This is a genomic window from Niallia sp. RD1, from assembly GCF_024219955.1.
In the GTDB taxonomy this organism is placed as follows: domain Bacteria; phylum Bacillota; class Bacilli; order Bacillales; family Cytobacillaceae; genus Niallia; species Niallia alba.
In genome coordinates this window covers 3,673,843-3,904,528 of the sequence record NZ_CP100420.1, presented here as the reverse complement: position 1 = coordinate 3,904,528, position 230,686 = coordinate 3,673,843, and the positions used below count along the sequence as shown (strand labels likewise).

Here is a 230,686-nt window from a genome sequence, read left to right as displayed (position 1 = left end):
AAATTGATCAAAATACTGGCCGAATGCTGATTTATCAGAGCCAGCAAACCATAGTGGAGTCACTTCTCCCTTTCCTTTTTTCTTAATTGTTTCAAGCGCTGTCATAAATTCAGCAAAGGTTCTTGGAGGTTCTATTCCATATTCTTCTAGAAGTGTTGCATTATATGTAAGTCCATCCTTTGCCTGATTAAGAGGATAAGCATAAACTTTCCCGGTATCATCCATTAAAATTTGATTTAGGGCCGGGTCAAGATCTTGCACCCAATTCATGTCTTTCAAATCTTCTACATATTCTCCGTAACGATGGATTGCCCAGCCGTGGGTATCAAATAAGTCTGGCATATCATTCGCAGCCATCTTAACACGAAGCATTCCTTCATAACCGTCAGCAGGATAATTTTCTTTAATATCGATATCAGGATTTTCTTTTTCGAATTTTTCAACAACATTTTGCATTGTAATTTTATCTGCTTCATTTGTCACTGTCGAATACATCGTAACGACAGTCTTACCACCATTTGCTTCATTACCACCTGAAGATTTACTACATCCAGTTGCAATCGTTGTTAAAGCAATAGCAATCGCCATAGTTTTTAAAAGCCTTTTCATTAAAAAACGCCCCCTAAAATTTCGTATTTTGAAAACACTAGGTACTTTCACCTAATTTTCGAGTTCGTTCTCTTGCTGGTTTTTGGGAGCATCTATATAATAGAATTAAGCTCCCTTTCGTTGGTGGAGTTTACCCGCCCGCAAAAAAGTGACTGCCATCACTTTGAACCTGGCACCAAGAACTTGGTGCTGGGAGGGCTATACACATATGAATACTTTTTACACTAATTCGTTCATCACCCCCTTAAAAAGAGTTATTTTATTTCCCTCCGCAGCTTTCCCTAATAACCAATTCTGTTGGGAGCGTAACAGTCAACGGAAGTTCCCTGCCATTTAGGCGGTCTAACAAAAGTTTTACCCCAATTTGACCCATTTCTTTCGTAGGAACTCTAATTGTTGTTAATGGTGTACTCGCGAATTTCGCTGCCTCAATATCATCAAAACTAATAATGGCCACATCTTCGGGTACATGAAGATTTGCTTCTTGTATAGCTCTTAAAGCTCCAATCGCCATCGGATCACTACCAATAAAAAATGCTTCAGGTAACTTTGATGTTTGAATGGCTTTTTTCATCAATTGATAGCCCTGTGCCATTGTATACTCACCAATAAAAATAGACTCTTGATTATATAAGTTTTTTTCTTTCATGTAACGTTCAAAAGTGGTGAGACGTTTATCTTCTGAAAGAAGCTTTTGATTTTTTAAGTGTTCCATTTCCTTCCCACCAATGTAGCCAATTCGTTTGTATCCAGTAACTAATAAGTGGTGCAACGCTTTTTCTGTAGCACGTTCAAAATTGATAACAACAGAATCATAGAGGTCTTCGTTAGGAGAATGATTTATGTAAACCACATTATCCACCCTGCTGATTGCTTTTAAGGTAGACTCTTTCACTCTACCGACGACAATTAACCCATCAAGTTCTTCAATCATTTGATTTCCTTCTGTTTCATGTAAGCGAAATGTAGCCGTTTTGATTCCATTATGGGCAAGTTCCATTTCAATCCCTTGACGAATCGATAGAAAATAAGGATCACTTATTTCTTCATCCAATGATTGAGTTAGCATAATACCAACATGTTTTGTATCCTGCTGTTTTTGCTTTAACCGTCTTTCTAAGATCGTTTCATAACCGAGCTCTTTGGCAACTCGAAGAATACGTTCTCTTGTTTTTGCCTGAACGGTAAGCGTATGATCATTATTTAGCACTCGTGAAACAGTTGATGCTGATACATTCGACTTATCCGCAATTTCTTTAATCGTTGCCATGTTTAAAACCCTCTTCTTGTTTCTTTTAAAACCAGTAAACTTTTCTTTAAAATCACTAATATAATTACCTGGCATATACGAATAATAACACCTTTTGAAAAGGCTTTCAAGATAAATAATATATTTTTTCAAAAAATTTTGTGATTTTTATTCTATAAATGCCTATTAACACAGGAATTTTCATAAGAAATTGTTTTTTTATCGGTAAATATTTCAGTAAATTTATATTGCTAGATTAGTTTTCAACACCTCCGTCATAACAAAAAGGAACTGTTGCTCACAACAAGTTCCTTTTTTCACTTATAAGGTTGGCAAATTTATGGCCGTATTTATATTTTGCAAATTAAGATTTATTTGTTCCTTCGGTTCCCACGCATTGTACCACCCTTTTTCAGTCATATATGTTGAAAGTATTTCATGCATATCTAGGGCTTCATCCAAATGGCGAGCGAGTATTGCTTTAATTTCCGGATGACCTGTTTCAGTTATGGCCATTGCATAATTTCTTATTCCGCTTTTTGCCGAAATCAATAGGTCTGTCGCTATCATTTGATCTGTTAATACATCCAGCCCTGTTAAATATTCAATAATGGAATTCATACACGCTTCACTCCTAATCCTTCCAGCTCTGTTGCTTTTGCTAAAATAGTTGAAAATTCTTGTAGCTGTCTAGTTGAAATATCCACATCTCTTAACATCATCTCTTTTAACTGAGGGTCTGTAACGAGAGCGCGCATTGTTTTTGATTTAGTTAAACAAATCGTCTTAAAAGCTGCCAATTCTTGAACTTCTAATACTTCATGTAATACATAATCCATTTTGCTCTCCTGCCTTCCTTATGGTTTTAAAACAACTTTTATACAATTATCTGTTTTCGTATCAAAAATTTCGTATCCTCGTTTTGCTTCACTAAGTGGCAAAACATGACTTACTACATCGCCTGGATCAATTTTCCCAGTAGAAACTAATTCAAACATGTATGGCATATAATGAATAACTGGAGCTTGTCCAGAGCGGATGTTGACATTACGTTGTGTAATATCTCCTAACGGAAAACTATTATATCTTCCACCATATACGCCAGTGATTTGGATCGTTCCACATTTCCGAACGGCTTGAGCAGCCATCACAAGAGCATTTATCGTACCACCTTGCAGCTTCAATCCACTTGCAAGAAATTCTAAATCAGTCATCTTCCCATCCATTCCAACTGCATCAATAACAACATCGGCTCCACCTTTTGTTATTTCTTTTAAATAAGCACCAACATTTTCTATATGTTCAAAATTAATGATTTCTACATTATTGGTACGCTTCGCATGCTGTAATCGATAATCAACATAATCTACTGCAATGACACGCTTTGCACCTTTAAGCCAAGCGAATTTCTGGGAGAAAAGTCCAACTGGTCCACAACCAAAGACAATTACTGTATCCCCTTCTTTCACTCCCGCATTCTCTACACTCCAAAAACCAGTCGTCATGGCATCAGCAATAACAGTTAGTTTTTCATCCGGTTCTTCACATGTTTCTGGAATCTTAAAGTGAGTGAAGTTCGCAAAAGGCACTCTTAAATATTCCGCTTGTCCACCAGGATAGCCACCAGCACTTCCTGAATAGCCAAAATAAGCTCCAATATCTCCATTATCATTTGAGTTATCACATTGGCTTTCCAAATTACTTTTACAATATTGACACTCACCACAAGCAATATTGAAGGGGATTATAACACGATCACCTTTCTTAAGCTTCGTTACTCCCGGGCCAACTTCTTCAACAATCCCCATTGGCTCATGTCCAATAATATAGTTTTCTTGTAAATTCGGCATCATTCCGTGAATCAAATGCAAATCAGATCCGCAAATGGCTGTACTCGTGACCTTGATAATCATATCATCTGGCTTTAAAATCTTTGGATCCTCTACTTCCTTTACTTCCACATTTTTAATACCTTGATATGTTACTGCTTTCATCTACATATAACCTCCATGTCTAATGTTGATCCGGCGTGCGATCAAACATGCCTTTTCGATTTGTTTCAACAGGAAATAAATTCATATTGCCAATCATGATCGTATTCTTTGCAGAAAGCTGATCTAATTGATACTGCTCGCTTAAATCATGAGGGTGAAACCATTTTTTCTCGATCATTAATTCGGTTATTTCTTGATGCATGCTTATTGCTTGTTTAAGCTGTTTTCTTAAAAGAACTCTTAATTCTGGCGATGCAGTTTCTGTTAAAACTGTCGCGATATTTCTGACACTCTCTTTTGCTCGAACAAGAAAATCCATCGCAAATGTCATGTCTGCAATCTCTGGCATGTTTAAAGCATTAATCGGATCTAAATGATCATGATTCAATGAGTAACACCTTCCTCTCCATTTATAATTGGTGTTGGACGACTTTGCGGAACATCTGTTTCAAATGGCACCTGCTTGTATATTTCTCTTAGTTCAGAAAGGGCTTGAATCGATTGATTTACATCTTTTTTCATTAAGTCTTTCAACTCTTGATCAAAAACAAGCCCTTGCATTAATTTTGATTTCGCAAGACATAGTGTTTTGAAATTAATTACTTCATGTAAGTCCAGTGATTCATGTAGTGCTAGTTTTTTTGATTCCATGCATCTATATCCTCCATACTAATATGAATTACCTTGATATTTTCCCCATATAAAGTACTCTATCCCCTAGCAATTTTTAACGTTTTGCGTAAGGGTATAAAATTAAAATCGTTGTCATTTATTTTAAAAAATGATATGTACATATTTCCTTTAATGTTCTTAATCGTTTTGCTCATACTAATAAAGCAAACGAATTCTCGAAAGGATTAGGTTCTTATGCTAAATAAACAAGAAATGTCCCATTTTCAAAAAATATTGGATGAACAAAAAAGAGATCTAGAAGTAAGATTTGAACAAAATGACAACTTGGATTTGAAACATGGACATTACCATGAATCTGTTGGGGAACTATCTAGTTATGATAATCATCCAGGAGATGAAGGAACAGAGTTATTTGAAAGAGAAAAAGATATCGCTCTGTCGGAACATTATCACCATGAGTATATGGGGGTATTACGTGCATTAAAAGCAATAGAAGAAGGAACATACGGAAAGTGTACAGAGTGTTCTCAAGATATCCCGATTGAGAGGCTGGAAGTTATACCTACTACTCTTTACTGCAAGGAGCATTCTCCTGATCAGAAAATTTCGGATAATCGTCCTGTAGAAGAGGAAATATTAACGCCTCCTTTTGGCAAATTTGATATGGATAATAAAGATGAATCAGTCGGATTCGATGCCGAAGATTCGTGGCAAGAGGTTGCCAGTTGGGGTACTTCAGAAACACCATCTGATTTTGCCAATCTAGTGTATGACGATTATAATGACGTATACACAGAGAGCAATGAAAATATTGGCTATGTTGAAGACTATGAAAACTTTGTCGGAGTAGATATAGAAGGAAAAAATATAACCATTTATCCTAATGAACAGCATAAACGCTATGAACAAAGTTTGGATGAAGAAGGTATTATGACGACATTCGGTGACTTGCCTGCTTATGAACATGAACCATATGTAGAAAATAATGACTAAGAAAAAAGGTTGTCTAAGTAGGACTTTCCCTACCTTTAGACAACCTTTTTTTTGGAATCATCATCACCTTTTCCCCTCTTTAGAATAAGCTAAATATACTAAGGAGGACTATATATGACTGATGATAACTGGATTCATTTAATGGATGAATGGTTGAAAAATCATTTTCTTGATCCACTGACTTCCATTTTAGATGAAACAGAATTTCGGATTGACGTGTACGAAACAGAAAAGGAATATATTGTTGAAGCATTATTACCAAACTGTCTAGAAAACAGTATCCACCTTTCTGTAAGAAAGAATTTGCTTACTATTAAAGCAAACATCCAAGATTCTGGTCGTTGGGAACAAAAACAAAGAACGATTGATTTTCCAATCCCGATTACACAAAATCCAATTTGCGCCATATACGCAAATCAAATTCTTGAAATTTTCATTCGGAAAGAAAAACAGCTAAACAAGATACAGTCCACTACTATTCCAATTCAATTTCTATAACTCAAATTCTCTTTCATACCCTTTTTTCAACACATAATATTGAATACCTTTCGTATGCTTTAAAGCACTTTTAGCATGCTTTTTCGCTACTTCATCTTCCCCCTTTTTTAAAGCGATTTCTGCTAACAGTGCTTCTTTCATCCATTTCTTTGTTATGGTTGTTATTATTTTCTTCGCTTCTTTAAACTGACTTTCTTCTATATTTATTAACGCCAAGTAGTAGGACTTTATTTCCAATTGTTTTATTTTCTCCGCTTCTTCTCTCAGACCTAACGTTTTTCCAAAATAAAGAGAAAATAAAATCGTGAATAGAGCAAATTGGGATTGATATTTTTTCCGTTTGATTAGTTTTCGATAACTTGTAATTACCCTTTTATCATCTTTATTACTTAATGCATGGACAAAACTATAATATGGATGCTTTCTATTCTTTCTAAATAACTTCTCCAACATCATCATGTTTCTCGTTGTATGAATGCTAAACAAGGATGCGATATACATTGTAATAAATACGAGGATATAACAAATAAATATATTCAAAAATATGGGATAAGAAAAATAGTTATCCAAAACAAAGAAAGCAGAAAATGCAACGATTATTCCAATTAAAAATGTTCGTACTGATACCAAAAATATTCCTCCTTATGTAAACCAAACTTGTGCTAAATGTTGAATTCCTTCTTCCACTTCCTTTTCTTTCAATCCCCCAAAACCTAATAATAGAGGATAATCCTCTCTTTCCTGAGAATAATATGGTTTCGTAGAATATACTTTTATTCCTACCTTTTTTGCTTCTGTGATAAATACATCTTCCTTTTTAGGAGGAACACGAATCAACAAATGCATACCAGCTTTTTCACCAATAATTTCAACCTTATCACCCATATACTTTGTGATGCATTGAACTAAAAAAGTATATTTTCTTTCATAGACCTTACGGATTCGTTTAATATGACGCTCAAATTCTCCCTTTTGTATAAATAGACCCAATGCTAACTGCAATAGCGGGGAGCTTGATTGCGACTCTGTTCTACTCTTTTTTATCCACTTTTCAAGCAGCAGATTTGGCAAAATCATATAGCTTATTCTTAAGGAAGGTAAAAATGCTTTCGAAAAAGTCCCCATATATATAACTCGATCTTGCTGATCTATTGCTTTCATACTCGGTATAGGTGAACCTTGAAACCGGAACTCACTGTCATAATCATCTTCTAGAATATACCCGTCCACTTTTTCAGCCCACTCTAATAACTCAATCCTTTTTGAAATTGGCATAATCTTGCCGATTGGAAACTGATGTGATGGAGTAACATAAATGAGATTACACAAACTATTTAGCGCAGAAAAGTCGTGCCCAGCCTCTTCCTTCACTGGGATAGGATAAATAGGAAGTTCTCTCTCCTTAAATACATTTCGGACGCCATCGTATCCTGGTTCTTCCATTCCGATACATAATGAATTTTTCTCCAATAGCGAGAGGACTAGATGAATTAAGTGTTCCGTCCCTGCGGTAATAATAAGTTGATTGGCTGTCGTCTGAATCCCTCTTGATCTATATAAATAGCCAACCAGCTCTTCTCTAAGTAATATTTCACCTTGTTTGTTTCCATACATCATCCAGTTAAATTGCTTGTCCTCCATTACCTCTTTTACTGTCTTCTTCCAAGCGTTAATTGGAAAATTAGTCATATCAATATCTCCATACTGAAAATCTATCAAATAGTTTTCCTCTACCTTTTGGCTTTGTTTATGTCCTACTTGTGTTTGTGTCGCTGTATATTCATAGCTAGGTAAAGCAACCACAACATATCCACTTTTCTCTTTACTTTCCACATACCCTTCCATCCACAACTGTTGGTAGGCAGCAATGACTGTATTTTTACTAATTTGCAAAAAGCTTGCTACATAGCGAATCGATGGCAGCTTTGTTCCTGCTTCTATCTTCCCGGTTAAAATTTCTGTTTTAAAATAGTAATACAATTGCATGTATACAGGCTCCTTACTGTCTGTATGCAAATGAATAGCGATATTCACTTACTCCTCCTCCTTTTCCATTTAAATCTATTTGTACCTAAAAACTTTTCTTAAACTGTTCCTATGGAATTCACTTATTTCATTTTAAAATGAAGGAACAATAAATGGAAGGAAAGGAAGAAAAAAATGAGTGTAATGCGACAATCAATGATGGAAGTTACCGATAAAGAGAAAATTAATCAATTTTTACATCATACGCATATTGGACATCTCGGCTTAGTAGATGCAGATGCACCTTATGTCATTCCACTTAATTATGTTTGGTTCGGAAATCACCTATATTTTCACGGTGCAAGTGAAGGAAGAAAAACACGCATCATCAGCAAAAATAACCAAGTATGCTTTACTGTCAGCGAAGAACGAGGCATCATGAGCAATCCCATTCCCGCTAAAGTTGACACTGCATATATGTGTGTGATGATATTCGGAAACGTGACGCTATTAGAAGATATCGATAAATCCCGTGATGTCATGCAAGCAATGTTACATAAATATGTTCCCGGTTACTATGAAAAACCACTAGCTAAATCTCATTTAGAAAGATACGTGTCTACTCTAGGGAGTAAAACAGCGATTTATAAAATCACTCCTACAGCTATTACGGCAAAAGAAAATAAGTTGGATGAAAATGTGAGGTTTACACCGGGGAGAACGATTAGGATGGACATGTAAGGATTTAGAAAGTTAATTATTGAAATGCTAGTTATTTGTTTTGAACTTCTTCTCTTCCATCAGTGGGGATTTTACTTCATCCTTCACTGATGGTTAGTTGAACCAATCGATAATAAATATTATTACTGGCCAGCTTATCCATAGTACTGGTAAAGTAGAATGACTTCCGTCTGTTCTATATGGTTACTTAGAACAGCATACGGTTTTAACAGCTGTTAAAACAATCAGAAATGTGATGAGAGATGCTTTTCTTCTACTATTTAAGGAAGAAGAAAAGCTAAATGAAGTAATGGGAGTTTTTCAAGATAAATTAGATGTTGGCGGATTTTTGGCTGATACCCTCTTTCCTTTGGCTGATTTATTTCGTTTTTGGCTGATATTCTCTTTCCTTTGGCTGATTTATTTCATGTTTGGCTAATATCCTCTTTCCTTTGGCTGATTTATTTCATTTTTGGCTGATATTCTCTTTCCTTTGGCTGATTTATTTCATTTTTGGCTGATATTCTCTTTCCTTTGGCTGATTTATTTCGTTTTTGGCTGATATCCTCTTTCCTTTGGCTGATTTATTTCGTTTTTGGCTGATATTCTCTTTCCTTTGGCTGATTTATTTCGTTTTTGGCTGATATCCTCTTTCCTTTGGCTGATTTATTTCGTTTTTGGCTGATATCCTCTCTACTTTGGCTGATTTATTTCATTTTTGGCTGATATCCTCTTTCCTTCGGCTGATTTATTTCATGTTTGGCTGATATCCTCTTTCCTTTGGCTGATTTACTTCCATTTCTGCTGATTTCCACAGCACTTTAGCAGATCTATCTCATTTTTTGTGTTAAACAAATGAATAATTTCAACTTAGGTTTTGCATAAAGCAAAGACCTTTTTAGTTTCACTTCTCTCACTTCCCCTTTCTCCAAAAATATCTTTGCTTATTCACGTATTTTTTTCATTAAATGACAAACACTACCAATAAGTACTGTGGAGGAGGTTTGTCTAATGAAAAAACTTCTTTATTCTTTACTTCTTTTCTTTGGTGTATGTATGCAAGTATCACCTGTGTTCGCTTCTCCAAGTGAAAAAGAAGTAGAGATGTTAGCTAATAAACTAGGCTGGACGACAAATGACTTAGAAGAATATTTAACTTTTAAAGGATTAAAAACGAGTGATTTTGATACTATTCAACTTTTAGAAAAGCAACTTGGTACACCAATCACTCCAACTAATCTAGATCAACTCCTTGTCCAAAATTCAATGACGCGAGAGGAATTGGATATACTATTAGCAGGCTTTCATGAAGGTGTCGAAGATTTTTGGTTTTTAGAAGATTTAGAGGTTGCCATTGACTTTTATAAAAATCATGAAGATAAAATGCTTAAGTTGGAAAAATTCCTTGAAAATATCGGATTTGACGATACGGAAAAACAACAATTTTACGGGCATTTAAATAGACAAAATCCTGCCCTTTTAGCTGCAAAAGTTGAGGAATGGAAAGAACAATTAAATGATTTCCAAGCTACAGATCAAGAAAGCGGGGTAAATGAAGTAACGAATCCTGCATTAAGTGCTTTTTGGAAAGACTTTTTTAACACAACATCCTTAAGACCAGTATTAATTGGTATTGGTATTGATGATAATGGAAAAAGAACGGAACTTGCACTAACTGACCTCTTTCTTAAGGAAATGGATACAACTGTTGCCATCGAATTATATGATAACCAAAATACTTTAATTGGAGATGCAGTCGTGACACCAGATATGGTTTCTTCAGTCGAAGCCATCGATAAAATGGTGGCTTTAACCGAAGTGACGCAAGAATTAGCTAATTTATATGCAGCACAACTTCCCAATACAGCTTCCCCGCTCCCTGTCTTCTTATGTATAGGGTATATGTTAGCATTGGTCGGTGCTTTTTTAGTATTTAGGAAAGCAAGCTATGAAAAATAGAACGAAGCTTGGACTCTTCCTTATTTTGGTAGGGGTGTTGATGATTCTGTATGTTTCTACCAGTTATACGAAGGTAGAAAGCATCACAAGGCAGCCGTCTTTCCACCAAGGCAAACAAAGGGTGTTATCGAAATTACATAAGGCACAACCAGGCGAAAAAATTGCAGCGATCATTATACCAAATCAGAATAAGCGTATTCCTGTCTATGAAGGAACTAGTGCCGAGATTTTAAAAAAAGGTGCTGGTCATTATCAAAAAAGTGCTTTACCAGGCGAAAACAATAATGTCATCCTATCAGGACATCGCGATACCTTCTTTCGCTTTCTTAAAGATCTAGAAAAAAATGATTCCTTGATTCTCGAAACAACGGAAAAAGAATATGAATACAAAATCACGAAATTTTCTGTGGTGTCTTCCAAAGACAAAACCATTCTTACCCCTAAACCTAGACCAGTTCTCACCTTGACGACCTGCTATCCTTTTTCCTTTATCGGAAATGCACCAAAAAGATACATTGTAACAGCGGAATTAACCCAAACAATTGATATTATGAAAAATTAGGGTCTGAACAATCGTACGTTCAGACCCTAATTTTTATTTCCATGTTTTTAAAAATAAGATCAACCTATTTTTCCAATCAGTTAGCTTTGTAACAGCTTTCGGCTGTTTTCCCTGCTTCTGCATTTCATAAACACTAGCAATTGTAATTAAGATAGACCCTGCCATTAGTAAATACACCCACCAAGGGAAATTGCCCCAATATGGCCTTGTTTGTAGCAATACATTAAGTACTAATACACCAATCCCTACAAAGAAATAGGATTTATAACGGAAATAAAAACCTGATAAGATAGATAAAACTGCAAGCCCTCCCAAAATAATAGCATCGTATATGGTGTGGGAAAGATATCCATCTATTGCCAATATCAGAGCTATCGTACCTACTACACCCCATTCTATATAGGCTAACATTTGCTTTCCATTCCTTAAGATTTTCTTTGTACCAATCATAATCACTAACCACGGTAATACAACTAGCTCTGAAGTGATATAAGAAGGAATCGAAATTAACGTAAGGTAGGAATAATACGGTAATAACAATAAAAACAAGCTTATTAGCTTAGGAATCCACTGCATTTCTTTGTCTACCCTGTTTCTTTGGATATATGCTACGACTACAAGAAGCACTCCAGGTAAGACAATATCCCAGTTAAACGTTGTTTCAATTACGTATAAAGATAAGATCGAAAGAATGCTTCCTATGAGATAAAAATCAACCCACTTCTCTCCTTTTTCCCGCAATCTTACCATAGCTGTATAAACACTCGTACTCATGAACAGAAATAAGATTCCCCAAATAAGCGATAATAGATAGCGATCAAATGGAAGAAAATCTTTCGCATACATCAGTATTTCATTGTTAATAAGTAACAAGACTACTCCACTAAGTGATAATAGGTGTATTTTTTCTCGATGAATCACCAATAAGATAAGTGCCACATAAACAAGGATTACAAAATAAGTAATCATTGTAAACGGTGTGGCAAACAACCAAAAAATAATCCCGATTATGCTGAATGGTAAGAAAAAGTAAAGAATCTCTACCTTTTCCTTTGCTACGAAATACATACTAAATAAAACAAGTGACAGTACAATAAACGCGAAACTATAGGAATTTCCTCCAGCAAAATCAAACGAAATTATCCTTGCCAAAAAGAAATAAATGGATAGATAGCTTCCATAACGGAATGTCCTAACCAAATATTTATTTCCAACCAAATGAATACTTATTCTGTATACAATATACGCATAGATAAACGGAAGAAAGGAATCATTCCCTGCAAATATTTGATCAATAATCATATTTATTAATAAGTACGAATGCGAAATCGTTAAAAACGGCAGCCTAAAAGATGTATTTTTTAATGTAAAGGCTAAAATAAACAATCCTATCCATCCGTATTTCATTAGCGTTTCAAATACGAGCGTATCGCTGTTCCAAACAGAACTGACAAAAGTAAAATAACTAATTAAACTAACCATAGCGATTAACCAAGCAATCAGGATATGTTTCAATCTACGATAAAGATCATAAAATACAAGAATAGCTAATACATACAATCCAGTTGTGATCCATTTATTCATATCGAAATATTCAAAAACCAAAAGCAAACCAAAACCATACATTATTTGCCCGACGAAATAGCTAATTCTCCCCATCTCTTTATCTATTTTCTCATACGTACTTCCTGTTAAAATCATGAATATACTAGCTATTCCCATAGAGAAAGGAAGTCCTTGCTCTTGTAAAATATTTATCGCTTGTGCTGAGGTAAAATAAACACCAAAAACAGCAATTGGAATAATATAGGAAAGAATTTGCTTATACTTTTTATTTGTTATCAAGTTATTTCCGACAAATAGACTTATTGTTAATCCACCGATCATAAAAGGGATATACCATTTACCGATAAAAATCACCGTTGAAATGAAAGATATAAACGCCATCCAAGAAACAGAATAAATAGCGGAAGGTTTTCTAATAATTTGCCAAAAGCTCCCCTTATTAAAAATTCCAAGCAGAAATAATAAGCCAATATGAATACAGTAAAGTACGAGTAAAATACTGTCTGCATCATTTATTAACTGAAGTAAGGCAGCCATATTCCATAAAGCTAAGCTTAAAAATACTACTGGTAAATAACGAATAAAGCTATAGTCCAGTCTTTTTGATAAAAGCAAAAATTCTATTGCTAATAGGAGGTAGGCTAGTACTAGATATATACTGCCTTCAAGAAATAGTTCTCCATAATAAACAATTGTAAACAAGAATGTAGATAGTGCAATAATAAAGCTAGTAATTTCCCAAACTCTTCCCCATTCCATCTTCCCTCTTAAAATGAAAACAAAAGATAGAAGAATAATACTAAAGCAACCAAAGGCAAGTGGCAGAAAGTCGGCAATTAATGGATATGTGAAAATACGATAAAGACCCATTGCAATCGCAATCGTAATGAAAAAATGATCATGTTTTCTTTTCGTTAAGGCGATAGTCATCATAAAGAGACTGCTAATTAACAAGTAATAGAAACCATTCATTATCGTATTCTCATAAATAAATGTCATAAATAAAGCAGTTAAGATTAGCTGTACTTGAACAATCGTCGTAAGTTCCTTTCGGAAGTAAAGAAGCCATTTCAGCTGTTGATGCTTTAACAGTACATAGATTGAAATAAACTGGTAGGCAATCATAAAGAAGAAAAAGCCATCCTTGGATAGCGGCAGAAATGCAAGAAAAAATGCCACCGTTCCAGTCATTGTTGCAATCGTAAGTACTTTGTATAAACGGGAATTCAAATAAATTGCTAATCCAAGATAAATTGGGAAAAGCACAAAACCAGCAATTACTCCAAGTAAGTATTTACCTTCACCATGAATCGAGAGATAATCACCTGCTAATTGAAAAAAACTAACGGAAACAAATCCAATTGGCAAGAACAGACTTCCTAGGAGAAAGAAAGCAAATGCAGTATGATCAATTTTAATAATTTTTTTCGATAATAATGCAAACCCAAAAAATAAAATCGAAACAAAGAAGATAGATGTTGCTTTCAGCCAACCTGGCATTGAGTCCCAATTACTTGTCGCAACGACTAATCCACCTATTAGTAAAAGAAATACTCCTAAGTAAAGCATCACACCTATATTTCGTTCCCGCAATTGTTCTGGAGAATATTGTTTCTTTTGTTTGGTTGGCTCCGTCTTTTTGATAACTTTTTTTCCAACTACCTTCTCTTGTGCTTCTCTTTCCTGTAGCTCTTTTTTCTCTTCTTCTTCTAAATAGCGTTGAAAGCCAGAAGTAATATCTGTATAACTCTCTTCTGATATGTATTGCTTCGAATATAATAACTCTATAATTGGATTAAAAATAGCAATCGTATTTTTTTGCATTTTATGCATCCTTTCTCCCTAATCATATCAATTTCTTACCTTTTCAACTAATAGTGTAATTTTACATTAGCAATAATTATTTTTCAATATATTTTATTTTCTAAAAAAAAGGATATTCCCAGAAATAAGCGAATTTATTTTCAATATCGAAATAAATGGAGGATGATAGGATGAATATTATTCAAAATTATTTGAAAGAAAAAAAGGAAAATCATTTGAACGAATTATTCTCTTTTTTATCATTGCCAAGTATCAGCGCTCTCCCAGAACACAAAGAGGATATAAACAAAACAGCAGAATGGTTAGTACATTCACTCACTCAAGCAGGTCTAGAAAATGCGTCTATCTATCAGACTAATGGGAATCCCGTCGTTTATGCAGATTGGCTTCACGCAGAAGGCAAGCCGACTGTATTAGTATATGGGCATTATGATGTCCAGCCTGTCGATCCCCTAGAATTATGGGACTCCCCTCCTTTCTCACCAGAAATACGGGACGAGAAGCTGTATGCTAGAGGAGCAAGTGATGATAAAGGGCAAGTTTTTATGCATATCAAAGCAATTGAAGCGATACTGCAAACAACAGGTTCTCTTCCCGTGAATATTAAATTTTGTATGGAGGGAGAAGAGGAAATTGGCAGTCCTGCCTTACCGATCTTTGTAGAAGAAAATAAAGAACAATTAAGTGCTGATGTAATTGTGATTTCAGATACAGGTATGATTGAAGAAGGGAAACCAACGATTTGCTATGGCTTACGTGGTTTATGCGGAATGGAAATTCATGTGAAAGGTCCCAAAAGCGACCTTCATTCTGGTTTATTTGGCGGTGCCATTCAAAATCCAATTACAGCATTAAGCGAGTTATTAGCTAGCTTCCATGATAAAAACGGAGTTATTACGGTTGATGGGTTTTATAATCAGGTGACTCCTTTAACCAAAGAGGAAAAAGAGACATTTGAAGCACTCCAAATTGCAGATGAATCTTTTATTGAACAAACGGGCTCTCCTACTCTCTTCGGTGAGGAAGGATATTCCACACTAGAAAGACTATGGGTTCGACCAACACTTGAAATTAATGGAATAAAAGGGGGATTTCAAGGAACAGGGGTTAAAACCGTTATTCCTTCAGAAGCAAGTGCAAAAATTACATGTCGTCTTGTCCCCGCTCAGGATCCTGAAGAAATAGTAGCTTTATTACAGAAACATATAGATACACATAAACCAAAGGGTGTTGAAGTTACATTACAGTTATTTGATAAAGGCACTCCTTTTGTAACACCTTTTGATCATAAAGCGATTCAAGCAGCTGGAAAAGCCTATGAAAAAGTGTACAAAGTGCCGACTTCCTATACAAGAGGTGGCGGTTCTATTCCAATTGTTGCAGCATTTGACCAAATTTTAAACTTACCTATTGTATTAATGGGATTCGGTTTACCAGATGAAAATTTCCATGCACCAAATGAACATTTTCACCTTGAAAACTATGATAAAGGTTTAGAAACCATCTGTCATTACTGGTTTGAACTTGCCGAAGTATGGTAAAAAAATAAGTAAGATAGTAAAACCATTTAATAAAGAAAACGAACCAACAGTGAGGGTTTTTCATCCCCCACTGTTGGTTCGTTACACTTATCGGACCAATACGATAGAGAGTTCCATCCTCGTATCCTAATTTTTGGCAGCTTGCGGTTAGGTCTTACTGCCAGCAACAGTGAGATAAATTCACATTTCCTTCTATTAAAGACATAGTTAGTTAACCTCTATCGTCTTATACGTATCTTGGTTTATCTGATCGAAATATGGATTTAATTTACCATCATCCATATACATCGTTAATGCGTGCATTGCTCTTGTACAAGCAGTATAAAATAATTCTTTTTCCAAGTCTCCATGATAACTGGAAGCATTATAAAGAACTACACCATCAAACTCAATCCCTTTCGCCAAATAGGCAGGAATTACGGAAATGCCCTTTTCATAAGATGTCGTTCCTTTTTGAATGAAGCGTACGTCTATTTTCTTTTTTAGCAATTCATAAACTTCACTGCTTTCCTTAATTGTTTTGCAAATGATTGCAATTGTTTTATACCCGTTCTCCTGCCAATCCTTTATTCGAATTAATAGATCGTCTATCTTCTTAGTCGAATCCTGAGCATGTATAACTTTTGGTTTTTCTCCATGACGATTAAAGGGCTCAATCAAGTCTCCATTTACAGCAAGTCCTCTTGTAAATTCAACAATTTCTTTTGTTGATCGATAGCTTTTCATTAACACAATTCGTTCTACTTCTTCATTGACTTCCTTGCTAACTATTTCGTTATGCTGATGGGCATAAATCGCCTGGTTAATATCTCCAAGAAGCGTCATCTTGCTATACGGAAACAGCTCTTTTAAATAATTCATCTGAAAATCAGAATAATCCTGTGCTTCATCGATAAATACCTGACGAATACCGGATGTCGATTTTCTTCCCTCTATTTTATCCTTTAAATAGGCAAAAGGCGTACCATCTTCATACGATAGGAAACTTTGTTCAAGATTGGCGATTGTTTGCTCTGCTATTTTTCGCCAAACCTCTTCTGTTACCGATTCTGGACAACTTAATAGGAAAATCTCTCGATACATAGCAGGAATATCAATAAATCTCCTTTTCTTAATAGAGACATATATCGATTTAAAATGCCTATTCACAATCACCTTTCGCAAAAACCTTTCCTCTTGATCAAAATAGTCGAATTCATCTTCTTTGCCATTTTTCTTTTGGGCTGCATGAAAGGCTTCTAAGTACTCCTCTTTATCCAATAGTTCTATTTCATCATCGACCCATTGCTGTTTTCTTTCCGCTTTTGCATGCTTTTTCATTTCTTTTTGAGCCCATTCAATTAGTAACTGAATTCGATTTGGAATGGAGATGTGACTTTCCATCTCGTAAAATTTTCTCGTCAGTTCTTCCCTTGAAATAAACACTTTGTTACGAAAAACGATATCCTTAAATGCCATGCCGTCTTTATGTAACGCACGAAAATAATTGTCTATTAGGTCTTTAAATGCAACACTGCTTTTAAATTGAATACTCTTTAATCTGCTTTCTTTTTGAAGTGTATTTGTTTCCGTTAATAAATATTCTAATTGCGAAAAAGAATCTTCCACTTGGTGCGCTTTTCCTATCCGTGTCTGTAAATACTCAAAAAAAGTAGACTGGCGCATATTTTCTTCCCCAAGTTCTGGTAGTACGGTGGATACATAGCTATTAAAAAGTGGATTAGGAGAAAAAAGCATGATATTATCTGATTTCAATGTATCTCGGTGCTTGTATAATAAGTAGGCTACCCGTTGCAATGCTGCAGATGTTTTTCCGCTTCCTGCCACTCCTTGTACTAGCAAATACCTACTTTTTTCGTTACGAATTATTTGATTTTGTTCCTTTTGAATTGTTGCAACGATCGATTTCATCATCGAATTTGCGTTATTGCCAAGAACTTCAAGCAATAACTCATCCCCAATCGTCACACCTGTATCAAATAAGCTAATTAACTTTCCATTCCGGATGATAAATTGTCTTTTTAGCAATAATTCACCGTCAATTTTCCCACCAGGTGTTTGATAAGACGCAGGTCCTGGCGAATAATCGTAGTAAACGCTAGAAATCGGTGCTCTCCAATCATAGATATAGAATGTTTCATTTTTTTTATCCATAAAAGAAGCAATTCCAATATAGACTTGTTCTGTTCCTTCACCAGCTTCATCAAAATCAATTCTTCCAAAGTATGGAGTATCTTTCAGTTTATGAAGAATCTTCTGCTGTCTATGAATCTGTCCATATGTTCGCTCTCTCTCTCCAAGCAGCTCTGCTTGCTGTTTTATACTTGTAAATGTTTCGATAACGTCATCTGGTTCATCTAAGTTAACTGTAACATCTTCCCAAAAGTTAGAACGAATTTGACTCACATCGCCGCCAATATTGTGAATGTCTTGTTCCATTAGTTTCAACTTATCGTCCATTTCGTTCCGCACAAAATCAATTCTCTTTTGTTCGGTGACTTTTTCTAGTGCTTCCTTATTATTACTCATAGTGCCCCCACCCCTAATCAATTAGCTTGACAAGCAGAATCATTATGTGATATCATTATTATAGAAAAACTATACATATTTTAATCAAAATGATATCACTAAAAGATTCATTTATTTTATCATATTTACAATTTAATTTCCACTTTAATAAGAATAAGCATCCCATATCTTTTACAGATATGGGATTTATTATGTGTATTTACCCCCACTCTTAACGGAGAGTAAGACTCCCCCTCAAGTTTATAAGTATACGAGGAAGATAGGTGGGATATCAACTGTCCGTTAAGGTCCAATTGGTTCAACTAACCAGCAGTGGGAGAGGAAGGAAGCCTCCCACTGACGGAAGTTTCCCTTTATATTTTTGCCATTTTTCGCTTGAACGTAACTCCTTCTCTTCTTTTTAAATATAAATAAAGAAAAAAGAAGAATACACCGCTAAAAGCTCTTAAAAAACCTGAAATATTCATTGCAGTATATATATTCGTTGTTTCTAAGAGATAAACACCAAATTGAGGTGCGATAAACGCAATGAAAGCAAGTAGTATATTATAGTTGGAAATACAGATGCTGCGGTTATCTTCTGTCGTCACATCCAACAGCTGATTAAACAGTAACAAGACCGTTCCAGATACAAATAAACCAGCAAATATATTTGTAATTACAAGAAAAACAAGATTTGTGGAAACCAGTGTCATCCATGGAGCAACAGCCATTCCGATAGACACTAAAATAAGCATTTTTGCATTTGAATGCTTATCCGCCATTCTTGCCCACCATTTAAAACTTACGATTTGACCAATCGAATTAGCAACTGCAAATAAACTGATCCATAGCCCTGTTGCTCCAGCAAATTTTATTTGATAGATACTAAACAATATCCAGCACATTTGCCATGCAAAATTAAAAAACAGCGCACTTATGATGAAGTATAAAAATGGTTTATTTTTAAAAACAGCTATTCCAAATAACGATGTCTTTTCTTTTATAACTACTTTCTTTTTTGGCTCCGCATGCTGTTTTAAATAATGTAATTCTAACAAGCCAAACGCAAAAGCTAATAAGTATAAAACGAAATAAGGTGTCGGATTAGATTTGTCAAAAAATTGCAGAAATATACCAATAAAGAAAGTCGAAACCATGCCAATTATGGTCATCATTTTATTTCTCGTGCTAAAAAATCCACTTCTTCTATCTTCTTGAATAATATCTCCAATGAATGCCTGCCAACTTAAATTTGCAAAGGAAAAAGGAAAATTCATAAGTCCGACCAAAACAATAAAAACGATTGCTTGATATTTATCAGGTATAAATACGACTAAAGCAATACCAACTAAAAAAAGCCTTGCAACGAAAAAAGAATACACGGTAAACATCTTTTTCTCCTGAAGCCGATTAATGATAATAGAACCAATGATCATTGCGAACATTCCAATAAACTGTGGAAGTGAACTAATTAATCCTACTTGATAATTGGTTGCCCCTAAAACACTTATCGCAAAAAGGGGAAAATAGTTATTAGAGATATTTAATATAAGCGTTGTGTAAATTCCATTCTTGATGCTAAGCCTCTCATTTTCTGAATTTGTCTGTTCTGACTCCATCATCCCTGTATCATCCTTTTTCTAATCAAAATTATTTCAATTTCTGAAATATTCATTGTTATCATACTCTCATCCCTACAAACCTGCAAGCCTTTTTGTTGAAGATTTATTGAATTATTTTTGAACGTTTACACACAAAAATCCCTTTCCAAACGGAAAGGGATTTTTTTATTATTCTTCTACTGATTCTTCTGTATTACTTGTTGTTGTTGAACCTTTTAAATAGTGATAATCATCGCGATTGATCGGAGTGAATCCATTTGGTTTATGGAATCTCAGTAAATCTTTCATCACAATACTATCAGAAGCTTGTAATTCCGCAGCGGCTGCTTCTGCTTGTTCTTTGCCTTGTTCAGCATCGACTAACTCACCATCTGCATTATAATAGTTATCACCAATTTTTGTGAGTGTTGGAGAAACGAAGTCTCCATTTCTAAATGGAACTGTTTCACGGTGTTGCTCAGACAGCAAATCAGAACCAACTTGTAAATAATCTTTTGTATCAATACCTAGAAGGTGCATTAATGTTGGCATTACATCTACTTCGCCACCAAATTCGCTTACTACATTTCCTTCTACACCTGGCACATGAATAAACAATGGAACACGTTGAAGCTGTGTATTCATAAATGGTGTTATTTCATCGACACCAAGTACTTGTGCCATAGCTTTATTATGGTTTTCAGAAATACCATAATGGTCCCCATACATAACGATCACTGTATTATCATATAATCCAGATTCTTTTAACTCTTCAAAGAATAAACGGATTGATTCGTCTAAATAATTAGCAGATTGGAAATAGTGGTTTACCGCATTATCGCCAAAGTCACCTGCTGGGAAGTCTGTATCGCCTTCATCCATTTCGAATGGATGGTGGTTAGATAAAGTAATGAATTTTGTATAGAATGGTTGCTTTAACCCTTCTAATAAAGGCATGCTTTGCTCAAAGAAAGGAATATCTTTCATTCCATAGTTTTTCGTATTTTCTTCGGACATATCATAATACTCTGCATCAAAGAAATAATCGTATCCAATCGTTTTATACATTTCATTACGATTCCAGAAGGTTTTATAATTACCATGGAACGCAGCAGAAGTATAGCCTTTTCCTTTTAGGATGGCTGGTGCTGATTGTAATGTATTTTGTGCTTTATTTACAAAAACAGCTCCTTGAGACATTCCATATAAAGAATTTTCCATCATAAATTCTGCATCAGATGTTTTCCCTTGTCCTGTTTGGTGAAAGAAATTATCAAAATAGAATGTGTTTTCATCTTTAAGTAAAGAGTTTAAAAACGGTGTAACTTCTTGCCCATCTAACTTGTAATTAATAATGAAGCTTTGCAATGATTCAAGGGATACATAGATAACGTTCTTGCCTTCTGCAACGCCAAAGTATTTATCATTTGGCTCAGCATAATTGGCACTAATAAAATTTTGCACCTCGGTAATATCACTGCTGTCTGCCAACGCTCTCTGACTTTCAGATCTAGCGTTTTGCACAATATCATATACAGTAAAGTTATAAGCACCTAAATATTTCACTAAATAGTTTCTATCGAAAGATCTACTTAATAACTGAGGACGATCTGCCTCTGCTAATCCTAAATTAATAACAAATGTTAAAATAGCTAATGCAAAAACAGATTTTGCTGCTCTTCTATTTTTTTGTATAGTAGGTTTATATGCTTTTGTAGCTAATAAAACAATCAAAATAATAACATCTAGGAAATAAAGAATATCATATGGTTTTAGAAGTGATAAAATACTGTCACTCAATTGTCCACCATTTACTTTTACCTGCATCATTACTGGAACTGTTATAAAGTCAGTAAAGAATCGATAGTATACGATGTTTGCATAAAGCAATGCTGACATCAACGCTGTGTTTATCGTAATATAAACAGGTTGTAATTTTCCTTTAACAAATAGAGCAAGTCCGATAAAGAGCAGTGCGGAGCTCAATGGATTAATAAATAATAGAAATTCCTGCATTGGTCCTTGTACTCCAATGCTAAACTCTACCTTATATCCAATATACGTTTTCATCCAAAATAAAAATATGGCGATTAAAAAGAAAGAAGAATGTTTTGTTAAAAATTTACGAAATAATTCCACTGTACCTTTCAATCCCGTTCACCTCAATTCAAATAATTAACAATTTTTAATATGCTGTTGATTTTCCCTTAAATAGTGCTACCTTATCTACATATGTTACTGCCCTTCCATTTGTTCATCCTATCAAGAAGTAGCAGTTGAAGAAATGACGTAATCCATTATAACACATGATTTTCAAAATGGTCATTCCTTTTACTTCCTGTTAATGTAAATTTACATTAAGAGAGATTTCAAATTAACCACATCTTACATTAAATTAATGAATATTTCCAGCAATATCTATATTTATACGAAAAAAAGGGAGAAAAGAACATGTTTTGCGTATTTTCGACAAGAATGAATAATAGCAGATTTTATTAAAAATGAAAATGGTAAATACTCACAACCATCTCTTTCTACCCTGCAAATAAGTAAGCTAAACTGCGAACAAGCATATTTAATATTCATTTTTTTAATAGTATAATGGAATGGATTTAAAAAGGAGGAAATTCAGTTGATACATATTGATCAAAAAGAGTATATCGCTTTATTAGAGCAGTTATTAAATGTTACAAGTCCATCAGGAAATACAGAATCAATCATTCAATTATTGGAGAAATATTTACAGGAAGCCAATATTTCAACCTATCGAAATAATAAAGGAGGATTGATTGCAACTATCCCTGGCAAAACAACAGACAAACAGCGTATGCTTACTGCTCACGTTGATACACTTGGTGCCATGGTCAAAGAAGTCAAATCGAACGGAAGACTTCGCTTAGATTTAATTGGCGGTTTTACATATAACAGTATTGAAGGAGAAAATTGTATCATTGAAACGACTTCTGGAAAGACGTATACCGGAACCATTCTCCTTCATCAAACTTCTGTACATGTCTATAAAGATGCTAGAACAGCAGAGCGTAATCAAGCCAATATGGAAGTCAGAATTGATGAAATCGTTAAAACCAAAGAAGATGTGAAAAATTTAGGTATTTCAGTTGGTGACTTTGTTTCTTTTTACCCACGGGTAGAAATAACTCCGTCTGGATTTATTAAATCCAGGCATTTAGATGATAAAGCAAGTGCAGCCATTCTTTTATTATTGATGAAAACAATAAAAGAAAGTAACGTCGAACTACCATATACAACTAACTTCCTCTTTTCTAATAATGAGGAGATTGGTTATGGTGGAAATTCAAATATTCCAGTAGAAACAGTGGAGTATTTGGCTGTAGATATGGGGGCAATGGGAGATGGCCAATCAACTGACGAGTATACAGTGTCCATCTGTGTAAAGGATTCGAGCGGTCCTTATCACTATGCTTTAAGAAAACACCTTGTTCAATTAGCAGATAAGCATGAGGTTCCCTACCAGCTAGATATCTACCCGTACTATGGATCTGATGCCTCTGCTGCAATCCGGTCTGGTCATGATATTAAACATGCGTTAATCGGACCTGGAATTGATTCTTCTCATGCCTATGAACGCACTCATTTTACTTCTATTGAGGCAACAGGGAAATTAATTTATCATTATTTATTAAGTCAATTGGTTTAATCTTTACAAATTTAAAGAGGATGACACCGATTATTATGAGTCATCCTCTTTTTTGTTATTCAAGGTCTTTTGCCTCTTTGTAAGTCTTCAATGGACAAGCCAAAATCCATTTGAAAGTGTGGGTAATCTTTAAAGTTAGTCCAGTCTCCTCCCCATTGAAAGCCTAGCTCTTTTGCTATTTCTACTACTTCAGACCAATCAGTTTTGCCATTTCCATTCCCATCATATTTCATATCCCAAATAACTGCTCCGTTAATATCCAAAAGGGCAAAATCAATAGCAAGTCCATAATTATGATACGATTCCCCACCCTTTGCATTGGTAACAACAGAACCTTCTCTCGTTCTACCTTGTTCATATAGACGGTCTTGTTCTTCTACACTTCTGAAGTCCTCGGTAATTACTACCCGAATTCCAATATCTCCTGCTTTTTTGACAAGAATATCTTTATTCTCCTCTACAACTGGATTTAAGCCTGTAGGCATAGGCACCTTACTATAGTCAGGTTGATTTAATTTCCAATATAATAGAAGAATGAAGAAAAAAATCAATATAATAAATATCGTTCTTCCACGTTTCTTTCTTTTTTTTCTCAAAATAATGCTCCTGGTTTCTGTTGTTGTTTATTAATGTAAATATTCAAATCGAGTAGTACTTCCTGTTTGTCCAGCGATCACCTCTAGTCTTACTTCCATTCTATCTTTCAATTCAGGTACATGGGAAATAACGCCGACCAGTCTTCCTGAGCTTTGAATATCCATAAGTGTTTCAATTGCTTGATCCAATGATTCCGGATCTAGTGTGCCAAATCCTTCATCGATAAACATTGTTTCAAGTGAAATTCCCCCGGCAAAATTTTGCACGACATCACAAAGTCCTAAAGCCAACGATAATGCTGCCTTAAAACTTTCCCCACCTGACAAAGTTTTAACATGTCTTTCTTGGCCTGTGTACTGATCAAATACAAGTAATTCTAAGCCACTTTGGACATTTCCTTTTGAGCGATCACTCTTTCGGACAAGCTGATAGCGGCCACTTGTCATTTTATTAAGTCTACTGTTCGCCTGCAGCAATATTTCATCTAAGAAAGATGCCAATACATAACGTTCAAATGTAATTCGCTGCGCATTTTGACCTCTTGCTATATCGGATAAATGGCCAACTAGATTATATTGATTTTCTAGTTCTTTTACCTGTTGATTTATTTGTACAACTTGATTATATATCGCTTTATTGTCTTTTTGTTTTATTAGCATATTCGTATGTTCTTGCTGAAATTTATTTACTTCTTCCACTATTATGGTTAACTTGTTTTGTAACTCATCCATATTTGGTACGGTTATATCTTTAAGCGCCTCTTCCAAATCTTTTAATCGATCAGAAACGGAACGACACTCTTCGCGATAAGACTGTACCGCTGCTTTCAGCTGTTCCACTTCTTTATCAGGTACTTTACTTTCCGCATAAGAGCGATACGTTGCAAAACCTTGTTGTGTCATTCTGTTTAAGAAAATCTCTCTTTCCGCCTGTAAATTTTCGGATAACTGTATTATCTGTTTTTCAATACTTTCTAATCGAACCGACTCTTTTTGCCAGTCTTCTTTTGTGCGCTGAACCTTTTCCTGCGCTTTTACAAATTGTGCCTCCAATTTCTCTAATTGTAACGAGGTGTCCTTACACATTTTTTTATACTGAGATATTTCCCGTAAATCGGTAGGAATTGTATTTTTCATATTTTTTAGCATTGTGTTTTGCTCTGTATATTGAATGGTAGTTTCTTGGATTTCTCCTGCTATTTTCTCAAGCTGTGCTTGTACATCTTGATGTTGATCTTCCACCTCTAATAAAGATTGCTTCATTTTTTCCATTTCCGCTGTTTGTTCCACTAATTTCCTTTGTTCAAGGCTGATATCCTGGAGCTCGTTTTGGATTGTATTGGCTACTATTTCTCCATCCTCCACTATAAAGGAAGGATAAATATCTACAACTTTTTGCAGCTTCATTTGCGCATCTTCATTTAGCAATTTCCATTGGGTATTTGCTTCTACCCAAGCCGTTTCAGTTTTCATTTTTTCCTTTTCTATTGCTGACAAATCATTTTTCGCGCTTTTTCGGTCTTCTTCAGAGATATCTTGATGCTGTGTAATAGTTGTTGCAGGGTTAGGGTGATGTACGCTCCCACATACTGGACAAGCTTCATCCACCTTTAAATTCCTTGCTAAAATATATGATTGATTAGTAAGCCATTTATTCTCTAGCTCTTCTACTAATGCTTTTGCATCTTCAAATCTTCTTACGATAATTTCTAGCTGTTTTTCCTTCGAATCTGCATCAGCCTTACGTTTTATTACACGCTGGGACACTTCTAAATAGTCATTAATACGTTCTAATATAGATTGCAGATTGCGAATTTTATCTTTATTACTAACCAGCAATTCTTTCATGCTGTCTAATTGTTTGATCCGTTCTTTATATCTTTGAATCGTAGACTCTTTCTCTTTTCGCTGTACTTGGAGTATTCCTTGTTTAGAAGCAAGGTTTTCCATGTCTCTTTTTAATTTTAAAAGTTGCCCTTCGACTTCTGCGTATTGCAGGACATCCTTTTCCATATTTTTTAAATCAGCAAGATAATTAGCCAAATGTTTGCGTTCCTCATCCCTCGCTAATTCCTGGGTATATAGCTGTTCTGCTTTGACAAGTTTTGCCTGAATATTTTCTAACGAGGATCGAATGGTCTTTTCTTCTACCTGCTTACCATCGATTTGTTTTTTTAAATGGTGGCAAATTTCTTCTTGCTGGGCTAGAAGAGCTGCTTTTTGAGCCAACTCTATTTTCTTTTCTATTTTGGAATAATCCTTTTTTTGTTCATCCAATTCTTTTAAACGTATGGAAAGCTCTTCTTTTAGCTTCATTTGTTTTATAATTAATTCAGCTTCATATAAATGCTGTCTAATAACATCTCGTTCTTTATTTTTTTGATCAAGCATCGTTTGTAATTTATTTACTTCTTCTCCCATTAGTCCTATTTCTTGTTCTAATAGAGGAAGAATTGCCACATCGTTGTCACTTCCTGCTTCCATCAAAGCTATTAAGTCATCTTGGAAAACAGCATCTATTTTAGATAAGGCATTATTGCGCAGCAAAACCTTTTGCTCAACATCTTTTTTTAGCCCCTGTGCTTGGTCCCTTAATTTATCTTCTATGCGCTTATACATTTCGGTATGAAATAACCGCTGCAAGATATTTTCTTTTTCTTTGCTATCTGAAGTCAGTAATTTGCGAAATTCCCCTTGTGGAATCATCAGTATTTGCCGAAACTGATTACTGTCAATCTGCATTATTTCTTTTACTTTTTCGTCCACATCACGAATGGAAGAGGCAACTAGTAACTCCTCTCCATCTTCATTAAACGTAAATAGCTCGGCTTTTGCTCCAATTGTAGTAAACCCTTCTCCCCTCGCCTTCTTCTTCTCTTGCTGAGGAGAGCGTGTGATTAAAAATCGTTTTTCTTTTAGTTTAAATTCAAAACTAACTTCTGTTAGCAAAGAATCATCAGCAAACTGACTGCGTAATTCTGGCCCATTTCGGTCTTCTCCGCTTGCTTTCCCATAAATGGCATAGCTTATCCCGTCAAAAATAGTTGTTTTCCCGGAACCAGTTTTCCCTGAAATGACAAACATCGTTCGATTTCCTAAAACAGTAAAATCAATTACTTCCTTATGAGCATAAGGGCCAAATGCCTGCATCGTAAGTTTTAAAGGTCTCATTTAGCACCCTCCGCTCTTAGAACTTTGTTAATAACACTTTCCATCCAGTCTTTTTTCTCCTCCGTAAAAGAAGCTGTTGTCATTTCTTCATAGAATGATGCAAATAACTCCAGTTCATTTTTCTGAGCATCTTTTTGTACCTGTAGCAGCGACTTTTCTTTACGATCTCTATTTTCTATTTTTCGTTCTAAGTGCAGAACATTAGGATACACTTGACGCAATTTTTGAATGGGATCTAAAATCGCCCCTTCATCAAGCAATGTAATTTTTAAATAATCATCCACTTTTTGATGCTGATAATAAGCAACATCTAATAATTCTTCTAAATGTCCCTCTAGCTCTCGCATATCTTTTTGCGGAGTAAGTGCATGATACTTTTGCGTGAAACTTCCTTTTTCATCTATTTCTATAATAGATACAGATTTATTTTGTTTTGCTTCCGAAAAAGAATATTTCATTAACGAGCCAGAATACTTTACAGTTTCATGATGAATAGCATTTGGACTATGCAAATGCCCAAGCGCAGTATAAGAGAATGGAGCAAATAGTTCCGCACCAACACAACCTGATCCCCCTACAGATAAACTTCTCTCGGAATCTGTTGTTTTACCACCAAGTACAAAACTATGACCAATCAGCACATTCGGTTCATTTGTAGTTAAATTATCTTCAATCTTTCCAATTATCGCTTTCATTGCTTCATGATGATTAAGTATCGTATCATCCGCTAATAATTTTCGTACTACAACTGGTTCGCAGTACGGTACTAAGTAAAAATTCACTCCACCCAATGAAACGGGAGTAAAACTGTTTTCGATTTTTCCATTTAAATAAAAGCGATTTTTCTGATACCATGAGCTACCAAAAGATAACCGCTCTGCGCTATCGTGATTTCCTGAGATAGCAAGAATCGGTGTATTTAATTCCACATTGATAAAATATAAAACATCATCAAGTAAATTAACTGCATCAGTTGGCGGAATGGAGCGATCGTATAAGTCACCTGCTATAATGACAGCATCAGGCTTTTCCTTTTCTACTAGCTCCATAAATTGTTGAAGCATAAATCGTTGATCCTCTGTCATGTATAATCCATGAACTAATTTTCCTAAATGCCAATCTGCTGTATGAATAAATTTCACTATTTTCACCTCTATGTTTATGAAAAAAAGAATGATATTCGTATAATAATTTTTTCCAATTAAATAATATATTCTACTATTATAGCAAACAATTTAAAAGAGGAGGAATAGGAGGGGAAGTTAGCCAATTATTTCTATTAAGGAAGGAAATGCATATTTTCAGATAACGAATGTGGTAATCTGTGGATCAAATAGAAAAAGGTCAGACCCTTTTTGGGCCTGACCTTTTTTATATAAGGAATTGTTATTATTATATTTTAGTAACGTTAGCAGCTTGTGGGCCACGTGCACCTTCTACTACTTCAAATGAAACGCCTTGGCCTTCTTCTAAAGATTTAAAGCCTTCCACTTGAATCGCTGAATAGTGTACAAATACATCATTTCCATCTTCAGCTTCAATAAATCCAAAACCTTTTTCTGCGTTAAACCATTTTACTTTACCGTTTTTCATGTAAAAAAATCCTCCTAAAAAAGCTTTGCTAGCTTCATCTTTAAATTACCATTTTCACGCATAAGCATTGGGCTATTAATCTCTCATTTGCAGTAACAAATCGAATAAATAAAATACTAGATACGTTAATAACGGTTAATGTAAATTTAACATTTTTAACTATTATTGTCAATAGAAAACCCTTTCATTTTTTTGATAATTTTAATTACTAGTCTTAATAAAAGAGATTTCTATTTTTTGATTAATTCAGGTAAACTTTGAATCGAGCTAATCATTATGTCCAATTTAGTTTCAATCCGGTTCAGCAAGTAGAAGCTGATAACGATAGGAAAACCAACTTGGCTGATAAATGAAATTAATTCCTCCATTCTACACGCCTCCTATGGAAACTCTCTACCCTATTACTTGGGACTAATAGTATTACTTTGTTATTAGCCCCATAGTAATAATCCTCCATTATTTCTTAGATTTCATAATCAGTGACATTTCTTTCAACCAAACGTATCCCTTTGACGGCTGCTAATTCTCCATTATTGGACGTAAAAACATTAGCGGCTATAATACTTTGCATAACTGTTAATACTTGTTCTGAATTAACTGGTTCTATAGGACTTTCAAGGGATAGCTTTGACGACTTCCCATTATTTGTTTCAAAAGTTAATTCTAATGTTTTTGCCATTCAAAATTCTCCTTTCTTCTATTTTAATAGTGAAACAATAGTAATCTCCCTTGCTGTGGTACTAATTAACCTTCGATAATTTCTGATGTGTCATTTCTTTCAACAGAATACAAAGAATAGGTTACTAATGATGCTAGTCCCTGAGCTACAGCTAAGATTTGTTCTGGAGTTGCCGTTTCATTTACATTTCGAAACGTTTTTGTAACAAGATTTGGATCTCCGTTTTCTTTAATACCATTCAGAAACATCAGCTTCAAACTAGATTCATTCCAATGAACTTGTGCCATCTGCCTCACCTCCTATCACCTTTTAAATAGGCCAAACAAAGAAAAAAGGACAGTTTTCGTCGAAAGAAAGTCGGGGATTTTTTATTATAATGGTTCAAGGAATTTTTAGGGGGCAATGGTTATAAAAACAATCATATTTCCTGCTTTCACATATGCTAGCAATATAGCATTAAAGGAGGGAAAGATGCTTTGGAATGGTTACAATCTTTTTTACTTGGTCATTATTATATATTGGTACCCGTTCTCTGGGTTATTGGCTATGCGCTGAAACAAACGCCAATTATCCCTGATTGGTCCATCATTTGGATTCTTCTCCTAGCTTCTAGTGTATTAGCAACTTTTGCCTATGGATTCACATTTGAAGCTATAACAAATGGAATCATTGCAGCAGGTGTATCTGTCTTTGGACACCAACTTGCAAAACAAACTATTCAAAAAGATAAATCGAAATAATTTCCCATATAATAGGAGTAGGATAAGTGTATGTTATGGCAAATACGAGGTGAAAAAGAGTCACCATTCATTTTGTACGTAAAATGAATGGTGACTCTTTTAGTTATGTCTAATTATAGTTTAAAATGGGATACTGTCTTTTGTAAACTAGAAGCAATATCCGAAAGCTTTTTAGCAGAATCTGTCATTTCTGTCATCGATGCAAGTTGTTCTTCGGTTGCAGCAGATGTTTCTTGTGTATAAGAAATACTCTCCGAAGATATTTTATAAACACTTTCCATAATTTTTTTCATTTCTTTACTATTCGTTGATAAGTCTTCTATTTTCTTCGTTACTTCTTCAACATTATCCGATACATTAGAAATAGACTGCAAAATCTCTGTAAAAGCAATATTCGTTTTTTCCGTTCCTTCTAAGCCTTCATTTACAATTGTACTTGTTTTATTCATACCATCAACAGCAAGGCCTATTTCCTTCTGAATGCTATCTGTAACATTTTGAATTAAGTTTGCAGAATTACTGCTCTCTTCCGCCAATTTCCTAACCTCATCGGCAACTACAGAAAATCCTTTTCCATGTTCTCCTGCTCTTGCAGCTTCAATTGCCGCATTTAATGCCAAAAGATTTGTCTGCTCTGCCACTGTTGTTATTAATTCTGCAATTTGCCTAATTTCTGCAGATTTATGTTCCAGCAATTTTATAATTTCTGATGAATCCACAACAGAATGACTAATGTCCTTCATTTTATCTACAACATCATCAATAGAACGATTGCCATCTTGAGCTTTTCGCATTGCCTCTGACATTTTTGTTTTCATGGCAATACTGCGCTCTGTGATTTCCTCCATGCTTTTATTCATAAGATCATAATTTTGAACAGCAACTTGGAATTGGTTCATTTGGCTCTCCACCTGTACAACCGATTTCTCGGAAATACTTGAAACTTGTTCCGCAACTACAGCTGTTTGTTTTGCACTGTTTTCCATTTCCTCACTGCTTAAACTTACCGTATTGGCTGTCTCTCTTACTTCTTGAATGATATCCGCCAGTTCATCATTCATCTTAGCCAGTGAACTTACCATTTCTCCAAATTCATCTTTTCTTTTCCCTTTTACTTCTTGTTTTGTTAAGTCACCTGCACTTACTTTTTTTATGATAGAAGAAGATTCCTTCATCCCTCTTGCGATTGTTTTACTAATCCAAACAGCAATAAGAATCGCCGATAATATAGCGAATGCACTTAATCCAATCACAATATTAATATAAACCTTTGTTTCACTAGCTACTTTGTCTCTTATTTCACTCATTTTAGTTTCTTCGTATTTAATTAATTGATCTGTTTCATTACTAAACTCTGTCCGAATGTCATTAGACTGAGTAATCAAATCGAGATAATTTTCTTCATTTTCTAAAATCTTTTCCTGCACTGCCTTATCACCAAGAACTAAAAAATCTGCTTGAAGCTTTTGGATACTCTCAATAAGTTCTTTGCTTGTAGTATCATTATCCATATTACTTAGTGTATTAAAATCATTTACTAGTCGTTTAGAACTACCATCATAATTTGTTAGATAAGAAGTTTCTCCTGTAAGCAAATAACCATTTATTCCATCTGATTGAAGAAGCATGTTTATTTTCATGTTTTTCAAGATGATAACCTTATTTACCTGTTGATCAATGACACTTGAATAGTTTTTATCGACCTTAGCAATTTGTGTATTGGAGAGAGTAGTAATTAGTAAAATACATATAATAACTAAAAGAAATCCTAACCCCAACTTTTTCGTAATCGTAAATCTCATTTCAATCTCCCTTCTCCCATCCATTTAACACTTATAGAAGTTACATCCATTTTATAGATTCTTCTATTATACAAGTAAATAAGACTTTATGACTAGTGAATTTTCTGTAAAAAATCTTTTCTCTCCTTAAATATTACCAATATGTTGGATACTATATAGGAAATAATTTTATGCTTTCAAAACAAAAACTAGCTAGATTTCTTTCTAAACCAGCTAGTTTGATTAAATATATTATTAATTTGTCGGACTTAAATTCTTTGCTAATTTCTTGTAATTGATATACATGGCAATTCGCCATGGAACAATCATACAGAAAGCTAGCATCCAGAACATGCCACCTAATGGGCCAACATCGATTGAACTGCTTAATATAAATTTAGCAACAATTCTAATTGCTAACAGTCCAAATAATATATAGATAAAAACTTTTGAATTAATTAAATAGATATCATTTTCTTTGATTTCAAATTTTGTTGTTTTAATTAACAAAAATGAAAATATGATACCAGCAATAGCCGCTTCTAGTATTTCCTGTCCGGTAATTCGAAAATAAGGAAAGACAAACATTAAAGCACCAGTACTCATAAAAAATGGTGGGAGAATAATTTTTTTAAGTGAGACGGGCTTCGTAGCCGCTTTCATTCTCATAACCGTAAAAAAGACACCCATAAACACTGCAATAACTGTTGAAATTATGACAGAAGTCATAGAAAAACCCCTTTACTTACCTTTTATCAATTCCATTACAATACATTTAATCTTACCATCAAGATTACTAACCTGTCTATTTTTTATCTATCTTTATCAACTAGTTAAACATAGGGATTAGAGATAAAAAAAACGGATACGACTCGAATCATATCCTTTTTGCATTTCGTTAGTTATCTTAACACCCGATTTATTGCATCTAAAACTCTTGTATCATCAAAAGGCTTCACAATAAAATCCTTAGCACCAGCTTCAATTGCTTCGACTACCATTTTTTGTTGCCCCATTGCAGAACACATGATAATTTTCGCCTGCGGGAATTCCTTCTTTATTTCTTTGACAGCGTCTAATCCGCTCATCTCTGGCATTGTAATATCCATTGTGACCAAATCCGGATCCAATTCACGATACAATCTTACTGCTTCCTTGCCATTTTCACCCTCACCAACTACTTCATGATTTGATCTAGTTAATATATTTGAGAGTGTCATTCTCATAAATTTTGCATCATCCACAATCAATATTCGAGCCATCGTACTTCCTCCTCAACACCAAAAAACAATCTCTAATAGTAATATATATTTCATAATACTTATCCAATATAGCGAATCTTTTTGATAATTTCAATCTATTTTGTCACATAAGTTGACAAATCATGGTATGTAGGTAACTTAAATCACTCTATTTCAAAAAATCCTCCTTACCCTCTTAATTCCTATTATACAGCAAGCTGAATGGATTAAAAACCTTGAAAATCACCAAAAATTGGCGAAATGACTCGTGTGAACCATTTCATCCCATCTATATATAACAGGAATCCCATGGCAATCATACAGTAGCCCCCAAATTTCATAAAATGAACACTATACTTCTTTAACTTGTTCAGATGAGAGATAAAGAAAGATAGAAGGATAAATGGCAATGCGAACCCCAGAATGTAACCTCCTAAATAGAGCAAGCTCGTTTCTGGGTGAAGACTTGCTAAAGAGAGGACTGTTGCTAGAATTGGTCCATTGCATGGTGTCCATCCTGCTGCAAAGCTTAAGCCAATTAGCAAAGAGCCTAAATAACCAGTAGGTCTAGATTTAAATGAAAATCGGTATTCTTTCATGAGCCATTTAGGTTTTAAAACACCACTAATGATAAGACCAAAAAAGACAATCGTGATTGAACCTATCTTTCTAATTTCCTCATGATAAGATTTAAAATAGGTTCCAATATAAGTAGAACCAAATCCAAGTGCAATAAAAATAATAGAAAATCCTAACAGGAATAATATCGTATGTATAAAACTATTATTTTTAAATAATCTATCCTCTTCTAGCTGCCCTATAGACATTCCAGTAATATAAGATAAATAGGCTGGATATAATGGCAAACAGCATGGAGAAATAAAGCTTAAAAAACCGGCACCCAAAGCAATAAATAAGTTTATATCAACCACTTTTTATCTCTCCTTTTCCCCATTTCCTATATCTATATGCTTGTTCCATCTGTTTATGTATTTCTACGATATTTTTGCATTTACTTCCAAAAATAGATATAATTAAGTAAATTAATTTTCACACTAAAATATCACGTTACCTAAATATTCCTTTCATCCTTATTAGGAACAGGTAATCAATTAGAAGTAGAAATAATAGACGGAAAGGAAAATTACCATGCTAAAAAAGCAATTACTTACTCAAATCGAATTAAAGCGCACAGAGCTTATTGAAATTGCTATGAAACATGGTTTTTCATCTTCTTCAGCCATTATATGCAGTCAAGAATTGGATGTATTACTAAATAAATATAATGAAATAAGTCTAAAAAAAGACTATCCTAACTTTCAAACATCAAAAGAACAATGGAATATTTAAAAGAATAAGTAGGAAAAAGAGGCTGGGAAATAAGTATTCCAGTCATAGATAAACCCGAACAACTATCAAATAATCCTAAATGATTGTTCGGGATTTATTAGTTTTATAAAAGGCTGTTTCAGTACAGTTAGTGTTAATATCCGCAGCCTGAATACACTTCGCTTTCCATGGGGCGAGCGCCGAGCCGCTTCGGCCTATGGCCTGCAGGGTCTCGGACTTTCTCGCAGCTCCCATAGGAGTCTACGTGTATTCAGGCTGCTCCATATTTCCTACTAATTCATTTTTTCTAAAAAAACAATATTTTTTAGGGAATTGCCTTTAAAAACAGAGTGGAATGGAGCGGAAGACACTCGACTCCTGCGGGAAGTAGAGCAAAACCTAAGACCCCACAGGCTTTAGCCGAGGAGGCTTAGGTTGCTCCCCGCGGAAAGCGAGTTTCTGTAGCGCAATGGAACGAATTAGTTTTTACACTTGACTATATTTAAAAACATAAATAACCATTGTATAAAAGGAACCTTTATTTAAGTGATAAATTAGAGATTGTTCGTCTTTACAGATTGGCTATCTAGTTTTGTCCCAGCCTCTTTTTCTGAAATGAGACTTACTATATTGATTGTTTTTTTAAGTGAGTTCTACTTTATGCTCCACTGTTTCTTCAATAGAATCTGCTGCACCATTTTGCAGAAGATACATTTTATAATATAATCCTCTTTGTTGAAGCAACTGTTGATGATTCCCTCTTTCCACAATATTCCCTTTATGAAGAACAAGAATTAAGTCTGCATCTTGAATAGTAGAAAGACGATGGGCAATCGCTATCGTTGTTCTGCCTTTGCGCATTTTCGATAGAGCGAATTGAATAGCTTCTTCTGTTTCTGTATCAATATTTGCTGTCGCTTCATCCAAAATTAAGACTTTCGGATTCGTTAATATTGTTCTGGCAAATGCGATGAGCTGACGCTGACCACTTGAAAAAGCAGAACCTCTTTCCACCACTTTATGGTTATATTGATCTTCTAGTTTTTCAATGAATTGATTTGCTTGCACAAATTTAGCTGCTTCGATTACCTCTTCATCAGTTGTTTCCATATTATATAGACGGATATTATCTTTTACTGTCCCGTAGAATAGAAATGGATCTTGAAGAACCAAGCCCATTCTTTCCCGTAATTCAGACTTGTTAAAAGACTTTAATGATTTTCCATCAATAAGAATGTCACCTTTTCCAAAATCATAAAACCTCATAAGTAAATTTACAATCGAACTTTTACCACTTCCTGTATGCCCTACTAAAGCAACCGTTTCCCCTTCTCTAGCAGTAAAGGAAATGTTTTTCAGAACATCTTGTTTACCATCATATGAAAAAGTAACATTTTTAAATTCAATAACACCATTTTTGATTTTATTTTCCCTATTAAGAGCAAGGCTTGGTTCTACGTCCTCTTCATCTAAAACAGTAAATACGCGAAACGCAGATACGATAGCTTGCTGATAAAGGGATAAACGCATCATCATATTATTGACAGGTTCAAAAAAACGGTCCAAATAACTTACAAATGCATATAACACACCAATTTCAATAGGATTCGCAAACGAAGATATACCAAAATAACTTAAAACGAAAATAAGCCCAAGAACGTAAACAAGATCGATAGCTGGTCTAAGCAATAGCCCTTCAAGCTTTATATTACGCATTCCCGCATTATAGTGCTTTGTATTGATATCATCAAATTCAGTTTTTAATCGCTTTTCTTGTCTAAAGACTTGGATTATGTTCATCCCTTGTAAAGATTCACTAAGCTTTGCATTCAATTGGCTTAATCGTTCTCTTATATCTTGATAGAAGTTCGCACTGTATTTTCGATACGTATAGATGATAAATCCAAGAATTGGAAGTAAAATTAAACAGATAGCACCTAGCTTAACATTTAAAACAAACATAGCGATAATAATTCCAAAAATCATGAATCCACTTTGGATAAATGTTGCCAGGACACTGACAAACATATCTTTAATCGCTTCTGTATCATTTGTTACTCTGGAGACGATACTTCCTGCCGGTATTTTGTCAAAATAGCGGAGTCCAAGTGTATGAATCTTGGTAAACACATCGACTCGAAGCTGTTGAATAATATATAAAGCAATTTCTTGAAACTTAAATAATTGAAAATACATGATTACAACATTCATTATCTGAATTAGAATATAGGTTATTCCTAATACCATTAATGGCTGCACTTCTAAATTTCTTGGTGTTAAATAATCATCAATAAAGATTTTAATTAAATATGGTCCTGCCAATTCTCCTAATGTCGATAATAATAACAGACCAAAAGCGATCATTACCGCTTTTTTATGTGGTTTAATATAACCCAATAAGCGAAATAATACTTTTCTTTGCTGTTCACTCGTCAGTTTAATTGTCTTATCCATTTGTATCCCCCATGCTGACCATTACTTCTAAAGCTTGGCGGTGGTACATTTCTTTATACCATCCAGTTTCCTTTACCAGCTTTTGATGGTCCCCACTTTGAATAATTTGCCCTTCATCTAATACAATGATAAGGTCTGCATGTTCAATAGCACTTAATCGATGCGATGTGATAATAGTTGTTTTCCCTTCTCTATTTGCTCTTAAAGCTTCCAGAATGCTTTCTTCTGTTTTTGCATCAACTGCTGATAAGGAGTCATCTAATATTAGTATTTCTGGATTCATAAGGAGTGCACGTGCAATTGAAATACGCTGCTTCTGACCGCCAGATAGCGAAACTCCTCTTTCACCTACTACCGTATCATATCCATCAGTAAACCCGAGGATATCCTCATGAATATTTGCCAAGACTGCCGCTTGATGGATTTCTTCCTCTGAAACATTTGGATTAGTGAAAGCAATATTTTCTCTAACACTAGCGGAAAAAAGAAAATGTTCCTGTGGCACATACCCAATCGAAACTCTTAATGCATCCAAGTCTATTTCTTTTATTTCCGTTCCATTAATCATAATCTTTCCATTATAATGATCGTATTCTCTAAATAACAATTTTAAGAGCGTTGTTTTCCCTGCTCCTGTTTTCCCAACGATCCCAAGTGTTTGCCCTCGTTTCAAACAAAAGTGAATACTTTTTAGAACATCTACTTTATTGTTATAGGAGAAAGATTTCAAATCATAGACAATATCCCCTGCTGGAGGCGTTTTGATAGCACTTGCCTGATTGATAATATCAACCTTTGTTTCTAGCAAAGCCGTGACACGATCATACGAAGCTCTCCCTCTCTCCATAATATTAAAGAGCCATCCAAATGCCAGCATCGGCCAGATAAGCAGACCAAGATAAGTGGTAAAAGAAACGAGTTGCCCCAAACTAAGCTCTCCATTAATAACGTAACGTGAACCAAAAACGATTGCTAAAAAGAAAGAAATACTGACAATAATGGAGATTGTAGGATCATAAAGTGCATCCACACGAGCTACTTTAATATTTTTATCCACTACATCAAGAGAAGATTTACGAAAGTCTTCTACATCTTCTTTTTCTTGACCGAAAGTTTTTAATACCTTTATGCCAGAAATACTTTCCTGTGTCTTATCATTCAAGGAAGAAAAAGCAGCCTGCGCTTGATGAAAATATTTATGTATTAAAGAACCATAATAACTAGTTAAGATAGCCATTAACGGCATTGGTAATAAACAAATAAGCGTAAGCTTCCAGCTAATTGTAGTTGCCATTGCAATAATAACAAATCCGCCAGTTGCTAATGAATCTACTAAAGTAAGAACTCCCTGTCCTGCCGTTTGTTGAATCGCCTGAATATCATTTGTTGCATGGGCCATTAAGTCTCCTGTTCGATTTCGTTGATAAAAGGACTGAGACATCTTCGTAAAGTGACTATATAGTTGATTTCTCATTAATTTCCCTAGCTTTACAGCAGAGCCGAATATCATTACCCGCCAATAATAGCGAAGCACATACATTGCTAATGCGGAAGCAACTAAAACTCCTAACCACTGTAATAAATTGGACCAATTCAGTGTTCTTCCCTGAATATGATCAACAACAATACCAACAATTCTTGGGGGAATTAGCTGCAGTACAGCAACTAAAATCAATAGGGAAATTCCTCCTAGATATGCTTTCTTCTCCTGCATAAAATACCATTTTAAATTTAAAAAAACCTTCAACCATATACACCTCTTATCTGTTAGCAACTAAATATGTAAAAATACCCTTCATTAGTTTAGCAAAAGATTTAGGAACTGGAAAGAAATTTTATTATATTTTCAAAATATTTAATGGAGTGAAAATATTGTTTCTTTTTGTTTTTGATTTTCATTAAAATTTTTTCTCTATTAAGTAAGCTTAACTGCTGACTCCACTATCATGTTCTTTAACCCCCTTCTTATTGATAAGTTCTCCCTGTACCCGAATATACGTTCTGTTCAAATCTAGTTTATTATTGTCTTAGTTACCTGTCAACAAAAAACAGAACTTTTGTTCGAATAATTTATTATCATGTTTTTGCTAGTTAAGCTCTTAATTTTCAGAAAAAATGATATAATAGTAACTGTTATCGCTTAAGATTCTACAGACCAATTTTTTTAGGGGAGGCGTTCATTATGATAAGCAAAAGATTTAATTTGATCGTAAAATTCCATGGGGATATGCCTAGCTAATAAACTTTAGAAATCCCCATATTTCGAGAGGGGAAAAATGAATGAATAATACGGAAGTGAAACTAATAAGTTTGAATGAAAACAATTGGTATACATGTTGTGAATTAAAAGTATCAGATGAACAAGCAAAATTTATCGAACCTAACGCCATTTCCATTGCTCAATCCAAATTTGAACCAACATTAAAACCTTATGCCATCTACTTTGGAGAGAAAATCGTTGGTTTCTTAATGTTTAACGCTGAAGAGGAAGAACTTGGTGGACATTGGATATACAGAATAATGGTTGACAAGGATTTTCAAGGAAAAGGAATTGGAAAAGCAGCCACTGTATTAATGATGGAGGAAATGACTAAAATAGCCAATGTTAAAAAAATCGTGGTTGGGTATCACCCTGAAAATAAATCAGCACATCACCTATATTCCAGTTTAGGTTTTATCGATCATGGAGACAGATTCGGTAAGGAAATGGCAGTTATAAAATATATAAATGATTAAATAAAGAAGGTAAAAAAGTTCAGAGTTTAAGAGGATGGGACATAACTAAATAGATACTCTGTAAAGACGAACAATTTCTAATATAGCTAGTAAATAGCGGCTGCTTTCGCATACTTTTTACAAGAGGAAATATAATTAGTTGGAAAAACAGAGCAGCCGGAATACACGAAGACTCCTATGGGATTAGCGAGACAGTCTGAGACCCTGCAGGCCACAGGCCGAAGCGGCTCAGCGCGAGCCCCATGGAAAGCGAAGTGTATTCCGGCTGCGGGGAATCGCACCAAACTTCATGGAAACATCCTTTGAAAAACAAATAAAAGCCCGAACAATTATACGGAACATTCATTAGCATCTTCGTATAATTGTTCGGAATTATCCTTGGCTGGAATACTTATGTCCCAGCCTCTTTTTTGTTTTTCCTTTATTAAGACGTCTTTTCATCGTCAAAAAAATATATATAGAGCAATTTGTCATTTATTGCGGTTTCCGGGGAAATGATGCTTATATTTCCAACCATGTATTATATAGAATAATTAAGACACTAGTGTTGCGTAAATAGTGTCATAATTTTCAGTTTAATTGTTTACTCTACTTAGAGCCAAAAAAGTAATTACCTTTCTAAAGGCGGCTCCTGTCCATTTGGAAATTTATTTACAATTAGACCTGTGCAACGACAACAATTTGTTGATTAAGGGATGGCTTTTCCTTCAATTTTGCGAAGCCAGACATGTGCTGGTTTCCACAATGCTGCCCTTAAATAACGGCTAATTTGCAAGGTTTTCCGCTTACTTTTTGTTTCGAGTTGTACCAGAACATGAAGACAAAAAACAATAAGTGCGATAAACACTTGATTTTGAATCGCCCATTCACTTTGACCGTAGAATTTCTTGATATTGAGATGTTGTTTAATCCATTTAAAAAACAGCTCAATTGCCCATCGTGATTTATACATTTCCGATATTTCTTCGGCGCTTAAGTCAAAACGATTTGTGATTAAATGAAGTTCATTACCTTTTGAATCTATTATTTTTAGAAGTCGAAAATAGTTTTCAGCTCGGTTTTGAGTTGTACCAATCAACACCATTTGATCCGACAAAACAGATGAATCCTTGGGTAGTTTAAAATCATAAACCTCCCGTACGACTGCGTTTTTTCGTAGCCTAGAAAGAAAAAAGTAGCCTTCATCGGTCATGCGATCAAAACGCTCGTAGTCTAGATAACCTCGGTCAAACACATACATGCATTCTTTATCGTCAACCATAATCTCAAGTTGACCACGATCGTGTTCGCTTGCCGTTGTCATCACGGCTTTTTCGGGATAGGATTCTCCCTTTTCCATAAATACAAGGCGTAAGTGTAACTTTACGCCTGCCTTAGTTTTGCGGAACTTCGCCCATTTATGATTGGTCAAATTTAGTGGCAAAGTACTTGAATCAATAATTTTTAACGGCATGACAAGTTTTGTGTAGTGTGTTTTGGCGTGAATTTGTCCGACTAAATCAAGGAAAAGTCTTTGAAACAAATCTGGATTTAGACCATTTAAACGGCGCGAGAGCTGAGAAATGCTTATAGAATCAAGGTCGATTTCCTTTTGAAGATGATCATCAAAAAGGCAATCACTTAACGCATGAAGACTTTCAACTTCTTCTAATTGTGCAAAAAGTAATAGTTTTAGGAATGATTCTGTCGTTAACTTTTTCGTATAGCAATCTAATTTCAATGTTTTCACCTGTTCTTCAAATAATTGAAGATTAATTGGCGAAAACCATTGTCCAAATGAAGTTTTTCGTGTAATCTTGTCCATGAGATTGGTCCTTTTTTAGTGGATTTGGACGGGTTACCACCTGACTTATCCATTATAAAGGACTTTTTCTATGCATAAAATAATAAAAGTGAACATTTCGAGTATTTTTAATAGTGAAATTAAATTAATGCAACACTAGTGTAATTAAGAATAAAAAAAATTCTACATCAATCACTTTTCTTCATTCATACGATACAACAATCGATCTACGTCTTCTTTAGATAAAAGGAGTTTTTTGCTGTTTTTTCTCTCCTCCACTTGATTAAGATATTCTTCATAACTAATAGGAACTTTCTTTTCTTCCGCATCTTCTAAACTATTTATTGACTGAACCAAAGATGAATGTTTATTCTCAACATTCTCATAACGAAGAATTAAACGACTAAAATCGCTAAATTCCATATAATCACCTTGTGCGATGAGAATGAAGTACTTAAAACATATACTTATTAATTTCAAATCATCCCCACTGTAAATTGGGTTTTTACTGTATTCTATTTTTCTTAATGAGAAAATATATTCCAAATCTTCTTCTATCAATCCTTCTTTTAACATTTCATTTCCATATTGCATCACTGGGACTAATTTTAGATCAGTGTATGACTCCACTTCGTCATCTAGATTACTTCGTCCTACTTGCCTCGATTTATAAAGGATGTATGCCATTTTAGTGTATAGGCTTTCTAGTCTAATCTGGTATGTTAACATACTAAATCTCCTTTTCTTTTATTTCCTTTCATCCTTCACTTCTGTTAGTATATAAAATTCTGTAAAAACAAATAAAAACCATATTTTCCTGCTGTGTATTCACAGAAAAATATGGTTTAAGAAGTTTTGATGAGATTACCATTTATTTATAAATAATGACTGAATACTCTCCTATCAAATCAGAAAAATAGGCTTTGCTACTAGCTTGTCCTATTATTTTCCTTGTTGTTTGTTCATCGCTGTCATCATTTGATTGATTTTCTTTTGAGAAGGTTTCATTCCCATTTGCATCATCATCATTTTTAACATTTGCTCGTTAATTGGTGGGTTTTTCTTTAAGTAGTTCATCATGTATTTACGCGCAATAAAAAATCCGATAACAATACCGGCGATCAATGCTACGACAATACTCAACCAAGCGTACCAAGGCATATCTTTTTTCCTCCTTCATGTTGTCTATACTTTAGTGTACTAGACCAGATAATATTATACAATATCTGTTACAGAATTTCTCCATTTTACACAAAATTTCTTTCTTTTATCGGTTTTAACCAGCCAAATCGATCATTTTCTATATCTATTGCTAAAAAGGAAGGCTCGTGCTTTCGAATAATTTCAAAGAAAATGGATTCCGCGTCATAATAACCATCTGCTTCTATATATAAATAATCGTCCTTCATCATTAATGATGCGCTGCTTAAATTTCCATTTTCTATATAAAACACACCATCTTTATATTGGAAGCTCTTATTTCTCTGCAAAGCGGTATATAATTGATTCTCGATCATCCATTTGGAAATAGGCAGTGTAATAAAATCAACCTGTTTTTGAAGAATTTCCTTTAATGGTCCATCGTCTGTTTTAGTATGGTCCGAAAATAAATTGTAAAACAAGCGTTCTCTACCGTTATAATGAATGGCGATTTTTTCTTTAATTAAATACAATTGATATCTTCTCATACTGCTCTTCACCAACCTGTCCACTTCTTTTCCTTCTATTATAAAGAAGGTTTGTTTCAAGATGTGTCTCAAGGTGTAAAAAAAACAGACTTATTTTGTCGAATCAAAGAAAGTAGAATGAACGAAGAAGTGATTTTCCGTCATTCTTGAAAATCACATCCCAGTCATTCTTACTAGTTTAACTTTCTAGCAATGCTTTTAAGCGTTTTACAACGTTGGACACGGTAAATCCATATTCCTCTAATATTTTATTTCCAGGTGCAGATGCTCCAAATGTATCAATTGAAAGAACATCTCCTTCATCCCCTACATATTTATGCCAACCAAGAGAGCTCCCCATTTCTATTGCTAATCTTTTCTTTACTGATTTAGGAAGAACTGTCTCTTTATACTCGTTTGATTGCTGTTCAAACCGATCCCATGCAGGTAAGCTTACAACAGAGATATTAATTCCGTCTTTTTCTAATTCTTGCTGCGCTTCTACTGCTAGACCAACTTCGGATCCTGCTGCGATTAACAATGCATCTGGTGTTCCTGCTTCTGTAGGAGAAATAACATATCCACCTTTAGATACACCATCATATGCATTATCCTTTGTTCCTTTAATGGTTGGCAAGTTTTGTCTAGTTAAAACTAATGCTGTTGGCTTATCCGTAGATTCTAACGCAATTTTCCATGCCGCTGCTGTCTCATTTCCGTCGGCTGGACGAATGACAGAAAGATTTGGCATTGCTCTTAAGGAAGCTAATTGCTCTACAGGCTCATGGGTTGGACCATCTTCACCTACTGCAATACTATCATGGGTGAATACATATGTTACCGGCAGTCCCATCAATGCAGCAAGACGAATAGCCGGTCTTAAATAATCTGAAAAAACGAAGAAGGTACCGCCAAAAATTTTCAATCCACCATGGAGGACAATTCCATTAAGTGCTGCTCCCATCGCAAATTCTCTAACTCCAAACCAAATATTTCTTCCTTCAGGTGTTTCTGGAGTAAAATCGTCTCCTCCTTTTATCATTGTATTATTACTTCCCGCTAAATCGGCAGAACCACCAATTAAAAATGGTAGATTGTTTGAAATACTATTGATAACTTCACCTGATGAGGCACGGCTTGCTAAGCTGCTACCTTCTTCATAAACTGGTAAGTCATTATCCCAGCCTTGCGGTAATGTATCAGATAAAGCAGACTTTAACTGTTCAGCTAGTTCTGGAAATTCTTTTTCGTAATTTGAAAAAAGATCATTCCATTCTTTTTCCTTTTTATCCCCATGGATTGCAACCTTTTCTTTAAAATGATTATACACTTCATCTGGTACATAGAAATCTTCCTCAAAAGTCCATTTATACGCTTCTTTTGTTAACTTCAACTCATCAGCACCAAGGGGAGCTCCATGAACAAGTGATTTCCCAGCTTTATTTGGTGCACCAAATCCTATAATTGTTTTTACTTCAATTAATGTTGGTTTAGATTGATCCTTTTTTGCTTCTTCTAAAGCCTTAGCTATTTGATCTGTGTCATTTCCGTCTTCTACTCGGATATATTGCCAACCATAAGCCTTAAAACGTTGCTCCACACTTTCGGAGAAGGATTTATCTAGATCACCATCTAAAGAAATATCATTAGAATCATACATCACTACTAATTTTCCTAATTGTAAATGTCCTGCAAGGGAAGCAGCCTCAGCTGATACTCCTTCCATTAAATCACCGTCACCACAAATGCTGTATGTAAAATGATCAACGATTGGATAGTTATTTTTATTATAAACACCTGCTAAATGCTTTTCTGCAAGAGCCATTCCGACAGCCATCGCAATCCCTTGGCCAAGAGGACCTGTGGTTGCATCAACTCCTACAGTATGTCCATATTCAGGGTGACCTGGTGTCTTGCTTCCCCATTGTCGAAATTGCTTTAGATCATCAAGTGATAAGTCATAGCCGGATAAATGCAATAAGCTATATAGTAATGCAGAGCCATGTCCTGCAGATAAAACAAAGCGATCACGATTAAACCAATCTGGATTTTTGGGATTATGATTCATATAAGATGTCCACAATGTATACGCCATTGGTGCAGCCCCCATTGGCATTCCGGGGTGACCTGATTTTGCTTTTTCAATTGTATCAATGGATAGTGTTCTAATTGAAGCAATCGATAAATGATCTAATTTTGTATTCAACTTTCAACATCCTCTCTTTTCCATATTTATGTTTCCTATATGATTCTTTTCTATTTATGTAATTTAGAAAGAAGCACCACTATATAATTTCGACATTTATTTGGTATTTTACCCATTAATTCCTTAAGAAAACATAAAAAAACCTTAACATTTTTTCATGCTAAGGTTTTTTTCTACTAAAAGAGTTGATCCTATCTTGCTTGGTATATTCTTGTAGACTTCTTTATTTGTAAAAAAAATCTTTGATAGAATTAATGCATCTTCTTTTTGTTTTGAATATCTTTAACTTTTTGCGGGGTAACATCGTTTCCTTCTGGATCAATAATCTTTACATTTTCGATTGTATTTACCATCGTAGAACGGAAATTTTTTAAATATTCAGCGCGTAATTTCGTTTGTTCTTTTGCTTCTTCTGGTGTTAAACCAATTTCCTTTTTCTTTTTTGCAAGTTCATTTATACGATTAAGTTTATTTTTAGGGAACATTTTATTCTCCTTCTATTAAAGTTTACTTTAAATATAGATTATTCCTGCCTATACGCCTTTAACTTTTGGTACTATTATGGAATGGCTATAAGGTAGGCTACACAAAACATAAAAAAGCCCAGTTTACAATGCAACTGGCTTGTTGAAAATTAATTATAGCATAAATAAGTACACTTTCCTATTTTTACGATTAGCTTAAGTTTCGTTTAATTGTTCCATATATTCTTGGTATCTTCGATGAATAGTAGCTTTTGAAAAAGAATAGCCTAGTCCCTTTAAAGTAGACGTTATTTCTGCAAAGGTTAACCCATTTTGCTTTAATTTTACTACTTCTTCAATTGGAACTTCCAGCTTCTGTCTTCCAGAATGATCTCCTAAGTTTTTTAAATTTTTATCAGGACGATAACCATTCTCTACTGCTCGTTTCATTCCTCTTTTTATCTTTAAATTATGTATCTTCCGCTGATATTCTTCTACTATGCTGACAATTTTCAATACCATTTCATCTGCCTCTGAAAGAGTAAGCTCTCCAGATGACGATATGCTATAAACCTTTATATTTTCCTTTAAAATGCAATGTAATATGGCAATTCTAGCATTTCCTCTTCCCAATCTCGTTTCATCTTGTATTAAGATCGACGATATGTCTTCCTCTTTTATCAGCGTTAATAGCTCGAGCAGTCCTTCTCTATCTAAATCGTAGCCACTTGCTCTTTCCGAGATTATTTGTTTTACTTGAAAGTCCATTTTACTTGCCAATTCTAATAATTCCTCTTCCTGTCTTGCTAAGGATGTAGTCTGTTCTTCTTTATCTGTACTTACACGACAATAAATTATTGCATTTTTTTCAATCTTCATTACTATCTCGTTTCCTTTTCTCTTATTCAGAAGCTAACATTAGTTGATGATCCTCTTCACGCACTGGGATAAGCAATTCTTTTCCAACTGTAATATTACTAGCAGAAATATTATTATTTTCTTCTACCCATTTGATAAATTGCTTTTTCGTCATATTATAGGAACCTGCATATTCATTTGATAGTTCCCATACCGTTTCTCCATTCTTCACCCTAACCGACATATAATCGCTTGAATCTGATTCTCCAGTATTAACTACAATCATTATACACGCTGCTAACCCACAAATTAAAAGAATAATAGTATATGAATATTTTTCCCACAGTTTTGCCATCTATAATTCCACCTTTTTAGAATGTATGTTCGTTTATAAATCTAGTTTAATACGAACAAACGTTTCCTGTCAATAACAAAATAGAACTTATGTTTGTATCCTTTTATTTATCGTGTTATAATTAGTACAAGAATAATATAACGAGGTGCGTATAATGCAGAAGCTTTCAAAGAGGCAATTAGACATACTAGAATACATAAAAGAAGAAGTAAAGCTAAAAGGATATCCACCTTCTGTTCGTGAAATTGCAGAAGCAGTTGGTCTTGCATCAAGTTCAACAGTTCACGGTCATTTAGCAAGATTAGAAAGTAAAGGACTAATCCGTCGAGATCCAACTAAACCAAGAGCTATTGAAATACTGGATTTAGAAGAAAGCAATATACCAAAATATAATATTATTAATGTTCCTGTAGTCGGAAAAGTTACAGCCGGTATGCCTATCACTGCTATTGAAAATGTAGAAGAATATTTTCCATTACCCGAAAGGCTTGCACCGAGCGATGAACAAATTTTCATGCTTGAGATAATGGGAGAAAGTATGATTGAAGCTGGTATATTAGATGGTGACTATGTAATCGTCAGACAACAGCATTCAGCTAATAACGGGGATATTGTTGTCGCAATGACCGAGGAAGATGAAGCAACAGTTAAACGATTCTTTAAAGAACGCGACTTTATTCGCCTTCAACCAGAGAATAGCACAATGGAGCCGATCATTCTTCATAATGTGAGCATTCTTGGTAAAGTAATTGGTGTATACCGTCAAATTCAATAAGTACTTTTCTAATTGAAAAGAGGATGGGACATAACTAAATAGATACTCTGTAAAGACGAACAATTTCTAATATAGCTAGTAAATAGCGGCTGCTTTCGCATACTTTTTACAAGAGGAAATATAATTAGTTGGAAAAACAGAGCAGCCGGAATACACGAAGACTCCTATGGGATTAGCGAGACAGTCTGAGACCCTGCAGGCCACAGGCCGAAGCGGCTCAGCGCGAGCCCCATGGAAAGCGAAGTGTATTCCGGCTGCGGGGAATCGCACCAAACTTCATGGAAACATCCTTTGAAAAACAAATAAAAGCCCGAACAATTATACGGAACATTCATTAGCATCTTCGTATAATTGTTCGGAATTATCCTTGGCTGGAATACTTATGTCCCAGCCTCTTAGACTGTAGACAAACTCCTTGAAATTTGAGGTTTTGCCTATGGTCTTTTTTTGTGGCCCCTTCTAATAGGGATGTTAATTTCCGCTACAGGGGTTCGCTTTCCATGGGGCGAGCGCCGAGCCGCTTCGTCGCTACGCTCCTGCAGGGTCTCGGACTTTCTCGCATCTCCCATAGGAGTCTCACCCCTTCCGCTCCAATCAACATGGTTTCATCAAGTTAGTCTAGAATTTTAACCGCTCGGGTTTTAAAATATAGGTAGATAATTTTTTTGAGATGAAATCATGCTTACCAATTATATTCAAAACTGGTAATCGAAGTAATCACATTAATAACTATAGAAGTAATAGTCATGCTTAAAAAGATTACAATGTATTTTTGCACTAACTCCAACTCCCACGAATATATTTATAGTGTTATTGTTTTACTCCCAACCTTTACATACATTCACCCATTCGACTACATTACCGTATATGTATAGCTCTTCATTGGTCAATTCTATGGCTGAATTACTACTTCCGCAAGCTGGAAAAACGGTGGTGAATCGCTTCAAGGATTCATCCATATAGACAGGTAAATCTTCCGTCAAACCAAAAGGACAAACGCCGCCAACTGCGTGACCCGTTTTCTCCAATACTTCTTCTGGAGATAGCATCCTTGGTTTTTCTGTAAAGGTTTGCTTGAATTTTTTATTGTCAATTTTGGCATCACCCGCTGCTACGATTAAGATTGCATCATCTTCCTTTCGAAAAGATAACGTTTTAGCGATTCTTTTCGGCTCTACTCCTAATGTGTTTGCAGCTTCTAAAACGGTGGCACTAGAGGTTTCAAAAATTTGAATATCTTTCTCTCTATTCCATTTACTTAAATATGTTTGTACATTTTCTAAAGACAACGTAAGACACTCCCTAAGTTTTCATAATATTTTAAAATATACCACTAATTAACCAAGACCTCAAATGCTTATTTCTTAAAATTCTCCAAAATTTCTACACAAAAAAGATGTCCTCCAAAATACAGACACCTTTTTAATAAGTAATAGAAAAAATCTTCAAGATTAGAATGTGTTATAAACATTTTCGCATTCTTCTGCAGTTGGTTCATAAAAACAATGCAGCTTATATCTCCCTACATGTGGCTGATTATACCAAGTAGGAGGACAATCGCCTGGAGGACGAAAATACCATAAGCTATATTTTGCTGGCCAAAAGGATTCACCATTCACTACCCTTCTCGCCAACCGTCTTTCACTTTCTCTTGGTCTTTGATAAAAATAACCTTTCGTTGTTGCTTCAAACGCATGGGGTTGATAAACCATATCGGAAACAGTACGTAGTCCCCTGAAATCAGAACAATCTGCTCTTATCCGATTAATTCCAACGTTCCCAACTAATAACATCCCTAATTCCCCTTCTCCCTCTGCTTCAGCACGGATAAGTCTTGCTAATAAATCAATATCCGCATCTGTTGTTCGTACTACTGCCAATGTATCACCTCCTACACTTTCATCCTATTTCTCCATACCTTATCCTATTCCTTAAAGGAAAAATACACTGAAAGTATTTTAAGTAATCATACATAGACTATTTTTTTAAAAGTTAATAAGTTTTTTAAATTCCTTAAAACCTATAATATAGCTTGCAGCAATGAGTCCATTAATAAAAATAATATAGAACAAACCAACAATATAGACTTTATATTTTTTCCACTTTTTTTTCATTACATATCCCACCTTTAATAACTTTTATTCTCTCCCATCATTGGTAAATTTATGTATACTAAAAATATCTAATAAAAAATCCAATCTTCATTCATACTAATACCATAAAATTCTTTTTTATTGTTGAAAAATAAAAGTGGTGACCTATATGTATAGCTTAATATTGCATCTTCCTACTAACATGGAAATTAATAAAGCAAAGGAGAAATTATACCATCTGACCATCGATCATTGGTTTCAGCATGATTTATTTTCGCCAAATTGGTGGATTCTTTTCTTAGCAACGATAATCCCCTATTTTATTTGGTGGAGGTTAGTAGATAAAAATCGTTTTTTTGAAATATTCTCTTATGGCATGGTATGTGCCACTATATCTATGCTCCTAGACATTATTGGCACAGAATTAATGCTATGGAGCTATCCGGATAAACTTATCCCCATCATCACTCCGTTAATTCCTGCTAATTTAGTCATTATTCCTATAACAGCAATGCTTGTCTATCAATACTTTAGCAATTGGCACAAATTTTTAGTAGCTACTTTAGGTTGGTCTATATTATTTTCATATATTATCGAACCATTATTTATGCTAAGAAAAATGTTTATATTAGGAGAACATTGGTCCCATACGAAATCTTTTGTTGGTTTTATTATCTTAGGTATTATGTTAAAGGCTCTTTTTGAAAAAATTAAGAAGCATCTTCCTAGCTAAGCATGTTCTCTTTCTCACATATAATTTTTATTTTTCGACAGACTATTAAAGAATAGACCATGAAAGGAGCAAAAAACATGAAAGATCAAAAGAAGAATGAAATAAACAAACAAAACAATTTAGGCTTAGATACGGATGAACAAGAAATGAACGGCTTATATGGTATGGCAGAAACAAAGGAAGAGAATGCCATAAACAAAACAAATAATCAGCAAAAGTATTAAAACGAAAAATTACTCCTGCATACTTCTTGCAGGAGTAATGATAAGAGCTCATTCTTTTTTATGCACAATTGCTTTCAACACCGCTGCTTCTATTTCCTCATAACTCGTACAACGACATATATTGGATTCCAGCCACTCTTTTATCTTTTCTCTACTAGGATTGTGCTCATTAAGGAGGAGGGCATGCCCATTCATAATGAACCCAGGTGTACAGTAACCGCACTGAAAGGCAAATTCTTCAATAAAAGCTTGTTGGAATGGGCTATCTTTTAGTCCTTCTATTGTAATGATTTCCTTTCCTTGCGCTTCTACGGCAAGCATTAAACATGATTTCATCGCCACTTGATCAATGATAATCGTGCAAGCGCCACAGTCACCATTAAAGCACCCTGGCTTCGTGCCTGTCAAAAATAGATTTTCACGCAATGTGGCCAGCAATGTTTTTGATGGAGGAATGGTTACAAAGTGATTTTCACCATTTACACGCAGTTTTACTATTACTAAATTTGGTCCACTTTCTGGCAATTATATTCCCTCCAATCGATCCAAAACTTTTTCTAAAAGGTCAGACAGCACAAACAAGCGATATTCATCCGATCCTTCTACATCATTTAAGATTGGAGAAGGTAGATGGTTTATTACTTCTGCAATGCGCTCTTCTCTTCGCAATGTTTTATTATTAATAAGATTTTCGAGTTCAAGTGATCGAAATGGAAAGGGGCATAAACCACTGATTGCTACTCTCATTTGTCCGTCGAACTTTAATCCAGCAATCGTAATTAGTGGGTAGCCAGTTTCCCACTGCTGTCTCACCTTTATTGCTATATATTCTTTAGATAAGTATTTTTTATCGATAAATGCTTGCACCAATAATTCTCCGTTTTCAAGCAATAATTGTTCTTCAAACACATCGTGAATATATTCTGTTCGAATTCCATTTTCACTAACGAGAACTAACACACTATCTGTAAGTAGGAAGGGTATTACCGCTTCTCGATAAAAGATATTGCCACAAATATTCCCGCCAATTGTTATCTTATTTCTTGCTGTTCGATCAGCAATTTCTTTACAGACATCTGTTAATAACGGAAAATAATTAAGCTCTTCTATATCCGTCAATGTAATACAGGAACCGATCACGAAATACTCTTTATCAACCTGATGAATATTACATGCGGCTATTTGTTTTACATCAATAGAGACATCTACATTTAATTGATCAATTCTCCTTAATGTAATAATCTCCGTCCCGCCAGCATAATACGCCGGATATCTGTTTTGTCCTTCAACTTCAGCATATTTTTTTGTTGCTTGTTCTATTGTGGAAGCAAATATATAATCAAATGCCATTATGTGCCTCCTTCACGTGTCTCCAAATTGCTTCTGGCGTAAGTGGTAGACTTTTTAACTCGGTGTTTATCGCCAAGGAAAGTGCATTTCCTAATGCGGCTGGAATACCTACTAATCCATGCTCTCCCGCTCCCCTTGCCCCAAATGGAGCTTCTATATGTGGTGTTTTAATAATGTCAACTTCATATTCTGGATGTTCTCCAAACCTTAATGGTCGATATGTGCGTAATTGTGGATTTAGTACTCTTCCGTTTTCATCAAAATAAAAGGCTTCCCTGCATGCCCAAGCAATCCCCATACTCATTGCCCCTTTGATTTGACCAAGCGCTGCTTTATGATTAAGCACTTCTCCTAAATCCACCACCGTTATTGCTTTTAAAATCTTGTATCTCCATGTTTTCATATCCATTTCTATTTCTACTCCTTGGGCGGCTACTGCCCATTCTGGACCTGGGTTACCAGCACCTGTTTCTGGGTCTAAATTCGTTAAGCCAGTAAGTGAATAACTACCACTGGCTATGATTTGACCGCCAATAGAATTTCCATTGGGATACGTATACCCATAGACAATGTCTTCAAATGGAATCGAATTCTTTGGATTATCTCTTAAAAAGATCATCTCATTTGCTACTTCTAAATCATCTTCAGGCACTCTTAACACGATTGCACCCATTTTCTTCAGTTTTCGAATTGCATCATCTGCTGCAGCCATGACGGCTCTCCCTGCCATTAATGTCCCTCTACTTGCAACTGTCTTCCAATGCTCTGGCTCTGTTTGTGTATCAACGGCCATTCTCACATGAATTCGATCCACATTCATTTTCATTTTTTCTGCTAAGATTTGCGCTAGTACTGTTTTCGTTCCGGTACCAATTTCGACTATTCCAGACATTAGATTTATGCTGCCATCTGAATTAAAGGTGAGAACGACTCCAGAGCTAACCGCAGGACCAATAGTTGAATTCTTCCAACTACAGGAGATCCCTTTTACTCGTACTTTATTCGAGGCGATAGCATGGATTTGCCCCTTATCCCATTCCATTATTTCCCTTAAACGATTAATACATTTTTCAACATTTCCTACTTTACTGCTCGTTAACACCACTTGTGTAGGTGTTGTATCACCTGGATGAATGGCATTAATTTTTCTAAAATGAAGCGGATCTATTTTTGCTTTTTTTGCAAGCATATCAATGGCTCTTTCAAAAGCAAAATGGACCTCTCCGTGGCTGAATCCTCTAAAGGGTGCTGCATATGGATGATTAGTATATACACATAAAGCATCACACCAAACATTGTCAATTTTATATGGTCCAGTACAATCAACTGCTCCAGCTGTACTTAAATGTGGAGACTTATCCGCATAAGCTCCACCATCAAATACATACTTTAATTTTGCAGCAGTCAGTTTACCTTCTTGGGTACAAGAGAGCTGAACAGTTGCCTCTAAACCAATATGAACTGGGGAAACGGTTAAATCTTCTTCTCTCGTATTAAAAACTCGTACCTTCCGTCCACCGACTGCTCTAGATGCGATAAATGCAAAAATTTCTAAATGGACCGATGCCTTTCCACCATAACCACCACCTACAAATGGTGTTTCGACGACTACTTTGCCTGTTTCCACTTTAAAATCTCTACTGATGATTTTTTTTACCATATAAGGTGCCTGCGAGCTTGTTACAATACGAACAATTCCACTTTCCCTAATCTCACAAAGAGCAGCTCTTGTCTCGATAGCGGCATGATCAGAAATCGGAATCGAAAAATGTGACTCAATCGATACTTTCCCTTCCTCCATTCCAAGGTTAATATCCCCTTTTCTAATCTTTGTGTGATTAATCATATTTGTACCTTCCACAGGATAAATGCCTTCATCCTTTGTGTAATCGAGCAAATTATCATGGAGAAGCGGCGCATCGCTTTCAAGTGCTTGTAAGGCAGAATTCACCACTGGAAGCGGTTCATATTCGATGTTAATGAGCTGAGCAGCTCTTCTCGCAACAGGGATTGTTTCAGCAACAACTAATGCAATTACTTCTCCGTAATAACGTACTTTTTTAACAGCAAGAGGTGGGCGATCAATTACCTCTTCTCCGATTAAAGGTAAATTATCTCCAAGAATAATTGCTCTTACGCCTTCCAACTTTTCCGCCTCTTCTATATCAATCGAAGAAATATATGCATGGGCGTACGAACTTTTGACCATTTCTACATGCAAGGCATCTGTCGCCAAGTAATCACCTGTATACCTTGCGGTGCCCGAAACTTTTTCCAAGGATTCCTTTCGAAAAACACTTTTGCCGATATATGTCACACTTTCCCTCCTCTTTTTCATTGGATAGAAGTTTTCTCTAAGTAATAAAAGTTACTGGAAAAAGAATGGTTACGTACTTTCTATTCGAAAAACTTGCGTAAGTTTTCCTGCAAATCTTTATATATATGAGTAATTCACCTGAAATATATGGAAAGAGACTAATAAATTTACGGAGAAATATCAAACAATGGGTTATTCGAGTACAATCACGTGGATTTTTGTGCAGAAAAAAAGGAGGAAATAAGATAACTCTCTCTCATTCCCTCCCATACTTTATCTTGAAAAAGCAAGTATCATTTCACCAGCCAGCCCTTTTTCTCACACAGATTCGTAATATGTGCCAGGTGGTGACGTCCATGCCAAGCATAGTTTCCGACTAATAAACGAACCGTTTGCGTTCCGCTAACTGGATGATGCAGTTCTTTTTCTAATTCATCTGTTAGAATTAGGGATTTTATTAAATGTACCCATCTTGTATGAATGGTAGTAAGCATTTGGAGCGACACATTAACAGGCAATGAGTAATCTGCAAGCTCTGCCCATAATGCTTCTTCATATGGTTTAATAGTTGGCGTTTTTTCCGTTAAAGCAAGCTTTGTCCGTATATATGCATTCATATGACTATCTGCAACATGATGCACAACCTGTCGAACCGTCCATCCGCCTTCCCTATAGGGCGTATCTAACTGTTCTTCTCTTAATGAAGCAACTGTTTTCGCTAGTTTTTCTGGATATCGCTCTATTTCGCTGATCCAGCTATGCAGAACTTCTTCCGAGATTTCTCCTTCATGCGCGAATACTCCAATAGGATACCTTTCATCCACTCTATATTCCCCCATTATTTATCACAGTTTTTTTTAATTAAGAATCTAGCTTCTATTTCTCTAAAAATAACAAAATAGAATCTATCATTGGTTGATAACCAATTTCCATATATATTTTATTCGAGGTTGGGTTAGTAATATCTGTATAAAGACTAGTAGAAGAAAAATCGCTCTCCAAAAGCCTCTCTGAGAGTTCCGCAACACAATTTGTTGCATAACCTTTGTTTCTAAACTCTTTCGGTGTGTACACAAAATTAATCGTTATATTGTTTTTCGTCGGTCTACTTGCATTTGCCATACTAACTAGCTGATGATCTACTTCCCAACCCGCAAGTTTGCCTCCTTGAATGAGCTCCTCGACTCTCTTACTTGCCTGTTCCATTTCTAATGGTTGGTTTATTGATGCAGCGAAATCATAAACCCATTGTTGAATGGTAGATTGATCATTTTTGGTTATCCACCTAAAATTCCCTAGATTAGATGGTTTCTTTTTGACTTCGTTCAATTGATAGATTCGTTGATCCATTCCAAGAATAACTTTTAATTGACGTAACGATGCAATATGTTGGGCCATTTCTCTTACAATCGTCTTTTCGCCAATAAAACCAGGGATTTCAGTAATACTTTCATGAATTAGTTTACTGATCAAAGAGAGTTCCAAAGGAATAATTTTCTGAAAAACAGAAACGATTATTTGTTTAGGATGTGTCTGTAACAACATAAGAATAGGTTGTTCATCTTTATATACTCCAGCCATTACCGTAGGCTTAATCTTCTCGTCTATATTCATTAAGATTCCTAGAGGTAAGCCATTAACTGCTTCTTCCTTTTCTAAATATGGAATCATAACTCGCTTGAAATCTTCAACATCATAAAATTTTTGCACAAGAAACATCGCTGTCCTACTCCTATCGTCAAGTATTTACATAGTATGAAAAGAGATTAAGTCTGACTGACTTGAATAAATGATTTTATCCCAGGGGGAGTATAAGTTGCAAATTTATCAAGCAACTGTTTTGGATCAGAATCAACAATTGTTATGGTTCGATATTGGTCTTGTAAAAATTCTGCATCAGCCATATGATTAATTAATCCAACAAGGGGGTCGTAATAATGGTTGATGTTAAGAATCCCAAGTGGTTTTTTATGCAGACCAAGTTGTGCCCAAGTAAAGATCTCAAAAAACTCCTCCATCGTTCCAGCACCACCTGGAAGCGTAATAAATCCATCAGCTAGCTCGGTCATTTTTGCTTTTCTTTCATGCATAGATTTTACAACAATTAATTCACTTAAAGCAGGATGGGCTATTTCTTTTTCTTGCAGAAAATCAGGCAGCACACCTATTACCTTTCCTCCTGATTCCACCATGCTATCAGCAATTGCACCCATTAAACCAATACAAGAACCACCATATACAAGCTCCATTTCACGTCTAGTCAATTCTTTCCCTAATGCGACTGCTTCCTCCGTATAAACGGGAGAAGCTCCTGCACTCGACCCACAGAATACAGCAATTCTTTTCATTATTGATCCCTCCATTTTACAAAGTTAAGAGAACATTTCATACTTTCAATTTAGTACTTTACTAATTTGCTTCGTTTACGAAATTAGATCTTGATTGGAAAAATTTTCTCCTCCTTCTATTTTAACTCGAATAAGGAACGAAAAGAAGGAACATTTTTCCAATCTCCCTTTGAAATGAAATAATTTTTTAAAAATATGTTTAAGAAGTTTGGAAACTGGGTATGAGATAGTTAAAACAATATAAGTACACCTAATATCAAGGAGGTTAAAATGACAAAAGGGAATGTATTATATAAAGGCAGAGTGTTTAAAATTTTATTTTGCTATGATACAGGTTATTGTGAAATTAGGGATATTTATAATGTGTTTAAGGTAGAACTCGTACATAATTCTCAACTCACAATGATAGAAGACGTCTGCACTAATTAGGATATTTTTCTTTTTTTGTCATGGATCATGACAATTTATTTTCAAAATGATTGTAAGCGTTCTTCTATCGCTTAATTTCTAATGGTTATCATAGCTTGCTTAAGCTAATTGTACCATTTTACATACCTATTTCTGAATTTAGACCATTTTCCGAAAAAAATTTAATGAACTTGTCCACACCATATTCGGCTACCTTCATACAATATAGTAAATCTAAAGGTGGAGGTGACTAGTATGTCTGGATATGGAGGCGGATTTGGAAGTAACTTTGCATTAATCGTAGTATTATTTATTTTATTAGTTATTATCGGTGCATCTTATGTAAGTTAATAGTAATACTTCTATCGTTAGGAACTAATCGTGTTTCAAAAGAGGGAAATCATAGGTCTACCTATAATTTCCCTCTTTTTGTTTTTCCTTCAAATTATAAATACACACTCCCTAACCTCAATAGACTAGAACAACTAGCCTCTAATCAAAAAGCCTTTTATTCCCCATAATAGATTCTTGTCCACTCACTTTAAATTATTCCTACATAAGATATGATGTAGCTTGGAGAAGGAGGTGGCATACATGTCAGATTGTTATGGCGGTGGCGGTTACAATAGTAACTTCGCTTTATTAGTTGTGTTGTTCATCTTGTTAATTATCATTGGCGCTTCCTATTGGGGCGGTTATTAATTTGCTAAAAAAGAAGGCACTTTTGTGCTTTCTTTTTTTTATCCTAATTTACTTATTCTTCTTTCCAACCTTTACAAAACAGAAATGGTACCCTGTTCCATAAGGGTACCATTTCTCCTATGCTGCAATTAAAAGAATCTTCTTGGTCTGCAATTATTTGGGTTATTTACATTGGAACCACAATCGAAATCTTCTACTACTGTTTCGTTTACTTGTCTTTCCGTTACTGGATAATAGTTCTCGTTCCGAATAACAGTTCTATTCACATTGATTATTTCAGTTGGATGAATATTACGAATTCTGCGTTTGTTTGTTGTAGTTCTCACGACTGTTTCAGTTGGATGAACAATATCTTGGACAGGGGAAACACGATTTCCACATTTTCTCCCACAATTATTATTACCTGTACCTAAAACATCATCATTATTATAGCGACCCATTTCTTTTGCTCCTTTCCTTTTTTAAATTTCCTTACGTTATATACTATGTAAGGAAAAGGAGCTTGTCCGAGCGTTTATACTATTCTTTGTCAAAATATGCTGAAGAACTAAGAGAAATGTCTATTCGGGAAAAAGAAAGGCCTTATCAAGCATACTTTTTATATGGATTTGACTTAAAGGAAGCGGCTAAGATGGCATCCATTTTAAAAATACGTGGCTGCTTCTTTTTTAAACAATAGGCCTTGATGTATGTATCTGTGAGACCATTCACAAGAATCGATCGCTGGGATACAGTACTATCTTTTTTAACATAGATAATTTCTATCGGTCTTTTTTCTTTCCACGCTTTTTGTAATTGTTTTATCATCTTAGCTCCTCCTTTTGACAATATTATATACGAACATTAGTTCTTAATCAAGAAAAATAGAACAAATGTTCCTAAATGTATTTTATTACTATACAGTAATCGAATTTTATAAAATTATTTTATGTTTGCTTTGAGTAAAATGCTGTAATTCTCACCTGGACTAACTCAGAGAAATATTGATTTAAAGAAAGCTTTGAATTTTAACTAGACAACCATCATCCTTAGGAAAAATGGCATAGGATAACTCAAAAACGAAGGAGTTATATTATGCGTTCATCTATAACTACAGTAATGGATGGGGTAATTCCATCTCTTTATCATAGTCCTTGGAATCCATTATTACATTGTCCTCATGCAAGTAATCATGTTCATTTTGGTTATCCATCCTACCCTAGTAAACAAATATCCTCAAACCAACATGCTTATCATTATCTTGATCCAAATTCACCAATACACGTTAGGCAACACGAGATACTTTCTCAAATGATGAAAGCAATTAACGGAGAATATGCTGCTATAGCCTGTTATCAAAAGCTTAAGAACCTAGCTCCGACAAAAAATGAAAAAACAATCATAAATGAAATAAGAAAAGATGAAATCAGGCATTTCAACACCTTTTCTAATTTATATACACAGTTAACTGGAAAGAAACATACACCTATCATTACAGAAAAATGCCCCAGTGACTATAAGAAAGGCATTGATTATGCTTTTAACGATGAGCAAGAAACCGTGGATTTGTATTTAGATATTGCTTACCATACAGATAACAAAAAAGTAAAAGAAGAATTTCTAAGAGCCGCACATGATGAACAAAATCATGCCGTTTGGTTTTTGTATTTTCTGAGGTAAATAATTGGTAAAAGAAAAAGTGCAGACAAAAAATTCCCCTATGGTATTTTCCATTAGGGGATTACACTAGAGGACGTTAAAACTGTCACTTGCTTTATAACACGTCAACATATTGTAATATTGTAGGAATACTGAATGAAAAAAGGACAATTAATCCTATAAGCGTTCCTATAAGTACATAACTATTAAAAAACCATCCTGACAAAGTAAACCCTTTCAGCTTTGAAAACAATACCACAATAAAAAAGATTAATATAGGTAAAAAAAAAAAAAAACGAAAAAATAACTGCTACTAATATTCCAACGACTAATTGTATAAATATTAAGCCACTCATATTAGTACTAAGACACCTCCTCTTCTCCCATAATAACGCTTTAATCTTTTAATTTTGTTTATTTTCTTCCAAATAAACAAATCTGCTATGTATACTAACTGATTATTCTTTCTATATTATATCACTTAAAAGGATGAATAAATTGCTATTTAATTTCAATTTTACAATAATTATCCTGAATTATTCATAGAAAATCATTAATTGGTTACAATCGTTATTCCAATAAGCTTTTTTGTTAAATGTTAATTCACTTGATAAATGAAAAAAGAATCCATTTCTGATAAGGTTAAAACACCAACGAAATAACCACAGAAAGGATTCTTATAATGGCTACTTTACCGCAAATTACCCTTGATTTCAATCGCAAAATTAAATTGTCAAATGATGGAGGGGATCTGTCCTCCGATACTGGTGAATTTCTTTTTAGGGAATTCGATGAGAAAATTGGATTTTCAAAAACACTAGAAAATCATTTGAGGTTAAACGATTCTAGGGCCTATTACCTCCATTCAAACGAGAACTTATTACGTCAAAAGATTTATCAAATGATTGCGGGCTATTCCGAGGATGATGCAGCTGATCATTTAACGAAAGATCCAGTTTTCACCCAAATCATAGGAACGCCAGCGCTCGCTTCACAACCGAGTTTATCTCGTTTTTACACACGTTTTGATAAAGAGTCTATTGATCATTTAAATCAAGCAAACCAAGAATTACTTGATAAAATCCATTCATTTCGGGGGTCCGAAGCTTTATTTATCGATTTGGATTCAACCCATTCTGATACTTATGGAAATCAAGAGGATTCTTCCTACAATACGCATTATGGAACAATGGGTTTTCATCCATTGGTTGCTTTTGATGGTGCTACAGGTGACTTTCTTAAAGCGAAGCTTCGTCCCGGAAATGTATATACTTCAAATGGTATTGTTGAGTTTATTCAGCCATTAATTGAACACTACAACCAAAAGTTCCCTGAAACGAATTTATTCCTTCGTGGAGACAGTGGGTTTGCCGTCCCCGCCTTGTACGAATTGTGTGAAAAGGAATCCGTTTTATATGTGATCCGATTAAAATCTAACCTACAATTACAAAGTCTTGCTAAAGAATACCATCCTTCTTCTGCACCACGAGATGTTTCAGAAACAGAGCGCTATTTTGAAGAAGCCACTTATCAAGCCAAGTCATGGTCGAAACCAAGAAAAGTGATTATCCAATCGGTACGACCAGCTGGTGAATTACTTTTTGCCCATTCCTTTTTTGTTACAAATTTTGAAATAGCTTCTCCAAAAGACATCGTACGAGCTTATCAAAAAAGAGGAACGATGGAGAACTATATCAAGGAATCAAAGAATGGCTTTTATTTGGATCACATGAATAGTCATTCTTTTCAAGTCAACACGGTAAAAATGATGCTAAGCCTGCTTGCTTATAATTTAACGAATTGGTTACGAACCATTTGCTTTCCACAAGGTCAAAAGATGATGCAAATTGATACCATACGTACAAGGCTTATTAAAGTTGCCAGTAAACTAGTGAAATCAGGTAGATCTTATTACTTTAAATTGTCATCAAGTTTTGTCTATCAGAAATTCTTTTGGAACGTATTGGGTCAAATACAAAAACTCCAGATTGAGTAGCTTAACTTGGTTTTACCAACTGAAAAAAATTTAAATTTCAGTTAAGGGGAGAAGTCTGCCTAAAAATAGGACATTTCCAATGGGAAATAAATTAATTAGATTTTAAAGGTTAGAAAATGTTCAATCTTATAAAAAGATAGAAAACTCTCACCTGCATTTTAGAAAAACGTGCATCTTTTAAAGTGCTATGAATATTTCAGGATTATATATATTCTAAAATGTATCATTTATTCAAAGTCTGTTCAAAAAAAGACACTAACGTCGCATAAATATTGACTGAATTTTCTGTTTTATTATTTTTCCGTTTGAGAAGAAAAACGAAGACACGCGAACAGAGGTAGTAATCATCCATTTTTTTACTATAACCTTTGGCGAGGGCGACAGAGACGGTTAAACCTTTACGGGACAGCTCTTCCTGCTATTTTTCGAATCCAAATGTGTGCGGATTTCCACGGTGCTGCTTTTAACAACCGACTAATTTGTAAGTACGTCCGTGAACTGTTTGTACCCAACTGAGCCAGTACGTTTAAACAGTAGACAATCATCGCGATGTACACTTGATTATGGACAGCTTGTTCGCTTTGTCCGTAGAACTTTTTGATGTTCAAGTGTTGTTTCATCCACTTGAAAAACAGCTCGATTGCCCAGCGTGATTTGTACAGTTCAGCGAGTTCATCCGCATTTAAGTCGAAACGATTCGTGATGAGGTGCAGCTCATTCCCTTTTGAATCCATCACTTTCAGTAGTCGAAACTCATTACCAGCCCGACTTTGTGCTGTGCCCAAAGAAATCATTTCATCTGATAAAACAGTTGAATTTTTTGGAAGGTGAAATTTCTCGATTTGATGTGTAACGGCGTTTTTTCGTAAGCGTGAGACAAAGAAATACCCGTCGTCTGTCATACGGTCAAATTGCTTGTAATCCAAGTAACCACGGTCAAAAACATACATGCACTCTTTGTCGTCAACAAGTACTTCTAGCTGACCTCGATCATGTTCAATCGCATTCGTTAACACCGCTTTATCCGGGTATGAACAGCCCTTTTCTAAGTAAACAAGACGTAAATGGAGCTTAATGCCTGATTTTGTTTTGCGGAATTCAGCCCATTTATGATTGTTCAGGTTCAATGGTAACGTACTTGAGTCGATGATTTTCAGTGGTGTTGTCATTTTCCGTCGCTTTTCAAAATGCGTTTTCTTATGAATTTGCGCGACTAAATCTAGAAACACCTGCTGGAACACCTTTGTCGGCACTTGATTTAGCCGGCGTCCCAGTTGCGAAAAGCTAATTGATTCTAGTTCGGTTGCTTTTTGTAGGTCATCCGAGAATAACGTATCACTAACCGCACGTAGACTTTCGGTTTCGTTGAGTTGTGCGAATACGAGTAATTTCAAGAATGAAGCAATGTACAGCTTCTTTGTATAGTAATTTAATTGATAGGCTTCCACAAGTTCCTCTAGTTTTGTGGAGGAAATCGGTAAAAGCCATTGTTCAAATGATGTTTTTCGTGTAAACTTATCCATGCGTATTTCCTTTATTTTGGATTTGGATGGTTTACTACCACCCAACCATTATAAAGGATTTTTTTGTGCATGAATAATATTGCAGAAAATTCAGATTTATAAAGGGCTTTGAATTATTTTAATGCGACGCTAGTGCTCCTTTTTGAATATTATATATTTGAATAGTAACACCTATATTTAATTTACTGCCGATTTGCAGGGCATTAGGATTAATACCAGCGTTCCATGTTTTTAGCTGATCAACTGTAACTCCTTGCGTTTGCGCGATACTCCATAGCGTGTCTCCTTGCGCAACGGTATAAGATCCACTCTGCGCCTTCCCTACTTCTATTACTTTCTTCTTTAATCCAAGCGCTTTTGCCAATCCTTCAACATGCCCTCTTGCAATTGCATCCAAGACATCATTCCGTTTCAATAAATTGGCATCAACTTTAGTGTCGATGAATAAGTTTTCTGATAAAAGTGCTGGACTATTCGTTTCGCGTAATACATGAAAATTAGCCGACTTTGCTCCTCTATCTATCACATTGAATGCTTTTAATTCTGCCATAACCGCAGAATGAATTGTAGATTGTACTTTGCCTGTCGCACTAGTAGCAGTTAAGGTGTTATAACGGTAATCCTCATACCCTGTTCCTCCACCTGCATTGATGTGGACAGATAGGAAGAAATCAGAGCCCCAAGCATTAGCAGCATCCGTGCGCTGTGACAAAGATAAAGTAGTATCGCTCGTTCTGCTCATTTTCACACTAACATTTTCATAGTTTTTTAATAAGCTTTCAATTTTTTTCGCAATTGTAAGCGTTAATACTTTTTCTTGCAAGCCGTTGCCAACTGCTCCCGGATCAGTACCACCATGCCCTGCATCTATAAAAATTTTTGCCATGTACCTTCACTCTCCATTCTGTTTTTTATTTATACTATGAACAGATGGTAAAATACGTGTAGATACTATTATTTCCGTTTTGTTACAAATTAGGATACATATAGATTATGCTAATTAATTTAATAATAGCTAATTTCTTAAAATGATTAAGAAAATTAATTGTAATTAGACTACCTTTATTCAAATAGCATTAATTAGGAGGTGTTTCCATTGATTAAGTTATTTAAAAAACGATGGATGCTCTTTGATCAAGTCGTGAAACCATATAAGCCTTATGTAACGGTTGATTATGGTATTATGCCTGTTTCTCCAAGTGATATTGTAGGACTTTCTTTACCAGTTAGCAAAGTTAGAAACGGCGATAAACTCAAAGAGCTCCGGAATTCTGTCGAACAAAAAGGTTGGAAAGATGATTGTCCAGCCGATTTACATTTATACCGACTTCCTAACGGAAAATATACAGTAGCTTCTGACGGAAATCACCGCACTTTTCTATCTAATCAATTAGATGTCCCTAAAATTAAAGCAATGGTTAGCCTTTTAATACCAGAAAACTATATTCCAGAAAATATTAAAGCAAAAGTGGAAGAATACGAAAGTAAAGAACAAACTTACCGATCAGAGGCAGAGAAACTCCATGAAACATTACAAAATCTCGCTATAAAGCAAAAAAACACTAAAGAAGAATTTGCATTTAAAAATTATTGTAAATTAACAGAGGATATGTACCATAAACGACAACATACACTTATAGGATTGGCTAGATTTTTAAATTTATTACCTAATGAAGCAGCGGAGTAATCCGCTGCTTATTCCTTATATCCCAATCATTTTTAATTACTATCTCTTTTTTATACCGTTCAACTCTCCCAAAGTCTTAAAGGATTACAACTCAGTAGCCTCTCATTTCTTAATCTATTTCCATATAATTTAATAAATACATTATTAATCGTTTTCGCGATAAATGCTACAGTTATATACATTTATGTTTTACAATAGAATTCAAAAGTTGTATATAGTGAATAATCTAGCCACTTTTATTGATGTATTATTGCTAATTTTTGAATTTTCATTCTCTGTTTACCCGCTATTCAATCGGACTCACTGCTTATGAGCCTATTAAAAAAGGACTCCTCCTTTTGGAAGAATCCTAATAAATATTATGGTTTTCTGTACTTTTGAAATTTTATTGCATTATCACCTGAATTACTTAATTTTCTTTTTAAAAATGAAGTGTCATTATAAACTCTTAGACAAAAGAAAAGCATAAATGCACTAAAAACACTCGATAAAATCGTGCTCCCAATTAGTAACCAAATTATTTTCTTCGTACCATTCCACATTATTCCCACCCCCTAATTAGAGGTATTGTCTGTAAAAACAATGATTATTATTCGAGTTAATTATTGGCTTACCTTAAAAAGCACCCACTTATAAGACCTGCTCTTAATATCTCAACAGACGTCCCTCCTCATGATATAATTTGTATTAGGATGTCTTCCCCCCTCTGTTAGGATAGATGTCGTAGGGAACTTTAGTGTATAGTTTAAATCATACACGGAGGTTGATCGACATGAAAAGTAATAATGGTAAACGTTATACAAAGGAAGAGAAAGCATCAATTATTAAGAGAATGATGCCCCCCACTAATGAATCGGTTGGCCAATTAAGTGAAGAGTTGGGCATTACTGAACCCACGCTTTACAAGTGGAGAAAAGAGGCTAGATCATCTGGAAACCCCACACCCGGAGATGGACAAAGTTCTGAACACTGGAGCAGTGAAGATAAGTTTCTCATAGTTATGGAAACATACTCAATGAATGGTGCGGAGCTAGCGGAGTATTGTCGAAAAAAGGGACTTTATAAAGAACAGATTGACGCATGGCGAGATTCATGCCTTAATGCAAATGGGCGAGAATCTAGTCAAACAAAGCAGTTAAATCAAGAATTAAAAGAGGAGAAAAAGCGAGGAAAGGCATTAGAGAAAGATTTGCGTAAAAAAGAAAAAGCATTGGCAGAAGCTGCAGCCTTATTACTATTAAGAAAAAAGGCCCAAGCGATCTGGGGGGACCAAGAGGACGAATGATCAGCCCGTCAGATCGCGCACTAGCAGTAGAACTCATCCAAGAAGCAAACCAAAATGGTGCGCGATTAGCCCCGGCGTGTAAAGAATTGAACATTAGCGTTCGCACCTATGAACGCTGGATTTCAGAAGGTGGAATCAAGGAGGATCAACGCCCTATTGCGTTACGTCCAGAGCCAAAAAATAAATTAACGATAGAGGAAAAACAAGAGATACTGGAGGTTGTTAAAAAAGAGGAATTTGTAGACCTACCGCCTACTCAAATCGTGCCAAAATTAGCAGATCAATGCATTTATATCGCCTCCGAATCTAGCTTTTATAGAGTTCTTCGTGAGCATAAAATGCAAAATCATCGGGGAAGAAGCAAAAAGCCCGAGGGTAGATTACCAGAAAGTCATTTAGCAGTAGCCCCAAACCAGGTATGGACATGGGATATAACGTGGTTAAAAGGGCCGGTGAAAGGCTTGTTTTATCGACTCTACTTAATTATCGATATTTTTAGTAGAAAAATCGTAGGTTGGGAGATTTGGGAGTCAGAGGAGGCAAAACACGCTGAAGATTTAATGAAGAAGACGATTATTAGTGAAAAAATCCAAGGTAAACCACTCGTTTTACATTCCGATAATGGCAGTCCCATGAAAGCCGCAACATTTCAGGTATTACTTGAAAAATTAGGGATCCAAAGCTCTTATTCAAGACCAAGAGTAAGTAATGACAATCCCTATTCTGAAGCAATGTTTCGGACTCTGAAATATCGACCTGAATTCCCGTACAGAGGCTTTGAAACACTTGAGGCTGCACGTGAATGGGCATTAAGATTTGTGAATTGGTATAACTGTATACATTTACACAGTGGTATAAATTTTGTGACGCCAGAACAATGCCACACAGGTGCGCATATTGGGATACTGAAAAAGCGCAAAGAAGTTTATGAACTAGCGAAACAAAAGCATCCAGAACGTTGGACGCGCTCAACTAGAGACTGGAGTGCACATGATTCAGTGGCTTTAAACCCAATAAAGGACAAGATAGAAAAGGATGGAACAAAATAGCCCCACTGCGACTGAGCTTGAACTACCCATTCCCTTCTCATCAAAGAACAGAATGAATTCTGTTCTTTGATGAGAAGGCCACCAAGCAAAGCGCGGTAGTTACCCTTACGTTCTTACACTAGTAAACAAGTTAAATGCGACAACTATCTTGACAAACACCGCTTCTGAAATGCTAAAAGAGTATTTATAGCTTTTTTTATTTTATTTTTTCAAGAGTTTAACGAGTTTCATTTTTCTTTAATTTGGGTAAATCTTCAAATAATTAATAATTTAAGCAGTTTATCACGTTGGATTCATTAAAAAAACTAAATAACGATAATTTAATTACTGCTTACATTTCTGCAATTAAATATAAATTATCGAATGACTTTGTTTTATTATTAAAAAAGGAATTAATAAAAAGAAATATTTCCATTCATTGATTTACAAAAGCCTCTCCATCAACTTATTTTCGAAAATGCTTCACAAAGATAGAATATTTTCAACTTTCATCACCATAATTAGTAAGTTTGATTAGTATTACACACTTTAAAGGAAGTGAACTTTGTGATTGGATCAAGAGTCTTATACCAAGAGAAAGAATATGTAGTCATCCATAAATATGAAACAGGCTATTGCGAAATAAGAACTTTAAATTCCTTTCAAGTTAAACTAATACATGAATCAGAATTAACATTTTTAGATTAGCAAGCCGCAACACCCATTTTTACCTAATCTGATAAACTAGAAATTATCCTCACCATTCTCTCCCTCCCAAAGGAAGGAGAGTAAATCATATTCTCCCCTTAACGGCAAAAGCAACATCCACAAGCTCTTAATAATCCACCTTAACTTTGTGACATTCTATTAAATCCACTGTTGCTATAATCGCACCTGTTGGCAATTTTTCATGCGATTTAATTCCGTATCTCAAAAGAGATGCTATGATTGTAACCTCGTCAAAGGCTGCCTTATCTATTTGCTTTCCCGCATGAATTGCTAATGCTCCACAATGTTTTGTTTGCCATGATGAGGTCTCAAATTCTTTTTCACCAAAGGTAATCAAATTTGCCCAAGGTTGTCTAATAGTTATAGCTTTCATTTCCCTTCACCCTTTCTTTCCAAGTCCAAAATTACGAACTTTTATTTGTATAAATATTTCTAATTTACAAAAGATAAATTTAGGAGGAGGTGTATCTTTATGTCAAAAAATGATTCTGTATTAGGATTGGATTATTAGCTGTCCTTCTAACAACAATATATACTGCCATATTAGCTTCCCAATTAATGGCTACAAAACACAAAGTTGATTACCTATACTTTAAAGACAAATTTAGTCATAAAGAAAAGACAACTAATTAATTGTTCCAAAAGCCTTCTTTATAAAAAGTAGGCTTTTTATGTTCTGTATCTGGATGATTAGCCTTATGCAAGACAATAGCAGCTGGATCATGATTTATAGCAATATCTACTGATAATCCAGTTGCTAATTATATTCCTGTGCTAGCTCCACCATCACCAGTAAAGTTATCAACTATAATTTCTCTAAATAAATCTAACTACAAAATCCTCCCTCCTTCACAATATTTTCTCTCTCACTAACATACGTGCATTCAACCTGTCCGTTAATTCTATAAACCACTCTTCTGGACCTAAATCTAAGGCTAAATCTATTAGGCTTCTAAGCTGATGCTCGTTTAATTTTGGTTCATTTTGAATTCTTATAAAGTCTTCCATCATTTTTTTAAATAAAGGGGTATAATTCCACATAAATATTCGCCACTTAGGAAAGGTTGGATTACCAAGAGATTTAAATATACGCTCATGCTGTATTACTTTTAGAATCAAAGGTGGAAATGAAACACATTCAAGAAGCATTAGGGCATAGATCTATGCAAATTCCATCTGATGTTTATTCTCATGTTAGTAAGAACATTGAGTCAGATTCTATCGTAAAGTTTGAAAATCACACAAAAAAAATTATTTTGGGGGCAGAAAAGGGGCACAAAACAAATTAGTGTCCTTCCCTTCTGCTTTTGCCCTGAAAGAAAAAAGCCTCGACGCTTAGAGCGCCAAGGCTTTTTCATTTTAATACATTTCCATATACTGGTCGCGCTCCCATGGGTGCACTTGGACTCTAAACATATCCCATTCAATTTCTTTTGCTTCCACAAAATGAACAAAGATATGCTCTCCTAGAGCGTCGATCATTGTTTCGTTTTGTTTTAACTCATCTAATGCTTGCGCTAATGTGGATGGTAAATCAACAATGCCTTCAGCAATTCTTTCTTCTTTGCTCATGATATAGATATTTCTATCTACTGGAGCTTGAGGAGTTAATTGGTTGGCAATTCCGTCTAATCCTGCTTTTAGTAAAGCTGCCATTGCTAAGTATGGGTTAGCTGCTGGATCCACGCTGCGCACTTCTACACGAGTGCTTAATCCACGTGAAGCTGGAATACGCATCAATGGTGAACGGTTTCTAGCTGACCATGCAACATAGCAAGGTGCTTCATAGCCAGGTACTAGACGTTTGTATGAATTTACAGTCGGGTTCGTAATAGCTGTAAAGCTAGTTGCATGTTTACCGATACCAGCAATAAACTGTAATGCTGTTTCGCTTAATTCTAATTCACCTTTTGGATCATAGAAAACATTTTCGCCATTTTTGAATAAGGAAAGGTTGCAGTGCATTCCTGATCCATTCACACCGAATAATGGTTTTGGCATAAATGTTGCATGTAAACCATGCTTACGTGCTATTGTTTTTACTACTAATTTAAAAGTTTGGATTTGGTCACATGCAGTAATCGCATCTGCATATTTGAAATCAATTTCATGCTGACCAGGTGCTACTTCATGGTGAGAAGCTTCAATTTCAAAGCCCATCTCTTCCAGTTCTAAAACAATATCACGACGACAGTTTTCCCCTAAATCTGTTGGTGCTAAATCGAAGTATCCACCGTTATCATTTAATTCTAATGAAGGTGTGCCTTTTTCATCCAATTTAAATAAGAAAAATTCTGGCTCTGGTCCAAGATTGAAATCAGTGAATCCTAGGGCTTCCATCTCTTTTAAGACTCTTTTTAAATTATTTCGAGGATCTCCTTCAAATGGTGTTCCATCTGGATTATAAATATCACAGATTAAACGTGCCACTTTTCCTTTTTCTGCAGTCCATGGGAAAACAACCCAAGTGTTTAGATCAGGATATAGATACATATCAGATTCTTCAATTCGAACAAAACCTTCGATAGAAGAACCATCAAACATCATTTTGTTATCCAATGCCTTATCCAGCTGACTGATTGGAATTTCCACGTTTTTGATTGTTCCTAGGATATCCGTAAATTGTAAGCGGATAAATTTCACGTTACTTTCACTTGCAAACCTTTTGATATCTTCCTTAGTGTAATTTTTAGCCACGACTATTCCTCCACTCCCAACTTTTCTGTTTTATCTATTTTTGAAAATAACGAGACATGTCTCCTTGTCTCATAGAGGGACGATGAGTATCATTAAAGCGTCCTGCATTTAATAACTCTTTGCGCAATAACTTGCGTAAATCCTCATCCGATAATTCTCTGCGTGCTTTTTCTGCTTCTTTCTTCACTTCATCTGTCAGCACTTGTTTTTCTTGAACAGAGAAAATTTGTTTAATTCCAGCAAGGTTTACTCCTTGATCAATTAGATCTTTAATCTCCAACAACTTATCAATATCCGATAAGGAAAAAAGTCTTCTATTGCCATCCGATCTTGCTGGAGCCACTAATTCGTGTTCTTCATAGTAACGAATTTGTCGAGCAGACAGCTCTGTTAATTGCATGACAATACTTATTGGAAAAAGAGGCATCGACCGACGAATTTGACTACCAGACATAGCATTCGGCTCCTTTAAAATGATTTAATCCACCTTCATTATATGATTGGGAAAAAAAGATGTCAACTCATGTTACACTTTCTTCCCAATCCATGTAACTGATTGCTATATTCAAATAGTAATCAGTTTTTGTTCTGCTAATCGATTAATTGCGATACAAATGGCGATTTTCACATGAGAATAAGTTAAGCCCCCTTGTACGTAAGCAACATACGGTGGACGAATTGGACCATCTGCAGTTAATTCGATGCTTGCACCTTGAATAAATGTACCAGCTGCCATAATAACGTCATCTTCATAACCTGGCATGTAATTTGGATAAGCTGTTACATGGGAATTAATTGGCGAAGCAAATTGAATGGCTTGGCAAAAAGCAATCATTTTGTCTTTATCATCAAACTGAACAGACTGAATTAAATCGGTTCTTTTCGTATTCCAGCTAGGCGAGGAATTCATTCCTAGTTTCTCTAACACCGCTGCTGTAAAAATGGCCCCTTTCAAGCTTTGACCAACTACATGTGGAGCAAGGAAAAAGCCTTGATACATCTCTTGTAAACTGTAGAGGGAAGCTCCTGCTTCTGCCCCAATTCCAGGAGATGTCATTCGATAGGAACATGCTTTAACAAGCTCTTCTTTCCCGATAATGTATCCACCTGTTTTCGCAATTCCTCCACCTGGATTTTTGATTAAAGAACCTGCCATTAAATCTGCACCAACATGACAAGGTTCCTTTTCTTCCACAAATTCGCCATAACAATTATCTACAAAAACAACGACGTCTTTTTTAATCTCTTTTACAAATGCAATCATCTTTTCCATTTCTGCAATTGTAAAAGAGGGTCTTGTTGCATACCCTTTTGAACGCTGGATGCCAATCATTTTTGTATTTGCATGAATGGATGCAGCAATTTTTTCATAATCTGGCTGTCCATCTGGAAGCAAATCTACACTGTTATAGCCAATATTAAACTCTCGGAGTGAGCCAATTCCTTCGCCTCTAATTCCAACAATTTCTTCTAACGTATCATATGGTTTACCTGTAATATACAGAAGTTCATCCCCTGGTCGAAGGATCCCAAACAACGCCGTGCTAATGGCATGTGTTCCAGAAATGATTTGTGGTCTCACTAAACCAGCTTCCCCACCGAATACTTCAGCATAAATACTTTCTAACGTATCACGGCCATTATCATCATATCCATACCCAGTTGATGGGATAAAGTGTGATTCACTCACTCGATGATTTTGAAAGCTTGATAAAACACGAAATTGATTGGTATCAATTCTTTTATCAATTGCTTGTTGTACTTCTTTAATTTGTTCTTCCACTTCATTTACTAACGCTTCTAGCTGTGTTCCATATGTTAACTGCTTATACATTTATTTCTCCCATTCCTCTACTTCTATTGGCTTTTTATATTTTAATATAGCATGTTCTTTTAGAGCATACCCTTTACATAAATAATTTTGCGTTTCTTCATCAAAAATTAAGCTACGCAAAACTGTCTCATTTTTTAGCTGAGACAATAATTTTCCGTTATTACTTTCAACCGTTGTCTCATAATATTCCATGTTTCCAATCATGATTTGTTCAATCGTTTGCTTAAGCTGTTCCCTATCTTCGTTATCAAAAGCGCTAATTAAAATGCTTTCCGTTTTCGATGTGGGCACAAATTTCGCATGCACTAAATCTTTTTTATTATAGACAGTTAATTGAGGGATTGCAGGTATTTCCAAATCTTCTAGTAATTTATGTACTGTTTCTTCATGCTGAAAATATTCCTCATTTGAGCTATCAACCACATGGAGCAATAAGTCTGCTTCTCGCACCTCTTCTAACGTTGAGCGAAATGCGGCAACTAACGTTGTTGGCAAATCTTGAATAAACCCTACAGTATCTGTAATAAGGGCCGAAAAGCCACTTGGCAAAATTATTTTTCTCGTCATTGGATCTAATGTTGCAAACAGGATATCCTCTTCAAATGAATCTGCTTCAGAGAGACGATTGAACAAAGTCGATTTCCCCGCATTCGTATAACCAACTAATGCGATTTGGAAGGCTCTATTTTTCTTTCGTCTTTCTCGGTAGCGATCTCGATGTTCGACAATAACGTTTAATTGGCTTTTAATATCATCAATTCTTCGTCTAATATGCCTTCTGTCTGATTCAAGCTTTGTTTCACCAGGCCCTCTCGTCCCAATACCTGCACCAAGTCTTGATAATTGGAGACCTTGTCCACCTAACCGTGGCAATAAGTATTGTAATTGGGCTAGCTCTACTTGAAGCTTTCCTTCTTTCGATCTTGCTCTTGAGGCAAATATATCTAGAATAAGCTGTGTTCGGTCAATGATTCTTGCATCCAAATTCTTTGACACATTCCGAACCTGACTTGGTGATAATTCATCATTAAAAATAATTAAGTCTGCTTCTAATTCCTCTGCAAGACTTTCTAATTCTTCAACCTTCCCTTTGCCGATATAGGTGGAGGGATGAATTCTTTCTCTCATTTGCGTTAAGGTGGCAACTACTTGTCCATTCGCTGTTTTCGTTAAATTTGCAAGTTCTTCCATTGAATATTCAAATCTGGCAGCATCATTCTGTGTTTCGCAACCAACCAGGATTACTTTTTCTTTCTCTACTTTGGTTTCCTTCAACTATGTAAACCTTCTTTCCATGCTGAACTTCATCTATTATAGCAAACAAATACCATTTCATCTATTTGCTCCTTATAAGGTTACCCAAATTTTAACGTAGTAAAAATGGTTTGTAAAAAAGCATATTAAAAAAGCTATTCCAAAAGAAATTCACTCTTTTAGAATAGCATTCTTATCCTTTATTTTTCTTTAGAGTCTAACACTATATCGTTGCTTCTTAATGTCATTAGTTCGTATTTATCATAATTGCTTTGCATAAGTAATCGCATTGCTTGAGCTCTTATTGATTTTTCAATAATATTGCGGATATATCGTCCGTTAGAAAAACTTTTGGGATGTTGCACATTTCGTACATAGGAAAGATGTTCTTTTAGCTTTTTTTCCGCCTCATGACTGAGCGCATACTCCCTTTCTTTTAACATCCGATCTGCTATCTCCATTAACTGATCGGTCGTATAATCAGGAAAATCAATGACAAGGGGAAACCTGGAATGTAGACCTGGATTTAAGGATAGAAAAAAATCCATCTCCCTAGAATAGCCTGCTAATATTAAAATGAAATCATGCTGTTTATCTTCCATATGCTTTACTAATGTATCAATTGCTTCTTTTCCGAAATCCTTTTCTCCTCCTCTTCCTAATGAATAAGCTTCATCAATGAAGAGAATCCCTCCCATCGCTTTTTTGACAAGATCTCTCGTTTTCTGTGCCGTATGACCAATATATTCACCAACTAAATCGGCACGCTCTGCTTCAATTAAATGACCTTTCGATAAAACATTCATCTTTTGAAAAAGCTTGCCAATTAACCTGGCAACAGTTGTCTTCCCTGTTCCTGGATTACCTTTAAACATCATATGCAATGCTTGTTTACCTGTTTTCAAGCCATTTTCTTCTCGCTTTTTATTTACATAAATCCATGCGTATATCTCTTTTATCATTTTTTTCATTTCGTCCATACCAACAAGGCTTCCTAATTCTGCTTCAATTTCCCTAAGTGCTTCATGTTCACTCGGAACAGTTCTGGGGATTGACTCAGCTTCTGGCTTTTCCTTTGGAAGAACCTTCTTCTTCTGTGAGTTGATTACTACGCTTATCTGTCCATTATTCTTCATCCGGATTGGATGCTCCAAAAGCCACACCTCCTCTAAAAACAAAACGCTCAAAATCTTGCTCATCAAAAGTTCCATTTATTGATGTTGACAGTATTTAAATGATTTCATACTGTTTGCTACTATTCCCCATTGTTAATGTATATTCAGAACCTCTTCTATTCATTAAACTATTTTCAGATTATTTTTTAATTCTGTTATCAAGATATTATAGAAGAGAATGTAACTATTTCATTCATTGAATTGTTATGTTTATTCAAGACAAACCAAAATTAATTAGAAATTTATAGTAAAATATAATTAATCTTTTTGATTATGATGTAGTTTCCTCATGCAAAAACAAAAAAATATAAAGGGAGATAGGGAAATGGCTAAAATATTTTTAACATCAAATGGCCTCTCTACAGAGATTATTAAACATGAATTTATAACAGCTCTAAAACAATTGACAAACCCGAAAGCAGTGATCATAACCACTGCGTCTCCACAAAAAGAAAAGAATAAATATGCCAGCAAAACGAAAAATGACTTGTTACAAATAGGGCTTAAACAAGTAGATTTTCTTGATGTAGAAGTGGAAGAAGCAAAGAAACTTAAACAGTATAATATCATTTATATTAACGGAGGCAATCCATTTCACTTACTTTATTACATAAAAAAAAGTGGAGCTGATACTGTCATAAGTAAGTTGTCCAAACAGAATGCTATCATTATGGGGACAAGTGCAGGTGCGCTAATTTTAGGACCTCATATCGAAGTGGTAAATCATTTTACTCCAGAGATGAACAAAATAGGAATGAATGATTTCACTGCATTAAACATAACTGATAAGGCTATATTTCCGCATTACGATAGAGAAGATGTTTTTCAAGACAACTCTGGACAAAGCATTGAGCATCGTATAAGAGAATTTGAAAGCAATAAACATGTTTCTATTGTTAGATTACAGGACAACCAATACATTCTTGTAAATAGATAAAACATTTTAGGGAATTATAGGACACAAAAAAACTTGAGGAGAATATCCTCAAGTTTTTTTGTATGCAATAATACCTTATAACATAAAATACTATTCCTCATCTCAAAAACAGAGCTAGGAATTATGCTAGAAGCAATGCTCAACGTCTTTTTCTTATTAAGCCTGCGTACCTTCTAAATCAATCTGTACATTCTTTTGCGGAGAAAACGTAGAAATGGCATGCTTATAAACTAATTGCTGCTTTCCTTCTGATTCAAATAATACAGTGAAATTATCGAAGCCTTTTATAAATCCACGTATTTGGAATCCGTTTAATAAGAATACCGTTACGTTTGTGCCGTCTTTACGTAATTGATTTAAAAATTGATCTTGAATGTTAACTGATTGCTTCATGAAAATCCTCCTCTTTTCTCTATACTATTATGTATTCGATTTAATTTTTAGCATTCCTTCTAAATAAGATGAAATTTCCTGTATTTTTTTTGTTATGTCATGTGTTTTTACACTTTCTGTCATATCAAACCACTGTACATTCATTTTATTACGAAACCAAGTCAATTGTCTTTTCGCATATCTCCTAGAATTCTGCTTTAATTCTTCAATAGACTCATCCAAGCTTTGCACACCATCGAAATACTTATAGATTTCTTTATAACCAATCGCTTGTATCGATTGGCAATCTCTTATACCTTCATCATAAAAACGCTGGACTTCTTCTAACAATCCGATTTCAAGCATTTGATTCACTCTTTTGTTAATTCGCTCATAAAGAACTTCTCTATCCATTGTTAAGCCAATTAATGCAGCATCATAGAGTGACTCTTGTCTCTGCTCTTTTTGAATGTCTGACATTTTTCTACCAGTTACATGAAAGACCTCTAACGCTCTAATAACACGGCGAATATTATGATGATGGATAGCTGCTGCAGATTCTGGATCCACTTCTTGAAGTCTGTCATGAATGGCTATGCTTCCTTCTATTTGTGCGATTTCTTCCAATTTTGTACGGAATTCGGGATCAGAAGCAGTTTCTTGAAACTGATAATCAAATAAGACCGATTGAATGTACAAACCTGTTCCACCAACAATAAACGGTAATTTGCCTCTTGACGTTATTTCCGTTATTTTCTTGCGGACAAGTTCCTGAAATTGTGCAACTGAAAAACTATCATCAGGATCTACAATATCAATTAAATGATGGGGAACCCCTTGCATTTCCTCTTTAGATATTTTTGCAGTCGCAATATCCATTCCTTTATAAATCTGCATGGAATCTCCACTAATAATTTCCCCGTCGAATTTTTTCGCCAGTTCAATACTAAGATTTGTCTTACCTACAGCAGTAGGTCCGATTAACACAACCACTTTTTCCTTTATTGTCAACTGATTCAACTGCCTTTTACTAACATTTAGCTAATGATTTTAAGCTATAATTATTATTTTATCACATTCCTCCGCACAGTTTAACCTGTAAGCATTATTACCCAAACTTCATGAAATATACAGAATTTAATAGTGGATCTTTATTTTTTTCTTTCCCGCCGAATAGATATTAATGGTATAAGCATCATTTTGGACGATTTGCTTTACTTCCTCACTTTGTAGAAATTGATCTATAGAACGTTTAACAGCCCGAGCAATCTCTTCCTTGTTAGAATCTTTCGTTAAAAAATATGTATATACATCAATAGAAACTTCTTTCGTATAGGCATTAATACTTATACTTTCAATATTATATTCTTTTCCTAATAAGAATCCTTCCTCAAAATAAGGAGTTAATTCTAACCATCTTTCTTGTCGGCCAACTCTGTCTTTATCATAATGGGATACAATCAGAGGTGCTTTATGGTTATATTTTTTTAAAATTCCTTGAGCCCTTGTTACTTCAGCATGCTCGGTTACCAGTTCAATAGCATCTGGAAGTGCTAAAACCCATTCCATCACTTTTTCTTGCTCTGAATAATCTCCTGGCCAAAGTTTGATTCCTTTCGCATTGGCTTCTATAATCACTTGATATGCTATTTCATCATCTCCAATTGTCTCTTCCATATAATCTAATTGGACAATGTATGGTATGTCTTTCTCTTTCAAAAACTGGTTTACAAAAGTAATGATTTCCGCTTTCTGACGATAAAGTACTTCGTCAAATATACCAATAGAAACTTCACTTTCTTCAAAATTGATTTTTATCGCAAATGGCTCTTTTTGAAAGGTTTCCTCTAAATCCTTCTTTAATTGTTGCTCAAAAGTTCCATCCCGGTATATTGTTAATAAATCTGGCCCTTGTTTTGCTTGTGTCTTTTCCACAATACCACTATTCATGGCGCCACCAACAATAAGAAAATGTAAAATTAGGAGCGAATATAAAGCAGTCTTTTTCCTATTAATTTTTATCCCCTTAGTAACTACTGGCGTTAAAGGCAAAGATATCGTCATTATTTCCGCATGTAGTATGTTATTAAATGTATGCACTGTAATCCCCTTTGTCGATAACACCTGTAAAAAAGAAAAGAGTCTTTTTCTAATCTCTCTTTTTGATTTCCTTACGATTCTTGCAATCTTCTTTATCTCTAGTTGAAAATAATAGTGTAAGAGAATAATAGCTTGATCAATTTCCTTTATTGACTTGAAGGAATATTCCGAAAGTAAAACTTTTGAAACTCTCCTCCTATTTTCCCCTTTCATTTGTTTTAGAATATATCGGAATCCTCTTTCCATTACATGATTTCTTTGAAATTTCGTGGAAGGTTTTATTAACCAAGCTTTGACGATTTCCTGTGACTTTTCCTTGTCTCCGATAAAGAACTGCGTAAATAACAACCAATCATTTACTTGTTTGCTATGAACAAAGGTTGACCCGTCCAATAAAGCCCCTACCCTTCTTTATTTATATTTCCTCTCTATTTTCTCCATGTATCTTTATTACATAAGGGACATTATTCATGAGATCTTGAATGTCTTCATGCTCGAGAAAAAATTGTAAAGATCTTCTCAGCTCTTTTATAATCTCTTCTGTTTCATCTGCATCTTTTTCTGTTGTAAGGGAAAGTTCTGTATATACATTAAATTCCATAACACCATTTATATATTCTGAATACACATCATATAGTTTGTATTTATTTTCTCCAAAGAAAAATGCCTCTATTATAGCAAGATAAATATCCCACTTTGCTCTTTCCATATCTACTACATCTGCCGAAACCTTTCCAAAAGAAAAATTCCATTCCAAATTGTGTTTATGTATAATATTTTCGATTTCCTCTTTTAAAATCTCTTCTTCTTCTACTGAAATTTCTTCAGATAAAAGAATTTCTGTTGATTCTCCAGATTGTTCGCTGGAACCTCTTTGCATATAATAATACGGGTTTTCAGAGACTAATTCGAATATCTCTTGTTCCATTTCCATTACTTTATTCGCATCTTTTTGTTCATCAGTTAGTTCTACTTCCAATTGGTCTAGTACTTGAAATTCAAGTTGATACTCAAGATCTCTATTTTCTAAATAGGACTCTATTAAAGCTGCTACTTCCTCCTTTTCACCTAATCTTTCTGGTGTGGGAAAATATACTTCAATCGTTTTTGTCTCTGAATCAGGTATGGTATAAATGTCCCCAAATCCTTTGTCTTTAATGTCTTGATTTATCTGTAACACTCCTCCTTCTTTAAAATATTTATAAATATCAGGTCCTAAACTAACTCTCGTCTTGCTAAGTGTCTCTTGATTAATAGATCCGCCAGCAACTAAAATTAATAATATTAATAATAAACCTGGTAGCTTATGCCTACCTTTTGTTCCCATAACTAGGACTTGATTTCTATTGTCTGGCGTTACATTTTCTATCCATTTACTTTTTATTAGTAATATCTCTTTTTTTAAAACCCCATCTATATTATTAACTGATACGAATTTACCATTATTTGTCCATATAGTAAGGCCATCATAAATAACTGTCTTCGCTTTTCTTTCTGAAATCCCTAAATGGTTGGCGATTTTTTATAGGAATAATCGTAATAATACTTTAGTAGAAAAGCAATACGGGCTTGTTCGTTAAGTAATCCAAGGCGATTTAATAGGGGGCTAGCATCGATAGGTTGATAGATAATGTCATGATTACGATAATATTTCTTATATTCCTTGATTAATGGTTTTAAGACAAAATGATCGAGTCTTATTGAGATAAACTTGTCCTTTACTTGATTAACTGTTCTAGTAATTAATCGGTCGGTCAATACTTTGTCTCCAGTTAATAAAAATCCCAATAAATACCATTCTTCTATATCTGCATTTAAATTATTTCGCTTTGACAAATGTTTACGGCGTATTTTCAAACACATTCCGCCTTTCTGGAAAGCCCTTTATATTACCTTTATTTTACATGATGGAAGAAAAGTTGTCAGTATCATCTGTTTGAAAATTCCTTCTTCATGCAATATTCTGTTTAAACGAATTACAAAATGCCCCATTAGCGTTAGACGAGACGTATCTAACACTTAATGCAGCATTCAAAAAATCTTAGAAGCAATTTCCAAACAATATTTAAGATAAAGCCAACATTCTATCCAATGCCAATTTCGCATTCGAGGCAATTGGCTCTTCTACGATAATACGATTACTTTCAAAGTCCTGTTCAATTGATTCTAAGCACCAGACAAAATGAGGCAAATCGATTCGATTCATGGTGAGACAAGCGCACATATACGGATTAAGAGAGATAATCTGTTTATCGGGATGATCTTTAATAATCCGGTTCACTAAGTTCATTTCCGTCCCAATCGCAAAGGCACTACCTGACTTCGCATTTTCAATAATATCGATAATATAGTTCGTCGAACCAGCTAAGTCAGATGCTGCCACTACTTCTCTACTGCATTCTGGATGGACAATGATTTTCATATGAGGATATTGCTTTCTAACTTGTTCCACATTTTGCACAGTAAAATTCTCATGTACAGAACAATGTCCTTTCCAAAGAATAACTTTAATTTCTTCTAGCGGACACTCATGAACAAGTTCATTTTTGATTGGATCCCAAATGGCCATTCTGTCTAAAGGTACTCCTAAATTGTAGGCTGTATTTCTTCCTAAGTGCTGATCTGGTAGAAATAACAATCTTTCCTTTTGCGTAAATGCCCAAGAAACCATTTTCTCTGCATTAGAGGACGTTACGGTTGCTCCTCCATTTTCACCCACAAAGGCCTTAATAGCTGCTGTTGAATTGACATAGGTTAAAGGAATAATGGTATCGCCAAATAATTCTTGCAGTTTCGTCCAAGCGCGATTTGTCTGATAAATATCGGCCATATCTGCCATAGAACAACCTGCACGCATGTCTGGCAAATAGACTTTTTGCTGCTTTGTCGTTAAAATGTCGGCAGTTTCTGCCATAAAATGAACACCGCAAAAAACAATGTATTCTGCTTCTGTGTTTTCTGCAGCTACTTGTGCAAGCTTCAAGCTATCTCCTGTAGCATCAGAAAATTGAATAACTTCATCCTTTTGATAATGATGACCTGGAATAAATAGTTTTTTGCCTAATCTCTGCTTTACACTTGCTACTCTTTCTTCTAATTCAGCAGTTGTCATTGCTAAGTACTTTTCTGGTATTGTATTGGATGCTTGTAACCCCTCTAATATATTCATTTCCTCTTCCCCTCAATCCCTTTTTAATGAATACTTACTTTTACACTAATATCTAATGCTTTAACAGAATGCGTTAAGAATCCTAATGAAATATAGTCCACTCCACACTCTCGGTACGAAGCAAGATTTTCTAAAGTAATTCCACCTGAAGCTTCTGTTGTAACTGTTTCTGGAACATGGGGAATCCACTCCACAATTTCCTCTGGCTTTCGATTATCAAACATAATGACATCTGCACCCGCTGCTAATGCTTCAAGCATTTGTTCCTTCGTCTCTGTTTCCACTTCCACCTTTACCATATGACCAATCGACTGTTTAACTGCCTTTACCGCATTGGCAATCGAACCGGCGAATGCAATATGGTTATCTTTAATCATTACCGCATCATACAGTCCAAAGCGATGATTATGTCCGCCACCAACAGTTACTGCATACTTTTCAAGCATTCGTAATCCTGGTGTTGTTTTTCGTGTATCACAAATTTTCGTATAGCCACTGTTTAACACATCGACCGCTTCACGGGTTCTCGTGGCTATCCCACTCATTCTTTGAACAAGGTTTAAAATCACTCGTTCCCCTTTTAATAGCTCTCTAATATTCCCTTTTGCCGTCGCTATTTGCTGGCTACTTTCTATTCGATCTCCATCCCGGACGAACATCGTTATCTCAATTGCTGGATTTAACACATGGAATCCTGCTTGAATAACCTCTTCTCCGCAAAAAATCCCATTGTCCTTTGCTAGAAACACAATCTCTCCTTGCTGCTCCTTTGGGAAAATGGCATCTGTTGTAACATCTCGTTCACCAATATCTTCAATAAAGAACGCTTCCAATTGTTTGTGCAATTTCAATTGATTCATTTGGCTTCTCCTTTGTTAGTTCTCGTTTAAAGCTAACCTTTTTCTTTACCCATTCATCGTTTTCCTCTGGATAATCAGAGCGGAAATGACCACCTCTGCTTTCTTTTCTTTCTAAAGCAGATCTTGTAATAAGCCAAGAGGTTACAAGCATAAAATATTTCTCAACCTCTTCAATCGATCTATTTTCTAGAGGAAGGTTAAAGCAATCTGATATTCCAAAACGCTCAAGCCATTGCAGCTGATTTTGTAAGTTTATTTCATTCCGAACAATTCCCACATTCGCCATCATGCGATGTTGTAACTCTTCTTTTTCTGGAAAAATTGGATGCAATGTATTATCCGATTCTTCCCTTTCTAATATGAAACCTTTCACTTTTGACTTTGGTATTTCCCGAAGGAGGTTTGCCAAGTTATTCCCCATATATAATCCTTCTAAAAGGGAATTGCTAGCTAGGCGATTCGCTCCGTGAAATCCAGTACAAGCTGCTTCTCCGATGGCATAAAGGTTATTAACAGATGTTCTTCCAAAAAGGTCTGTATCAATGCCTCCCATTAAGAAATGGCTGCCTGGAGCAACGGGAAGCAACCCTTTTTGCAAATCAATGCCATGCTCTATGCACATTTTTGTTATTGAAGGGAATCTTGTTTGAAAATTTGTAATCATTGATATATCTAAATAGACCGTTTCCCCATTTGATAAGTACTGATAGATTGTTTGCGATACAATATGGCGTGGCGCTAAATCTTCATATGAATGTACATTTTCCATAATGTACTTTCCAGATGCAGTTACTAGTCGTGCTCCATCTCCTCTTACCGCTTCTGAAATAAGACCGACCGTTTCTCCATTTACATATAGTAAGGTCGGATGAAATTGGACAAATTCCATATCGATAATAGATGCACCAGCTAAATATGCAAGTGCAATACCATCCCCTGTAATGGTGGAAGCACTACTTGTATAAGTATAAAGCGTTCCACATCCCCCAGTTGCAATGACAGTATGCGCGCTATAAAACTCTATTCGAGTGCCATCTGCGGTAATACCCTTTGCTCCAAAACATTGATTACTATTAGTATTTACCATTAATTCATAGACAAAAACATTTTCGATTAATTCTATATTGTTATTCTTATTTTCTGTAAGAAACTCCATTACCTTTTTTCCAGTAGTATCGCCGCCACTGTGGACAATTCTTTTTTCCGAATGAGCACCTTCCATGCCCAATGAAAGTTTCCCTGTTGAATCCTTATCAAATGTACATCCATCTTGCCATAATTCTTCAATTAAACGAGGTGCTGTCTTTGTAATTTCTGCCACTACCTCTGGATTATTATGAAAGCGTCCGGCTTCAAGTGTATCTAATGCATGTTTTCTATAATCATCTGAATCTCCAAGACTTGCAGCAATTCCTCCTTGTGCTAGGTAGGAATTACTTAATTCAGCTTTAGACTTTGTGAGAATAATCACATTAAATTCAGTTGAAAGTTTTTTGGCTAGTTGTAAACTAGCGATACCACTGCCGATTATCAGTACATCTGTATCCATTTTTCACCCTCCTATTTTACAGGTGTCTTGACACTTATATTTACATAGTTTTAAACTAATGACAAGTGTTTTTTTCATTTTCGTTAATTAAAGTAAGTCGATTTCCTTTCTAGACACAAGAATCCCTGGGAAGAAAGAAAGCCTGTGTGAAATCTTACTTCCCTTCTACCCATAGGAATCAAATACCTTTCACTATAAATAGCTCAAATTTGTTAAAAGATGTTTTCCATTTAAAAATAAACTTTACTATGATTCTTCTACTTTATAAAAATAATAATGGGAGGAAATTTATATGAAATATTTTGATTATGCTGCAACTACTCCTTTGGATAATGATGCAGCAAATGTTTATGTGGACGTTGCTTGTAAATACTTTGCTAATTCGAATAGTCTTCATGATATGGGCGATAAAGCTGGAAAAATTTTGGAGAATTGTCGCGAGGAATGGGGAAGACTATTAAACGCAGATAAAAATGGGGTTTATTTTACAAGTGGCGGCACGGAGAGTAATTTTCTTATCATACAAAATTTGGTACTCGCTACAAAAAAACAAGGAAAACATATTATTACATCTGTTGCAGAGCATGCTTCCATTCATAGTACGATGCAATTATTAGCAGTAAATGACTATGAAATTACTTATATCCCATTATTGGATAATGGAATAATCGATACACAACTTTTAGAGCAATCTATTCGACCAGATACCATTCTAGTTTCCATTCAGCACGTTAATTCTGAAATTGGTGCCATTCAGCCTATTAAAGAAATTGGGACTATTTGTAGAAAATACAATGTTCTTTTTCATAGTGACATGGTACAAAGTTTTGGAAAAATAGACGTTTCAGAAGTGACGAAATTTGTTGATGGGTTATCGATATCGGGACATAAATTTTATGGTCCTAAAGGAGTCGGCATTGCCTATATTAATCCTCAAACAGCTTGGATTCCCTTTTTGCCAAATGGCAGTCATGAAAAAGGCTTTCGATCCGGTACCGTAAATACAGCAGGGATTGCCAGTATGACAGTTGCTGCTCAAAAAACATGCTTGAAGATAGCAGATAATTTACAGGAACTTTCCCAACTTCGTGCATTATTTAAAGAAACCGTTAAAGCTGAATCTATTAAACTGTTTGAATGTATAGAACAATATCCTGGAATTATTGGATTACGAGTAAAGGGATTGGAGGGTCAATGGCTCATGCTTGAGTGCAATCGGCGAGGCTTTGCTATATCAACAGGAAGTGCTTGTCAGGTTGGAAAACATACTCCTTCTAAAACCATGAAGGCGCTTGGATTAGCAGATGGTGAAGCAAAGGAATTTATTCGGATATCATTGGGAAAAGATAACTCGAAAGAAGATATAATGGATTTAGCTAAGTTAATAAACGAATTAGCGAAAGAATATGCAAAGTATCGTTAAGATTCTAGAATGGTCAGTCAGTAGATAATGGCTGACCATCTTTATAACTATTATTCCACTATTTTCGTCATGATCAGATCAGTTTGTTCTTCATCTCCCATAAAAAAGGAGTGAGCCCCTGTTTGGATGAACCCCATTTTTTTATAAAAATTAATTGCATTTTCGTTCTTTTCCCAGACACCAAGCCAAACCATTTTTTTATTTTCCTTGTTTGCCATTTCCAGAGCTTTATTTAGCAATATTTTTCCCAGTCCATGTTTTTGAAATTTACTTTTCACATAAATCCTTTCTATTTCAAGGGAATCATCATCGATTTTTTCAGATTGCGCATCATCTATATTAATTTTTAAATATCCAGCTAATTCATTGTCAAAACAGGCAAAATAGAATTCTGAAGAAACATTGGATAATTCCTTTTCTACTTGTTCGAAATTGAATGCTTTTTCCAAATAAGCCTTCAAATTTTCCGATGAATTCTGATGTTTAAAAGTTTCATTAAATGTTTGATAACTTATTTCTTGAAGTTTATCGATATCCGCAAGTCTACACTTTTTTATCTTTATCGTCATTGAAATAGCTCCCTACTATATATTTAATCAATAATTCCTCTTGTTTCCTTTCTTTACTGTATCCCAATCTTTTTCGACATTTTTTCTTACTCTTTGAAGTAAAGTAAATATCACTTCTATCTCTGATTCAGAAAAACCCTCTAATGCAACATTATTTGAATACTCGTTTTCTCTTTTTATAAAAGGATAAACTTTTTTGCCTCTCTCTGTTGGAAAGAGTTTTTTAATTTTTTTATTGTGTTGATCATTTTTCTTCTCAATGAAACCATTAATCTCCAGTTTGCTTATCGCGCGTGCAGCGGTTGTTCGATCTACTTTTATCATTTCTGCTAATTTTTCTTGGATAATCCCTGGGTTTTCACATATTCTCACAACATACAAGTACTGCCCCTTTGTAAGATCAAATTCTTTAAATTCAATATTACTAATAGAATCTAAGGCCCGTGCGATCATTCCAATTTCGCGAAGAATTTCTTTCATGATTTGCTCCTTTTTATTATCGCATTTACAACAAAAATTACTTACGTTGAATATAACTTATTTTTGTTGCATTTGCAACATTAAAAACGGTGAGTAATGTAGAAGATGGTTGGTTGAAGCAACCATCTTAGCTCATGATTGAGATAAATTAGTTAGTAAGAAGTAATGTGGAGCTTATGAAAAAAGAAAAGTATTAGTTAAAACATATACTGGACTTTGCTTAAGTTTTAAATAAAAAATACCTAGCTTATTGGGAACAGTCTGCTAGACGATAAGTTGCTTAACCCCGTTCTGTTTCCTCCAAATTTTCATGCTACAGTTTCATCTTCATTCCTTCATGTGTTGCTTGAAAGCCTAATCGTTCATAAAAACGCAAGGCATCTGCTCTTTGTTTGTCAGTCGTAAGCTGAATTAAATGACACCCTCGTTCTTTGGCACGCTCGATTGCCCAATAGATCATTTTAGTACCTACTCCTTTTCCCCGAACAGATGAAGCAGTTCTAACCTCTTCAATCGTAGCTCGCCATCCACCTTGATGGGTGATGTATGGCGTGAATGTAATTTGTTGCACATTTCATTCTTTTTTCAAACATCATATGTGATTTTAGCCAAAAAAGAGAATGTCGGACAATTGAGTTAGCAGAAGCTAACCCTTGTCCGAAGCCGATTCATCTCATGACTGAGTCACGAGGGTTCTCGGCTAAAGCCTAAAAATCGACATAGCAATTAAATGATTCTTCATCCTACTCCCCTTCCTATTTTCACTCAAAAAGTTAAATCCACTCTGCAAACCAGGCTACATAATATGCTGCAGGTAAAAACAGAAATTGAGCTACTATCGTACCAATAAATTTGGAGCTAACCATTGTTAAAGAATAGCTCTTCAAATAAATGTAATCTGTTTGTTTTTTCATCACTCGATCAGCTAAAACGGATGCTTTCGGATCAATAAATAAGGTCAAGATGATTGTCGCAATCCCATTAATAACACCTGATGACATCGATGCAGCTTGCCGCATATCATCTGGAACTAAAATGGAAGCATACATTGAAGAAATAACGCCTGTTGTAAAAATAGCAGAAATAAGGATATTCATAATAAATAGTCGTTTGGGAATAGTCTCTAGCGTAATCCCCTTAAGATAGGATATTCTCGGCATTTTTATACAGCTTATAAGCTTTATAAAACCATTTTGTTTGAATAACTTTGAAAAAAGAGCTAGCATAGACCCTCGCTCGTTTGCCAGTTGAACAATTGCTCGTGAAAAAATATTAATAAACGTAGGGAACAGCAAGATTCCAAGCAGTACTCCAATAGATGTTACTCCAAGTAAAATCCTATATTGCCCAGCTATAAAAGCAAATTTATCTACCCCTTTCGGAACTTCTGCTATAAGTTTTGCTGTTAATGGCTGTTGAAACATAGTAGAAAACCGTGAAACAATAACCATTGTACTGAACAAAGAAATTGCAGTAGCAATTAGCCTCACTCTTGTACCAGATATTCTAGTAGAATAAGCCAATGTTTCTACCATTGTAATGATCAATAATAAAATAGATATGATTACTACCTTCGTCGTTATAAATTCCATATTAACTCCTTATATTTTTATTCTAGGTACATTATAACTCTTTTTTTGGAATTAACTAGAAAATTTTTCTAAAATTTATTTTTCCTTTGTTGGATGTTTTAAATACTACTTTATAAATTGAAAGGAAAAAGGATACCCAATGAGCATCCTTTTCGAATCGAATGATATGTACTTGTAAGACGCCTTTATCGCAATTTAAGATGGTTTTTACGCTTTCCATTACCACAGCTTTATAAGGTTTTAGTAAAAAACCTTTTTATTTCATTAACAACTGTCTCTCTATTATCCCAATGTAACATATGAGAGGTATCTTCATTTTTTTAATATTAATTTTTAAATTAATCATCACATCTTCCAATAATTTATTATTTATCATATTAAACTCTTCTGGCAGGGTAGCCACTAATAATAAAATATTATCGCCTAATTCCCTATATATGCAAAACTATCTTATTACGATACGCTTCCAATATTCCCATGCTTTTAAATATGCACCGATATCATCAGGGTGATGCTTAACACATGATCCAATTCTAAGAAATAAACCAATAAGCAATTGTTCATATAGATTAGAAATATTTCTATTAATAACAACTAATTGGCTTGCCGCTGTATCGAGTGTTGCTTTTGTTAAATCATCTGGTGATGAGCAAAAGGCATAGATTAGATCATAAATAGGGTCTCCAATAACAGGAGTGGGATCAATCACACCAGTCAACCTTCCATTGTTAAAAATAAAATTATGAACCCCACAATCACCGTGTAGTAAAAATGGGATATGGTCATTGCCATTCTTTTTAACTAAGTTTTGGATTAAGTTAAAATCATTCCTACTTAATTGAGAACCTATTATTTTATTCGCCTCTAAGATTTCTGTCATCAGAAAACTCCTCCAAGAAGCGGTTGGTTCGTCTGCCCATCCCCATCCTATATACTGACTAATAGGCCTATAATTATAAATAAGTTCATTAACAAGCACACAGAGCATGTCTTTTTTATTTTTTTTACTATAGTTAGTAGAACCATTTATAAATGAATAAACGAAATAGTTAAATGATTCTTCAACAAAGAGAAGTTGAGGCAAGAAGTTTAAATCCTTGTAAGTATCAAGAAAATTCGCCTCAGATTTAATTACTTGCGAATCATTTGATTTAACGACATATTTCTTTCCATTATTATGTAAAAGATACAACTCACTAACAGTACCACCATTCAATTGTTCATAGTTTATTTGTTTGGTAGAAAGAATATTATTCTGTTGAAGCTCTTTTATTATTTTCTCTATATTCACCCTATTCCCCCCAATCATTTAATTTAATTATATTAGCTACTCACCTATGCCGACCTTTCCGTGCTTGGATATATTAATACATACTTATGTCATTTTTTTAATATCTCTTACTTCAAACCATACTTTTTATAGAAACTGAAATTATTTGCCGATATATGTGCGGACCAATCTCCAAGTTTTTTTTGAAAACAGTAACTTTTGTTATCTTTTATTACAACAGTTGTACTCAACTATCATATATACTCGATATTGCCAAATAATTTAAACATATTGCTTATTCATCTTCATAAACTATTTTAAGATTTTTCACTTTATATCCTTCAGCCAAGGCCGGAAAAGTTCCGCTTGACTTTAGATTCGAAGTCTTAGCCAAGTATAGTGTTCCATTATTCCCATTAACCTCTATATAATTCACTAGATATCCTTTTTTAGGATAAATATATACCGAATCACCAAAAGGAAGTATTGTTGTTTCATTTGATGAATTTTTTGCTTCCTCCCATTGTTGTTTTAATTGTGCAGGAACCAGTTCATCAATATTGCCTGTTTTCATTCTTGGAAGATTTTGTTTAGATTCATCTTCATTTACATATCCAACTAAATTAGGGGTAAATTTCTCACTATCAATAGGAACATTTACCTCTAGTTTTTTAGGATGCAAATAATCCACTACTTCTTCTTTTTCATTGTAAGTTTCATATTTAACTAAGATGCCTGTATCTTTATCCACCCAAAAACGGAATGACTGAAAATCTGCTCTGCTTATTTCTCCCTTAATGACTAGAGTATTATGTCCTAGTAGTTCTTCATTTTGCTTTTCAATTTCCCATGTATCTAAGTCTCTTGTATAGTTAGATGCTATTTCATATGGAAATAATGTTTCATTTGCTAATCCAAATGGAATACTCTCCCGATAATTGGTAACATTAACCCCGTTGCTATCTTTTGAAAATGCATCTTCCAGTTTTAGTTCCTTACCTGTATTATCATTTTCTACATATCCCAATTCCCTATAAGTCTTCGTTTGTTCAGATACCAACCATAATGCATCCTTAGTAAAATATTCAGATGAAACAGTCTTTTCTCCATTTACTATATCGGTTCTTATACCAAATCCACCTCTGTGATTTTTTAAACTAACTGTATATTCTATCGTTGCATTACTTGGGATATTAGCATAATGTATGATATATTCTCCACGAGCAGTTTCAAAATTGTCTACTGTATTTAGCATTTTAGTAAGAATTTCTTCTTTCGTCATATCCTTATCGTTTTCTTCTTGCTTTGCTGGAATATATTTAGAGTCCTCATTCGGCAACTCATTCTTACTTTTCACTATATAATTCGCCTGTTTATTATGTATTCCATTAAATAAATTTAGTTCAATTCCTATAAAATACATAATTCCAGTAAATAACAAACAGATTACTGAACTTGAAAAAATGACATTCAACCGTTTTTTAAACGGGTAAAATTCCCTATTCTTTTTACTACTTGCTATCGAATTTAAAACTTTTTTATATTGATTATCATCAAAATACACATCATGAAAGAGTGTATTATCCAATTCCTTCTTTAAATTATCGAAGTTATTTTTCATTAATTACTCCCCCTCCTTCAAAGGATTCTTTTAGTTTTATACGGGCACGATGCAATCTAGTTTTTACTGTATTGGGTTTAACCTTTAATAAAGAAGATATTTCATCTATCGTTAAATCTTGATAATAAAATAAGATAATTACCTCTCTTAATTTAATTGGTAACTTAACGATACTTTGAGAAATTCCACTATCCTCCTTCTCTACATCATGTAATTGCAGCGAGGAATTGGCATAATTGGATATAGAATAGTCCATCATAAATAAATTTTTAAAATACCTACTCTTCCTAACATCTTTACACCGATTCACTGTAATTCTTATAAGCCACGTTTTATAGGAAGAGTCGTTTCGAAAGGTATCCATTTTCTCATAGCATTTGATAAACACTTCTTGTGCCACATCTTCCGCAAGCTGTTTTTGTTTTAAATAAGAAAAAGCAATTCTTACAACATCATTTCCATAGGTTTTCATTAACCATTTTAATTTTTCCTCCCGATTCATATCTGTTAATAATTCAGAATGAGAGTCATCTACCCTTTCAATCATAAAGCTCCTCACAATCAATTTTTTATAATTTAGACGATTTCTATTTTGAAAAAGTTCTATTTTTAAATTTTTTTACCATTATTAATAATCGGGATGATTTTAGATAAGTAGTATTTCTCATCAATTGCAAAATCCACTAATAAAATTTATATTAGGATTTTGCATCAAATTATAATTTTTTAGTAAATAGTGATTATAAAAAAGAGAGATTTATATATTCGTCTATATTCAATACTTTCATTTCGATTTGAAAAATTTTAATTGCAATCAGGAAAAATATTACAATATTTAAATTGATAGTAACATACTTTATACAATCTTTTTATTATATTTGAACTAAACATGTCCGAGCTGAAAATAAAATTAAACGTTTAAGCATCAATATAACAATTAATTAGTATTTTTTGCTAATAAATTGTATAAATTTGCCGAAATAATAGATATTGGGACCCTACAGATTCTAAAAGTTGATAGTTAAAAAGTTCTAGTTAGGCTATTCTTGTTGTTCTTTCAAAGAAATATCTAGACACAAAGGAATAAAAAGGAGTTAGGAAATGAAAAAGAAGAATTTGTATTTATTAGCTTTATGCTTAGGAATTATATTTATCCTTACTGGATGTGGATCAAAGGCAGAGTTAACTGACTACATTGAAGTAAATTTTGATGGTTATGATACAATGGGAAACGCTTCGTACTCTGTAAATGAGGATAAGCTAATTAATGATGTGTTTGAAATATCGGATGATTATTTAAACCTTAATATGGAAACACTCGCAGAGATTGATAAAATGCTTTCTTCCTTTACTATTACACTAGATAAAGAAAGTGACTTATCTAATGGGGATGAAATTGTTGTTCATATAAAATTAGATAAAGACAAAGCAGAAAAGATTAAATCTAAAGATGAAATGAAAGTTAAAGTGTCAGGACTTGAAGAACCAGGTAAATTGAGTGATGAAGAAATTGATAAAAATGTGGTTGTTAATTTCTCTGGTGTTAGTGGACGAGGAGAAATTCAAATTGATACAACCTTTGATGGAGATTTAAGTAGCTTGGGATTTGAATCTAAGCAAGATGGTGAAATAAAAAATGGGGATATGGTGGAAGTTGCTTTAGATGAAGACTCTAAAAATTCATTGGCTTCTTTAGGCTATATTTTAACAGGCAAAGGTAGCGCAAAATTTGAAGCTACGGGATTAGCAGAAGTTGCCGAAAAGCCAGAAGACATCGCTAATTTAGAAGATATAGAGCGCTTAATTAGCGAAGGTATTAATCGACAATATGCAGATTCCTCTTTTGGATACTATAAATATGAAATAAAAAAAGAAAATACATACTATAGACAATACGTGAGAGATAATGATTCTTCTAATTGGTCTAGCAGCGCACCAAGCAATGGTACGTTAGTAAATATCTATACAATTAAAGAATATGATATGGATGGTGCATTAAATGATACTTTCACCGCTGTATTCGGCTATACGGACATCATTCTTGATGAAAATAATCAAGCGAATGTAACGGAAATCAATGAATACTTCGATACATACGATAAAACCTATTCATTAGAATCTGTTAAGAAATTAATGGAAGGATATGGATACCAACAAATAAAATAAGAATAAATGCTGGCAATCTGTAAGGCCCCTTTATTGAAACCCAAAAGCAAACAGGCTCTTTTGGGTTTCTTTTTCTACGTTCCTCTTATGGATAGATCCAGCCATTTTTAATAATCTCGTCCCATTCCTAATTCATTTTACACGCCTTTCTCCTTCGCATAAATAACAAAACAAGTTCCTCTTTTTATAGTTCAAAATCTAAAAATATTTATTACTTAATCTAATGTATATCAACACTAAAGCTATGATAAAACCTGTAAAAAATAAACCTTTGCTCAGGTTAGTCCAATTTTTCATCCATCCCCATCTTTTTTTATTCACGTCTAATAAAAAGTAGTCAACAAGTACAGTTAACACAATAATGAGAAATACTCCAAAAAGACTCATCACTATCTCCTCCATTCGTCTTCTATCGATTATATGAAAGCGAGGATTAATTTAAACCACTCATGGACAAATCTTTAGTGCTTCTATGAACTATTAAATGAAAAAGTAAGGAGTAATTTATGAATAAATGGACTAGGAACTTGTTAGACACCTCTATTAGAAACTATCGTTGACTTAGAAGCGATACTGCGAAAAGTCGATTTACAATACCCACTTACCTATTCAGTCGAAATGAATGAGTTAATACCGAATTCAAAACTAATTATATTTAGTAGTAGCAATCATTATCCCTTTCTAGAAGAAGCTACTTCCCAAGTTTTCACTTGCTATTCAATTCACCTAACTTTTTAGAGATTACATTAACAATATCTAATATTGGTAAAGCCCCATCGACAATGAAATCTGAATTTGCTTTTATCGTTTTTAACATTTCTAGATAACCTCGTCTACCATAAGAGATATAATTTTTCATTTCCAAAATTATATCTTCACCAGTAGAATGCTTAAAATCTCTTGTAACTCTTCGTGCCATTGCAACATCCAAAGGAGTGTCGATAAAGAATGCACTATCAATATACTTGCTCATTTTCGTATGTTTATAGGCAAACGGATAATCTAGAACAATATAATCCAAAGATTCATTAAGTAGTCCTTCTAAATCTTTAATTAGGGGAGTCAAATTCCATTCATCATAATTAGCTCCTCTATCTACCCAATCTATTATGTCAACTGGTCCTTCAAAATCGTAATTATCAAAATATAGTATTTTTGAAGATTGTAAACTTTCGGTTAGCTGTGTAGATATTGTTGTTTTCCCTCCTCCTGATACCGACGCAATGGCTATGACATGTGTACACTTTTCTCTCTTCATACATTAACCCCTTATATCTTTTATCTTAGATCATTATCTGGCAATGTAGTACCTATTTCTATTAAATGCTTAGGCATTGTATTTAATACAGCAGCATACAAACAAGTACCGCTTCCTATTTTGCCCTTAAAGAGTATCGTTCTTCAAAACCATTACTAATTCTTAATTTTCCCCTCATCATAAGAAAGATTACGGAGGCTTGTTCAAACTTGAATTTTCACTCATATAAGGCAATTATTATCTCTTTCCTAGGAATATTTGTTTTTCTAATCTCATCAACATACGTATGAAATTCATAGGGAACGTACTGTTGCATAATGTTAATTCCCCTCTTATTAATATCTATAATTCCATATCTGGCAAAAGCTTCATTGAAACAACCTAAAGAGCCAGTATTATAAAACAATTTACCTTTAGAAACAAATTGATGACTATTGTGGTCATGTCCAAAACAGACCAAAGATATATTATCTAAACCATCTAATTCATAGAAATGTTCTGGAGAAGGAACACCAGTAAAATCAAATGGATCTTTACTTATATGAACTCCATATAATGATTGCTTCATCGGATAATGAATTAAATGTAAGTTTTGTTCACAAATAGTAGGATTCAATATGCGAGGTAGTTTTTTCAATTTAGGAATATATTCTTTATTCAATTTATTCGCAATCCATTTGTGATGCAGTATCACATTGATTCTACTTTCTGGATATGGTTCATTGTTTAACAGTGATAAAACAGCTTCGTCGTGATTACCTGTAATCATCTCAATATTATTCAATTCAAATAAAGAATTTAAAACCTCATTTGAAAAAGGCCCTATTCCAATCATATCACCGAGGCAATATATGTAATCAACTGATTTTTTTTTAATATCTTTTAATACAGAATTTAAAGCGTAAATATTTCCATGAATATCAGTTATTATAGCAATTCTATACATAATATCCCCCATTTATCTAACTAAGTAGAACAGCCTATCATTACTTACATTTAAATATCAGCATATGGAATATTAAAAACTAATAACAATTCCTGTTTTATCATCAGATTTTTTAAATCTTGGATATTTTAAACACTCTGGATCAGAATCTTCTAACTTAATTAATTCCAAAGCATATTGTTCCATACTTTTTTCAAGAATTAAATTAGTGATATACTCCCAATAATTTATTTGAGTGGGAACTATTTCTCTTGGCAATAATAATCCGTCTGTTACTAGTATTAAATGCTTTAATCTATTCCGGTTTATCTTCCCGTACTCTATGTAGTTAATGGCTTCTGGTTCGCCATTTAAAACACCATATCCATCTTTAGAATTACTTTTTTGCCTGTTTGAAAGGAGAATATCTTTAACTTTTGTTAATAAATCATCCCTTTTCGTTATTCCTTTATTTATATACTCCTTCCACTTTACGATTGCACCTTTCTCTAAATGGCTTACTTGGAGACGTGTTAATGGTCTAATCTCATTGTTATCTACATAAACCGCTAGAATCATACAGTCACCAGTCTGAACATATTCTATGCTATTCTCCGATACTTTTATAACTGCTAAAGCTGTTCCCCATAACTGTTCTTTCTCCAATATATTAATATTATTATTTAACATTTTCTTTTTTAGTGTATCATTTATCATTTTCACATCAGATAGAAGAGACTTACTATTTTTAATTGTTTCAAAATAACTTTTTACTTCATTAGAAGCTATGTAGCCACCAGTACGATTATTTTTATCTTTTGTTGGTACTAATGAAGAAACACCGTCAGCAACCCCAAACACTTGAGCATCGTTATTAATTATTAACGAATCTTCGTTTAACTCACTTACTCCTTTACATGTTATATGTGCTATTTTCAAAGATATCCCTCCATGAATTAATTGGCTTACAATACCTACAAAATCAATTTTTCCTTCTCGGAAACGTATTGGTAGGTTCATTATGAACTTTCATTTTATCACTAGTGTTGCGTTAATTTAATTTAACTATTAAAAATACTTGAAATGTTCAATTTTATCATTTTATGCAAAGAAAAAGTCCTTTATAATGGATAAGTTAGGTGGTAACCCGTCCAAATCCACTAAAAAGGACTATCGCATGGACAAGATTACACGAAAAACTTCATTTGGACAATGGTTTTCACCAATAAATCTTCAATTATTTGAAGAAAACGTGAAAACGTTGAAATTAGATTTCTATACGAAAAAACTAACGACAGAGTCATTTCTAAAATTATTACTTTTTGCGCAGCTAGAAGAAGTCGAAAGTCTGCATGCGCTGAGCGATTGTCTTTTCGATGATCAACTGCAAAAGGGCATTGATCTTGATTCTATCAGTATTTCCCAACTCTCACGCCGTTTAAATGGCATGAATCCAGACTTATTCCAAAAGCTTTTCCTTGATTTAGTTTCACAAATTCATGCCAAAACGCACAACACGAAACTTGTGATGCCATTAAAAATCATTGATTCAAGCACATTGCCTCTCAATTTGACTAATCATAAATGGGCAAAATTCCGCAAAACAAAAGCGGGTGTTAAATTGCACTTACGCCTTGTGTTTATGGAAAAAGGTATATCCTATCCCGAAAAGGCCATTATGACAACGGCCAAAGAACATGACCGCGGTCAGCTTGAAGTAATGGTTGATGACAAGGAATGTATGTATGTGTTTGACCGTGGTTACTTAGACTACGAACGCTTTGATCGGATGACAGATGACGGCTACTTTTTCCTTTCTAGGCTGCGAAAAAACGCAGTCATACGGGAGGTTTACGATTTTAAACTACCCGAGAATACATCTGTTTTGTCGGATCAAATGGTGTTGATTGGTACGACGCAAAACCGTGCCGAAAATTACTTTCGTCTTCTAAAAGTGATTGATTCAAAAGGAAATGAGCTTCATTTAATCACAAATCGTTTTGATTTAAGTGCTGAAGAAATCTCAAAGATGTATAAATCACGCTGGGCGATTGAGTTATTTTTCAAATGGATTAAACAACATCTCCATATCAAAAAGTTTTACGGCCAAAGCGAATGGGCAATTCAGAATCAAGTGTTTATCGCACTTATTGTTTTTTGCCTGCATGTTCTCGCACAAATCGAGACAAAAAGTAAACGAAAAACCCTACAAATTAGCCGATATTTACGGGCAGCTTTGTGGAAACCAGCACATATTTGGCTTCGAAAGATTGAAGGAAAAACCATTCCTTAATAAACAAATTGTCGTCGTCTCTTAAGTCTAATTGTAAAAAATTTCCAAATGGATGGATCCACCTTTAGTTGGGTATTTACTTTTTTGGCTCTTAACAGGGGACATATTTAAACTGAATATTCTAACAACATTTATGCAACACTAGTGTCATTTTATAAATAATTTATTTTTAATCGATTTTGCATCAGATATTGTATTCATTTATAAGTTCTGTAGCAAAGATCCTTATTCCTTCCTGAAAAAAAGTTAATAAGGAACTGGTTCGCTCTAAGGAAAATATCTCCAAATAACTTTAAATATGTTTATTGTTTAAATCATGATCTTTCTGTTATATACTTATAGTTCATTATGTATGATTTTTATCAAACTAAAAAGATAAAACTAACTATTGATAGATATGTAATCGCACAAGAAAATCGGAGATGATAGAATGGCTAAAGGTAAAGGTGGAACAGGCAGGGGAACTGGTAAGAAGGGATGGAATCGTTGGCAAGCTAGTGCAAACAAAGCCAAGAGTAATAAACCCTACAAAAGTAAAGGTGTTAAAAATCGCAAAAATACTGAGAACGCTAATAATGGTAATACATCTGAAAAATAGTTCTTATTAGTTAAATAACGATAAGTGAAAAAGACATGTATATAAAGTATTAATCGATTAAAATCAAAAAGGACACTTGCTAACTAAGTGTCCTTTTTGATCTACCATTTAAAATGTTTGTGTTAAACTATTGGACTCTCTCCTATAAAGTTTCCTTCCATTAAAGATAAAAACACATTAAGCAGCAACTCTACTTTCTCCGATTTACCTTTTTTAACTTTAAACCTTGTTAATTCAACGTTCATGTTTCTCCCCCTGTTTCGCCTATCCTATACAATGTCTACATACAAATTTCAGCAGAAAACAGTGCTATTTTAAAATTAAGGTAACAAGCATTACTCTGTCAAAGAAAAGATACCTAGAAGAAAATTATGTTCACCTAAGCATTTTATTTTACTGTTGTGTAGCCTGATTTTCTTCCCAATATAATTTACTGTAGACGTCCGCAAAAGCTTCTATGCTTCGCGTCAATTCTGCATTTGTATTATCTACTCCACCGACTTCTAAAAGAATAGCACGATCAGAAAAATTCTGATTATAAACCCCATTGCCTAGTTCATATCCTTTTGCATAAACACCTTTTGAAATTCCAGGATATTTTTTCTTTAGCGCATTATGCAATTTTGTTGCAAATTGCTCGTTCTGCTCGTAATTTTTATTTTCTTTTCCTATAATAAATAAGAGTTTAGCGTAGTTTTTTCCGTTAATATTTGCTGTTGTTTGTTTTTTTCTAGCTGAATCACGATGTATATCAATTAAGTATTTTAAATTACCATTATTATTAATTGCCGTTTCAACTACTTCTTTTGAAACTGTATAAGAATAAGTATAGTCCCATTTTCGGTCAAGGATAACCTGATTGATATTTGTCTTATCTAACTCAACGCCTAACCCTTCTTGTTGAAGCAATTCTGAAAGCTTGCTACTTACTCCTACTACATTTGCTCGTTCATCTGCACTGACTACATTATCATTATTTTTTGTGTTTTTTAGCAATGGGAGATAAGCTTCAAAATTATGCGAATTGTAAATAAATACAGTTTTATTTTTTGGTTTTGTTATAGCCCTATTACGATCCTCTTTAGTCGGCTGTTCTTCTTTTTGCTCTTGCTCAGCCTTTTCTTCATCTACCTCAACTGGATTTTCTAACATTTCCTTAGATGGAATGGATTCAAATGGTAAATCTGCAATAGTTGTCCCTTCCTCAGCGACGACTATTTCTGTATGAAAGAATGCTAAAGCTGGTAGCTCTCTCCCCAATAATGTTCTTATATCATCAAAATGGATATTTGATGATAATGGTAGAAAAAAATTAGAAAGAGAAAACTCTCTTGCTTCTGATGGGGGAAATAAATGATTCTCACTATGAATGAATTCCAAATACAATTCTGTAGAATTTATATCATTTAGTAGATTAGCAACATTATTGGAAGTCAATTTAAAAGAAAAAAAAGATGTAGTAATTAAAGCTATTAAAATAAAAACTAAGATAATACCTAGAATAGTTATATGTAAATACCTAATTAATGATCGACTTTTGGAATTATTCATACTTTTCCCCCTTTCTCTTCAAACGTATTGTCAAAACTTTTATAGTAAATAGGTTATTAAATCCTATCTGAGAGGGCTTTATAAGCAAAAAAATTGCCACCCCCTGAATTCTAAGGATAATTGAGGTTACGACACTCTCAACAACCTAGAAAAGGAAGTGACAATTTGTACCCTCAAATTATAACCTATTTATTAACTTTTATAAACTATCAAGAACAACTAACTCATAAGCCCCAAAATGAACTTGGACAATAAGAGTAATATTTATTATACTGCTTAATGTACCAAGGAGGCTGACATCATGAAACGAATAAAACATTCTAAAGAATTTAAATTACAAGTCATCAAGGAAGCCCAAGACACAGGGAAGAATACCCTTGTAGCTCGCCGGTATGATCTGAATCCCAATATGGTTAGTCGCTGGGTTCGTGAATACAAAGATGGTAAATTTGGTGAAGTAGATGTGGCTGTGCTGCCAGATATAGACTCCAAAGAATTATCCAAAGAAAATGAAAAACTTAAAATGTTATTAGGTGAAAAAGACCTTGAAATAGCGATCCTGAGGGATCTTATAAAAAAGAAAAACCCTCACTTGCTGAAAAGCATGAAGTAGCTAACAAATGGATTCAAAAAGGCTACTCGATTTCAAAGGTGCTTAAAATCATAGGTATTCCTCGATCCACATACTATTATCAAAAGAATTATCGTGTTGAGGAGAAAAAAGTAAGTGAGGGACGTCCAGCACCAGGTTATTCGATCCAAGAGGACGGTCAAAAGATATCAGACGAACAGATTAAAGAATTTCTACTAGAAGAGATTGCCGGTGATTGCTATAACTATGGTTATCGCAAACTCACTAAGGTCTTAAGGCGAAAATACAAACTTAAAATTAACAAGAAAAAAGTATACCGGATTTGTAAAGAATTGGACATCTTACGCCCACAGCGCCAAAAGAAAGTCTCATACCCTAGGAAACTAGCAAGAAATCGCATTATTACAAGATCTAATCAGCTATGGGAAGCTGACATTAAATATGGCTTTATCGAAGGTGAGGATCGCTTTTTCTTTGTCATGTCCATCATCGATGTTTATGACAGGGGCATCATTACCTATCATATGGGATTAAGTTGCACTGGAGATGATGTCAAACAGACACTGAAAAGGGCATTATTAAAACGCCAACAATATGATGAATTGGAAAAACCTGTAATCCGAACAGACAATGGACCGCAGTTTATTTCCCATACTTTTGAAAAGTTTTGTGAAGATTCCAAAATTGAGCACGAAAGAATTCCACCAAGAACACCAAATATGAATGCTCATATTGAGTCTTTCCATCGCATTTTTGAGGACGATTGCCTATCCAGATGGCAGTTTGAAACCTACACAGAAGCATATCAAGAAGTCATGAATTTTATGGAGTTCTACAACGAGAGACGTATGCATTCTAGTATACTAGATTTGTCACCAAAGGAATTCTATCAAAAACAAGATTCATTGGTGATCAAGGAGGTTCGGGTGTAATGGATGTATTCATTCAAAGCATCAGCTTGATTTGGAGTGGCGGGCATGATAGCCTCGTTCGGCGATGCCAATGTTGTAAAACAGCTGGCTTCTTGGCAGGAGAATCATGCCCGCAGAGGCTCCATGTCAAGCAACATGGCCTTTTTGAAGAATAATGAAAGAAATCTATAAAATAAAAAACTGAGGAAATGAAAGAATAAGAGAGTTATTGTCCAAAATTCGGGGGTTAATCCGCTAATTCGAACATTGCTTACTTTATTGATTGGTAAGAGTATGTTTGATAAGCCTACTGAACAGCCAGTAAATAAACCATATCGAAAACTTCAAGTGGACGACCTTCCGGTCATTGAAGTTCTGGAACAGCTTGATTATCGAGTTCTTCTTAGTGAATATCTAGAGAAGAACGGGAAACCACTTAAACCTGTTCAAAGGCGTAAGAATGCAAAAGTTTCCGTACCTAAATCCATGAACTGCCCAAAGTGTGGTGCTCCATCAGATTATCTTTATGCCAACAATGGAGATAAAGGCCAGTATCAATGCAAGGTGTGTACAGAGCTCTTCAGTGAAAAGAACCGTTATTCTAAGGAAGCCATCCTGAAGTGTCCTCATTGTTCCAAAACTCTCGAGAAAATAAAAGAAAGAAAAGATTTTCACGTGTTTAAGTGCAAGAACAATGACTGTTCTTATTATCAAAAGAAGCTCAATGGGATGACTTCAAAAGAAAAGAAAAGGTTCAAAAAGGACCCTCAAGCATTTAAATTAAGATACATTTTCCGTCAGTTTCATATCGATTTCCAGCCGTTATCCAAGGAATCACCAGAACTGCCGGCCGTTGACTTATCAAAGATTTATGCATCACCACATACATTAGGATTAATCCTAACCTATCATGTAAACTATGGCCTTTCGGCCCGTAAAACAGCTGCGATTATGCAGGACGTACACGGAGTGATGATTTCACATCAGACTGTATTGAACTACGAAAATAGCGTAGCTTTATTACTTAAACCTTATGTGGATCACTATCCCTATGAACTTTCAGACCAATTCTGCGGTGATGAAACGTATATCAGAGTAAACGGTCGATGGCATTATTTATTTTTCTTTTTTGACGCCGTGAAAAAGATTATTCTTTCGTATCCGGTGTCGCCTAATCGAGACACAGCAACAGCCATTCGAGCAATTGATGAGGTCTTAATCAAGATGAAAGAGATTCCAGAAAATCTGACCTTTGTGGTAGACGGGAATCCAATCTATCTTTTAGCCCAACATTTCTTCGCTCAACATGGGATTTCATTCGATGTGAAGCAGGTCATTGGATTAACCAATGAGGACCCTGTTTCGACCGAATATAGACCACTGAAACAAATAATTGAGAGACTTAACCGCACCTTTAAGGGCAATTATCGCTCCACTCATGGATTCGGCTCTGAACATGGTTCCATTTCATACGTCACCTTATTTACGGCCTACTTTAACTTTTTGCGTCCGCATGCCGCCTTAGAAGGAAAAGTGCCCGTAGTGAATCCAGAACTCAAGGGGCTTCCAACAATGCCAGCACGTTGGACAAAGCTCATTGGATTAGCACAACAATGGATAGTAGAACAAAGACAAGCCTAACTTTTTGTTTAGCTGAGCCCTTAAGCTAATTCAGCAATCGGCGGAGCGAACTCTTGACAAACCGAACTTGCCAATGGTTTAAAATGGAAACAACCAAGGGCTTATTTGGTATGCCTTCTTTTGTTCCCTTCGCCCTTGTTAAACAATCCTCAAACCATTGGCGTGTTTGTCAAGAGCGATTGCGGCGCATCTCCATCCAGTAAATAGGAGAGAAACTAACCCTTTAGGTAGTTTTCATAAATCTTTTGACACTACCTCTTCAAAAACATATGATGTATTACTATAAAATAGACTAGCGTTCTTCCAAACCCCCTCTGTTAGGATAGATGTCGTAGGGAACTTTAGTGTATAGTTTAAATCATACACGGAGGTTGATCGACATGAAAAGTAATAATGGTAAACGTTATACAAAGGAAGAGAAAGCATCAATTATTAAGAGAATGATGCCCCCCACTAATGAATCGGTTGGCCAATTAAGTGAAGAGTTGGGCATTACTGAACCCACGCTTTACAAGTGGAGAAAAGAGGCTAGATCATCTGGAAACCCCACACCCGGAGATGGACAAAGTTCTGAACACTGGAGCAGTGAAGATAAGTTTCTCATAGTTATGGAAACATACTCAATGAATGGTGCGGAGCTAGCGGAGTATTGTCGAAAAAAGGGACTTTATAAAGAACAGATTGACGCATGGCGAGATTCATGCCTTAATGCAAATGGGCGAGAATCTAGTCAAACAAAGCAGTTAAATCAAGAATTAAAAGAGGAGAAAAAGCGAGGAAAGGCATTAGAGAAAGATTTGCGTAAAAAAGAAAAAGCATTGGCAGAAGCTGCAGCCTTATTACTATTAAGAAAAAAGGCCCAAGCGATCTGGGGGGACCAAGAGGACGAATGATCAGCCCGTCAGATCGCGCACTAGCAGTAGAACTCATCCAAGAAGCAAACCAAAATGGTGCGCGATTAGCCCCGGCGTGTAAAGAATTGAACATTAGCGTTCGCACCTATGAACGCTGGATTTCAGAAGGTGGAATCAAGGAGGATCAACGCCCTATTGCGTTACGTCCAGAGCCAAAAAATAAATTAACGATAGAGGAAAAACAAGAGATACTGGAGGTTGTTAAAAAAGAGGAATTTGTAGACCTACCGCCTACTCAAATCGTGCCAAAATTAGCAGATCAATGCATTTATATCGCCTCCGAATCTAGCTTTTATAGAGTTCTTCGTGAGCATAAAATGCAAAATCATCGGGGAAGAAGCAAAAAGCCCGAGGGTAGATTACCAGAAAGTCATTTAGCAGTAGCCCCAAACCAGGTATGGACATGGAATATAACGTGGTTAAAAGGGCCGGTGAAAGGCTTGTTTTATCGACTCTACTTAATTATCGATATTTTTAGTAGAAAAATCGTAGGTTGGGAGATTTGGGAGTCAGAGGAGGCAAAACACGCTGAAGATTTAATGAAGAAGACGATTATTAGTGAAAAAATCCAAGGTAAACCACTCGTTTTACATTCCGATAATGGCAGTCCCATGAAAGCCGCAACATTTCAGGTATTACTTGAAAAATTAGGGATCCAAAGCTCTTATTCAAGACCAAGAGTAAGTAATGACAATCCCTATTCTGAAGCAATGTTTCGGACTCTGAAATATCGACCTGAATTCCCGTACAGAGGCTTTGAAACACTTGAGGCTGCACGTGAATGGGCATTAAGATTTGTGAATTGGTATAACTGTATACATTTACACAGTGGTATAAATTTTGTGACGCCAGAACAATGCCACACAGGTGCGCATATTGGGATACTGAAAAAGCGCAAAGAAGTTTATGAACTAGCGAAACAAAAGCATCCAGAACGTTGGACGCGCTCAACTAGAGACTGGAGTGCACATGATTCAGTGGCTTTAAACCCAATAAAGGACAAGATAGAAAAGGATGGAACAAAATAGCCCCACTGCGACTGAGCTTGAACTACCCATTCCCTTCTCATCAAAGAACAGAATGAATTCTGTTCTTTGATGAGAAGGCCACCAAGCAAAGCGCGGTAGTTACCCTTACGTTCTTACACTAGTAAACAAGTTAAATGCGACAACTATCTTGACAAACACCGCAAATAATTCAAAAGAACAGCTTAGAATCGTCAATCTATAGTTTTATTTTAAAATTTAAGATGGATGTATGAAGAAACCACCATTACCAGTTAATGTGAAACTACACAAAAAAACGCAATACCTTAAGTATCACGTTTACTTTGCATTGCATAAATATTTTAAATCACTAGTGTTGCATTAATTTAATTTCACTATTAAAAATACTCGAAATGTTCACTTTTATTATTTTATGCATAGAAAAAGTCCTTTATAATGGATAAGTCAGGTGGTAACCCGTCCAAATCCACTAAAAAAGGACAAATCTCATGGACAAGATTACACGAAAAACTTCATTTGGACAATGGTTTTCGCCAATTAATCTTCAATTATTTGAAGAACAGGTGAAAACATTGAAATTAGATTGCTATACGAAAAAGTTAACGACAGAATCATTCCTAAAACTATTACTTTTTGCACAATTAGAAGAAGTTGAAAGTCTTCATGCGTTAAGTGATTGCCTTTTTGATGATCATCTTCAAAAGGAAATCGACCTTGATTCTATAAGCATTTCTCAGCTCTCGCGCCGTTTAAATGGTCTAAATCCAGATTTGTTTCAAAGACTTTTCCTTGATTTAGTCGGACAAATTCACGCCAAAACACACTACACAAAACTTGTCATGCCGTTAAAAATTATTGATTCAAGTACTTTGCCACTAAATTTGACCAATCATAAATGGGCGAAGTTCCGCAAAACTAAGGCAGGCGTAAAGTTACACTTACGCCTTGTATTTATGGAAAAGGGAGAATCCTATCCCGAAAAAGCCGTGATGACAACGGCAAGCGAACACGATCGTGGTCAACTTGAGATTATGGTTGACGATAAAGAATGCATGTATGTGTTTGACCGAGGTTATCTAGACTACGAGCGTTTTGATCGCATGACCGATGAAGGCTACTTTTTTCTTTCTAGGCTACGAAAAAACGCAGTCGTACGGGAGGTTTATGATTTTAAACTACCCAAGGATTCATCTGTTTTGTCGGATCAAATGGTGTTGATTGGTACAACTCAAAACCGAGCTGAAAACTATTTTCGACTTCTAAAAATAATAGATTCAAAAGGTAATGAACTTCATTTAATCACAAATCGTTTTGACTTAAGCGCCGAAGAAATATCGGAAATGTATAAATCACGATGGGCAATTGAGCTGTTTTTTAAATGGATTAAACAACATCTCAATATCAAGAAATTCTACGGTCAAAGTGAATGGGCGATTCAAAATCAAGTGTTTATCGCACTTATTGTTTTTTGTCTTCATGTTCTGGTACAACTCGAAACAAAAAGTAAGCGGAAAACCTTGCAAATTAGCCGTTATTTAAGGGCAGCATTGTGGAAACCAGCACATGTCTGGCTTCGCAAAATTGAAGGAAAAGCCATCCCTTAATCAACAAATTGTTGTCGTTGCACAGGTCTAATTGTAAATAAATTTCCAAATGGACAGGAGCCGCCTTTAGAAAGGTAATTACTTTTTTGGCTCTAAGTAGAGTAAACAATTAAACTGAAAATTATGACACTATTTACGCAACACTAGTGATTTTAAATGTATAAATTAAAATATTCCCTCTAATTTATCTCTCTTCTTTTGAAATAAAGCCGTCATAAAGTCTAGTACACCAATAGTGTACTCTAATGGTTGAATTTTTTATTAATAATATATTCTCTTTGTTTTCAAGGTTCTTGCAAACAATCTTTTTCAGGAACGAGTTTTACCTGTTTCCAATCTTCATTGCTTTCCTTACGATACTGAATAATTTCTATATCCGTGCCATTCGTTAAAGTAAAGAAAATAATACAATAGTCAGCTTCATCGGTGCCTTGAAAGTAAATATACTTCACATAGTCTTTTTTTATTGTAGGATATCTTTTCTTAATCAGCTTGCACCATTCTCCATATTTTATATCAATAGCTGCTTCTGCATCATGCTCCCAAAGATGGTAGGGTGCACATAGAAAATCTTCGCGAATTTGTTGGTTTGTATTAATTCGGTAGCCCGAATGTTCATATATAATCTCCATAAATCCATACGAATACCCAAAATATTCAGCCGTGACATCTATGGAACCTACAATAGTTTCAATTTCATAAAAAAAACGTATTGCCTGTTTTTCAGTAGCTATTTTGGAAAGCTTGATTAAACTCGTATGTCCAACTCCAGCAAATGTTTGTACGTACTCCTTATAACTTACTTTCTCTTGATATTCTTTTGATAAGAAATTATAAGCAATTGGAAATGGCATATGTCCTTGACCAACCGAACCACAGCTTCTACCTAACAGATTTCCTGCTTCCAGTAATATACGAAAATAATTTAGAATAGTGTCTTCAGGTGTTTTAGTTAATTCAGCAGGTAACTGTATTTCATTATATGTTTTACCATAAAAAGGATTAAAAAACTCGGACGTTAATAGTCCAAGATTTAATGCTGGTAATCGAGATGGACGAAAGTATTTTTGATGATACTCAATATTTTTCATATTCATAACCCCCATTATACTTTATGGAGGTTATGAATATTGGTGAAAAGTTTCCTTATTACAACAGTTAGAAAGCACCAAATAAATTATTATAATCATGTAATATAACTTAATAAACGATCAAATGTATGAATTTCAGCATATGGTTTTATTTTCGTATGATTCTCCGTTCTATAAGGATTGAACCATATCCCCTTTATATTTGCCCTTTGACATCCGCCAATATCTTTTTCTAAGTCATCTCCTACGAATAATGTGTCTTTCGGCAATACATTAAGCTTATTTAATGTTAATTCAAATATTTTATTACACAGCTCGATCAAAACTAGTCTATAATCGTCTATTTAACTTCCATTATTAATCTTCTGCTATGCGCTTAATCCATTCTAACTTTCTATCCCAATCCGTAGCTAGATTTGCCATCCACTCTGCTGTTGAAGACAGTTGCTGTGGACAGTCTTTTGAAATATACTGACTTCAACTTCATTTAGTTTGTATATAATAATTTCCTAACCATCCGTTTTTACAATGGGAAAGGTCACTGTAACCTCTGTCCCTATTCCTTCCTCGCTCCAAAAGTTAATCGTTCCATTATATTTTTGGACAATGTTATAACAGATCATTAAGCCTAGTCCTGTTCCTTTGGCTTTTAATGAGTAGAAAGGGGTTCCTATCCTCTCTAGTTGTTCTCGGTTCATTCCTGAACCGCTATCGACTATCACAATTTTCACTATATCCTTTTCACTTGTTACTTTTACTCGAATTGTATCTCCATGATGTGAAGCTTCAATCGCATTTTTTAATAAATTCACAAATAACTGCTTAAACTCCAAGATATTACATTGGATTTTGTATTCATTTTCAATTTCTAACTCAATATGAATAGTATCAACCGACGCATAGGTGTTTAATAAGTCCATCACAGTATGAAGTGAAGGGTTGACTGATACAATCTCTGTCTTGGTTTCCACAGGCTTTGCGAGTGATAAAAAATCAGAAATAACTGTTTCAGCGGCTTGTAACTCATCCAACATCAGCTTGTAATGCTTTTTGATATGCTCTGGTATCGAATGATCATTTTCATGCAGTTGGATAAATCCTTTTACTACCGTAATAGGGTTGCGAATTTCATGGGCAACAGCTGCCGCAAGCTGTCCAGTTGTCCTTAGCTTTTCATCTTCCTTAACTTGAACGTAATATAACTCTTGATCCTTCATCTTTTTTTGGAAGAGAAGGAAGAGGAAAAGTAGCATAAGCTGTGTCCCAAGGAAGTTAATGGCTACTCCATAGTAATCCAAATAGGTGTAAGTATGTATACTACGTGTGTCATACATCATCAAGTAGATAATAATGCTAACAGTTATCGTAATATTACTCAGCAATGTTACATAGAACAATCTAGTATGTAGAAACAATATAGGGATTACTGGGATAAAACTAATAAGTAATAACGATGCAAATCTGTCAGGAAATCGTAAAAACATAAAGAAAAAGTATGCAGACATGAAAAAAGTAATCGCAGCTCTAACATTTATTGAATCTTTATTCGGAAAAATTATTAATAGAAATGCAATACATGCTACAAATAAAAATTGAAAAACTAAAGAAAGAGAAATAATTCGTCCATCTTCTTCGTAAATTAATACTAACCCTGCACTCATTAATATAATTAACAAGCTAATAATAAGACGATACAGCTTAATACTTGGTAAAAATTCATTGTCTATCATTTGAAAAGTCCTCACAATACTATTGTATCTTATTATATTATAGAAAAAATGTTTATTTGGATACGTAGAAAAGCGATATCTTAAAAGGTACTCACCTTGTAATCTTTTCCTCTTTGCCTTCTGGACCAAGCTCTTTAAGTTTTTATTAGGCTGTTTTCGTAAAGTTTGTTGCGATTACCCGCAGCTGGAATACACTTCGCTTTCCGTGGGGCTAAGCTTAAGCCTCCTCAGCTTCGCCTCCGGGGTCTCAGACTGTCTCGCTAATCCCACAGGAGTCTACGTGTATTCCGGCTGCTTCATTTTTCCAACTAATTCTTTTTTTCGATTGAAAAACAACAATTCTTTAGAAAACAGCCTTTTATTATGAGTTGTCCATCATCTTAATGAAAAAACGTACCCAGGTAGTTGAGCTACTCACTATGTAAAAGTCTATTTTACCTTAAAATTCCTTCTTTTTGTAGTCCAGCTTATTCTAAAACTGTTTTTGACGCTATATTTCTAGTTCTGGCTGACGTTCTTCAATAGAGTAAGTTCGTTCACATCTGCCAAATCCTTAATTCTATCTGCATGCTACTTTTTCAATCTTAATAACTTCTTTTCTTGGAATTATTTCATATAGAATGCTTCTTCCATTAATCTATTCCGATTGATATATAGCAAAGACCCAATATTATAAATATAACGAGGATTAATTCAGAGATTGAGCGTTAAACCTTTAGAATAATTTGCAAACTAAAAAACGTCTAATCTCCTAAATATCTAGGTTATAGACGTTTCCAACTAGAATTTATTTAATTTTCACATTCATTTATTATAAAAATGCTAACACGAGCTACTGTTTAAACATTTAATAATCCATATATAACATCTTTTATTATGAGTTTAGTCATAGTGCTGTGTCATCTAATATTATTTTGAGCTAAATACCCTACTGTGGTATGAATCTTATTTCTCATTTTTCACCATTGAGCTAGCCAGTGTGTCAGGAAAGAATTTCCCGCCAAAGCGCAAGACTTTTGAAAGACCTGGAACTACTCGTTTTTTGTTCTTTTCCATACCTTTGATACCATGTTTAACTAATGTATCTAAAGTCATATTTGGAAATTTGTCTCCTTCTTTTACGCTCGGTTCTAGATTTGTTTCCGCAACAAGCGGCGGTACCAACTCCATCACATGAATATTTTTATCTGACTTATTTAATTGAATACGAAGGGCATCTGTATACATGTGAATCCCAGCTTTCGTTGCAGAATACACTGGATGAACAGGTGAAGTTACATAAGATAGGCCAGAACTAACAGTAACGATCATCGCTTCCTTTTGCTCACAAAGTTGTGGTAGTAAAGCTTGGGTCATCCATATTGTTCCATTAAGATTTGTTGTAATTTCAGCTGTGACCTGCTCTAACTCCATTTTTTCATCTAGTAATGGAAAAGCACGCATAATACCGGCTGAATGGAATAAAACATTAGCTTCTGGATAGTTTTCCTTAATGAATATTGCCATTTTTCGAACTGAATCAACACTAGAAACGTCCCCCTGTAAACCGATTAGTCCTTTGTGATCTTTCAATACCTTATCAATTGCTTTTTGATTACGACCAATTACAATGACTTTATTCCCACGTTTTAACAACTCTTTAGCGAAAGCAAGACCTATTCCTGAAGTGCCGCCGGTGATAATAATGGTATTATTTGAAATGTTCATAACATTCTCCTCTATTGGTTACATATTTATTTTTTTGTAACTACAAATCCAACTTTATCTTAACTAGTTACAAAAGTCAACTTTTGTAACTAGACATTCAATTTTACCTCAACCAATAATGTTGTATAATTAATACATGAAAAATTTAAGTAAAGAACTCATATTAGCAACTGCTCACCGTATGGTAGTGAAACAAGGAATGGAAAAAGTCAATCTTTCAAAGGTTGGCCAAGAACTAGGAACAAGTCATGCAGCAATATACAAGTATTTCACAGGAAAGGAAGAATTATGGACAGCACTCGCCCTTTCATGGCTTGATAATGAACTAACAAAACTATTTCCTTTTGACACTAAAAATTATTCTTCAACAAAGGAAATCATTCATGATTGGTTTTGGATTTTAAGTGAATCAAAATATCAATCGTATCATCGCGAACCAGAAATGTTTAAATTATATACAACATATATTGATGGAAATCTATCAGTTTTAACTCGTCACATGACAGCTTTACTTAGTAGCTTAAAAGAAGCAAGTAGAATTGAGGATGAGAGTATACTAAAAGCTCTGTTCATGGCATTTGCTTACTTTTCATCTCCTTCCTTTGCAGAAAATTGGTCACAAATTGACTTTAAAAGAGAATTTGAAGCTGTCTGGAAATTAGTCGAAGCTGGAATTCATGTATGATAAACTGGAACTTTATGTGTGGTTGAATAACTAGATTGAACAGGCTAGCATGTTTTCGGTTGAGAACTTGCTAGCCTGACTATACGCAGCGAATTTAGGAGATATTCTTTTGTTTTTATTGCTACATTTGGGGAATTAAAAGTCGATCACTGGTTTACTAAAAGTAACTAGCATTGAAAACTTATTAAGTTTAGATTTGTTCAAAAGTAATTGTAGTTGATTTCCAAGTAATAACGGATTTTATTTTAACCGATTACTTTCCCCGAGAAAGGTTTAGGCAGTATTTTTCGAGAACCTAGATTAAGCAAGAATCATAAATTTGTAAACTACGAACATGATTACAGTGAGAAGTACTTGAACAGCAACGAAATTTGCATATTTTTTATTGCTCTTCTTTTCGCTGTTTTTTTCAAAGTATTGAATAACTAAATATTCGTTTGTAAAAGAAGTAACATTGACGATTAATAGGAACGCGAATGTTTTTGAAAATGCATTTTCAAAAGAAGTAAACGACGTGGAAAAAAGTAAAAGCGTCAAAAATAAATGAGTGAAAGAAAATCTGAATTTTTTTGCTGACATGTAGATGCTTTCAGTATTAATCATAAACAAACACCTCCAGTATTAATCACAGAGAATCGCTGATAAAGTATATGCAGCAGTAACTATAAAGGGAATTGCTATACTTGTTTTATTAAACTATTCTGCCCTGCTTTTCTTATTTCTCGTTTGACTAACCTTTTCACCAAATGTTTCTTACAAATCACACGACAATATCTCAATGAAGTGTACTTTTCTTCCTCTACATTCCCGTATCCATCTTGTTCATTCTTCAAAATAAATCCTTTTGCTTCGTAGAAAGGGATTCCCTTTTGATTTCCTTTTGCAACAGACACCCATTGTTCATTCGCACCGAACTCTTCCTTCTGCTGTTTTGTAAGCCCATCTAATAACATTGTACCGATACCTTCATTACGTCTATTAGGATTAAGATATAAGACAAAAACCTCTCCAGCAGTATCATTAATCATCCCGCCTCCAATTGCTCCAATTACTTCCTTATTTTCAGTGGCAACAAAATAGCCTCCCCATTCTCTGCTAGTTTCCATTACTTCATTATGTATTCTTTCAATGTTATAAAACGCTGAAATAATTCTAGTAATATATTCTTTAGAACGCAGCTCGGAGTATGTTGCCCAATAGCCATTACTACAAACCTTTGCAATTCCTTCTACATGTTTAGGTTCTGCCTTTTTAATTTCTATCATAATCTTCTCTTCACCCACTCATCATTTTATGTATAAAAGTTCACAAAATTTATTTACTCTGTTATTATTTTTTCTAAACAATAATGGGATTTACCATTGTAATTCAACTTTTTGTACAATTATGAATCGTACGAAATTCATAAAGTACATGCCCTTAAGGAAAATGGAAGATTGCAATGCCCCCTTCTCGCTTTCAGCTATCCTAATCAACAAGACCATTACCTATATAATCAAATGTATTTATGTCTGCATAAGCAATCATATTGTTTGGACTGGATTTACTTTTCGTAGGAAAATCAAGCAAATATACTACTTTTCCTTCATATGTTTTATCATCAACTTGAGACATCATATTCTCAGTCAGAGTAATTTTAGAAATCTTTCCATCTTCCCAAGTACCATTGATCCATTCTTGTTGTTCTGATGACAATTGGTTCCAAATTTTTTCTCGAATATCACCTTTTTTCACAACCTTTTCAACTTGTTCTTTGCTACTCTTAACAACTTTACCGTTATTATTTCTTGATTGTACACTCTCGTTAGAACAAGCAAAAAGTCCTAACACAAATGCTGAGGAAAGAATAAATAAAACAATTCTTTTCACTCTAACACCTCCTTATATAATATGACGGTTAACCTATCAATTAGTTTCAATTCAAATTCAAAGCCAAAGCTTCATCAAAATTAATAGGTCGGACCAACTGGATGCTCTCTAACAAAATATCAACTATACCGTCTAACTGATACCATAATTCTGTTCTCTTTTCAATTTATTTTTTTGCTTGTACTAGTAGTTTCTCCATTTTCTTTTACTTTATCGTCAACTTGCGCCACTTGATACCGGTGATTATCAAAGTTTCCTGTTTACTTAAATACATATCCACCATAAAATCAATCGCAACAAAAGATATTGCAAGTGTAAAGGAAAAACGTTTTACTTTAAGCCTCTCCTTTATTTTATTTTCTTATAGACGATTCAAACGAGCTAAATCTTTTAACCTATAATTCAATTGTCTTTAATTATCTACTCCAAGACACTTAAACTTTATCATGCCCAAAATATCATATACAACATTTTCCAATATATATGATACCTGAATCCGTGATAAAAAATAATTCTTCCGATAATTTTAGGAATTCCTTATTTTCTTGCCATTCGTACTAATTTAAGTTGGATTGATTGTTTTTTGTGTACACTAAATAAAACCTGCTTACCTATAATTTTTTTCAGGTCTTATTACCTATTCAGTTTCCTAGGCTTATGTTGTAAATGAAAGATACAGTCGTTTAAAAGTAGGAAACCAAGGACTATGATTTCCAAACTTTAAGTAAATTCTTCGGGAATGCTTTACCAATTTTGCAGCTAATGTAATCAAATTCTGGATAACCGTTTTTACTCGGCGACGGAAGACCTTTCTTTTAAGCGGCGCATCCCCTGATTTCAGGCTTTCTTGGCCAATAATCCGAAGGAGATTGTAGGTTAAACATCCAAGATGTAAGATTAATTCATTGGTGGCAAATTTCCCAGAAGGGAAACGTTCTAGGTCTAAATCCGTTTTTAATTCACTGTGGAATTGTTCACAAGTGGCATGTTCGTGATAAAGGCTAATTATTTCCTCTGTTTCATTAGGTAGGGTAGTCCAATAGCTCTCAAACTCAACATCTGGGATTAAGAGGATTTGGCCGTTTTTATCAATCGTTCTTTCTGTTACTTTATAGACTTGGCGAATGGCTTTTTTCATTCCCTTTGGAGTTGTTTCTAAAGCACCATAGAATACACGTTTTCCTTCTCGCTCCTGAACGCATTTACCGAATTGTTCAGCTACCATGAGCCAGTTTTCAGGCTTTTCACGGCGAGGATTTCGTTTAATTATGAAATCGGCCTTTTCATTCACACAAACTTTTAGGTTTTCGACACTATCGTTTCCTGCATCCATACGGACCAATAACGATAGATCAGTAATCATCCGAGAATATATAATACTTTTCTCGAGAAATTTCTCAGTATCCTTTTGAACGTGTGTGCTTCCCTCCCGAAGTTCCACATTTACAACGTAGCCTTCTTGACCCAAATAGGAGAAGTTAGGGGAATACCCGTCACATCCTTTGTATGTGCGACTAACCCCTTCTTTCTTAGTATTTGAGTTATCAAATGGCGATACATCAATATCCAGAGGTACGTATGATTTTTTGTCACTAGTAATTGTTGGAGTGACAGGAGAATCAAATTGCCGTATTAGTTTAGCCGATTCTTCCAGAACAATGGATTTCCATCCAGTCACCTTGGCAATTTGATCGAGTCGTTGCCGTAGTGTGGGACTTGATGGAACCACTTGAATATCCAATGCACGATAAAAGAAGGGATCATCTCGAAATTCTTCGATATGGTCGAAATCATTCTTACCTTGGCACAATAGACCCACATAAGAAGTGGTAACATCCCCATTAAGAATGGCCGGAGACGACTTGATTTCTGGGACCTTTAAGGATGAAAAACGTTTGTAAAATTTTGTTTTTGATAAAAGCAAACCTATTAAACCTAGACCCGAATGGGTCGTTAATGTATCATCGGAATCTTCTAAAATAAACTTAACCAATTTCAACACCTGCCTGGTGAAATAAAATTATCAACATAAATCAGCTGATAACATTATTATATCAGGCTTTGTGGGCACATTTATTATTAATTACGTCACGGACTCAGGTGATATACTATACCTGTATTTTTGAAAGAAAGGAATGATGGAATGAGTATCCGAAATAAACTTTTATCTATAAATGCAATTTTACTATTTGTTCTATTACTAGTTGGTTGTTCACATGATTCGTCGAAATACTCTTCTGAGAACAGCCCCCCTCTTCCTAAATCTAGTACAGAGATAGTAGAACTTGAAAATGATGAATCTTCAACACTGAAGCCTTCCACCAGTTCAGATGAAAAAAATCTGAATGGTACTGAAACAAATAAAGAACCTGAATCGGAGAAAGTTATTACAGAATTAGACAACACCAATGGAAATAGTACATCCGAAAAGAAAAAAGAGATTTCATTGTCTAAATATTCTGCTCAAGAAATCGAATACGCGAGAATTTGGTTGCAGCTTGGGCCAACTCAGGATATAGATGCATTATCTGTTCAAACATTTCATGAAGGGGAACCGCTCAATCCAAATGACGAAACAAGTGCTAATTATCCAGAAGATGTTATTCATTTATCAGGCTCACGTTTAGCAGAAGGTTCCATTACATATAGTGGCAATGGGGATGGCACGATTAATGTATATAAAGTGCCACATAGATGGGATGGAAAATACCCAGCTGGTGAACAATTCTATATTGATTTTTTTATTAATGATACGAAGCTAGTTAAGGTGGGTACAGGGGATAATGAAAAAATAGTAGAATTAATAGATAAAATGTTTATTCAATAATCCCATATTTAGATATCCGGCATGATGCTGAGTTTGTGAGATTAGCAGATTAAATGAACTAACTTTCAACATTTTCATACTGGTGTATACCATAAAGGAGTATTTATGAAGAAATGGACTAGAAAGCTATTACATACCTCTCGGGGGAAATTTGAATTTTCATAAAAGGGCAAGGTGAACCTCTTTGTGTTACCCATCATTATTCAGAATTTAATGAGACAGGAGATTATTTTGCAGACTCCTTTGTCCGTACGCATAAAGTATTTCTTGTTAATCTACGGGAGGCAGGTAGCTCAGATGAAGCTACTCAACCGTATGAACTAGGATTATTAGAGTCTATCTTCGACTTAGAAGCAATACGTGAAGCAGTAGGATATAAAAAATGGAGCTTTGCAGGTCATTCCACTGGGGGCATGTTAGGAGTTCTTTATGGGATATATTGCTCTAACAGTTTGAGCAAACTCATATTAGTAGGGGCTGCTGCAAGAGAATATATGACATTTTCTCCTGATTGTATATACAATGAAGAACATCCATCCTATAAAAAAATGCAAGATTTGATAGAAAGCCTCAAACGTTCTGATTTAACAGCGGAGGAAAAAATGGCATTAACAAAAGAACCGACAAAGTTATCCTTATATGTTTCTGAAAGGTATGATGATTATTTTTTCCTGCCTATCCAGAAGAAAATATCCTCTATTAGACTGAACTATTTTAGCCGGGAAGTGCAACTATTTGATGTTACTAGGAAACTCAAACTGATTACAACTCCAACATTAATCATTTGTGGAAAATTTGATGTACAGTGCCCTCTTCCCTATTCGGTCGAAATGAATGAGTGCATCCCTCATTCCAAATTATTGGTGTTTAATCAAAGCAATCATTATCCCTTTCTAGAAGAAGCTATACGATTTAAAGATGAAATAGAAGCTTTTATGGGAGACAGTGTATGAAATTAAAAAGTGTAGATATTGATATGATTGCTCGCTCGTTACTTACTTCCCTTATTTCCGCTATTTTCGTTAGTATGCTTCAACTTATTGGTTCACCCTATTTTAGTTTTTTTGGAATACTAATCTTCACTTGCATTTTCTTTTGCTTTTATCTAGTTATCGCGTCACCTCTGCAGATTTTCTTAAATCAACGGCCTAAGAAATTTAGTATTCTCTACCTTGCTATCTATAATGTTTTTTCGGGGGTGATAACAGGCATTGTGGCAATGATTTTCGGTATAAAAAATCCTTTTCACTCCTCAGAATTTTATTTCCTATTTATTATGTGCGCATTCCTTTTTTGGATCGTTGATTCAATTTTACTTCAAAAAATGATGAATAAACATTGAATACATTTTTGGAATTAGGAGGATCACGATGAAGAATTCATTACAATTAATAACAGACACAGCTTATTCATTAAACTTTTTTTATTTTATTTTCCAAAATATCTTTCTCAACCAGAATAATAATAAGGATGATTGTAAAATGATTCTATAGTAGAAGATCTACCTCCATTGTCTTATTTTGCAGTGTTATCTATAAAAGAGTGTATGATCCATCATGAAGAGGTAGTTGCTGGATTAAGGATGAGTGTTTATTAATTAACTTATAGAATTTATTTTCCATTAGTTTGTTATAAAACCTTTACCTTAATAACAAAGTGTCTATCTCTTTCCAGCCTTTTACTCTCGTTATTCGTTCATGATTACATATTCGGTTATATGGCTTATCAAGTAGCCATACATCCATTCCACTATTCGTAACAGCTAATGCATGGGAAGGATTGTCTTCAATAAATAGAGTGACATTATGAATTAAAGCACATTCAGGTTTACCATTTTTATATTCTGAAGCACATATTATATCATCTATGGCAGCTTATGTTTAACAATCCAGAGTTCCGCTGAATTCATCCAAGCTTTCGGTCTTCCCGTCATTATTGATAGTTTTGAAGTTTTGCTTAGTTCACTAAGAACATCGATTATAAATGGATACGGTTTAGCTAAATGCAGTACCTTTTGGTTTTTTGTAAAAAAATCTAAAAATGTTTCAAAGGAATACCCATACAAATCCGAAACTCCATACTCAACCATTTCTTCGTAATTTAAGTCTTTATTATGTATTTTATTTAAAAGCTGTACAATCGATTTTCTCATATCAACAAGTGTATCATCAAAATCTAATCCGATGTGGTTCATCTAACTCCTCGCGTTTCCTTTATTTCTCTTAAATCATTATTTAAAGCACCATATTGCCCCCGCTTCTGTATCGGCTATGGTTATTTCATTTTCTTTAAGTTCTAAATAGTCCTTCCACATAACTACTGCTTTATCAGCAGTACCAATTGTTCCGGTATAAAAATCATTTCCATATTTCGATAGATCAATATCGACTATGAAGGATTGTTTAATAAAAGGCTCGATTTCTTTTACTGTGCAATCATATTGAACGGCTTTATCGGGTACAAAAATATCCAAATTATTGAACTTATCATCTATTCCTGCACATGTTCCAGCAACGATTACTTTAGTTAAATTAAATTTAGAAATCATATACTGATTACCACCTACACCATTTACTTTTCTTACACCGGTACTATAAAAAACAAGTTTGGTATCATTAATTGTTCTTATGAAATATTCACCATAAGGATAAGCGAAACGTTCACTATCTTTTATGCTGAAATATTCCAATGTCGCTTTATATTCCCAATTCGTTGCTATACTTATTCCTATCATCGACTTATCACCCTGCAAATATAATTTGTCACTATTGAATGTCTATACACGGTCTGATTTCATTATTACCACTATCCTTCTATACTCTGTTCAACAACAATTCGTTATTATTATGTAAATATCCTTTTTTACTAACCTGGTCTTTATCTTTAATGCTATAAGTGCATCCCTTTTATTTTAAGGAAAGCACCAATTGCTTTAATAAGCGTATTCCATTACAAATTGTCGATCTCATTTAATAAGTAATCAACCCACTCATTTTGAGGAGAAACTATCTGTGGTAAGTTGTCTAATGGAGACAAAAATAATTTAAAGTGGTGATTATCTGTCTCTATTTCCCATTCATCAACCTGACTGCTTGATTGGAGATGATAAAATTGTCTTGTTACTTTTGATGCTAAATTCGATTCTTCCGTCCAACCAGTTATCTGATATGTTATGTAATTGGGTTCTGGAAATTTATCTCCTTCTTTATAAGAAATTTGCACAAAATTTCCTTGGCTTCGTTCGTGAAGAACAGTAATGCCTCTTCTTATTTCTGCCCACTGTAAACTTGATATATCTGGTCTTGAATATATTTTAGCCTTATCAAAAATTATATACTTACCCTCTAAGATTTGTTCCTGCTTTCCAATACTTCTACATGAAACAAATTCTTTTAGACCCGTTTCTTCAACGACTTCTCTCATAGCAGCCTGTTGAAAGTCTTCATTTATTTCTACTGTACCCGCTGGTATTTGAATACCTGCATTTGGATGCTGAATTAAAAGAAGTTCAAGTTTGTTATGTTTTTTTCTAGTAATAAAACATGAAACCTTCCCTATTGATTTTTCCATCGTCTCCTCCAAAGAATAGTTTTGCTAGTTCTTCACCTAAAACTTCTTCTATGTTTTATAAAATTATATCCATATCCCTGTTTTACTAACATGCCCCGTTTGCGATATAAGAAGTCTCTCATTTATTACAGGCATGCAACACAATAGTTACAAAGAATTTTATCATTAGATTCTTTTAAATAAATGCTAAAACAATACTCGAGAAGAAATGCAGAGGCAAACACTTTATAGGGCTTGGTTTGCAAGATTTATTCTAAGAATGGTTTATTTAAATTCTGAATTTCATTATCATCTAGTCTCTCGGACATTTCTTCTAAGAACTCTCGTACCGGTAACAACTCCTCTGAATAATCCTTATACACCTCTTTAGAAACAAGCTTTAAAACTTTATAGTACTCTTCAGCTAGTCGATACAAAGAATTCTCTTTTATATTCCTTTCTGGTAGCAACCGATGAAATATATATAACCTTTCAATAGTCATCTCATAGTTATCTAGCAGAGCAGTTATTGGGTCTGGAATTGAAAGTGTTTTTATTTCAGTCATTTATATTCCCCTTCACATATATCTAGATACTATCTTTTGCAATTCTATTAAGTTCAGATGGTTTCTCTTAAACAGTCCAGTGACCACAATTTTCCATTTTCATCAATCTAACATGAGGAATCTAACCTGGAAGCAGCTCCTTTATTTTGATTGGTGTTAATATATCATGACTTCCTTGAAAACAAGTCGCTGCAAACATGCCATTAGTCTTCAAAGATTTTTTCACTAGATTTGTTAAATCAAGAGAATCAGTAGAACCGTCCACCGATTCCTATCTTAACAATGGCCTAAATACTTTCAAATAGACCTTTAAAAAAGATATTTGAATAGTTGATACAGTTATTGATTGTTTTACTATTCGATTCTTATTCTTTAAAAATTTATTTATTTGTTTTCTTCTATTAGGTACCATATAGAAAGGTAAATTATTTGGACTAAACCATTCGACTTTTTCTGTTTCGGGTCCTTCTTCTATTGGTATTCCCCCATTCAATTCTCCCAAGAATAAATATTGCATATCATCGAATTGTGGTTGAAAATACTCCCCGATTTTCCTTTTAATTCGAATAACGTATCCAGTTTCCTCTTCTGTTTCACGAACGGCACAGTCTTCTATGGTCTCTCCCTTTTCCCATCTACCTCCTGGCAAATCCCAAATCGGAAAATCCCTTCGTTTTGTTAATAAGATTTGTCCTTTTTCATTCAGTACAATCGTAAAGCAACCTGTTGTTTTTGCCATTTTACATATCCTCTCAAACTTTTTTCTATATACTAGTATTAAAGTTTTTATGATTTAATCAGGCACTTTTTCCCATTGCAATAGAAATTTCTGCCTCGACTAACGATTATTTTCATTATTAATAATTAAATATTTCTCAATCGTTATATCCTCTTTTTCATTCGATATGCACATACAAATGGAATTAACGGTAGTACCACCACTATTCTTAACCAGTTTTCTGCTCCAACAGAATAGAGAGATGGGATTAAAAGACTATCCCACTAATGAATAAAGCTTTCCAGGATACCTTCCATAGACCAAATATAAGTAATAAGAATGAGATACCTACTAATAACCAGAATAGTAGACCGAACCAGTAAAATCCCATAATGGTCCCTCCTTTTAAGCTTACTTTAATTTGAAGCAAACTAACATCATCTTCCAATAATCCGTTTCAATAAATTGGAAAATTCATCGACTTTCTCCTATCTATTGTTTTATAATTCTAAATATAACAATAAACGTTTTAAGAATATATAATTTTTACAATAAATAAAAAATTATATTATCAAAAAGTGAATAGTGGCTCAGTATAATGGAATAAACTGTCCCAAGTTCATAAATACCTTGAGACAGAATCTGATTATCTTTCTTTTTCTTTTACTTGTTCATTAATCTTTGCTTTAGATGGAACAAATACCGTTAAAACCAATGCCACAACTGCTAAAATGGTCATGAAATAATACGCATCACTTGAACCCAAGATGGAAGCAAGCCTACGAATCACTTCTCCTGTTGCATTAGGTGTTTCTTGCAGTAATGTGTTTGCATGACTTGTTGATTGTGCTGTAAATACAGTAATTACGACTGCCGTACCAATAGCTCCTGCAATTTGGCGTAATGTATTATTCACGGCAGTTCCATGTGTGACGAGTTTTCTTGGTAATGCATTTAGACTAGCTGTGTTCAATGGCATTGTAATAAAACTTAAGCCTATACGTAGAAAAATCGTTCGTATCATTAGGAACAGATAAGTCGTTGTTTCTGTTAAATCTGTTACGATCCACATCGAAGGAATAATGAATATCAATCCGATAATAAATAATGGCTTTGCACCAAAACGATCATACATTTTTCCAGTAACTGGTGACATAAATGCATTAATTATTGCACCTGGTAATAATAGTAACCCCGCATTAAAAGCTGTAAATCCCCTGCCATCCTGGAGATAGATGGGTAATAAAATCATATCCGCATACATCATCATCGTGACAATAATGTTAATGATGGATGTTAGGGTAAAAACTTTATTTTTAAATACACTTAAATTTAGTAGCGGATCAGAAGACTTTATTTGTTTTAGACAGAAGACTATCGTTGTGGCGATTCCAACTAAGATAGAAGCAATAACAATTTTATCATCCCATCCTTTACTACCTGCGTTACTAAACCCATACAAAATTAAGCCAAAACCAATTGTTGATAATATTACACTTCCCACATCCAACTTCGTTTTTACTGTTTCTGAAACATTAATCAAATATTTCATGGATAATAATAGAACTATTACAACAAGTGGTATTAGTCCAATAAATAACCATCGCCATGAAAAGTATTCAATTACAAAACCGGCTAATGTTGGTGCGATAGCAGGGGCGAAAATAATAGCTAGTCCAATTAGCCCCATCATACTCCCTCTTTTTTCAGGCGGGAAAATAACCATGACAACACTCATAAGTAATGGCATAATAATTCCAGCACCAATTGCTTGAATCATACGCCCCATAAGTAAAATGGAGAAGTTAGGAGCTGCTGCACACAAAATAGAACCGATTAATAAAAACAACATCGAACTGCTAAATAATTGCCGAGTAGAAAAACGTTTCATTAAAAACGCTGTTATAGGAACCAGCACCCCATTAACAAGCATAAAACCTGTAGAAAGCCACTGAGCCGTTGTTGGTGAAACAGAAAATACATTCATGAGACTACTTAATGCAACGTTTAACAGTGTTTGATTCAGTGTCGATAAAAAACACCCTAAAATGAGTACGGTTAATAATACTTTTTTGTTGATAGATTCTGCCATATACAATCCCTTTCTTCATTTGCTTTTTTAACACAGTGACAATAAAATATAGAATAGCATTAAATTTATTTGATGCCCATGCACAATTTTTTAAGATGTGTTTACTAAACAACATATTTATAAAATGTATCGATAAAATCAAAGAAAATAGATAAAGGGGGAATAGGAATGACCATACGTAAAAAGGAAGATCCACGTGCCGCTCGCTCAAAACGTATGATTAAACAAGCAGTCGTAGATACATTAATTGAGAATCCAGATATATCAAAACTCACCGTCCAACAAATTACCAAACGAGCCGAGTTAAACCGTGCAACTTTTTATTTGCATTTCTTGGACATCAACGATTTATTAAGACAGCTAGTTTATGACATTTTCGACAACTTGTTGTTGGAGACAACACCACTTCTGCAAATCGATAATAAAAATAATCGCGATCGCTTAATTCTGTTTTTAGATTATTTTTATCAGCATCGAAAATTATTAGCCGTCCTTTTCGAACATAGTGGTTTTAAGAAAAAATTACAGATGATCTTAAAGGATTCGATTGTCATTCAGCGTGTTAGAGAAGACTCTGAAAGCTTAGAAACAACGCTATCATTAGATATTCTCGCTTCCTCTACCTTAGGAATTATTATGTGGTGGCTTAAAGACGGAGTTCATTTTAGTTCCGAATATATAGCTGATCAGATGATTGAATTATATCGATAGTCTTGTTACTATTCCTTTTAATTCAAAAAAGATTGTTACCAGCTAACAATCTTTTCCCGGTTCTTTTCTCACGGAGAGAATTTCAATCAATAACAAATAATACGGGAAATTCAAATGAAAAAATTGATAAAGATTGGATTAGTCATTAGTTTTACTTTCTATGTATTTATATTAACTATTCTATTGTTCTTTTGGGGCAGAAGTAATGGTTGGATGGCAGATTTAACTTTCCTAGAATATATGAAGTATTCTTCGAATTTTGTGCCTTTTAAAACAATAAGTACTTACATAAACGCGATTTTCAGTGGAAATATGAATCTGGACATCCCTTTAAAAAACCTATTCGGTAATTTGCTTATGTTTTTGCCAATGGGAATCTATCTGCCTTATTTTATAAAAAGATTAAAGAGAATTAGCAGTTTTTCCGTTACATTCATGATCATATTGCTCGTAATCGAAATAACCCAATCTATTTCAAGAAGAGGAAGTTTTGATATTGATGATTTCATTCTTAATACGATTGGAGCGTTGATAGGTTTCGGAGTTTGGACAAAATTTTTCAGAAGGTAATGGAATAGAAATTGAAGAATTTTTACTAGTAGCAAAAATAGATTGTATATGTAACTAACATCTGTTTTCATAGCCGAAATAGATAGTTTTTTCGCATAATTTCGGCTTTTTAAATAGATTGCATAATGGTTTATTTCGATTTAAAATAGACGATTTCTGGATCACCTTCATCTAAATTTTCAATTATTCCACTTTTTATAAAGCCATTTGCGTTAAATACTTCCTGCATACTCTGATTGGATTGATTTGTAGAAGAGAATATCTTGCTCGTTGAGGATATATTAACAAAATGATTTAATAGAGAGCTTGCACACCCCTTTCGTCGGTAAGGAGGATCAATAATAATTAACGAAATAAAACTATAATCATAAAAATGAGTATTAAAAATGAGAAATCCCACAATTCTATTCTCCGTTTTAGCAACAATACAACGTTCTTCCACAATAGCATTTTTTATGTATTCTAATCTGCTGGCGTTTCCGATTACTTTTGTATCTATTTCAACTATTTCTTCTAAATCTTTTAAGTGAGGTTTACATATGAATTTCATTTATAGATACTCCTCTGTTTTTATGCTTACATTTTCAAAAAAGTAAGATAAATCATAATTTATTTATTAATTGGATAAACGGAAATCTGGTTTTCTTCCTTTCAAACCTTAGGGAAATTTAATGAAAATCATCTTCCCTTATTCATGATAAAAATAAGCATTAGTAATTCGTTTATCCATGCTGTACTCTCTACCTTTGTTGGTTATCAAACATTACTTCCGTTTGATCTTCTGAATGATTATAATGTGCTGAAAGTGATAATTCCCCATCAAACCCTGGTTTTCTCCATCTAGAATAAAATCCAGACCAATCATTTTCCGAATCATTGTCATCAAGTGCAGTACCTTTGTATTCCACGGTCCATCCCTGTTTAGGAAGCTCTTCTAAATAGTATTCATAAACTTTGGACCAATGGTCACCATCTATTTTGTAATAATATTCAGTAGGTTCAAGTCCTTCATATAATGGAATATCCTTCTGCTGTTCAGGGATAATTGTCATTCCCTTATATGTATCATCCGTCACTTTTTGATAAATAAATATACTTATTAAAAACAAAATAGACATTATTCCATATAATAAAAGTCTTTTTTGAGCCATTTGAATTCTCCTATTCGCTTTCAATTGAAAAATGGATACTAATGGGATTCATGTTTATTTTCTTCGTCTTTATTTGCTAATCTATTTACTTCGAAACACCCTTCCAAAAAACATTCCACAATGCTTCTAATTTATCATCGACTCTTCTTTCCGAATTAAAATAAACGATTTCTACCATGATTGCCATGATTATACCTGTAAAAGCTAAGTTAAATGTGTTTGCATCTTTTACGACTATTTGTTTTTGTTCGATCCACTTGCTACTTTTTTGACCAATTAAGTGTTCTTGAAAATGCTCTGCTTCTATAACCTCTTTTTGGATGACATCATATAAATGAATAGGTGGAAAAAATCCCATTCTTAGCCAGAACTTCAGTATTTCATTTTCTTGGAACATTTTTTTTGTGTAAAGTAAATAATCGTAAAGAAAAGTCTCTGGATTGCTACTTTTCTCTTTTTCGAAAAAATGCTCTTTTCGCTTTATTTCTTCTGCTTTTGCTTCCCTTAATACTTCAAGAAACAAGTCATCTTTTCCTTTAAAATGGGAATAAATTGATGCTTTCTTTATTCCAGCTTCCTCTGCAATTTCTGACAGGGAAGCTCCTTCAAATCCTTTTTGTAAAAAATACTTAATTGCCGCTTTTTTAATTTCTTCTTTTTTCATATCGCTCTCTCCTTTACGCGATTAGTTTTAAACCAACTGCTGCAACAAGAATCATCGAAATAAATAAGATTCTTTTACCGTCCTTGGGCTCTCCATATACAAACATCCCTAATAACGCAGAGCCAACTGTTCCAATTCCTGTCCAAACACCATATGCTGTTCCCATGGAGATAGTTTTCATCGCATATGATAACAATGCGAAGCTACACATAAAACCAATAATTAAATACAGTAGCGCATCCCATTTTTTCATCGTAAAACGTTTAATATTTAAAACACCTATTATTTCACAACCCCCGGCTGCAATTAAAGCTAACCATGCCATGTACTCAAGCCTCCTCTTGATTCGTTCCTTCATCCGTTACCATTTTTAAACCAATCACACCAATTAATAAAACTAAAATTAATAGTATCTTCACTAAATTAATTGGTTCATTAAATAAAATTATTTCTGCAATCACTGTTCCAGCTGTCCCTAACCCTGTAAATACCGCATAGACTGTTCCAATTGGCAAATACTTTGTCGTATATATTAATAGATAAAAACTGATGACAATTGCAAGAATGGTTCCACTCCATTCTAAAAAAGTGGATGCGTGTTTTAGACCAGAGACCCATGCAACCTCCACAATCCCTGCACTAAAAACCATGAGCCAATACTTATTCAAATTAATAACCTCCCCTTCAATTAACTACCGACCGTTCGGTAGTTATTGTGTCACAAAATGAGTCCTTCGTCAAGAAACTATTCAAACGGACTTAAATATTTGTATAAAATGTTTTAATATTTCTTGTAAAGATATTGAAAGTGGAATATCCTCTTTAATAGGACTTAAAGATTCTAATGTACTTTCCACTTGGAAATAAACTAACTTCTTATTTTTTCTTAATAAATCAATGGAACAGTTTATCGCAATTTTTAATAACCATGACTTAAACAACGATAAATCCTTTAAACTGCTAAGCTTTAGAAAAGAACGATATGCGGTTTCTTGTACAATATCTAATGCATCCTCTTTATTTTTGACATAAACATAAGCCATCCGGTATATGTCATGCTCGTATTGCTGAAAAAGTCTTATAAAAGTTACTTCTTTTTCATTTTCTTCGGTATTCTCGGTACTTATGCCCCTCACCTACTTTCTTACTTATAATAATAAGACGGTTCTATTTAACTCTTGGCCGAAATTATTTTTAAACAAATAGGATTAATTCCTACTTTTCATTTGAATTTGCTAATAAAAATCAAGAAAAAAGTGATCAAAGAATGATCACTTTTTAACTCCTATATTTCTCATGAAGCTTCACACTATAAAACCTCATCGCTTTTGGTACTCCTTCTATTTCAAATACTCCATTTAATACCAATTGGATTAATCTGTATTCAAAATACTCATCACCGATTTTCTGATTGAGATGCCCAATAATCTCCCCAATTAATCTAGCTGATTTCATAAAATCTTTATTATTGTGTTTCTTATGTAGGGCTTTGGCTGTGTTGATTATAAAGCGATCGTAATAGCCTTCACCAACACTATGTATTTTCCTATCTTTCCAGATTCTTAGATTCTTACTTTGATTAGAAATCTCCTCCCATTCTTGTTCATATCTTTTTCGTTCCGTTAAAGTTAGTGGCTGTTCTGTTTTATTTTTTTCATAAATTACATTTAACTCCTCAGATGAGAGCTCGCCAGTATGTAAAGGAAAATATTCTGAATCTGATTTTGCAAATATTTCTTTATAAGCTCCAACGAGATTGATTAAGAAAATATCATTCTTTTTATTTTTTAATAAAGAAAGAATAAAACGTTGCGCTGTTTGTTCATCAGAATTCTCACATGCCCAAATCATTATACGAGTTTGATCACTCACGTCTTTCAATTCCAGAATAGTATTTTTGAAGCTATGCTGATACTTGTACAAGTACTCTTCATCCATATTAATATGGCTTATAAACCATTTATGCCTAAGGGAAAGTCCCTTTTTCTCTTCTATATTGCATAGTGGACCGATTGAGAAATTATCTGAAAAACATATAATTTTTTCTTCCTCCTGTACACCCATTTCTTTAAGTGTATTTCTTAAGCTCCCTGCAGCAGAAGCACCAAAAACAATATGTGCAACTTCATAATCTTTTTTATTATTGCGTCTTTCTTGTTCTTTTTTATAATTTAAGTAACTGTGATAAGTCCTTCTTAAGCTTAATACAAGCTCCTCCTCTGTCTGTTCTTCCATACTTACTTGTGACAGTATGAGAAATAACAATGACTTTACTTCTTCTTCACTTGAATTTCCCACTAATTCTTTTAATTTGTTAATCAATCTTTTTTCCCCTTTTGCAGGTAACTTTACATCGTACCTTTGTTGTAATAAATTGCATTTCCTAAGAAGAGATTTTCAATACCTTTTGAATAGAACGGAACCATTTTATCCCACTCTTAACGGACAGTACGACTCCCCCCTCAAGCTTAGGAGAATACGAGGAAGATAGGTGAGAGTCTTACTGTCCGTAAAGGTCCGATTGGTTCAACTAACCATTGGAGGTTTAAAATCTCCAATGGCATTTTAATTTCTTCCATTTGATAACAAAATGTTACGCTTCTAAAATAGCTATCTCCTTATTTTTTTTATAAAAAAAAAAATAAACCTGTTATATTTTTCTATACTAATAATAACATAATATTCCAACTGTTGAATTTTCACATCAAAAAAGTGATCATACATTGATCACTTTGAATGAACTATATAGATGTACGCTACTTTTCACTACATTTAATCTTGCTCAATCATTACCTTCCTTTAGCAAAACTTTGTTTCCAATTGAAATTAATGTTTTTAAAAATAAAAGAAAGAAAATATTCCCGCGATAATGGTATACCCTAAAGAAACGTAAAATGAAATGGTAGATTGGAAACTACGTTTTTGCCTAGTTATTTTTGTTCGTACTTCTTTTGCAGCCCAATGTTCATCATTATTGCCACTTTGAAGCCTTGCATCAGCCAAATCAGATGTAAAACCACCAGAAGAGTTAAAAAAGGCGATGATAATTGCAGCAGCCAATCCTGATAACAAAGACCAATCAATAAAACTATTATGAAAAATGGTAGCCAAGCCCCAGTTAACAAAAATAATTACACCGAAAGTAATGATAGCCCAAACAACTTTTTTCATTTTATCACCCTCCATTATTAGGTTATTCTTGTTTCTTAGGAACTTGTTTAGTTTTTGAATTTGTCACATTCCTGTCATAAATAGAAAAAAACCTGATAATATCAAGAATACAATTTTCTTCATTTCCCCTCCAATTGGTTTTTGAATTGATTCTTATTCTACTTACGTTTATTAATCCAATTAGTTTCATTATGATTTCTTGCTGTTTCAATGAGTATAAGAAGGACGTTCTCCATGAAAATTACAATCCATCTAATATATTACAAAATAGCAAACTTAAAATTAACAAATTCTGTTATAATAAATTCAAAATTGAAAAATGTTAGAGGTGAAATAAACATGTATTGGAATCCGTTATTTGAAAATGATGTACCAGTAGCACACTTCTGCTCTTAATGAGAGAAGAGTGACTACACTTCTCCGTTGAGGGCTTTTGTACCTATTAATAAACGGAGGAGAATAAAATGAAAAACACAATATTAGGATCAATCTATTTAACATTAGCAGCCAGCATTTGGGGTGGGATGTACGTTGTTGTTAAAGTGGTAGTAGCAGTCATTCCCCCACTTGAGCTTGTATGGATACGCTATTTAGTCGCTATCTTGGCATTGCTTATCATTGGTTTTGCCACCCGCCAAAAATGGCGAATTGCAAAACGTTATTTTTTTATTATCATAGCCATCGGGATTATTGGAAATACTATTTCAATTGTTGCTCAAGAAACGGGTACTATGCTGTCCACAGCACAAATGGGCGCGATTATAACTTCTTCCACTCCTGCTTTTATGGTTATTTTTGCACGCTTATTGCTCAAAGAACGATTGACGATAAAAAAGCTGCTTTCCGTATGTCTCGCTACAACTGGAGTTTTTTTTATTGTTGGAATTGGGGAAATTGATTTAACGAGTAAATTAGGCGGAATAGCACTTCTAATTGCAGCTTTAACATGGGCTTTAATGTCAGTACTTGTAAAGCTTTTACCAAGTGACTATTCACAAATTGTTGTAACGACTTATTCCATTTCTGTAGCTCTAGTTGTGTTAACACCTTTTGTGTTGCCAAGGTTACAAGTAATAGATACGTCTGGATGGACACACCCAACCATTTGGGGCGGTCTCTTATATTTGGGGATTGTTTCAACTGCCGGTGGATTTCTCCTTTGGAACCGTGGGTTACAAATGCTGAACGCCTCGAGTGGTGGAATCTTTTTCTTCTTTCAACCAGTTGTCGGAACATTACTTGGATGGCTTATTCTAGGAGAAAGTATCGGTGTAACCTTTTGGATTGGCTCGATTCTTATTGTTATTGGTGTTTTATTTATTGTGATGGAGAAAAAATAAACAAACGGGACCCCTTCTATTAGCATGGAAGGGGTTCCGCTTGCTCCTTAGCTATGGATGAATCTGCATTTTTCAATCTTACTTTATACTATTAGAAATGAACATCGAAGCATCTTGATTCATAAAAATACGTTCTCCATAGTAGAATGTATTTATTTTAGTTGATGTAAATCCAGCATCAACTAATTTTTTTTTCAGTTCTTCATGAGAAAAACCATTATGCACTTTCGGATGATTTATTTTATCATTTTTGTCAAAATCAATAATGATAAGCTGGCCGTCCTTATTTAAAATATTAAACAATTGTTGTAAAATCTTGTTAGTATCCGGTATATGGAGAAGGACTAGAGACATTAAAATGATGTCTGCCTTAAGTTCAGGAGTTTCTTGCGTAAAATCGGAATAAAGTACTTGTGAGTTTATAATTTCCTTGTGAATGATTTTAGCTTTCACAACCTCCAGCATTTGTTCTGATGAGTCTACCAACAAAATAGAATCTACTAAATCCGCTAATTCTAAACTAACTAGACCAGTCCCACTGCCATAATCTATTAAAGATTTTGATTTACAGTCATGTAGTTCTGCTCTTACTTCCTTCACAATAACTTTCGCTAATTCCATTCTATCCTCTGTATCGTATCTTTTAGCCATTTGTTCAAAAACGTTATTCTCCATGCGCTTCTCCTCTAAGAAATATAGTGGGTTAATTATTGCAAGTACATTCGGTGGTTATATAACTATAACTATACCCAAATGCATGAGTTTAAGACAAACTATTCTTTAGCTCGGTAAGTGGACATTTTCAATCCCCATCATTTCTAAACAACTCTTTAGAACCTGTTTATCAATTCTATTTACGAAGCAGTATTTTTCTTTATAGATAATTTGAATATATTTAATGATTTCTTCTTTAGATACATCATTCTTATTAATGAAAAGATTTAATGGTACATTGCTATCACCGTTATTTAAAGGTGGCTGTATGTATTGAATTTCATCTATTTTTTTATAGCCATTTCTTTCGAAGAAACGATTTCTTTTGATGCAGTCTTCTTTTTCTGCTTTATTATGCACGATTTCTTGTTTCTCTGTTTCCAAAATCGTTGCACGCAGTGAAACATTTCCTGCTGAAATGGCATCTTCATTTAATAATTCTTCTATTTTCACTAATGTTTTTGTCCCTAAACCCTTGCTTCGTATTAGAGGATTAGTAGCGATATAAACAATAAACCCTATATTCGCCTCCGCAAAATAGTGCCCGGTTGCAAAAGAAACAAGCTGTTCTCCTTCATAACCGACCAAGAACCGAAATCCATTCGGTAACCTAGTTTTTGCATAATCTAAACTTTGATAGAAAATGTCCTGTGGCTCTCTTACTTCAATAGGAAATGCTTCGTCATAAATTTCAAAGACCTTCTCTATGTTAGTTAAGTTGTCATAGGTTATCTCTTCCCATCTAATTGTCATTACGTTACCACCTTTTTGTGAAATATATTAATCATATCATAAAGTGAAACTTCCATCAGTGGGTTTTTCCATCCTCCCCTACTGATGGTTAGTTGAACCAATCGGGCCTTTACGGACAGTAAGAATCTTACAGGAAACTTTTAACACGACTTTCCCACTTGTGAAATAGGAAAATAGCTGCCAATAATGCCAGCTATTTTTACAGTTCCATTCATTATAATTCTATCCAATAGCGCTGAACAATTTCCTTACCGTCAGAGGTTATTAGTTCATTCTCTAAAATTCCTCCTACTTTTTGAATCGTTTTAGCTGAGGCAATATTTGTTTTATCACAAGTTACCAATACTTTCTTTAATCCTATTTTTTTTGCTTCCTGTAAACTAAGACGAAGCTGCTCTGTTGCATATCCCTTCTGACGTTCTTCGGGGTGTATACTATAACCAATATGCCCGCTCTCCATTAACAATTCTGGTGTTAAACGATGGCGTATATTAATCAGTCCAACTAACTTCCCATCTATCACCGTCAAAAATTGAGTAGCAGGAACCCGATTTGAAGGCAATTTATCTCCATTTTCCTGATTAATCACTTTGGCTAGCCATTCATTAAAGTCAGCATAATTTTGTAAAGAGGTACCACCATATGGTTGTTCCCCAACATGTAAAAATGCTGCCCGGTATTCCATTAATTGCTCACTATATTTTGCTGATGGTCTTATTAATTCCATTGTCATCATCCTTCACTGTACCTATATTTTTTAGTTCGATAGCTGATGACCTTTATCCTTCTAAACTTAAGCAGCTTGTTATTGATGATTTTATACTAAATACGATTGGTGCTTTAATCGGCACTTAATTTTGTTACTATTAAGGATAGTTAAATAATTCTATAAAACAAATAGAAATAAACGCCATTTTACCTCAAAAAGTATCGCTCTTATAGTCCTCCATACCTTCTTTTTCGATTTCGGTATACTTCCAATGCTTGAAGAAATTCCTTCTCGGAGAAATCTGGCCACAGTATATCAGTAAACCAGAACTCTGTGTATGCCAGCTGCCAAAGCAGGAAATTACTCAGGCGTATTTCCCCTCCTGTACGAATAAGAAGGTCAGGTTCTTTCATACCAGCTGTATAAAGATAGCCTGAAAACTTCTGTTCATCCAATTCTTCCAGTGAAAATTTTCCATTGTTTATATCCAAAAACATCTCTTTCATCGCATTTAAAATCTCATGCCGGCTTCCATAGTTAAGGGCAAAGTTTAGCAAAAGACCGTCATTATTCTGAGTACGTTCCATTGCATACTCTATAGCTTTACGCGTATGAGCTGGAAGTCTTTCCATATCACCAACTGCCTCTATACGGACATTATTCGCTATAAGATCTGGTAGATAAATAGATAGAAACTCCTTGGGAAGTTTCAATATAAACTCTATCTCAGGCTTTGGACGTTTCCAGTTTTCTGTAGAAAACGTATAAAGTGTCAGAACTTTCACTTTGCATTTGACTGCTGTCTTAACAATTTTTACGACCGTAGATACTCCTTCTTTATGGCCAGCAACTCTGGGCATGCCTCGCTTCTTCGCCCAGCGTCCGTTTCCGTCCATAATGATAGCAATATGTTCCGGTATAATATCATTCAGATAAGGGACAGGTACTTCTGATTGTTTTTTAGACAAAAAAGGTATTTTCATTGATTTCTCCTCCTCTCGAAATGTTTTTCAATACGTTACATTACTCTCGTGTATACATGAAACGAATCCCTTGAAATACCGTTTATTCACCCAATTCATTCCTACGATATTCTAAGATATCTCCAGGTTGACAGTCTAAAGCTTTGCAAATTCCCTCTAATGTAGATAATCGAATTGCCTTTGCTTTTCCATTTTTCAAAATAGAAAGATTCGCCATCGTGATTCCAACTCTCTCTGAAAGTTCGGTCACGCTCATCTTCCTTTTCGCTAACATCACATCAATATTAATAATAATTCCCATTCCATTCACCTCAGACCGTTAAATCATTTTCCGATTTTATATCAATCGCTTGTTGTAACAGTCTTTGAAGTACAGCGGCAAAGACTGCGATTACGATCGAAGCAAAAATTGGAACCATTCCAAATAGAATGAGACCTGGTGCATCCTCTATTTGAGCTAAGAGAAAAATGAAAGGAATCATTAGTACATATATGATACTAATTACGATTGCATCTTTCTTTATACGGCTTAATGCCTTTATTGACACTTCCGAGAAAGCTTCATTCTTATCAATATACCCCAATATTCTTAAAGCTTGATATAATGCCATGTAAAACGGTATTGCTGATACGTAGATCCCTATTACAATTGGATATAGTATATGGGCATATTCTGGATTTACTGGATTTTTAGTTAAGTCAAACACACCCCATATACCTAAAGCAAGCACTGGAATTCCAATAAGAATCACGGCTAGCTTTAAAAAAAGTGTTGTTCCTTTTTTCATAAAAAAGCACCTCTCTATTTATTATCTTATAGAAAGATACCACATTATTTATCGTTTTACAATAAATTTTTATTTATTTTTATTCTTTATTTATTGTTAAACAGATTGAACTATTATTTCAAATCGCATTCGATACTTTCCTAAATAGGGTGCTTATTCATTTTCTTTTTGCTGAAAAGTTATCCTATCAAAAAAACCAACACTTCTTGTATAATCTCTTACTTTACCTATTAAGAAATGCGATACGTTTTTTTCTTCGTATGAAAAACAGCGTCAGGAGCAATGCAACCAAGCAAAAGGCTGTTTTGTATTCAATCGATAAGCCTTTGCAATTTTATTACTAATAATCGAGTGTATTATCCTTGAACCCATTATCTATTCCCTCCTATTGCTTCATTAAAAATTAGAATCCCTAGTCTATATCATTGCTAGTTATGAAAAATCGAGTGCAAAACTTTTGCACTCGATTTCCACTTTATTTTTGTTTTCCCTTCCAAGAATCCTTCAATGACACAATTCTATTAAAAATCAACTTATTTTCTGTTGAGTGTTTATCCACGCAAAAATATCCGTGTCGCAAAAATTGAAACTTATCTTCGATTTTTGCCTCCTTAATCCAAGATTCTATTCGGCAATTTTTCATTCTAACTTTAGAATTAGGATTCATTTTTTCCTCCCACGTTTTTTCCGTATCTTTCACAATCGTTTCGTCTTCGAATAATTTATCGAAAAGATTTACTTCCACTATTTCACTATTTAGAGCAGACACCCAATGGATTGTCCCTTTTACTTTTCTCTCGGAAAAACCTGTTCCACTTTTAGTCTTTGGATCATAAGTACATCTAAGCTCGATAATTTCTCCAGTGTCTTCCTCTTTAATCACTTCATTACACTGTATAAAATAGGCTCCTTTTAGTCGAACTTCTGCATGTAAAGCTAACCTTTTAAACCCTTTTATTGGTACTTCCATAAAGTCATCTTTTTCGATATAAATCTCTTTTGAGAATATGACATCTCTATTTCCTAATTTCGGATTTTCTGGGTTATTTTCCATTGTTAGAAGCTCTGTCTTATCCTCAGGATAATTGGTGATTGTCACCTTTAATGGATTCAAGACTGCCATCACAGTAGGTACTTTTGCTTTCAATTCGCTTCTAAGTGTACTTTCCAGCATTGCTATGTCGGCTGTACTTTGATGCCTTACAAATCCAAGTTCTTGAATAAAGGTACGAATACTTTCTGAAGTAAATCCTCTTCTTCTAAGTCCACGGATTGTTGGTAATCTTGGATCATCCCAGCCATCTACCAACTTCCCTAACACTAATTCTCTTAAATACCGTTTACTCGTAACTACGCCAGTTATATTCACTCTTCCAAATTCCCTTTGTTTTGGGGCATCCTTTATTTCTAGCTCTGTCAATACCCACTCATATAAAGGTCTGTGGTCTTTAAATTCGATGGAGCATAAGGAATGGGTAACACCTTCGATCATATCTTGGAGTGGATGAGCAAAATCGTACATCGGGTAGATACACCACTCATTACCCGTTCTATAATGACTGGCGTGAATAATCCTGTAAAGAATTGGGTCTCTTAAATTCATATTTGGTGATCCCATATCGATTTTTGCTCGTAAAACATGCGAACCTGTTGGAAATTCACCACTTTTCATCCTCAAAAACAAATTGAGATTCTCCTCTATTGATCTGTTTCGATAAGGGCTATTTTTTCCAGATTCTGTGAGCGTTCCTCGATATTCCTTTATTTTCTCAGGGGACAATTCACACACATATGCCTTCCCTTTCTTTATTAAATTTATCGCTGCATTAAATATTTCATTGGAATAGTCGGATCCATAAAAAATACGATCCTGAGGAGAATATCCCAACCACTTAATATCTTCCATAATTGAATCCACATATTCGCTTTCTTCTTTTAAAGGATTGGTATCATCAAAACGCAGGTTAAAATTCCCGTTGAATTTTTGAGCAATCATGAAGTTCATATGGATTGCATAGGCACTCCCGATATGCAGATAACCATTTGGCTCGGGAGGAAACCTTGTGCAAATAGTTCGATTAAATGCTCCATTTTGTAAATCCTCTGCCACTATTTTTTCCAAATTATTATCTAATTCTACTTTCTCTTCCTTCATTTTAATCCCTCCATTTTTTGAAAAAAATCATTTATATCCAATAAAAAAAATCCCACCCCCAAGACAATTAGTCTTGAGGACGAGATTTTATATCCGTGGTGCCACCTCAGTTTATTAATATGTCACCATATTAAACTCTTCAGGTACGGTAGTTACATACTTATACCCTAGCTCTATAACAGGAGCTCCTGTCACACTATCCCTCTAATAAGTTCCAATGTGAAAGCTCAGAGTCTTGGTTCAATAAATAATTCTTACTCCTTTTCAGCACCTGGAGCTCTCTTTAAAGAATTCGTTTATTTACTCTTCTCTTCATCGCCATTACTGTGTTTTCGATTAAATTATCCATAATGATAGCAAGGTCTTTCCTTTTTGTAAAGATAGTATACTCATTAAAGTTAAAAATAAACGAAAAACCCCAAAAATACAAAGAGAAGAAATTGCTATGAAAAAAATTTATCTTTTATTATTCTTTATAAATCTTTTTGATCCACATTTAGTTCAATCAAATTACCATCAGGATCCGCACAGAAAATTTGTGCAAATCCACTAACTCCATAAGGTTTTTCCAAGATATTGACATTGTTTTGTTTTAACCAATTCAGCGTATCATAATAGTTCTCGACTCTAAGTGCAAAATGCCCTTCTCGACTGTTTAACGTTTTATCTTTTCGAATGGTCTGTGAGGTAGGATAGACAATTAAGTGAAGTTGTTGATTCTGTATTTCATACCAAGCACCAGGAAAATCAAAATCGGGACGCGGTAATTCTTTTAAGCAGAGAATATTCTCATAAAAATGTTTGGCTTTTTCTAAATCTGTAACAGTAAGACTTACATGATGGAGAGATTCATATTTAATCAAACTATTCACTTCCTTGCATATATTTTTTCTGTAAAGAGTAGTATATTGATAAAAATACTAAAACACTATGTCAGTAAATATTTCGACACCTACTTATACAATCCTTCTTCCTAATACCCTTATACTATTTATTTGACTAAAAAAATCAGACCCTATATCGAGTGCCTGATTTCTCCTTTTATCCTTTATTTGCTTTTTGTTTTACTTCCAAATGAAAGGAATAAATTTCGCTTGGTCCAATAAGACGAAATCCTTTTCCTTGTACATAATCAAATTTTAAATCTTCATTTATATGCTTGATTGTCAGTGGATCTAAATAAATGGTTAATCCATTATCTTCGAATGGTTTATCCCCTTCTTTTGGAAAATCGACCGCTAAATCAAAATTATAGACATAGCTACAGCCCCCACTAAATATTGTACCTAAGCGATAAACTGCTCCTTCAGGAACGACATAGCTGCGGAATTTTTGAACGGCAGCATCTGTAATTGTTACGTTCATTTTTCCATCTCCTACCTGTTTTAATCTCCTATACCATTTTACTATATAGATATGGTAAACCTATTTTCAGCATAATGGATTTCGATGATTGTTGCAAAATTTCTGCTCTTAAATCTATTCAACTACTACTTTCATAATTTCTACCTAAAAGAAGGAACAAATAGCTAACTGCTCACGATTTACACCTTTTGATCAATTGTCAATTATTTGTGTAATGTGCTTTAACAGTAGGAAGAAGAGTAATAGATTGAATGGCGATTCCTAGGAAGATGTAGAAGACATGAATAAAAGCTACTCCTTGAATAATATACAATTGAATTATAATCCAAATAATTAAGATAAAACCAATGTACAACGAAATATTCCACGACCAATGAGTTTCTTTATAAAGACTTAACTTTTCGGCAATTTTTAATGATTTTTCAGAGATAAGATAAATGGCAGTAATTATTGGCAGAATGCCTAATCCAACAAATAATATAAGTCCAGGGATAAAAAAATTATTAAAAGGGCTATTTTCCAGCATCTCCAAAGGCATTGACAAAATTAATCCGTTAGGAGAAAACATCAACAGACTTCCACCAAAAATAGCACCTATTCCAAGAAAAACATGTAAAAATATTAATAGATAGCAAGCAAAAGACTTTCGCGTTTTTGCAATCATTAGAATCGTCTCCACAACAGAATAAGTTATAGGATTAATTATACAGGATTGTAAAAATTTCAATATTGTGACTTATGACGAAAGTGTGAACATTTTATATATTTAATTTTATAATTCGTTCAATAATGGCTTTATTTGAAACTCTCTACAAATAATGAAAATTTTCGTTCTTGAAAGCAAATCTATCTCATGCGAAAACATGTTATCATTTGTTATTAAAATTTCATCATATCTTCAATTAACAATACCACTTATTTTTAAATACTCATAATTTTACCATCATTACCCCAATTTCCATTCCTAAAAAACCCTCTCTTGATTTTGATTTACTCTAATTACGAACAAATATCATTAAAAGTTCCGGTTTTCCAAAATATACTTAAACTTATTCAATGACATAAGCAATAAGTAAACCGCCTTTTACAGTATCACTTATGAACTTTTTAGTTTGAATAAAACCAAGGAATTGCTGGTGGATTACCTGCTTCTCCTAATAGATATAGAAATACAAAATAAAAGCAGATGAGTAAACCAAAAATTAATACAAAATTTGAAAGACCAGTAGTTTCTTTTTTTATTAGTCCCATTACTCCACAAATAAGACTTATTAAACCTATAAACAATTCACATAAAGCTACAGGGTAAACTGAGTAGTGATTCATTACATATACACGAACTGGATTAAAGATGGTTATTGTTAGTACAAATATTAATTGAAAAATCAGACCTATTTTAGTAAATTTCATTTCTTTCTTCTCCTTCATTGATTGTAATTTCTCAACTTAAAATATTTAAAGGTTTATTATAATATATAGTTTTTCTATGTATATAGAATTTCTATGTATGATAATAAACTATTTTAAAACAAAAGTAAATAACTTGAAAAGGCGCTACTTCTAATATAAAGTAACGCCTTCAAAAGTTTTCCCATCTTGCTAATCTATTAATATTTTAAGTGAATTGTAAATATTAATATTTTTATCTAGCTAATTGATCCGCATTCGTTCGGTACATCGAAATTCTTATCATAATAAACATGGCACTCAGTACCAACGATATTCCTCCTACTAACACAACGTATTGTGTACCTAAACCAGCTATGAACATTCCACCTAAAGCAGTTCCAATCGTTGTCCCGACGTTACATGATGAAATAAATAATCCGTTCGCAAAATCTGGAGATTCGGGTGCTGCTGACATAATCCAATATTGATTGATGTTTCCACCTACTCCAGCTAAAATTCCCCAAATTAAAGTGATGACGGCCATTGATATCGAGAAATGTCCAAATAGAAATATAAGAAGATAGATTGCTCCTAAGGCAATTGGAAAACTTATAATCGTTTTTTGAGCATTTTTAGTAAGTAGCTTACCTGCAACGATATTTCCAATTATGTTAGCACCACCGAAAACCATTAAGGTTATAGTAATAACGTTAGAAGACATATTTGTTACAGTCTTTAAATACTCAGCAAGATAACTATAAACCCCGAATACAGCGGAATTGAGGAAAATAACAGCAACAATGGACTGCCACGTAATCAATTTTTTTAAAACGGATATTTGTGTGCCATAAGAAAGCTTTTCTTTTACAGGCATGGAAGGTACATATATCCATGTAGCAAGAAAAGCTATGGCATTTACAAGAGAAAAGAATGCAAGTGCCATTTGTAAGGAAACTGCGCTAGCAATAAAACTTGCGATTGGCACCCCAACAACCATTCCTGCCGATACTCCTACAAATACTTTCGAAACAGCTTTCGGTGCTTCTTCTTTACTAACGGAATCCGCAGCTACAGAGAAAGCCAACGAACAGTAAATGGGGTGAAAAAAAGCTGGTATGATACGAGCAATTAATGCTACCGTAAAATTTGTTGTAAATATAGAAACAATACTCCCTAAAACAAAAACACCAAGTACGAGCAACATAACCTTTTTACGATCAATACTTGAAAACAGTATTGGCATAGTCGGACCAGACACTGCGATAACAAGTGCGAAAAGACTAACCAACCATCCTGCTTTTGATATACTAACATCGAAATGTTCAGCAAGAGATGGCAATATTCCTATAACACCCATTTCTGTATTAATGATTCCGAAAACACCAAAAGTTAATATAAATATCACTAGTGTTGCATAAATGTTGTTAGAATATTCAGTTTAAATATGTCCCCTGTTAAGAGCCAAAAAAGTAAATACCCAACTAAAGGTGGATCCATCCATTTGGAAATTTTTTTACAATTAGACTTAAGAGACGACGACAATTTGTTTATTAAGGAATGGTTTTTCCTTCAATCTTTCGAAGCCAAATATGTGCTGGTTTCCACAAAGCTGCCCGTAAATATCGGCTAATTTGTAGGGTTTTTCGTTTACTTTTTGTCTCGATTTGTGCGAGAACATGCAGGCAAAAAACAATAAGTGCGATAAACACTTGATTCTGAATTGCCCATTCGCTTTGGCCGTAAAACTTTTTGATATGGAGATGTTGTTTAATCCATTTGAAAAATAACTCAATCGCCCAGCGTGATTTATACATCTTTGAGATTTCTTCAGCACTTAAATCAAAACGATTTGTGATTAAATGAAGCTCATTTCCTTTTGAATCAATCACTTTTAGAAGACGAAAGTAATTTTCGGCACGGTTTTGCGTCGTACCAATCAACACCATTTGATCCGACAAAACAGATGTATTCTCGGGTAGTTTAAAATCGTAAACCTCCCGTATGACTGCGTTTTTTCGCAGCCTAGAAAGGAAAAAGTAGCCGTCATCTGTCATCCGATCAAAGCGTTCGTAGTCTAAGTAACCACGGTCAAACACATACATACATTCCTTGTCATCAACCATTACTTCAAGCTGACCGCGGTCATGTTCTTTGGCCGTTGTCATAATGGCCTTTTCGGGATAGGATATACCTTTTTCCATAAACACAAGGCGTAAGTGCAATTTAACACCCGCTTTTGTTTTGCGGAATTTTGCCCATTTATGATTAGTCAAATTGAGAGGCAATGTGCTTGAATCAATGATTTTTAATGGCATCACAAGTTTCGTGTTGTGCGTTTTGGCATGAATTTGTGAAACTAAATCAAGGAAAAGCTTTTGGAATAAGTCTGGATTCATGCCATTTAAACGGCGTGAGAGTTGGGAAATACTGATAGAATCAAGATCAATGCCCTTTTGCAGTTGATCATCGAAAAGACAATCGCTCAGCGCATGCAGACTTTCGACTTCTTCTAGCTGCGCAAAAAGTAATAATTTTAGAAATGACTCTGTCGTTAGTTTTTTCGTATAGAAATCTAATTTCAACGTTTTCACGTTTTCTTCAAATAATTGAAGATTTATTGGTGAAAACCATTGTCCAAATGAAGTTTTTCGTGTAATCTTGTCCATGCGATAGTCCTTTTTAGTGGATTTGGACGGGTTACCACCTAACTTATCCATTATAAAGGACTTTTTCTTTGCATAAAATGATAAAATTGAACATTTCAAGTATTTTTAATAGTTAAATTAAATTAACGCAACACTAGTGTATAAATATGAGTAATTTATTTTGTTTAACCAATAGAACACCTCCTCTATAATAACCACTGTTAGTAAAAACTAGCATAAATCAAGCAAATTTATTGGTCGAAATTAGTCCGTTGGGTGGATAGTAGCGGCACTGTTTCAGGTGTGCTAATTGTATATGCCACTGCTGCTGCAATATCGTTAGATCGCAGGCCAACTGTTTGTTGAAGATTTTCTAACCATTTACTTCGTTCAGGATTATTAATCATTTTATAATCCCTCATAATTCCCACCACTTTATCCTAAATCGTAGGCATATTACTTTCATCCTTTCTCTCCTTTTGTTAATTATTTTAGAGATATTTTTAACATATAACCAATGCTTATATCTCATATCCTGTAATGCTTGAAAGGCATAACAAGGATATATATACTAAATAGTAAAGGACGGTGTAAAAATGGAATTAAGAGTATTGCGTTATTTTCTTCATGTCGCAAGAGAAGGAAGTATTACGAGGGCTGCTGATCTTCTACATGTTACCCAGCCAACCTTGTCCAGACAAATAAAGGATCTCGAACTCGAATTAGGGAAAAAACTTTTTATAAGAAGTAGTCATAATATTATACTTACAGAAGAAGGTAGGCTTTTGCGTAAAAGAGTGGAAGAAATTGTCCATATGGTGGAGAAACTTGAGGCAGAATTTACTTCCATGGAAGAAACAATTAGTGGAGATGTCTATATAGGTAGTGGAGAAACAGATGCTATGAGGCAGATTGCGGAAGTAGTTAAAGATATACAGTTACAGTATTCGAATATACGTTATCATCTTTATAGCGGTAACGAAGAAGATGTATCTGACCGCCTTGATCGAGGACTTCTCGACTTTGGCCTTTTAATCGAGCCAGCTGATTTATCAAAATACAATTATATTAATATCCCTACCAAAGATGTATGGGGAGTTATTTTAAGAAAAGACAGTCCTCTTACTGTTAAAAGGACTATCCAAGCAGCTGATTTATTCAATGTCCCTTTAATCTGTTCCAGACAAGCAATCAAACAAACCTATTCAAAAAATGTATTTGCTGATTGGTTTGGGGAGGATTTTGATAAGTTAAATGTTGTAACAACATATAATCTGGCTTATAATGCCGCTATTATGGTGGATGAAGGCATTGGTTATGCCATTACCCTTGATAAAATAGTGAATACATCTAATGAGAGTAACCTCTGTTTTCGACCGTTAGAGCCGCAACTAGAATCTGGTTTAAACATTGTTTGGAAGAAACAGCAGGTTTTTTCTGCCGCGGCTGAGGTATTTTTAAGAGGTATTCAAACTAGATTTTTAAATCCTATATTAGAAAAGTAATAAGAGCTATCTTTTTTACAGGGTAGCTCCTGTATTAGCAAGTTAATCCCTAGTCATCAAACAACTTAAAAATTTCTAGCCAACAAGATCCCTACTTGTTCCGCCACGACTTGTATAGATTCAGAGAATTCATTCGTGAATCACATTTCTGCCTACCATCTCTACTATAGCTATAGCTACACCAAAAGATTTAAAAATAACTACTTGATCAACAGACCAAGTAATGAGAGCAGGATTAAGTGAATTTTACCGGGGTGCTATTGAACAGCCATCTGATATTGGCGTCAATGAAATGATTATATTTGAATAACACATATAATTAAATTTCCTTTTCCATCAAAACATTTGTAATCTCATAACCTAATTTCTCATACAATCCTCTGGCCACTTTATTATGACCAAAAACGTGAAGGCCTATTTTTTTCAATCCTAGTTTCTGCCCGACACTTTCTATTTCCTTCATTGCTTCCTTAGCATAGCCCTTTCCTTGGTATTGTTCTAAAATATAAATATCGTAAATAAATCCTAGTTTTTCAGACTTTTGTGCAAGCCAAATAACTCCAACTGCCTCGTCATTCTTTCTAACAGTATATAAGAAATTCCGTTCAGTCTTCTCTCCATTTGGCAAAAGCCTTATATATTCCTCTTCCGCTTTCCTTATGGACTCTTCCTGCTTCCAATTTCCAGATAACACTTTTTCTTCCGCATATGTTTTAATCGCTGAAGAAATATATGTTTGATATTCAGCGGAATTCATTAATACTAATTTAATCAATTGTTGTTTCTCCCCCTTAAACTGTAATCTGAAAAATAGCAATAAGTCCCTTTAGTACACCAAACTCCATCTTAAAACATACACTCGTTATTGAAAGAAAACACCATATAAAATAAATCCTACTATTATTACAAGAATAAGTATTCCAGTCCCTTTCCATCCTAACCCGCCTACTAAATCAGCAAGATTAATCCCATGAATACTACTGGATGGATGTTTCATTTCTTCTTGTCTCATTTTTTCTCTTCTTATTTCAGGTGTATCTTTCTCTTTGTGCATTTTGTAATCCCTCTTAATATTAATTAACGAGCTTTTATTAAAACAGGTTGCTAATTATCAACTAAATAGATATATTTCATTATTTTAGAAGAATTCCAACACACTTCTCCCTTTCGTTTCATTTCCCTCTTTCCAAAAATAGCGGATACTATTGGATTTGCTTTAGTCTTTACTATTTTTCCGCCTAGAAATTACGATTCTATATAAATCATAAACAGTGAATACAACCACTATGCTCCAAAAAATTAAACTGTTTCCGATTGTGTTATCATTAAACAAGACAAAAATTACGATGATCCAAATACCAATCAGTGAAACTATGCTGTTTACCGTTTCAGATTTAAACATTGATTGTCACTCCTTTTTGTTGAATTATCCTGCATCGTAGGGTGCATACATAAAGCTGTTTTTACTAATTTCTTTATATTATAATTAATACGTTTGTCGAACAAATAGGTTTCACCAAAGCTCTTCTATCAAATTTTCACGTTCCACTGTCACCGAAATTTATCCTTTTGTATAATCATCAATAATCTCTGTAACTTCCATTTTCCCATTTATCAAAAGTTCAGGAAGCTCATTTTTTTCATTCCCCTTCCAATATTCCCGAGCTTGTTCTATTTTTCTATGGAAAGGAACAGCCTCTAGTGTTGGTAATAGCTCCCCATCTCCCTCAAAATAATCCCCAATAACGCGAAGCTTAACAATCTGTAATACTTTACGATTATAGGAAGCAAATATTGCTTTCCATTTTAAAACCTCTTCATAGCTTCTTGCAGCATATAAACAAGATAACCTAGAAGGATAGGTAGGAAATTCTTGCAGTCTCACCATTTCGGCTATTACTTCTCTAATCGCTCTCATTGTATGTCCTGCATACTGAACAAGTACATTGGCATCCTCTTTACCCAAGTTTAATCCTTCGTCTGTATAATGATCATTTAAAATTTGCATACAATCTTCGTTTTGTTGATTTACTAGCTCTTTTTCAAAAAAGAAGCGGTATAAAGTATTTTTTTGGTCCTTATCAAAGGTAATGACCTGTCCAAGCTCCATCTTTTTATTTGTGACAATATGATAGGCAATAAATTCTTTTTTCATGATTTTTTCTCCTATTAGAATGCCAAATTACTTTTCTTATTTTCTATGTTACCCTAACCAGTTGGGCTAAGTTTTAAAAATAACTAAAGCTTCACTCTTTCAAAATGTTCAACTATTGGGAAAGGATCGTAAAAATGATGTAGCTGCCTTTTCCATTCTTGATACTCATTCGATTGTCTAAAGCCAACTGTATGGTCTTCTAATCTTTCCCATTGAACAAGAAGTATATATTTCCCCTTTACTTCCATACATCGCTGTAGTTCATGAGAGATATACCCATTCATAGAAGAAATAATTTTGGATGCATTGCGAAATGCGTCTTCATATTTTGCTTCCATGCCTTCCTTAACTTGTAACATCACAGCTTCTAGAATCATTTAAAGCTACCGCCTTCTAATTTAATTATTGATTCATTCTTTTAACTCTCTTCAATCCAGTTTTATAGATTTGTATATTTGCTCTTCCAAGAGTGAGCAATTACTGATAATGCTCTATATAGTTTCCTTCTTCATATATCTCTTTTCCACTAAGTCCCGTCCATTCTTTAGGTGTTAGGTCTGGATGTAAATACAAATAAGATTTCAACATATTATATCCTTCACTGTAACCATAACTAGATGGAAATTGTTTGCCACCATTTAGAATTTGAGAGGTTCTACTATAATCTATTTTCCGTAAGTCTGGCTCTATTTGCTTCCATAAATCTTTGTTAAAATTGAAATATACAACGGTTCCATCAATATCAGGATAGATTAATTTTAGATATCATCTGACTCCTTGTCTTCTTTTATCGTCTCTGTATATTCACAAGAGATTAATAGAAGGAAAACTAGTAGAATAACAAATAAACCAAGTTTTCGCATAAAATTCTCCTCGCCTTTTCCATACCTACGGAAATCACAAAAGGGTTTCAGAAAATTCATAATACAACATCAATATGCCCGCACTGGAGAAATAAGATGAAGATACATATTATTTCCAACAGGTTCCATTAAGACCGGTCTCATTGAACCACCAAAACTTATTCTTATTTCTTCTTCCTTTATTACTTTTAAAGCATCCATCAGAAAGCTTCCGTCTAAAGAGATAGTTAAATCTATCTCTCCATTAATCTCCTTTATATTTTGCATTTCCTCTATTTTCCCTATCTCAGATAAGTTTGAAGTAATTTTTATTTTCGCAGCCTCTTTTATTTCCAAATATACGTTGTTATTCTTCCATTCACTTGCAAAAAGACAAGCACGATCTACTCCTTTTAATAGCTGTTTTGTGTTAACTGTTATAATTGTCCTTGCATTTTTAGGGAATAATCCTGAGACGTTTGGATAGTTTCCTTCTATTAATCGGGAATAAAGCGAAGTTGTATTGGATTTAAATACTATATAGTTGTCTGTAACAAATATATGAATAAATTCAGTTTTATTATGTATTAACTTACTCAGCTCATTAAGGCTTTTACTTGGAACGATGAATGAACCACTTACATTTGAATCAATGGTAAGTTCTCTTAATGCTAGGCGATGAGAATTTGTGGCAACACATGTAAGTTTGTTTTCTTTAAAAGACATATTAACTCCAGTTAAAACTGGTCGTGCTTCACTTTTTGATACGGCAAAAACTGTCTGTTGAATGATTTCTGTCAATTCTTCGCTTTGTATTTTAATGTGCCTCGTTTCATCCATTTGTGGAAGCCTCGGATAATCTGCTGAGTGAAAACCGTTAAGCGTAGTAGTAATCTCCTCCGATTTCAAGGTAGCTATTTGCTTTTCGTTCACTGTTATATGGATTTTATCCGATAACTTTTTAACCAATTCACTCAAATATTTGGCCGATAATACGACACTGCCAATTTCCTTAACTTCTAACACATTGACTCCATCAATCTCCAAAGGAATTACTTTTTCGATAATAATTTCTGAGTTACTTCCGATAAGAATTACACAGTCCTTATTAGTAGTAATTTTAATACCTGTTAGAATAGGAAAAGGTGTTTTCTGAGATACTACTTTATTCACATCTGCTATTGCTCTATTAAAGCATTCACTATCAATGATAAATTCCATTTCATGCAACACTCCAAAATAATTGATAGTTAAATATTCGACATATATTTCCAAATCTCCTGTTAATTCCGTGCAGTTAAATTATGCTTTTCCTTATAAATAAAAAAACTACCAAACTGGTAGCAAAAATGGTAAGTTATTTTATTTTTTAAATTTATTGTTTATTTAATATCACTAGTGTTGCATAAATATTGTCGCAATTTTCAGTCTGATTATCCTCCTTGTTTAGAGCCAAAAAGGTAAATACCTATTCAAAGGTGGCTCCATCCATTTGGGTTTTTTTTACAATTAGACTTGTGCGACAACAACAATTTGCTTATTAAGGGATGGCTTTCCCTTCAATCTTTCGAAGCCAGATATGGGCTGGTTTCCACAATGCAGCCCTTAAATAACGGCTAATTTGTAAGGTTTTTCGCTTACTTCTTGTTTCAAGTTGTACGAGAACATGTAGGCAAAAAACAATCAGTGCGATAAACACTTGGTTTTGAATCGCCCATTCACTTTGACCGTAGAACTTTTTGATGCTGAGATGCTGTTTGATCCATTTAAAGAACAACTCAATTGCCCACCGTGATTTGTACATCTCTGAAATTTCTTCGGCACTCAAATCAAAACGATTGGTAATTAAATGCAGTTCATTTCCTTTTGAATCCATCACTTTTAGAAGACGAAAGTAATTTTCAGCACGGTTTTGAGTCGTACCAATCAACACCATTTGATCTGACAAAACAGCTGAATTCTCGGGTAGTTTAAAATTATAAACTTCCCGTATGACTGCGTTTTTCCGTAGCCTTGAAAGAAAAAAGTAACCATCATCTGTCATTCGGTCAAAGCGCTCGTAATCTAGGTAGCCACGGTCAAACACATACATGCATTCTTTATCATCAACCATGATTTCAAGCTGACCACGATCATGTTCTTTTGCCGTTGTTAAAACAGCCTTTTCAGGATAGGAACTCCCTTTTTCCATAAACACAAGTCTCAAATGCAACTTGACACCCGCTTTTGTTTTGCGGAACTTTGCCCATTTATGATTGGTCAAATTAAGTGGCAATGTGCTTGAATCAATGATTTTTAACGGCATAATAAGCTTTGTATAATGTGTTTTTGCATGAATTTGTGCGACTAAATCAAGGAAAAGCCTTTGAAATAAATCTGGATTTATACCGTTTAATCGGCGTGAGAGCTGAGAAATACTGATTGAATCAAGATCAATGCCTTTTTGTAGTTGGTCGTCGAAAAGACAATCGCTTAGCTCATGCAAACTTTCGACTTCTTGTAGCTGTGCAAAAAGGAGTAATTTTAGAAATGAGTCTGTTTTTAGTTTTTTCGTATAGTAATCTAATTTCAACGTTTTCACGGTTTCTTCAAAAAGTTGAAGATTTATTGGTGAAAACCATTGTCCAAATGAAGTTTTTCGTGTAATATTGTCCATGAGTTGGTCCTTTTTTAGTGGATTTGGACGGGTTACCACCTGACTTATCCATTATAAAGGACTTTTTCTTTGCACAAAATAATAAAATGGAACATTTTGAGTATTTTTAATAATGAAAATAAATTAATGCAACACTAGTGATTTAATATATCTAAATGAAGAGGATATATGCTATAAGCTACTATTTTATTTTTATACCTTTTCACAATATCTACATGATCTTGATAACTATTTAAAAATAATTTTATGTTCTTATTTCCTTTTTTTGTGTGAATAATAAGGGAATACTCAGCATTTTTTGAGTTCAGGTATGTTTCTTCACTTCCAGGATATAAGCTATATTTTTCTCTGACGATCGCTTCGTTAAATATTTTTATTATAGCGTCTTTATTCGCCCCATCTACCTTCATATCATTGTAGATTATTTCCGTATCCAAGTTATTAAGCCTCAAATGCAGCCTATATTTATCCAAAAGCCAATCTACCACTCCAGTTGGTAAGCACGTCATTAAAATTTTTATTATACAAAATAGGACTAATGCTATGATAGAAATCCAAGTCATTAAAATTCACTCCATTATTTATTCTATTGATGTTTTCTACAATATTAATAGTACTAAATTTTTTATAAATATAGACCGTCCAATTTATATATAAATTGACCATCCATTTCTAATTATTATACTAAAAAAAAGATGCAAGTTTTTATACACTACCTGCATCTTTTCGGTATTATTAAGAAGCTACTTTTTATTCATATTCTCGACTGATTTGCAAGGCTTCGGCAAATCTTCTTATCCCCTCATCAATATTACTTTCCTTTTCTTTAGCATATGTAAACCGAACAAAATTATGGTTCGAACCCATTGTAGATCCAGGTGCATAAATAACCCCTTTTTTCAATGACTCCTCCAATAAACGATTTTCGTTAACTTCTTTCTTTATTTTGCACCATAAATGAATCCCGCCATTCGGAATGAAAAATTCCACTTCATCTTTTAAATAGGTATCTAAGCTCGCGATGATTTGATTTCTTCTACTTTCCAGATGCTTTACTAAATTATTTAGATGGGATGCAAAATAAGGCGATTCTAAGAAGTCGTTCGCTACCCATTGGGAGTAACTGGAATGTCCAAAATCAATTTGTTGCTTTGCATCGGATAATCTTTCGATAACTGGTTTTGGTCCAATAATCCATCCAATTCGAAGGCCTGAAGCGACAATTTTTGAGAGGGAGCTAATGTATAAAACATTGCCATTTTGATCCAATGATTTCAACGGCAATACCGGTTTTCCGGTAAAAGACGTTAAACTATATGGATCATCCTCTACAACTGGTATACCATATTTTGAAGAAATTTCTAAAATTTCCGCTCTTCTTTTTTGACTAAGAGAAACGCCAGTTGGATTCTGAAAAGCTGGGTTGAGAAATATCATTCTAATTCGGTGTTTTTTATGTAAGGAGATTATATCACCTGGTTTTATTCCGTTTTCATCTGCTGTCAAAAAATAAGGTTTAACTCCTGCCGATTCAAATAATGGGAGACTATAATGATAAGAAGGATCCTCAATCGCTACAGCATCACCAGGTTTCAACAAACATTGAATGACCAAATGCAAAGCTTGTTGGGCTCCAGACGTAATTAATATAGAAGTCGGGTTTGTATGCAAACCTCGATATCGTTGCATATGATTTGTAATGGTAATTCTTAACGCCTCATTACCTAAAGGATGATCATATCCTAATGAGCCAATATAGCTTCGGTCAGAAATAATTTCCCGTAAAGATTTTAAGGGAAAGAGATCTTCTGAGAGCTCCCCACTAGCTAAATTGATCAACTTATGTTCAACCATCTCTTTTCGTATCCGCTGCATAACAGGTACATTAGGCAGAAAGGATCCAGCTTCAATATAGCGATTCCAACTGGGCACACGCTTTTTGGTTATTCCCCATATATCCTTGCTTATCGTTGTTCCGCTACCCCGTTTTCGCTCAATTAGTCCATTTGACTCTAACTCATCATATGCTGCAACTACTGTGCTTCTATTTAAATCTAGCAATTTAGCAAGGTTCCTCTCTGAAGGCAGTGGCTTATCTAAAGGAAAGGCTCCATCTGCAATGCCATTTTCGATGTACTCTGCTAGTTGCTTATATATTGCTTTTTTTAATTTTCGATCAGGTTTCCACTCCATCGTTTCCACACTTCTTTACCTCATATTGTATAGGACAGCTATCTAAATTTTGTTGTTTTAAATTATAACTTAATTTCCTTTCTTTAAACATTTATTAGACTTCGCCAATAGCATACTACATTTCATTTTTTATAACCTAACACCCATTGATTTGTCTAAACCCAACTGTCTTATTTACTAATAAAGCTCGATATAATTTCCATCCTCATAAATAACATCTCCAGTTAGCTCTGTCCATTCTTTAGGAGTAAGACTTGGGTGTGTATCCAAATAAGATTTTACTAAGTTATATCCCACGCTATATCCATAATTTTCTGGAAGATCATCCCCACCATAAATTATTTCATATGCTCGATAAGCGTCATATAAATTTAATTCTGGTTCCACTAGCTCCCAATATTCTTTGTGGAAGGGATAGTTTAGATCGCCATAAGAATTACCAGGGTAAACAATGTTTTCAAACATTACTGCTTTTCCTTCTAAGATTAAAATATCCAATATAGTATCCGCACTATCGTTATTAAAATACCTTTCTGTCCATACACTATGATGGTATTCGTGAGCTATACCAACCTTCAAAAATTCTTCATCAAAAAATATAGTGTAAAGAACACTTATTTTCCCTGTCCCTTCCGTTATCATTTGCGGTAAATCAGGATCAAATGGAGTTGGAAAAATACATACATTTGTCGTTTTTTTTGATGAAATATAATTAGCCGATTCTATTAATGCTTCTTTTATAGCACTATTTGTCTTTTCCTCGTCAATTGTATTAATGATACCTTTAACTTGTTCCAAATCCTCTGGAGGTTCAATTGAATATGTTTTCCCGCTTCTTTCAAAGTATTCAGCATCTTGATAACATGCATCGAAAATTGGTTCGATCACTTCCTCTTCAAAAGCTTGAACTGCTGGAATAGTGGATTCTTCCTCTAACTTACTCTCATAGTTATCATAAAGTTTATAAGCATGGACAATGTTAAATTCTTGATCCGTGTCAGGATGTTTGAAGGAATATATTAACCCTTTATTCCTTTTTTCTTCCAATATAGTCTCCCTATCTTCTGAAGAAATGGATAATATCAATGTGAACAAAAATAGCAATCTTGTGCAGCAAGAATTTCCCCCTACAACATTTCTTTTTACTTACATTAAACACCAACAAAGTAGTACCACTTAATTCCAATAACAGTAATCCATTATTTCGACAATTAATGCCAATTATCCTTCTCTGCCAATCTTCTTTCTAATCCCATGTAGCATGGTTATCTACTTGAAAATCATATAAGCATATTCACTCAGAACGAGTTCTTTTTGAGAAAATATTTCTTTCTGTTCCAAAATAAAAAAAGTCCATTCCCTAGAAATATAATCATTTCTTAAGAAAATGAACTTTAGTCAATGCCTTATTTTTTTCTAATAAAAGTCAATACAATTGCAACAACCGATAAAACAATTGCGATGATTGATAAAATTGTATTTACGTTTGTACCTTCATGTGAATGTTCTGTATCTTCATCTGTAGCATGATGATCATCTGTTGTGTCATCATCCGTTGCTTCATCTGTTCCATGACTGTGTCCATGACTATCAACCGATACATTTGATTTAGCAATGCTTGTAATAGAATGAGGAAGTTCAGAATCACTGTCTCCAGTCCACTCCACGATGCTTCCATCTGCATAGTATTGGAAAGCATCCCATGCTATATCGCCAGCCTCTTTTGGATTTTGTGCTCTAAAGGTGAATTCCCGATATTGACCAGCTTTGATTGCCGTTTCTTCGGATTCTGCCTCCCATGTTATCGTTACCACTTTATCATTATCATCTGTTGTTGTAGTCGTCTTCCAGCCAGCGACTGGTTCATACATTTTGTATTCCACATTTTCCGGAATTTTAATGGTCACCTTCGTTGTATCAACATCTTTCTCAACCGGAATTCTAACTTGATAGGTTTCCCACGCCTCTGTTGTTGATTGGGATGGATTTACAGTAACATGGGCACTTACAGGCAACGCAATAAAGAATACAGCTGCTAATGCTACTAATCCGGATAAAAATTTCTTTTTATGTATCATTTCAAATCTCCTTTCCTTATCTCTGTATTTTGCAAAAAGAGAGGTTAACACCATCATTAATGTGTTAACCTCCTTCATCATATCAAATAGGCGAACTTCGTTCAAAGAAAAAACCGCTTAAATCATGTCTATTCTGTGAACATTTTATGACAAATGTTTGAGCTGTTCCCTATTGTAGCCAAAATTATTCTTCTTTATTCAAGAAATTCCTTTATTTTTTCAGACGGTTACATGGCTTTTGGAGCAGCAATACCAAGCAATCGCAACCCTTCTTTTAATACTAGTGTTACAGCATAGACGAGAGTTAGTCTAGCTTGTTTTTCGTTATCCTCCTCTAGAATTTGCACATGTGCATAGTACTTATTAAATGCTCTAGCTAAGTCGATGACATACTTAGCGATTTCCGAAGGATCATACTGTTCGATCGCTTTTTCCACGCTAATTGGAAAATCCATTAATAATTTTATAATGGAAAAACTTACATGATCCCACTGTAATCCCTCTATATTTGCCGGAAAGGAAAACTGCCCTTTCCGTAATAAAGAACAAGCTCTTGCATGTGTATATTGAATATACGGACCTGTTTCCCCTTCAAATTTAAGCATATCTTCTAAAGAAAATTCAATGTCCGTTAAACGATAATGTTTTAAATCGTGAAAAATAATCGCTCCTGTTCCAACTTGTTTTGCTACCTCTTGCTTCTTTTCTAGTGATGGATTTTTTTCTTCGATGTTTTGCTCTGCCAATTTAATTGCTGCTTGCAGAACTTCTTCCAGTAAAACAACTTTTCCTTTTCTCGTTGACATTTTCTTTCCGTCTTTTAACATCATCCCAAATGGAATATGAGCCATTCCTTTTGCCCAGTCATATCCCATCTTCTCTAATACTTGAAATAATTGCTTAAAATGTAGGGTTTGTTCATTGCCAACTACATATAAACTTTTGACAAAATGATAGTTTTCCTGACGATAAATAGCTGCTGCTAAATCCCTCGTTGCATAAAGGGTTGCTCCATCACTCTTTTTGATTAAACAAGGAGGAAAGCCCTCCAGTTCCACAACTTGTGCTCCTTCCGAATCTACTAAAAGCTCCTTTTCCTTTAATAAGTCAACGACTGCATCCATCTTGTCGTTAAAAAATGCCTCTCCATCACTGGAGTCAAATGTAATACCTAATAAAGCATAAATTTTATTAAATTCTTTTAAGGATTCCTTACGAAACCATTCCCATAATTGGAGTGCTTTTTCATTTCCTTGCTCCAGATAGTTAAACCACTTTCTTCCTTCCTCATTTAAGGAAGGATCTTCTTCTGCTTTTTCATGAAACAGGACATATAGCTTTAATAATTCTTTAATTGGATTTTTTTGTACTTCTTCTTCGTTCCCCCAGAGACGATAAGCAACTATTAGCTTACCGAACTGTGTTCCCCAATCCCCAAGATGATTAATACGGATTGGTGTATAACCACTTTTTTCAGCAATAAGACCAAGTGCATTTCCGATAACTGTAGAACGTAAATGCCCCATTGAAAATGGTTTTGCAATATTAGGGGAAGACAGATCAATCGTCATTATCCCTTTATCGTTCGGAGAATCTCCATAATGCTCCTTCTGATCATAAATCTCATGGATTACTTTAGTAGCAACCAATTGCTGATTTAAAAATATATTGACATAACCGCCTGCTACTTCGACATGGTCAACCAGTGGCGATTCAATTTTTATAGAAAGTTCTTTTGCAATGAGTGGTGGTGCTTTGCGCATATTTTTCGCAAGGGTGAAGCACGGAAAAGCAAGATCTCCTAAATGAGCAAATTTTGGTTTTTCTAATAATTGTTCTATTGTTTCTCTCGTTAGTTCCAGATTAAATTGTGTTTCTAAAACGTTTGCTATTTCTTGTTTGATGTTCATTTATATTCTCCTTTGCCATCAGTTGAAATAAAATCCAATAAAAAAAGCTCCCACCTCTTCTATACGAAGAGGCGAGAGCTTGAATTCCCGCGGTACCACTCTAATTGTTATTTTCATAACCACTTAAATCAGTTAACGGCCTGTCACCGATCATCCCTACTTGTGTTCAGCATGATATCTCCAAAGTGCGCTTCACTGCTTGCTCTACATTAGGCTTCCACCGTCCCTAATTCGCTATCGCTTTGCAAACAGCTACTCTCTTTTTCTACGATTCCCTATATTTTTTTCTTATTATACACACACTTTTCGGAAGAATCCAATACTTTTTTATTTTTATCTAAGATAGACAAGCGCCAATCATTTCCAATTACATATAGTAAGGAAGGAGGTGAATAAAAATGAATCCTACAAATAGAGCTTATGGTGGCCATGTTGGACCGGTTGGCGTTGGTGGTTTTGCCGGTGCAGCTCCAGTAATCGGTCATGGTGCGGTGGGAGTTGGGGCAATCCCCCTTGGTGCTATAACACCAACTGGATTTACTGCAGGTAACCCACTTGTGATAACTCCTTTTCACCATACGCCTGGACAATATCAACAGCTATGGAATTATGGTCAACCTTTCTCTCCTTACTCGTATCCATATGGAAATAATCCAGCCTATTCTACTTACGGAAATTACCCATATTATTGACCAAATGAAAAAAGGCAGCATGAGACTATAGATAGTCTCATGCTGCCAATCTAAATTATTCTGCGATATCGATTTGTTTATTTTTTCTCCAATTAAGAAATGTTACGACTAAACCACCCAGAGAAATAACAATTCCTGCAATATAACCTATTAAACTTGCTGTATTATCATTATTATCCATCGGTGCACCGCCTCTTTCCTCCATCCCATTAAACGGCATCATGTCATTTTGAGTATCGGCTGAAAAATTATCATTTTCTGTTGTATTGCTATTTGCGTCTGTATTGGTATCTGTATTTGTCGAAGCAGTAGCCGCATTAGGTGGTTGTCCCATCATTCCCATCCTTTGGGAAGGTTCATCTTTATTTACATAAGCTACAACTCCTATTGTTGATTGAGTTAATAAAAATAACATCGCAAGGATAGCTATCCAATTTTGTATTTTCTTCACTTTCATCTCTCCTATCTGTAATCTAATTACATTATGCGAGAGTTGCCTTAATTTTTTCTTAAGTTTTTGATAGATAGAGAGAAATGGTGACCTTTTCCTTTCTTTTCTCCAATTTTTTGCATTCATCTCACTTATGAACACCTTTTTTCTTGCTTCCGCTGAAAAAATGGTTTTCATTCTGCTTATGAACGCCTTTTTTCCTTGCTTCCGCTGAGAAAATGGTTTTCATCCTGCTTATGAACGCTTCTTTTCCTTACTTTCGCTGAAAAATGGTTTTCATCCTGCTTATGAACGCTTCTTTTCCTTGCTTTCGCTGAATAAATGGTTTTCATTCTGCTTATGAACGCTTCTTTTCCTTACTTTCGCTGAGAAAATGGTTTTCATTCTGCTTATGAACGCTTTTTTTCCTTACTTTCGCTGAGAAAATGGTTTTCATTCTGCTTATGAACGCTTCTTTTCCTTACAAAGTTCCAAAAAAATAATAAGTGCAGCTAAATAATTGTCAAATAGTTTCATAGAAACTACCAATAATAACAAAAAAATTAATGCTATCAATAAATTCAATATTGGATTTTTTTCATTCCATTCCCTTCCTTGTAGTTTGTCAAAAATATTATGTATGTAGTAATATCACAGTAAAATAGGCTGTCTAGTCCCCATCTTTGCGGGTCTTAGACAACCTATTCGACTTTTATGGAAAATGTGTAATTGGGGTTGCCTTGATCCCATTTTGCATAAATCATATAGACATATGTTCCTTTTTGGGCTGGTACAGTCATTGTATTTCTGTCTATCTCAATAAATTCCTCTTCTCCATCTTCAAATACTTCAGCAACTTGTAATGAGCCGTCTAATGGTTTCTTATTAAAATCAATTGTAATCGTTGAATTCGGTTCCACTGTCACAGAGCCATTCCTTAACCCCATATCCCAAGGAGATGCATAGACGTAATCGACACAGGATCCTTTTAATGAACCTTGCCAGCAATTCGAGCCAATTGTTGTTGGAATTCTGTTATTCTTCCATGATACCTCAGGTTTTGGTGGTTTTGAAAAATACATCGTATCCATTAGTAACCATATAAAGACGAAAATAAATCCTATCATTGTTACCATCATAAACATACGAACAATTTTGCCACCTTTCCTTACTCTTTTACTATTGGACGATTGATATTGTAGAAAAGTTTCGATTTTTCATTATAAATAGAAAATTCAATAGATATTTTTTCTATTCTCCACCGCCTCCACAATCTCCTCCACTATCAAAAGAGGAACCACCACAATCATTTCCTCCATCAAAGAAAGATGCATTTGAGCTTTCTGTTGATCCGCCTGTAAATGGTGGATAATAATGATTATTATGATGATTGCTTATGTTATTTGTCTTTCCTTTGGATGAGGCACTGAAAACAGATGCCACTATAATTGCTAAAAATAGTAAAATAATAATTCCAACCATGTTTTGCTCCTCCCTTATCCTATGTAGTTGATAATTTATATACGAACCTTTCCCAAAATAGTTTCATAATTTTTACAATTAAAAAACCGAAAAGTAGATATTCTACCTTTCGGGAAATTTTGTTAGCTCTTCCATTCAATTAAAATACACGGACAACCTTCATTTTTTTCAGTTTGTTTTGCTAAAAGGAAAATATGTTATTAAGCACTCCATATCCCCTTCTACATAAACATTATTTTGACCTTGTTCGGGATAATAAGTAGTGGTCATTACCTTTTGCCCATTGTTAATAAAGATTTCGCAAACCGATTGATCAACAAAAATCGATAATAATAATTCTTCGTTTTTCTTTAGATCCGTGCTTCTTTCCTCTCCATAGTTAAGATTAATAGGATTGAACGTACGAGAGCGATCTAATTTGAGTTTTCCGTTTACAGTATCATATTCTAAACATAGAAAATGATCTCGATCTTTATTTCCGAAAAGTTCTATATGTCCTTTACTGTTACTTGGCACCCTAATTTGCAACTCATAAGAATTTTTCGTTTCTTCTAAAGTAATCATTTTGTCATTAATGACAACTTTCTGTTCATCATTTCGTAACTTTTTCATTTCGTTTACCGGATATTGATAAAGCTCACCGTTAATCAACTTTAATTCCTTTACTAAGCTTAGACAATGAGCCCACCCATCCTTAAAAGTAGGATATTCCATTTCCGGTAGACCAATCCAACCAATGCTGAGACAACGTCCGTCTGGTGCATTAAATGCTTGTGTTGCATATAGGTCAAATCCCTCATCTAACAGAGTCAAATCTTGAACATGATTGATTTTACATGTTTCATAATCAAAGTTTTTCCTGTGGTATAGTTGATTCTTTCTTGAAAACTATTAGATTTGTCAAAACAAACGCTAAGATAACGGTTCCAATTCCAACTAATAAATAAGTAGTTACCTGATAAGGACTATAAATATACATTAACGGGGATAAAAGCACCGCTAACCCGTAGCTGTTTGCTTGGATATCTAAAAACGATAGTACCATCCCACCAATTGCTGAGCTTGCAAGCATTACACCAATCGCTTTCATACCTGTCCGCATGACAACTCCAAATAATGCTGGTTCACTAACACCTAACAACTGTGTTACAGTCGCCGATATTCCAGCCGTCTTAACCGCGGAATTTTTGGTTCGCAAGGCAATGGCTAAACAAACAGCAGCATTGGCAAAACCATACATAGCACAAACAGTAATCAAAGGATTAAACCCAGTTGAAGCAATTAAAGAAGTTTCAATCATAATAAACATATGGTGCATCCCTGTCATGACAGCAATCGGATAAAGGAATCCGATGATTAATCCGCCAATTCCTAATGGTAAATGTAAAAACAGCTCAATTACTTTGACTGCCTGTGATTCAAAACCATGAACTAATGGACCTAAAATAAACAAAGCAATGAAAACTGAAACCAAAATGATAACCCCATGGCATTTAATACAGCTTCATTAAAGAGCACGCCCTTTAATCCTAGGAAAAGACCAGTTGCTCCTAAAATCGGGATAATGGGAACAAAAATATCTGCAATATTACGAACAGCACGTTGCAGCCTAGAAGAACCATCTTTCATCATTTCATCTTTTGAATTTTCTTTATAAGAATAAAGCGATTGCATTTCGGCATAAACTTTATTAACAATTCCTGTTCCCAAAATTATTTGATATTGCCCTGCATTATAAAACACACCCTTTACCTGATCTACTTCTTCAACTTGTGAATCATCAATGACATTACGATCTTTGACTTGTAAGCGAAGACGGGTAGCACAGTGTGTAGCGGAGACGATATTATCTTCTCCGACTACTGCAACAATTTTTTTCGCAATATCTTGGTAGTTTGTTTTTTTAGCCATTGTTTTCTTCCTTTCTTAGCACAAGTGCTTGATATGGTTGTAATGTTAAGCCATTTTTCTCATAAGTTATCTCTGAATAGTTATTTAATAGAATCTCTCCACTAAGGCCCTCGATGAGAGATGCTTGATTGGATAAATTAATTATTACTTGAATCGTCTCTCTGCCAATTCGTTCATATGCAATAATGTGATCTGTCGTATTCATAGGAACAAACTCTCCATAAATCAACGTTTCGCGATATTTAGACTTATTTCTTAATTGAATCATTTTTTTATAATAACAGAGTACTGAATCTTCTTTTTCCAATTGTACTCTAGCATTTACTGTAGTGTGATCCCCAACCAACTTTAACCATGGAACAGTAGATTCGCTAAAGCCAGCTGTTTCACTAGAATTCCACTGAAATGGAGTTCTACTATTATCTCGTGAACGCTGATTAACAAACTCTAATGCCTCTTGACTAGTATAGCCTTCTAACATGGATCGTTGATAATTATCAATGCTTGATACATCATTAAAATCGGCGATTGTTCCACGTTTAAAATTCTTCATTCCTAGTTCTTGTCCTTGGTAAATAAACGGCGTTCCTCTAAGAAAGAAAAACAAAGTACCTAACGCCTTCGCCCCAATTTCATTTTGATATTTTTCATCTTTAATATATTTTGTTATAGAGCGTGGTTGATCATGATTTTCCAGAAAGTTGGCACCCCAGCCGTTTTTTTGGATTGCCTCTTGGCTTTTAAAAATTTGATTCTTAAGCTCCTTGATCTGCCAATTAGTTCTTCTAAACCATTCGCTTCCACTTTCAACATCTATATCAGCATAATGAAAATCAAATATCATATTGAAATAACCGTTATTACCAATATATTGATCATATTCTTCATACGTAACTCTTGGAGCTTCACCAACCGAAACACATTCATATTTTTGGAAAGTCTCCCGATTTAATTCACTCAAGAAGTCTTTAATACCAGGACGATTACGGCCTTTATGTTTTACACTAGCTAATCCGTCCGCACCATCTGGAATTACATCTGTATAGTCTTGATCCTTTTTAATGAAAGTAATCGAATCAATTCGAAAGCCTGAAATACCCTTTTCCAACCACCAGTTGACCATATCATAGATTTCTTGACGAAGAACTGGGTTTTCCCAATTAAGATCCGGCTGTTTTTTATCAAATGTATGAAAGTAATACATATTTTCTTCATTCGGAACTTTCTCCCAAACACTACCGCCAAAGATAGAACGCCAATTATTTGGGGGATTTCCATTATTTCCTTCTTTAAAGATATAATAATTGCGATAGTTGCTTTTTGAATCATTAAGAGCTGATTGAAACCATACATGCTTATCAGAAGTGTGATTAACAACTAAATCTAAAATTATTTTAATTCCGCTCTTTTTTCCACCAAAATGGTTTTTCCTTTAGTATCTTTGGTGCTTTTTCTGGAAAATAATTTTCCATTTTCTTTACTCCTCCTTTTATGGTATCGATACCACATGTGTGCTATGAAAGAACCTGCTTACACAGATTCTCGGATAATTAACTCTAAATTTAATTCTGAATCATCAATTTGATAATTTCTATCCTCAAGAAGAGCAATTAACAAATTAGTCGACTCTTTTCCCAACGCCGCTACTGGTTGAGCGATCGTTGTCAATGGTACTGTTAACAATGCCGTAAATGGTTGATTGTCAAAACCCATGATTGCTAAATCTTCTGGAATCTTCTTCCCTGCCTTAATCATCATTTGGAGGATTCCACTTGCAACTTCATCACTACTAGTAAAGATTGCATCTGGACGATTTTCTTTTGGTAGTGCCAAGATTTTATTAGCGATTTGCTGACCATCTTTATTTGTATGCACCTGTTTAAATATCCAATCAATTTTCATTGGTAACTGACTTTCAGTTAATGCTTTTTCAAATCCACTGGTACGAGCATTACCATGTCCTCCACGAGTTAAGCTACCACCTGTACAATAGGCAATTTTGCGGTAACCTTTTGTGATCAAATAATTAGTCGCATCGTAGGTGGCTTTTTCTTGATTGGTAAAAACTTGTGGAATGGTGGAACTAGAAATTTGTTCGTTACACAAAACTATTGGTCCAAATTCCTGATAAGATTCAATGATAGTAGGATCGCCTTCTACTGAACACATGATTAACCCGGCAATGACTTGCTGTTTTAGCATCTCCAACATTCTGATTTCTGCATTTTTATCATCATATGTTTGCATAATTAAAACATTGTAGCCATGTAGTTTCACTTGCCTCTCAATTGAATCAACTAAATATGAAAAAAATGGATTGGTAATACGAGATACCAAAATTCCAATCATTGTACCTTTTTTAGATCGCAACTGTGTGGCGACAGAGCTTGGAGTATAATTAAGCTCATCCATGGCTTTTTTGATTCTTTCACGTTTGTCGTCGGAAATATAAGGATGATTATTTAGATATCGAGAAACAGTTGAAACAGATAGTCCTGCCTTTTTTGCCACATCTTTAATTGTAGCCATAAAGAGCATTCCTCTCTTTCTATGGTATCGATTTCATATTTACTATAATTTCTTTTTTACTTATTGTCAAGAAAAAATACGTCTTTATTTACTATAACACTCACTCCACTTTTCACCTATTTTATTGTATCTGACAACTATTTTTTTTGAAATATAGCAAGTTCATTTTCTCCTATTTCCCAAATCTACCTACTGTTTATACTTTTAATCCCCTTTTGTTCTTGCTTTTTATAAAATACTAATAAAAAACCCGAAAAGTAGAAGCCTACCTTTCGAGAAATTTTGTTACGCTCTTCGCTTTATTTCCTTTACTCTTTCCATCAATGATGGCTTTTTGCTGTTAAAATAATAAAAAACTCCAGTAATCAGTAAAACAATAATGATTAATGCTAGTGGATTAATATCTGTGGAGAAAACGCCATATGGAATTAATGCAAGTACAAAAAAGTAAAAGAAGTTGCCTATTGCTGTACCAATTGTGAAGGGACGAATAGAAATGTTGCTAACACCTGCAATGATATTTAAGATACTTGTCGGGAAAAAAGGAAAAATTCTGCCATATACGACATATCGCATCCCTTTTTGTTCAATTTTATCCAACATTTCTTGATGTTTTTGAACTTTGCTAATCACAAAATCTTGGAACCAAAAGCGAGTGGCATAAAAAATAATCATCGCTGCTATTACACTAGAGAACCAGCTCCATAGAAATCCATAAAAGAAGCCAAATGAGTAAAAATTGAGGGTAATCACCAAAATTAAAGGAATAACAGTAAAGCTATTCTGAATAATCATAATGAATAAACTTACAATAAGTGCATAAGAAAGATTATTTTTAAATACAGAAGTGACTGAATCAATCTCCCCTTGACGAATCGCCTGAAAGATATCTGTATAACGGAAAAATATAATAAAGAGGCTAATCGTCACAAAAAATGTGAATGGCTTCCAAAAATGTTTTATAATAAATCACCTTTTTCATAAATTATATGTCGCATACTAAAGAGTGGTACACTTTAGATGATTCATTTTACTACAAAATTCTTCATTTTAATTTTTTTATAATTATCAGTTTTCTACCCGTTTCTTTCATTTTTGAATCAAAGGTAGTATTCTATGAATTATTAAGCCATTAAAACAAATATTAGTTCACAGAAAAAAAGCGCTAATTTTCCCATCAAAGATAAGTAAATGTAAGAGTCTTTTTATTCAAATAATAAAATATTTAACTCTTTTCCATATCCGTGAACAAGCATTGTATGTAATTGAGCTCTATGGTGATATACATGGGCTACTATTTCTATCAGCCACTCATATTTTGTGTAAGTTGTTCCCCAATAGGAAGTACTATGCTCGTGTAATTGCGTTTCTGCCAGATTCATATAATTATCTTTTAGAAATTGATAATTATCTACAATAGCCTCTTTTACATCCTTTTTGCTTTTTAATGAAATACTTGAATAATAGTCATTCATTTCTTCTTGTGTTGCACCGTTAGAAATCAGAAAATCCGCTTTACAAATAACAGCGATATGTTCTAACAGTTCACCTATTGAACGTTTATTTACAAATAGTCTTTTTTGTAAGTCCGTCTCTTCTAAAGCATCGATTATTTCTATTGTCGTGTTTAAAGCTATTTCAATTTGATTTAATGCACTAGTAGTGTATGTATTCACCAATATCTCTCCTTACCCACAAAGAATATATGTTCGTTTTCGTCATTATAGTCCATTCTATCATAACTTCAACATACCTATTCGTGAATATAAAGGAGCCAAACAAATTCGTATTTGTTTGGCTCCTTATATTTTAAGGATTAATATGCTTTCTTTTGTCTCCAAAGCAAACGATCACTTTTTTCTAAAGGTGCGTTTTGCATTAATAAGTAGGAGGACAGAAGAAAAACAAGGGATATCCCAAATAAGCTGGTAACAAACTGGAGATGGTTCATGAAAATGACTTCTAATAACCAGCTTATATCTCCAAAAACAACGATAATCGTACCGATAATTAGGAGTAACGTAGCTACAGTAAGTGTTAATACGGTACCATAATTAAACCAAATCGTTTTTACAATCATTCCCAAACTAAATAAAAAGAATATCCAACAAAAATCTACCCATAGATATACAAGCCAATTGGAGCTACTCGTAAGTTCTGCTAAATGCAAAAGATTAATCGTACTATTTATATTATTGGTGATTAGATAAAATAAATTAAGGATTACTACACTACTAATACTATAAATGAATGCTGTAAGATACAAAGCCAAAACAAACTGTTTTCTAGTTCCGCCTAATGAAAGAATATATTTGTAGCCACTAAAATTAGCAAACGGATAGATGAGAAAGACAATGAATAAAGGTCCGAACAAGATAAATACTCCAGCATCTGCTACACCCATAAACCCTAAAATATTATAAAAAGCGAAGAGCACAAAAGTAATGGCAGCATTTATATAAAATGTTAGACTCATTTCTCTCATCATTAATCGGAATGGTCCAGTAAAAGTATTCATCCTTTTTGCACCTCTTTCTTTGTTGTATAGTTAACTAAATAATCCTGCAATTTTGCTTTTTCCACCGTAACACCAGCTTCTTTAGCTCTTAATTTCCACTCATCAGTAAATATGTCGTCAATCATTACATTGATTTGTTTTCCAAGTTTTCTTTTTTCTAAAATTGTATGTCCTTCTATTAAAGACTCTATCGATTTTGCTGATCCGGATAATAGAACACCATGCATTTTCAACTCTTCTGTTTCTTCATAACGCACAATTGTCTGTTCGTTAATAATCGCGATTTTTTCACACATTGCTTCAATCTCATCAATATGATGGGTAGATAAAATAATGAAGCGAGGATCTTCCTCATACGTATTAAGGAGTGCATCGTAAAACTGCTTTCTCATATATGCATCAAGCCCATTCGTTGGTTCATCCATAATGGTTACAGGAGCTTTACTAGCGAGCCCCAAGACAATTTGTAACATTGTTTGCATCCCTTTAGAGAAATTCTTGATTTTCTTTTTCCTTGGAAGTTCGAATAATGCAATTAGATGCTCAGCTAGCTCTATATCCCAGTTTTTATTAAACAATTCCCCATAACGTAAGGCATCCTCAACATTCCAAAGTACGGAGAAGGGATGATTTTCTTGGACATACGTTATATTGTTCATTGCCTCCTTATTGTTATATGGGGTAATACCATTCACATTGATAGAACCAGCATCAATATTTTCCATACCCGATAAAAGCTTCATAAACGTCGTCTTCCCAGATCCATTCCGACCCCAAAGTCCCATGATGATTGGTTCCGTTTCTGAAATATTTACATTTTTTAGAGCGGGAATATTGCCATATGCAAACGAGACATTCTCAAGTTTAATCATCTGTATAATCCTCCTTAATTACTTGAAGTAATTCTACTTTTTTTATTTCAATACGCTTTGCTTCTTCCATCATCGGTTTTACATATTCCTTGTAAAACTCTTCTTTACGCTTTTCAAGCAGCTTTTGTTTGGCACCTTTTGAAACAAACATGCCAACGCCACGTTGCTTATATACGTATCCAGCCTCAACCAATGCTGCAAGTCCTTTTTGAACAGTAGCACGATTAATTTGATAAAACTTTGAAATTTCAGTTGTAGAAGGGATTTGATCACCTTCCACTAACTCTCCTTCCACAATTTCATTTGCAATCATATCTGAAATTTGCTGGAAAATAGGCTTTGAGTCATCAAAAACAGCTTTCACGGATTTCTCCTTCCTTCACACGTTGAACGGTTGATTAGTTATGTAATCAACTATACAATGATTATTGCTTTTTGTCAAACTATAGTAGGTGAGTATAGATACAAAAGCCCTTTTATATTGCAAAGATAACAGTCATTTAACATTTTATTTAAATATTCTATTTTTGGAAAAAAACGTCGAAAAAAAGGAGTATAATGGAAATAAAAATGGGGAGGTTGTTGAAATGATTACCGTACGAGAAGATATTGCTCCACCAGGTTTAATTGATACGAAATTATATATCATGAAAACAACTAATTCTTTTATTATTTCTATCTCTAAAATTAACTGGTCTACAGAACTAAGTAACACGGATTCACCACCTGACCAATTCGATCATTTGCTTCATTCTTTAACATTTCATATGTATGAAGGGAATTGTTCTGAACTAGCAGAATGTATCACAACATCTATTGGCAAGTATGAAAATTCAAAATGAGTTTCTATCTCTTTTTTTCCATTATATTTCAACATACTTAAAGCACAAAAGATAAGATTATTATCTTTTGTGCTTTTCATTTCTATATATTCCTCCATTCTTCTGCTCCTCTCCCTCTTCATTAAATTTTGCATGAAACTGTTCTTATAAGCTAAAATGGTTAAATGAATAATAGAATATATTAAAGGAGTTTTTTTATTGGATTTTCTTTTTACAAGTGAGCGATTAGGATTTCGTTTATTAACAATAGAAGATATTGAGGCGTGCGAACAGTTTTGGGGAAATGAAGAAGTAATGAAATATTGTGGAGGCAGTACTTCCTCTGCATTATTGCCTCAAGTTGTTGATTTTTATCAGCAATGTCAAGATGATTTTGGTCTCTCGGTTTATGGTGTTATTGACTTAGCTAACAATACAGTAATCGGAGCTGCCGGTTTTAATATCGAGGATTCTATCGAAGAAGTGGAACTTATTTTCCATTTCACAAAAAACAATTGGAATAAAGGCTATGCTACAGAAGCAGCTAGTGCATGTATGATGTTTGCTAAAGAACAAGGAAGTTTGCAAAAAGTAATTGCTTCTGCCAGCATTGAAAACAAAGCTTCTTTAGAAGTTCTTGGCAAAATTGGCTTTCAATATTTGGGGATAAAATATTTTGAGGATACAGATCAGGAAGAAGCTTATTTTGGGTTTGTTTTTTAAATAAAAGAATGTTAGTTTGCTTCAGTCAGAATACACTATAGAAAAAAGGGGGGCACAATAGTTCGCCTTTTTTGCCTTCACTTATACTAAGCCATTTAGACATACACAATTGTTTAAGAAGGTACACGTTCATAAATATGAAAATAGTATGGATAAGGATTTTTTTCATCTCTTATTCCTTGCGTAACAGAAGTCTGCGTCCATTTGCTTAAATCAACATTTGGGAAGAATGTGTCTCCTTCAAACTCTGCGTGAATGTTTGTAATGTACATTTTTTCTACATATGGAAGAAATATTCTATAAATTTCTTCGCCACCAAAAATAAATATTTCTTCTTCCTTTTCGCACAATTTAAATACTTCATCTAATGAATGGGCCATTTCACAGCCATCAAATACTAATTCTCTGTCTCTCGATATGACGATATTCCTTCTTTTACTTAATGCTTTTCCGATGGATTGGAAGTTTTTTCTCCCCAAAATAATTGGATGTCCTGAAGTTATTTTCTTCACATACTCCCAATCTCTCGGAATCCTCCAAGGAATATCATTATCTTTCCCGATTACTCTGTTCTTGTCCATCGCTACAATTAAAGAGACCTTCATGAAGCACTTCCCTTATTGACATATGTAAAATGGTTTAATAATTGCTCAAATGAATCAATCTCAGCAAATGGTTTTATCTCGGTAGCATTATTGATCCTACGAGGATTAAACCATACACCCTTTATATTGGCATTTTGACAACCACTAATATCTCTTTCTAAGTCATCCCCAACGAATAATGTATCCTCTGGCTGCACATTAAGCTTATTTAAAGCTAGTTCAAATATGCGTTTGTCCGGTTTACTAAACCCCACTTCATCGGAAATGATAATTGTATCGAAATAATTATGTAAATTGGTGCTCATTATTTTTGCTTTTTGTCTATGGACAGTACCATTTGTGATAATTGCAACTTTCACTTGGCTCTTTATCTTATTTACTATGTTAATCCTATCTTGATTTACTGCAAAACAATACGGAAAATGATTATTCCAAAAAGCTAAGATGTCATTGTTTGGTATTCTGTATTTCGGTGGATACGCATCAAAAAAAGATGCCAAAACCTTTGTTTTATCCTTTTGACCATAGCTTCTCTTGTCATATTCTTTGAATTTTTGCAGCATTCCCCTTTTTATGGAATCATCAATATCCTCATAACATTTTTCTAACATAATGAAAAATAGTTTATCTACCGCATTATCTCTATCAAGCAAGGTATCATCTAAATCAAATAGCATTGCTTTGTAACCGTTCAAATATTTCACCACCCTTTTCCCTATTAATTTAATAACCTAGTTCAATAATTCTAAAATAACGACATCACATAATATGCTTGGTACAATTATACAGAGTACATTCCCAGTTTCCGTCAGAATGATTTAAAATTGTAAGGGAGGTATTATCTATATAAGTATCTTGGAAAACTGCTGGAAGTATTTGTTTAAGGGTCAGTCCAATGAAAGCACCATGGCTAACGATTAATATCCTTTTTCCTAGGTATCGTAAAATTATTTCTTCTAAAAACTGCTTCCCTCTTTTTCCCACGTCTTCAAATTTTTCCATTTCTAAATCTTGCTCTCGCCAATTGTTACCCCATTTCGAAATTCTTTCTTCTAAGGTTGTCCCTTCCATTTTCCCGCAATCTATTTCACGAACTCTTTTTTCCTTATGACTTATTGGTAGGTTGATTTTTTTCTCCAATAATTTCTCCGGTTACAATTGCTCGCGACAAATCACTTGTAATTAAAATATCCCATTTCTCTTCTTGCAGTAGTCTATTTCCTATAGCTATTGCTTGGCTTATTCCCAGGTCATTTAAAGGGATATCTGATATTCCTTGTGCCCTTCCTAAAGTGTTCCACTCGGTGATTCCATGCCTTATCAGACCAACTGTCGTCATTTTTTGAATTCCTCACTTGTTTTGTTTTTTGTTATTTTTCTGCAGCATTTTAAAATTCTACACAAAAAGGCTGGCTACTTTCATCCAAACATTTCTCTATTCTTTCCCTAAAATTCTTATGTGTTACCATTTCCAATGCTTCCTTAATGGGAAAAAAGCCTACTTCCAAGCTTTCTGGAGAAGTAGCTAATTCTCCCCCAACTGGTTTTGCTAAGAACAGCGTATTACATATGGAACAGTTCACATTTTGGAATATTCCACAAAATTTTACAATCTCAATATCAATACCTGATTCTTCTTTTGCTTCTCTTATTGCGGCGTCTTTCAAGGACTCCCCCTCTTCCACTTGTCCGCCTGGCATTTCCCATCCTCTCTTAGGTCCCTTGATTAATAAAATTTCGCCTTGTTCGTTAATAATGATCGTCGCTGCTGAAACGATATGTTTTGGCGGCGAATAGGACTGTTGTGTGCTTTGAACCATTTGAATCCCCCGTTCTTTTTAGAGCTTTTCTACCCTTGCATTTCCTCCACTGTTTTAATAATTCGATAGAATGCTTGATTAATAGGTGTTTCGATGCCAAGCTTCTGGCCATAATCGATAACTTTTTCGGCAAATAAAGCGACTTCTGTTTTTCTGCCAGCTTCGATATCCTGCAGCATCGATGTCTTTCCTGTTCCGCCAACTTTGCTTAATACATTGGCAAAAAAATAATCCATGTCTTGTTCTGTTAGGTCAATTTCCTTTGCCTGTGCAAGCTGAATTACTTCCTTCATCGCACTTTTTGCTAGCTCTCTTGCTTGTCCTTCTTTTTGAAAATAAGCATATGGTGCTCTCGTCACAGCTGAAGCTTGATTCATGCCTACATTAATCATGAACTTATTCCATAGTGCTCGTTCCATATCTATTGGTACATCAACTGGTATATTTGCTCTTTCTAAGCATTCTTTGACCTCTTTTACGTGATCCGTCAGCTCTATATTTACTCTTTCCCCAAAAGTGATGATTCCAGGAGTACTGTAATAGATTCGATTGCCTTCTCTTGTTGAGTCAATACCATTGCAGATGGAATAGAGAATCTTTTCTTCCCCATAGCTTTGTGCAATTTCTTCCTCGCTTGTAATCCCATTTAATAAGGAAAGAATTACTGTTTTCTCTCCTACAAATGGACGAATTAGGGAGATTGCTTCTTGAAGCTGTCCATATTTTACTGCAAGGAGAACCAAATCAAAGGCTTCTGATTGTGTATCTGGATGGATGTAATGAAAGGAAGTTTCTTCGTCGTTTATGTAGAATTTTTCTTTTTCATATTTTGTTTTTCTATGCTCATCGACAATAATTTGTACTTCTAATCCTTCTACTTCCTGAAGCATTTTGCCGTATACTGCACCAATCGCTCCAAGCCCTACAATACCGATTTTTTTGATGGTCACTTTTCTTTCCTTCTTTCTGTGATTATTCATAATCTTTTAAATTATTTTAACATATATTTCTAGTAAAAAAATACTTCCTTTTCATCATCGAAAAGGAAGTACCTTCTATCCTATCTTAGCTTTACCTGCTTCAATCGCTTTGTTAATGGCTTTGCGAATGATTATTTTTTCATCTATATGTTTATATTCCTTTAGTACATCAAATACTATTTTCCTTGCAATTACTTCATTTCTCGTAATCGGGTAAAGCAATGAGTACAGATAGGCTGCTTGTTTCTTATTCATTTTTAGCTTCGCTGTTCATTTACAGGTAGCGCTAAGGTAACTTTAAATAAGTCTCCATCTGTCTCTATTGTCATCATTCCCTCATGAAGGTCGATAATCGATTTTGCAATCGCAAGTCCAAGTCCGGATCCTTCCGTATGTCTAGAGGTATCCCCTCGTTTAAAACGCTCAAATAATTCATCCATATTGTCATCTAGTTCATACTTAGAAATATTTTTAAATTGAAGAATCGCTTGCCCTTTTTCTTGTTTAATCGAAAGGTAGACACGAGAATGCTCCAAGGAATACTTCAAAATATTTCCTATTAAATTATCAAAAACTCTCCATAGCTTTTGCCCATCTACTACTGCATTAATCGACGGCTCTTGATTGGTTACACGAAAATCAAGAGTAGAGGCTTTGATTGTTTCATCATATTCTCCTAATGCTTGCTGTAAAAGCTGCACTAAATCTACCTTTTCCTTCTTCAATTCCACATTGCCGCTAACCATTTTCGAAACCTCAAATAAATCATCAATCAATACTTTTAACCGCTGTGATTTTCGGTCAATAATGGCCAGATAGCCTTCTTTTTCTTCCTCTGTTAGATTTTTATTTTTCAATAATTCCGTGTAGTTAATGATAGATGTTAAAGGCGTGCGTAGATCGTGACTGACATTGGTAATTAATTCGGTTTTTAGGCGTTCGCTTTTTTCCTGGGCTGTCTTTGAAACAATTACCCCAGATTTTAACGTATTAATATTCTTTGCGAGAGAAGTCAACTCTTTCGCCCCTTGGATTGATATTTCTTGATGTAAATCTCCATTTATTACTGCATTCGTTTGTGCAAGCAGCTTACTAAAAGCCTTTATATTTCTCACCACAAAAATAATAACTGGAATTCCAATGAAAAGAGCAGCTACTAAATAGAATGGGATAAGAATTTGCAATACCAGACTTATTGGTAAAAATAGACCTAACATAAAAATCACTAGCAAGCTACCAATCGCTTTTTTGGTAAAATCTCTACTAGAGAGAACCCGTGAAATAGCCGTTTTCAACTTATTTACACTTATACTTATAAATGTATTTTTCCACTTTACTTTCTCTTTAATTAATAGATATCCTTGCATAAGAGATAGTGTTACAAATACCCATGCTAAAAGAAGAAAGGCAAGAATATCACCCCAATTCCCTCCTAGTTCATTCACCTTCATGGATAGTTGGTCCCCAATTCCCCATAGTCCAATAACAGCTAATATGGCACTTATCACCAATAGCACATATCGGATATCAATTGGAACCTTTCGATAAAAGGAATAGTCCCATTGCGCAAAACTGATTTTCCTTTTTACAAGCATGAAAATACTTACTACTAAACTGATAATGCTTAATGAACTTGCAAAAATCATTTTCTTTTGATAAGCATAATACTTATTCTCTTCCTCTATCAGCAAACTACCATTACTTAATTTTTTGGGTACAGCCACGATTCCTTCATAATTACCAATCTCTTTTTTCAACTGACTTACGATAGGAGGAATCATCATTTCATCTTCCCATGACCAAATTGCAAACCCTTTATCTCTGTAGATTATTGATTGTCCGGGCAAATTTAACTTCTCTGTGTTCGATGTAAAGTAGAAGTTGCCTAAGAACTTTGTATTGTCCTTGTTTACTACCTTTTCTATTGTTTCTCCTGGAGAAATAGTCATATTAGTTACAACTTTTCCCGTCTTACCATTCTCTAAATAATAGTAGAATGATTCAGCCCATTGCTCAAATTCATATTTTGTATTTTCCAAATCTCGATAATATCGATCTACCTCTAATTGTTTTTCTTCTTTTATTTTTTCTTGGACATATTCATCATTTGGCAATAGCTCTGTGATTTCCTTTATATCTCGATCTCTTTCTTCTGTTAACAGTTTCTCTGCTGCTTCATCTCCATTTTCGATTGCTAGGGCTATATCTTCTTCATACTGATCATTAATTAATTGCATTTGTTCATTTAAACTTGCGTATGAATCACGATATTCAGCGATTTCTTCTTTCGTGACACTGATGTTCTTTTTCGCTTCTTCTATTGGCACCTGATATAATTGATAATCACTTAATAATTCTGTAAAATACATTCGTTTGTCTTCAAACTTGGTGGAGTCATAATAATTTGTATGTATATATTGCGTTAGCCATATTTTTAGCGGTGCTAACCCACTAAGCCCAATCGTAACCAACAATGTCCAAATGATAAAAATAGCTTTACTTCTCCATTTTGTAGCCAATGCCCCACACCACCTTTAAGAAACGCGGATTTTTTGGATCCACTTCGATTTTCTCGCGGATTTTTCGAATATGTACTGCCACCGTGTTTTCAGCATTGTACCCAGGTTCCTTCCATACACTTTCATAAATTTCCGTAATAGAGAATACTCTGCCTGCATTTTTCATTAATAATACAACGATTTTATATTCAATCGGCGTTAGCTTTACACTTTCTCCATTTACCGCTACTTCTTTTGCCTCCTGGTCTAATGTTAATCCATGAAGGTCTATTTTTTTCTTCACACCATCAAAGGTTCCAAGTGTCACATATCTTCGTAATTGCGATTTCACTCTTGCGACTAGCTCCATTGGATTGAATGGTTTTGTGATATAATCATCAGCGCCTATTTGCAAGCCTAATATTTTATCCGTATCCTCACTTTTCGCTGTCAGCATTATAATCGGAATATTTTTTTGTTCACGAATTTTATAAGTAGCAGAAATCCCATCTAAATTTGGCATCATAATATCCATTAGAATTAAATGAACGGTTTGTTCCATTAAAATATCCAATGCCTCTAGTCCATCACTTGCTTTTAAAACGGTAATCCCTTCGTTTTTAAGATATATTTCAATGGCATCTCTAATTTCTTTCTCATCATCCACTACTAGCACATTTACTTTCTCCAACAACAACCACCTGCTTTCTCTCTCTTCGATGTCTCTATCATAGGCAAAAAATCTTAATATCTGCTAAGCAAAATTCTTAAGATTTTCTTAATATTCTTCTAGGATATTCCATTCTCTCATTCTCCTGAGTCCGTGACGTAATTAATAATAAATGTGCCCACAAAGCCTGATATAATAATGTTATCAGCTGATTTATGTTGATAATTTTATTTCACCAGGCAGGTGTTGAAATTGGTTAAGTTTATTTTAGAAGATTCCGATGATACATTAACGACCCATTCGGGTCTAGGTTTAATAGGTTTGCTTTTATCAAAAACAAAATTTTACAAACGTTTTTCATCCTTAAAGGTCCCAGAAATCAAGTCGTCTCCGGCCATTCTTAATGGGGATGTTACCACTTCTTATGTGGGTCTATTGTGCCAAGGTAAGAATGATTTCGACCATATCGAAGAATTTCGAGATGATCCCTTCTTTTATCGTGCATTGGATATTCAAGTGGTTCCATCAAGTCCCACACTACGGCAACGACTCGATCAAATTGCCAAGGTGACTGGATGGAAATCCATTGTTCTGGAAGAATCGGCTAAACTAATACGGCAATTTGATTCTCCTGTCACTCCAACAATTACTAGTGACAAAAAATCATACGTACCTCTGGATATTGATGTATCGCCATTTGATAACTCAAATACTAAGAAAGAAGGGGTTAGTCGCACATACAAAGGATGTGACGGGTATTCCCCTAACTTCTCCTATTTGGGTCAAGAAGGCTACGTTGTAAATGTGGAACTTCGGGAGGGAAGCACACACGTTCAAAAGGATACTGAGAAATTTCTCGAGAAAAGTATTATATATTCTCGGATGATTACTGATCTATCGTTATTGGTCCGTATGGATGCAGGAAACGATAGTGTCGAAAACCTAAAAGTTTGTGTGAATGAAAAGGCCGATTTCATAATTAAACGAAATCCTCGCCGTGAAAAGCCTGAAAACTGGCTCATGGTAGCTGAACAATTCGGTAAATGCGTTCAGGAGCGAGAAGGAAAACGTGTATTCTATGGTGCTTTAGAAACAACTCCAAAGGGAATGAAAAAAGCCATTCGCCAAGTCTATAAAGTAACAGAAAGAACGATTGATAAAAACGGCCAAATCCTCTTAATCCCAGATGTTGAGTTTGAGAGCTATTGGACTACCCTACCTAATGAAACAGAGGAAATAATTAGCCTTTATCACGAACATGCCACTTGTGAACAATTCCACAGTGAATTAAAAACGGATTTAGACCTAGAACGTTTCCCTTCTGGGAAATTTGCCACCAATGAATTAATCTTACATCTTGGATGTTTAACCTACAATCTCCTTCGGATTATTGGCCAAGAAAGCCTGAAATCAGGGGATGCGCCGCTTAAAAGAAAGGTCTTCCGTCGCCGAGTAAAAACGGTTATCCAGAATTTGATTACATTAGCTGCAAAATTGGTAAAGCATTCCCGAAGAATTTACTTAAAGTTTGGAAATCATAGTCCTTGGTTTCCTACTTTTAAACGACTGTATCTTTCATTTACAACATAAGCCTAGGAAACTGAATAGGTAATAAGACCTGAAAAAAATTATAGGTAAGCAGGTTTTATTTAGTGTACACAAAAAACAATCAATCCAACTTAAATTAGTACGAATGGCAAGAAAATAAGGAATTCCTAAAATTATCGGAAGAATTATTTTTTATCACGGATTCAGGATTCTATCAAAGGAATGTTGTTGTTCACACCACTATTTCGATATAATCATTTCTTTAGCATGGTGAAATGAAAAAATGGCTTTCATCTTTTATGGATGAAAACCATTTGTCTTATTGTTTAGCCTTAATTTGTTCCCGAATCTTCTCTAGCTCCTCAAGGGACAGTTCCCCTAATGACTCTTTTATTTCTTCTTCCATGCGCTTGCGGTTCTTCTCTCGGTATTGATTCCACCAAGCACGAAGTCCTTCTGTTTGATCCAATATGTAATCAATGTCGATTTCTTCTACCTCATCGTCTGAAATATACTCCAACACCGCTGCTAGCATGCGGTTTAATTTATCTACTTCCCCCTCTTTCTTGTTCGTATTCGGCGGTTCCTTTTCTATTTCTTCGCTAATCTCTTCATCTTTACGAGGCATCGTTTTCCTCCTATCTTTATTCCTGTTTTTTCTAGTATTTCCATTAGAAAAAATCACTATTCTTCCCGTGCAGGAAATAGATATCGCCATATCGAATAAATGATTGTGAGTTTATGTTTAAGGAGTGTGTAAAATGGAAGCACGTCATGAAAATTTATTTAAACAATTGGAAACCTATCGGAAGGAACTGTTACGGACTGTTGAAATGGTGACAGACGAGCAAGCAGAAATTATTCCAGATGGATTTAATAATAATATCCGTTGGAATCTCGGTCATCTTTATCTCGATCAGTTTTTATGGATCGAGGCATTAACAAAAGAAGCCTCTCCTACTTCGAAGCAATTCAATCAATGGTTTGGTTTCGGTACAACACCAGCCAATTTTACAGAGGAGACACCGTCCTTCCATGAATTAAAAGATCTTTTAAACACACAACCACAAGAAATAATAGAAAAGTATCGCAATGAGCTTGAAAAAGAATATCCCCCAATCGATATGGGCATGCACACAATAGAACAAGTATTAATTCGAACGATTTTTCACGAAGGCATGCATTTGCAGGCGATCAATGATTTGAAACGGTTTGTTTAGAAACATTAGTGAAGAAAAAACTACCTAGAAGTCGTTAAGCGATTTTTACTTACCATATTCTCAATAGAAAAAATCGCTAAAATTTTTATATATAAAGCAACGAAGGATTCGGATTCTACAAAAGAAAACCACTGAACAAACAATTTCAGTGGTTATTTCTGTATGGGTTTAAAAATGACTACATTATCTTGTTTTGGTGTCTCAAACACTATAAAAACTATTCACTTTCCCCTTTCACTCGTCTATTTTCCTCTTGTTTTAACCAATATCTAATTCCCTTTCCAGCCAATGGTTCATCTTTATATCTTGGAATTAGGTGAAGATGGCAATGAAAAATCTCTTGGTTAGAAACTTTGCCTACATTCCACCCTATTGTATAGCCATCAGGAGAATGGTAATTATCTATAAACTTTTTTGCCTCATGTACTAGCTCATATGTATCGTTCCACTCTTCTTGTGTTATTTCAAAGACGTCCTTGTGATGGTTTTTAGGAATTATTAAACCGCTACCCTCTAAGACACCTTGATGTTTGTTATGTTGCAAAAAATAACATGTTTCATTCTCCAGGACGATATTTTGGTCGCTATCTCTATCTGGATTACATAAAGGACAATCTAAATCATAAGCCATTTTTCTCCTCCTATAACTATCCCTTTATTCACCCTCCACTTCACCTAAATATAACTAATACCCCTTAATCATCGCAATCAATGCTTATCTTTACTTGCAATTTCCTCAATCAAAGCTGGTAACCAATTATCCAGTTTACTGAACTCAAACCCCGCTTTTTCTGCCTTTTCTGTATTCATATACCATGTTGCAGGAATGGCAAATGGGGATGTATCTTCCTCGTCACCTTTTAACGTTATTTTCGCCTCATGCCCTGTCACCTTTTCGATTATATGGATTAATTCTCCCATAGAAATTTTTCCATTTGCAGTTGCATTAAATGGACCTTCCACGTCTGACAAACCTGCCCATTTTAGGAATGCAGCAGCTTCTGAGGCAAGAATAAAGGACATTTCTGCATCCATATTAACAAAACCAATCGTTTTTCCTTGCTGAATCCGCTCCACATGAAAATGCAAACGACGAGTGTAATCTTCTTCCCCTAACACGATGGGGAACCTTACTGCCACAACTGGAAAGGTTGCATACTGAAAGAAAACGGCTTCCGCCTGTCTTTTTCCTTCATCATACGTAAAAGCCTCTTTATCTCCCCATGCTATCGGATAATGATAAGAATCAAAATCTTCTTCACTTTTTTCTTTTCCATCTGCAGAATAGGTTGATAAGGAAGAGGTAAACACAAGCTTGCCAATATTCCCGTTAAAAACTTCACAGAAATCCCTTGCTTCATTCGATGTATAGCAAATATTGTCATAAACAATATCAAATTTTCGTCCTTCAAAATGATTTTTAAGTTGTTCCTTCATAGAGCGATCACCGATGATATGCTCCACTTGATCGTCAAATGGATGACTTGTTGTCCCACGGGTCATTATCGTAACCTGATGCCCCTCTTCCAACAGCACTTCCACAAGCTTTCTTCCGAAAAAACGTGTTCCACCAAGTACTAAAATTTTTTTCATCTATTTCACTCCTAAACTATGACATGCGTATTACATTCCATATGGAAAAGATATTTCCTCCTTTTTTATCCATTATATTATGTCCATGAAACGATCTTAATTAGCAATAAAATATTCTATGTTCAAAATCTGTTCTTTCTGAATCACGGATGTAACTCCCTGAACAATTTGGTCCCCATTATTCCACATTTCTGAGTTGCGTAATTTCGCTAAGTGAAATATTCTTTCCCAGCTTTGTTTCTTTGTAATCGTTAATTTTCCCTGTTCAAACAACCTATCTTCTTCCTCTGAAATCATACAAAAGCCGTCATTTAACACACAGTGCCAAGCATCAAAATCAGAAAGAAGAACTTTATTTTCTGGTATTTCGACTGTTAAACATACAGCTTTTGTTCCTTTGTTAAAATGACCTTCCTCTCTTAAATTCGGTTTTGTCGCCCATAGCCAAATAGGCATCAAACCATTATTATTTATTCTCTTATCCATTTATTCAATCATCCACTTATAGGAAGGGAGGAAATCTTTATCCACAAACTCCCCGTTCCCAGTTAAAAAGCCGTTTTATTTAAGTTATTGACCACTTCCACTGCTTGGTTGGTGAAGTATACAGACATCTATCGAGCTCCTATTCTTCCATTTCGCTATTTTAGAAAAATCACTATTATGGTAATATTAAACAAAAAAAGGAAAAGAGGATACTATGAAACATAATTTTTTTAGCAAAGCTTCTTTTGTTATTTTTGTAATAGCTCTTGTGGCTTATATCCTTCCGTTTTTTATGAACATTGCTTTTCCCAATACTTTCTCTATATTACTCCTTTGGCTTTTTCCACTCATTGGGATTATCTGTGGGTTCTTAGGAAAAAGAGGATTCTTTAAAATTAGCGGTCTTATAGGCAATTTCCTTATTCTCACATTAACGGTAGTAATACCTCTCATTAGTTCATTTTTTTGGAATGAACCTTGATTCTCTCTATTGAATAAATGAATTTTGATTGGGGGTATTTATTTGCAAAAGCAATCATTTCTAATAATCTTATTAAATATCGCCATCTTTTGTCTAAATCAGTATTTATTCTTTTCTGTTCATAATCCCAATTTCCTATTGCTGCATTTATATTTTCTTATCTCTTTTTTGCCTTTGAATGTATGGATTTGGCGCAGTAAATTTAAAATAGATTTTTATCATCACTGGACATGTATTTATATAGGACTACTATTCTCCATTTTCCTATTCATTCTATTTAAATCATGGACAACGGATAAGACAGATTTTATATCTGGAGGCGAATTCTACTTTGATTTATTTTTAACTATATTTGTTTTTGCTTTTGTAGAGTTACTAATATTAATTTGTTTGAACGGGGTTACTTATATTTTTAAAAGATTCGGCTAAAACTAAATTTATACATTTCGAAGCATAATTTATCCTTTTTTCAATAAAATAAGGACCACCCGTGAGAACGGGTGGTTTTCTCTGCGGCTGAAAGCCTTTGTTACTGATCAAATCCTAAAGGGCTACTGAAAGGTTCGCCAATTGTACTACTTTTACTGGCCAGACCCCAAAGGCCTTCTCCCCTTAATTTTTTCGTTTCTTTTTCTTTACTTCTTCCCCTGTGAATGAATCGATATATTCCATCATCGTTAATTGTTCTGCGACTATATCATCTTGTATTTGATTACGTATATATTCTTCTATTACCTTCTTGTTTCTTCCTACCGTATCTACATAATATCCTGTACACCAAAATTTTCGATTTCCATACTTATATTTCAGTTGTGCATGTCGATCAAATATCATCAAGCTACTTTTTCCTTTTAGATATCCTACGAATGCTGATACACTTAATTTTGGCGGAATACTCACTAACATATGTACGTGATCCTTACACGCTGTTGCTTCTATTATCTCCACGCCTTTCCTCTCACACAAGGTACGTAAGATTTGTCCAATATCTTTCTTAATTTTCCCGTAAATTATTTGTCTTCTATATTTTGGTGCAAATACTATGTGATACTTACAATTCCAAGTTGTGTGTGCTAAACTATTATTGTCTTTTGACATAAGAACTTCCTCCTGGCTATTTATTTTCGGTTGGCGAACCAAAAAATATTTTAGCACCTTGAGGAAGTTTTTTTAATACCACGCTGTAAGCTTTTTGGAACCCTAGGCATAGCCCAGGGTTTTCTTTTCTATAAAATAAATAAAGGTATTTAAATGTCCTCTCAGCAAGGACATTTAAATACCTTTTGTCTTTTTATGGTGCCTGGCACCCTTATTGAGGCACTCTTATTGAGTACGCACAATTCTTTGCTTAAACCCTTTTGTTAGTGGCACAACGATGATGCCGGCGATGACTAATTGCATGATATTACCTGGGACGGAGCCGAATGGCAGGATCCAGTTTCCATAAAGGATCACTTCTGTAAAATAGTAGCCGACAACTTTGATGATCATGGCAACAGCAACTGCTAGTAGATAGACAAAAGATTTTTTGCCAGGCATCTTTTCCACAATAAGTCCAGCTATATATCCCATAGTACCAACGATAACAAATGTGAACGGAGCCCATAATGTCCATCCTGACATAATATCGAATAAAGCCATTCCAAAAGCTCCTACAATCGCACCTGATTTCTTGCCAAAAATAAATGCAGCAATCAAAAACGGCACGTTACCCAAATGGATTAGTCCTCCATTTCCCATCAATGGCAGCCTGATGTTGATAAACATTGTAGCAAGAAACGTTAAAGTAATAAATAGTGCATTGAGAACCAGAATTCTCGTTTTGTTTTGTTCAGTCGCAAACATGCAAATCATCCTCTTCCTTCAAGTGTTTGTTTTTCAGTTTAAAAAAAGAATCTCCTCTTTTTCCATGATTACTAGTATAATAAAATCTGACAATATAAAAAGTGTCAATTTTTATAAAGATAACATGGTCAGAAAGGAGGGTTCCCGAATGGATATGCTTATGTTTGAATTGAATAAAAACGCAACAAAACCCTTGTATGAGCAGCTTTATATGGGTATCAAAGCCGCTATTTTGAGCCAACAAATTGAAGTTGGAACGCAACTCCCCTCCAAAAAAAAATTGGCCGATTTTTTAAACATCAGCCAAACAACTATTGAAGTGGCATATGCTCAACTGGTTGCAGAGGGCTTTATTGTATCAAAACCACGGATTGGTTTTTTTGTAGAAGATATAAATGAATTACCTTATATTGAAACAGAACATGTTGAGTTGCCTATGGAGGATACAGAGAAAAAAACGATCCGGTTTGACTTTCATCCTGGAAAAATCGATACAGAGTCCTTTCCCTTCTCACAGTGGAGAAAGTATGCAAAAACTTTATATGATACCCCGTCGAAGGAGTTGCTACAGATTGGAGAACCCCAAGGGGAATACACTTTACGGACTGAAATAGCCAAATACCTATATCAATCGCGTGGGATTATATGTAAACCGGAGCAAATTGTGATTGGTTCAGGAACAGAACAACTCTTTCCCATGATTTTAAGGTTACTTGAAAATGATTCAAACTTAGCCCTTGAAAATCCTGGCTATTCAGCAAGCCCGAGAATTCAGCTACAAAATAAAGCGATCCCTATTCCAGTTGATGAAGACGGATTGATTGTGGAACAACTTGAAAAAACAAATGCGAATGTGGTCTATATTACGCCTTCCCATCAATTTCCGACAGGTGCAATTCTTTCCGCCACAAGAAGAACACAGTTAATGCAGTGGGCAGCAAAAAGTAAAAATCGCTATATCATTGAAGACGATTACGACAGCGAATTTCGTTACACTGGTAAACCTATTCCCGCCTTACACGGGATGGACCAAAACGATAAGGTGATTTATCTAAGTACGTTCACCAAGTCATTAATGCCCTCATTGCGATTGGCCTATTTTCTTTTGCCTTCCACATTGCTGAAAAAATATAAGGAAACGTTCAGTTATTATTCAGCAACTGTCCCAAGATTTGACCAGCATATAGTAGCCAGCTTCATGAGAGACGGTTACTTTTCAAAGCACTTAAACCGTATGCGGAAAATTTATCGTAAGAAACTTGATAAACTGACCTATATCTTTAAAACAGAATATCCTGAAGTCATCATCACTGGAGATCAAGCCGGGATGCATATTTTAATTTCCCTTCCGCTGGAAAAAAGTGAAAATGAGTTAAAAGCCATCGCAGCAAAAAGCCATATCTCCATTTATCCTTTAAGCGATTATCTGTTAAAACCAATAGAATATAAGCATCCAACATTTCTGTTAGGATTTGGAGGCATCCCATTAGAGAAAATCGAGGAAAGCATTCACCAATTAATGCAATGCTGGGAAATGGCAAAATAATTAAGCTTGTAACAACTCCAGCTAGAATCTCTATTTGGTTAATATTATTGCGCAGTATTATATAAGAAGTATGTGTTAATACTTCTTAAACTGAATTAAAATATAAATAAAAAGCGTTTAAAACCTTATATAAAAAGGTTTTAAACGCTTTTTATTAACTGTTAATGCTAAACTATATTGTCCAGAAATTGACGGTATACTTTGTCCCGATTTTGATGGAGAAAATGACCAAAAAATGGAGGCTGCGAATCACTAAGCCTCCATTTTCAATATCAAATTCCAATTTTATATATCTCATTTTCCTTTAAATCAAGCTTTACACCTTCAGATCCCATTACAATATACCACTGCCTATCTAATTCCAACCGACAAGGAATTCCAATGTCTCCTTCAATACAAAGTTCAAAAAACTCACCACAATGTATCATGTAGTTATCATCATCCATTACCACTGACCAGCAATCTAAATCCTTCTCATAGATCATATTCAACCACAGTCTGCTCATGACAGTTCCCCCTGAATGACATGCTTAACCATATGATCATCAATGATACGACGTCCATTTTGGGCTCCATACAGGAGACTGTGTGTGCATAATTTATTTATAAGTCTTGGCGTTCCACCAGAAAACCGATGAATTTCCTCCAAAGCACCGTCTGAAAAGATTTGTTGGTCTACCCCAGCATAATCTAGATGTCGTGAGACATATTCATTAACCTGAGCCTGATCATAGTGACTTAATCTAAATTGAATATCAATTCTTTGGCGAATGGCTGCGTATGATTGAAGACGCAGACGGTCCCATAATTCACTTTGTCCCACAAGGATAAGAGCCATCGGACTTTGCGCATCCATTTTAAAATTCAGTAAAAATCTAACCTCCTCAAGCATCTCACGGTCTAACAGGTGGGATTCATCTATTACAACTACGGGTTGGATCCCATGAATGCCTCTCATTAACTCAATTTCCCGATGTAGCTGCCGTTTTGCATCCCCTCGATAAAATTTCGCTTCCGACCCCAACTGCTCTAATAATCCTTTATAAAAATGCCGGGGAGTTAGTTTTGAATCGGATAAATATAGTACTTGAAATTTGCCGCCATCAAGGCCATCGACAAATTTCCGAATTGTTGTGGTTTTCCCAGTGCCACAATCTCCGGTTAATACGGCAAATAACTGTCTTTCTGCCGCATACTTTAACCGGCCCAAAACTTCTTGCATCGTAAACGATTCATAAAGTTGAGTTGGAGGAACATCCCGAGTAAAAGGGGTATGTTTCATTCCATAAAAGTCCTCAAACATCTTCGCCATCCTCCTTCCAAATAGCACGGAAAGAAACGGCTGGAGCTTGCTCAATTTTTCGTTCTTGATGCTTCTGTTCGGCTGCTTTAAGAAGTCTGGAAGAATCAGTTTTATGTGATTGGAGATGTGAAGGCAATGTTGGACGTTTCCCAGCTCTTTCACCAATCACAAGCTTTTTGGCTTTCCACGGGGAATGCCCCTCGTATTCAATTGTTAGCTCATCCAAGTACGCAGGGTCATAAACAACATCTACTTGACGACCAATAAAGGATAGGCCAACCTCATATTTCTGATCCATAAAACTAATGCATCCCGACTTATCTACTTTCCGCGTCTCACAATGCAAGAATGCATTCGCTAGTTTGTCAGGATCAATAAATCGAAGGGCTTTTTTATCGCTTCGAAAAGCAGTTTCAGGGCTAATGTTCTCCCCAAGACCGGAATGTGGTTTATTTTGATAACACTCTGATAACCATACTTGAAAGAGCTCATTCAAGCGATCTAATGAATTGGGCTTTTCAAGCGCTGCTTCACCTAAGAAAGAGTCTACCACTCTATTAAAGCGTTCAACCTTTCCTTTTGACTCAGCCGCATACGGTTTTGCATAGATTAGCCTTGTGCCTAATTTGGAACAAGTACGAGACATCCACCTAGTTCTGTACTGTTTACCGTTATCAAAATAAACAGCATCAGGGACGCCGTATTTTTGTATAGCGTTTCGAAAAGCATCTTCTATAATCCTGGAATCTAGGGTAGGATAGAAGGCACCATGCAGAATAAATCGGGTTGCGTCGTCTATTATAGCTACTAAATAGACCTGCTTCTTCGTGCCGTTTGGTCCAATGGGCAAATAAGGTCCATATTTAATATCCGATTGCCACAGCTGGTTACGATGACGCTTTTGAAATCGTCTAGCCGCTACTCCTGTTTGAGAGTAGAGCCTCATTTGCCTAGAACTATATCCTCTTTCAGTTAACTTTTCTTGAAGGGTTGAACGTTTTAGCTGCCCTGGTTTAGCCAAGCCCTCCCACTCTAGTATTTGAATAATTTGGGCAACACTTCTAGTAGGGGCTTCTTTTCGAAGAAGAATCGCTTGATCCAATAAATGCGAGGGAATGCCCTCTTTTTTCATTTGTTCTGAGATTCCTTTTGGCTTTAGCCCTTCAAAACTTTCATTACGATACTGCTCAAGGTAACGTCTGATTGTCCTTTCAGAAAGACCGCTGGTCTTACATATATGGTTTTTCAATTCCTTTGCTTTTCCAGCATCTAGCCCTTCCGCCAACAAAGGGGCAATGAGTTGGAACCTTTGTACTGCAATCTCTTCTGCCTTTTTTTGATTTCTCATGATAACACTCCTTTTACAAATGTGATTATCATGAGTGTAAATCAGCTTTCTTCGGACAAGAATGCAGAACGGGTATGTAGCCACAAATTAAAATTCACAATTGGCCGGACAATTCTCTCCAGCCATCTGGGGGCATTCCCCACCAGCCGTCCTATTCTTTGAAGTGCAGGCTCTGAATTTGCGGACGTCAAATTCAAAGGGACCTCGCCTTGTTTAGTTCGAAGCACAATAGACATAAGACAATTAGCCCAGTAATCTACAAAATAATTAAACCAATTTAACCAACGAAATAGGGTAGACTCATCAGCTGGAACATCATGTGAAGAAGGGTTCGAAAGAACCGACTCAATACACTCTGCCTTATACCTCTTATATGGAACTAAGAAATCTGGTAATTCATGATGAATCCGGCCGCATTGATCACAACCTAATCGCCGAATGTTGTATACTTTTGTCTCTCCAGAACTTTCTCTTGATTTTCTATCTCTAGTACCAATTACGCTCATGCTTTTCCCGCAACAGGGAGAAGGAATCCTCCCCGCACCTCTAACTAAAAACTCCTTTGTTTTCAATTAGTTTATAATCTGATACAATAATCATATGGTTTTTTAGGGGACGTCTCCCGTATATCTGTTGGCGCAGGTATACATAATGGGAGGCGTCTTTTCCTTTCTCCAGAATCATAATCATAAATGTCGAAATGTTTCGAATCATGTACATATGGACATTATAACCGTCTAATTCTGGACAGGCAACACCGTCAACTTTCGGTCATTTTGAATTAGCAAAAACAATTAACAGCTATAAGTATATCCATTCACCACTTTTAATAACTTAGATTACAACCTTCCTCCATTTCCACTTCCCCTCTAAAACTTTAAACCTTCTATACTTTCACCAAGAAGATAGTGTGAAAACCATATCAAATTCTGATTCATAATAGTGGCATTTATTTGTGGTTGGTTGGAACTATAGGCCATTCCTTTAAATACGACTAATTCGGTTTCAACTTCCATATCCTTTAAGCCTTGATATAGCTCATAAGCATTTGTAATTGGTACTCTTTCATCCTTATCTCCATGCTGGATTAAAGTTGGTGTACATGCTGATTTGATATATGTCATTGGTGAGGTTTTCGCATAGACGTCTGGATCATCCCATGGATTATTTCCTAAATACATCCTCATAGAGTATGGGATATCTGTATGTACATAATGAGTACTCCAGTTAGTAATGCCGCCTCCCACTGATATAGCTTTAAATCTACTACTAAATGTGGAACAGAAAGCTGCAATATATCCACCATTGCTCCAGCCCATAATGCCAACTTTCTCCTCATCCACCATTCCTTTTTCAACGAGCTTATTCACTCCAGATAGAATATCATCGTAATTCGTATTCGCAAGTTCTCTATAGCTTGCTTTTAAAAATTCATTCCTATAGCCTGAGCTGCCTTTGTAATTTGGTTCTAACACGATAAAGTCTCTTTCAATAAATGGTTCAATTGGGTATTTCTCATTAAAACAATCTGAATATATGGGAAAGGATGCCCATGCAGGACCGCCATGGACTACCACTAATAATGGATATTTTTTAGTAGAATCATAGTTCACTGGCGTTGATAATACCCCTTCTATTTCGGTACCATCACTACTTTTCCATGTAACTATTTCCCTGATACTTTTTAGCTTATCATGGAAAAAGCTGTTTTCATTCGTTATTTTTTCATCGTCTAAATAGATTTCAAACGTCTCATTCGTCAAAGCTCTGTTATATGCCAGATGCTGGCCATCCTTCCTTCGTTATAAAGGCATTCATTATAAAGCCATCGACTTTGTCTCCTAAAGGCTTCACCGTTCCATTATTAGATAACAATCCAATTAGATAATTGGTTTTATCCTGCCATCTAATTAAAATGCCTCTTTCTGTCCATCGTATCGGCATCACCGTACTATCATTATCGTTTAAAGGATGAATGACGTTTCCATTATTCATCTCATATATCTCTAGGGTATTTTCCTGGATACGAGTTTTATAATAATCCTTCTCTCTGATGCTTGCTGTATAGCATACTTTGTCACCTTCTGGAGAAAAGTAAACATTTCCCTCTAACAACTTATTTCTATTCAGCTTTTGTAGCTTTCTTTCTTTTATAGCCAATATGTATAGATCCCTTTTCATAAAATCTCTCATGTTTGGACTTGGAGCAGCCATTAATACAACCTTTTCCCCATCATTTGAAAGATCAAATTCATGGATATGAAAATGAATATCCTCGGTTAATTGATAAACCATACGATCTTTTATATCAATGTAGTTTAAAGAATTGTACTGAGATTCTTCACTGATAAAATGAAAGTCCCCAAATAATTCCTTACGTCGCGTCGGTTCATAGATTCCGATACTTTTGAATTAGTAATGTAGTAAAAGCCCCTACCATTAGGCTCCCACTTGAATTTACTGACCCCTTCCTTATCATCAGTAATTTGAACACTAGAATGGCTCTCTATTAACCTTATAAAGATTTGATTTTTCTTATTTTCTCCATCCCCAACTGGACTAAGGAAGGCGATTTTTCTAGAATCTGGAGACCATAATGGGGAAATCGCATCTAGATTCCCAGATAATAAAGGATAGCACTCACCCTTATCTTTTTCATAAACCCACATGTAATTTCGATATGTATTCTCTTTCCAATCAGCTGTTCTTTTTACAAATGCTATATTTCTACCATCATCACTTATGCTAGTATTTGATAATATTGGTAAGGAAATCATCTCTTTTATACTTAAATACTTTTTTTCAACCATTTTTATTAGTAGCTCCTTTCCATAATAAGATTTCCATTGTATAAGCCAGATATAATAAACGGGTTAATCTGATCAGATTAACCCGTTTATTAAACTATTTTATATAAATTATGCTCCCTTTTTTATTTCTAACATCCACTTCATCAATACGTCTCTATCGATTAATAATACATTATTTGAGTGTGCTAATTTGACAGCGGGTGCAGTAAAATAATTGTTTGTAATAACCCAACATTCATCAGCCTTATAATAGTTTTTAGCAGATACAACCTCTTGAACAGCTTTCAATCCAACCTTCTTTTTATAACGCTTGGCTTGCACGACAATTTTTTTATCATTATTTGATAGCACAAGATCAGCACCATAGTCACCTGTTACTGAAGTTAAATTCGCCTTATATCCTTTATTTCTTAATAAAACTTGTAGATATTCCTCAAAGACTTTTCCCTTCATTTTATCAACTTCTAGTATGCCTGATTTCTTTAACTTTTGTTGTCTAAAAAAGTTGACTATAGAAGCGAAAACAACTGATCCTATAAAAAATATGACAAGTACTAGCGTTAGCATTGGTTCAGCAGTAATAATCCCCCAAAACAACTCAAATCCCAATTTTACTCCCGTAAAAAAATCCATTATGTACACTTCCTTGAAAGAACTAATTTATTTTAATTCTATCATTAGATTGTAATTAATAGGTATATTATCACAAAAAATGTTAAAAAATCTTGTTTCGTTCCCCATTTGATTTCATATGCATACATTTTGAAACCAAATGCAGCTTAGGTGGCTCACAAAGAACGAGTGAAGCTTACTTAGTGCTTACCATAAATTAAATTAGGTGACTATTGAGATGTTTAGAAGGGCAAAAAAATGCACCTAATAGTGTCAGATACATTTTATCGTTTAATTTATTTCCTGTTTTTCTCGAATAATGAAGTAAAAAGAATGTTATCTCTCATTCAATTTCCCCTTTATTTCATCGTAAGTTTCTACGGTTTAATATGTGTTTATAGAGAAACCATTCGCTACTGTTATACGATTTTCTCTTACTTCTATTACTAACAAAGTGTTAATCAATATTTTTTCATTGGACTTTTTTTCTGTTACTTCGATGAATGAATTCAAATAGCTCACCTCCTTTTTTTAAAACAAAAATTTTCAGTGTATAGGCTTTCTAATCTCCTAAAGTTCTAGAGACTTACTCCCCAACCATACCGTCATTATCATTATCGCGCATATATTTGTACAACCAGTGATCCCTTGTTATTGGCATACTGAAACCGGCTGCTTTTGCTTCTGCGATTGTCACGATACCATTACCGTTTGTATCAATACTAGAAATATCATCGTTTATGTTTGAACTACTTGAATCGGAAGGCTCACTACCTGTTAAACCGAGTGATTCGTTTACTTCGTCAGGATTCACATTGTCAAATGAATCCGTAATGACATTTCCGTTCATTGTATAGGTATACTGATAACTGGAAGGAATTTGCGTTTCCGTATTCGGATAAGTGATAATTACTTCAAAATTTGTGGCTCCACCTGCCTTGCGGATCACTTCTTCCATATAAGCTTGATCCCCATGTCGGTTGAGCGTACTATCTTGGGGGGTAATATTATAAGCATTCGATACCCCTCCGAGAGAATCAGCTATGATATGCCCTTCATCTAAAACGTCACTTTCCACACCAGGAACCTTTGCCTCATCAGGGTAGTATCTACCAGATGATAATACAGGTTCGTTATCGTCATCTTGTAGAATGATTTCATCAGCAACAACACGTACTAATTGCCCGTATTCATTCGTAAATGCCCAGTATTCACGGTCCCCATAACCAATGTCAACCACGACGTTAGGGTCACGATTTCCAGACAAATCACCACCATCAACTTCAATAAGTTTGTATCCTTTGAACAGTTCTTTTCTTGATTGGGTTGGAGTTTCCTCCGCTACTGGTTCATCGACCTTAGTGATAGTTTCTTTTTCTTCACTATTTTTATTTGTATTATCTGTGGTTTCTTCTTGTGGATCTGTTTCTCCATTTTTAATGGATGTATCTTCTACGTTGGTACAACCAACCATAAAGATGGTCATTAAAATCATGATTAAATAGTTCATTTTCTTTTTCATTCTATGCTCTCCCATGGTAGTTTTATATTATTCCTTTTGAAAATATCGGAATGTTAGGATAATTTATCAATATTAGCCCAATGATAATAGTATATTCCAAGATTAACTTTATTTCAGTAGATATTTGTTTGAAGTGTGAAAGATTAAAATTTCAATAAAGGCTTGCTCAGTTTAAATGAACTTGAGTAATGCTCCTAATCTATTAAATCCCTATAAAAACAAAAGAGACCAAAAAAGGATAGTTACTTCCCTTTTGGTCTCTTTTGTTTTTGCCTCTAATCTTCTTCTTTGCTCTAAAGGATCCACTCATTCTGAATAAGCATTGATAATTTCAGCGCCATTTACTACTAAATAAATCAAGCAGTAATGCTGAGTTATGATTATTCGCGCTTGCTAATGGTGTTAAGAGGTTAGGTCACAGCGACGCCTCCGAAACTTGTCGAACTATCCCACTATTCCATGAGAGTATATCAAGAAACGGGCGTATAGGATGCTCAAGGTGTAAATAGTCTCCAATTCCCTTCAGATAAAACTTCTACCGCTCCGTCAACTACTTTGATTGCAGTTTGATCGTCAATTGCATATGCAGGTCCCTGCATCTCGGCTGCCCATCTCTCTGCAGCAGCCATGGTGTTTCCCGGCAGCATCTCATGATCCAGGTGTGGAAAGATTGAAAAATCCACTAGTCTCAGTGTTTCATCACCCCCACCTGGTGGATCCCAGCCAACGAAGTATTCTCCTATTTTAGGCGTCATCACCATGCTCCCAGCACTCATTCCCACATAAACTGAGTTCAGGGATGGTAAAAGGTCTGCCAGTCCGGATTGATGCATCCAGTAGCACAGATAAAGGGCGTCACCGCCTGACACCAGCAGTACATCTGTTTCCTGAACCAGCGGTATCCACCGATTTTCATCGATACTCGGAAGCGCTGTGAGCTCCAACACGCCGACCGACTTCCAACCGAGACCAACCATGGGATTCTCTTCCTTCCCACTGATGAACTGCCAGACTTTGACGCGAGGGCCAACCCAAGGGTGCCCATACATCGCAGTGGGGATGCATAGGGTGTTTGATTCACCAATCGGCTTTCCTAGCATGTCAACCAGTGCGTCGTGTATGCTTTTGTTATTGATGCCTCCAGATGTAAGCAGAAATTTCATAACTTCACTCCTGTCTATGTTTGGTACTGTCCTCATGCTAAGATGGCAGCCCTAGCTAATAGATGATTAGTACACTTCAATTGAATCCTTGTTAATCAGATGTTTAGCTTAATTATCTATTCGAATACTGGTTAGGCTTAGTCTGTCCTCTATACTTTACAATTCTACACAACTTTTATAAATCCTTGTTTAACTAATCTCCACCATTCATTTCATCTATCGTCTCTTAAGGTTAAATTAAGGTTAATTCGTAATAATAAAATCCATTATCAGTTCAAAAAGATTTGCAATAAGGAGGATCATAGAAGAATTACTTAAAAACCCCCCTCTGTTAGGATAGATGTCGTAGGGAACTTTAGTGTATAGTTTAAATCATACACGGAGGTTGATCGACATGAAAAGTAATAATGGTAAACGTTATACAAAGGAAGAGAAAGCATCAATTATTAAGAGAATGATGCCCCCCACTAATGAATCGGTTGGCCAATTAAGTGAAGAGTTGGGCATTACTGAACCCACGCTTTACAAGTGGAGAAAAGAGGCTAGATCATCTGGAAACCCCACACCCGGAGATGGACAAAGTTCTGAACACTGGAGCAGTGAAGATAAGTTTCTCATAGTTATGGAAACATACTCAATGAATGGTGCGGAGCTAGCGGAGTATTGTCGAAAAAAGGGACTTTATAAAGAACAGATTGACGCATGGCGAGATTCATGCCTTAATGCAAATGGGCGAGAATCTAGTCAAACAAAGCAGTTAAATCAAGAATTAAAAGAGGAGAAAAAGCGAGGAAAGGCATTAGAGAAAGATTTGCGTAAAAAAGAAAAAGCATTGGCAGAAGCTGCAGCCTTATTACTATTAAGAAAAAAGGCCCAAGCGATCTGGGGGGACCAAGAGGACGAATGATCAGCCCGTCAGATCGCGCACTAGCAGTAGAACTCATCCAAGAAGCAAACCAAAATGGTGCGCGATTAGCCCCGGCGTGTAAAGAATTGAACATTAGCGTTCGCACCTATGAACGCTGGATTTCAGAAGGTGGAATCAAGGAGGATCAACGCCCTATTGCGTTACGTCCAGAGCCAAAAAATAAATTAACGATAGAGGAAAAACAAGAGATACTGGAGGTTGTTAAAAAAGAGGAATTTGTAGACCTACCGCCTACTCAAATCGTGCCAAAATTAGCAGATCAATGCATTTATATCGCCTCCGAATCTAGCTTTTATAGAGTTCTTCGTGAGCATAAAATGCAAAATCATCGGGGAAGAAGCAAAAAGCCCGAGGGTAGATTACCAGAAAGTCATTTAGCAGTAGCCCCAAACCAGGTATGGACATGGGATATAACGTGGTTAAAAGGGCCGGTGAAAGGCTTGTTTTATCGACTCTACTTAATTATCGATATTTTTAGTAGAAAAATCGTAGGTTGGGAGATTTGGGAGTCAGAGGAGGCAAAACACGCTGAAGATTTAATGAAGAAGACGATTATTAGTGAAAAAATCCAAGGTAAACCACTCGTTTTACATTCCGATAATGGCAGTCCCATGAAAGCCGCAACATTTCAGGTATTACTTGAAAAATTAGGGATCCAAAGCTCTTATTCAAGACCAAGAGTAAGTAATGACAATCCCTATTCTGAAGCAATGTTTCGGACTCTGAAATATCGACCTGAATTCCCGTACAGAGGCTTTGAAACACTTGAGGCTGCACGTGAATGGGCATTAAGATTTGTGAATTGGTATAACTGTATACATTTACACAGTGGTATAAATTTTGTGACGCCAGAACAATGCCACACAGGTGCGCATATTGGGATACTGAAAAAGCGCAAAGAAGTTTATGAACTAGCGAAACAAAAGCATCCAGAACGTTGGACGCGCTCAACTAGAGACTGGAGTGCACATGATTCAGTGGCTTTAAACCCAATAAAGGACAAGATAGAAAAGGATGGAACAAAATAGCCCCACTGCGACTGAGCTTGAACTACCCATTCCCTTCTCATCAAAGAACAGAATGAATTCTGTTCTTTGATGAGAAGGCCACCAAGCAAAGCGCGGTAGTTACCCTTACGTTCTTACACTAGTAAACAAGTTAAATGCGACAACTATCTTGACAAACACCGAAACCAGAAGAGAAAAAATGATTTTACTAGGTTTTATGCTTAAAAATATATAATTTTTTCTAATTATTATATATTTTTTATCCACCGAATGCCAATTTATCTATTATTAAGATTGAGTCAAGTTTTTGTGGGAGTTTTTTTAGCTCCCTTTTTTATAAAGTAAAACCTCTAAGTTTGTATCCGCTTTCCAATTGGTTTTGTTCTTCCAACTGTTGATTCTCTCATTTTTTAAAAACCTTTTAATCCCTGTAAGGCAAAGTGAACGGGTTTTCCAATCGCTTGATTTAAGTATGGCATGTTCTGACGCACGGTTTCTGTTACTAATTTTGTGGGTATTTTTCTTTTCGGTCGATGCTCTTTCTTTGATTTTTCCGTGGCTTTTTCCCATTTTCCATATATCGTTTGGATAGATAGATCATCCTTCAACCCAATCCACAAACGTGCCATGCTCATGACGCCTTTTTTGCTCCATGCTCTTCCATTTTTTAATCGTTTGGCTAATTGATTCATCATTGCTTCTGCACTTCCCATTGGACGATACGCTGTCGTGTCCACGCCTTTCTCCTGTAACCAACTACGGTAATCTTTTATGGTTTCCTGATGATGCGTTAAAAAGCCGAGGAAATGCGCTAGTTTTTCTTCTTCTTCTGGTGTATCCATTGTTCCTACTGCGCTATTCAACTCTAGAAGTAATGTTTCTACCTGGTAGTTTTTTAACGCTCTTTTCATGTAGCGGTATCGAGGATGGCTCTTCATTAGTTGCTTCATCGAACGAGCGACATGAAAACGGTCCATGGTGAAAAAGGCGCGTTCCCGAAAATACTCCCGACATGCCGTTATCCAGCCTGCTCCATCGCCATTAATAATAAGCAAGGTTTGGGTTGGATCATACGCATAATGATTCTGTAAGAATGTTTCAAAAGCTTCCCAAAAGGGTTCTTTTTCTTCATAGAGAAAATGCCTTTTATTTCGGAGCCTGACTCGCTTTCCGTTTTCTTTCCATCCCTCATGTACAGCGGCGAATTTCAACTCCCATCCACGCTTTTTCTTTTCTTGACTCTTCACATATAATCCATCTACTTCGACAAACAACACCTTTTGAAAAGGACGTTTTTCCTTAGCGGGAAGTACGCTTGTATGAAGAAGATGTTGCCGTAATGCTTCGTGGCTCATCGCCGAATAGCCTAAAAATTGTTCGAACGTTTCCACCGCCTTTCGATAGGAGGAACCATTTGTCGCTAATTCTAGCCCCCATTCTTCTAATAGTGGACTAAACCCTTTATTCCCTTGAAACTGTAAATAATGATCTAACAGACAAATATATTTTTTGGTTACACGATCGAAATAATAATTACGCTTCAGCTCCACTGCTCCAAACGCTGTATCTACTCGTATTTCTCGTTTATCTCGTAAAGCAAATCTTCTTTTGTCTCGTTGCTGAGCAATCTCTAGATCCCAATTTTCTAATGTTTGAACAAGGATTTCTTGAAAGGTCATTTGTAGTGTTCGAAATAAAGTTTTTTCCAATTCTTTTAATGATGGCATTTTTGTGTTACATTGATTCATGAGAGCCTCTCCTTTTCGTAGTATTCTAGTCAAACTCTACTTTACAAAAGGAAGCTCTCTTTTTTAATACTTAATTTTTTCCAGCTACCGCGCTTTCGCTTGGTGGCCTTTTTGTCTAGTTGGGGGACTCGTCCCCCAACTAGACAAAAAGGATATTTATTCTCCCACAAACATTTTACTCATACTATTATTAAGCATTCAAAAATATTAAACTATAAACGGCGGTCATGACTTTATGAAAAAAATATCTACAAAGATTATTCTCTTATCATTATTAAACTCTGTGTTAGTCGCTATTATTAATGTTGGCGCATCATTAATCATGAGTAGTAGCGGTAGTGAAACTGCTGATCCGACTTCGAACGTAGAAGCGGCACAACAAATGCAAACAGGATTTATGATTCCTACACCAGTATTGTGGGGATTGTTTATTTCTTTAATTATTGGCGTTATATTATCTTATATTCTAGGAAAAGCGATTGAAAAACCAATTGTGAAAGTGACGGAATTTGCCCAAAAAACGGCTGATTTAAATTTAGTTGATACAGATGATGAGTTAGAAAGATTAATAAAAATAAAAGACCAAACTGGCCATATGGCAAGAGCACTATATGAAACTAGAAAAACACTGAAGAATCTAACTTCTGACTTACAAATAGTGTCTTCAACTGTCACTAATCACTCAAATAGCCTGAGTAAAAATACAGCTGAAAATGTAAGCTCCATAACCCAAATGGTGAAAACGATAGATCAGCTTGCAACAGGTAACTCTGAACAAGCCGAGACAATGAGTGGGATTAGTAAGACTTTATCAGGTGTCGTTTCTTTAATCGATGGGATAGCTACGAAAACTTCTGAAAATGTAGAACAAGCTGCACACTCGTTAGAGTCTATTACGGAAGGTCAATCCAGTGTCGATATTCAGACAAAGAAAATGGAAGAAACGCTTCATGTATCAAATGGAGTAAATCATTCCATTAACGAATTAAAAGGAATGATTAATCAAGTTACTGGTTTTGTTGGTATTATTACCTCCATTGCAGAACAAACAAATTTATTGGCATTAAATGCATCTATAGAAGCTGCTCGAGCTGGCGAGGCTGGAAAAGGATTTTCCGTGGTAGCAGATGAAATTAGAAAGTTAGCAGAAGAAACATCTAATTCAGCAAGTGAAATAACATCCATTATTGAAAAGACTTCTGAGAAGACAGACTTAGCTGTTTCCAATATTGAACAATCCAATAAATTAGTAGCTGAACAAAAAGAAGCCTTAAATATTACAAAAAAGGCTTTTGATAAAATTAGAAGAATGCATGAAGGTATTGTCGATGGATTTACACAAACAGCCTCCGCTATGAAGACTGTAAATAAAAATTCTCAAACAGTGTCTAATCAAATTCAAGACTTAACATCACATGTGGAAGAAGTAGCTGCAAGTACAGAAGAAATATCTGCAGCAGGACAAGAACAATTAGCTTCTACTGAAATCATTGCAAGTGCTGCTAAAGAGTTAGATATTTTAGCAGTGCAGTTAAATAAACAGATTAAAAAGTTTCAAATTTCCTAAAGGTAGATAAATCTGAAATTAGGCTGATGCTTTATTCCTTTTTATGGTTATAAAATCGCCATTTTCCTTTTGAATTTATAGAAATTAGGAAGCTGGGACATAAGTATTTTTCAACCAAATAACCCCAAACAGTTATACGAATCTTTCTTAGCATGTACGTATAATCGTTCGGGGTTTTATTCATTTTAAGAAAGAAGATTTGTGGTGATCACCCGCAGACGGAATACAGGTGAAATTACTAGAAAGTTTCATTCAATTTTTTTCGTTAATGGAAACAATATACAATCTTTAATCGTCTCACTATCTGTTAACACCATTAATAAACGTTCAATTCCGAATCCCCAACCAGAAATTGGCGGCATTCCATATTCCATTGCCAATAAGTAGTCCTCATCCATTTCCATTGCTTCTAAATCACCGCCACTTTTCAAAACTGCTTGTGCCTCTAATCTTCTTCTTTGTTCGATAGGATCTACTAATTCTGAATATGCATTGATAATTTCCGCCCCATTAACTACTAATTGAAAACGATCGGTAATTGCTGGATTATCATTATTCGCTCTTGCTAATGGTGATAAATCAATTGGGTGGTTGATTAAAAAGGTTGGTTCTATTAATTGTGGACGACACATTTTTTTATATAGAAGATCGATAAAGTTCCCCCTACCTAAAGTTTCGATACTGTCTTGTTCTAAATAAATATTTCTCCGCTTTGTTTCTTCATATAAGTCTTTTACATCGGGAAATAAATCGATATCAATGCCTGTATCTTTTAGAATTAACTCCCTAAATGAAACAACATTCCATTCTAAAGAAAAATCAATTGTTTTTCCTTGAATAGTAATAACGGTTGTATCAAAAGCATGGTTCAGAACATATAAAATCATTTCACGCATGAGAGCCATTGTATCTTCATAATTCCAATAAGCTGCATAGCCTTCCACCATTGTAAATTCTTGAAGATGTTGAGGACTGATCCCTTCATTTCTAAAGCATTTTGCAAACTCAAATACTTTTGTAAAACCACCTACAATTAATCTTTTCAAGTAAGTCTCTGGTGCAATTCGTAAATTTAATTCTGTATCTAACGAATGATGATAGGTTCTAAATGGACGAGCTATCGCACCAGAAGAAGTATGCTGTAATACAGGTGTTTCCACTTCTAAAAAATCTTTTTCTTCAAGAAATCTACGAACGGCACGCACTAACTTTGTTCGCAGTAACATCCGATCTTGTGTTTCTTTTGTCATCATTAAATCTAAATAACGTTGTCGATAACGGGTATCTATATTGCTTAATCCATGCCATTTTTCTGGCAATGGGTGCAATCCTTTTCCAAGTAAAACATATTTTTCAATCCGAAGCGTTTTTTCCTTTGTTTTTGTCGAATACATCTTCCCTTCCACGCCAATAAAATCGCCTACATCAAAAAAGTTCCCGAAATCAATAGCAGACTGCTCCCCAACCTCCTCTTTTTTCAAAAGTAGTTGCAGACTCCCTTGTATGTCTGAAATGGTGATAAAACTAAATTTACTAAACCGACGAACCCCCATGATTCTTCCTGCTACTTGAACTCCTGATGTACCATCTTCAAGCAATGACGCTTCATAAAGTTCATAGTTTGTCTGGAATCTTTCTGGATATATCAAAACCCCTTCTGATCTTAAAGTCTCTAATTTCTCTATTCTCCGAGTTGTTTGTTCCTGACTCATTCTGTTGCACTCCCGTCTTTTTGTTCGTTTATCGAATCTTTACATACCAATTTATCTATTAAAATAAAAAAACTCCCACCCCCAAGATTATTCATCTTGAGGACGAGAGTTATTATTAACAACTTCGTGGTACCACCCCAGTTTATTGATATGTTGCCACATCAACCTCTTCGGGTACGGCAACGCTAAATAGTTGATTATACCCTATCTCTATAACGGGAGATCCCGTCGCAGTATCACAAAAAAATGAACCATCATCTTTGATCCGTGCGAAAGCTCCAAGCCTTTTTTCATTAAGATCCTTATTACTCCTTTTCACCAACCGGAGCTCTTTTTAAATAATGAATCAAAATTACTCTTCTCTTCTTAGCCGAATATTCCGTATTTATTTTAGAAATATTAACTTATATAAAAATTTTAGTCAATAGAAATATTGATCATTTTTTTTAATAATGGGGCTAATACAGTTATGCTGTTTGGATGTGCTAGCATACTTACAAAGCTTGTAAATTCTTCAGCGCTTTTTATTAATTCTTTCATAAATATCCGTTCGTCAAAAAGGAATTTTTCCATTTTATTATTTATAATACGGAATAACACCTGCTTTTCTTTCCTTGTATGAATCCTTTCCATTTTCCAGATTTGATTGTGAATGAAATAACTTGTTTCTCCATATCCATTTTCCAAGTATTGTAGAGTCATTCGAAGAAACCCAATCCACATTAATTCAACATCATCGCAATGTTCCTCTGAAATAACGCTTTGATCATAATATGTTATATGTATGAACCCCTCTAGCAAACTGTTGTTTCGCATTTGGTAATCACTTGATATGCTTATTGCTTTCTCATCTGTAATATTGACTTTATCTCTTTTCAAATCAAATATATATGTGTTTATACTTATCACTCTCTCACCCCAATGGACCTTACAGCAAATATAAGTGGATCGCATAGAAGAGAATATCCAAATGAACATTCTCTTCTTCCTTTTTCCTTTTAAAAAGAAGGCAAATTATCTAAGTTATTTTCTTTAATCCCATCTGGTTCACTACGTATAATATCTCTGCCATACTTATGAAAAACATCAACATGCGCAAGCTTCCCTGCTTTTGCTTCTTCAAGGGCGGTAATATAATCTAATTCTCTTCCACTACTTGTTTTAAAAGCAATAATATCATCATCATCATTTTTACGAACTGCAACAATTTGCTCTACACCTGAATCAATTTCCTCAGCGGCTTCCATTTGCGCTTGGCCTTTTGCTTGTTGTAAGTATTCGTCATATATTTTTTGATAGTCTTTTTCATCCATAATGCCACCTCCAAAAACATAGTGTGCTCTGGGGATGATAGAGTTATGTATTATTTATTTTTGTTGATTAATTAGATATTTCTCTTTAAAGCTTGGACTTAACTCACTCCATACATCAAATTTATTTCCATCCAAATCGTAAAAGACAAAATTATTACCTGGATGCCCTCTATCCTCGATATTACCAACCGTAACTCCTTTTTCCTTTAGCAAGGAATGAAGTTTCCTTAATTGGTCAATTCCGTCTACTTCAAATGTCATGAAAAAATGCTCATTGCCTCTATGATCTTGAAAAATAGCCTTTACTCCTTCTTTTGCTTTAACAAGAAAGAAGCTTTGATTTGCAAAGTCCAGAATGGCTTTATCTTCATTTCTGAAATTTTCTATTGCTCCTAATTTTTCTTGATACCAGTTTGAAGCTACCTCTGGATTTACAACAGGGAGATAAATCGTTCCCACTCTGTGGATTAGTGTATTCATTATTATTCTCCTTTTGAATAGGGTACAATTTCTTCTTATATTCAGCGATAAGGAAAATATATCCTTTTCTTTGTATTTTGTTTATATATAGCGTGGTTTGGCTGATATATTTATTTTTTGGCTGATTTCCTCGCTACTTTGGCTGATATATTTATTTTTCGGCTGATTTCCTTGTTACTTTGGCTGATATATTCTTTTTTTGGCTGATTTCCTTACTGAGTTTCATAATTTCACAAAAGAGATTCAGGAATCGATGTAAAATTCGTAAATCCCGATGCAACTGCCTCCAAACCAATGATTATTAATGCAATTAATGGGGAGCTTTCAAGCAAATTAGACCATAACAAAAAAACACTGTTATAGAACATATAATATCAGAAATTATTAAAATGTTTTTTCCTGATACCTTATCAATTATAGTTCAGGTTATGCTACTACCAATTAGACCCCCAAATGCAGCTATTAAAGTGCATATATTTTTTGATAGTCTGTGGATTATTGTATTCATCTTGATTAGCCCTTTTTTGATACAGTAAGAATACTAACTTCATTCGCCAAAACGAAAAGATATCCTTTCTCTTTCTTTTGTAAAAAACAGAGTTTGGTTAATCGAAGCTCTTATCCCAGCAAAAAAGAGTAGCTTAAAATGCTACTCTCCTTCCTTTAACCATATAAAGTTATTGAATATCCCTATTGCTAACAAAGCTTTATCAGTATTATTACTATATTTTGTTTCATAGAGCGTAAACAAGACAAAATCTTTTTTCGTTGTACCCATTTTAATCAAAGATCCACCAAGTAATCCTAGTAATGGTCCCTCTTCTTGTTTAATTTGATCCCCAACCCATTCTGCATATTCATCTTTATCTGAAGGATTAGTTACAATAGAAATCATTAAGGCAAAGCAAAGTAGTAAAAGCAGCCAGTATCTTTTCTTCATAAGATCCCATCCTTAATTTTTTCTTCTAGTATTTCCTAATTAATGAAAATTCATCCTAGAAATACACAACAAGAGAATCAGGGAGCTTTTATGAAAATGGGGAAATAAATTATGAAGTGGTAATGTTACGAGTCGTGTTAATGACAAGTTGTACAGAAAAGCAAATGTTGTAACTGAGCTCGGCGAAACATTTTTGATTTTCTAATCATATAAAAACTCTTAATCACCATCTGCTACCAATAAATCAAAACCACCAGTGTGAACTGGTGGTTTGCTCTGCGGCTAAAAGCCTCTCTTACCGGCCTCGGCCTTAAAGGCCCACTGAAAAGGTTTCCCTTCTGCACCACATTCACTCACCAATTCTAAAGAATTTCTTTATTTACTTCCGATTTTTCTCACCCGTGAACGGATCGAATTCTTCGAACAAAGTTAGCTGATCAGCCATATAATCTTCTTTCAGCTGATTTCTTATATATTCTTGTATTTGTTTCTTATTTCTCCCCACGGTATCAACGTAGAAACCACGACACCAAAATTTACGATTCCCATAGCGATATTTCAAATTCGCATGTCGATCAAATATCATCAGGCTACTTTTTCCTTTTAGGTAACCCATGAACTGCGATACACTTAATTTTGGTGGAATACTAACCAACATATGGATATGATCCGGACAGGCATTTGCTTCATGTATAATGACACCTTTTCTTTCACATAGCTCTCTTATGATTTGTCCTATACTCTTTTTGTATTTGCCATAAATAATTTGCCTTCTGTATTTTGGGGCAAAGACTATGTGATACTTACAATTCCATGTTGTATGTGCTAAACTGTTCATGTCCTTCATAAGGGCATACCTCCTTCTTGCGTGAGATAAAGTGGTCGGGAAACCAACTTTATCCTACCATGAAAGGAGGTTTTTTTGTTACCTCGCTATAAGCTCTCCGGAACCCCCGGCATAGCCAGGGGTTTTCGAAACCATCAAAGAAAAGCCCCACTCTTGTATGATTTCTGTCATACAAGAGTGGGGCTCAATTCTCTATATTACTCGCCTAAATCCACATTATGATACACTTGCTGCACATCGTCTAGATCTTCAATTGCATCGATCATTTTCTCGAATTGTGCTTGTGCTTCTGGATCTAATGTTACGTCGTTTTGTGCAAGCATTGTTAGTTCAGCTACAGTGAATTCTGTTACGCCTGCTTGTTTGAATGCTTCTTGTACGGCATGGAATTGATCTGGTTCTGCATATACAATAACAGAATCTTCTTCTTCCATGATATCACGTACATCTACGTCTGCTTCCATTAGAAGCTCTAATGCTTCTTCTTCTGTTTTTCCTTCTACGCCGATAACTGCTGTTGCATCAAACATATAAGAAACGGAACCACTTACTCCCATGTTTCCGCCATTTTTACCAAATGCGGCACGAACATCTGAAGCTGTTCTATTTACGTTATTTGTTAAAGCATCAACGATTACCATCGAACCGTTAGGACCAAAGCCTTCATAGCGAAGCTCGTCATATGTTTCTTCTGAACCGCCTTTTGCTTTTTCAATTGCACGGTCAATAATATGTTTTGGTACACTATATGTTTTTGCGCGCTCTAGCACAACTTTTAGCGCTTGGTTAGATTCTGGATCTGGTTCCCCTTGTTTAGCCGCTACAAAGATTTCACGTCCGAATTTTGCATAAACACGACTAGTATTTGCGTCTTTTGAAGCTTTTTTGTCTTTAATATTGTTCCATTTACGACCCATTATGAACACTCTCTTTCTGCTTATACATTCAACCTATTTATTATAGATAAAAACATGGTACTTCTTCAACTTTTATTTGTTATGTTTCGGCATTTATCTAACTGCCGTTTCTTAAAGCCACTAATATTATACATGAAATGTTGATTTTATTCAGCTTTTTGCTCAAAACTTTATGGCGAATCTTTGACAGATCTCACCATATAAAAAGGAGCGACCCATAAATTAGACAGCATCTTGAATGATACAATCAATAATTTAGGAAGCTCCCCCTTTTTAGTAGTATTAAAGTTTAAATTTATTTACGATTGTTTGTAGTGATTCTGCCATTTGAGATAAAGTGTTTGTTGCTGACACCATTTCTTCCATCACAGCTGTTTGCTCTTCCGATGCGGCGGACACATTTTGGGCATGTCCTGAAAATTCGCTAGAGCTCTCAGATAGGTTATCCAGTGATGTGGCGATTTTGCTGCCACTTTCGTTCATTTCAACCACTTTTTCTTCCATAGCTGAAATTTGATTTGCGACAATATGAACAGACTTGCGAATATTTTCAAATGAAGAGCCTGCTTCGTCCACAGTCATAATGCCTGTTCGAACGGCTTCATATCCTTTTGACATCGTCTCAACAGTTTTAATCGGCTGATCTTGGATGAAGACGATTTTTTCACTAATTTGATTTGCCGCGCTAGCTGATTCTTCTGCAAGCTTTCGAACTTCTTCTGCTACTACCGAAAATCCTTTTCCATGCTCTCCAGCACGTGCTGCTTCGATCGATGCATTTAGCGCTAGTAAATTTGTTTGCCCAGCAATATTTGTAATCAAAGTAACTATCTCATTAATTTGATTAGAACTTTCATGTAAATACTTAATGACATCAGCCGATTCGCTAACATTCGTATTAATAATTTGCATTTGCTTAATCGCTTTGCCTACAACATTCGAGCCCTCTTCTGAAATTTCGGCTGTTCCTGTTGCAGCATTCGTAACCTCTTTAATTTTCCCAGTCATATCTTCTAAATGATGCGCAATTTTTTCTACTGCCCCACTAATTTCTTCAATTGCATTTGTTTGTTCATTTGTTCCAGATGCTACTTCTTGTATCGAGTCATTAATCATCTAATAGAAGAGCTTGTTTGCTCGGTGCTAGAATATAGTTGCTGAGAAGTTGCTGCTACTTGCTCCGAGTTGATGGATACCTCACCAATTAAATCTTTTAGTTGTGTTACCATTTTGTTAACATTAGCTGTTAAAGCGCCTATTTCATCATTAGATGTCACCTTTAATGTCTCACTAGTGAAATCTCCTTCTGCCAGAGGTTCTACATATTTTGCTAATGCTACAATTGGTTTAGAAATACGTTTGCTCATCCAGTATGCAATAAGACTACCAAGTAGTAATACGATTAAAATAAGGCCTACCAATACATAGATAATTTGTGCGTATAATTCTTTTATAAAAGAAGCATCCATATCTATCCCAAGTATTGCTTGTGTCCCATCCACATGTACAAATATAGATTTGTGGGTACCAAATTCATCTTCATAAATTTCACTGAATAATTTTTCTCCTGCTAATGCACGATTCATCTCATCCGTAAATCGATATTCGCTTCCGTTCTCATCTGTCTCACTTAAGGCAATGATATGTCCATCATCCCCAGCTTTCCCTAAGACGTAGACATTTTCTACGTTTGTTTGTGCTTTTAAGTCATTTAATGGACTAAGCAGCTTTTGATATGCTTCTTGATTTCCTTTTTCTGCTTCTTCTATATATTCTCGTTCAATTTCATTAGCAGCTACTTGAAGATTGGCTTCTAATGTTTGTTCAAACCCTTTTAATACTTGATTTTCGACGATTCCTCGCGTAAATACTATCGTAACAGCAGTAAAGATTAAACTACTAATAATTAGCGGGAGTAAATATCCTTGTAAATTTTTCTTAAAGATAGAACTTTGTTTTTTCTTAGTAGCTAAGCTCAAGTTCTTTTTCCTCCTGTTCTGTCACTAATTCAGCGTTTTTTAGGATTTCTGCTATTCTTGGTTTCAAAAATTCAATGATTTCATCCATATGCTTTTCTTCTGTAAAAGGAGAGATAGAGAAAAATTTGGAAGCATATACTGGATAACGTTCTTCTGAATCGTTTGCTGCAATCATACACACCTTTTTCGTATCCCCAAAAAAGTATTCTTCTCTATCTCTTCCGAGTAGTTCGAATAACTTCTGATTTAGCTGATTCATTTGTTCGATTGCTGTGCTTGATGATTTACCAGCCATTTCTTCCTTCCATTCTGCTTTCTCTGCGTATAAACGGAATACGCTAACAGGCCCAATCGTAGGATTAATAACGGAAACAGTTGGAAACTGCTTTTCTAATTTTTCACGGAATGCTAGATTAACACGAACATAGTTTGCTAGTATTTGTTGATAGCCCTCGACTCCAAAAGCTTGTAATGCGGCATAAATCGCAATCGAACTTGCCACTCGTGAGCATTCTAGTGTATAACCAGTATGATAGCTGCCATAACCATGATTACCAACATATGGAGTCTCAAATTCTTCTAAATCTAGTAAACCTAGAGAGCCTCCGTCTTTTGCTAAAAATAAGCTTGTTAAATAAGGTGTCTGTCCAAGCTTTTGGAAATCAAAGCACAAACTATCTGCTAAAGATACATACTGCATGCGTTCTTTAATACTAGCTAATCCTTCTAACACATTTTCTTCAAATTGCAATGGTTTTTTTTCAAAATCATAAGAGGTAAAAAGACTATAAAAGCCACCTAATGCGGAGTCCGCATGGACATGAATATCCTCTATTCCGTATGTATCCATTAAGGATGCAATTACATCTTTTACCTCTTTTACATTGTCAATTCCAAACGAGTCAGTTGTACCAGTTGTTGCTACAATATATATAGGTATGCCGCCCGCTTCGATTACATTTACTAATTTCTCTTTTAAATCACCAATGTCCATCGAATGATCTTCTGTTGTTTTCACACGGATTAAATGGTTGCTTCCGATTCCTGTTGCTTCGACCGATTTTAGTAAGCTATAATGAGCGCCTTCTGATGCAAAGCAATATAAATTAGAAGGAATCCCTTCTTCTTTTGCTTTGGGATATTTTTTCGCAATAGCTAAGCGTAAACCTGTAAATACAGCCCCTTGTCCGCCCCATGTTGTATATCCAAAGCTTTTCGTATGATCGTATCCTACTAACTTAGACATCATGGAAACAACCTTCACCTCAGCTTCAGCTCCAGCTGGTCCATATACATCCCATAAATTATTTCCATTTACAAGAATGGTTGTCAGCATTCCAATAATCCCTGGAATACTTGCCATCGGTAATACATTGGTTACAAATTTATGTGTATGGTATGGATGTCCTTTTACTAATTCTAGTAAATCTTCAACTACTGCTTACATATTTTTCCACTTTATAGAACGATTGATTGCTCCACTAGCTGCCGATAAAAATCATCATCTCTGTTCTTTGTTTCCCCAAGAATAGATTTATTCGGATTCTTATAGGAATCTACCTCTTTAATTAATCTATTCCTTAAATCTAGTAAATACTGTTGCTGCTCTTTGTTTCCATCTTCACTTGGAAATAGGCGCTGAATCTCTTGTAGTTCCATTTAACTACCCCCCTAAAAAAACTCGCGACTAATGTCACAAGTTTTTTGGGATCTTTCACAAATTCTTCACTACTAGTTTTTCTCTTGTTTCTTTTGCTGCCTCTACCATTACCTCTAATGCACCGATTGTTTCTTCTTCATTTCTTGTTTTCAATCCGCAATCCGGATTAATCCAGAACAAGTGTGGATCAAGAACGCCTAAAGCATGTTCAATGTTTTGGGTAATTTCTTCTTTTGTTGGCACCCTAGGACTATGTATATCATATACGCCAAGCCCGATTCCTTTATCATAGGTTTTCTTCGCAAATGTTTGAATAAATTCGCCGTGACTTCTGGAAGTTTCGATCGAAATTACATCCACATCCAGAGCATCGATGGCATCAATAATGTCTTCAAAATTTGAATAACACATATGTGTATGAATTTGCGTTTCTTTTTCCACAGAAGTTGTTGCAAGTTTAAAAGAGTAAACTGCTGTGTCTAAATATGGTTTCCATCTCTCCTTTTTTAATGGCAACCCTTCACGAATGGCCGGCTCATCTACTTGAATCATGCGAATATCGTTTCTCTCGAGCTCCTCCACTTCTTTCTTAAGGCTGAAAGCTATTTGTTTCGCTACTTCTGCTCTTGAAATATCATCTCTTACAAAGGACCAGTTTAAAATCGTAATCGGTCCTGTCAGCATTCCTTTTACAGGCTTAGTTGTCAGACTTTGAGCATAGACGGTTTCTTTCACCGTCATTGGCTTCACATACGCTACATCTCCATAAATAATAGGTGGTTTCACACAGCGGGAACCATAGGATTGAACCCAACCGTATGTTGTAAACTGAAAACCAGCTAGTTTTTCACCAAAATATTCAACCATGTCTGTCCGTTCGAATTCTCCATGTACAAATACATCTAATCCTAAGTCTTCTTGAATCTCAATCCATTTTTTTATTTCTGCTTGAATGAAAGTTTCATATTCTTCATTGGTTATTTCTCCTTTTCGCCATCTTAACCGCTCCTTTCGTACTTCCTTGGTCTGCGGAAAACTTCCAATCGTGGTTGTCGGAAGAATTGGGAGCGAAAAAGCTCCTTGTTGTGCTTGCTGTCTTATCGTTACATTTTCACTTCTTTCTGGCTTATCAGAAGCTCTATTTAATTCTTCATGAAGGATTTGATTATTTCTTGCTGAGGAAGCGTTTAATTTGCTAATTGCTTCTACACTTTGGTCGATTTGTGCTTGAATGGCTGCTTTTCCTTTTCTGACTCCCTCTGTTAACGTACTTATTTCTTGCAATTTTTCATCAGCAAAAGAAAGTGCTACTTTTACAATTGGATCTATTTGCTCTTCCTTCACCGTTACTGGTACATGAAGTAAGCTTGATGATGGCTGGATAATGATATTTTCACTTCCTACAGCCTTCTGGATCTCCGCAAGCAAGCCCCATTTTTCTTCTAAATTAGTTCTCCACACATTTCTGCCATCAATAATGCCTGCTGCAAGGATTTTATCTTCAGGAAATCCGTATTGCTGAATAGATGCTAAATGTTGTCCGTCATCATGAACAAAATCTAAGCCGATTCCTGCTACAGGTAAAGAAATGATAGTTTCATAATCTGTCACGGCGTCAAAATAGGTTTGAAGAATCACCTTTAATTTTGGTGCCGCCTCTTGCAAGGTATGATATATTTGCTGCGTTATTTGCCATTCTCTTGGTGTAACATCTGTGACTAAATATGGTTCGTCTATTTGAATCCATTTCACTCCTTCTGCTTCTAGCTCCTTTAAAATCTGCGCATATAAAGGAAGATAAGATGCCACTGTTTCTTCCAGTTTATCTTCTTCATAGCCTTTTGCTAATTTTATAAAGGTCAGTGGTCCTAACAATACTGGTTTTCCTTCGATTCCTAATGCTTCTTTTGCTTCCCGATAAAAGAACAGCGGACGATTTTCTGTTAATGTTGGCTTTCTTTCCCCGAGCTCAGGTACTATATAGTGATAGTTTGTATTGAACCACTTTTTCATTGCTGCTGCTACTGCAGTTGTATTTCCACGCGCAATCTGAAAATAAGTTTGTAAAGGAACCTTGCCCCCATTATAAGCAAATCTTGATGGCACTTGCCCGAACATAGTAGCCGTATCTAATACATGGTCATAGAAACTAAAATCACCGACAGGAATTAAATCAATTCCTTGCAACTTTTGCTTCTGTAAGTTTTTCAATCGAAGGTTCTTCGTTTCTTGCAAAAGCTCTTCTTCCGAACAGTCACCCTTCCAGTAACGCTCCAATGCTCTTTTCCATTCTCTTTTTTCTCCAATTCTCGGATAGCCTAAATTAGAACTTTTGTACATTCTGCTTCCCCATTTCCTATTTTTTTATCTCAGGCAAAAGTTAGTAAAAAAAGTCTGACGTCCACATTGTATCTATATAGAAGCTCTCTACCTTCTTGCTTCTTAGATAAATAGTGGAGTCAGACTTTTATGAGATACGCTCATTTAAGTTCAGCACTAACTAGAATTGAGACAATCTTTATCCCAACACATATTCTCCCTCCTCTATATCCACGTAGAGTAGCTTGCTTACAAAATAGGCAGGTCTCCTGACTTAGAATCATCACTCCTTCTCCCCTTCCCATCTAAAAAAGACAGTGGATATGAGAATTTGCTCCTCCTCACAGTGGCGGGACCGTGCCGGACTCTAACCGGTCTTCCCTTTTAAGCTATGAAGTGGAATTCACAGCACCTATTTGCGGTTATTCAGTTTTTTCGTTCATTACGAGAAAAATAAAAACCTCCCTTATTTATAAAATAAGAGAGGCTCCGTCTTGTATCTTTATCCCCCTCTTATTTTTCAAAGCCATGAATGGCTTTGCTGGAATTAGCACCTTTTCTTTAAAAAGAATGGTTGCTGAGGTTTCAATGGGCCAGTCCCTCCACCTCTCTACATAAGAGTTTTTATTCACTTTTTCGAATTAACAAAATATTAGCACGATAAATTCTTGTTGTCAATTCTTGTTTTATTGATTATTAAGCCTGAAATATTCATAGCACTTTAAAAGATGCACGTTTTTCTAAAATGCAGGTGAGAGTTTTCTATCTTTTTATAAGATTGAACATTTTCTAACCTTTAAAATCTAATTAATTTATTTCCCATTGGAAATGTCCTATTTTTAGGCAGACTTCTCCCCTTAACTGAAATTTAAATTTTTTTCAGTTGGTAAAACCAAGTTAAGCTACTCAATCTGGAGTTTTTGTATTTGACCCAATACGTTCCAAAAGAATTTCTGATAGACAAAACTTGATGACAATTTAAAGTAATAAGATCTACCTGATTTCACTAGTTTACTGGCAACTTTAATAAGCCTTGTACGTATGGTATCAATTTGCATCATCTTTTGACCTTGTGGAAAGCAAATGGTTCGTAACCAATTCGTTAAATTATAAGCAAGCAGGCTTAGCATCATTTTTACCGTGTTGACTTGAAAAGAATGACTATTCATGTGATCCAAATAAAAGCCATTCTTTGATTCCTTGATATAGTTCTCCATCGTTCCTCTTTTTTGATAAGCTCGTACGATGTCTTTTGGAGAAGCTATTTCAAAATTTGTAACAAAAAAGGAATGGGCAAAAAGTAATTCACCAGCTGGTCGTACCGATTGGATAATCACTTTTCTTGGTTTCGACCATGACTTGGCTTGATAAGTGGCTTCTTCAAAATAGCGCTCTGTTTCTGAAACATCTCGTGGTGCAGAAGAAGGATGGTATTCTTTAGCAAGACTTTGTAATTGTAGGTTAGATTTTAATCGGATCACATATAAAACGGATTCCTTTTCACACAATTCGTACAAGGCGGGGACGGCAAACCCACTGTCTCCACGAAGGAATAAATTCGTTTCAGGGAACTTTTGGTTGTAGTGTTCAATTAATGGCTGAATAAACTCAACAATACCATTTGAAGTATATACATTTCCGGGACGAAGCTTCGCTTTAAGAAAGTCACCTGTAGCACCATCAAAAGCAACCAATGGATGAAAACCCATTGTTCCATAATGCGTATTGTAGGAAGAATCCTCTTGATTTCCATAAGTATCAGAATGGGTTGAATCCAAATCGATAAATAAAGCTTCGGACCCCCGAAATGAATGGATTTTATCAAGTAATTCTTGGTTTGCTTGATTTAAATGATCAATAGACTCTTTATCAAAACGTGTGTAAAAACGAGATAAACTCGGTTGTGAAGCGAGCGCTGGCGTTCCTATGATTTGGGTGAAAACTGGATCTTTCGTTAAATGATCAGCTGCATCATCCTCGGAATAGCCCGCAATCATTTGATAAATCTTTTGACGTAATAAGTTCTCGTTTGAATGGAGGTAATAGGCCCTAGAATCGTTTAACCTCAAATGATTTTCTAGTGTTTTTGAAAATCCAATTTTCTCATCGAATTCCCTAAAAAGAAATTCACCAGTATCGGAGGACAGATCCCCTCCATCATTTGACAATTTAATTTTGCGATTGAAATCAAGGGTAATTTGCGGTAAAGTAGCCATTATAAGAATCCTTTCTGTGGTTATTTCGTTGGTGTTTTAACCTTATCAGAAATGGATTCTTTTTTCATTTATCAAGTGAATTAACATTTAACAAAAAAGCTTATTGGAATAACGATTGTAACCAATTAATGATTTTCTATGAATAATTCAGGTTAAGAATTCTTTTGATAATTTTTGGATGCGCAAAATTTTAAACGTTATAATCTTTTTCCTCATTTTACAAGTTATTTTTCTTTTATCTCTTCTTGATTACGAACGTTTGTTCTGTTATAATAGAGCCACTGAGGAGATGATTTAAAATGCTACGTGATCGAGGCACGATTAAATGGACAGCGATGATGTTGCCAGAGCATGTTCAAAGTATAAAAGACGCTCTAGAGGAAGCAAAAAAAATAAAAATGCCTATTTTAGAAGAAGATAAAATACAAGAAATGGAACTACTTTTACTCGAAGGAATCGAATATAATCTTTTGCTTCACTATGATATTTTTAAAAATGGGACGATTTATCGTTTAACCGGCCAAACAACCTATATTGATCATTTAAAACGTGAGCTTCGTATTCTAGATACGAATAATCATACGCACTCTATTCCTTTTCACAGCTTAGTAAACATACAAAACGATTAAAAAAGGAGCATTACCGTGTTTGATTATACGCAATTTCCCAATAGAGCGATTCTGTGTATTGATATAAAAAGCTTCTATGCGAGCATTACCGCTGTCACAAAAGGATTAGATCCCCTCGCTTGCCATCTTGTTGTGGTCGGAAATACCGAACAAAAAGGTAGCGTTGTTCTAGCGGCATCTCCTGCCATGAAGAAAGACTTTCGCATAAAAACAGGCTCTAGACTTTTTGAAATACCAGATGATTCTAGAATTATCGTAAGTAATCCACAAATGGGACTATTCGTTCGGGTATCGACCGAAATAACGAAATTGTTTTTTCGATATGTCCCTCCTTCTGCTGTTCATACCTACTCTGTCGATGAAAGCTTTCTTGATGTAGGCGGAATGGAAAAAAGCTTAGGCTCCCCATTGGAAATAGCACAGAAACTAAAAGCGGATATTATGCGGGAGTTTGGTTTGCCTTCCACTATTGGAATCGGCCCAAATATGCTTATGGCAAAGCTTTGCCTTGATTTAGAAGCAAAAAAAGCAGATAACGGAATCAGCAGCTGGTCTTATGAAGACATTCCTCATAAGTTATGGCCTATTTCCCCTTTACGCGATATGTGGGGGATTGGAAAACGAACGGAAAAAACATTAAATAATATGGGGATTTTCTCTGTTGGCCAATTAGCGCGTTATGATTTAGCGTTGCTGGAGAAAAAATTTGGCATTATGGGTAACCAGCTTTACCATCATGCCTGGGGAATTGATTTATCTGAAATCGGCGCCCCCATTATGCAGGGACAAATCAGCTATGGTAAAAGCCAAATTTTATTACGGGACTATAAGAAACTCCAGGAAATTAAATCTGTTCTCCTTGAAATGTGTGAAGATGTAGCCAAAAGAGCACGAAGCAACCATCATGCAGGGCGGACGGTCACATTAGGTATTTCATACAGCAAAGATGAATTCAGCGGCGGTTTTCTGCGCTCTCGAACAATCGAAAATCCAACGAATATAACCATGATTATTTATCAAGTTTGTCTGGAATTGTTTCAGGAAAACTACCGGGGACAAACTGTTAGACAAATTTCTGTTTCTATTACAAAATTAGAGAATGATTATGACATGCAATTAGATTTATTTGATACAGGTGGCTGGAAAAAAAGAAAGCTTGGATATGTTGTTGATAATATTCGAAATCGCTATGGATCGACCGCTCTCCTCCGTGCTGTTTCCTACACTTCTGGCGGTACTGCCTTACAACGAGCTCAGCTTCTTGGCGGGCATAAAAAATAAAGGCTGTGTTCTAAAGGATTATTGTCTTTTCAATAGAAAAAAAACAATTAGTTGGAAAAATGGAGCAGCTGGAATACACGAAGACACCACGAAGATTAGCGAGACAGTCTGAGACCCCAGAAGCGAATGAGGAGGCTTAAGCTTAGCCCCACGGAAAGCGAAGTGTATTCCGGCTACCGGGTAATCGCAACAAACTTTACGAAAACAGCCAAAATAAAAAATGAGGTGTATCAATGCTAAAGAGAATCCGATTAAAAGAGGAAAATATCCTGTCAAAAAGTCAATATCCTTTTACTATTCCTGCCCTTAGCAATTTTAGCTCTCTTGATTCAAAAGTAAGGTGACGTTTTTCGTTGGGGAAAATGGATCTGGAAAGTCTACCTTACTTGAAGCTATTAGCTATCAATGCCAATTCAACACAGCAGGCGGCGGCAGAAATAACAGTTATGACGTTCATTCTTCCCAGTCCGATTTAGGAGAATATTTGCAGCTATCCTGGTCCCCTACTAAGCTAACGAATGGATTTTTTCTACGGGCAGAATCTTTTTATCAATTTGCTACACATATTGATCAACTGGATGAGCTCGATCTGAAAAAAAAATATGGAAGCTATGGTGGTAAATCATTATTAGAGCAATCGCATGGTGAATCCTTTCTCTCTCTCTTTCTTCATCGCTTTAAAGGAGAAGCAATTTATTTACTGGATGAGCCTGAAGCAGCATTATCACCGCAACGGCAACTAAGCTTTCTCCGCATCCTCCATGATTTAGCGGAAACAGAAGACTGCCAATTTATTATTGCCACCCATTCTCCTATTCTATTAGGGTATCCTAATGCAACGATACTGAGCTTTGATGGAGACCAAATAGAGGAAACAGAGTACGAAAATACGGAGCACTATCAAATCACTAAATACTTTTTACAGTATCGCGAGAAAATGTTAAAGGATATATTCGAGGAAGAGGATATGTAAAAATTTAGAAAATAGGATAATCTAATCAAAAAAGTAAATAGTATAACTATCTGATTGCTTAAGGGGATTGCTATGATTGGATTATTGCTCTCTGTCTTTTTATTTAACTTTATTGCTTATAAAACAAATAAGAAATTAACATGGAACCAAATTTTACATATATGGCTATTCACTATCTCTTTCCAGCAACTTTTTGATTTATATGTAGATGTAGGATACCATACCTACTGGTACTTCAGTAAATCAGAAGTGGATTGGGAATCCATTATTCACATTTTATTTTTAGTACCACCTGTCAATATTATTTTCCTAAATCTTTATCCGATGAAAAAGAGTGTTCTACATAAAGTTTTATTTATTTTCACATGGAATTTTATCATTGTAGGATATGAGTGGCTCACTTTACTCCCATCTCCATGGGGTTATTTTCATTATGGCTGGTGGCGACTTTCCTACTCGTTTCTCATTAACCCGATCTTATTATTTATTTTAATAAAATATTATAAGCTAATATCTAAGCTGGAGAAGAAATCCCTTTCGGCGTAATTCCTGTAGTGAGTACGCCTTAGTTTTTAGTTTTTTCTTATGATTGTTTGGTTTGGCTGATATATTGAAGATTTGGCTGATTTCTTCTTGAGTTTGGCTGATATATTGAATTTTTGGCTGATTTCTTCTTGAGTTTGGCTGATATATCGAATTTTTGGCTGATTTCTTCTTGCGTTTGGCTGATATATTGAATTTTTGGCTGATTTCCTTTTGCGTTTGGCTGATATATCGAATTTTTGGCTGATATCCCCAAACATGCGGATTAAAATCATTATTTATCCTTTCCATTTCTGCTTACTAGACAATAAATAGGACTATAAACTCACTTTTTTTACAAAAATATAAAAAAATCATGACTATATACCTTGAATTAACGGAATAACATGGTAAAATTAAATTTGGGCAAATTTTACGAAAGTAAAAGACGCAAAGCCACGGGCCTAAAGCAACTGCTATGGCAGCCGGGTTGCCAAGATTATATCGTATATCTTGTTAATAAAATCTTCCTGTCTAATTTGCCTTATAAAATTAGAAAAGAGGAATGTTATGGTTATGTTTTACCCAACTGTAGTAACTGATGCAAAACCGTGTGTTAGACATGTTGTAAAGGACAAAAATTATTGTATGTGTGGATCGAAGTATAAATCGTATTCCACCTTTAAAAGATCTGACTTTAAACGAATTGAATTTAAGCAGGTAACTGATATCACTTGTCCTTACTGTCAATCCATCATTAATTAATGATGGATTTTTTATTTGATGGTTTCGAAAACCCCTGGCTATGCCGGGGGTTCCGGAGAGCTTATAGCGAGGTAACAAAAAAACCTCCTTTCATGGTAGGATAAAGTTGGTTTCCCGACCACTTTATCTCACGCAAGAAGGAGGTATGCCCTTATGAAGGACATGAACAGTTTAGCACATACAACATGGAATTGTAAGTATCACATAGTCTTTGCCCCAAAATACAGAAGGCAAATTATTTATGGCAAATACAAAAAGAGTATAGGACAAATCATAAGAGAGCTATGTGAAAGAAAAGGTGTCATTATACATGAAGCAAATGCCTGTCCGGATCATATCCATATGTTGGTTAGTATTCCACCAAAATTAAGTGTATCGCAGTTCATGGGTTACCTAAAAGGAAAAAGTAGCCTGATGATATTTGATCGACATGCGAATTTGAAATATCGCTATGGGAATCGTAAATTTTGGTGTCGTGGTTTCTACGTTGATACCGTGGGGAGAAATAAGAAACAAATACAAGAATATATAAGAAATCAGCTGAAAGAAGATTATATGGCTGATCAGCTAACTTTGTTCGAAGAATTCGATCCGTTCACGGGTGAGAAAAATCGGAAGTAAATAAAGAAATTCTTTAGAATTGGTGAGTGAATGTGGTGCAGAAGGGAAACCTTTTCAGTGGGCCTTTAAGGCCGAGGCCGGTAAGAGAGGCTTTTAGCCGCAGAGCAAACCACCAGTTCACACTGGTGGTTTTGATTTTGTACGGCTTACGCTCACAGACACAGATCAACTTTCGCTACTGTATATTTTTCGATTCAAATTATCATTTTTAGGATAGTATCGAAAAATTGACGAAAACTAAAAACGGTTTCATTTTTCACCATTAAAAACTTTTAAAATGGAGATGGTGACCTATGTCGATTGTTTTTTTTGCGAATATGCATGGTTTTAATAAGTTGGGGAAGCCTGTTGTTTCTTCCAAAATCAATTATCAAAAAATTTATTCCCGTCACTTTTTTCTCTGCTTCTATTCTTTTAGTTGAAACACTTTTATCCCTTATCTTTAAATGGTAGAAAGTAAAAGGTGGATTAAACTCACTAGTCGCAGATGCATTGGGATTTATATTCGGCCCTTTTGTAGTCATTAATATTTGGATATTTCATTTAACACATAAAAGGTTTCTTGTATATACATTAGTAAATTTAATCATGGATCTTATTTTTGCTTATCCGTTAAATGCATTTTTTCAAAAAGTAGGCTTCTATAAATTGAAAAAATTCACATCTATTCATTTATTCTTGACTTCATATGGCCTGTCTTTTCTTAATTACTGGTTTCAAAAATTTATCGTATCAGATAAAAATATTGGGAATGCTCGCTAAGAAGCATTCCCGATATTTTTTAGCTTTCACTTTCCCATGCTGCGATTTCTTTGCGGACAAGTGGAGCTACTTCTGTACCAAGCAATTCAATTGCTCGCATCACTTGATCATGGGGCATGCTGCCAACAGGAACATGGAGCATAAAACGAGTAATACCAACGTTTTTGCGCAAAGCAATAATTTTATCTGCTACTGTGCGTGGATCTCCTACATACAGTGCTCCGTTTTCACTCCGGGCTGCATCAAAGGTTTCTCTTGTATAAGGTCCCCATCCTCTTTCTTTTCCAAGTACATTCATTGCATATTGGGTAGACGGGAAGAAAGCATCTGCTGCGAGTAGTGTATCCTCTCCAACGAACCCATGAGAATGAGAAGCAACCGTTAACTTTTTCGGATCATGGCCAGCATGCTCAACTGCACGGTAATAGAGATCTACAAGAGGTGCAAATTGCGCTGGATTTCCTCCAATAATTGCTAGAACTAGCGGTAAACCAAGAATCCCGGCACGTACTACAGACTCACTATTTCCTCCGCTTCCAATCCATATTGGCAATGGATCTTGCACTGGACGAGGATAGACGCCTAGATTATTAATGGCTGCACGATGCTTTCCACTCCATGTTACTTTCTCTGATGCTTGCAATTTTAAAAGCAAGTCTAATTTTTCATCAAATAATTCATTATAGTCATTTAAATCATAGCCAAAGAGCGGAAATGATTCAATAAAGGAACCGCGGCCAGCCATAATTTCGGCACGTCCATTAGATAATCCGTCCAAAGTTGCAAAGTCTTGAAACACGCGGACTGGATCATCGGAAGAAAGAACGGTAACTGCGCTTGTTAAACGGATATGACTTGTTTGTGTGGCAGCTGCTGCTAAAATCATCGCAGGTGCTGAGGCTGCGTAATCTTTTCGATGATGTTCCCCTACACCAAAGACATCTAACCCCACTTTATCTGCTAAAATAATTTCCTCTACTACTTGGCGAATTCTTTCTGCATGGCTAACTACCTTCCCTGAATGTGGGTCTGGTGTAGTTTCCACAAATGTACTTATTCCTATTTCCACTATCTATATATCCTCCTTAAGAAAACACAATAATCGTAAAGCAAAATGATCACTTCTTCTCCTATTAAAACAGGAGATGTCTCGAATTACAACTATTGTGTTCACGAAGAAAAAAAGTAATGAACTTCCAATCGATTTCCCTTACAATGAAAGAACATACATAATTTAACTGGAGGGACACATAGATGTTTCAGTATACAATCAATGAGGATTTAACCTTAAGAGTGTTTCGTTTAGACGATGCGGAAGAATTTTTTCAATTAACAATGAAAAATAAAACTTATTTAAAAGAATGGCTCGGCTGGCTCGATTACACGCAAACAGTAGATGACACAAAAGAGAATATTCGCCAAAGGCTTCAAGGAATTCTTGAAACAGGAGGCTACCCAAAATCTGTTGCCATCCTGTATAAAGGAAGTATAACTGGAACAATCGGCTACAATGAGATTAACCGTACGAGTAAGATTGGGAAAATTGGCTACTGGTTAGGTGAAGAATATCAAGGAAATGGAATTATGACAAAAGCATGCCAAGCTTTTATTTCATATGGATTCACTGAATTAAATCTTAACCGTATCGAAATTGCTGCAGCAACCGAAAACAAAAAAAGCAGAGCACTTCCAGAAAGACTAGGGTTTACAGAAGAAGGAATAATCAGACAAGCGGAATGGCTTTATGACCATTATGTAGACCATGTTATCTATGGTTTGCTGCGCGAAGAATGGGAAAAGAGCCCAAAATAAAAAAAGGTGGAGTTACGATGTTTTATAAGCTTACAAAAGAACAGCAAAATGCCATGATTGCAGATATTCAATACTTCTTCTCACAAGAAAGAGAGGAAGAGATTTCTGAATTTGCCGCAGAAAGAGTACTAGACTTTGTGAAGGAATCCCTTGCTCCTCATTTTTACAATGCTGGGGTTAAGGATGCCAGAAAAATAGTCGAAGAAAGAGCAAGCTCTCTTGAAGACGAGCTATTAACGCTGGAAAGGCCTACTAAATAAGAGACTTTTGTTCTCTTTCTATCCAAAGGTGAGGCTCAGCCCTCTCCTTCTTTTTGTTCCTTTTCGAAAATCAACTCCCTATAGATTTGTTTCTATTCACAAAAAAGTATCGGACGTGATTCATCTTCCATTGTGTTCATACTCTGCGCATTTTTTCATTTACATATATTTGTTCATTTAGCATACACTAAAAACGAACAAACGTTCTTAAAAATATATTGAAAGGAACAAGCGTTCTAGTTATTATAATAGATAGAAGGAGTGTGTTTTCATGATTAAAGACCGTGGAACAAAAAAATGGGTAGCGCTAATGCTGCCAGAACATGTTGCTGCTGTGAAGGAAGAGCTATTAAATGAGAAGAAAGTGAAAAAACCAAAATTAGATCAAGAAAAGTTAAATGATATCGATTTACTGATTCACGAAGGAATGGAATACCATTTGTTCCTGCAATTTTCATTATTTAAAAATGGGTTTATCGAAATACTCATTGGAAGAACCGTTTTTATTGACTACATAAAAAGAGAACTTCGAATTGAGGAAGAAACCAATACCATTCACTATATTCCATTTCATCTGCTGATCGATGTGGAACGCTTGTAATTTAGAGGAAATCACCATGAATAGACTATCAAAGGAAGACACAAAAATACTGGAACATCTCATTTATTTGCCCCTCTTACTAACTGTTTTAGAAAGAGATTACCAGCAAGCAAAAACAACTCCCTTTAAACTTAATCAAGTTTATCTAAATTTAATTGAACATACGATGAAAAAAGTCCAAGATGACTTAAAAGGATTCAAGGAAAAAATGCGTCAAAAGAAAATAAAACTAATAAAGGGCAATTTGGATAAGAACTTTACCGAATACCATTACTATGTAGCAAACTATCACGAAGTCCATCGATTTGCTAATACAGAATTAAAAGCAAATACAGAGAAGTTATTATCTTACTATTTATTTAAGGAAAATGATGTTTTTTAAGATTTTTTTGCCTTATTAGATAAAAAAGATTAAAAATCCTGAGTGGAATGGAGCCGAGGAAACTGCACTCTTCACTCAGGAACCATATTTTTTAGCAGCATGTTTATAATTAATGCTCTAACCTTTTGTAAGATTAACAATCAAATCCCTAATAATAGGTACATCTTCTTCCTGCTTCACTGTGAATAGATAATCGGCTTCCCCTTCTGCTGGATCTAGTGCCATGCCCCCTGTTTGCTCATGCTGACGATTAAGAATCTCTTCGTAAGTAGACGCCGTTCTTAAACGTAATATATCCCGCTCACTTTTGGCAATTCGCACCTTTAGTAGGTCTATCGGAAGATTAAAATGTACAAGGACCGTCATAAAACCATTTGTTTTATAATATCGAAGCAATTCCATCCGACTTTCGCGATTACGATTAGCATTACTTAAAATAAGATGACAGTTAGAATGATTAACAGCATAATCCACGATTGTTTTTGTCAGGGCATGTTTAATATGATTAGCTCCATCCTTTGGCAAAAGTTTTTCATAATATGTCTGTAAAAATTCAGCATGATTATCTTGATCAATAACAAGCGCATTTCTAAGCCTGCTTTCTAGCATCTGGGCAAATGTTGACTTTCCACTGTGCGTCATGCCAACCGTCATGATGACTAACCTATTCATATTTTTCCCTCCATCAAATAATTACTACATTTACTCTAACAAAAGCAAACACCTTTTCCTATCAAAAAATTTCCATTTTTGAAGCTTCCTGTATAGCCTTATCCTCTTTTGGAATGATAAAAGGGATGTGCAGATTATGAAAAAGGAGATAGATGTACGCATGTATTTTTATAGAGAAGATTTAATCAATATGATTGTCCCCGACAAGCCAGATCCCAATGCCGCAAAAGTGTTGCAAGAAGCATTAGGTGGGCAATTTGGAGAAATGAGAACAATGATGCAGTTCTCTTTTCAAAGTGCCAACTTCCGCGGAAAAGCAAAGCAATATCGTGATCTTATCCGCGGGGTGTTTTTGGAAGAACTTAGCCATGTAGAACTTGTTCAATCCACGATTAATCAATTGCTGAACGACTCAGGTGAAAATATGCCAGGTAATTTAGCCAGTGACGGTGCACCTTTAGATGATGTAATCAAAGGCGGCGCTAACCCCCATCATTATATTATGGGCGCTAAATCCTCTCTTCCTGTTGATGCAGGGGGGAATCCCTGGAATGCATCTTGGGTATATGATCATGGGAATCTAATCGCAAATCTCTTAAATCATGTTGTTCTAGAGTCAACAGGAGTGCTGCAAAAATCACGAATTTATGAAATGAGCAACAACAAAACATTAAGAGAAACAATTGCCTTTTTAATCGTCCGCGATAACGCGCATCAAAATGCCTTCGCTAAAGCATTAGAAACATTAGGCGTAGATTGGGGAAAAATTCTTCCTGTTCCTAACTATGATATTAATAAATATCCAGAATGTCGAAAATATGTGGACATGGGCTTCCATAATGCACAATTTAATTTCAGGCTCGATAATACAAGAATCGGTGAGATTTTCCAAGGAACAACCCCTAGCCGAAATAACGGCGACTTGAATGTTGTTCCACCACCTCAAGGTTATCCAGTTCCAGAGCTACCAGATATGCCAAATGAACATGCACCTGGTCTTTCTGATTTAAATAATTAATTTCACTAGTGTTGCATAAATGTTGTTAGAATATTCAGTTTAAATATGTCCCCTGTTAAGAGCCAAAAAAGTAAATACCCAACTAAAGGTGGATCCATCCATTTGGAAATTTTTTACAATTAGACTTAAGAGACGACGACAATTTGTTTATTAAGGAATGGTTTTTCCTTCAATCTTTCGAAGCCAAATATGTGCTGGTTTCCACAAAGCTGCCCGTAAATATCGGCTAATTTGTAGGGTTTTTCGTTTACTTTTTGTCTCGATTTGTGCGAGAACATGCAGGCAAAAAACAATAAGTGCGATAAACACTTGATTCTGAATTGCCCATTCGCTTTGGCCGTAAAACTTTTTGATATGGAGATGTTGTTTAATCCATTTGAAAAATAACTCAATCGCCCAGCGTGATTTATACATCTTTGAGATTTCTTCAGCACTTAAATCAAAACGATTTGTGATTAAATGAAGCTCATTTCCTTTTGAATCAATCACTTTTAGAAGACGAAAGTAATTTTCGGCACGGTTTTGCGTCGTACCAATCAACACCATTTGATCCGACAAAACAGATGTATTCTCGGGTAGTTTAAAATCGTAAACCTCCCGTATGACTGCGTTTTTTCGCAGCCTAGAAAGGAAAAAGTAGCCGTCATCTGTCATCCGATCAAAGCGTTCGTAGTCTAAGTAACCACGGTCAAACACATACATACATTCCTTGTCATCAACCATTACTTCAAGCTGACCGCGGTCATGTTCTTTGGCCGTTGTCATAATGGCCTTTTCGGGATAGGATATACCTTTTTCCATAAACACAAGGCGTAAGTGCAATTTAACACCCGCTTTTGTTTTGCGGAATTTTGCCCATTTATGATTAGTCAAATTGAGAGGCAATGTGCTTGAATCAATGATTTTTAATGGCATCACAAGTTTCGTGTTGTGCGTTTTGGCATGAATTTGTGAAACTAAATCAAGGAAAAGCTTTTGGAATAAGTCTGGATTCATGCCATTTAAACGGCGTGAGAGTTGGGAAATACTGATAGAATCAAGATCAATGCCCTTTTGCAGTTGATCATCGAAAAGACAATCGCTCAGCGCATGCAGACTTTCGACTTCTTCTAGCTGCGCAAAAAGTAATAATTTTAGAAATGACTCTGTCGTTAGTTTTTTCGTATAGAAATCTAATTTCAACGTTTTCACGTTTTCTTCAAATAATTGAAGATTTATTGGTGAAAACCATTGTCCAAATGAAGTTTTTCGTGTAATCTTGTCCATGCGATAGTCCTTTTTAGTGGATTTGGACGGGTTACCACCTAACTTATCCATTATAAAGGACTTTTTCTTTGCATAAAATGATAAAATTGAACATTTCAAGTATTTTTAATAGTTAAATTAAATTAACGCAACACTAGTGAATTAATTTTATATAAAAAAGAAGCTGAAACATAAGTATTTTCAACCAAATAACCCCGAACGATTATACGTACATGATAAGAAAAGTTCGTATAATTGTTTTGGGGTTTTATTCATTTTAAGAAAGACGGTTTGCGGTGATCACCTGCAGCCTGAAGGCACTTCGCTTTCCATGGAGCTGCGTGTATTCCGTCTGCTTTGTATTTCCTACTCATTATATTTTCTTTTAAAAAAATGATGGAACGAGTTGGTTTCGCCACGAAATTAGAGATTGTTCGTCTTTATCTATTATATATTTTGTTTTGTCCCAGTCTGTTTTTCTTGCCATTTCCTCTTTATCACCATTGTGATTTCAAAAGCATATAAAAAAATAAGATACTATTCCTTTTCTTTGTGCCAAAATTTATGTATTGGAGGCAAATTTCATGTCAAAGTCGGGCTATATTCCTGATAACACTAATATTCATCAATCAAGCGGAACTCCCAATCTTATTTATAATACGCGTGACAATGTGCTTTTTGAAAGAAATCCAGAAAATATCGCTTATAAAGTAACCTCTACTCAGTTGCCAGCCATGATTGGTGGGTCATTTGTCGATTTATTTTTAACAAAAGGACATATGAGAGAACCCCATTGGCATCCAAATGCTTGGGAATTGGATGTCATTGTATCAGGAGAAGCGATGATTTCCATTGTTGATCCTGATACACGGAAACTGCATCATTACCATGCAAAACCTGGTGATGTAGTATTTATACCAATGGCGTGGTGGCACTGGATTCGACCAGCCACAGATAAATTGCATTTACATCTCTTTTTTAATAATGACCAATTTGAAAGTGCGGAAGGTTCTGATACATTGCGCCTAACTCCGCCAGAAGTATTTGAAGCAGCTTATGGAATAGATTCAAAAAAGGTTGCTGATGCATTTTCAGCACTGAAAGAATCTGTTATCATCGGTCCGCCTGATTCAAGCCGAATCCAACCACCATCAGCTTCAAAGCAAGAAAAAACGTCCCCAGATAAGATATCCATACACATTAATCAAAAAAGCATTGATTATTGAGCTTCCTTATTAGTTATATAAAGTTCAACTAACCATCAGTGGGGGTTTTCCTTGCTCCCCCACTGATGGTTAGTTGAACTAATCGGACCTTTACGGACAGTTAATCTCCCACCTTTCTTCCTCGTATACTCATAAGCTTGGGGGAGTCTTACTGTCCGTTAAGAGTGGGATAAAAAATCGCTCTACTCAGGATGAATGAGCAGAGCTTTTGCTTGTTCCTAGCTGGCAAAAATATTGGTTGTCCATCCACTTTATCATATGCATTCATTTCGATTTGGCTATTGAAAAACAGCATTTTTTTCTCCTGATTCTTGGAGAACTTACATAGTACAGATAACCAAATTTAATTTTAATGAAATAAGTGCATTATCTTACTTCTACCTCAATATATATGATCAGGCAGGTGATAATTTGATGTTACAATTGTTTCTAGAATTAGTCTCATTTCTAATCCCTATTAACAAATACAAAATCTAAAGTTTAATGGTTATGTTTGGAAACATTATGATAAAGACAGCAAGCAGTAAATATGTTTGCTGTTTTATCATCGAATCCCCTCTTCTAATCTCCACCGCTCCAACTTTCTTCGTTAAAAGGGCAACCCATTGTATATAAGAATCCCAAAATCGCAATCTAGCATTTATGTTTAGCAACTAACTCTTCCCATTCCTCTATAGACAACTAAAATCGTTACAAATATAAACACATTAAAAAAATACTTTTTAAGAATCATTTTGCATCTTTATAAATGACTCTAAATGTAAGAAATTACTATTTAAATTTCAGGTATAATTTAGTAAAATAAAGGAAATATTATGCAATGATAGGAGAAATGATCAATGTGGTTGGCTTAATAATTTCAATATTTGTTTTTAACTACTGTGCTTTCCGATTAAATAAACATTTAAACAAAAATCAAATTCTACATATCTATATTTTTTCCATAGCGTTTCAACTATTATTTGATATAATAATTGATTTTAAGCTTCATGCATATTGGTATTTTACGATAGCAATAGAGTGGCATGTTTTATTGTATGCTTTATTTTTAGTACCTCCAGTTAATATACTCTTTCTCAATTGCTTTCCATTCAAGAAATCTATTACAAAGAAAATAATTGCCATCTGCCTATGGAATTTTGCTTTCTTACTCTATGAATTCATTGCCCTTTTCCCAGAACCTTGGGGCTACTTCCATTATGGTTGGTGGAAATGGTGGTATTCCGCTTTACTTAATCCTTTTTTATTATATTTAGTTATTACATATTATCGTTTTATCCAAAAAATAGAAAAATCAATATAACTTAATAAACTAGGACTTCACTTTTCGGATACTTTCTTTCCTAATGGTAATACTATGATTAACTATCTATTTGAGCAGGTGAAGTTACCATGAATATGGAAAGATGGATTTTAGTCGGAATTATTGCAATAAGCATTCTTGCTATTTTCTTGTTTGTTCCGAGAAAAAAAGCTAGAGAAGCGTGGGTATTATTTTTATCCCTGCAGATTATCACTTGGCCTGCTGGATTACTTGCAGTTGAATGGAAAATGATTGACTATCCAATTCAGCTTTTCTCCTTTGCAAACGAATTTAATCGTTCTAGTTTTACGTTTGAATTTTTTCTTTTTCCCGTAACAGCGATTATTTTTAGTTTATACTTCCCTAAAAAATTCAGGAAAATCGGTACATTCTTTTATTACTTCCTCTTTGCTGGATTCTTCACTTGTCTGGAAGTTATCATAGAGAGACATACAGAACTCGTGGTCTATCAAAGTTGGCACGGCTCTTATACACTAATATCCGTAATGGTCACATTATTTATTAACCATACCTATTATAATTGATTTAAAAAAGAGCTAAAAGGAACGGAAATATAAATGAATAAGGAACTAGTTATTTTACTTCTTTCATGGATTGTCTGTTTGTTTTTACTCATTAAATTTATTCCAAAAGAGAAAAAACGGTATTTTCAAATTATCTTTTTATTTGCTCATGCTACAGCATGGATATTTCAACTTATCCAAGTAAATATGAAGTTAGTAAGCTTTCCATACCGAGAATTTGAGCAGGCAACAAAAATGAGTTTCTCCCTCTATTATTTAGTTTTGCCGACCTTTGCTGTTTTTTTCATTCTTTATTATCCGGAAAAGAAGAATTGGATAAGAGTATGGATTCATTACCTAATTTTCAGTAACGGTATGCATCTTTATATGTTTTTAATAGAGAGAAGCAGTGATCTTGTGCATGATATTGACTGGCATTGGTGGTTTGCTGTCAGTATTGATCTAATTGTTTTATATCTTGTTAAAAAGTTTGCTTTCTGGTTTAGGAAAGGCTTTAAAGAATGACAATAAAACAAAAGGCCAAATTTCCCTTTTTGACTATAGGGGAATTTGGCCTTTGTTTCGCTATTCTACTTGGAAAGTTTGATTAGGTTTAACATCTTACATATTTACGTTTAAAGCCAAGCATGCCTCTATCTACTTCCTTTTGAATTCTTTCCGAAACATTAGAAACAGTGCTTTTTTTCTTGCCCTTCTTAATTTCCACTAATCCTACATCTTTAGCAGTTTCGACTGCTTTCTCATGAAGGGGCACAAAGGAAATAGCCACAGTAGCAATAAAGTTATTCATCGCCGATTTCACCGTATCTGGAGATTGGTGAATTGTATTTTTCACTTGATCGAGCATACTCGCAAGCTTACTTTCACTAAATTCAGCGTCCTGTCGATTTCCTAAAAGCCAGCAATAACAACTCCACCCAGCTGACATTCGTAGTTCTTCCCCGCTCTCAATCCATCTATCAGCAACAGCTTGGGCAAAATTTGTTTCTGCTAAAGATACTGCCACCACGAAATCGGACAGCATATAAAAATAAGCAGCATCTATCCATCGCTCAAAATCTTCCTCTGTCATAATTGGAGGATCACAAATGACACCAGCAAAATACATGGCATCATAGTTACCCGTTGCATATAACTCTTCAGCTAAAGGCTGATTTTTCTTTATTTTTCTAGCAATCGGCTTCATCGCCCCAGTTGCTACACCAAAAACTGGCTCCTTAGCACCATTGTTCATATACATCTTTTTCAGCCTTTCCTTTCCAAGTGCTTCGAGTTCTTGCATAACGGTTTCCAAATCCATTGTATCCCTTCCTCCTCCAAAATTCTTGCATGTTATTCTTACAGACGCTTCCTTCTATCATGAAAATATAGAAAAAAAGGATTTATCCGTTCGTTTGTTGAAGTATGTACTAAAGTCTATTGTATTTACTATTAAGGAGCATTGTCAATGAAGCATACATTCCCAATTATCGAAACAGAGCGTTTACGCTTAAGAAACGTAACTTCTGAAGACGCTAAAGATATGTTTACATACTTATCTGATCAAGAAGTTGTTCAACATATGGGGCTTGAACCATACAAGTCTGTTGAGGATGTCTTAGAGGAAATAGATTGGTACAAATCAATCTGGGAAAAAGGCACTGGAATAAGATGGTGCATTACATTAAAAAATGAGGATACCGTGATCGGTAGCTGCGGTTTTCTAAATAGGCAGCCAAAGCATTATAAATCCGAAATAGGCTACGAATTAAGCAGAAAGTATTGGGGCCAAGGCATCGCCGGCGAGGCGTTAGAAGCTGTGCTTGCTTATGGATTCCAGCATCTTAACTTAGAAAGAATCGAAGCATTAATCGAGCCATTAAATATATCTTCACAAAAATTAGTGGAAAAACACGGTTTCTTACGTGAAGGTTTATTAAGACATTATGAATATACATGCGGAAAATTTGATGATTTATATATGTACTCTATTCTTAAGGGAGATTTTAAGGATTAACCAAAGCCCTGTTCTATGAGCAGGGTTTATTTAAAGTTTATCGCTATCATAGTCTTACCATATACTTCAACTTATTCCCCATTAAAAATTCACGATGAAAAATTCTACTTTGGTTAAACTAAAATTAAAACAAAGGAGAATGAAGAATTACGATGAAGAGACAAAAACATGAAAAAATGTTCTTAAGAATTTTATGTGTGATAGGAATTGGTTCTTTCTTTCATCTACTTCGAAAACCTCCATTAAAAGATTGGCTGATTATTTTCTTACTGAAAAGTTATATAGCCTCTATTTTAGATAATCTTTTAGTAAAAAAAGGATATCTAACCTATCCAGTAAAATTGTTAAAAACATTTGATGTTAGTGTACTATTTAGCTATCTGCTTTTCCCTGTAACTTGTATCTACTACAATCAAGTAACGAAAAATTCAAGCATTGCAGGGACATTGATGAAGACCTTATTGTTTAGCGTTCCCTCTACATTTGCTGAACACTGGATCGAAAGAAAAACAAATTTAATTAAATATTAAAAATCTTGGACATCCGCACATAGTTTTCTTTCAATCGCAGGAACGTTTTTATTGGTGAAATTAATAATGGGCTTGATTAGCAAAGCGGCTATTAGGCAATCAGGAGAGAACTGATTGCCTTTTATTCCATTTTACTATCTTTCTTATATCCTTTTGTCGCTAAGTATAAAACTTCGTAAAAGCGAATGTAAACTTGCTACTGTTCGTTTAGATTATTAATTTATCTTCTATATAAAAGGAACGACTTCATAATTCTTAAGATTTTTCTAAACACATAGTTCCATTGTCAATTTTATGAAAATTACCGTCTTTGTAATGAAATATAATGTTCATATAATGTAAATATGCATCTGAATGCTCAATGAAAATGCATATTTTATTCATTCGTAAATCAGCCAAATTCCGAAAGATTTTCTCTGCGGTGCTTATATCCAATGAGCTAGACAACTCATCAAAAAGAAGGATATCAGAGTTTGGTTTAGCTAGCGTTTGGGCAATAAGAACTCTCTTTCTTTCTCCTCCAGAAAGTCTGCTACCATTCATACCAATTGGGATATCCTGATGCCGTTCTAAAACATTTTCAAGACAACTTAATGATATCAATTCATTGAATTGTTTTCTTGTTATGTTAGGATTGGCTAATTTGATATTTTCCTCGATTGATAAATCAAATAGATAGGCATCCTGCATTAAATAGGAGACATGAGGCTTCGCGATTGATTGACCACCTTTATAAAATTCCACGCTATTTTCCCCTGTATCATACAACTTGGATAAAATCTTCGCTAAGGTGGACTTACCACATCCGCTAGGTCCCATAATACATATGTTAGCTGGTTTCGTGACAGTAAAGCTCAGATTATCAATAATATTTTTATTTTCATAAGCAAAAGATAGTCCCGAAACTTCCATTGTGTCAATTGATTCAGCCACAGCATTTAGGAGACTATCTTCTTTAAGGGAAAAAATACTGTATATACGGTCAAGGGAAATGCGAAGTTTTGTTGTTTTATTGCGAATCTCAACAATTTCTAAAAAAGGGTCTGTCAGCATATGGTTATATAATAAAATCGCAAGCATACTACCAATTGAGACCTGTTGTTGGTGTACCATAAATGCAGATACGATAAGGATTGTTCCAATTGATAGCATGAACAATAAACCAATAAGATTTTCTGAAATATTTTCAATGTAGCTTTGCTTTATATTAATCTTCTTTAATTTGTTATTACGCTCCTGTACTTTCGTTGTATAATGTTCTTTATATTGAAAAACTCGAATGGTTTTGATACCAGAAATCCCTTCCAGAAAAACTTTCCACAATTGATGCGATCCTTTTCTTTGGTTGGTAATATTGATATCTGTTCTTTTTTGAATTGCATGAGAAGCAAAAGCTGTTATGATACCTAATGGAACCATTATAAACGTAAGCTGAATGTTAATTGTAAGCATGTAAATCAAAGCAGTACAAAAAGAAGTAAAGGCAAAAACAGATTGGATAACAGGCTTCATTAATTCATTATTAACATAGGTACAATCTTCCATTAAAATATTGGATGTTTCAAATACATTCTTTTTCTCTAATGCCAATAGATCTGCATACATCAATTTTCGAAAAAGTTTTAGCTGTAGATTATTTCCAACATTGTATTGTACATAGTCTGCCATACTTCGGGAGATTGCTTGAAAACAATAATTTATAACTTGAAATAATACATAAAGACAGCCAAAATAGACAATTTGACTTGCTGTTGCTTCTTCCGAAAGACTGTTAACAATCTTCTCAACAAATTTAATTGGTACTAATGCAGTGATAACACTTTCCTAACAAACAGCCCTCTCTATG

At 34.9% G+C, this 230,686-nt stretch carries 240 protein-coding genes, 12 pseudogenes, 3 riboswitches and 3 other annotated features (1 of these 258 cut by a window edge); of the genes and pseudogenes, 69 read left to right on the top strand and 183 right to left on the bottom strand.

Annotation, left to right across the window (positions count from 1 at the left end):
* The 7 genes from NKG37_RS18620 to NKG37_RS18590 form a co-directional block, all read right to left on the bottom strand.
* A protein-coding gene (locus NKG37_RS18620) for an ABC transporter substrate-binding protein (protein ID WP_169188550.1) crosses the window boundary here: on the bottom strand, positions 1-609 show its beginning. 657 nt of this gene lie to the left of the window's left edge; only the first 609 of its 1,266 coding nucleotides appear in the window; its start codon is at positions 607-609; its stop codon lies off the left edge, out of view.
* A 259-nt stretch (positions 610-868) separates the two neighbouring features.
* The gene (locus NKG37_RS18615) at positions 869-1,879 is read right to left on the bottom strand and encodes a LacI family DNA-binding transcriptional regulator (RefSeq protein WP_254415090.1); all 1,011 of its coding nucleotides are present in this window, start codon (positions 1,877-1,879) and stop codon (positions 869-871) included.
* Between the two features lie 300 nt (positions 1,880-2,179).
* On the bottom strand, positions 2,180-2,479 hold the full coding sequence (locus NKG37_RS18610; protein ID WP_016204836.1) for a spore coat protein: 300 nt from the start codon (positions 2,477-2,479) through the stop codon (positions 2,180-2,182).
* Positions 2,476-2,697 (bottom strand): hypothetical protein, encoded by a 222-nt coding sequence (locus NKG37_RS18605; protein WP_016204837.1) that lies wholly within the window; start codon positions 2,695-2,697, stop codon positions 2,476-2,478. The genes NKG37_RS18610 and NKG37_RS18605 overlap by 4 nt, the downstream gene beginning before the upstream one ends.
* Positions 2,698-2,715: 18 nt before the next feature.
* On the bottom strand, positions 2,716-3,852 hold the full coding sequence (locus NKG37_RS18600) for a zinc-dependent alcohol dehydrogenase (protein ID WP_254415089.1): 1,137 nt from the start codon (positions 3,850-3,852) through the stop codon (positions 2,716-2,718).
* A gap of 19 nt (positions 3,853-3,871) precedes the next feature.
* Positions 3,872-4,240 carry a spore coat protein gene (locus NKG37_RS18595; RefSeq protein ID WP_016204839.1) on the bottom strand — a complete coding sequence of 123 codons (369 nt, stop codon included), beginning with the start codon at positions 4,238-4,240 and terminating at the stop codon, positions 3,872-3,874.
* Positions 4,237-4,503, bottom strand: a complete 267-nt coding sequence (locus NKG37_RS18590) for a spore gernimation protein GerQ (RefSeq protein WP_254415088.1) — start codon at positions 4,501-4,503, stop codon at positions 4,237-4,239. The genes NKG37_RS18595 and NKG37_RS18590 overlap by 4 nt, the downstream gene beginning before the upstream one ends.
* A 216-nt stretch (positions 4,504-4,719) precedes the next feature.
* Here NKG37_RS18590 and NKG37_RS18585 point away from each other — a divergent pair, with 216 nt between their 5' ends.
* Positions 4,720-5,478 carry a TraR/DksA C4-type zinc finger protein gene (locus NKG37_RS18585; protein ID WP_016204841.1) on the top strand — a complete coding sequence of 253 codons (759 nt, stop codon included), beginning with the start codon at positions 4,720-4,722 and terminating at the stop codon, positions 5,476-5,478.
* Positions 5,479-5,592: 114 nt separating this feature from the next.
* The gene (locus tag NKG37_RS18580) at positions 5,593-5,976 is read left to right on the top strand and encodes an Hsp20/alpha crystallin family protein (RefSeq protein ID WP_016204842.1); all 384 of its coding nucleotides are present in this window, start codon (positions 5,593-5,595) and stop codon (positions 5,974-5,976) included.
* Here the strand turns inward: NKG37_RS18580 and NKG37_RS18575 are convergent.
* Together NKG37_RS18575 and NKG37_RS18570 are read right to left on the bottom strand one after the other, a co-directional pair.
* Positions 5,971-6,606, bottom strand: a complete 636-nt coding sequence (locus NKG37_RS18575; RefSeq protein WP_254415087.1) for a hypothetical protein — start codon at positions 6,604-6,606, stop codon at positions 5,971-5,973. The two genes, NKG37_RS18580 and NKG37_RS18575, sit on opposite strands and share 6 nt — an antisense overlap.
* A gap of 12 nt (positions 6,607-6,618) precedes the next feature.
* A complete protein-coding gene (locus tag NKG37_RS18570) occupies positions 6,619-8,010 on the bottom strand; it encodes a MocR-like pyridoxine biosynthesis transcription factor PdxR (protein WP_254415086.1) in 1,392 nt (463 codons plus the stop codon).
* 126 nt (positions 8,011-8,136) lie between these two features.
* On the opposite strand from NKG37_RS18570, the gene NKG37_RS18565 reads away from it, so the two are divergent.
* From NKG37_RS18565 to NKG37_RS18550, 4 genes are all read left to right on the top strand, one after another.
* Entirely contained in the window at positions 8,137-8,682 is a 546-nt protein-coding gene (locus tag NKG37_RS18565; protein WP_016204845.1) for a pyridoxamine 5'-phosphate oxidase family protein, read from the top strand.
* Between the two features lie 235 nt (positions 8,683-8,917).
* Positions 8,918-9,100, top strand: coding sequence for a hypothetical protein (locus tag NKG37_RS26390; protein WP_367976029.1), 183 nt, complete (start codon positions 8,918-8,920; stop codon positions 9,098-9,100).
* Positions 9,101-9,672: 572 nt separating this feature from the next.
* On the top strand, positions 9,673-10,620 hold the full coding sequence (locus tag NKG37_RS18555; RefSeq protein WP_254415085.1) for a processed acidic surface protein: 948 nt from the start codon (positions 9,673-9,675) through the stop codon (positions 10,618-10,620).
* Positions 10,610-11,182 carry a class D sortase gene (locus tag NKG37_RS18550; protein WP_016204847.1) on the top strand — a complete coding sequence of 191 codons (573 nt, stop codon included), beginning with the start codon at positions 10,610-10,612 and terminating at the stop codon, positions 11,180-11,182. Before NKG37_RS18555 ends, NKG37_RS18550 begins: the two co-directional genes overlap by 11 nt.
* Positions 11,183-11,215: 33 nt before the next feature.
* On the opposite strand, the gene NKG37_RS18545 is transcribed toward NKG37_RS18550, so the two are convergent.
* A complete protein-coding gene (locus NKG37_RS18545) occupies positions 11,216-14,572 on the bottom strand; it encodes a hypothetical protein (RefSeq protein WP_254415084.1) in 3,357 nt (1,118 codons plus the stop codon).
* A gap of 170 nt (positions 14,573-14,742) precedes the next feature.
* On the opposite strand from NKG37_RS18545, the gene NKG37_RS18540 reads away from it, so the two are divergent.
* Complete coding sequence (locus NKG37_RS18540; RefSeq protein ID WP_169188539.1) at positions 14,743-16,113, top strand: dipeptidase; 1,371 nt, start codon at positions 14,743-14,745, stop codon at positions 16,111-16,113.
* A 207-nt stretch (positions 16,114-16,320) separates the two neighbouring features.
* Here the strand turns inward: NKG37_RS18540 and helD are convergent, their stop codons facing one another.
* The 3 genes from helD to NKG37_RS18525 all read right to left on the bottom strand — a co-directional run bounded on the left by helD (position 16,321) and on the right by NKG37_RS18525 (position 22,295).
* Positions 16,321-18,642 carry an RNA polymerase recycling motor HelD gene (helD, locus tag NKG37_RS18535; protein WP_254415083.1) on the bottom strand — a complete coding sequence of 774 codons (2,322 nt, stop codon included), beginning with the start codon at positions 18,640-18,642 and terminating at the stop codon, positions 16,321-16,323.
* 353 nt (positions 18,643-18,995) lie between these two features.
* Positions 18,996-20,246 (bottom strand): MFS transporter, encoded by a 1,251-nt coding sequence (locus NKG37_RS18530; RefSeq protein ID WP_254415082.1) that lies wholly within the window; start codon positions 20,244-20,246, stop codon positions 18,996-18,998.
* 168 nt (positions 20,247-20,414) lie between these two features.
* Positions 20,415-22,295 (bottom strand): lipoteichoic acid synthase, encoded by a 1,881-nt coding sequence (locus NKG37_RS18525; protein WP_051994026.1) that lies wholly within the window; start codon positions 22,293-22,295, stop codon positions 20,415-20,417.
* Between the two features lie 562 nt (positions 22,296-22,857).
* Between NKG37_RS18525 and NKG37_RS18520 the strand changes: the two genes are divergently transcribed.
* Positions 22,858-23,904, top strand: a complete 1,047-nt coding sequence (locus NKG37_RS18520) for a M42 family metallopeptidase (protein WP_016204851.1) — start codon at positions 22,858-22,860, stop codon at positions 23,902-23,904.
* Positions 23,905-23,963: 59 nt separating this feature from the next.
* Here NKG37_RS18520 and NKG37_RS18515 read toward each other — a convergent pair whose 3' ends face one another.
* The 7 genes from NKG37_RS18515 to NKG37_RS18485 form a co-directional block, all read right to left on the bottom strand.
* The gene (locus NKG37_RS18515) at positions 23,964-24,500 is read right to left on the bottom strand and encodes a M15 family metallopeptidase (RefSeq protein ID WP_101731225.1); all 537 of its coding nucleotides are present in this window, start codon (positions 24,498-24,500) and stop codon (positions 23,964-23,966) included.
* A 30-nt stretch (positions 24,501-24,530) separates the two neighbouring features.
* Positions 24,531-27,671, bottom strand: coding sequence for an AAA family ATPase (locus tag NKG37_RS18510; RefSeq protein WP_254415081.1), 3,141 nt, complete (start codon positions 27,669-27,671; stop codon positions 24,531-24,533).
* Entirely contained in the window at positions 27,668-28,813 is a 1,146-nt protein-coding gene (locus NKG37_RS18505) for an exonuclease SbcCD subunit D (protein WP_254415080.1), read from the bottom strand. The genes NKG37_RS18510 and NKG37_RS18505 overlap by 4 nt, the downstream gene beginning before the upstream one ends.
* Positions 28,814-29,063: 250 nt before the next feature.
* Complete coding sequence (locus NKG37_RS18500) at positions 29,064-29,264, bottom strand: cold-shock protein (RefSeq protein WP_016204855.1); 201 nt, start codon at positions 29,262-29,264, stop codon at positions 29,064-29,066.
* Between the two features lie 230 nt (positions 29,265-29,494).
* Entirely contained in the window at positions 29,495-29,632 is a 138-nt protein-coding gene (locus NKG37_RS18495; RefSeq protein WP_016204856.1) for a YvrJ family protein, read from the bottom strand.
* A 95-nt stretch (positions 29,633-29,727) separates the two neighbouring features.
* Complete coding sequence (locus NKG37_RS18490; RefSeq protein ID WP_016204857.1) at positions 29,728-29,943, bottom strand: DUF2922 domain-containing protein; 216 nt, start codon at positions 29,941-29,943, stop codon at positions 29,728-29,730.
* Between the two features lie 65 nt (positions 29,944-30,008).
* Entirely contained in the window at positions 30,009-30,230 is a 222-nt protein-coding gene (locus tag NKG37_RS18485; RefSeq protein ID WP_016204858.1) for a DUF1659 domain-containing protein, read from the bottom strand.
* 189 nt (positions 30,231-30,419) lie between these two features.
* Here NKG37_RS18485 and NKG37_RS18480 point away from each other — a divergent pair, with 189 nt between their 5' ends.
* Complete coding sequence (locus NKG37_RS18480; RefSeq protein ID WP_016204859.1) at positions 30,420-30,683, top strand: phage holin family protein; 264 nt, start codon at positions 30,420-30,422, stop codon at positions 30,681-30,683.
* Positions 30,684-30,796: 113 nt separating this feature from the next.
* On the opposite strand, the gene NKG37_RS18475 is transcribed toward NKG37_RS18480, so the two are convergent.
* From NKG37_RS18475 to NKG37_RS18460, 4 genes are all read right to left on the bottom strand, one after another.
* Positions 30,797-32,485: a methyl-accepting chemotaxis protein gene (locus NKG37_RS18475; RefSeq protein ID WP_254415079.1), complete on the bottom strand. Its 1,689-nt coding sequence runs from the start codon at positions 32,483-32,485 to the stop codon at positions 30,797-30,799.
* A gap of 234 nt (positions 32,486-32,719) precedes the next feature.
* Positions 32,720-33,193, bottom strand: coding sequence for a CcdC family protein (locus tag NKG37_RS18470; RefSeq protein ID WP_254415078.1), 474 nt, complete (start codon positions 33,191-33,193; stop codon positions 32,720-32,722).
* Positions 33,194-33,366: 173 nt separating this feature from the next.
* Positions 33,367-33,726 carry a response regulator gene (locus NKG37_RS18465; protein WP_016204862.1) on the bottom strand — a complete coding sequence of 120 codons (360 nt, stop codon included), beginning with the start codon at positions 33,724-33,726 and terminating at the stop codon, positions 33,367-33,369.
* Between the two features lie 206 nt (positions 33,727-33,932).
* Positions 33,933-34,637 (bottom strand): cytochrome c biogenesis CcdA family protein, encoded by a 705-nt coding sequence (locus tag NKG37_RS18460; RefSeq protein WP_016204863.1) that lies wholly within the window; start codon positions 34,635-34,637, stop codon positions 33,933-33,935.
* A 217-nt stretch (positions 34,638-34,854) separates the two neighbouring features.
* On the opposite strand from NKG37_RS18460, the gene NKG37_RS18455 reads away from it, so the two are divergent.
* The gene (locus NKG37_RS18455; RefSeq protein WP_016204864.1) at positions 34,855-35,055 is read left to right on the top strand and encodes an aspartyl-phosphate phosphatase Spo0E family protein; all 201 of its coding nucleotides are present in this window, start codon (positions 34,855-34,857) and stop codon (positions 35,053-35,055) included.
* Between the two features lie 621 nt (positions 35,056-35,676).
* Here the strand turns inward: NKG37_RS18455 and NKG37_RS18450 are convergent.
* Positions 35,677-37,488 (bottom strand): ABC transporter ATP-binding protein, encoded by a 1,812-nt coding sequence (locus NKG37_RS18450; protein WP_016204865.1) that lies wholly within the window; start codon positions 37,486-37,488, stop codon positions 35,677-35,679.
* A complete protein-coding gene (locus NKG37_RS18445; protein WP_016204866.1) occupies positions 37,481-39,235 on the bottom strand; it encodes an ABC transporter transmembrane domain-containing protein in 1,755 nt (584 codons plus the stop codon). The genes NKG37_RS18450 and NKG37_RS18445 overlap by 8 nt, the downstream gene beginning before the upstream one ends.
* Positions 39,236-39,768: 533 nt before the next feature.
* Between NKG37_RS18445 and NKG37_RS18440 the strand changes: the two genes are divergently transcribed.
* Positions 39,769-40,224, top strand: a complete 456-nt coding sequence (locus NKG37_RS18440) for a GNAT family N-acetyltransferase (protein ID WP_101731228.1) — start codon at positions 39,769-39,771, stop codon at positions 40,222-40,224.
* Positions 40,225-40,912: 688 nt separating this feature from the next.
* Here NKG37_RS18440 and NKG37_RS18435 read toward each other — a convergent pair.
* The 8 genes from NKG37_RS18435 to NKG37_RS18400 form a co-directional block, all read right to left on the bottom strand.
* Complete coding sequence (locus NKG37_RS18435; protein ID WP_169188410.1) at positions 40,913-42,028, bottom strand: IS4 family transposase; 1,116 nt, start codon at positions 42,026-42,028, stop codon at positions 40,913-40,915.
* A 171-nt stretch (positions 42,029-42,199) separates the two neighbouring features.
* The gene (locus tag NKG37_RS18430) at positions 42,200-42,736 is read right to left on the bottom strand and encodes a hypothetical protein (protein ID WP_016205026.1); all 537 of its coding nucleotides are present in this window, start codon (positions 42,734-42,736) and stop codon (positions 42,200-42,202) included.
* A 213-nt stretch (positions 42,737-42,949) separates the two neighbouring features.
* Entirely contained in the window at positions 42,950-43,168 is a 219-nt protein-coding gene (locus NKG37_RS18425) for a YneF family protein (RefSeq protein WP_016205025.1), read from the bottom strand.
* Between the two features lie 86 nt (positions 43,169-43,254).
* Positions 43,255-43,719, bottom strand: coding sequence for a sporulation inhibitor of replication protein SirA (gene sirA / locus NKG37_RS18420; RefSeq protein ID WP_254415077.1), 465 nt, complete (start codon positions 43,717-43,719; stop codon positions 43,255-43,257).
* Between the two features lie 154 nt (positions 43,720-43,873).
* Positions 43,874-45,880, bottom strand: coding sequence for a transketolase (gene tkt, locus NKG37_RS18415; protein WP_016205023.1), 2,007 nt, complete (start codon positions 45,878-45,880; stop codon positions 43,874-43,876).
* 251 nt (positions 45,881-46,131) lie between these two features.
* On the bottom strand, positions 46,132-46,365 hold the full coding sequence (locus tag NKG37_RS18410) for a DUF896 domain-containing protein (RefSeq protein WP_016205022.1): 234 nt from the start codon (positions 46,363-46,365) through the stop codon (positions 46,132-46,134).
* Between the two features lie 195 nt (positions 46,366-46,560).
* Positions 46,561-47,223, bottom strand: a complete 663-nt coding sequence (locus NKG37_RS18405; protein ID WP_254415076.1) for a YneB family resolvase-like protein — start codon at positions 47,221-47,223, stop codon at positions 46,561-46,563.
* Positions 47,224-47,245: 22 nt separating this feature from the next.
* Positions 47,246-47,557 (bottom strand): cell division suppressor protein YneA, encoded by a 312-nt coding sequence (locus NKG37_RS18400; protein ID WP_254415075.1) that lies wholly within the window; start codon positions 47,555-47,557, stop codon positions 47,246-47,248.
* Positions 47,558-47,711: 154 nt separating this feature from the next.
* On the opposite strand from NKG37_RS18400, the gene lexA reads away from it, so the two are divergent.
* Positions 47,712-48,332, top strand: coding sequence for a transcriptional repressor LexA (lexA, locus tag NKG37_RS18395; RefSeq protein WP_016205019.1), 621 nt, complete (start codon positions 47,712-47,714; stop codon positions 48,330-48,332).
* A gap of 818 nt (positions 48,333-49,150) precedes the next feature.
* Here the strand turns inward: lexA and NKG37_RS18390 are convergent.
* The 3 genes from NKG37_RS18390 to NKG37_RS26160 all read right to left on the bottom strand — a co-directional run bounded on the left by NKG37_RS18390 (position 49,151) and on the right by NKG37_RS26160 (position 50,446).
* Positions 49,151-49,621, bottom strand: coding sequence for a YbaK/EbsC family protein (locus NKG37_RS18390; protein WP_016205018.1), 471 nt, complete (start codon positions 49,619-49,621; stop codon positions 49,151-49,153).
* 162 nt (positions 49,622-49,783) lie between these two features.
* Positions 49,784-50,212 carry a cell wall hydrolase gene (locus tag NKG37_RS18385; protein ID WP_254415074.1) on the bottom strand — a complete coding sequence of 143 codons (429 nt, stop codon included), beginning with the start codon at positions 50,210-50,212 and terminating at the stop codon, positions 49,784-49,786.
* A gap of 105 nt (positions 50,213-50,317) precedes the next feature.
* Positions 50,318-50,446 (bottom strand): hypothetical protein, encoded by a 129-nt coding sequence (locus NKG37_RS26160; protein WP_263479837.1) that lies wholly within the window; start codon positions 50,444-50,446, stop codon positions 50,318-50,320.
* A gap of 148 nt (positions 50,447-50,594) precedes the next feature.
* On the opposite strand from NKG37_RS26160, the gene NKG37_RS18380 reads away from it, so the two are divergent.
* Both NKG37_RS18380 and NKG37_RS18375 read left to right on the top strand, forming a co-directional pair.
* Positions 50,595-51,158 carry a CBO0543 family protein gene (locus tag NKG37_RS18380; RefSeq protein WP_254415073.1) on the top strand — a complete coding sequence of 188 codons (564 nt, stop codon included), beginning with the start codon at positions 50,595-50,597 and terminating at the stop codon, positions 51,156-51,158.
* 77 nt (positions 51,159-51,235) lie between these two features.
* Positions 51,236-51,382: a DUF4021 domain-containing protein gene (locus NKG37_RS18375; RefSeq protein WP_156827883.1), complete on the top strand. Its 147-nt coding sequence runs from the start codon at positions 51,236-51,238 to the stop codon at positions 51,380-51,382.
* A gap of 48 nt (positions 51,383-51,430) precedes the next feature.
* Here NKG37_RS18375 and NKG37_RS18370 read toward each other — a convergent pair whose 3' ends face one another.
* The 6 genes from NKG37_RS18370 to NKG37_RS18345 form a co-directional block, all read right to left on the bottom strand.
* Entirely contained in the window at positions 51,431-51,907 is a 477-nt protein-coding gene (locus NKG37_RS18370) for a (2Fe-2S)-binding protein (protein ID WP_254415072.1), read from the bottom strand.
* On the bottom strand, positions 51,908-52,732 hold the full coding sequence (locus NKG37_RS18365; RefSeq protein WP_254415071.1) for an FAD binding domain-containing protein: 825 nt from the start codon (positions 52,730-52,732) through the stop codon (positions 51,908-51,910).
* Positions 52,722-55,049: a xanthine dehydrogenase family protein molybdopterin-binding subunit gene (locus tag NKG37_RS18360; RefSeq protein WP_254415070.1), complete on the bottom strand. Its 2,328-nt coding sequence runs from the start codon at positions 55,047-55,049 to the stop codon at positions 52,722-52,724. The genes NKG37_RS18365 and NKG37_RS18360 overlap by 11 nt, the downstream gene beginning before the upstream one ends.
* A gap of 293 nt (positions 55,050-55,342) precedes the next feature.
* Entirely contained in the window at positions 55,343-55,888 is a 546-nt protein-coding gene (locus NKG37_RS18355) for a YfiT family bacillithiol transferase (protein ID WP_101731276.1), read from the bottom strand.
* Positions 55,889-55,925: 37 nt separating this feature from the next.
* Positions 55,926-56,768 carry a GNAT family N-acetyltransferase gene (locus NKG37_RS18350; RefSeq protein WP_016205011.1) on the bottom strand — a complete coding sequence of 281 codons (843 nt, stop codon included), beginning with the start codon at positions 56,766-56,768 and terminating at the stop codon, positions 55,926-55,928.
* A 47-nt stretch (positions 56,769-56,815) separates the two neighbouring features.
* Complete coding sequence (locus tag NKG37_RS18345) at positions 56,816-57,397, bottom strand: LOG family protein (RefSeq protein WP_169188531.1); 582 nt, start codon at positions 57,395-57,397, stop codon at positions 56,816-56,818.
* Positions 57,398-58,060: 663 nt separating this feature from the next.
* On the opposite strand from NKG37_RS18345, the gene NKG37_RS18340 reads away from it, so the two are divergent.
* Both NKG37_RS18340 and NKG37_RS18335 read left to right on the top strand, forming a co-directional pair.
* Positions 58,061-58,156, top strand: a complete 96-nt coding sequence (locus NKG37_RS18340) for a YjcZ family sporulation protein (protein ID WP_084668784.1) — start codon at positions 58,061-58,063, stop codon at positions 58,154-58,156.
* Between the two features lie 243 nt (positions 58,157-58,399).
* On the top strand, positions 58,400-58,507 hold the full coding sequence (locus NKG37_RS18335) for a YjcZ family sporulation protein (protein ID WP_016205009.1): 108 nt from the start codon (positions 58,400-58,402) through the stop codon (positions 58,505-58,507).
* A gap of 128 nt (positions 58,508-58,635) precedes the next feature.
* On the opposite strand, the gene NKG37_RS18330 is transcribed toward NKG37_RS18335, so the two are convergent.
* Both NKG37_RS18330 and NKG37_RS18325 read right to left on the bottom strand, forming a co-directional pair.
* On the bottom strand, positions 58,636-58,947 hold the full coding sequence (locus NKG37_RS18330) for a spore coat protein (RefSeq protein WP_016205008.1): 312 nt from the start codon (positions 58,945-58,947) through the stop codon (positions 58,636-58,638).
* Between the two features lie 145 nt (positions 58,948-59,092).
* Positions 59,093-59,314: a WYL domain-containing protein gene (locus NKG37_RS18325; RefSeq protein WP_169188529.1), complete on the bottom strand. Its 222-nt coding sequence runs from the start codon at positions 59,312-59,314 to the stop codon at positions 59,093-59,095.
* 267 nt (positions 59,315-59,581) lie between these two features.
* On the opposite strand from NKG37_RS18325, the gene NKG37_RS26385 reads away from it, so the two are divergent.
* Positions 59,582-60,166, top strand: coding sequence for a ferritin-like domain-containing protein (locus tag NKG37_RS26385; RefSeq protein WP_318010517.1), 585 nt, complete (start codon positions 59,582-59,584; stop codon positions 60,164-60,166).
* Between the two features lie 661 nt (positions 60,167-60,827).
* Positions 60,828-62,141 carry an IS1380 family transposase gene (locus NKG37_RS18315; RefSeq protein WP_254415011.1) on the top strand — a complete coding sequence of 438 codons (1,314 nt, stop codon included), beginning with the start codon at positions 60,828-60,830 and terminating at the stop codon, positions 62,139-62,141.
* 398 nt (positions 62,142-62,539) lie between these two features.
* Here NKG37_RS18315 and NKG37_RS18310 read toward each other — a convergent pair whose 3' ends face one another.
* A complete protein-coding gene (locus NKG37_RS18310; protein ID WP_254415069.1) occupies positions 62,540-63,664 on the bottom strand; it encodes an IS4 family transposase in 1,125 nt (374 codons plus the stop codon).
* 118 nt (positions 63,665-63,782) lie between these two features.
* Complete coding sequence (locus tag NKG37_RS18305) at positions 63,783-64,550, bottom strand: N-acetylmuramoyl-L-alanine amidase (protein WP_254415068.1); 768 nt, start codon at positions 64,548-64,550, stop codon at positions 63,783-63,785.
* Between the two features lie 210 nt (positions 64,551-64,760).
* Between NKG37_RS18305 and NKG37_RS18300 the strand changes: the two genes are divergently transcribed.
* A complete protein-coding gene (locus NKG37_RS18300) occupies positions 64,761-65,351 on the top strand; it encodes a hypothetical protein (protein ID WP_016205004.1) in 591 nt (196 codons plus the stop codon).
* Positions 65,352-65,710: 359 nt separating this feature from the next.
* On the opposite strand, the gene NKG37_RS18295 is transcribed toward NKG37_RS18300, so the two are convergent.
* Complete coding sequence (locus tag NKG37_RS18295) at positions 65,711-65,893, bottom strand: hypothetical protein (protein ID WP_016205003.1); 183 nt, start codon at positions 65,891-65,893, stop codon at positions 65,711-65,713.
* A gap of 230 nt (positions 65,894-66,123) precedes the next feature.
* Between NKG37_RS18295 and NKG37_RS18290 the strand changes: the two are divergent.
* The 3 genes and pseudogenes from NKG37_RS18290 to NKG37_RS18285 all read left to right on the top strand — a co-directional run bounded on the left by NKG37_RS18290 (position 66,124) and on the right by NKG37_RS18285 (position 68,372).
* A pseudogene (locus NKG37_RS18290) lies at positions 66,124-67,685 on the top strand (IS3 family transposase).
* A 287-nt stretch (positions 67,686-67,972) separates the two neighbouring features.
* Positions 67,973-68,107, top strand: coding sequence for a sporulation histidine kinase inhibitor Sda (sda, locus tag NKG37_RS26380; protein ID WP_016205002.1), 135 nt, complete (start codon positions 67,973-67,975; stop codon positions 68,105-68,107).
* Between the two features lie 124 nt (positions 68,108-68,231).
* Positions 68,232-68,372, top strand: a complete 141-nt coding sequence (locus NKG37_RS18285; protein ID WP_169188527.1) for a hypothetical protein — start codon at positions 68,232-68,234, stop codon at positions 68,370-68,372.
* Positions 68,373-68,499: 127 nt separating this feature from the next.
* Here NKG37_RS18285 and NKG37_RS18280 read toward each other — a convergent pair whose 3' ends face one another.
* From NKG37_RS18280 to NKG37_RS18270, 3 genes and pseudogenes are all read right to left on the bottom strand, one after another.
* Positions 68,500-68,766: an ASCH domain-containing protein gene (locus NKG37_RS18280; protein ID WP_101731281.1), complete on the bottom strand. Its 267-nt coding sequence runs from the start codon at positions 68,764-68,766 to the stop codon at positions 68,500-68,502.
* A gap of 298 nt (positions 68,767-69,064) precedes the next feature.
* Positions 69,065-69,205, bottom strand: a pseudogene (locus tag NKG37_RS18275) (DNA cytosine methyltransferase); the annotation flags it as partial.
* A gap of 37 nt (positions 69,206-69,242) precedes the next feature.
* Positions 69,243-69,434 carry an IDEAL domain-containing protein gene (locus tag NKG37_RS18270; protein WP_016205000.1) on the bottom strand — a complete coding sequence of 64 codons (192 nt, stop codon included), beginning with the start codon at positions 69,432-69,434 and terminating at the stop codon, positions 69,243-69,245.
* 86 nt (positions 69,435-69,520) lie between these two features.
* Here NKG37_RS18270 and NKG37_RS18265 point away from each other — a divergent pair, with 86 nt between their 5' ends.
* Positions 69,521-69,682 (top strand): hypothetical protein, encoded by a 162-nt coding sequence (locus NKG37_RS18265; RefSeq protein ID WP_254415067.1) that lies wholly within the window; start codon positions 69,521-69,523, stop codon positions 69,680-69,682.
* Between the two features lie 70 nt (positions 69,683-69,752).
* Here the strand turns inward: NKG37_RS18265 and glnA are convergent, their stop codons facing one another.
* The 5 genes from glnA to spoVK all read right to left on the bottom strand — a co-directional run bounded on the left by glnA (position 69,753) and on the right by spoVK (position 75,332).
* The gene (glnA, locus tag NKG37_RS18260; protein ID WP_169188525.1) at positions 69,753-71,090 is read right to left on the bottom strand and encodes a type I glutamate--ammonia ligase; all 1,338 of its coding nucleotides are present in this window, start codon (positions 71,088-71,090) and stop codon (positions 69,753-69,755) included.
* A 34-nt stretch (positions 71,091-71,124) separates the two neighbouring features.
* Positions 71,125-71,544, bottom strand: a complete 420-nt coding sequence (locus NKG37_RS18255) for a MerR family transcriptional regulator (protein WP_016204997.1) — start codon at positions 71,542-71,544, stop codon at positions 71,125-71,127.
* A gap of 111 nt (positions 71,545-71,655) precedes the next feature.
* Positions 71,656-72,924: a methionine gamma-lyase family protein gene (locus NKG37_RS18250; RefSeq protein WP_169188524.1), complete on the bottom strand. Its 1,269-nt coding sequence runs from the start codon at positions 72,922-72,924 to the stop codon at positions 71,656-71,658.
* The gene (gene hflX / locus NKG37_RS18245) at positions 72,925-74,199 is read right to left on the bottom strand and encodes a GTPase HflX (protein ID WP_254415066.1); all 1,275 of its coding nucleotides are present in this window, start codon (positions 74,197-74,199) and stop codon (positions 72,925-72,927) included.
* A gap of 179 nt (positions 74,200-74,378) precedes the next feature.
* Positions 74,379-75,332: a stage V sporulation protein K gene (spoVK, locus tag NKG37_RS18240; protein WP_169188522.1), complete on the bottom strand. Its 954-nt coding sequence runs from the start codon at positions 75,330-75,332 to the stop codon at positions 74,379-74,381.
* Positions 75,333-75,642: 310 nt separating this feature from the next.
* On the opposite strand from spoVK, the gene NKG37_RS18235 reads away from it, so the two are divergent.
* Entirely contained in the window at positions 75,643-76,290 is a 648-nt protein-coding gene (locus NKG37_RS18235; RefSeq protein WP_254415065.1) for a Type 1 glutamine amidotransferase-like domain-containing protein, read from the top strand.
* 156 nt (positions 76,291-76,446) lie between these two features.
* Here the strand turns inward: NKG37_RS18235 and hfq are convergent, their stop codons facing one another.
* The 8 genes from hfq to nadB form a co-directional block, all read right to left on the bottom strand.
* On the bottom strand, positions 76,447-76,683 hold the full coding sequence (hfq, locus tag NKG37_RS18230) for an RNA chaperone Hfq (RefSeq protein ID WP_169188520.1): 237 nt from the start codon (positions 76,681-76,683) through the stop codon (positions 76,447-76,449).
* A gap of 27 nt (positions 76,684-76,710) precedes the next feature.
* The gene (gene miaA / locus NKG37_RS18225; protein WP_254415064.1) at positions 76,711-77,682 is read right to left on the bottom strand and encodes a tRNA (adenosine(37)-N6)-dimethylallyltransferase MiaA; all 972 of its coding nucleotides are present in this window, start codon (positions 77,680-77,682) and stop codon (positions 76,711-76,713) included.
* 117 nt (positions 77,683-77,799) lie between these two features.
* Positions 77,800-79,155, bottom strand: coding sequence for a DUF4030 domain-containing protein (locus NKG37_RS18220; protein ID WP_254415063.1), 1,356 nt, complete (start codon positions 79,153-79,155; stop codon positions 77,800-77,802).
* A gap of 22 nt (positions 79,156-79,177) precedes the next feature.
* A complete protein-coding gene (locus NKG37_RS18215; RefSeq protein ID WP_254415062.1) occupies positions 79,178-80,089 on the bottom strand; it encodes a hypothetical protein in 912 nt (303 codons plus the stop codon).
* 176 nt (positions 80,090-80,265) lie between these two features.
* Complete coding sequence (locus NKG37_RS18210) at positions 80,266-80,619, bottom strand: hypothetical protein (RefSeq protein WP_254415061.1); 354 nt, start codon at positions 80,617-80,619, stop codon at positions 80,266-80,268.
* A gap of 208 nt (positions 80,620-80,827) precedes the next feature.
* Positions 80,828-81,931, bottom strand: a complete 1,104-nt coding sequence (gene nadA / locus NKG37_RS18205) for a quinolinate synthase NadA (RefSeq protein ID WP_101731287.1) — start codon at positions 81,929-81,931, stop codon at positions 80,828-80,830.
* 23 nt (positions 81,932-81,954) lie between these two features.
* Entirely contained in the window at positions 81,955-82,791 is an 837-nt protein-coding gene (nadC, locus tag NKG37_RS18200; protein WP_254415060.1) for a carboxylating nicotinate-nucleotide diphosphorylase, read from the bottom strand.
* Positions 82,745-84,340 carry an L-aspartate oxidase gene (gene nadB, locus NKG37_RS18195; protein ID WP_016204986.1) on the bottom strand — a complete coding sequence of 532 codons (1,596 nt, stop codon included), beginning with the start codon at positions 84,338-84,340 and terminating at the stop codon, positions 82,745-82,747. The genes nadC and nadB overlap by 47 nt, the downstream gene beginning before the upstream one ends.
* Before the next feature lie 292 nt (positions 84,341-84,632).
* Between nadB and NKG37_RS18190 the strand changes: the two genes are divergently transcribed.
* Positions 84,633-85,763 (top strand): IscS subfamily cysteine desulfurase, encoded by a 1,131-nt coding sequence (locus NKG37_RS18190; RefSeq protein ID WP_016204985.1) that lies wholly within the window; start codon positions 84,633-84,635, stop codon positions 85,761-85,763.
* Between the two features lie 50 nt (positions 85,764-85,813).
* Here NKG37_RS18190 and NKG37_RS18185 read toward each other — a convergent pair whose 3' ends face one another.
* The 7 genes and pseudogenes from NKG37_RS18185 to NKG37_RS18155 form a co-directional block, all read right to left on the bottom strand.
* Entirely contained in the window at positions 85,814-86,332 is a 519-nt protein-coding gene (locus NKG37_RS18185) for a spermidine/spermine N(1)-acetyltransferase (protein WP_016204984.1), read from the bottom strand.
* Between the two features lie 27 nt (positions 86,333-86,359).
* Entirely contained in the window at positions 86,360-86,812 is a 453-nt protein-coding gene (locus NKG37_RS18180; protein WP_101731289.1) for a MarR family winged helix-turn-helix transcriptional regulator, read from the bottom strand.
* A gap of 313 nt (positions 86,813-87,125) precedes the next feature.
* A pseudogene (locus tag NKG37_RS18175) lies at positions 87,126-87,383 on the bottom strand (GNAT family N-acetyltransferase); the annotation flags it as partial.
* 202 nt (positions 87,384-87,585) lie between these two features.
* The gene (locus NKG37_RS18170) at positions 87,586-88,404 is read right to left on the bottom strand and encodes a lipid II flippase Amj family protein (RefSeq protein WP_254415059.1); all 819 of its coding nucleotides are present in this window, start codon (positions 88,402-88,404) and stop codon (positions 87,586-87,588) included.
* Between the two features lie 445 nt (positions 88,405-88,849).
* Positions 88,850-89,695: a phosphotransferase gene (locus NKG37_RS18165; RefSeq protein ID WP_254415058.1), complete on the bottom strand. Its 846-nt coding sequence runs from the start codon at positions 89,693-89,695 to the stop codon at positions 88,850-88,852.
* A gap of 274 nt (positions 89,696-89,969) precedes the next feature.
* Complete coding sequence (locus tag NKG37_RS18160; RefSeq protein WP_205835606.1) at positions 89,970-91,295, bottom strand: sigma-E factor regulatory protein RseB domain-containing protein; 1,326 nt, start codon at positions 91,293-91,295, stop codon at positions 89,970-89,972.
* Positions 91,285-91,842 (bottom strand): sigma-70 family RNA polymerase sigma factor, encoded by a 558-nt coding sequence (locus NKG37_RS18155; protein ID WP_212119863.1) that lies wholly within the window; start codon positions 91,840-91,842, stop codon positions 91,285-91,287. The genes NKG37_RS18160 and NKG37_RS18155 overlap by 11 nt, the downstream gene beginning before the upstream one ends.
* Before the next feature lie 554 nt (positions 91,843-92,396).
* Between NKG37_RS18155 and NKG37_RS18150 the strand changes: the two genes are divergently transcribed.
* Positions 92,397-93,461 carry a hypothetical protein gene (locus tag NKG37_RS18150; RefSeq protein WP_169188511.1) on the top strand — a complete coding sequence of 355 codons (1,065 nt, stop codon included), beginning with the start codon at positions 92,397-92,399 and terminating at the stop codon, positions 93,459-93,461.
* A gap of 198 nt (positions 93,462-93,659) precedes the next feature.
* On the opposite strand, the gene NKG37_RS18145 is transcribed toward NKG37_RS18150, so the two are convergent.
* Entirely contained in the window at positions 93,660-93,848 is a 189-nt protein-coding gene (locus NKG37_RS18145) for a hypothetical protein (protein ID WP_254415057.1), read from the bottom strand.
* A 192-nt stretch (positions 93,849-94,040) separates the two neighbouring features.
* Here NKG37_RS18145 and NKG37_RS18140 point away from each other — a divergent pair.
* Positions 94,041-94,199 (top strand): annotated as a pseudogene (locus NKG37_RS18140) (alpha/beta hydrolase); the annotation flags it as partial.
* Here NKG37_RS18140 and NKG37_RS18135 read toward each other — a convergent pair.
* The 3 genes from NKG37_RS18135 to NKG37_RS18125 all read right to left on the bottom strand — a co-directional run bounded on the left by NKG37_RS18135 (position 94,168) and on the right by NKG37_RS18125 (position 96,664).
* Complete coding sequence (locus tag NKG37_RS18135) at positions 94,168-94,719, bottom strand: nucleoside/nucleotide kinase family protein (RefSeq protein ID WP_169188510.1); 552 nt, start codon at positions 94,717-94,719, stop codon at positions 94,168-94,170. The pseudogene NKG37_RS18140 and the gene NKG37_RS18135 sit on opposite strands and share 32 nt — an antisense overlap.
* Positions 94,720-94,936: 217 nt before the next feature.
* Complete coding sequence (locus NKG37_RS18130; RefSeq protein WP_169188509.1) at positions 94,937-95,665, bottom strand: metallophosphoesterase family protein; 729 nt, start codon at positions 95,663-95,665, stop codon at positions 94,937-94,939.
* A gap of 72 nt (positions 95,666-95,737) precedes the next feature.
* Positions 95,738-96,664, bottom strand: coding sequence for a protein phosphatase 2C domain-containing protein (locus NKG37_RS18125; protein WP_016204976.1), 927 nt, complete (start codon positions 96,662-96,664; stop codon positions 95,738-95,740).
* Between the two features lie 157 nt (positions 96,665-96,821).
* On the opposite strand from NKG37_RS18125, the gene NKG37_RS18120 reads away from it, so the two are divergent.
* On the top strand, positions 96,822-97,937 hold the full coding sequence (locus tag NKG37_RS18120) for an IS4 family transposase (protein ID WP_100525938.1): 1,116 nt from the start codon (positions 96,822-96,824) through the stop codon (positions 97,935-97,937).
* 430 nt (positions 97,938-98,367) lie between these two features.
* Complete coding sequence (locus NKG37_RS18115) at positions 98,368-98,535, top strand: DUF3934 family protein (protein ID WP_084668780.1); 168 nt, start codon at positions 98,368-98,370, stop codon at positions 98,533-98,535.
* Between the two features lie 122 nt (positions 98,536-98,657).
* Here NKG37_RS18115 and NKG37_RS26155 read toward each other — a convergent pair whose 3' ends face one another.
* Both NKG37_RS26155 and spoIIP read right to left on the bottom strand, forming a co-directional pair.
* Positions 98,658-98,780 (bottom strand): hypothetical protein, encoded by a 123-nt coding sequence (locus NKG37_RS26155; protein WP_263479867.1) that lies wholly within the window; start codon positions 98,778-98,780, stop codon positions 98,658-98,660.
* Between the two features lie 148 nt (positions 98,781-98,928).
* The gene (spoIIP, locus tag NKG37_RS18110) at positions 98,929-100,086 is read right to left on the bottom strand and encodes a stage II sporulation protein P (RefSeq protein WP_101731297.1); all 1,158 of its coding nucleotides are present in this window, start codon (positions 100,084-100,086) and stop codon (positions 98,929-98,931) included.
* 301 nt (positions 100,087-100,387) lie between these two features.
* Here spoIIP and NKG37_RS18105 point away from each other — a divergent pair.
* The 5 genes and pseudogenes from NKG37_RS18105 to NKG37_RS18090 all read left to right on the top strand — a co-directional run bounded on the left by NKG37_RS18105 (position 100,388) and on the right by NKG37_RS18090 (position 106,755).
* Positions 100,388-101,610, top strand: a protein-coding gene (locus NKG37_RS18105) for an IS3 family transposase (protein ID WP_173026407.1) whose coding sequence is annotated in 2 segments (ribosomal slippage) — positions 100,388-100,676 and positions 100,676-101,610 — 1,224 coding nt in all. Because the reading frame shifts where the segments join, the coding sequence is not laid out codon by codon here.
* A 45-nt stretch (positions 101,611-101,655) separates the two neighbouring features.
* Positions 101,656-101,781 (top strand): hypothetical protein, encoded by a 126-nt coding sequence (locus NKG37_RS26150; RefSeq protein WP_263479876.1) that lies wholly within the window; start codon positions 101,656-101,658, stop codon positions 101,779-101,781.
* A gap of 102 nt (positions 101,782-101,883) precedes the next feature.
* Positions 101,884-103,230 carry a DDE-type integrase/transposase/recombinase gene (locus NKG37_RS18100; RefSeq protein ID WP_254416423.1) on the top strand — a complete coding sequence of 449 codons (1,347 nt, stop codon included), beginning with the start codon at positions 101,884-101,886 and terminating at the stop codon, positions 103,228-103,230.
* A 380-nt stretch (positions 103,231-103,610) separates the two neighbouring features.
* Positions 103,611-105,172: pseudogene (locus tag NKG37_RS18095) on the top strand (IS3 family transposase).
* 467 nt (positions 105,173-105,639) lie between these two features.
* On the top strand, positions 105,640-106,755 hold the full coding sequence (locus tag NKG37_RS18090; RefSeq protein ID WP_169188410.1) for an IS4 family transposase: 1,116 nt from the start codon (positions 105,640-105,642) through the stop codon (positions 106,753-106,755).
* 284 nt (positions 106,756-107,039) lie between these two features.
* Here the strand turns inward: NKG37_RS18090 and NKG37_RS18085 are convergent, their stop codons facing one another.
* From NKG37_RS18085 to NKG37_RS18070, 4 genes and pseudogenes are all read right to left on the bottom strand, one after another.
* Positions 107,040-107,846 carry a hypothetical protein gene (locus NKG37_RS18085; protein ID WP_254415056.1) on the bottom strand — a complete coding sequence of 269 codons (807 nt, stop codon included), beginning with the start codon at positions 107,844-107,846 and terminating at the stop codon, positions 107,040-107,042.
* A 95-nt stretch (positions 107,847-107,941) separates the two neighbouring features.
* Positions 107,942-108,151 (bottom strand): annotated as a pseudogene (locus NKG37_RS18080) (HAD family hydrolase); the annotation flags it as partial.
* A gap of 204 nt (positions 108,152-108,355) precedes the next feature.
* Positions 108,356-109,576 carry a sensor histidine kinase gene (locus NKG37_RS18075; RefSeq protein ID WP_169188506.1) on the bottom strand — a complete coding sequence of 407 codons (1,221 nt, stop codon included), beginning with the start codon at positions 109,574-109,576 and terminating at the stop codon, positions 108,356-108,358.
* A gap of 945 nt (positions 109,577-110,521) precedes the next feature.
* Complete coding sequence (locus NKG37_RS18070) at positions 110,522-111,283, bottom strand: SDR family oxidoreductase (protein ID WP_254415055.1); 762 nt, start codon at positions 111,281-111,283, stop codon at positions 110,522-110,524.
* Between the two features lie 136 nt (positions 111,284-111,419).
* Here NKG37_RS18070 and NKG37_RS18065 point away from each other — a divergent pair, with 136 nt between their 5' ends.
* Entirely contained in the window at positions 111,420-111,968 is a 549-nt protein-coding gene (locus NKG37_RS18065) for a TetR/AcrR family transcriptional regulator (protein ID WP_016205144.1), read from the top strand.
* 300 nt (positions 111,969-112,268) lie between these two features.
* Here NKG37_RS18065 and NKG37_RS18060 read toward each other — a convergent pair whose 3' ends face one another.
* From NKG37_RS18060 to NKG37_RS18045, 4 genes are all read right to left on the bottom strand, one after another.
* The gene (locus NKG37_RS18060) at positions 112,269-112,571 is read right to left on the bottom strand and encodes a hypothetical protein (protein WP_016205145.1); all 303 of its coding nucleotides are present in this window, start codon (positions 112,569-112,571) and stop codon (positions 112,269-112,271) included.
* A gap of 74 nt (positions 112,572-112,645) precedes the next feature.
* Positions 112,646-113,233 carry a GNAT family N-acetyltransferase gene (locus NKG37_RS18055; protein ID WP_169188504.1) on the bottom strand — a complete coding sequence of 196 codons (588 nt, stop codon included), beginning with the start codon at positions 113,231-113,233 and terminating at the stop codon, positions 112,646-112,648.
* A gap of 202 nt (positions 113,234-113,435) precedes the next feature.
* Positions 113,436-113,837 (bottom strand): hypothetical protein, encoded by a 402-nt coding sequence (locus tag NKG37_RS18050; protein WP_169188503.1) that lies wholly within the window; start codon positions 113,835-113,837, stop codon positions 113,436-113,438.
* A gap of 655 nt (positions 113,838-114,492) precedes the next feature.
* Positions 114,493-115,836 (bottom strand): IS1380 family transposase, encoded by a 1,344-nt coding sequence (locus tag NKG37_RS18045; RefSeq protein ID WP_118977697.1) that lies wholly within the window; start codon positions 115,834-115,836, stop codon positions 114,493-114,495.
* A gap of 123 nt (positions 115,837-115,959) precedes the next feature.
* Between NKG37_RS18045 and NKG37_RS18040 the strand changes: the two genes are divergently transcribed.
* From NKG37_RS18040 to NKG37_RS26145, 4 genes and pseudogenes are all read left to right on the top strand, one after another.
* Complete coding sequence (locus tag NKG37_RS18040) at positions 115,960-116,664, top strand: hypothetical protein (RefSeq protein ID WP_254415054.1); 705 nt, start codon at positions 115,960-115,962, stop codon at positions 116,662-116,664.
* Positions 116,665-116,769: 105 nt separating this feature from the next.
* Positions 116,770-117,617, top strand: a pseudogene (locus NKG37_RS18035) (alpha/beta fold hydrolase).
* Positions 117,614-118,006, top strand: a complete 393-nt coding sequence (locus tag NKG37_RS26375; RefSeq protein ID WP_169188501.1) for a UPF0715 family protein — start codon at positions 117,614-117,616, stop codon at positions 118,004-118,006. The pseudogene NKG37_RS18035 and the gene NKG37_RS26375 overlap by 4 nt, the downstream one beginning before the upstream one ends.
* Positions 118,007-118,034: 28 nt before the next feature.
* Positions 118,035-118,157, top strand: a complete 123-nt coding sequence (locus tag NKG37_RS26145) for a hypothetical protein (protein ID WP_263479875.1) — start codon at positions 118,035-118,037, stop codon at positions 118,155-118,157.
* 371 nt (positions 118,158-118,528) lie between these two features.
* Here the strand turns inward: NKG37_RS26145 and NKG37_RS18030 are convergent, their stop codons facing one another.
* From NKG37_RS18030 to NKG37_RS18000, 6 genes and pseudogenes are all read right to left on the bottom strand, one after another.
* The gene (locus tag NKG37_RS18030) at positions 118,529-118,858 is read right to left on the bottom strand and encodes an HAD family hydrolase (RefSeq protein ID WP_254415053.1); all 330 of its coding nucleotides are present in this window, start codon (positions 118,856-118,858) and stop codon (positions 118,529-118,531) included.
* A 51-nt stretch (positions 118,859-118,909) separates the two neighbouring features.
* Positions 118,910-119,398, bottom strand: a pseudogene (locus tag NKG37_RS18025) (permease); the annotation flags it as partial.
* A gap of 215 nt (positions 119,399-119,613) precedes the next feature.
* Positions 119,614-120,234, bottom strand: a complete 621-nt coding sequence (locus tag NKG37_RS18020; protein ID WP_254415051.1) for an NUDIX domain-containing protein — start codon at positions 120,232-120,234, stop codon at positions 119,614-119,616.
* A gap of 248 nt (positions 120,235-120,482) precedes the next feature.
* Positions 120,483-120,779, bottom strand: coding sequence for a hypothetical protein (locus NKG37_RS18015; protein WP_254415050.1), 297 nt, complete (start codon positions 120,777-120,779; stop codon positions 120,483-120,485).
* Positions 120,780-121,050: 271 nt separating this feature from the next.
* Entirely contained in the window at positions 121,051-121,518 is a 468-nt protein-coding gene (locus tag NKG37_RS18010; RefSeq protein WP_254415049.1) for an NUDIX hydrolase, read from the bottom strand.
* A gap of 625 nt (positions 121,519-122,143) precedes the next feature.
* Positions 122,144-123,589, bottom strand: a complete 1,446-nt coding sequence (locus tag NKG37_RS18000) for a DHA2 family efflux MFS transporter permease subunit (RefSeq protein WP_254415048.1) — start codon at positions 123,587-123,589, stop codon at positions 122,144-122,146.
* A 168-nt stretch (positions 123,590-123,757) separates the two neighbouring features.
* Here NKG37_RS18000 and NKG37_RS17995 point away from each other — a divergent pair, with 168 nt between their 5' ends.
* Together NKG37_RS17995 and NKG37_RS17990 are read left to right on the top strand one after the other, a co-directional pair.
* Positions 123,758-124,300 (top strand): TetR/AcrR family transcriptional regulator, encoded by a 543-nt coding sequence (locus NKG37_RS17995; protein WP_212119910.1) that lies wholly within the window; start codon positions 123,758-123,760, stop codon positions 124,298-124,300.
* Positions 124,301-124,414: 114 nt separating this feature from the next.
* The gene (locus NKG37_RS17990; RefSeq protein ID WP_254415047.1) at positions 124,415-124,870 is read left to right on the top strand and encodes a VanZ family protein; all 456 of its coding nucleotides are present in this window, start codon (positions 124,415-124,417) and stop codon (positions 124,868-124,870) included.
* A gap of 130 nt (positions 124,871-125,000) precedes the next feature.
* On the opposite strand, the gene NKG37_RS17985 is transcribed toward NKG37_RS17990, so the two are convergent.
* The 8 genes from NKG37_RS17985 to NKG37_RS17950 form a co-directional block, all read right to left on the bottom strand.
* On the bottom strand, positions 125,001-125,420 hold the full coding sequence (locus NKG37_RS17985) for a GNAT family N-acetyltransferase (RefSeq protein WP_254415046.1): 420 nt from the start codon (positions 125,418-125,420) through the stop codon (positions 125,001-125,003).
* A gap of 190 nt (positions 125,421-125,610) precedes the next feature.
* Positions 125,611-126,021 carry a hypothetical protein gene (locus tag NKG37_RS17980; protein WP_169188496.1) on the bottom strand — a complete coding sequence of 137 codons (411 nt, stop codon included), beginning with the start codon at positions 126,019-126,021 and terminating at the stop codon, positions 125,611-125,613.
* Between the two features lie 85 nt (positions 126,022-126,106).
* The gene (locus NKG37_RS17975; RefSeq protein WP_254415045.1) at positions 126,107-126,685 is read right to left on the bottom strand and encodes a TetR/AcrR family transcriptional regulator; all 579 of its coding nucleotides are present in this window, start codon (positions 126,683-126,685) and stop codon (positions 126,107-126,109) included.
* Positions 126,686-126,698: 13 nt separating this feature from the next.
* A complete protein-coding gene (locus NKG37_RS17970) occupies positions 126,699-127,010 on the bottom strand; it encodes a DMT family transporter (protein WP_016205159.1) in 312 nt (103 codons plus the stop codon).
* 4 nt (positions 127,011-127,014) lie between these two features.
* Complete coding sequence (locus NKG37_RS17965; RefSeq protein WP_101731307.1) at positions 127,015-127,353, bottom strand: DMT family transporter; 339 nt, start codon at positions 127,351-127,353, stop codon at positions 127,015-127,017.
* Positions 127,354-127,434: 81 nt separating this feature from the next.
* Entirely contained in the window at positions 127,435-127,728 is a 294-nt protein-coding gene (locus NKG37_RS17960) for an RNA polymerase sigma factor (protein ID WP_254415044.1), read from the bottom strand.
* Between the two features lie 235 nt (positions 127,729-127,963).
* Positions 127,964-129,007 carry a DUF1835 domain-containing protein gene (locus NKG37_RS17955; RefSeq protein WP_254415043.1) on the bottom strand — a complete coding sequence of 348 codons (1,044 nt, stop codon included), beginning with the start codon at positions 129,005-129,007 and terminating at the stop codon, positions 127,964-127,966.
* A 513-nt stretch (positions 129,008-129,520) separates the two neighbouring features.
* The gene (locus NKG37_RS17950) at positions 129,521-129,856 is read right to left on the bottom strand and encodes a hypothetical protein (RefSeq protein ID WP_254415042.1); all 336 of its coding nucleotides are present in this window, start codon (positions 129,854-129,856) and stop codon (positions 129,521-129,523) included.
* A gap of 464 nt (positions 129,857-130,320) precedes the next feature.
* Here NKG37_RS17950 and NKG37_RS17945 point away from each other — a divergent pair, with 464 nt between their 5' ends.
* Positions 130,321-131,196 (top strand): DMT family transporter, encoded by an 876-nt coding sequence (locus tag NKG37_RS17945; RefSeq protein WP_254415041.1) that lies wholly within the window; start codon positions 130,321-130,323, stop codon positions 131,194-131,196.
* A 78-nt stretch (positions 131,197-131,274) separates the two neighbouring features.
* Here the strand turns inward: NKG37_RS17945 and NKG37_RS17940 are convergent, their stop codons facing one another.
* The 3 genes from NKG37_RS17940 to NKG37_RS17930 all read right to left on the bottom strand — a co-directional run bounded on the left by NKG37_RS17940 (position 131,275) and on the right by NKG37_RS17930 (position 133,396).
* Entirely contained in the window at positions 131,275-131,871 is a 597-nt protein-coding gene (locus NKG37_RS17940) for a class I SAM-dependent DNA methyltransferase (RefSeq protein WP_016205169.1), read from the bottom strand.
* Positions 131,872-131,976: 105 nt separating this feature from the next.
* Positions 131,977-132,663 carry a GNAT family N-acetyltransferase gene (locus NKG37_RS17935; RefSeq protein WP_254415040.1) on the bottom strand — a complete coding sequence of 229 codons (687 nt, stop codon included), beginning with the start codon at positions 132,661-132,663 and terminating at the stop codon, positions 131,977-131,979.
* 214 nt (positions 132,664-132,877) lie between these two features.
* Positions 132,878-133,396: a GNAT family N-acetyltransferase gene (locus tag NKG37_RS17930; protein WP_169189663.1), complete on the bottom strand. Its 519-nt coding sequence runs from the start codon at positions 133,394-133,396 to the stop codon at positions 132,878-132,880.
* On the opposite strand from NKG37_RS17930, the gene NKG37_RS26140 reads away from it, so the two are divergent.
* Complete coding sequence (locus NKG37_RS26140; RefSeq protein ID WP_302183188.1) at positions 133,390-133,518, top strand: hypothetical protein; 129 nt, start codon at positions 133,390-133,392, stop codon at positions 133,516-133,518. The two genes, NKG37_RS17930 and NKG37_RS26140, sit on opposite strands and share 7 nt — an antisense overlap.
* An 81-nt stretch (positions 133,519-133,599) precedes the next feature.
* Here NKG37_RS26140 and NKG37_RS17925 read toward each other — a convergent pair whose 3' ends face one another.
* From NKG37_RS17925 to NKG37_RS17875, 11 genes are all read right to left on the bottom strand, one after another.
* Positions 133,600-134,355 carry an undecaprenyl pyrophosphate synthase gene (locus NKG37_RS17925; RefSeq protein WP_212119937.1) on the bottom strand — a complete coding sequence of 252 codons (756 nt, stop codon included), beginning with the start codon at positions 134,353-134,355 and terminating at the stop codon, positions 133,600-133,602.
* An 82-nt stretch (positions 134,356-134,437) separates the two neighbouring features.
* Positions 134,438-134,656: a helix-turn-helix domain-containing protein gene (locus tag NKG37_RS17920; RefSeq protein WP_016205173.1), complete on the bottom strand. Its 219-nt coding sequence runs from the start codon at positions 134,654-134,656 to the stop codon at positions 134,438-134,440.
* A 10-nt stretch (positions 134,657-134,666) separates the two neighbouring features.
* Positions 134,667-135,143: a DUF2975 domain-containing protein gene (locus NKG37_RS17915; RefSeq protein WP_254415039.1), complete on the bottom strand. Its 477-nt coding sequence runs from the start codon at positions 135,141-135,143 to the stop codon at positions 134,667-134,669.
* A gap of 475 nt (positions 135,144-135,618) precedes the next feature.
* Positions 135,619-137,298: a glutamine--tRNA ligase/YqeY domain fusion protein gene (locus tag NKG37_RS17910; protein ID WP_254415038.1), complete on the bottom strand. Its 1,680-nt coding sequence runs from the start codon at positions 137,296-137,298 to the stop codon at positions 135,619-135,621.
* A 72-nt stretch (positions 137,299-137,370) separates the two neighbouring features.
* Positions 137,371-137,623: a binding site (T-box leader), on the bottom strand.
* A 148-nt stretch (positions 137,624-137,771) separates the two neighbouring features.
* Positions 137,772-138,161 (bottom strand): VOC family protein, encoded by a 390-nt coding sequence (locus NKG37_RS17905; RefSeq protein WP_212119943.1) that lies wholly within the window; start codon positions 138,159-138,161, stop codon positions 137,772-137,774.
* 178 nt (positions 138,162-138,339) lie between these two features.
* Positions 138,340-138,663: a HesB/IscA family protein gene (locus NKG37_RS17900; RefSeq protein ID WP_016205178.1), complete on the bottom strand. Its 324-nt coding sequence runs from the start codon at positions 138,661-138,663 to the stop codon at positions 138,340-138,342.
* A gap of 199 nt (positions 138,664-138,862) precedes the next feature.
* A complete protein-coding gene (locus NKG37_RS17895) occupies positions 138,863-139,327 on the bottom strand; it encodes a hypothetical protein (RefSeq protein WP_254415037.1) in 465 nt (154 codons plus the stop codon).
* A 443-nt stretch (positions 139,328-139,770) separates the two neighbouring features.
* The gene (locus tag NKG37_RS17890; RefSeq protein ID WP_016205180.1) at positions 139,771-140,073 is read right to left on the bottom strand and encodes a hypothetical protein; all 303 of its coding nucleotides are present in this window, start codon (positions 140,071-140,073) and stop codon (positions 139,771-139,773) included.
* A gap of 232 nt (positions 140,074-140,305) precedes the next feature.
* Positions 140,306-141,472, bottom strand: a complete 1,167-nt coding sequence (locus NKG37_RS17885) for an MFS transporter (RefSeq protein WP_367976437.1) — start codon at positions 141,470-141,472, stop codon at positions 140,306-140,308.
* 130 nt (positions 141,473-141,602) lie between these two features.
* On the bottom strand, positions 141,603-142,718 hold the full coding sequence (locus NKG37_RS17880; RefSeq protein WP_100525938.1) for an IS4 family transposase: 1,116 nt from the start codon (positions 142,716-142,718) through the stop codon (positions 141,603-141,605).
* Between the two features lie 230 nt (positions 142,719-142,948).
* Positions 142,949-143,119 (bottom strand): hypothetical protein, encoded by a 171-nt coding sequence (locus NKG37_RS17875; RefSeq protein ID WP_254415036.1) that lies wholly within the window; start codon positions 143,117-143,119, stop codon positions 142,949-142,951.
* Positions 143,120-143,293: 174 nt separating this feature from the next.
* On the opposite strand from NKG37_RS17875, the gene NKG37_RS17870 reads away from it, so the two are divergent.
* Positions 143,294-144,202, top strand: coding sequence for a LysR family transcriptional regulator (locus NKG37_RS17870; RefSeq protein WP_254415035.1), 909 nt, complete (start codon positions 143,294-143,296; stop codon positions 144,200-144,202).
* 319 nt (positions 144,203-144,521) lie between these two features.
* Here NKG37_RS17870 and NKG37_RS17865 read toward each other — a convergent pair whose 3' ends face one another.
* The 12 genes from NKG37_RS17865 to argS all read right to left on the bottom strand — a co-directional run bounded on the left by NKG37_RS17865 (position 144,522) and on the right by argS (position 156,036).
* Complete coding sequence (locus NKG37_RS17865) at positions 144,522-144,959, bottom strand: GNAT family N-acetyltransferase (protein ID WP_156827897.1); 438 nt, start codon at positions 144,957-144,959, stop codon at positions 144,522-144,524.
* A 105-nt stretch (positions 144,960-145,064) separates the two neighbouring features.
* Positions 145,065-145,256: a DUF6366 family protein gene (locus tag NKG37_RS17860; RefSeq protein ID WP_254415034.1), complete on the bottom strand. Its 192-nt coding sequence runs from the start codon at positions 145,254-145,256 to the stop codon at positions 145,065-145,067.
* A gap of 507 nt (positions 145,257-145,763) precedes the next feature.
* The gene (locus NKG37_RS17855; protein WP_254416421.1) at positions 145,764-146,360 is read right to left on the bottom strand and encodes a DUF2441 domain-containing protein; all 597 of its coding nucleotides are present in this window, start codon (positions 146,358-146,360) and stop codon (positions 145,764-145,766) included.
* Positions 146,361-146,440: 80 nt separating this feature from the next.
* Complete coding sequence (locus NKG37_RS17850) at positions 146,441-146,734, bottom strand: antibiotic biosynthesis monooxygenase family protein (RefSeq protein ID WP_016205300.1); 294 nt, start codon at positions 146,732-146,734, stop codon at positions 146,441-146,443.
* Positions 146,735-146,834: 100 nt separating this feature from the next.
* A complete protein-coding gene (locus tag NKG37_RS17845) occupies positions 146,835-147,002 on the bottom strand; it encodes a DUF2268 domain-containing putative Zn-dependent protease (RefSeq protein WP_254416420.1) in 168 nt (55 codons plus the stop codon).
* Between the two features lie 287 nt (positions 147,003-147,289).
* Complete coding sequence (dnaN, locus tag NKG37_RS17840; protein WP_254415033.1) at positions 147,290-148,420, bottom strand: DNA polymerase III subunit beta; 1,131 nt, start codon at positions 148,418-148,420, stop codon at positions 147,290-147,292.
* A gap of 319 nt (positions 148,421-148,739) precedes the next feature.
* Entirely contained in the window at positions 148,740-149,855 is a 1,116-nt protein-coding gene (locus NKG37_RS17835) for an IS4 family transposase (RefSeq protein ID WP_254415032.1), read from the bottom strand.
* A 134-nt stretch (positions 149,856-149,989) separates the two neighbouring features.
* Positions 149,990-150,418 (bottom strand): YfmQ family protein, encoded by a 429-nt coding sequence (locus NKG37_RS17830; protein ID WP_254415031.1) that lies wholly within the window; start codon positions 150,416-150,418, stop codon positions 149,990-149,992.
* A gap of 187 nt (positions 150,419-150,605) precedes the next feature.
* Positions 150,606-152,048, bottom strand: a complete 1,443-nt coding sequence (locus NKG37_RS17825) for a MocR-like pyridoxine biosynthesis transcription factor PdxR (RefSeq protein WP_254416419.1) — start codon at positions 152,046-152,048, stop codon at positions 150,606-150,608.
* 177 nt (positions 152,049-152,225) lie between these two features.
* A complete protein-coding gene (locus tag NKG37_RS17820) occupies positions 152,226-153,095 on the bottom strand; it encodes a DUF2268 domain-containing putative Zn-dependent protease (RefSeq protein WP_254415030.1) in 870 nt (289 codons plus the stop codon).
* 359 nt (positions 153,096-153,454) lie between these two features.
* Positions 153,455-154,207, bottom strand: coding sequence for a YcnI family copper-binding membrane protein (locus NKG37_RS17815; protein ID WP_254415029.1), 753 nt, complete (start codon positions 154,205-154,207; stop codon positions 153,455-153,457).
* 146 nt (positions 154,208-154,353) lie between these two features.
* Entirely contained in the window at positions 154,354-156,036 is a 1,683-nt protein-coding gene (gene argS, locus NKG37_RS17810; RefSeq protein ID WP_254415028.1) for an arginine--tRNA ligase, read from the bottom strand.
* Between the two features lie 64 nt (positions 156,037-156,100).
* Positions 156,101-156,313: a binding site (T-box leader), on the bottom strand.
* A gap of 121 nt (positions 156,314-156,434) precedes the next feature.
* Between argS and NKG37_RS17805 the strand changes: the two genes are divergently transcribed.
* A complete protein-coding gene (locus NKG37_RS17805; RefSeq protein WP_016205293.1) occupies positions 156,435-156,728 on the top strand; it encodes a hypothetical protein in 294 nt (97 codons plus the stop codon).
* Positions 156,729-156,783: 55 nt separating this feature from the next.
* Here the strand turns inward: NKG37_RS17805 and NKG37_RS17800 are convergent, their stop codons facing one another.
* The 14 genes from NKG37_RS17800 to NKG37_RS17735 all read right to left on the bottom strand — a co-directional run bounded on the left by NKG37_RS17800 (position 156,784) and on the right by NKG37_RS17735 (position 166,834).
* Positions 156,784-157,179: a hypothetical protein gene (locus NKG37_RS17800; protein ID WP_016205292.1), complete on the bottom strand. Its 396-nt coding sequence runs from the start codon at positions 157,177-157,179 to the stop codon at positions 156,784-156,786.
* 182 nt (positions 157,180-157,361) lie between these two features.
* Complete coding sequence (locus tag NKG37_RS17795) at positions 157,362-157,511, bottom strand: hypothetical protein (protein WP_254415027.1); 150 nt, start codon at positions 157,509-157,511, stop codon at positions 157,362-157,364.
* 348 nt (positions 157,512-157,859) lie between these two features.
* Positions 157,860-158,303, bottom strand: coding sequence for a hypothetical protein (locus NKG37_RS17790; protein WP_016205291.1), 444 nt, complete (start codon positions 158,301-158,303; stop codon positions 157,860-157,862).
* Positions 158,304-158,409: 106 nt separating this feature from the next.
* Positions 158,410-158,640 (bottom strand): hypothetical protein, encoded by a 231-nt coding sequence (locus NKG37_RS17785; RefSeq protein ID WP_254415026.1) that lies wholly within the window; start codon positions 158,638-158,640, stop codon positions 158,410-158,412.
* Between the two features lie 168 nt (positions 158,641-158,808).
* A complete protein-coding gene (locus NKG37_RS17780) occupies positions 158,809-159,471 on the bottom strand; it encodes a GH32 C-terminal domain-containing protein (protein WP_254416418.1) in 663 nt (220 codons plus the stop codon).
* A gap of 16 nt (positions 159,472-159,487) precedes the next feature.
* Entirely contained in the window at positions 159,488-160,114 is a 627-nt protein-coding gene (locus NKG37_RS17775; RefSeq protein WP_198013241.1) for a PTS sugar transporter subunit IIC, read from the bottom strand.
* The gene (locus tag NKG37_RS17770) at positions 160,081-160,551 is read right to left on the bottom strand and encodes a glucose PTS transporter subunit EIIB (RefSeq protein WP_254415025.1); all 471 of its coding nucleotides are present in this window, start codon (positions 160,549-160,551) and stop codon (positions 160,081-160,083) included. Before NKG37_RS17770 ends, NKG37_RS17775 begins: the two co-directional genes overlap by 34 nt.
* The gene (locus tag NKG37_RS17765; RefSeq protein WP_254416417.1) at positions 160,544-161,941 is read right to left on the bottom strand and encodes an alpha-amylase family glycosyl hydrolase; all 1,398 of its coding nucleotides are present in this window, start codon (positions 161,939-161,941) and stop codon (positions 160,544-160,546) included. The genes NKG37_RS17770 and NKG37_RS17765 overlap by 8 nt, the downstream gene beginning before the upstream one ends.
* Before the next feature lie 140 nt (positions 161,942-162,081).
* Complete coding sequence (locus NKG37_RS17760) at positions 162,082-163,080, bottom strand: LacI family DNA-binding transcriptional regulator (protein ID WP_254415024.1); 999 nt, start codon at positions 163,078-163,080, stop codon at positions 162,082-162,084.
* 285 nt (positions 163,081-163,365) lie between these two features.
* Positions 163,366-164,010 (bottom strand): TVP38/TMEM64 family protein, encoded by a 645-nt coding sequence (locus tag NKG37_RS17755; RefSeq protein ID WP_254415023.1) that lies wholly within the window; start codon positions 164,008-164,010, stop codon positions 163,366-163,368.
* Positions 164,011-164,285: 275 nt separating this feature from the next.
* Complete coding sequence (locus tag NKG37_RS17750) at positions 164,286-164,756, bottom strand: DinB family protein (RefSeq protein WP_016205284.1); 471 nt, start codon at positions 164,754-164,756, stop codon at positions 164,286-164,288.
* 140 nt (positions 164,757-164,896) lie between these two features.
* A complete protein-coding gene (locus tag NKG37_RS17745) occupies positions 164,897-165,598 on the bottom strand; it encodes a hypothetical protein (protein ID WP_016205283.1) in 702 nt (233 codons plus the stop codon).
* Positions 165,595-166,470: an ATP-binding cassette domain-containing protein gene (locus NKG37_RS17740; RefSeq protein ID WP_254415022.1), complete on the bottom strand. Its 876-nt coding sequence runs from the start codon at positions 166,468-166,470 to the stop codon at positions 165,595-165,597. Before NKG37_RS17740 ends, NKG37_RS17745 begins: the two co-directional genes overlap by 4 nt.
* The gene (locus NKG37_RS17735; RefSeq protein ID WP_016205280.1) at positions 166,463-166,834 is read right to left on the bottom strand and encodes a GntR family transcriptional regulator; all 372 of its coding nucleotides are present in this window, start codon (positions 166,832-166,834) and stop codon (positions 166,463-166,465) included. Before NKG37_RS17735 ends, NKG37_RS17740 begins: the two co-directional genes overlap by 8 nt.
* Positions 166,835-167,057: 223 nt before the next feature.
* Here NKG37_RS17735 and NKG37_RS17730 point away from each other — a divergent pair, with 223 nt between their 5' ends.
* Both NKG37_RS17730 and NKG37_RS17725 read left to right on the top strand, forming a co-directional pair.
* The gene (locus NKG37_RS17730; RefSeq protein WP_254415021.1) at positions 167,058-167,312 is read left to right on the top strand and encodes a YueH family protein; all 255 of its coding nucleotides are present in this window, start codon (positions 167,058-167,060) and stop codon (positions 167,310-167,312) included.
* 198 nt (positions 167,313-167,510) lie between these two features.
* Complete coding sequence (locus NKG37_RS17725; protein WP_254415020.1) at positions 167,511-168,014, top strand: GNAT family N-acetyltransferase; 504 nt, start codon at positions 167,511-167,513, stop codon at positions 168,012-168,014.
* 113 nt (positions 168,015-168,127) lie between these two features.
* Here the strand turns inward: NKG37_RS17725 and NKG37_RS17720 are convergent, their stop codons facing one another.
* The 9 genes from NKG37_RS17720 to NKG37_RS17680 all read right to left on the bottom strand — a co-directional run bounded on the left by NKG37_RS17720 (position 168,128) and on the right by NKG37_RS17680 (position 174,608).
* Positions 168,128-168,619, bottom strand: coding sequence for a dihydrofolate reductase (locus tag NKG37_RS17720; protein ID WP_254415019.1), 492 nt, complete (start codon positions 168,617-168,619; stop codon positions 168,128-168,130).
* Positions 168,616-169,296 (bottom strand): HAD family hydrolase, encoded by a 681-nt coding sequence (locus tag NKG37_RS17715; RefSeq protein WP_254416416.1) that lies wholly within the window; start codon positions 169,294-169,296, stop codon positions 168,616-168,618. The genes NKG37_RS17720 and NKG37_RS17715 overlap by 4 nt, the downstream gene beginning before the upstream one ends.
* Before the next feature lie 82 nt (positions 169,297-169,378).
* Entirely contained in the window at positions 169,379-169,759 is a 381-nt protein-coding gene (locus NKG37_RS17710; protein ID WP_016205370.1) for a histidine phosphatase family protein, read from the bottom strand.
* Complete coding sequence (locus NKG37_RS17705) at positions 169,725-169,958, bottom strand: histidine phosphatase family protein (RefSeq protein ID WP_016205369.1); 234 nt, start codon at positions 169,956-169,958, stop codon at positions 169,725-169,727. Before NKG37_RS17705 ends, NKG37_RS17710 begins: the two co-directional genes overlap by 35 nt.
* Positions 169,959-170,007: 49 nt before the next feature.
* Positions 170,008-170,439, bottom strand: a complete 432-nt coding sequence (locus NKG37_RS17700) for an NUDIX hydrolase (protein ID WP_016205368.1) — start codon at positions 170,437-170,439, stop codon at positions 170,008-170,010.
* A gap of 29 nt (positions 170,440-170,468) precedes the next feature.
* Complete coding sequence (locus tag NKG37_RS17695) at positions 170,469-171,389, bottom strand: ketopantoate reductase family protein (RefSeq protein ID WP_254415018.1); 921 nt, start codon at positions 171,387-171,389, stop codon at positions 170,469-170,471.
* A gap of 105 nt (positions 171,390-171,494) precedes the next feature.
* Positions 171,495-171,674, bottom strand: a complete 180-nt coding sequence (locus NKG37_RS17690; protein ID WP_254415017.1) for a hypothetical protein — start codon at positions 171,672-171,674, stop codon at positions 171,495-171,497.
* Positions 171,675-171,676: 2 nt separating this feature from the next.
* Entirely contained in the window at positions 171,677-173,938 is a 2,262-nt protein-coding gene (locus tag NKG37_RS17685) for a sensor histidine kinase (RefSeq protein ID WP_016205366.1), read from the bottom strand.
* The gene (locus NKG37_RS17680; RefSeq protein ID WP_101731357.1) at positions 173,916-174,608 is read right to left on the bottom strand and encodes a response regulator transcription factor; all 693 of its coding nucleotides are present in this window, start codon (positions 174,606-174,608) and stop codon (positions 173,916-173,918) included. The genes NKG37_RS17685 and NKG37_RS17680 overlap by 23 nt, the downstream gene beginning before the upstream one ends.
* A 225-nt stretch (positions 174,609-174,833) precedes the next feature.
* On the opposite strand from NKG37_RS17680, the gene NKG37_RS17675 reads away from it, so the two are divergent.
* Entirely contained in the window at positions 174,834-176,177 is a 1,344-nt protein-coding gene (locus tag NKG37_RS17675) for an IS1380 family transposase (RefSeq protein WP_118977697.1), read from the top strand.
* Positions 176,178-176,454: 277 nt separating this feature from the next.
* Here the strand turns inward: NKG37_RS17675 and NKG37_RS17670 are convergent, their stop codons facing one another.
* Positions 176,455-176,763, bottom strand: coding sequence for a hypothetical protein (locus tag NKG37_RS17670; protein ID WP_016205365.1), 309 nt, complete (start codon positions 176,761-176,763; stop codon positions 176,455-176,457).
* A gap of 133 nt (positions 176,764-176,896) precedes the next feature.
* Between NKG37_RS17670 and NKG37_RS17665 the strand changes: the two genes are divergently transcribed.
* Positions 176,897-177,355: a DinB family protein gene (locus NKG37_RS17665; RefSeq protein WP_016205364.1), complete on the top strand. Its 459-nt coding sequence runs from the start codon at positions 176,897-176,899 to the stop codon at positions 177,353-177,355.
* Positions 177,356-177,572: 217 nt separating this feature from the next.
* Here NKG37_RS17665 and NKG37_RS17660 read toward each other — a convergent pair whose 3' ends face one another.
* The 5 genes from NKG37_RS17660 to NKG37_RS17640 form a co-directional block, all read right to left on the bottom strand.
* Positions 177,573-177,986 carry an HIT family protein gene (locus NKG37_RS17660; RefSeq protein ID WP_016205363.1) on the bottom strand — a complete coding sequence of 138 codons (414 nt, stop codon included), beginning with the start codon at positions 177,984-177,986 and terminating at the stop codon, positions 177,573-177,575.
* A gap of 77 nt (positions 177,987-178,063) precedes the next feature.
* Positions 178,064-178,948: an NAD-dependent epimerase/dehydratase family protein gene (locus tag NKG37_RS17655; RefSeq protein ID WP_016205362.1), complete on the bottom strand. Its 885-nt coding sequence runs from the start codon at positions 178,946-178,948 to the stop codon at positions 178,064-178,066.
* 96 nt (positions 178,949-179,044) lie between these two features.
* Entirely contained in the window at positions 179,045-179,434 is a 390-nt protein-coding gene (locus NKG37_RS17650; RefSeq protein WP_254415016.1) for a DUF3841 domain-containing protein, read from the bottom strand.
* Between the two features lie 1,093 nt (positions 179,435-180,527).
* Positions 180,528-181,013, bottom strand: a complete 486-nt coding sequence (gene tnpA, locus NKG37_RS17645) for an IS200/IS605 family transposase (RefSeq protein WP_016205359.1) — start codon at positions 181,011-181,013, stop codon at positions 180,528-180,530.
* A 225-nt stretch (positions 181,014-181,238) separates the two neighbouring features.
* Complete coding sequence (locus tag NKG37_RS17640; protein WP_169188438.1) at positions 181,239-181,769, bottom strand: ECF transporter S component; 531 nt, start codon at positions 181,767-181,769, stop codon at positions 181,239-181,241.
* Between the two features lie 139 nt (positions 181,770-181,908).
* Here NKG37_RS17640 and NKG37_RS17635 point away from each other — a divergent pair, with 139 nt between their 5' ends.
* Positions 181,909-183,306, top strand: coding sequence for a MocR-like pyridoxine biosynthesis transcription factor PdxR (locus tag NKG37_RS17635; protein ID WP_205835604.1), 1,398 nt, complete (start codon positions 181,909-181,911; stop codon positions 183,304-183,306).
* Between the two features lie 272 nt (positions 183,307-183,578).
* Here NKG37_RS17635 and NKG37_RS17630 read toward each other — a convergent pair whose 3' ends face one another.
* The 9 genes and pseudogenes from NKG37_RS17630 to NKG37_RS17595 all read right to left on the bottom strand — a co-directional run bounded on the left by NKG37_RS17630 (position 183,579) and on the right by NKG37_RS17595 (position 192,064).
* Positions 183,579-183,812 carry a DUF5348 domain-containing protein gene (locus NKG37_RS17630; RefSeq protein ID WP_254414818.1) on the bottom strand — a complete coding sequence of 78 codons (234 nt, stop codon included), beginning with the start codon at positions 183,810-183,812 and terminating at the stop codon, positions 183,579-183,581.
* Complete coding sequence (locus NKG37_RS17625) at positions 183,809-184,609, bottom strand: ExeA family protein (protein ID WP_367976433.1); 801 nt, start codon at positions 184,607-184,609, stop codon at positions 183,809-183,811. The genes NKG37_RS17630 and NKG37_RS17625 overlap by 4 nt, the downstream gene beginning before the upstream one ends.
* Positions 184,602-185,957: a DDE-type integrase/transposase/recombinase gene (locus tag NKG37_RS17620; protein ID WP_254414816.1), complete on the bottom strand. Its 1,356-nt coding sequence runs from the start codon at positions 185,955-185,957 to the stop codon at positions 184,602-184,604. The genes NKG37_RS17625 and NKG37_RS17620 overlap by 8 nt, the downstream gene beginning before the upstream one ends.
* A gap of 41 nt (positions 185,958-185,998) precedes the next feature.
* Positions 185,999-186,463 (bottom strand): DUF6431 domain-containing protein, encoded by a 465-nt coding sequence (locus NKG37_RS17615; RefSeq protein ID WP_254414815.1) that lies wholly within the window; start codon positions 186,461-186,463, stop codon positions 185,999-186,001.
* A 363-nt stretch (positions 186,464-186,826) separates the two neighbouring features.
* Positions 186,827-188,773: pseudogene (locus tag NKG37_RS17610) on the bottom strand (prolyl oligopeptidase family serine peptidase).
* Between the two features lie 102 nt (positions 188,774-188,875).
* The gene (locus NKG37_RS17605; protein WP_224428178.1) at positions 188,876-189,400 is read right to left on the bottom strand and encodes a restriction endonuclease; all 525 of its coding nucleotides are present in this window, start codon (positions 189,398-189,400) and stop codon (positions 188,876-188,878) included.
* Positions 189,401-189,763: 363 nt separating this feature from the next.
* Positions 189,764-189,892 carry a hypothetical protein gene (locus NKG37_RS26135; RefSeq protein ID WP_263479840.1) on the bottom strand — a complete coding sequence of 43 codons (129 nt, stop codon included), beginning with the start codon at positions 189,890-189,892 and terminating at the stop codon, positions 189,764-189,766.
* A 73-nt stretch (positions 189,893-189,965) separates the two neighbouring features.
* Positions 189,966-190,901: a DNA/RNA non-specific endonuclease gene (locus tag NKG37_RS17600; protein WP_254415015.1), complete on the bottom strand. Its 936-nt coding sequence runs from the start codon at positions 190,899-190,901 to the stop codon at positions 189,966-189,968.
* 494 nt (positions 190,902-191,395) lie between these two features.
* On the bottom strand, positions 191,396-192,064 hold the full coding sequence (locus NKG37_RS17595) for a Type 1 glutamine amidotransferase-like domain-containing protein (protein WP_254415014.1): 669 nt from the start codon (positions 192,062-192,064) through the stop codon (positions 191,396-191,398).
* Between the two features lie 394 nt (positions 192,065-192,458).
* Here NKG37_RS17595 and NKG37_RS17590 point away from each other — a divergent pair.
* Positions 192,459-194,020: pseudogene (locus NKG37_RS17590) on the top strand (IS3 family transposase).
* Between the two features lie 389 nt (positions 194,021-194,409).
* On the opposite strand, the gene NKG37_RS17585 reads toward NKG37_RS17590, so the two are convergent.
* Positions 194,410-195,726, bottom strand: a complete 1,317-nt coding sequence (locus NKG37_RS17585) for an ISLre2 family transposase (protein ID WP_254414862.1) — start codon at positions 195,724-195,726, stop codon at positions 194,410-194,412.
* A gap of 256 nt (positions 195,727-195,982) precedes the next feature.
* Between NKG37_RS17585 and NKG37_RS17580 the strand changes: the two genes are divergently transcribed.
* Entirely contained in the window at positions 195,983-197,314 is a 1,332-nt protein-coding gene (locus tag NKG37_RS17580) for a methyl-accepting chemotaxis protein (RefSeq protein ID WP_254415013.1), read from the top strand.
* Between the two features lie 248 nt (positions 197,315-197,562).
* Here NKG37_RS17580 and lysS read toward each other — a convergent pair whose 3' ends face one another.
* From lysS to NKG37_RS17520, 12 genes and pseudogenes are all read right to left on the bottom strand, one after another.
* A complete protein-coding gene (gene lysS / locus NKG37_RS17575; protein WP_224428181.1) occupies positions 197,563-199,026 on the bottom strand; it encodes a lysine--tRNA ligase in 1,464 nt (487 codons plus the stop codon).
* Between the two features lie 95 nt (positions 199,027-199,121).
* Positions 199,122-199,403 (bottom strand) — a binding site (T-box leader).
* 40 nt (positions 199,404-199,443) lie between these two features.
* On the bottom strand, positions 199,444-199,935 hold the full coding sequence (locus NKG37_RS17570; protein ID WP_198013228.1) for a hypothetical protein: 492 nt from the start codon (positions 199,933-199,935) through the stop codon (positions 199,444-199,446).
* A gap of 89 nt (positions 199,936-200,024) precedes the next feature.
* Positions 200,025-200,339 (bottom strand): DUF3892 domain-containing protein, encoded by a 315-nt coding sequence (locus NKG37_RS17565; RefSeq protein ID WP_016204659.1) that lies wholly within the window; start codon positions 200,337-200,339, stop codon positions 200,025-200,027.
* 54 nt (positions 200,340-200,393) lie between these two features.
* Positions 200,394-200,819: a VOC family protein gene (locus NKG37_RS17560; RefSeq protein WP_169188431.1), complete on the bottom strand. Its 426-nt coding sequence runs from the start codon at positions 200,817-200,819 to the stop codon at positions 200,394-200,396.
* 649 nt (positions 200,820-201,468) lie between these two features.
* Positions 201,469-201,759, bottom strand: coding sequence for a DUF4359 domain-containing protein (locus NKG37_RS17555; protein ID WP_169188430.1), 291 nt, complete (start codon positions 201,757-201,759; stop codon positions 201,469-201,471).
* A 379-nt stretch (positions 201,760-202,138) separates the two neighbouring features.
* The gene (tnpA, locus tag NKG37_RS17550; RefSeq protein WP_100525941.1) at positions 202,139-202,606 is read right to left on the bottom strand and encodes an IS200/IS605 family transposase; all 468 of its coding nucleotides are present in this window, start codon (positions 202,604-202,606) and stop codon (positions 202,139-202,141) included.
* Positions 202,607-202,803: 197 nt separating this feature from the next.
* Positions 202,804-203,523 carry a YebC/PmpR family DNA-binding transcriptional regulator gene (locus tag NKG37_RS17545; protein WP_016204662.1) on the bottom strand — a complete coding sequence of 240 codons (720 nt, stop codon included), beginning with the start codon at positions 203,521-203,523 and terminating at the stop codon, positions 202,804-202,806.
* Between the two features lie 282 nt (positions 203,524-203,805).
* Positions 203,806-204,639: a methyl-accepting chemotaxis protein gene (locus tag NKG37_RS17540; protein ID WP_016204663.1), complete on the bottom strand. Its 834-nt coding sequence runs from the start codon at positions 204,637-204,639 to the stop codon at positions 203,806-203,808.
* Positions 204,636-205,502, bottom strand: a complete 867-nt coding sequence (locus NKG37_RS17535; protein WP_254415012.1) for a HAMP domain-containing protein — start codon at positions 205,500-205,502, stop codon at positions 204,636-204,638. The genes NKG37_RS17540 and NKG37_RS17535 overlap by 4 nt, the downstream gene beginning before the upstream one ends.
* Positions 205,486-207,161: pseudogene (locus NKG37_RS17530) on the bottom strand (aspartate aminotransferase family protein). Before NKG37_RS17530 ends, NKG37_RS17535 begins: the two are co-directional and overlap by 17 nt.
* A gap of 55 nt (positions 207,162-207,216) precedes the next feature.
* Positions 207,217-209,502 (bottom strand): 5-methyltetrahydropteroyltriglutamate--homocysteine S-methyltransferase, encoded by a 2,286-nt coding sequence (gene metE, locus NKG37_RS17525; RefSeq protein ID WP_101729970.1) that lies wholly within the window; start codon positions 209,500-209,502, stop codon positions 207,217-207,219.
* Between the two features lie 220 nt (positions 209,503-209,722).
* Positions 209,723-209,912, bottom strand: a riboswitch (cobalamin riboswitch).
* A gap of 79 nt (positions 209,913-209,991) precedes the next feature.
* Positions 209,992-210,102, bottom strand: a riboswitch (SAM riboswitch).
* A gap of 281 nt (positions 210,103-210,383) precedes the next feature.
* Entirely contained in the window at positions 210,384-211,697 is a 1,314-nt protein-coding gene (locus NKG37_RS17520; RefSeq protein WP_254415011.1) for an IS1380 family transposase, read from the bottom strand.
* Between the two features lie 299 nt (positions 211,698-211,996).
* On the opposite strand from NKG37_RS17520, the gene NKG37_RS17515 reads away from it, so the two are divergent.
* The 4 genes and pseudogenes from NKG37_RS17515 (at position 211,997) to NKG37_RS17500 (ending at position 215,126) form a co-directional block, all read left to right on the top strand.
* Positions 211,997-212,326: a YolD-like family protein gene (locus tag NKG37_RS17515; protein WP_016204667.1), complete on the top strand. Its 330-nt coding sequence runs from the start codon at positions 211,997-211,999 to the stop codon at positions 212,324-212,326.
* A 15-nt stretch (positions 212,327-212,341) separates the two neighbouring features.
* Positions 212,342-213,607: a Y-family DNA polymerase gene (locus NKG37_RS17510; RefSeq protein WP_016204668.1), complete on the top strand. Its 1,266-nt coding sequence runs from the start codon at positions 212,342-212,344 to the stop codon at positions 213,605-213,607.
* A gap of 233 nt (positions 213,608-213,840) precedes the next feature.
* Positions 213,841-214,580: pseudogene (locus tag NKG37_RS17505) on the top strand (AAA family ATPase).
* 72 nt (positions 214,581-214,652) lie between these two features.
* The gene (locus NKG37_RS17500) at positions 214,653-215,126 is read left to right on the top strand and encodes a hypothetical protein (RefSeq protein ID WP_254415010.1); all 474 of its coding nucleotides are present in this window, start codon (positions 214,653-214,655) and stop codon (positions 215,124-215,126) included.
* Between the two features lie 37 nt (positions 215,127-215,163).
* Here the strand turns inward: NKG37_RS17500 and NKG37_RS17495 are convergent, their stop codons facing one another.
* On the bottom strand, positions 215,164-215,379 hold the full coding sequence (locus NKG37_RS17495; protein ID WP_254415009.1) for a hypothetical protein: 216 nt from the start codon (positions 215,377-215,379) through the stop codon (positions 215,164-215,166).
* Positions 215,380-215,517: 138 nt separating this feature from the next.
* Positions 215,518-215,600, top strand: a riboswitch (cyclic di-GMP riboswitch).
* A 72-nt stretch (positions 215,601-215,672) separates the two neighbouring features.
* Between NKG37_RS17495 and NKG37_RS17490 the strand changes: the two genes are divergently transcribed.
* Together NKG37_RS17490 and tnpA (NKG37_RS17485) are read left to right on the top strand one after the other, a co-directional pair.
* Positions 215,673-215,867 carry a hypothetical protein gene (locus NKG37_RS17490; protein ID WP_254415008.1) on the top strand — a complete coding sequence of 65 codons (195 nt, stop codon included), beginning with the start codon at positions 215,673-215,675 and terminating at the stop codon, positions 215,865-215,867.
* 153 nt (positions 215,868-216,020) lie between these two features.
* The gene (gene tnpA, locus NKG37_RS17485; protein ID WP_100525941.1) at positions 216,021-216,488 is read left to right on the top strand and encodes an IS200/IS605 family transposase; all 468 of its coding nucleotides are present in this window, start codon (positions 216,021-216,023) and stop codon (positions 216,486-216,488) included.
* Positions 216,489-217,269: 781 nt separating this feature from the next.
* Here the strand turns inward: tnpA (NKG37_RS17485) and NKG37_RS17480 are convergent.
* Positions 217,270-218,319 (bottom strand): LLM class flavin-dependent oxidoreductase, encoded by a 1,050-nt coding sequence (locus tag NKG37_RS17480; RefSeq protein WP_101729976.1) that lies wholly within the window; start codon positions 218,317-218,319, stop codon positions 217,270-217,272.
* Between the two features lie 185 nt (positions 218,320-218,504).
* Between NKG37_RS17480 and NKG37_RS17475 the strand changes: the two genes are divergently transcribed.
* From NKG37_RS17475 to NKG37_RS17460, 4 genes are all read left to right on the top strand, one after another.
* Entirely contained in the window at positions 218,505-219,062 is a 558-nt protein-coding gene (locus tag NKG37_RS17475; RefSeq protein ID WP_016204674.1) for a GNAT family N-acetyltransferase, read from the top strand.
* Between the two features lie 17 nt (positions 219,063-219,079).
* The gene (locus tag NKG37_RS17470) at positions 219,080-219,322 is read left to right on the top strand and encodes a DUF2164 domain-containing protein (protein ID WP_016204675.1); all 243 of its coding nucleotides are present in this window, start codon (positions 219,080-219,082) and stop codon (positions 219,320-219,322) included.
* 271 nt (positions 219,323-219,593) lie between these two features.
* Entirely contained in the window at positions 219,594-219,923 is a 330-nt protein-coding gene (locus NKG37_RS17465; RefSeq protein WP_016204676.1) for a YolD-like family protein, read from the top strand.
* A gap of 16 nt (positions 219,924-219,939) precedes the next feature.
* On the top strand, positions 219,940-220,305 hold the full coding sequence (locus tag NKG37_RS17460; RefSeq protein WP_016204677.1) for a YhjD family protein: 366 nt from the start codon (positions 219,940-219,942) through the stop codon (positions 220,303-220,305).
* Positions 220,306-220,422: 117 nt separating this feature from the next.
* Here NKG37_RS17460 and NKG37_RS17455 read toward each other — a convergent pair whose 3' ends face one another.
* Positions 220,423-220,977: an AAA family ATPase gene (locus tag NKG37_RS17455; RefSeq protein WP_169188425.1), complete on the bottom strand. Its 555-nt coding sequence runs from the start codon at positions 220,975-220,977 to the stop codon at positions 220,423-220,425.
* Positions 220,978-221,137: 160 nt separating this feature from the next.
* Between NKG37_RS17455 and NKG37_RS17450 the strand changes: the two genes are divergently transcribed.
* Positions 221,138-221,995, top strand: coding sequence for a manganese catalase family protein (locus tag NKG37_RS17450; RefSeq protein ID WP_254416415.1), 858 nt, complete (start codon positions 221,138-221,140; stop codon positions 221,993-221,995).
* A 150-nt stretch (positions 221,996-222,145) separates the two neighbouring features.
* On the opposite strand, the gene NKG37_RS17445 is transcribed toward NKG37_RS17450, so the two are convergent.
* Positions 222,146-223,261 carry an IS4 family transposase gene (locus NKG37_RS17445; protein ID WP_100525938.1) on the bottom strand — a complete coding sequence of 372 codons (1,116 nt, stop codon included), beginning with the start codon at positions 223,259-223,261 and terminating at the stop codon, positions 222,146-222,148.
* Between the two features lie 563 nt (positions 223,262-223,824).
* Between NKG37_RS17445 and NKG37_RS17440 the strand changes: the two genes are divergently transcribed.
* Positions 223,825-224,466, top strand: coding sequence for a cupin domain-containing protein (locus tag NKG37_RS17440; protein ID WP_212116551.1), 642 nt, complete (start codon positions 223,825-223,827; stop codon positions 224,464-224,466).
* A 473-nt stretch (positions 224,467-224,939) separates the two neighbouring features.
* On the opposite strand, the gene NKG37_RS17435 is transcribed toward NKG37_RS17440, so the two are convergent.
* On the bottom strand, positions 224,940-225,119 hold the full coding sequence (locus NKG37_RS17435; protein ID WP_040344164.1) for a hypothetical protein: 180 nt from the start codon (positions 225,117-225,119) through the stop codon (positions 224,940-224,942).
* A gap of 167 nt (positions 225,120-225,286) precedes the next feature.
* Here NKG37_RS17435 and NKG37_RS17430 point away from each other — a divergent pair, with 167 nt between their 5' ends.
* The 3 genes from NKG37_RS17430 (at position 225,287) to NKG37_RS17420 (ending at position 226,818) form a co-directional block, all read left to right on the top strand.
* Positions 225,287-225,769: a hypothetical protein gene (locus NKG37_RS17430; protein WP_016204681.1), complete on the top strand. Its 483-nt coding sequence runs from the start codon at positions 225,287-225,289 to the stop codon at positions 225,767-225,769.
* An 89-nt stretch (positions 225,770-225,858) separates the two neighbouring features.
* The gene (locus NKG37_RS17425; protein ID WP_254415007.1) at positions 225,859-226,314 is read left to right on the top strand and encodes a CBO0543 family protein; all 456 of its coding nucleotides are present in this window, start codon (positions 225,859-225,861) and stop codon (positions 226,312-226,314) included.
* A 33-nt stretch (positions 226,315-226,347) separates the two neighbouring features.
* Positions 226,348-226,818, top strand: coding sequence for a CBO0543 family protein (locus NKG37_RS17420; protein WP_016204683.1), 471 nt, complete (start codon positions 226,348-226,350; stop codon positions 226,816-226,818).
* An 88-nt stretch (positions 226,819-226,906) separates the two neighbouring features.
* On the opposite strand, the gene NKG37_RS17415 is transcribed toward NKG37_RS17420, so the two are convergent.
* Positions 226,907-227,614: a DNA alkylation repair protein gene (locus NKG37_RS17415; RefSeq protein WP_016204684.1), complete on the bottom strand. Its 708-nt coding sequence runs from the start codon at positions 227,612-227,614 to the stop codon at positions 226,907-226,909.
* Positions 227,615-227,761: 147 nt separating this feature from the next.
* Between NKG37_RS17415 and NKG37_RS17410 the strand changes: the two genes are divergently transcribed.
* Both NKG37_RS17410 and NKG37_RS17405 read left to right on the top strand, forming a co-directional pair.
* Entirely contained in the window at positions 227,762-228,310 is a 549-nt protein-coding gene (locus NKG37_RS17410) for a GNAT family N-acetyltransferase (RefSeq protein ID WP_016204685.1), read from the top strand.
* A 152-nt stretch (positions 228,311-228,462) separates the two neighbouring features.
* Entirely contained in the window at positions 228,463-228,840 is a 378-nt protein-coding gene (locus NKG37_RS17405; RefSeq protein WP_224428245.1) for a CBO0543 family protein, read from the top strand.
* A gap of 255 nt (positions 228,841-229,095) precedes the next feature.
* Here NKG37_RS17405 and NKG37_RS17400 read toward each other — a convergent pair whose 3' ends face one another.
* Positions 229,096-230,580 carry an ABC transporter transmembrane domain-containing protein gene (locus tag NKG37_RS17400; RefSeq protein ID WP_254416414.1) on the bottom strand — a complete coding sequence of 495 codons (1,485 nt, stop codon included), beginning with the start codon at positions 230,578-230,580 and terminating at the stop codon, positions 229,096-229,098.
* Between the last annotated feature and the right edge of the window lie 106 nt (positions 230,581-230,686).

Coding starts and splice junctions, on each gene's coding strand:
- tnpA (WP_100525941.1), top strand. CDS start 216,021: ATGAAGGACATGAACAGTTTAGCACATACAACATGGAATTGTAAGTAT.
- NKG37_RS18125 (WP_016204976.1), bottom strand. CDS start 96,664: ATGAACCTACCAATACGTTTCCGAGAAGGAAAAATTGATTTTGTAGGT.
- NKG37_RS17785 (WP_254415026.1), bottom strand. CDS start 158,640: ATGGTTGGAATTATTATTTTACTATTTTTAGCAATTATAGTGGCATCT.
- NKG37_RS17825 (WP_254416419.1), bottom strand. CDS start 152,048: ATGGAGTGGAAACCTGATCGAAAATTAAAAAAAGCAATATATAAGCAA.
- NKG37_RS18020 (WP_254415051.1), bottom strand. CDS start 120,234: ATGGAAAAATCAATAGGGAAGGTTTCATGTTTTATTACTAGAAAAAAA.
- NKG37_RS17850 (WP_016205300.1), bottom strand. CDS start 146,734: ATGATTCTAGAAGCTGTGATGTTACAAGTTAAGGAAGGCATGGAAGCA.
- NKG37_RS17600 (WP_254415015.1), bottom strand. CDS start 190,901: ATGAAAAAGAAAATGAACTATTTAATCATGATTTTAATGACCATCTTT.
- NKG37_RS17490 (WP_254415008.1), top strand. CDS start 215,673: ATGGTTATGTTTTACCCAACTGTAGTAACTGATGCAAAACCGTGTGTT.
- NKG37_RS18440 (WP_101731228.1), top strand. CDS start 39,769: ATGAATAATACGGAAGTGAAACTAATAAGTTTGAATGAAAACAATTGG.
- NKG37_RS17795 (WP_254415027.1), bottom strand. CDS start 157,511: ATGAAAACCATTTATTCAGCGAAAGCAAGGAAAAGAAGCGTTCATAAG.
- NKG37_RS18500 (WP_016204855.1), bottom strand. CDS start 29,264: ATGAAAAACGGTAAAGTAAAATGGTTTAACGCAGAAAAAGGTTTTGGA.
- NKG37_RS17405 (WP_224428245.1), top strand. CDS start 228,463: ATGAAGAGACAAAAACATGAAAAAATGTTCTTAAGAATTTTATGTGTG.
- NKG37_RS17640 (WP_169188438.1), bottom strand. CDS start 181,769: ATGATTTGCATGTTTGCGACTGAACAAAACAAAACGAGAATTCTGGTT.
- NKG37_RS18070 (WP_254415055.1), bottom strand. CDS start 111,283: ATGAACATTTCAAATAATACCATTATTATCACCGGCGGCACTTCAGGA.
- NKG37_RS18280 (WP_101731281.1), bottom strand. CDS start 68,766: ATGAAAGCTATAACTATTAGACAACCTTGGGCAAATTTGATTACCTTT.
- NKG37_RS17620 (WP_254414816.1), bottom strand. CDS start 185,957: ATGAGAAATCAAAAAAAGGCAGAAGAGATTGCAGTACAAAGGTTCCAA.
- NKG37_RS17655 (WP_016205362.1), bottom strand. CDS start 178,948: ATGAAAAAAATTTTAGTACTTGGTGGAACACGTTTTTTCGGAAGAAAG.
- NKG37_RS18015 (WP_254415050.1), bottom strand. CDS start 120,779: ATGACTGAAATAAAAACACTTTCAATTCCAGACCCAATAACTGCTCTG.
- NKG37_RS17450 (WP_254416415.1), top strand. CDS start 221,138: ATGTATTTTTATAGAGAAGATTTAATCAATATGATTGTCCCCGACAAG.
- NKG37_RS17835 (WP_254415032.1), bottom strand. CDS start 149,855: ATGGACAATATTACACGAAAAACTTCATTTGGACAATGGTTTTCACCA.
- NKG37_RS17540 (WP_016204663.1), bottom strand. CDS start 204,639: ATGATTAATGACTCGATACAAGAAGTAGCATCTGGAACAAATGAACAA.
- NKG37_RS17565 (WP_016204659.1), bottom strand. CDS start 200,339: ATGGATGAAAAAGACTATCAAAAAATATATGACGAATACTTACAACAA.
- NKG37_RS26385 (WP_318010517.1), top strand. CDS start 59,582: ATGCGTTCATCTATAACTACAGTAATGGATGGGGTAATTCCATCTCTT.
- NKG37_RS26375 (WP_169188501.1), top strand. CDS start 117,614: ATGAAATTAAAAAGTGTAGATATTGATATGATTGCTCGCTCGTTACTT.
- NKG37_RS17500 (WP_254415010.1), top strand. CDS start 214,653: ATGATTGGATTATTGCTCTCTGTCTTTTTATTTAACTTTATTGCTTAT.
- NKG37_RS18090 (WP_169188410.1), top strand. CDS start 105,640: ATGGACAAGATTACACGAAAAACTTCATTTGGACAATGGTTTTCGCCA.
- dnaN (WP_254415033.1), bottom strand. CDS start 148,420: ATGGAATTTATCATTGATAGTGAATGCTTTAATAGAGCAATAGCAGAT.
- NKG37_RS18155 (WP_212119863.1), bottom strand. CDS start 91,842: ATGATTGAAAGGGTAGATGACTCTCATTCTGAATTATTAACAGATATG.
- NKG37_RS18160 (WP_205835606.1), bottom strand. CDS start 91,295: ATGAAAAATAACTTCGATAATTTAAAGAAGGAATTGGATAATACACTC.
- NKG37_RS18435 (WP_169188410.1), bottom strand. CDS start 42,028: ATGGACAAGATTACACGAAAAACTTCATTTGGACAATGGTTTTCGCCA.
- NKG37_RS17430 (WP_016204681.1), top strand. CDS start 225,287: ATGATAGGAGAAATGATCAATGTGGTTGGCTTAATAATTTCAATATTT.
- NKG37_RS26145 (WP_263479875.1), top strand. CDS start 118,035: ATGAAGAATTCATTACAATTAATAACAGACACAGCTTATTCATTAAAC.
- NKG37_RS17705 (WP_016205369.1), bottom strand. CDS start 169,958: ATGACGACAGTTGGTCTGATAAGGCATGGAATCACCGAGTGGAACACT.
- NKG37_RS17560 (WP_169188431.1), bottom strand. CDS start 200,819: ATGAATACACTAATCCACAGAGTGGGAACGATTTATCTCCCTGTTGTA.
- NKG37_RS17470 (WP_016204675.1), top strand. CDS start 219,080: ATGTTTTATAAGCTTACAAAAGAACAGCAAAATGCCATGATTGCAGAT.
- NKG37_RS18000 (WP_254415048.1), bottom strand. CDS start 123,589: ATGGCAGAATCTATCAACAAAAAAGTATTATTAACCGTACTCATTTTA.
- lexA (WP_016205019.1), top strand. CDS start 47,712: ATGCAGAAGCTTTCAAAGAGGCAATTAGACATACTAGAATACATAAAA.
- NKG37_RS17925 (WP_212119937.1), bottom strand. CDS start 134,355: ATGAAAATACCTTTTTTGTCTAAAAAACAATCAGAAGTACCTGTCCCT.
- NKG37_RS17880 (WP_100525938.1), bottom strand. CDS start 142,718: ATGGACAAGATTACACGAAAAACTTCATTTGGACAATGGTTTTCACCA.
- spoIIP (WP_101731297.1), bottom strand. CDS start 100,086: ATGAATAATTCCAAAAGTCGATCATTAATTAGGTATTTACATATAACT.
- NKG37_RS18345 (WP_169188531.1), bottom strand. CDS start 57,397: ATGAAAAGAATTGCTGTATTCTGTGGGTCGAGTGCAGGAGCTTCTCCC.
- NKG37_RS17660 (WP_016205363.1), bottom strand. CDS start 177,986: ATGGCTTATGATTTAGATTGTCCTTTATGTAATCCAGATAGAGATAGC.
- NKG37_RS17950 (WP_254415042.1), bottom strand. CDS start 129,856: ATGAAAAAAGTTGTTTGGGCTATCATTACTTTCGGTGTAATTATTTTT.
- NKG37_RS17605 (WP_224428178.1), bottom strand. CDS start 189,400: ATGGATTTTTTTACGGGAGTAAAATTGGGATTTGAGTTGTTTTGGGGG.
- NKG37_RS17990 (WP_254415047.1), top strand. CDS start 124,415: ATGAAAAAATTGATAAAGATTGGATTAGTCATTAGTTTTACTTTCTAT.
- NKG37_RS18545 (WP_254415084.1), bottom strand. CDS start 14,572: ATGCAAAAAAATACGATTGCTATTTTTAATCCAATTATAGAGTTATTA.
- NKG37_RS18580 (WP_016204842.1), top strand. CDS start 5,593: ATGACTGATGATAACTGGATTCATTTAATGGATGAATGGTTGAAAAAT.
- NKG37_RS17425 (WP_254415007.1), top strand. CDS start 225,859: ATGAATATGGAAAGATGGATTTTAGTCGGAATTATTGCAATAAGCATT.
- NKG37_RS17635 (WP_205835604.1), top strand. CDS start 181,909: ATGGATATGCTTATGTTTGAATTGAATAAAAACGCAACAAAACCCTTG.
- NKG37_RS18365 (WP_254415071.1), bottom strand. CDS start 52,732: ATGGCATTTGATTATATATTTGCTTCCACAATAGAACAAGCAACAAAA.
- NKG37_RS18590 (WP_254415088.1), bottom strand. CDS start 4,503: ATGGAATCAAAAAAACTAGCACTACATGAATCACTGGACTTACATGAA.
- NKG37_RS18255 (WP_016204997.1), bottom strand. CDS start 71,544: ATGTCTGGTAGTCAAATTCGTCGGTCGATGCCTCTTTTTCCAATAAGT.
- tnpA (WP_016205359.1), bottom strand. CDS start 181,013: ATGTCAAAAGACAATAATAGTTTAGCACACACAACTTGGAATTGTAAG.
- NKG37_RS18250 (WP_169188524.1), bottom strand. CDS start 72,924: ATGTATAAGCAGTTAACATATGGAACACAGCTAGAAGCGTTAGTAAAT.
- NKG37_RS18490 (WP_016204857.1), bottom strand. CDS start 29,943: ATGGCAAAAACATTAGAATTAACTTTTGAAACAAATAATGGGAAGTCG.
- NKG37_RS18525 (WP_051994026.1), bottom strand. CDS start 22,295: ATGAAAACGTATATTGGATATAAGGTAGAGTTTAGCATTGGAGTACAA.
- NKG37_RS18465 (WP_016204862.1), bottom strand. CDS start 33,726: ATGGCTCGAATATTGATTGTGGATGATGCAAAATTTATGAGAATGACA.
- NKG37_RS18215 (WP_254415062.1), bottom strand. CDS start 80,089: ATGGGAACAAAAGGTAGGCATAAGCTACCAGGTTTATTATTAATATTA.
- NKG37_RS17830 (WP_254415031.1), bottom strand. CDS start 150,418: ATGACTTGGATTTCTATCATAGCATTAGTCCTATTTTGTATAATAAAA.
- lysS (WP_224428181.1), bottom strand. CDS start 199,026: ATGAGTCAGGAACAAACAACTCGGAGAATAGAGAAATTAGAGACTTTA.
- nadA (WP_101731287.1), bottom strand. CDS start 81,931: ATGAATATATTAGAGGGGTTACAAGCATCCAATACAATACCAGAAAAG.
- NKG37_RS18185 (WP_016204984.1), bottom strand. CDS start 86,332: ATGACGATAAAGATAAAAAAGTGTAGACTTGCGGATATCGATAAACTT.
- NKG37_RS18410 (WP_016205022.1), bottom strand. CDS start 46,365: ATGTTCCCTAAAAATAAACTTAATCGTATAAATGAACTTGCAAAAAAG.
- NKG37_RS18530 (WP_254415082.1), bottom strand. CDS start 20,246: ATGATGGAGTCAGAACAGACAAATTCAGAAAATGAGAGGCTTAGCATC.
- NKG37_RS17945 (WP_254415041.1), top strand. CDS start 130,321: ATGAAAAACACAATATTAGGATCAATCTATTTAACATTAGCAGCCAGC.
- NKG37_RS18485 (WP_016204858.1), bottom strand. CDS start 30,230: ATGGCACAAGTTCATTGGAATGAATCTAGTTTGAAGCTGATGTTTCTG.
- NKG37_RS17585 (WP_254414862.1), bottom strand. CDS start 195,726: ATGCCATCATTAAAAGAATTGGAAAAAACTTTATTTCGAACACTACAA.
- NKG37_RS18425 (WP_016205025.1), bottom strand. CDS start 43,168: ATGCCTTGGTACGCTTGGTTGAGTATTGTCGTAGCATTGATCGCCGGT.
- NKG37_RS17760 (WP_254415024.1), bottom strand. CDS start 163,080: ATGGCTACAATTAAAGATGTGGCAAAAAAGGCAGGACTATCTGTTTCA.
- NKG37_RS18555 (WP_254415085.1), top strand. CDS start 9,673: ATGAAAAAACTTCTTTATTCTTTACTTCTTTTCTTTGGTGTATGTATG.
- NKG37_RS18540 (WP_169188539.1), top strand. CDS start 14,743: ATGAATATTATTCAAAATTATTTGAAAGAAAAAAAGGAAAATCATTTG.
- NKG37_RS17860 (WP_254415034.1), bottom strand. CDS start 145,256: ATGCACAAAGAGAAAGATACACCTGAAATAAGAAGAGAAAAAATGAGA.
- NKG37_RS18030 (WP_254415053.1), bottom strand. CDS start 118,858: ATGAACCACATCGGATTAGATTTTGATGATACACTTGTTGATATGAGA.
- NKG37_RS18605 (WP_016204837.1), bottom strand. CDS start 2,697: ATGGATTATGTATTACATGAAGTATTAGAAGTTCAAGAATTGGCAGCT.
- NKG37_RS17740 (WP_254415022.1), bottom strand. CDS start 166,470: ATGATTAAACTTGAGAATGTCTCGTTTGCATATGGCAATATTCCCGCT.
- NKG37_RS18085 (WP_254415056.1), bottom strand. CDS start 107,846: ATGAAAAATATTGAGTATCATCAAAAATACTTTCGTCCATCTCGATTA.
- NKG37_RS18380 (WP_254415073.1), top strand. CDS start 50,595: ATGTATAGCTTAATATTGCATCTTCCTACTAACATGGAAATTAATAAA.
- NKG37_RS17900 (WP_016205178.1), bottom strand. CDS start 138,663: ATGAACGTAACAATTACAGATGCTGCCGTTCAAAAATTCCGCAGCTAT.
- NKG37_RS17930 (WP_169189663.1), bottom strand. CDS start 133,396: ATGACAATGGAATTAATAAGACCATCAGCAAAATATAGTGAGCAATTA.
- nadC (WP_254415060.1), bottom strand. CDS start 82,791: ATGAATCAATTGAAATTGCACAAACAATTGGAAGCGTTCTTTATTGAA.
- NKG37_RS18375 (WP_156827883.1), top strand. CDS start 51,236: ATGAAAGATCAAAAGAAGAATGAAATAAACAAACAAAACAATTTAGGC.
- NKG37_RS18235 (WP_254415065.1), top strand. CDS start 75,643: ATGCAAAAACAAAAAAATATAAAGGGAGATAGGGAAATGGCTAAAATA.
- NKG37_RS17595 (WP_254415014.1), bottom strand. CDS start 192,064: ATGAAATTTCTGCTTACATCTGGAGGCATCAATAACAAAAGCATACAC.
- NKG37_RS17875 (WP_254415036.1), bottom strand. CDS start 143,119: ATGAGGGATTATAAAATGATTAATAATCCTGAACGAAGTAAATGGTTA.
- NKG37_RS18400 (WP_254415075.1), bottom strand. CDS start 47,557: ATGGCAAAACTGTGGGAAAAATATTCATATACTATTATTCTTTTAATT.
- NKG37_RS17940 (WP_016205169.1), bottom strand. CDS start 131,871: ATGGAGAATAACGTTTTTGAACAAATGGCTAAAAGATACGATACAGAG.
- NKG37_RS17995 (WP_212119910.1), top strand. CDS start 123,758: ATGACCATACGTAAAAAGGAAGATCCACGTGCCGCTCGCTCAAAACGT.
- NKG37_RS17440 (WP_212116551.1), top strand. CDS start 223,825: ATGTCAAAGTCGGGCTATATTCCTGATAACACTAATATTCATCAATCA.
- NKG37_RS26160 (WP_263479837.1), bottom strand. CDS start 50,446: ATGAAAAAAAAGTGGAAAAAATATAAAGTCTATATTGTTGGTTTGTTC.
- NKG37_RS17870 (WP_254415035.1), top strand. CDS start 143,294: ATGGAATTAAGAGTATTGCGTTATTTTCTTCATGTCGCAAGAGAAGGA.
- NKG37_RS18295 (WP_016205003.1), bottom strand. CDS start 65,893: ATGTGGAATGGTACGAAGAAAATAATTTGGTTACTAATTGGGAGCACG.
- NKG37_RS17665 (WP_016205364.1), top strand. CDS start 176,897: ATGGAAGCACGTCATGAAAATTTATTTAAACAATTGGAAACCTATCGG.
- NKG37_RS18450 (WP_016204865.1), bottom strand. CDS start 37,488: ATGGATAAGACAATTAAACTGACGAGTGAACAGCAAAGAAAAGTATTA.
- NKG37_RS17970 (WP_016205159.1), bottom strand. CDS start 127,010: ATGGCATGGTTAGCTTTAATTGCAGCCGGGGGTTGTGAAATAATAGGT.
- NKG37_RS26155 (WP_263479867.1), bottom strand. CDS start 98,780: ATGAACGTTGAATTAACAAGGTTTAAAGTTAAAAAAGGTAAATCGGAG.
- NKG37_RS18495 (WP_016204856.1), bottom strand. CDS start 29,632: ATGGAGGAATTAATTTCATTTATCAGCCAAGTTGGTTTTCCTATCGTT.
- NKG37_RS18010 (WP_254415049.1), bottom strand. CDS start 121,518: ATGGCAAAAACAACAGGTTGCTTTACGATTGTACTGAATGAAAAAGGA.
- NKG37_RS17615 (WP_254414815.1), bottom strand. CDS start 186,463: ATGAGCGTAATTGGTACTAGAGATAGAAAATCAAGAGAAAGTTCTGGA.
- metE (WP_101729970.1), bottom strand. CDS start 209,502: ATGTACAAAAGTTCTAATTTAGGCTATCCGAGAATTGGAGAAAAAAGA.
- NKG37_RS18340 (WP_084668784.1), top strand. CDS start 58,061: ATGTCTGGATATGGAGGCGGATTTGGAAGTAACTTTGCATTAATCGTA.
- NKG37_RS17890 (WP_016205180.1), bottom strand. CDS start 140,073: ATGAAATTTACTAAAATAGGTCTGATTTTTCAATTAATATTTGTACTA.
- NKG37_RS17865 (WP_156827897.1), bottom strand. CDS start 144,959: ATGAATTCCGCTGAATATCAAACATATATTTCTTCAGCGATTAAAACA.
- NKG37_RS18430 (WP_016205026.1), bottom strand. CDS start 42,736: ATGTTAACATACCAGATTAGACTAGAAAGCCTATACACTAAAATGGCA.
- NKG37_RS18510 (WP_254415081.1), bottom strand. CDS start 27,671: ATGAGACCTTTAAAACTTACGATGCAGGCATTTGGCCCTTATGCTCAT.
- NKG37_RS18330 (WP_016205008.1), bottom strand. CDS start 58,947: ATGGGTCGCTATAATAATGATGATGTTTTAGGTACAGGTAATAATAAT.
- NKG37_RS17650 (WP_254415016.1), bottom strand. CDS start 179,434: ATGGATAAGAGAATAAATAATAATGGTTTGATGCCTATTTGGCTATGG.
- NKG37_RS17420 (WP_016204683.1), top strand. CDS start 226,348: ATGAATAAGGAACTAGTTATTTTACTTCTTTCATGGATTGTCTGTTTG.
- NKG37_RS17770 (WP_254415025.1), bottom strand. CDS start 160,551: ATGGCTAAAAAAACAAACTACCAAGATATTGCGAAAAAAATTGTTGCA.
- NKG37_RS18120 (WP_100525938.1), top strand. CDS start 96,822: ATGGACAAGATTACACGAAAAACTTCATTTGGACAATGGTTTTCACCA.
- NKG37_RS17410 (WP_016204685.1), top strand. CDS start 227,762: ATGAAGCATACATTCCCAATTATCGAAACAGAGCGTTTACGCTTAAGA.
- NKG37_RS18170 (WP_254415059.1), bottom strand. CDS start 88,404: ATGGAATTTATAACGACGAAGGTAGTAATCATATCTATTTTATTATTG.
- NKG37_RS18325 (WP_169188529.1), bottom strand. CDS start 59,314: ATGATAAAACAATTACAAAAAGCGTGGAAAGAAAAAAGACCGATAGAA.
- NKG37_RS18550 (WP_016204847.1), top strand. CDS start 10,610: ATGAAAAATAGAACGAAGCTTGGACTCTTCCTTATTTTGGTAGGGGTG.
- NKG37_RS17910 (WP_254415038.1), bottom strand. CDS start 137,298: ATGAAGGAAGAGAAAGTAGAATTAGATAATAATTTGGAAAAAATAGTG.
- NKG37_RS18065 (WP_016205144.1), top strand. CDS start 111,420: ATGAAAAATTTAAGTAAAGAACTCATATTAGCAACTGCTCACCGTATG.
- NKG37_RS17445 (WP_100525938.1), bottom strand. CDS start 223,261: ATGGACAAGATTACACGAAAAACTTCATTTGGACAATGGTTTTCACCA.
- hfq (WP_169188520.1), bottom strand. CDS start 76,683: ATGAAGCAATCAGTTAACATTCAAGATCAATTTTTAAATCAATTACGT.
- NKG37_RS17545 (WP_016204662.1), bottom strand. CDS start 203,523: ATGGGTCGTAAATGGAACAATATTAAAGACAAAAAAGCTTCAAAAGAC.
- NKG37_RS18310 (WP_254415069.1), bottom strand. CDS start 63,664: ATGGATAAGTTTACACGAAAAACATCATTTGAACAATGGCTTTTACCG.
- NKG37_RS18115 (WP_084668780.1), top strand. CDS start 98,368: ATGGCTAAAGGTAAAGGTGGAACAGGCAGGGGAACTGGTAAGAAGGGA.
- NKG37_RS18150 (WP_169188511.1), top strand. CDS start 92,397: ATGAAAAAGAAGAATTTGTATTTATTAGCTTTATGCTTAGGAATTATA.
- NKG37_RS17920 (WP_016205173.1), bottom strand. CDS start 134,656: ATGGGAATTATTATTAATATTGATGTGATGTTAGCGAAAAGGAAGATG.
- NKG37_RS18315 (WP_254415011.1), top strand. CDS start 60,828: ATGGCTACTTTACCGCAAATTACCCTTGATTTCAATCGCAAAATTAAA.
- NKG37_RS17730 (WP_254415021.1), top strand. CDS start 167,058: ATGATTACCGTACGAGAAGATATTGCTCCACCAGGTTTAATTGATACG.
- NKG37_RS18145 (WP_254415057.1), bottom strand. CDS start 93,848: ATGAGTCTTTTTGGAGTATTTCTCATTATTGTGTTAACTGTACTTGTT.
- NKG37_RS18470 (WP_254415078.1), bottom strand. CDS start 33,193: ATGACTTCTGTCATAATTTCAACAGTTATTGCAGTGTTTATGGGTGTC.
- NKG37_RS17690 (WP_254415017.1), bottom strand. CDS start 171,674: ATGAATAAGAAACAAGCAGCCTATCTGTACTCATTGCTTTACCCGATT.
- NKG37_RS17895 (WP_254415037.1), bottom strand. CDS start 139,327: ATGATTGCAAAAACGCGAAAGTCTTTTGCTTGCTATCTATTAATATTT.
- NKG37_RS18130 (WP_169188509.1), bottom strand. CDS start 95,665: ATGTATAGAATTGCTATAATAACTGATATTCATGGAAATATTTACGCT.
- NKG37_RS18600 (WP_254415089.1), bottom strand. CDS start 3,852: ATGAAAGCAGTAACATATCAAGGTATTAAAAATGTGGAAGTAAAGGAA.
- NKG37_RS17805 (WP_016205293.1), top strand. CDS start 156,435: ATGAATCCTACAAATAGAGCTTATGGTGGCCATGTTGGACCGGTTGGC.
- NKG37_RS17815 (WP_254415029.1), bottom strand. CDS start 154,207: ATGATGAAGGAGGTTAACACATTAATGATGGTGTTAACCTCTCTTTTT.
- NKG37_RS26390 (WP_367976029.1), top strand. CDS start 8,918: ATGAGAGATGCTTTTCTTCTACTATTTAAGGAAGAAGAAAAGCTAAAT.
- tnpA (WP_100525941.1), bottom strand. CDS start 202,606: ATGAAGGACATGAACAGTTTAGCACATACAACATGGAATTGTAAGTAT.
- NKG37_RS18305 (WP_254415068.1), bottom strand. CDS start 64,550: ATGGCAAAAATTTTTATAGATGCAGGGCATGGTGGTACTGATCCGGGA.
- nadB (WP_016204986.1), bottom strand. CDS start 84,340: ATGGATACAGATGTACTGATAATCGGCAGTGGTATCGCTAGTTTACAA.
- NKG37_RS18190 (WP_016204985.1), top strand. CDS start 84,633: ATGAAATATTTTGATTATGCTGCAACTACTCCTTTGGATAATGATGCA.
- NKG37_RS18565 (WP_016204845.1), top strand. CDS start 8,137: ATGAGTGTAATGCGACAATCAATGATGGAAGTTACCGATAAAGAGAAA.
- NKG37_RS17745 (WP_016205283.1), bottom strand. CDS start 165,598: ATGAATACTTTTACTGGACCATTCCGATTAATGATGAGAGAAATGAGT.
- NKG37_RS18075 (WP_169188506.1), bottom strand. CDS start 109,576: ATGATAGACAATGAATTTTTACCAAGTATTAAGCTGTATCGTCTTATT.
- NKG37_RS17975 (WP_254415045.1), bottom strand. CDS start 126,685: ATGAAAAAAGAAGAAATTAAAAAAGCGGCAATTAAGTATTTTTTACAA.
- NKG37_RS18615 (WP_254415090.1), bottom strand. CDS start 1,879: ATGGCAACGATTAAAGAAATTGCGGATAAGTCGAATGTATCAGCATCA.
- NKG37_RS17915 (WP_254415039.1), bottom strand. CDS start 135,143: ATGAAAAAAGGAACAACACTTTTTTTAAAGCTAGCCGTGATTCTTATT.
- NKG37_RS18610 (WP_016204836.1), bottom strand. CDS start 2,479: ATGAATTCCATTATTGAATATTTAACAGGGCTGGATGTATTAACAGAT.
- NKG37_RS18405 (WP_254415076.1), bottom strand. CDS start 47,223: ATGAAGATTGAAAAAAATGCAATAATTTATTGTCGTGTAAGTACAGAT.
- NKG37_RS18585 (WP_016204841.1), top strand. CDS start 4,720: ATGCTAAATAAACAAGAAATGTCCCATTTTCAAAAAATATTGGATGAA.
- NKG37_RS18355 (WP_101731276.1), bottom strand. CDS start 55,888: ATGGGGGAATATAGAGTGGATGAAAGGTATCCTATTGGAGTATTCGCG.
- NKG37_RS17790 (WP_016205291.1), bottom strand. CDS start 158,303: ATGTTTATGATGGTAACAATGATAGGATTTATTTTCGTCTTTATATGG.
- NKG37_RS17670 (WP_016205365.1), bottom strand. CDS start 176,763: ATGCCTCGTAAAGATGAAGAGATTAGCGAAGAAATAGAAAAGGAACCG.
- NKG37_RS17720 (WP_254415019.1), bottom strand. CDS start 168,619: ATGAAGGTCTCTTTAATTGTAGCGATGGACAAGAACAGAGTAATCGGG.
- argS (WP_254415028.1), bottom strand. CDS start 156,036: ATGAACATCAAACAAGAAATAGCAAACGTTTTAGAAACACAATTTAAT.
- NKG37_RS17700 (WP_016205368.1), bottom strand. CDS start 170,439: ATGGTTCAAAGCACACAACAGTCCTATTCGCCGCCAAAACATATCGTT.
- NKG37_RS18135 (WP_169188510.1), bottom strand. CDS start 94,719: ATGAAGAGAGAAAAGTGTACACATGTCATAGCCATTGCGTCGGTATCA.
- NKG37_RS17515 (WP_016204667.1), top strand. CDS start 211,997: ATGCTACGTGATCGAGGCACGATTAAATGGACAGCGATGATGTTGCCA.
- NKG37_RS18335 (WP_016205009.1), top strand. CDS start 58,400: ATGTCAGATTGTTATGGCGGTGGCGGTTACAATAGTAACTTCGCTTTA.
- NKG37_RS18055 (WP_169188504.1), bottom strand. CDS start 113,233: ATGATAGAAATTAAAAAGGCAGAACCTAAACATGTAGAAGGAATTGCA.
- helD (WP_254415083.1), bottom strand. CDS start 18,642: ATGAGTAATAATAAGGAAGCACTAGAAAAAGTCACCGAACAAAAGAGA.
- NKG37_RS18265 (WP_254415067.1), top strand. CDS start 69,521: ATGAAACACATTCAAGAAGCATTAGGGCATAGATCTATGCAAATTCCA.
- NKG37_RS17580 (WP_254415013.1), top strand. CDS start 195,983: ATGAAAAAAATATCTACAAAGATTATTCTCTTATCATTATTAAACTCT.
- NKG37_RS18100 (WP_254416423.1), top strand. CDS start 101,884: ATGTTTGATAAGCCTACTGAACAGCCAGTAAATAAACCATATCGAAAA.
- NKG37_RS17555 (WP_169188430.1), bottom strand. CDS start 201,759: ATGAAGAAAAGATACTGGCTGCTTTTACTACTTTGCTTTGCCTTAATG.
- NKG37_RS17960 (WP_254415044.1), bottom strand. CDS start 127,728: ATGGCTTATGTTTATGTCAAAAATAAAGAGGATGCATTAGATATTGTA.
- NKG37_RS17460 (WP_016204677.1), top strand. CDS start 219,940: ATGAATAGACTATCAAAGGAAGACACAAAAATACTGGAACATCTCATT.
- NKG37_RS18180 (WP_101731289.1), bottom strand. CDS start 86,812: ATGAAAGAAATTCTTCGCGAAATTGGAATGATCGCACGGGCCTTAGAT.
- NKG37_RS18475 (WP_254415079.1), bottom strand. CDS start 32,485: ATGAGATTTACGATTACGAAAAAGTTGGGGTTAGGATTTCTTTTAGTT.
- NKG37_RS18060 (WP_016205145.1), bottom strand. CDS start 112,571: ATGATTAATACTGAAAGCATCTACATGTCAGCAAAAAAATTCAGATTT.
- NKG37_RS17415 (WP_016204684.1), bottom strand. CDS start 227,614: ATGGATTTGGAAACCGTTATGCAAGAACTCGAAGCACTTGGAAAGGAA.
- NKG37_RS18270 (WP_016205000.1), bottom strand. CDS start 69,434: ATGTGGAATTATACCCCTTTATTTAAAAAAATGATGGAAGACTTTATA.
- NKG37_RS17455 (WP_169188425.1), bottom strand. CDS start 220,977: ATGAATAGGTTAGTCATCATGACGGTTGGCATGACGCACAGTGGAAAG.
- NKG37_RS18455 (WP_016204864.1), top strand. CDS start 34,855: ATGCTAAAAAAGCAATTACTTACTCAAATCGAATTAAAGCGCACAGAG.
- NKG37_RS17625 (WP_367976433.1), bottom strand. CDS start 184,609: ATGTTTGAGGACTTTTATGGAATGAAACATACCCCTTTTACTCGGGAT.
- NKG37_RS17465 (WP_016204676.1), top strand. CDS start 219,594: ATGATTAAAGACCGTGGAACAAAAAAATGGGTAGCGCTAATGCTGCCA.
- NKG37_RS17630 (WP_254414818.1), bottom strand. CDS start 183,812: ATGAGCAGACTGTGGTTGAATATGATCTATGAGAAGGATTTAGATTGC.
- NKG37_RS17475 (WP_016204674.1), top strand. CDS start 218,505: ATGTTTCAGTATACAATCAATGAGGATTTAACCTTAAGAGTGTTTCGT.
- NKG37_RS26150 (WP_263479876.1), top strand. CDS start 101,656: ATGATAGCCTCGTTCGGCGATGCCAATGTTGTAAAACAGCTGGCTTCT.
- NKG37_RS18350 (WP_016205011.1), bottom strand. CDS start 56,768: ATGTTTCTTGTGCAAAAATTTTATGATGTTGAAGATTTCAAGCGAGTT.
- NKG37_RS17980 (WP_169188496.1), bottom strand. CDS start 126,021: ATGGCTCAAAAAAGACTTTTATTATATGGAATAATGTCTATTTTGTTT.
- NKG37_RS17935 (WP_254415040.1), bottom strand. CDS start 132,663: ATGACAATTAGATGGGAAGAGATAACCTATGACAACTTAACTAACATA.
- NKG37_RS17520 (WP_254415011.1), bottom strand. CDS start 211,697: ATGGCTACTTTACCGCAAATTACCCTTGATTTCAATCGCAAAATTAAA.
- NKG37_RS17715 (WP_254416416.1), bottom strand. CDS start 169,296: ATGCTATTTGATTTAGATGATACCTTGCTTGATAGAGATAATGCGGTA.
- NKG37_RS17985 (WP_254415046.1), bottom strand. CDS start 125,420: ATGAAATTCATATGTAAACCTCACTTAAAAGATTTAGAAGAAATAGTT.